This is a genomic window from Leeuwenhoekiella aestuarii (genome assembly GCF_004104055.1).
In the GTDB taxonomy this organism is placed as follows: domain Bacteria; phylum Bacteroidota; class Bacteroidia; order Flavobacteriales; family Flavobacteriaceae; genus Leeuwenhoekiella; species Leeuwenhoekiella aestuarii.
On sequence record NZ_QOVJ01000001.1, the window covers coordinates 634,386 to 865,071 of the forward strand.

At 37.2% G+C, this 230,686-nt stretch carries 206 protein-coding genes, 3 tRNA genes, 2 pseudogenes and 1 riboswitch (2 of these 212 only partly in view); of the genes and pseudogenes, 85 read left to right on the forward strand and 126 right to left on the reverse strand.

Features of this window, described 5'->3' with window-relative positions; all coding sequences use genetic code 11:
• The 4 genes from recA to DSM03_RS02865 all read left to right on the forward strand — a co-directional run.
• Positions 1–858: the 3' portion of a recombinase RecA gene (recA, locus tag DSM03_RS02850; RefSeq protein ID WP_128759480.1), read on the forward strand. 153 nt of this gene lie to the left of the window's left edge; the window shows 858 of its 1,011 coding nt (coding positions 154–1,011); the start codon falls outside the window, past its left edge; it ends in the stop codon at positions 856–858.
• Positions 859–933: 75 nt separating this feature from the next.
• Positions 934–1,344 (forward strand): hypothetical protein, encoded by a 411-nt coding sequence (locus DSM03_RS02855; protein ID WP_128759481.1) that lies wholly within the window; start codon positions 934–936, stop codon positions 1,342–1,344.
• Between the two features lie 30 nt (positions 1,345–1,374).
• Positions 1,375–1,923 (forward strand): RNA polymerase sigma factor, encoded by a 549-nt coding sequence (locus tag DSM03_RS02860; protein WP_128759482.1) that lies wholly within the window; start codon positions 1,375–1,377, stop codon positions 1,921–1,923.
• Positions 1,920–3,374, forward strand: coding sequence for an outer membrane beta-barrel protein (locus tag DSM03_RS02865; protein WP_128759483.1), 1,455 nt, complete (start codon positions 1,920–1,922; stop codon positions 3,372–3,374). Before DSM03_RS02860 ends, DSM03_RS02865 begins: the two co-directional genes overlap by 4 nt.
• Before the next feature lie 129 nt (positions 3,375–3,503).
• Here DSM03_RS02865 and DSM03_RS02870 read toward each other — a convergent pair whose 3' ends face one another.
• Positions 3,504–4,250 carry a lysophospholipid acyltransferase family protein gene (locus DSM03_RS02870; protein WP_128759484.1) on the reverse strand — a complete coding sequence of 249 codons (747 nt, stop codon included), beginning with the start codon at positions 4,248–4,250 and terminating at the stop codon, positions 3,504–3,506.
• A gap of 210 nt (positions 4,251–4,460) precedes the next feature.
• Between DSM03_RS02870 and trpS the strand changes: the two genes are divergently transcribed.
• Positions 4,461–5,429, forward strand: a complete 969-nt coding sequence (gene trpS, locus DSM03_RS02875; protein ID WP_128759485.1) for a tryptophan--tRNA ligase — start codon at positions 4,461–4,463, stop codon at positions 5,427–5,429.
• Here trpS and dprA read toward each other — a convergent pair.
• Positions 5,426–6,526, reverse strand: a complete 1,101-nt coding sequence (dprA, locus tag DSM03_RS02880) for a DNA-processing protein DprA (protein WP_128759486.1) — start codon at positions 6,524–6,526, stop codon at positions 5,426–5,428. The genes trpS and dprA overlap by 4 nt on opposite strands.
• 95 nt (positions 6,527–6,621) lie before the next feature.
• Between dprA and DSM03_RS02885 the strand changes: the two genes are divergently transcribed.
• On the forward strand, positions 6,622–7,551 hold the full coding sequence (locus tag DSM03_RS02885; RefSeq protein WP_128759487.1) for an HU domain-containing protein: 930 nt from the start codon (positions 6,622–6,624) through the stop codon (positions 7,549–7,551).
• 102 nt (positions 7,552–7,653) lie between these two features.
• Positions 7,654–8,163 carry an acyl-CoA thioesterase gene (locus DSM03_RS02890; protein ID WP_128759488.1) on the forward strand — a complete coding sequence of 170 codons (510 nt, stop codon included), beginning with the start codon at positions 7,654–7,656 and terminating at the stop codon, positions 8,161–8,163.
• 72 nt (positions 8,164–8,235) lie between these two features.
• Here DSM03_RS02890 and DSM03_RS02895 read toward each other — a convergent pair whose 3' ends face one another.
• The 20 genes from DSM03_RS02895 to DSM03_RS02990 form a co-directional block, all read right to left on the reverse strand.
• Entirely contained in the window at positions 8,236–9,657 is a 1,422-nt protein-coding gene (locus tag DSM03_RS02895) for an amidohydrolase (RefSeq protein ID WP_128759489.1), read from the reverse strand.
• Positions 9,658–9,806: 149 nt separating this feature from the next.
• The gene (locus DSM03_RS02900) at positions 9,807–11,057 is read right to left on the reverse strand and encodes a murein hydrolase activator EnvC family protein (RefSeq protein ID WP_128759490.1); all 1,251 of its coding nucleotides are present in this window, start codon (positions 11,055–11,057) and stop codon (positions 9,807–9,809) included.
• Positions 11,057–11,824, reverse strand: a complete 768-nt coding sequence (gene lolB1, locus DSM03_RS02905; RefSeq protein WP_128759491.1) for a lipoprotein insertase outer membrane protein LolB1 — start codon at positions 11,822–11,824, stop codon at positions 11,057–11,059. The genes DSM03_RS02900 and lolB1 overlap by 1 nt, the downstream gene beginning before the upstream one ends.
• A 1-nt stretch (position 11,825) precedes the next feature.
• Positions 11,826–13,172: a tetratricopeptide repeat protein gene (locus DSM03_RS02910; RefSeq protein WP_128759492.1), complete on the reverse strand. Its 1,347-nt coding sequence runs from the start codon at positions 13,170–13,172 to the stop codon at positions 11,826–11,828.
• A 9-nt stretch (positions 13,173–13,181) separates the two neighbouring features.
• On the reverse strand, positions 13,182–14,192 hold the full coding sequence (locus DSM03_RS02915; RefSeq protein WP_128759493.1) for a sugar phosphate nucleotidyltransferase: 1,011 nt from the start codon (positions 14,190–14,192) through the stop codon (positions 13,182–13,184).
• A 113-nt stretch (positions 14,193–14,305) separates the two neighbouring features.
• A complete protein-coding gene (gene dut, locus DSM03_RS02920) occupies positions 14,306–14,740 on the reverse strand; it encodes a dUTP diphosphatase (protein WP_128759494.1) in 435 nt (144 codons plus the stop codon).
• 23 nt (positions 14,741–14,763) lie between these two features.
• Entirely contained in the window at positions 14,764–16,197 is a 1,434-nt protein-coding gene (locus tag DSM03_RS02925; RefSeq protein ID WP_128759495.1) for an oligosaccharide flippase family protein, read from the reverse strand.
• 68 nt (positions 16,198–16,265) lie between these two features.
• Positions 16,266–16,694 (reverse strand): hypothetical protein, encoded by a 429-nt coding sequence (locus DSM03_RS02930; RefSeq protein WP_128759496.1) that lies wholly within the window; start codon positions 16,692–16,694, stop codon positions 16,266–16,268.
• 154 nt (positions 16,695–16,848) lie between these two features.
• Entirely contained in the window at positions 16,849–17,724 is an 876-nt protein-coding gene (gene atpG, locus DSM03_RS02935) for an ATP synthase F1 subunit gamma (RefSeq protein ID WP_128759497.1), read from the reverse strand.
• 29 nt (positions 17,725–17,753) lie between these two features.
• On the reverse strand, positions 17,754–19,334 hold the full coding sequence (gene atpA / locus DSM03_RS02940) for a F0F1 ATP synthase subunit alpha (RefSeq protein WP_128759498.1): 1,581 nt from the start codon (positions 19,332–19,334) through the stop codon (positions 17,754–17,756).
• A 50-nt stretch (positions 19,335–19,384) separates the two neighbouring features.
• The gene (gene atpH / locus DSM03_RS02945; protein WP_128759499.1) at positions 19,385–19,924 is read right to left on the reverse strand and encodes an ATP synthase F1 subunit delta; all 540 of its coding nucleotides are present in this window, start codon (positions 19,922–19,924) and stop codon (positions 19,385–19,387) included.
• Between the two features lie 15 nt (positions 19,925–19,939).
• Positions 19,940–20,440, reverse strand: a complete 501-nt coding sequence (locus DSM03_RS02950) for a F0F1 ATP synthase subunit B (RefSeq protein ID WP_128759500.1) — start codon at positions 20,438–20,440, stop codon at positions 19,940–19,942.
• 76 nt (positions 20,441–20,516) lie between these two features.
• Positions 20,517–20,705: an ATP synthase F0 subunit C gene (gene atpE / locus DSM03_RS02955; RefSeq protein WP_004569351.1), complete on the reverse strand. Its 189-nt coding sequence runs from the start codon at positions 20,703–20,705 to the stop codon at positions 20,517–20,519.
• Positions 20,706–20,722: 17 nt separating this feature from the next.
• Positions 20,723–21,910: a F0F1 ATP synthase subunit A gene (gene atpB, locus DSM03_RS02960; RefSeq protein WP_128759501.1), complete on the reverse strand. Its 1,188-nt coding sequence runs from the start codon at positions 21,908–21,910 to the stop codon at positions 20,723–20,725.
• 90 nt (positions 21,911–22,000) lie between these two features.
• On the reverse strand, positions 22,001–22,399 hold the full coding sequence (locus tag DSM03_RS02965; protein WP_128759502.1) for a DUF6168 family protein: 399 nt from the start codon (positions 22,397–22,399) through the stop codon (positions 22,001–22,003).
• The gene (locus DSM03_RS02970; protein ID WP_073095719.1) at positions 22,396–22,611 is read right to left on the reverse strand and encodes an AtpZ/AtpI family protein; all 216 of its coding nucleotides are present in this window, start codon (positions 22,609–22,611) and stop codon (positions 22,396–22,398) included. The genes DSM03_RS02965 and DSM03_RS02970 overlap by 4 nt, the downstream gene beginning before the upstream one ends.
• Positions 22,580–22,987, reverse strand: coding sequence for a bactofilin family protein (locus DSM03_RS02975; RefSeq protein WP_128759503.1), 408 nt, complete (start codon positions 22,985–22,987; stop codon positions 22,580–22,582). Before DSM03_RS02975 ends, DSM03_RS02970 begins: the two co-directional genes overlap by 32 nt.
• Positions 22,984–25,500 carry a type IX secretion system periplasmic lipoprotein PorW/SprE gene (gene porW / locus DSM03_RS02980; RefSeq protein WP_128759504.1) on the reverse strand — a complete coding sequence of 839 codons (2,517 nt, stop codon included), beginning with the start codon at positions 25,498–25,500 and terminating at the stop codon, positions 22,984–22,986. Before porW ends, DSM03_RS02975 begins: the two co-directional genes overlap by 4 nt.
• A gap of 322 nt (positions 25,501–25,822) precedes the next feature.
• Positions 25,823–26,536: an ABC transporter ATP-binding protein gene (locus DSM03_RS02985; protein ID WP_128759505.1), complete on the reverse strand. Its 714-nt coding sequence runs from the start codon at positions 26,534–26,536 to the stop codon at positions 25,823–25,825.
• A gap of 52 nt (positions 26,537–26,588) precedes the next feature.
• Positions 26,589–28,058: a DUF5687 family protein gene (locus DSM03_RS02990; RefSeq protein ID WP_128759506.1), complete on the reverse strand. Its 1,470-nt coding sequence runs from the start codon at positions 28,056–28,058 to the stop codon at positions 26,589–26,591.
• A gap of 107 nt (positions 28,059–28,165) precedes the next feature.
• Between DSM03_RS02990 and DSM03_RS02995 the strand changes: the two genes are divergently transcribed.
• Positions 28,166–29,218 (forward strand): ferredoxin--NADP reductase, encoded by a 1,053-nt coding sequence (locus DSM03_RS02995; protein WP_128759507.1) that lies wholly within the window; start codon positions 28,166–28,168, stop codon positions 29,216–29,218.
• Positions 29,219–29,292: 74 nt separating this feature from the next.
• Here DSM03_RS02995 and DSM03_RS03000 read toward each other — a convergent pair whose 3' ends face one another.
• The 6 genes from DSM03_RS03000 to DSM03_RS03025 form a co-directional block, all read right to left on the reverse strand.
• Positions 29,293–30,237, reverse strand: a complete 945-nt coding sequence (locus DSM03_RS03000; protein ID WP_128759508.1) for an NAD(P)H-dependent flavin oxidoreductase — start codon at positions 30,235–30,237, stop codon at positions 29,293–29,295.
• A 71-nt stretch (positions 30,238–30,308) separates the two neighbouring features.
• Positions 30,309–31,349 (reverse strand): glycosyltransferase family 9 protein, encoded by a 1,041-nt coding sequence (locus tag DSM03_RS03005; protein WP_128759509.1) that lies wholly within the window; start codon positions 31,347–31,349, stop codon positions 30,309–30,311.
• A 3-nt stretch (positions 31,350–31,352) separates the two neighbouring features.
• The gene (locus tag DSM03_RS03010; RefSeq protein WP_128759510.1) at positions 31,353–31,967 is read right to left on the reverse strand and encodes a DUF4254 domain-containing protein; all 615 of its coding nucleotides are present in this window, start codon (positions 31,965–31,967) and stop codon (positions 31,353–31,355) included.
• Positions 31,968–31,973: 6 nt separating this feature from the next.
• A complete protein-coding gene (locus DSM03_RS03015) occupies positions 31,974–32,969 on the reverse strand; it encodes a DNA adenine methylase (protein ID WP_128759511.1) in 996 nt (331 codons plus the stop codon).
• Positions 32,966–33,610 (reverse strand): hypothetical protein, encoded by a 645-nt coding sequence (locus DSM03_RS03020; RefSeq protein ID WP_128759512.1) that lies wholly within the window; start codon positions 33,608–33,610, stop codon positions 32,966–32,968. The genes DSM03_RS03015 and DSM03_RS03020 overlap by 4 nt, the downstream gene beginning before the upstream one ends.
• Positions 33,607–34,530, reverse strand: coding sequence for a DUF6427 family protein (locus tag DSM03_RS03025; protein ID WP_128759513.1), 924 nt, complete (start codon positions 34,528–34,530; stop codon positions 33,607–33,609). The genes DSM03_RS03020 and DSM03_RS03025 overlap by 4 nt, the downstream gene beginning before the upstream one ends.
• A gap of 81 nt (positions 34,531–34,611) precedes the next feature.
• On the opposite strand from DSM03_RS03025, the gene DSM03_RS03030 reads away from it, so the two are divergent.
• Complete coding sequence (locus tag DSM03_RS03030) at positions 34,612–34,827, forward strand: DUF6341 family protein (RefSeq protein ID WP_420813101.1); 216 nt, start codon at positions 34,612–34,614, stop codon at positions 34,825–34,827.
• Between the two features lie 73 nt (positions 34,828–34,900).
• Here DSM03_RS03030 and purD read toward each other — a convergent pair whose 3' ends face one another.
• Entirely contained in the window at positions 34,901–36,172 is a 1,272-nt protein-coding gene (purD, locus tag DSM03_RS03035; protein WP_128759514.1) for a phosphoribosylamine--glycine ligase, read from the reverse strand.
• Positions 36,173–36,242: 70 nt separating this feature from the next.
• Between purD and DSM03_RS03040 the strand changes: the two genes are divergently transcribed.
• Entirely contained in the window at positions 36,243–37,541 is a 1,299-nt protein-coding gene (locus DSM03_RS03040; RefSeq protein ID WP_128759515.1) for a phenylacetate--CoA ligase family protein, read from the forward strand.
• Here DSM03_RS03040 and DSM03_RS03045 read toward each other — a convergent pair.
• Positions 37,538–38,308, reverse strand: coding sequence for a glycosyltransferase family 2 protein (locus DSM03_RS03045; RefSeq protein WP_128759516.1), 771 nt, complete (start codon positions 38,306–38,308; stop codon positions 37,538–37,540). The genes DSM03_RS03040 and DSM03_RS03045 overlap by 4 nt on opposite strands.
• Positions 38,286–39,638 carry an exopolysaccharide biosynthesis polyprenyl glycosylphosphotransferase gene (locus tag DSM03_RS03050; protein ID WP_128759517.1) on the reverse strand — a complete coding sequence of 451 codons (1,353 nt, stop codon included), beginning with the start codon at positions 39,636–39,638 and terminating at the stop codon, positions 38,286–38,288. The genes DSM03_RS03045 and DSM03_RS03050 overlap by 23 nt, the downstream gene beginning before the upstream one ends.
• Positions 39,639–39,826: 188 nt before the next feature.
• Between DSM03_RS03050 and DSM03_RS03055 the strand changes: the two genes are divergently transcribed.
• A complete protein-coding gene (locus DSM03_RS03055; protein ID WP_128759518.1) occupies positions 39,827–40,906 on the forward strand; it encodes a glycosyltransferase in 1,080 nt (359 codons plus the stop codon).
• Here DSM03_RS03055 and DSM03_RS03060 read toward each other — a convergent pair.
• Genes DSM03_RS03060 through DSM03_RS03090 form a run of 7 tightly spaced genes read right to left on the reverse strand, consistent with a single transcriptional unit; the run spans position 40,884 to position 49,572 of the window.
• Positions 40,884–42,167 carry an O-antigen ligase family protein gene (locus DSM03_RS03060; RefSeq protein WP_128759519.1) on the reverse strand — a complete coding sequence of 428 codons (1,284 nt, stop codon included), beginning with the start codon at positions 42,165–42,167 and terminating at the stop codon, positions 40,884–40,886. The genes DSM03_RS03055 and DSM03_RS03060 overlap by 23 nt on opposite strands.
• Positions 42,136–43,203 carry a hypothetical protein gene (locus tag DSM03_RS03065; RefSeq protein WP_128759520.1) on the reverse strand — a complete coding sequence of 356 codons (1,068 nt, stop codon included), beginning with the start codon at positions 43,201–43,203 and terminating at the stop codon, positions 42,136–42,138. Before DSM03_RS03065 ends, DSM03_RS03060 begins: the two co-directional genes overlap by 32 nt.
• Positions 43,203–44,513: an MATE family efflux transporter gene (locus DSM03_RS03070; RefSeq protein WP_128759521.1), complete on the reverse strand. Its 1,311-nt coding sequence runs from the start codon at positions 44,511–44,513 to the stop codon at positions 43,203–43,205. The genes DSM03_RS03065 and DSM03_RS03070 overlap by 1 nt, the downstream gene beginning before the upstream one ends.
• Positions 44,514–44,554: 41 nt before the next feature.
• A complete protein-coding gene (locus DSM03_RS03075; protein ID WP_128759522.1) occupies positions 44,555–45,502 on the reverse strand; it encodes a hypothetical protein in 948 nt (315 codons plus the stop codon).
• Entirely contained in the window at positions 45,503–47,194 is a 1,692-nt protein-coding gene (locus DSM03_RS03080; protein WP_128759523.1) for a DUF6909 family protein, read from the reverse strand.
• Positions 47,195–47,212: 18 nt separating this feature from the next.
• The gene (locus DSM03_RS03085) at positions 47,213–48,706 is read right to left on the reverse strand and encodes a GH3 auxin-responsive promoter family protein (RefSeq protein WP_128759524.1); all 1,494 of its coding nucleotides are present in this window, start codon (positions 48,704–48,706) and stop codon (positions 47,213–47,215) included.
• Entirely contained in the window at positions 48,706–49,572 is an 867-nt protein-coding gene (locus DSM03_RS03090; RefSeq protein ID WP_128759525.1) for a M23 family metallopeptidase, read from the reverse strand. The genes DSM03_RS03085 and DSM03_RS03090 overlap by 1 nt, the downstream gene beginning before the upstream one ends.
• A gap of 119 nt (positions 49,573–49,691) precedes the next feature.
• On the opposite strand from DSM03_RS03090, the gene DSM03_RS03095 reads away from it, so the two are divergent.
• Entirely contained in the window at positions 49,692–49,898 is a 207-nt protein-coding gene (locus tag DSM03_RS03095) for a Sec-independent protein translocase subunit TatA/TatB (protein WP_128759526.1), read from the forward strand.
• Positions 49,899–49,976: 78 nt separating this feature from the next.
• Here DSM03_RS03095 and DSM03_RS03100 read toward each other — a convergent pair whose 3' ends face one another.
• From DSM03_RS03100 to DSM03_RS03110, 3 genes are all read right to left on the reverse strand, one after another.
• Complete coding sequence (locus DSM03_RS03100) at positions 49,977–50,945, reverse strand: DUF4837 family protein (RefSeq protein ID WP_128759527.1); 969 nt, start codon at positions 50,943–50,945, stop codon at positions 49,977–49,979.
• Between the two features lie 18 nt (positions 50,946–50,963).
• Entirely contained in the window at positions 50,964–52,574 is a 1,611-nt protein-coding gene (locus DSM03_RS03105; RefSeq protein ID WP_128759528.1) for a lytic transglycosylase domain-containing protein, read from the reverse strand.
• 85 nt (positions 52,575–52,659) lie between these two features.
• A complete protein-coding gene (locus DSM03_RS03110; RefSeq protein ID WP_128759529.1) occupies positions 52,660–53,847 on the reverse strand; it encodes a phosphoglycerate kinase in 1,188 nt (395 codons plus the stop codon).
• A gap of 139 nt (positions 53,848–53,986) precedes the next feature.
• Here DSM03_RS03110 and DSM03_RS03115 point away from each other — a divergent pair, with 139 nt between their 5' ends.
• A complete protein-coding gene (locus DSM03_RS03115; RefSeq protein WP_128759530.1) occupies positions 53,987–55,135 on the forward strand; it encodes a DNA polymerase III subunit in 1,149 nt (382 codons plus the stop codon).
• Between the two features lie 45 nt (positions 55,136–55,180).
• Here the strand turns inward: DSM03_RS03115 and DSM03_RS03120 are convergent, their stop codons facing one another.
• From DSM03_RS03120 to DSM03_RS03140, 5 genes are all read right to left on the reverse strand, one after another.
• Entirely contained in the window at positions 55,181–55,744 is a 564-nt protein-coding gene (locus tag DSM03_RS03120; protein ID WP_128759531.1) for an OmpH/Skp family outer membrane protein, read from the reverse strand.
• 210 nt (positions 55,745–55,954) lie between these two features.
• Positions 55,955–56,797 carry a class I SAM-dependent methyltransferase gene (locus DSM03_RS03125; protein WP_236638696.1) on the reverse strand — a complete coding sequence of 281 codons (843 nt, stop codon included), beginning with the start codon at positions 56,795–56,797 and terminating at the stop codon, positions 55,955–55,957.
• Between the two features lie 56 nt (positions 56,798–56,853).
• Positions 56,854–58,731: a tRNA uridine-5-carboxymethylaminomethyl(34) synthesis enzyme MnmG gene (gene mnmG, locus DSM03_RS03130; protein WP_128759532.1), complete on the reverse strand. Its 1,878-nt coding sequence runs from the start codon at positions 58,729–58,731 to the stop codon at positions 56,854–56,856.
• Between the two features lie 79 nt (positions 58,732–58,810).
• Entirely contained in the window at positions 58,811–59,224 is a 414-nt protein-coding gene (ybeY, locus tag DSM03_RS03135) for an rRNA maturation RNase YbeY (protein ID WP_128759533.1), read from the reverse strand.
• Positions 59,217–62,609: a coiled-coil domain-containing protein gene (locus tag DSM03_RS03140; RefSeq protein WP_128759534.1), complete on the reverse strand. Its 3,393-nt coding sequence runs from the start codon at positions 62,607–62,609 to the stop codon at positions 59,217–59,219. The genes ybeY and DSM03_RS03140 overlap by 8 nt, the downstream gene beginning before the upstream one ends.
• Positions 62,610–62,822: 213 nt before the next feature.
• Here DSM03_RS03140 and gltX point away from each other — a divergent pair, with 213 nt between their 5' ends.
• Positions 62,823–64,337: a glutamate--tRNA ligase gene (gene gltX, locus DSM03_RS03145; protein WP_128759535.1), complete on the forward strand. Its 1,515-nt coding sequence runs from the start codon at positions 62,823–62,825 to the stop codon at positions 64,335–64,337.
• Here the strand turns inward: gltX and DSM03_RS03150 are convergent.
• On the reverse strand, positions 64,332–64,991 hold the full coding sequence (locus DSM03_RS03150; RefSeq protein WP_128759536.1) for a hypothetical protein: 660 nt from the start codon (positions 64,989–64,991) through the stop codon (positions 64,332–64,334). The two genes, gltX and DSM03_RS03150, sit on opposite strands and share 6 nt — an antisense overlap.
• Positions 64,992–65,081: 90 nt before the next feature.
• Here DSM03_RS03150 and DSM03_RS03155 point away from each other — a divergent pair, with 90 nt between their 5' ends.
• On the forward strand, positions 65,082–66,101 hold the full coding sequence (locus DSM03_RS03155; RefSeq protein ID WP_128759537.1) for an SPFH domain-containing protein: 1,020 nt from the start codon (positions 65,082–65,084) through the stop codon (positions 66,099–66,101).
• A gap of 71 nt (positions 66,102–66,172) precedes the next feature.
• Here the strand turns inward: DSM03_RS03155 and DSM03_RS03160 are convergent, their stop codons facing one another.
• The 4 genes from DSM03_RS03160 to DSM03_RS03175 all read right to left on the reverse strand — a co-directional run bounded on the left by DSM03_RS03160 (position 66,173) and on the right by DSM03_RS03175 (position 69,406).
• The gene (locus DSM03_RS03160) at positions 66,173–66,415 is read right to left on the reverse strand and encodes a DUF6327 family protein (RefSeq protein ID WP_128759538.1); all 243 of its coding nucleotides are present in this window, start codon (positions 66,413–66,415) and stop codon (positions 66,173–66,175) included.
• Between the two features lie 2 nt (positions 66,416–66,417).
• Positions 66,418–66,816, reverse strand: a complete 399-nt coding sequence (locus DSM03_RS03165) for a hypothetical protein (RefSeq protein ID WP_128759539.1) — start codon at positions 66,814–66,816, stop codon at positions 66,418–66,420.
• 6 nt (positions 66,817–66,822) lie between these two features.
• The gene (locus tag DSM03_RS03170) at positions 66,823–67,197 is read right to left on the reverse strand and encodes a YtxH domain-containing protein (protein WP_128759540.1); all 375 of its coding nucleotides are present in this window, start codon (positions 67,195–67,197) and stop codon (positions 66,823–66,825) included.
• 178 nt (positions 67,198–67,375) lie between these two features.
• Positions 67,376–69,406, reverse strand: a complete 2,031-nt coding sequence (locus tag DSM03_RS03175) for a glutamine--tRNA ligase/YqeY domain fusion protein (RefSeq protein ID WP_128759541.1) — start codon at positions 69,404–69,406, stop codon at positions 67,376–67,378.
• A 181-nt stretch (positions 69,407–69,587) separates the two neighbouring features.
• Here DSM03_RS03175 and folB point away from each other — a divergent pair, with 181 nt between their 5' ends.
• Both folB and DSM03_RS03185 read left to right on the forward strand, forming a co-directional pair.
• Positions 69,588–69,944, forward strand: coding sequence for a dihydroneopterin aldolase (folB, locus tag DSM03_RS03180; protein WP_128759542.1), 357 nt, complete (start codon positions 69,588–69,590; stop codon positions 69,942–69,944).
• Between the two features lie 50 nt (positions 69,945–69,994).
• Positions 69,995–70,065 (forward strand) — tRNA-Cys (locus tag DSM03_RS03185).
• Positions 70,066–70,121: 56 nt separating this feature from the next.
• On the opposite strand, the gene DSM03_RS03190 is transcribed toward DSM03_RS03185, so the two are convergent.
• From DSM03_RS03190 to rnr, 3 genes are all read right to left on the reverse strand, one after another.
• Complete coding sequence (locus DSM03_RS03190; protein WP_128759543.1) at positions 70,122–70,838, reverse strand: LysE family translocator; 717 nt, start codon at positions 70,836–70,838, stop codon at positions 70,122–70,124.
• 123 nt (positions 70,839–70,961) lie between these two features.
• Positions 70,962–71,630 carry a head GIN domain-containing protein gene (locus DSM03_RS03195; protein WP_128759544.1) on the reverse strand — a complete coding sequence of 223 codons (669 nt, stop codon included), beginning with the start codon at positions 71,628–71,630 and terminating at the stop codon, positions 70,962–70,964.
• 148 nt (positions 71,631–71,778) lie between these two features.
• Entirely contained in the window at positions 71,779–73,983 is a 2,205-nt protein-coding gene (gene rnr / locus DSM03_RS03200) for a ribonuclease R (RefSeq protein WP_128759545.1), read from the reverse strand.
• A 1,096-nt stretch (positions 73,984–75,079) separates the two neighbouring features.
• On the opposite strand from rnr, the gene DSM03_RS03205 reads away from it, so the two are divergent.
• On the forward strand, positions 75,080–75,520 hold the full coding sequence (locus tag DSM03_RS03205) for a GNAT family N-acetyltransferase (RefSeq protein WP_128759546.1): 441 nt from the start codon (positions 75,080–75,082) through the stop codon (positions 75,518–75,520).
• Between the two features lie 46 nt (positions 75,521–75,566).
• On the opposite strand, the gene DSM03_RS03210 is transcribed toward DSM03_RS03205, so the two are convergent.
• The 8 genes from DSM03_RS03210 to DSM03_RS03245 form a co-directional block, all read right to left on the reverse strand.
• Positions 75,567–75,944, reverse strand: a complete 378-nt coding sequence (locus tag DSM03_RS03210) for a hypothetical protein (RefSeq protein WP_128759547.1) — start codon at positions 75,942–75,944, stop codon at positions 75,567–75,569.
• A gap of 143 nt (positions 75,945–76,087) precedes the next feature.
• Positions 76,088–77,713 (reverse strand): S41 family peptidase, encoded by a 1,626-nt coding sequence (locus DSM03_RS03215; protein ID WP_128759548.1) that lies wholly within the window; start codon positions 77,711–77,713, stop codon positions 76,088–76,090.
• A 3-nt stretch (positions 77,714–77,716) separates the two neighbouring features.
• Complete coding sequence (locus DSM03_RS03220) at positions 77,717–78,535, reverse strand: DUF4349 domain-containing protein (protein WP_128759549.1); 819 nt, start codon at positions 78,533–78,535, stop codon at positions 77,717–77,719.
• Positions 78,536–78,552: 17 nt separating this feature from the next.
• Positions 78,553–78,936: a ribonuclease P protein component gene (gene rnpA / locus DSM03_RS03225; RefSeq protein WP_128759550.1), complete on the reverse strand. Its 384-nt coding sequence runs from the start codon at positions 78,934–78,936 to the stop codon at positions 78,553–78,555.
• Between the two features lie 77 nt (positions 78,937–79,013).
• Positions 79,014–81,587 carry a M1 family metallopeptidase gene (locus DSM03_RS03230; protein ID WP_128759551.1) on the reverse strand — a complete coding sequence of 858 codons (2,574 nt, stop codon included), beginning with the start codon at positions 81,585–81,587 and terminating at the stop codon, positions 79,014–79,016.
• A gap of 130 nt (positions 81,588–81,717) precedes the next feature.
• Positions 81,718–83,562, reverse strand: a complete 1,845-nt coding sequence (locus DSM03_RS03235; RefSeq protein ID WP_128759552.1) for a M1 family metallopeptidase — start codon at positions 83,560–83,562, stop codon at positions 81,718–81,720.
• A gap of 8 nt (positions 83,563–83,570) precedes the next feature.
• On the reverse strand, positions 83,571–85,229 hold the full coding sequence (locus DSM03_RS03240; RefSeq protein ID WP_128759553.1) for a S8 family peptidase: 1,659 nt from the start codon (positions 85,227–85,229) through the stop codon (positions 83,571–83,573).
• 84 nt (positions 85,230–85,313) lie between these two features.
• The gene (locus DSM03_RS03245; RefSeq protein WP_128759554.1) at positions 85,314–86,171 is read right to left on the reverse strand and encodes an MBL fold metallo-hydrolase; all 858 of its coding nucleotides are present in this window, start codon (positions 86,169–86,171) and stop codon (positions 85,314–85,316) included.
• Positions 86,172–86,397: 226 nt separating this feature from the next.
• Here DSM03_RS03245 and DSM03_RS03250 point away from each other — a divergent pair, with 226 nt between their 5' ends.
• Both DSM03_RS03250 and DSM03_RS03255 read left to right on the forward strand, forming a co-directional pair.
• A complete protein-coding gene (locus tag DSM03_RS03250; protein WP_128759555.1) occupies positions 86,398–88,275 on the forward strand; it encodes a cation:proton antiporter in 1,878 nt (625 codons plus the stop codon).
• 150 nt (positions 88,276–88,425) lie between these two features.
• On the forward strand, positions 88,426–89,520 hold the full coding sequence (locus tag DSM03_RS03255; protein ID WP_128759556.1) for a Gfo/Idh/MocA family protein: 1,095 nt from the start codon (positions 88,426–88,428) through the stop codon (positions 89,518–89,520).
• 61 nt (positions 89,521–89,581) lie between these two features.
• On the opposite strand, the gene DSM03_RS18945 is transcribed toward DSM03_RS03255, so the two are convergent.
• On the reverse strand, positions 89,582–89,749 hold the full coding sequence (locus DSM03_RS18945) for a hypothetical protein (protein WP_161567043.1): 168 nt from the start codon (positions 89,747–89,749) through the stop codon (positions 89,582–89,584).
• Entirely contained in the window at positions 89,750–91,546 is a 1,797-nt protein-coding gene (gene lepA / locus DSM03_RS03260; RefSeq protein WP_128759557.1) for a translation elongation factor 4, read from the reverse strand.
• Between the two features lie 169 nt (positions 91,547–91,715).
• On the opposite strand from lepA, the gene DSM03_RS03265 reads away from it, so the two are divergent.
• Positions 91,716–94,127, forward strand: a complete 2,412-nt coding sequence (locus DSM03_RS03265; RefSeq protein WP_128759558.1) for an outer membrane beta-barrel family protein — start codon at positions 91,716–91,718, stop codon at positions 94,125–94,127.
• 165 nt (positions 94,128–94,292) lie between these two features.
• On the forward strand, positions 94,293–95,297 hold the full coding sequence (gene dusB / locus DSM03_RS03270; RefSeq protein ID WP_128759559.1) for a tRNA dihydrouridine synthase DusB: 1,005 nt from the start codon (positions 94,293–94,295) through the stop codon (positions 95,295–95,297).
• Here dusB and DSM03_RS03275 read toward each other — a convergent pair.
• Both DSM03_RS03275 and rbfA read right to left on the reverse strand, forming a co-directional pair.
• Positions 95,294–96,496, reverse strand: a complete 1,203-nt coding sequence (locus DSM03_RS03275; RefSeq protein ID WP_128759560.1) for an ABC transporter permease — start codon at positions 96,494–96,496, stop codon at positions 95,294–95,296. The genes dusB and DSM03_RS03275 overlap by 4 nt on opposite strands.
• Positions 96,497–96,505: 9 nt before the next feature.
• A complete protein-coding gene (gene rbfA, locus DSM03_RS03280) occupies positions 96,506–96,898 on the reverse strand; it encodes a 30S ribosome-binding factor RbfA (RefSeq protein WP_128759561.1) in 393 nt (130 codons plus the stop codon).
• 178 nt (positions 96,899–97,076) lie between these two features.
• On the opposite strand from rbfA, the gene mce reads away from it, so the two are divergent.
• The 3 genes from mce (at position 97,077) to DSM03_RS03295 (ending at position 98,114) form a co-directional block, all read left to right on the forward strand.
• Positions 97,077–97,496, forward strand: a complete 420-nt coding sequence (gene mce / locus DSM03_RS03285) for a methylmalonyl-CoA epimerase (RefSeq protein WP_128759562.1) — start codon at positions 97,077–97,079, stop codon at positions 97,494–97,496.
• A gap of 73 nt (positions 97,497–97,569) precedes the next feature.
• Positions 97,570–97,643, forward strand: a tRNA-Ile gene (locus DSM03_RS03290).
• 228 nt (positions 97,644–97,871) lie between these two features.
• Entirely contained in the window at positions 97,872–98,114 is a 243-nt protein-coding gene (locus DSM03_RS03295; RefSeq protein WP_128759586.1) for a hypothetical protein, read from the forward strand.
• Here DSM03_RS03295 and DSM03_RS03300 read toward each other — a convergent pair.
• On the reverse strand, positions 98,101–98,685 hold the full coding sequence (locus DSM03_RS03300) for a riboflavin synthase (protein ID WP_128759587.1): 585 nt from the start codon (positions 98,683–98,685) through the stop codon (positions 98,101–98,103). The two genes, DSM03_RS03295 and DSM03_RS03300, sit on opposite strands and share 14 nt — an antisense overlap.
• A 63-nt stretch (positions 98,686–98,748) precedes the next feature.
• Between DSM03_RS03300 and pdxA the strand changes: the two genes are divergently transcribed.
• The 7 genes and pseudogenes from pdxA to DSM03_RS03335 all read left to right on the forward strand — a co-directional run bounded on the left by pdxA (position 98,749) and on the right by DSM03_RS03335 (position 105,219).
• Positions 98,749–99,819, forward strand: coding sequence for a 4-hydroxythreonine-4-phosphate dehydrogenase PdxA (gene pdxA, locus DSM03_RS03305; RefSeq protein ID WP_128759588.1), 1,071 nt, complete (start codon positions 98,749–98,751; stop codon positions 99,817–99,819).
• Between the two features lie 104 nt (positions 99,820–99,923).
• Positions 99,924–100,478: a YceD family protein gene (locus tag DSM03_RS03310; protein ID WP_128759589.1), complete on the forward strand. Its 555-nt coding sequence runs from the start codon at positions 99,924–99,926 to the stop codon at positions 100,476–100,478.
• 9 nt (positions 100,479–100,487) lie between these two features.
• Complete coding sequence (gene rpmF / locus DSM03_RS03315; protein WP_073095856.1) at positions 100,488–100,688, forward strand: 50S ribosomal protein L32; 201 nt, start codon at positions 100,488–100,490, stop codon at positions 100,686–100,688.
• A gap of 162 nt (positions 100,689–100,850) precedes the next feature.
• Positions 100,851–101,846, forward strand: coding sequence for a beta-ketoacyl-ACP synthase III (locus DSM03_RS03320; RefSeq protein ID WP_128759590.1), 996 nt, complete (start codon positions 100,851–100,853; stop codon positions 101,844–101,846).
• 27 nt (positions 101,847–101,873) lie between these two features.
• Complete coding sequence (accB, locus tag DSM03_RS03325) at positions 101,874–102,374, forward strand: acetyl-CoA carboxylase biotin carboxyl carrier protein (protein ID WP_128759591.1); 501 nt, start codon at positions 101,874–101,876, stop codon at positions 102,372–102,374.
• Between the two features lie 172 nt (positions 102,375–102,546).
• Positions 102,547–103,899: an acetyl-CoA carboxylase biotin carboxylase subunit gene (gene accC / locus DSM03_RS03330; protein WP_128759592.1), complete on the forward strand. Its 1,353-nt coding sequence runs from the start codon at positions 102,547–102,549 to the stop codon at positions 103,897–103,899.
• A gap of 180 nt (positions 103,900–104,079) precedes the next feature.
• Positions 104,080–105,219 (forward strand): annotated as a pseudogene (locus DSM03_RS03335) (NAD(P)/FAD-dependent oxidoreductase).
• On the opposite strand, the gene DSM03_RS03340 reads toward DSM03_RS03335, so the two are convergent.
• On the reverse strand, positions 105,216–106,142 hold the full coding sequence (locus DSM03_RS03340; RefSeq protein ID WP_128759593.1) for an ABC transporter ATP-binding protein: 927 nt from the start codon (positions 106,140–106,142) through the stop codon (positions 105,216–105,218). The pseudogene DSM03_RS03335 and the gene DSM03_RS03340 sit on opposite strands and share 4 nt — an antisense overlap.
• Before the next feature lie 136 nt (positions 106,143–106,278).
• Here DSM03_RS03340 and DSM03_RS19280 point away from each other — a divergent pair, with 136 nt between their 5' ends.
• The gene (locus DSM03_RS19280) at positions 106,279–106,440 is read left to right on the forward strand and encodes a PLDc N-terminal domain-containing protein (protein WP_161567044.1); all 162 of its coding nucleotides are present in this window, start codon (positions 106,279–106,281) and stop codon (positions 106,438–106,440) included.
• Positions 106,441–106,512: 72 nt separating this feature from the next.
• Here DSM03_RS19280 and DSM03_RS03350 read toward each other — a convergent pair whose 3' ends face one another.
• The 5 genes from DSM03_RS03350 to DSM03_RS03370 form a co-directional block, all read right to left on the reverse strand.
• Positions 106,513–108,678 carry a prolyl oligopeptidase family serine peptidase gene (locus tag DSM03_RS03350; protein ID WP_128759595.1) on the reverse strand — a complete coding sequence of 722 codons (2,166 nt, stop codon included), beginning with the start codon at positions 108,676–108,678 and terminating at the stop codon, positions 106,513–106,515.
• A gap of 94 nt (positions 108,679–108,772) precedes the next feature.
• Positions 108,773–109,762, reverse strand: a complete 990-nt coding sequence (locus DSM03_RS03355; protein WP_128759596.1) for an aspartate-semialdehyde dehydrogenase — start codon at positions 109,760–109,762, stop codon at positions 108,773–108,775.
• Between the two features lie 320 nt (positions 109,763–110,082).
• Entirely contained in the window at positions 110,083–110,502 is a 420-nt protein-coding gene (gene mscL / locus DSM03_RS03360; RefSeq protein WP_128759597.1) for a large conductance mechanosensitive channel protein MscL, read from the reverse strand.
• Between the two features lie 76 nt (positions 110,503–110,578).
• Positions 110,579–111,676 carry an alanine racemase gene (gene alr, locus DSM03_RS03365; protein ID WP_128759598.1) on the reverse strand — a complete coding sequence of 366 codons (1,098 nt, stop codon included), beginning with the start codon at positions 111,674–111,676 and terminating at the stop codon, positions 110,579–110,581.
• Positions 111,677–112,318, reverse strand: coding sequence for a thymidine kinase (locus DSM03_RS03370; protein WP_128759599.1), 642 nt, complete (start codon positions 112,316–112,318; stop codon positions 111,677–111,679).
• A gap of 101 nt (positions 112,319–112,419) precedes the next feature.
• Between DSM03_RS03370 and DSM03_RS03375 the strand changes: the two genes are divergently transcribed.
• Both DSM03_RS03375 and rsmI read left to right on the forward strand, forming a co-directional pair.
• Positions 112,420–113,307: a hypothetical protein gene (locus DSM03_RS03375; RefSeq protein WP_128759600.1), complete on the forward strand. Its 888-nt coding sequence runs from the start codon at positions 112,420–112,422 to the stop codon at positions 113,305–113,307.
• A 55-nt stretch (positions 113,308–113,362) separates the two neighbouring features.
• On the forward strand, positions 113,363–114,040 hold the full coding sequence (gene rsmI / locus DSM03_RS03380) for a 16S rRNA (cytidine(1402)-2'-O)-methyltransferase (protein WP_128759601.1): 678 nt from the start codon (positions 113,363–113,365) through the stop codon (positions 114,038–114,040).
• Here the strand turns inward: rsmI and DSM03_RS03385 are convergent.
• Both DSM03_RS03385 and DSM03_RS03390 read right to left on the reverse strand, forming a co-directional pair.
• Positions 114,037–114,276 carry a hypothetical protein gene (locus DSM03_RS03385; RefSeq protein WP_128759602.1) on the reverse strand — a complete coding sequence of 80 codons (240 nt, stop codon included), beginning with the start codon at positions 114,274–114,276 and terminating at the stop codon, positions 114,037–114,039. The genes rsmI and DSM03_RS03385 overlap by 4 nt on opposite strands.
• Complete coding sequence (locus DSM03_RS03390) at positions 114,261–114,452, reverse strand: hypothetical protein (protein WP_128759603.1); 192 nt, start codon at positions 114,450–114,452, stop codon at positions 114,261–114,263. Before DSM03_RS03390 ends, DSM03_RS03385 begins: the two co-directional genes overlap by 16 nt.
• A 94-nt stretch (positions 114,453–114,546) precedes the next feature.
• Here DSM03_RS03390 and DSM03_RS03395 point away from each other — a divergent pair, with 94 nt between their 5' ends.
• The 3 genes from DSM03_RS03395 to DSM03_RS03405 all read left to right on the forward strand — a co-directional run bounded on the left by DSM03_RS03395 (position 114,547) and on the right by DSM03_RS03405 (position 118,197).
• Positions 114,547–116,094: a hypothetical protein gene (locus DSM03_RS03395; RefSeq protein ID WP_128759604.1), complete on the forward strand. Its 1,548-nt coding sequence runs from the start codon at positions 114,547–114,549 to the stop codon at positions 116,092–116,094.
• Positions 116,094–117,788, forward strand: a complete 1,695-nt coding sequence (gene recJ / locus DSM03_RS03400) for a single-stranded-DNA-specific exonuclease RecJ (RefSeq protein WP_128759605.1) — start codon at positions 116,094–116,096, stop codon at positions 117,786–117,788. The genes DSM03_RS03395 and recJ overlap by 1 nt, the downstream gene beginning before the upstream one ends.
• 61 nt (positions 117,789–117,849) lie before the next feature.
• Positions 117,850–118,197, forward strand: a complete 348-nt coding sequence (locus DSM03_RS03405) for a hypothetical protein (RefSeq protein WP_128759606.1) — start codon at positions 117,850–117,852, stop codon at positions 118,195–118,197.
• Here DSM03_RS03405 and DSM03_RS03410 read toward each other — a convergent pair.
• From DSM03_RS03410 to DSM03_RS18950, 3 genes are read right to left on the reverse strand one after another with little or no spacing between them, the layout of a single operon-like run.
• The gene (locus tag DSM03_RS03410; RefSeq protein WP_128759607.1) at positions 118,194–118,973 is read right to left on the reverse strand and encodes a UDP-2,3-diacylglucosamine diphosphatase; all 780 of its coding nucleotides are present in this window, start codon (positions 118,971–118,973) and stop codon (positions 118,194–118,196) included. The two genes, DSM03_RS03405 and DSM03_RS03410, sit on opposite strands and share 4 nt — an antisense overlap.
• 33 nt (positions 118,974–119,006) lie before the next feature.
• Positions 119,007–119,462 carry a 6-pyruvoyl trahydropterin synthase family protein gene (locus tag DSM03_RS03415; RefSeq protein WP_128759608.1) on the reverse strand — a complete coding sequence of 152 codons (456 nt, stop codon included), beginning with the start codon at positions 119,460–119,462 and terminating at the stop codon, positions 119,007–119,009.
• Positions 119,459–119,626, reverse strand: a complete 168-nt coding sequence (locus DSM03_RS18950) for a hypothetical protein (protein WP_161567045.1) — start codon at positions 119,624–119,626, stop codon at positions 119,459–119,461. The genes DSM03_RS03415 and DSM03_RS18950 overlap by 4 nt, the downstream gene beginning before the upstream one ends.
• Positions 119,627–119,835: 209 nt before the next feature.
• Between DSM03_RS18950 and DSM03_RS03420 the strand changes: the two genes are divergently transcribed.
• On the forward strand, positions 119,836–120,483 hold the full coding sequence (locus tag DSM03_RS03420) for a 2OG-Fe(II) oxygenase (protein ID WP_128759609.1): 648 nt from the start codon (positions 119,836–119,838) through the stop codon (positions 120,481–120,483).
• Between the two features lie 15 nt (positions 120,484–120,498).
• On the opposite strand, the gene DSM03_RS03425 is transcribed toward DSM03_RS03420, so the two are convergent.
• On the reverse strand, positions 120,499–121,833 hold the full coding sequence (locus DSM03_RS03425; RefSeq protein WP_128759610.1) for an MATE family efflux transporter: 1,335 nt from the start codon (positions 121,831–121,833) through the stop codon (positions 120,499–120,501).
• Positions 121,834–121,875: 42 nt separating this feature from the next.
• Positions 121,876–122,379: a GNAT family N-acetyltransferase gene (locus DSM03_RS03430; protein WP_128759611.1), complete on the reverse strand. Its 504-nt coding sequence runs from the start codon at positions 122,377–122,379 to the stop codon at positions 121,876–121,878.
• A 45-nt stretch (positions 122,380–122,424) separates the two neighbouring features.
• Here DSM03_RS03430 and DSM03_RS03435 point away from each other — a divergent pair, with 45 nt between their 5' ends.
• The 3 genes from DSM03_RS03435 (at position 122,425) to DSM03_RS03445 (ending at position 124,109) form a co-directional block, all read left to right on the forward strand.
• Positions 122,425–123,225, forward strand: coding sequence for a universal stress protein (locus DSM03_RS03435; RefSeq protein ID WP_161567046.1), 801 nt, complete (start codon positions 122,425–122,427; stop codon positions 123,223–123,225).
• A 44-nt stretch (positions 123,226–123,269) separates the two neighbouring features.
• A tRNA-Ala gene (locus tag DSM03_RS03440) sits at positions 123,270–123,343 on the forward strand.
• A gap of 106 nt (positions 123,344–123,449) precedes the next feature.
• Positions 123,450–124,109, forward strand: a complete 660-nt coding sequence (locus DSM03_RS03445) for a sugar-binding protein (protein ID WP_161567047.1) — start codon at positions 123,450–123,452, stop codon at positions 124,107–124,109.
• Between the two features lie 259 nt (positions 124,110–124,368).
• Here the strand turns inward: DSM03_RS03445 and DSM03_RS03450 are convergent, their stop codons facing one another.
• Complete coding sequence (locus DSM03_RS03450; protein ID WP_128759614.1) at positions 124,369–127,296, reverse strand: helix-turn-helix and ligand-binding sensor domain-containing protein; 2,928 nt, start codon at positions 127,294–127,296, stop codon at positions 124,369–124,371.
• Between the two features lie 269 nt (positions 127,297–127,565).
• On the opposite strand from DSM03_RS03450, the gene DSM03_RS03455 reads away from it, so the two are divergent.
• From DSM03_RS03455 to DSM03_RS03485, 7 genes are read left to right on the forward strand one after another with little or no spacing between them, the layout of a single operon-like run.
• Positions 127,566–130,682: a SusC/RagA family TonB-linked outer membrane protein gene (locus tag DSM03_RS03455; protein WP_128759615.1), complete on the forward strand. Its 3,117-nt coding sequence runs from the start codon at positions 127,566–127,568 to the stop codon at positions 130,680–130,682.
• Between the two features lie 12 nt (positions 130,683–130,694).
• Positions 130,695–132,209: a RagB/SusD family nutrient uptake outer membrane protein gene (locus DSM03_RS03460; protein ID WP_128759616.1), complete on the forward strand. Its 1,515-nt coding sequence runs from the start codon at positions 130,695–130,697 to the stop codon at positions 132,207–132,209.
• 16 nt (positions 132,210–132,225) lie between these two features.
• Entirely contained in the window at positions 132,226–133,092 is an 867-nt protein-coding gene (locus DSM03_RS03465; protein ID WP_128759617.1) for a hypothetical protein, read from the forward strand.
• A 60-nt stretch (positions 133,093–133,152) separates the two neighbouring features.
• Positions 133,153–134,637, forward strand: a complete 1,485-nt coding sequence (locus tag DSM03_RS03470; protein ID WP_236638699.1) for a glycoside hydrolase family 30 protein — start codon at positions 133,153–133,155, stop codon at positions 134,635–134,637.
• Positions 134,638–134,646: 9 nt separating this feature from the next.
• Positions 134,647–136,377: a cellulase family glycosylhydrolase gene (locus tag DSM03_RS03475; RefSeq protein ID WP_128759618.1), complete on the forward strand. Its 1,731-nt coding sequence runs from the start codon at positions 134,647–134,649 to the stop codon at positions 136,375–136,377.
• Positions 136,378–136,394: 17 nt separating this feature from the next.
• Positions 136,395–137,798 (forward strand): glycoside hydrolase family 30 protein, encoded by a 1,404-nt coding sequence (locus DSM03_RS03480; protein WP_128759619.1) that lies wholly within the window; start codon positions 136,395–136,397, stop codon positions 137,796–137,798.
• Positions 137,799–137,812: 14 nt separating this feature from the next.
• The gene (locus DSM03_RS03485; protein WP_128759620.1) at positions 137,813–139,258 is read left to right on the forward strand and encodes a glycoside hydrolase family 30 protein; all 1,446 of its coding nucleotides are present in this window, start codon (positions 137,813–137,815) and stop codon (positions 139,256–139,258) included.
• A gap of 72 nt (positions 139,259–139,330) precedes the next feature.
• Here DSM03_RS03485 and DSM03_RS03490 read toward each other — a convergent pair whose 3' ends face one another.
• From DSM03_RS03490 to DSM03_RS03540, 11 genes are all read right to left on the reverse strand, one after another.
• Positions 139,331–140,641 (reverse strand): voltage-gated chloride channel family protein, encoded by a 1,311-nt coding sequence (locus tag DSM03_RS03490; RefSeq protein WP_128759621.1) that lies wholly within the window; start codon positions 140,639–140,641, stop codon positions 139,331–139,333.
• A 45-nt stretch (positions 140,642–140,686) separates the two neighbouring features.
• Positions 140,687–140,751, reverse strand: a riboswitch (Fluoride riboswitch).
• A gap of 140 nt (positions 140,752–140,891) precedes the next feature.
• Positions 140,892–141,281 carry a hypothetical protein gene (locus DSM03_RS03495; protein WP_128759622.1) on the reverse strand — a complete coding sequence of 130 codons (390 nt, stop codon included), beginning with the start codon at positions 141,279–141,281 and terminating at the stop codon, positions 140,892–140,894.
• 125 nt (positions 141,282–141,406) lie between these two features.
• Positions 141,407–143,350: a M1 family metallopeptidase gene (locus tag DSM03_RS03500; RefSeq protein WP_128759623.1), complete on the reverse strand. Its 1,944-nt coding sequence runs from the start codon at positions 143,348–143,350 to the stop codon at positions 141,407–141,409.
• Between the two features lie 149 nt (positions 143,351–143,499).
• Positions 143,500–144,774 (reverse strand): DUF3570 domain-containing protein, encoded by a 1,275-nt coding sequence (locus DSM03_RS03505; RefSeq protein WP_128759624.1) that lies wholly within the window; start codon positions 144,772–144,774, stop codon positions 143,500–143,502.
• 11 nt (positions 144,775–144,785) lie between these two features.
• The gene (locus DSM03_RS03510; RefSeq protein ID WP_128759625.1) at positions 144,786–144,998 is read right to left on the reverse strand and encodes a DUF4266 domain-containing protein; all 213 of its coding nucleotides are present in this window, start codon (positions 144,996–144,998) and stop codon (positions 144,786–144,788) included.
• Positions 144,995–145,978 carry an FAD:protein FMN transferase gene (locus tag DSM03_RS03515; protein WP_128759626.1) on the reverse strand — a complete coding sequence of 328 codons (984 nt, stop codon included), beginning with the start codon at positions 145,976–145,978 and terminating at the stop codon, positions 144,995–144,997. The genes DSM03_RS03510 and DSM03_RS03515 overlap by 4 nt, the downstream gene beginning before the upstream one ends.
• Before the next feature lie 4 nt (positions 145,979–145,982).
• Positions 145,983–146,420 carry a thioredoxin family protein gene (locus tag DSM03_RS03520; RefSeq protein WP_128759627.1) on the reverse strand — a complete coding sequence of 146 codons (438 nt, stop codon included), beginning with the start codon at positions 146,418–146,420 and terminating at the stop codon, positions 145,983–145,985.
• A gap of 131 nt (positions 146,421–146,551) precedes the next feature.
• Positions 146,552–149,251, reverse strand: a complete 2,700-nt coding sequence (locus DSM03_RS03525; protein WP_128759628.1) for a PD-(D/E)XK nuclease family protein — start codon at positions 149,249–149,251, stop codon at positions 146,552–146,554.
• A 79-nt stretch (positions 149,252–149,330) separates the two neighbouring features.
• The gene (locus DSM03_RS03530) at positions 149,331–150,716 is read right to left on the reverse strand and encodes an OmpA family protein (protein WP_128759629.1); all 1,386 of its coding nucleotides are present in this window, start codon (positions 150,714–150,716) and stop codon (positions 149,331–149,333) included.
• Positions 150,717–150,865: 149 nt separating this feature from the next.
• Positions 150,866–152,239 (reverse strand): OmpA family protein, encoded by a 1,374-nt coding sequence (locus DSM03_RS03535; RefSeq protein WP_420813118.1) that lies wholly within the window; start codon positions 152,237–152,239, stop codon positions 150,866–150,868.
• 251 nt (positions 152,240–152,490) lie between these two features.
• Positions 152,491–155,634, reverse strand: coding sequence for a UvrD-helicase domain-containing protein (locus DSM03_RS03540; RefSeq protein ID WP_128759631.1), 3,144 nt, complete (start codon positions 155,632–155,634; stop codon positions 152,491–152,493).
• A 187-nt stretch (positions 155,635–155,821) separates the two neighbouring features.
• Between DSM03_RS03540 and DSM03_RS03545 the strand changes: the two genes are divergently transcribed.
• Complete coding sequence (locus DSM03_RS03545; protein WP_128759632.1) at positions 155,822–156,430, forward strand: superoxide dismutase; 609 nt, start codon at positions 155,822–155,824, stop codon at positions 156,428–156,430.
• A gap of 748 nt (positions 156,431–157,178) precedes the next feature.
• Here the strand turns inward: DSM03_RS03545 and DSM03_RS03550 are convergent.
• The 4 genes from DSM03_RS03550 to purN all read right to left on the reverse strand — a co-directional run bounded on the left by DSM03_RS03550 (position 157,179) and on the right by purN (position 161,480).
• A complete protein-coding gene (locus DSM03_RS03550; RefSeq protein WP_128759633.1) occupies positions 157,179–159,077 on the reverse strand; it encodes an amidophosphoribosyltransferase in 1,899 nt (632 codons plus the stop codon).
• Between the two features lie 53 nt (positions 159,078–159,130).
• Positions 159,131–160,054 (reverse strand): PfkB family carbohydrate kinase, encoded by a 924-nt coding sequence (locus DSM03_RS03555; protein WP_128759634.1) that lies wholly within the window; start codon positions 160,052–160,054, stop codon positions 159,131–159,133.
• Between the two features lie 170 nt (positions 160,055–160,224).
• A complete protein-coding gene (locus DSM03_RS03560; protein WP_128759635.1) occupies positions 160,225–160,860 on the reverse strand; it encodes a ribonuclease H1 domain-containing protein in 636 nt (211 codons plus the stop codon).
• Positions 160,861–160,910: 50 nt separating this feature from the next.
• Complete coding sequence (purN, locus tag DSM03_RS03565) at positions 160,911–161,480, reverse strand: phosphoribosylglycinamide formyltransferase (RefSeq protein ID WP_128759636.1); 570 nt, start codon at positions 161,478–161,480, stop codon at positions 160,911–160,913.
• Positions 161,481–161,657: 177 nt separating this feature from the next.
• On the opposite strand from purN, the gene DSM03_RS03570 reads away from it, so the two are divergent.
• The 5 genes from DSM03_RS03570 to pyk all read left to right on the forward strand — a co-directional run bounded on the left by DSM03_RS03570 (position 161,658) and on the right by pyk (position 165,936).
• Positions 161,658–161,891: an acyl carrier protein gene (locus tag DSM03_RS03570; RefSeq protein ID WP_009778413.1), complete on the forward strand. Its 234-nt coding sequence runs from the start codon at positions 161,658–161,660 to the stop codon at positions 161,889–161,891.
• A 19-nt stretch (positions 161,892–161,910) separates the two neighbouring features.
• Positions 161,911–163,164 (forward strand): beta-ketoacyl-ACP synthase II, encoded by a 1,254-nt coding sequence (gene fabF, locus DSM03_RS03575; RefSeq protein ID WP_128759637.1) that lies wholly within the window; start codon positions 161,911–161,913, stop codon positions 163,162–163,164.
• 6 nt (positions 163,165–163,170) lie between these two features.
• Positions 163,171–163,917, forward strand: a complete 747-nt coding sequence (gene rnc / locus DSM03_RS03580; protein ID WP_128759638.1) for a ribonuclease III — start codon at positions 163,171–163,173, stop codon at positions 163,915–163,917.
• 94 nt (positions 163,918–164,011) lie between these two features.
• Positions 164,012–164,500, forward strand: a complete 489-nt coding sequence (locus tag DSM03_RS03585) for an IPExxxVDY family protein (protein ID WP_128759639.1) — start codon at positions 164,012–164,014, stop codon at positions 164,498–164,500.
• Positions 164,500–165,936: a pyruvate kinase gene (pyk, locus tag DSM03_RS03590; RefSeq protein ID WP_128759640.1), complete on the forward strand. Its 1,437-nt coding sequence runs from the start codon at positions 164,500–164,502 to the stop codon at positions 165,934–165,936. Before DSM03_RS03585 ends, pyk begins: the two co-directional genes overlap by 1 nt.
• 60 nt (positions 165,937–165,996) lie before the next feature.
• Here pyk and dinB read toward each other — a convergent pair whose 3' ends face one another.
• Positions 165,997–167,100, reverse strand: a complete 1,104-nt coding sequence (gene dinB, locus DSM03_RS03595; RefSeq protein ID WP_128759641.1) for a DNA polymerase IV — start codon at positions 167,098–167,100, stop codon at positions 165,997–165,999.
• A 135-nt stretch (positions 167,101–167,235) separates the two neighbouring features.
• Between dinB and DSM03_RS03600 the strand changes: the two genes are divergently transcribed.
• Genes DSM03_RS03600 through DSM03_RS03610 form a run of 3 tightly spaced genes read left to right on the forward strand, consistent with a single transcriptional unit; the run spans position 167,236 to position 168,855 of the window.
• Entirely contained in the window at positions 167,236–167,901 is a 666-nt protein-coding gene (locus DSM03_RS03600) for an NAD(P)H-binding protein (protein WP_128759642.1), read from the forward strand.
• Complete coding sequence (locus DSM03_RS03605; protein WP_128759643.1) at positions 167,894–168,370, forward strand: CYTH domain-containing protein; 477 nt, start codon at positions 167,894–167,896, stop codon at positions 168,368–168,370. Before DSM03_RS03600 ends, DSM03_RS03605 begins: the two co-directional genes overlap by 8 nt.
• Entirely contained in the window at positions 168,355–168,855 is a 501-nt protein-coding gene (locus DSM03_RS03610) for a YciI family protein (RefSeq protein WP_128759644.1), read from the forward strand. Before DSM03_RS03605 ends, DSM03_RS03610 begins: the two co-directional genes overlap by 16 nt.
• 84 nt (positions 168,856–168,939) lie before the next feature.
• Here DSM03_RS03610 and DSM03_RS03615 read toward each other — a convergent pair whose 3' ends face one another.
• From DSM03_RS03615 to DSM03_RS03640, 6 genes are all read right to left on the reverse strand, one after another.
• Positions 168,940–170,340 (reverse strand): efflux transporter outer membrane subunit, encoded by a 1,401-nt coding sequence (locus DSM03_RS03615; protein ID WP_128759645.1) that lies wholly within the window; start codon positions 170,338–170,340, stop codon positions 168,940–168,942.
• Between the two features lies 1 nt (position 170,341).
• Positions 170,342–173,482 carry an efflux RND transporter permease subunit gene (locus DSM03_RS03620; RefSeq protein ID WP_128759646.1) on the reverse strand — a complete coding sequence of 1,047 codons (3,141 nt, stop codon included), beginning with the start codon at positions 173,480–173,482 and terminating at the stop codon, positions 170,342–170,344.
• A gap of 15 nt (positions 173,483–173,497) precedes the next feature.
• Entirely contained in the window at positions 173,498–174,631 is a 1,134-nt protein-coding gene (locus DSM03_RS03625) for an efflux RND transporter periplasmic adaptor subunit (RefSeq protein WP_128759647.1), read from the reverse strand.
• Positions 174,632–174,641: 10 nt separating this feature from the next.
• Positions 174,642–175,148: a GbsR/MarR family transcriptional regulator gene (locus tag DSM03_RS03630; protein WP_128759648.1), complete on the reverse strand. Its 507-nt coding sequence runs from the start codon at positions 175,146–175,148 to the stop codon at positions 174,642–174,644.
• 129 nt (positions 175,149–175,277) lie between these two features.
• Positions 175,278–177,644: a penicillin-binding protein 1C gene (gene pbpC, locus DSM03_RS03635; protein WP_128759649.1), complete on the reverse strand. Its 2,367-nt coding sequence runs from the start codon at positions 177,642–177,644 to the stop codon at positions 175,278–175,280.
• A gap of 86 nt (positions 177,645–177,730) precedes the next feature.
• Entirely contained in the window at positions 177,731–183,307 is a 5,577-nt protein-coding gene (locus tag DSM03_RS03640) for an alpha-2-macroglobulin family protein (RefSeq protein WP_128759650.1), read from the reverse strand.
• 546 nt (positions 183,308–183,853) lie between these two features.
• Here DSM03_RS03640 and DSM03_RS03645 point away from each other — a divergent pair.
• Positions 183,854–184,351: a CAP domain-containing protein gene (locus DSM03_RS03645; RefSeq protein WP_128759651.1), complete on the forward strand. Its 498-nt coding sequence runs from the start codon at positions 183,854–183,856 to the stop codon at positions 184,349–184,351.
• A 274-nt stretch (positions 184,352–184,625) separates the two neighbouring features.
• Here the strand turns inward: DSM03_RS03645 and DSM03_RS03650 are convergent, their stop codons facing one another.
• From DSM03_RS03650 to DSM03_RS03660, 3 genes are read right to left on the reverse strand one after another with little or no spacing between them, the layout of a single operon-like run.
• Entirely contained in the window at positions 184,626–184,934 is a 309-nt protein-coding gene (locus DSM03_RS03650) for an antibiotic biosynthesis monooxygenase family protein (protein WP_128759652.1), read from the reverse strand.
• 14 nt (positions 184,935–184,948) lie between these two features.
• On the reverse strand, positions 184,949–185,416 hold the full coding sequence (locus DSM03_RS03655) for a hypothetical protein (protein ID WP_128759653.1): 468 nt from the start codon (positions 185,414–185,416) through the stop codon (positions 184,949–184,951).
• Complete coding sequence (locus DSM03_RS03660) at positions 185,406–186,464, reverse strand: isoaspartyl peptidase/L-asparaginase family protein (RefSeq protein WP_128759654.1); 1,059 nt, start codon at positions 186,462–186,464, stop codon at positions 185,406–185,408. Before DSM03_RS03660 ends, DSM03_RS03655 begins: the two co-directional genes overlap by 11 nt.
• Positions 186,465–186,607: 143 nt before the next feature.
• Here DSM03_RS03660 and DSM03_RS03665 point away from each other — a divergent pair, with 143 nt between their 5' ends.
• From DSM03_RS03665 to DSM03_RS03675, 3 genes are all read left to right on the forward strand, one after another.
• The gene (locus DSM03_RS03665) at positions 186,608–187,141 is read left to right on the forward strand and encodes a 3-hydroxyanthranilate 3,4-dioxygenase (protein ID WP_128759655.1); all 534 of its coding nucleotides are present in this window, start codon (positions 186,608–186,610) and stop codon (positions 187,139–187,141) included.
• Positions 187,142–187,374: 233 nt separating this feature from the next.
• Entirely contained in the window at positions 187,375–188,928 is a 1,554-nt protein-coding gene (gene amaB, locus DSM03_RS03670; RefSeq protein ID WP_128759656.1) for an L-piperidine-6-carboxylate dehydrogenase, read from the forward strand.
• A gap of 112 nt (positions 188,929–189,040) precedes the next feature.
• Positions 189,041–189,511: a hypothetical protein gene (locus DSM03_RS03675; protein ID WP_128759657.1), complete on the forward strand. Its 471-nt coding sequence runs from the start codon at positions 189,041–189,043 to the stop codon at positions 189,509–189,511.
• A 34-nt stretch (positions 189,512–189,545) separates the two neighbouring features.
• On the opposite strand, the gene DSM03_RS03680 is transcribed toward DSM03_RS03675, so the two are convergent.
• Complete coding sequence (locus DSM03_RS03680) at positions 189,546–190,637, reverse strand: TFIIB-type zinc ribbon-containing protein (RefSeq protein WP_128759658.1); 1,092 nt, start codon at positions 190,635–190,637, stop codon at positions 189,546–189,548.
• A gap of 173 nt (positions 190,638–190,810) precedes the next feature.
• The gene (locus DSM03_RS03685) at positions 190,811–191,941 is read right to left on the reverse strand and encodes an SPFH domain-containing protein (RefSeq protein ID WP_128759659.1); all 1,131 of its coding nucleotides are present in this window, start codon (positions 191,939–191,941) and stop codon (positions 190,811–190,813) included.
• A 363-nt stretch (positions 191,942–192,304) separates the two neighbouring features.
• Between DSM03_RS03685 and DSM03_RS03690 the strand changes: the two genes are divergently transcribed.
• Positions 192,305–192,916: a hypothetical protein gene (locus DSM03_RS03690; protein WP_128759660.1), complete on the forward strand. Its 612-nt coding sequence runs from the start codon at positions 192,305–192,307 to the stop codon at positions 192,914–192,916.
• Positions 192,917–192,951: 35 nt separating this feature from the next.
• Here DSM03_RS03690 and DSM03_RS03695 read toward each other — a convergent pair whose 3' ends face one another.
• From DSM03_RS03695 to DSM03_RS03710, 4 genes and pseudogenes are all read right to left on the reverse strand, one after another.
• Positions 192,952–193,683 carry a metallophosphoesterase family protein gene (locus DSM03_RS03695; RefSeq protein ID WP_128759661.1) on the reverse strand — a complete coding sequence of 244 codons (732 nt, stop codon included), beginning with the start codon at positions 193,681–193,683 and terminating at the stop codon, positions 192,952–192,954.
• Entirely contained in the window at positions 193,683–194,819 is a 1,137-nt protein-coding gene (locus tag DSM03_RS03700) for an ATP-binding protein (protein WP_128759662.1), read from the reverse strand. Before DSM03_RS03700 ends, DSM03_RS03695 begins: the two co-directional genes overlap by 1 nt.
• 36 nt (positions 194,820–194,855) lie before the next feature.
• Positions 194,856–195,244, reverse strand: a pseudogene (locus tag DSM03_RS19285) (four helix bundle protein).
• A 53-nt stretch (positions 195,245–195,297) separates the two neighbouring features.
• A complete protein-coding gene (locus DSM03_RS03710; RefSeq protein ID WP_128759663.1) occupies positions 195,298–196,053 on the reverse strand; it encodes an SDR family NAD(P)-dependent oxidoreductase in 756 nt (251 codons plus the stop codon).
• A gap of 156 nt (positions 196,054–196,209) precedes the next feature.
• Here DSM03_RS03710 and DSM03_RS03715 point away from each other — a divergent pair, with 156 nt between their 5' ends.
• The 12 genes from DSM03_RS03715 (at position 196,210) to DSM03_RS03770 (ending at position 209,392) form a co-directional block, all read left to right on the forward strand.
• Complete coding sequence (locus DSM03_RS03715) at positions 196,210–197,043, forward strand: DUF4382 domain-containing protein (protein ID WP_128759664.1); 834 nt, start codon at positions 196,210–196,212, stop codon at positions 197,041–197,043.
• 212 nt (positions 197,044–197,255) lie between these two features.
• Positions 197,256–198,260 (forward strand): AAA family ATPase, encoded by a 1,005-nt coding sequence (locus DSM03_RS03720; protein ID WP_128759665.1) that lies wholly within the window; start codon positions 197,256–197,258, stop codon positions 198,258–198,260.
• An 84-nt stretch (positions 198,261–198,344) separates the two neighbouring features.
• Positions 198,345–199,211: a DUF58 domain-containing protein gene (locus DSM03_RS03725; RefSeq protein WP_128759666.1), complete on the forward strand. Its 867-nt coding sequence runs from the start codon at positions 198,345–198,347 to the stop codon at positions 199,209–199,211.
• Between the two features lie 7 nt (positions 199,212–199,218).
• Complete coding sequence (locus tag DSM03_RS03730) at positions 199,219–200,904, forward strand: hypothetical protein (RefSeq protein ID WP_128759667.1); 1,686 nt, start codon at positions 199,219–199,221, stop codon at positions 200,902–200,904.
• Positions 200,894–201,898: a vWA domain-containing protein gene (locus DSM03_RS03735; RefSeq protein ID WP_128759668.1), complete on the forward strand. Its 1,005-nt coding sequence runs from the start codon at positions 200,894–200,896 to the stop codon at positions 201,896–201,898. The genes DSM03_RS03730 and DSM03_RS03735 overlap by 11 nt, the downstream gene beginning before the upstream one ends.
• Positions 201,899–201,929: 31 nt before the next feature.
• Positions 201,930–202,979: a vWA domain-containing protein gene (locus DSM03_RS03740; protein ID WP_128759669.1), complete on the forward strand. Its 1,050-nt coding sequence runs from the start codon at positions 201,930–201,932 to the stop codon at positions 202,977–202,979.
• A gap of 11 nt (positions 202,980–202,990) precedes the next feature.
• A complete protein-coding gene (locus DSM03_RS03745; protein WP_128759670.1) occupies positions 202,991–203,854 on the forward strand; it encodes a tetratricopeptide repeat protein in 864 nt (287 codons plus the stop codon).
• Positions 203,855–203,885: 31 nt separating this feature from the next.
• Positions 203,886–205,631: a BatD family protein gene (locus DSM03_RS03750; protein WP_128760095.1), complete on the forward strand. Its 1,746-nt coding sequence runs from the start codon at positions 203,886–203,888 to the stop codon at positions 205,629–205,631.
• Positions 205,628–206,410: an SH3 domain-containing protein gene (locus DSM03_RS03755; protein ID WP_128759671.1), complete on the forward strand. Its 783-nt coding sequence runs from the start codon at positions 205,628–205,630 to the stop codon at positions 206,408–206,410. The genes DSM03_RS03750 and DSM03_RS03755 overlap by 4 nt, the downstream gene beginning before the upstream one ends.
• A gap of 235 nt (positions 206,411–206,645) precedes the next feature.
• Positions 206,646–206,900 carry a hypothetical protein gene (locus tag DSM03_RS03760; RefSeq protein WP_128759672.1) on the forward strand — a complete coding sequence of 85 codons (255 nt, stop codon included), beginning with the start codon at positions 206,646–206,648 and terminating at the stop codon, positions 206,898–206,900.
• Between the two features lie 113 nt (positions 206,901–207,013).
• Positions 207,014–207,643 carry a carbonic anhydrase gene (locus DSM03_RS03765; RefSeq protein ID WP_128763057.1) on the forward strand — a complete coding sequence of 210 codons (630 nt, stop codon included), beginning with the start codon at positions 207,014–207,016 and terminating at the stop codon, positions 207,641–207,643.
• A 150-nt stretch (positions 207,644–207,793) separates the two neighbouring features.
• Positions 207,794–209,392, forward strand: a complete 1,599-nt coding sequence (locus DSM03_RS03770) for a SulP family inorganic anion transporter (RefSeq protein WP_128759674.1) — start codon at positions 207,794–207,796, stop codon at positions 209,390–209,392.
• 47 nt (positions 209,393–209,439) lie between these two features.
• On the opposite strand, the gene DSM03_RS03775 is transcribed toward DSM03_RS03770, so the two are convergent.
• Positions 209,440–209,985: a CvpA family protein gene (locus DSM03_RS03775; protein WP_128759675.1), complete on the reverse strand. Its 546-nt coding sequence runs from the start codon at positions 209,983–209,985 to the stop codon at positions 209,440–209,442.
• Between the two features lie 149 nt (positions 209,986–210,134).
• Here DSM03_RS03775 and DSM03_RS03780 point away from each other — a divergent pair, with 149 nt between their 5' ends.
• The 5 genes from DSM03_RS03780 (at position 210,135) to DSM03_RS03795 (ending at position 212,940) form a co-directional block, all read left to right on the forward strand.
• Positions 210,135–210,491, forward strand: a complete 357-nt coding sequence (locus DSM03_RS03780; protein ID WP_128759676.1) for a hypothetical protein — start codon at positions 210,135–210,137, stop codon at positions 210,489–210,491.
• A 31-nt stretch (positions 210,492–210,522) separates the two neighbouring features.
• On the forward strand, positions 210,523–211,218 hold the full coding sequence (locus DSM03_RS03785) for a hypothetical protein (protein ID WP_128763058.1): 696 nt from the start codon (positions 210,523–210,525) through the stop codon (positions 211,216–211,218).
• Positions 211,219–211,321: 103 nt separating this feature from the next.
• Positions 211,322–212,338 carry a phenylalanine--tRNA ligase subunit alpha gene (gene pheS / locus DSM03_RS03790; RefSeq protein ID WP_128759678.1) on the forward strand — a complete coding sequence of 339 codons (1,017 nt, stop codon included), beginning with the start codon at positions 211,322–211,324 and terminating at the stop codon, positions 212,336–212,338.
• Positions 212,339–212,374: 36 nt separating this feature from the next.
• Positions 212,375–212,542 carry a hypothetical protein gene (locus DSM03_RS19025; RefSeq protein ID WP_164918263.1) on the forward strand — a complete coding sequence of 56 codons (168 nt, stop codon included), beginning with the start codon at positions 212,375–212,377 and terminating at the stop codon, positions 212,540–212,542.
• A 2-nt stretch (positions 212,543–212,544) separates the two neighbouring features.
• Positions 212,545–212,940: a hypothetical protein gene (locus DSM03_RS03795; RefSeq protein ID WP_128759679.1), complete on the forward strand. Its 396-nt coding sequence runs from the start codon at positions 212,545–212,547 to the stop codon at positions 212,938–212,940.
• On the opposite strand, the gene DSM03_RS03800 is transcribed toward DSM03_RS03795, so the two are convergent.
• A complete protein-coding gene (locus DSM03_RS03800) occupies positions 212,937–213,926 on the reverse strand; it encodes an NAD(P)H-dependent glycerol-3-phosphate dehydrogenase (RefSeq protein WP_128759680.1) in 990 nt (329 codons plus the stop codon). The genes DSM03_RS03795 and DSM03_RS03800 overlap by 4 nt on opposite strands.
• A gap of 280 nt (positions 213,927–214,206) precedes the next feature.
• Between DSM03_RS03800 and DSM03_RS03805 the strand changes: the two genes are divergently transcribed.
• Together DSM03_RS03805 and lysM are read left to right on the forward strand one after the other, a co-directional pair.
• Positions 214,207–215,127, forward strand: coding sequence for a nicotinic acid mononucleotide adenyltransferase (locus DSM03_RS03805; RefSeq protein ID WP_128759681.1), 921 nt, complete (start codon positions 214,207–214,209; stop codon positions 215,125–215,127).
• 275 nt (positions 215,128–215,402) lie between these two features.
• Positions 215,403–215,897, forward strand: a complete 495-nt coding sequence (lysM, locus tag DSM03_RS03810) for a peptidoglycan-binding protein LysM (RefSeq protein ID WP_128759682.1) — start codon at positions 215,403–215,405, stop codon at positions 215,895–215,897.
• A 40-nt stretch (positions 215,898–215,937) separates the two neighbouring features.
• On the opposite strand, the gene nadD is transcribed toward lysM, so the two are convergent.
• The 9 genes from nadD to DSM03_RS03855 all read right to left on the reverse strand — a co-directional run bounded on the left by nadD (position 215,938) and on the right by DSM03_RS03855 (position 224,150).
• On the reverse strand, positions 215,938–216,522 hold the full coding sequence (gene nadD, locus DSM03_RS03815; protein ID WP_128759683.1) for a nicotinate (nicotinamide) nucleotide adenylyltransferase: 585 nt from the start codon (positions 216,520–216,522) through the stop codon (positions 215,938–215,940).
• A gap of 2 nt (positions 216,523–216,524) precedes the next feature.
• Positions 216,525–217,100 (reverse strand): guanylate kinase, encoded by a 576-nt coding sequence (gmk, locus tag DSM03_RS03820; protein ID WP_128759684.1) that lies wholly within the window; start codon positions 217,098–217,100, stop codon positions 216,525–216,527.
• A gap of 1 nt (position 217,101) precedes the next feature.
• On the reverse strand, positions 217,102–217,962 hold the full coding sequence (locus DSM03_RS03825; protein WP_128759685.1) for a YicC/YloC family endoribonuclease: 861 nt from the start codon (positions 217,960–217,962) through the stop codon (positions 217,102–217,104).
• A 131-nt stretch (positions 217,963–218,093) separates the two neighbouring features.
• Positions 218,094–218,900, reverse strand: a complete 807-nt coding sequence (locus DSM03_RS03830) for a 3-keto-disaccharide hydrolase (protein WP_128759686.1) — start codon at positions 218,898–218,900, stop codon at positions 218,094–218,096.
• A 3-nt stretch (positions 218,901–218,903) separates the two neighbouring features.
• Positions 218,904–219,650 (reverse strand): DUF1080 domain-containing protein, encoded by a 747-nt coding sequence (locus DSM03_RS03835; RefSeq protein WP_128759687.1) that lies wholly within the window; start codon positions 219,648–219,650, stop codon positions 218,904–218,906.
• 8 nt (positions 219,651–219,658) lie between these two features.
• Positions 219,659–220,714 (reverse strand): sugar phosphate isomerase/epimerase family protein, encoded by a 1,056-nt coding sequence (locus DSM03_RS03840; protein ID WP_128759688.1) that lies wholly within the window; start codon positions 220,712–220,714, stop codon positions 219,659–219,661.
• Positions 220,715–220,772: 58 nt separating this feature from the next.
• A complete protein-coding gene (locus DSM03_RS03845) occupies positions 220,773–221,924 on the reverse strand; it encodes a Gfo/Idh/MocA family protein (RefSeq protein ID WP_128759689.1) in 1,152 nt (383 codons plus the stop codon).
• A gap of 2 nt (positions 221,925–221,926) precedes the next feature.
• Positions 221,927–223,156: a nucleoside permease gene (locus tag DSM03_RS03850; RefSeq protein WP_128759690.1), complete on the reverse strand. Its 1,230-nt coding sequence runs from the start codon at positions 223,154–223,156 to the stop codon at positions 221,927–221,929.
• 16 nt (positions 223,157–223,172) lie between these two features.
• Positions 223,173–224,150, reverse strand: coding sequence for a sugar phosphate isomerase/epimerase family protein (locus tag DSM03_RS03855; RefSeq protein WP_128759691.1), 978 nt, complete (start codon positions 224,148–224,150; stop codon positions 223,173–223,175).
• A 190-nt stretch (positions 224,151–224,340) separates the two neighbouring features.
• Here DSM03_RS03855 and DSM03_RS03860 point away from each other — a divergent pair, with 190 nt between their 5' ends.
• Genes DSM03_RS03860 through DSM03_RS03870 form a run of 3 tightly spaced genes read left to right on the forward strand, consistent with a single transcriptional unit; the run spans position 224,341 to position 227,593 of the window.
• Positions 224,341–226,026, forward strand: a complete 1,686-nt coding sequence (locus DSM03_RS03860; RefSeq protein ID WP_128760096.1) for a GMC oxidoreductase — start codon at positions 224,341–224,343, stop codon at positions 226,024–226,026.
• A 2-nt stretch (positions 226,027–226,028) separates the two neighbouring features.
• Complete coding sequence (locus DSM03_RS03865; RefSeq protein WP_128759692.1) at positions 226,029–226,667, forward strand: gluconate 2-dehydrogenase subunit 3 family protein; 639 nt, start codon at positions 226,029–226,031, stop codon at positions 226,665–226,667.
• A complete protein-coding gene (locus DSM03_RS03870; RefSeq protein ID WP_128759693.1) occupies positions 226,667–227,593 on the forward strand; it encodes a hydroxypyruvate isomerase family protein in 927 nt (308 codons plus the stop codon). Before DSM03_RS03865 ends, DSM03_RS03870 begins: the two co-directional genes overlap by 1 nt.
• Before the next feature lie 64 nt (positions 227,594–227,657).
• Here the strand turns inward: DSM03_RS03870 and treF are convergent, their stop codons facing one another.
• The 3 genes from treF to DSM03_RS03885 all read right to left on the reverse strand — a co-directional run.
• Positions 227,658–229,259, reverse strand: a complete 1,602-nt coding sequence (gene treF, locus DSM03_RS03875) for an alpha,alpha-trehalase TreF (RefSeq protein WP_128759694.1) — start codon at positions 229,257–229,259, stop codon at positions 227,658–227,660.
• Between the two features lie 87 nt (positions 229,260–229,346).
• On the reverse strand, positions 229,347–229,865 hold the full coding sequence (locus tag DSM03_RS03880; RefSeq protein WP_128759695.1) for a plastocyanin/azurin family copper-binding protein: 519 nt from the start codon (positions 229,863–229,865) through the stop codon (positions 229,347–229,349).
• Positions 229,866–229,920: 55 nt separating this feature from the next.
• Positions 229,921–230,686, reverse strand: the 3' portion of a protein-coding gene (locus DSM03_RS03885; protein ID WP_128759696.1) for a YheT family hydrolase. It continues 221 nt past the right edge of the window; the window shows 766 of its 987 coding nt (coding positions 222–987); the start codon falls outside the window, past its right edge; the stop codon is at positions 229,921–229,923.

A 230,686-nucleotide genomic window follows, 5' to 3' on the forward strand; every position in this document is an offset into this window, starting at 1 on the left:
GCATTGGGCGTTGGCGGTTTACCTAAAGGTAGAGTTATTGAAATATATGGTCCTGAATCGTCAGGTAAGACCACATTAACTTTACACGCTATTGCAGAAGCACAGAAAAAAGGAGGTATTGCAGCATTTATTGATGCAGAACATGCCTTTGACCGTTTTTATGCTGAAAAATTAGGTGTAGATATTGAGAACTTAATCATCTCGCAACCAGATAACGGGGAGCAGGCCCTTGAGATTACAGATAACTTGATTCGCTCTGGCGCTATTGATATTATTGTAGTCGATTCTGTCGCTGCCTTAACTCCAAAAAGTGAGATTGAAGGTGAAATGGGAGATTCTAAAATGGGGCTTCATGCACGTTTGATGTCTCAAGCGTTACGTAAACTTACCGGGTCTATTAGTAAAACAAACTGTACTGTAATTTTCATCAACCAACTTCGTGAAAAAATCGGGGTGATGTTTGGAAATCCTGAAACTACAACGGGTGGTAATGCACTTAAATTTTATGCATCAGTACGATTAGACATACGTCGCTCTACTCAGATCAAAGATTCTAACGGTGCTGTACAGGGTAATAAAACCCGTGTAAAAGTGGTTAAAAATAAAGTAGCTCCGCCTTTCCGTCAGGCAGAATTTGATATTATGTACGGTGAAGGTATTTCTAAAGTAGGTGAGATCATTGACATAGGTGTTGAATATGAAATCATCAAAAAAAGCGGTTCGTGGTTTAGTTACCAAGACACAAAATTGGGTCAAGGTCGTGATGCCGTAAAAGCCATCTTAAAAGACAACCCAGATTTATTTGAAGAACTAGAAGTTAAAATAAAAGAGGCTATTAAGCTTGCCATGCAGGCTTAAACTATTTTTTTCGCATTAACGCGCAACCTTTTTTATCATTTTGTATCTACTCTAAAAAGCAGATAAAATAAAATGATGAAAAAGGTTTTTTTATTAATTGGTTTATTAGGTTTAGTTGTTAGTTGTTCTCTAGATGACAATAACACTAATGTAAATTATGAATTTGTTCCGGTAGTAGATTATGAGCTACCAGACACTCTGGTATATGGACAACGCTATCAGTTTCCTGTTAGTTATGTATCACCCTCAAGCTGTAACCAGTTTTATGGTTTTGATTATGATATAGAAGACAGTACGCGTTTTGTATATGTGGTAAATAAAGTTTTTGAAAATGAAACGTGTACCGAAACCCCAACAGATACGGTTGAGACTTTGCTCAATTTTGAAGTTGTTTATAAATATGATTACATATTTAAATTCTTTAATGGGGTTGATGAAAATGATGAAGCTACATATCTTACAGACACCATACCCGTAAAAAGATAATCGCCACTGATTAATTAATAGTAGAACAATGTGAGTCAAGAACAACTCATAAAAGACTGTAAAAAGAAAAAACCAAAAGCTCAGGAAGAATTGTATCGGCGCTACGCTCGAACTCTATTTTCTGTGGCTTTGAAGTATGCTCGCAATTATAGTGAGGCAGAAGATATTTTGCAGGAGGGTTTCATAACTATTTTTAATAAAGTAGAGCAGTTTAAATTTAAAGGTTCTTTCGAAGGGTGGTTAAAACGCATTGTGATCAATACCGCTTTACAACGGTATCGAAAACAAAGTGTTTTTGAAATCGTCAATGAAGAGAACATTGAACAGGTTGAAGTAGAAGTTGATGAAGATGAAATATCACTTCAATTTCTACTTCAGATTGTTCAAGAATTACCAGACCGGTACCGACTGGTTTTTAATTTATATGCATTAGACGGTTATTCTCATAAAGAGATCGCTCAAATGCTCAAAATAAGTGAAGGTACTTCAAAGTCAAATTTGTCACGTGCCCGGATAATACTAAAAGAGAAAGTAGAAAACTTTCAAAAAGATACAACCCTACAAGCATCAACGCCGTGAAAGAGCAAAAAAACATAGACCGCTTGTTTCAGGAAAAGTTTAAAAACTTTGAAGCAGAACCCGGCGACCAAGTCTGGGCAAATATCGCTGCTCAACAGCAAAATAATAATAAGACTATCATACCATTATGGCTTAAGATAAGCGGTGCTGCGGCAGCTCTATTACTTTTATTTTTATCAGGAAATGTCTGGTTTAAAACTAATCTAAATCCAGAAGTCAATCCTGCTGTGGTTATAGAAGAAACTGCCACAGATATAGAAAACGAAAATTCAATTAAAGTAACTAAAAAAGAAACCCCTCTTGTAACTTCTCAAAAAACTGAGGATAATACTGAAAGTTCAGAGCAATTAAAAAATACTAAGAACCCTTCAAAAAATCTGGTTACAACTCCAAAAAACAACACTGTAGTTTCTACTAAACAGAATACTTCTTCAAGTGTTAACAGTACTCAAAATTCTTCACCTGAGAATTCTAATATTCTTTCGCAAAGCGGAAATGAAAATGACAACGCTGTTGCAAATATTCTATCTTCTGAAATTACTAAAAAGGATGAAGTTTTAAATGAAAATACTTCCGTAGAAAAATCTAACAAAGTAGCTGTTGCTGATAATACTGAAGAAACGAATTTTGAGAGCGAAGCCAAAATAGACCCAGATGCTTTAGAAAAAATTGCAAATCAAAGCAAAGAACAAGCTATAGCTGAAACTGAAGAAACCTCAGAAACTATAAATCGCTGGGGAATTTCACCAATGGTCGCACCGGTTTACTATAACAGTTTTGGAGGCTCTGGTATAGATGCAGAATTTTCAAACAATAAAAAAAGTGGGGATGTTAATCTGAGTTATGGTTTACAAGTAAGTTATGCTCTAAATAACCGTTTAACAGTAAGGTCTGGTATTAATAGAGTTGACCTCGGGTATAAAACAGAGCAGGTTAGCTTTTCGCCAAGTATACAACCAAGCACTATTAGCAGTATCAACTATAATGATAACGCAGGTTTGATCCAGCTATCTAGCTCTAATAAAAGCTCACTTGTTAATTCTCCAAGTTCAAACGCTGCAGAATTTGACACAAATACCATAAACTCTTCAAACGCTCTAAATCAACAATTGGGTTATATAGAAATACCTGTTGAAGCAGAATATGCTTTAATCAACAATAAAATAGGTGTTCAACTTATAGGAGGTTTAAGTACTTTATTTCTGAATAATAATTCTATCACTCTTGAAGAAGGCAACAATATAGTTTCAGAATTGGGTGAGTCAAATAGTTTAAACGCAACTAGTTTTAGTACTAATGTGGGGCTGGGATTTGATTATAAATTTACAGATCGCATACAGTTCAATTTAGAACCCATGTTCAAATATCAAATTAATGCATATAATAAAAGCGTTAGTGACTTTAAGCCTTATTATTTAGGGCTTTATACCGGTTTTAGCATTAAGTTTTAACAATACATGAAAAAGAAATAAGGATACAAATCTAAAGTTAGGTTTAGGTTAGTTTTTTAGTTGGTTAGGTTAATTATTGCGCAAGCAATGATGATAAAAGGTCGCCTCTGGTTAGGGCGACCTTTTTGATTATAGCGTTTGATCTTTTAAAAGTTCTGCGTGAATCGCTTTAAATGTTTGATCTCTCAAATCACGACGGTCACTGGCACCTTTACCTTTTGTTTCAATAAACTTTAGAACTTTAACCCGCATTTTACCCGGTGATCCAGTAAAGAAGTCATAAGAAAAGCGCTTTTTATTATCATAAAAAACCATAGGCACAATTGGAATCTGATGATCTATTGCTAGTCGGAAAGCACCATCTTTAAAGGTATCTAAGACTAAAGACAAATCATCGGGCACGCCACCTTCAGGAAAAATACAAATACTCAATCCTTGACTTAAGCGTTGTTGTGCACTTTCAAAAACTGCTCTTCTGCTTTTAGGATCTCCACGATCTACCAAAATACAGGTTTGTTTGTAGAAATATCCAAATAACGGAAAACGTGACAACTCTTGCTTACCAACAAAAACAAAAGGATTGCGTGCGGTATGTAACATGAGCATTATATCTGTCATTGAGGTATGATTAGCCACATACATATAACTTTTACCGGGTTTTGTTTTCTGAAGTCTTTTTACCTGAGGCCAGAACCCCATGCCATATAATATAAAACGCGCCCAAAATTGCGCCATTCTAAAAAAGTAAACATACCATGAATCTTTTGCCACCGAAATGATCAAAAACGGAAACAAAACCAAAATAGGAATAAGTAAAACAATGTAAAACCAAATGCGCCAAAGCAAAATAAAAAATTTACGCAGCAGACTTATCATAGGTTGTTTGAGTCAGTTAAGGTTTACTCGATAATCGAGATTAAAAATACTCTGAAGCTTTACAAGAAATTAAAAATTGCTTCATTTCAATCTCTTACAGGCTTTTCAAGGTGGTTTATTAATTAGGTTGTTTATGCTATCCAAAAATAGGCATTTTAAAAGGAGTTAATTCGTCAAAAGGGGTAACTTTGCCTAAAATATTAGTTAAGCATGTCACGAATTTTGACTGGTGTTCAAAGTACAGGAACACCTCATTTAGGAAATTTATTAGGAGCTATCATCCCGGCAATTGAAATGGCAAACGACTCAAACAACGATTCGTTTTTATTTATCGCCAATCTGCATACGCTTACTCAAATAAAAGATGCCAGCATTTTAAAAGAAAACACCTATTCTGTGGCAGCTACGTGGCTTGCTTTTGGGTTAGATATAGAGCAAACTGTATTTTACAGACAAAGTGACGTACCTCAAACTACAGAATTGACTTGGTATTTAAGTTGCTTTTTTCCTTATCAGCGTCTTACTTTAGCCCATTCTTTCAAGGACAAAGCAGATAGATTAGCAGATGTAAATTCAGGATTATTTAGTTATCCTATGTTGATGGCTGCAGATATTTTACTATACGATGCAGAGTTTGTTCCCGTTGGTAAAGATCAATTACAACATATAGAAATGACACGTGATGTAGCATCTCGCTTTCACGCGCAAATGGGAGATACTTTTGTATTACCGGAAGCTAAAATTGAAGAAAACACAAAATACATCCCGGGAACCGATGGTGAAAAAATGAGCAAATCCCGAGATAATTATATCAACTTATTTTTGCCTGATAAAAAATTGAGAAAACAAGTCATGGGCATTCAAACAGATAGTACTCCCCTTGAAGAACCTAAGGATCCTGACACCTGTAATGTTTTTAATTTATATAAAGTAATTGCCTCTGAAGAACAAGTGGCTCAAATGCGTCAAAATTATTTAGGTGGAAACTACGGCTATGGTCACGCCAAGCAGGCTTTATATGAGCTTTTAGTTGGCAAATACGAAAAGCAGCGTGAAGCTTACCACTATTATATGAACAATCTTGAAGAGATTGACGCAGCTTTAGAAAAAGGAGCCGAAAAAGCACGTAAGGTTGCTAATGAAGTTTTAAATAGAGTACGTACGAAGCTAGGATACTAAGCCAGTTCAAACTGTTTACCGGGAAGTGATCGTACCACACCTTTCAGTTCCATATTAAGGAGTAAACTGACAACCTTAAATGTGGGCATTTTACAATGAAGTGCAATCAAATCTAATTGTTCTTTGCCTGCATCTCTTAAAAATCTCCAGATTAGTTTTTCTTCCTCAGTAAGTTCTACAAAGAGTTGTTTTTGTACAGGTTTTAACACCTCATCTAATTGCCAATTGAGTAAATAAATTAGATCTGCAGCACTGGTAATAAGTTGCGCTTTTTGTGTTTTAATGAGATTGTTACATCCCAGACTTTGTGAATCTCCTGGTCTTCCGGGTACCGCAAAAACATCTCTGTTATATGAATGGGCAATATCTGCCGTGACTAGAGAACCTCCTTTTTCGGCACTTTCAATAACGACTGTTGCTTCACTAATACCAGCAATGATTCGGTTTCGCCTTAAAAAATTAGTGCGGTCAAAATTATCAGAACTCCAAAAATCGGTTACAAAAGCACCTTGGTTTTCTACTGCTTGCTCATATTTAATATGCACTTTAGGGTAAATCTGGTTCAATCCGTGAGCGACAACTGCTAGGGTATCTAGTCCATGATCTAAGGCCGCCCGGTGTGCAGCTATGTCAACTCCGTATGCAAACCCGGAAACGATCAAAGGGTTTAACGGCGCTAAATCTTCAATAAATTTTTTAATGAAATCAATCGCATGTGTAGTGACTTTGCGTGTGCCTACAATAGAAAGTATTTTTGGATTGTTATAAGCAGCCTTTCCTCTTTTAAAAAGTAAAATGGGGCCGTCTATGCAATGTTTTAAGCGATCAGGATAATTTTCATCTTGATAACAGCTGTATTCAAATTTGTTTTCTTCAATAAACTCCAGTTCTTTTTCGGCTTCCAGAGCGTGCTCTTTATTGAAAAATTCTTTCAGTTTATACTCCCCTATTCCTTCTATATTAAGCAAAACTGCTTTTGATTGCCGTAAAACATTTTGAGGAGACTCAAACCTATGCACCAGTCTTTTAATGGAAGTATCTCCCAGATTAGGAATGTGCTGTAATGTTAAATATGCGTGTAATTCTTCTTGACTCACGGTTATAGTATATTGAAAATAAATATATTACAAAATTGTTAACAATTACCGGTTAACAAGATTAGGTCAGAAGGATTTTTTTCTAATTTTACGTTATGCATTTTTCAACTTACATCAGCGACCTATTATACAGATACGAGTGTGTGATCATTCCCGGCTTTGGAGCATTTTTAGCACATCGCATTTCTGCATATCACGATTCTAAGACACAAACTTTTTTTCCACCTCAAAAGCGTATTTCGTTTAATGCTCAATTAAAAGAAAACGACGGTCTTTTGGCTAATTACGCTGCGTCTGCAGAAAACTTAAGCTACACAGAAGCCTTAAGGAGTTTACAAGAGTTTGCATATGAGCTGGAGCAAAAACTTATAAAAAACGAAACAGTAGTTCTTGAAAAAATAGGAATGCTTTCTCAAAATGAAGCAGGTAAAGTGATTTTTGAACCGGCAACGACTACTAATTACCTTACAGAAGCTTTTGGACTTTCTTCTTATGTTTCAAAACCTATTATGCGTGAAGTCCTTAATGAAAAGGTTGAAACTCTTGAAGAAAAAGCACCAATTCATATCTCTGCTGGCCGCCGAAACAACTGGATGAAGTATGCTGCAGTAGGCTTGCTTGCAATCGGGTTATCAGGATCTTTGGGATTCTTCTATTTTAAAGATATAGCTGATCACAATTTTGCTGAAAAACAAAAAGCAGAAACTGCTGTAGAAAATACAATTCAACAAGCAACATTTACGATAGACAATCCGTTGCCTGCAGTTACCCTGAATGCTTTTAGACCTAAAGGAAATTATCATATAGTAGCAGGAGCTTTTAGAGTACCTGAAAACGCTGAGACTCGGGTAGAACAACTGCGGGAAGCCGGTTATAAAGCTCGAAGCATTGGTGAAAACAAATATGGTTTACATCAGGTTGTTTACGGTAGCTATACAGACCGTTTAGAAGCAATAAAAGAATTGAGACAAATACGAAACAATGACAATCCTAATGCCTGGATGCTTGTTCAAGAATTGAAATAAGTCAGTGTTTTTAGAGAACATAGTATTTAAGAGCCTCCAAAGTTGGAGGCTTTTTTAATTTTTAGAAGGTCTATTCTTACTATTTTTACGCAAAATTATTTTATGAAAGAAAAAACTCCTTCAGAATCGCGTACCATGCAGACTGATCTGGTGTTGCCTAACGAGACAAACCCATTGAACAATATGTTTGGTGGCGAACTCTTGGCACGTATGGACCGTGTAGCGAGTATAACAGCAAGAAGGCATTCGCGTAGAATTGTAGTTACCGCATCAGTAAATCACGTTGCTTTTAACAAAGCGATACCTCTAGGTAGTGTTGTAACTGTTGAAGCTTCTATTTCACGAGCTTTTAAGACTTCGATGGAAGTTATCATAGATGTATGGGTAGAAGATCGTGAGAGCGGCTTAAAATCAAAAGCAAATGATGCTATTTATACCTTTGTTGCCGTTGACGAAACCGGTATGCCAGTACCTATTCCTCAAATAAGACCTGAATCTGAACAGGAAGTTCAGCGTTATGACGCAGCTTTGCGCAGAAAACAGTTGAGCTTAGTGCTTGCTGGCAAAATGAAAGCTAAAGAAGCTACAGAACTCAAGGCTCTTTTTGAATGAGTTTTTATAAAATTCACTAAAAAAAGGGAAGCATTATTTGCTTCCCTTTTTTTAGTTTGTGAAATTCTCACTCTAATTTCTATAATCTAATGCCGGTTCCCGATCTCCCAATAATGGAATGTATTCAAAGTCAGTACCACGCTTTTCTATGAATTCTTTTTTTGCCTCTTTTAAAATAGAAGGATCATTCAGTAAATCCATTCCGGTCTTAGCAATAGTTTTAGCTGCGATCATCATTCCCTTCTCACCAATGCTCATGCCGCCGGCAGCGACAGCTTGCCAACTGTGAGCCGGAGTTCCCGGGACCCAGGTCGCAGTATATAAACCAACTGTAGGCACTTTAAAACTCACATCACCTACATCTGTTGAACCGCCTGCTTCTGGATTAGGATTGTAATCGCTAATACCTTCAACATTTCTAGTATCCAGTTTATTCCCTAGTGTTTTTGAAATTTCTTCAGCAAACTCGCGTTCTTCAGCTGTGTAAGTGTAACCACCCACTTCCTTCAGGTTAGAATACATCAGCTTTTGCAACGTAAGATTAGGAAGCAATTCATGCGTTCCTCCTATCATCTCATAATCCATTGTGGTACCTGTTCCCATAGCAGCACCTTCTGCGGCTTTTACCATTCGATCAAAGATTTCAATCACAACACCTCTCGTAGTATGACGGGCATAATAATACACCTCAGCAAAATCAGGAACCACATTAGGAGCCTTCCCCCCATCTGTAATTACATAATGAATACGCGCATCTTCGGGAACATGCTCGCGCATCATATTTACCATATAATTCATCGCCTCTACGCCATCTAAGGCAGAGCGACCTTTTTCAGGGGCTCCTGCTGCGTGGGCAGCGATACCGTGAAATCTAAATTTAGCCGATTTATTTGCCAAAGCGGCTCCGGGATCTGCTCCGTTAGAATTTCCGGGATGCCAGTTTAATGCAGCATCCACATCATCAAATAAGCCCGCTCTGGTTAAATACACTTTACCGGAGCCGCCTTCTTCGGCAGGGCAGCCATAAAACCGAATGGTTCCTGACTTATCGCTTTCAACTAAATATTTCTTAATACTTATTGCTGCAGCTGCAGAAGCAGTACCAAAGAGATGATGCCCGCAAGCATGACCTGCAACACCACCAGCAGATTCTTTTTGAGTGACCGCTTGTTGAGATAAGCCTGGCAACGCATCATATTCACCCAGAACTGCGATCACCGGTTTGCCAGAACCGTAACTGGCAATAAAAGCTGTAGGCATACCAGCAACACCATCTTCAATTGTGAAACCTTCATTTTTTAAAGTTTCCTGAAGTAGTGCAACGCTTTGTTCTTCTTGATAACCCATTTCGGCAAAAGACCAAATTTTATGTGCTACAGCGCCATATTTATCTGCATCTTGATCAAGTTCTGAAATTATTTTTTCTTGTATCTTTTGGGCAGAAACTAAACCCGAAATCATTAAAATAGATAAGAGAAGCGTAATTTTTTTCATAAAACAGAATGGTTTAGAAGATAGAATAGAAGTCTTGTCTAGCTCTAAATTACAATAATCCTATTAATGAATAAATGAGCCGCATAGAAAACACGGAGCTATCGAAGGTTTTTATCAAATTGAATTCACAATGGAACAAAAAACCAGATTTACATATTATAAACCCAATCTTCAGGATTTAATCGCTCTGAATCTTTATAAATCAAAAACTTTAATATGGTTTTACCACTAAAGGAGTTTTCTGCGATTTCGCCAATGGCTTGCTTTGTTGCAACCTGATCGTGGAGTTTAACCTTAAGGTTTTTTAGGTTTTGATAAACGGTTAGGTAATTTCCGTGTCTGATAAAAACGGCATAGCCTCCACCTTTAATCACCTGAATCTGAAAAACGGTACCCTTAAAGGACGCCCTCGCAACGCCTCCGGGAGCAGTTTCTATCTCAACTCCACTATTATAGGTTGTAATATTTGGCAAGGTAGGGTGCTGTGAAGTTCCAAACTTTTTATAAACACGCCCGCGTTCTACCGGCCAGTCTAACTTACCCCTATTAGAAACAAAGTCGTTAGCAAGAGCCTTGGCCGCTGGGGTAAGTGCAAATGTTGCGAGTTTACCAACCTCTGGCTTTGCTGTTGTTTTTGTGGCTGTATTTTTATTAGAAGCGGCAATTGCTTCTCTAATAATTCGATCTATTTCTTTATCTATCCTGTTAGCTTCTGCTTGCTTTTTATTGATCTGAGCCACATAGGTAGATTCTTTTTCGCGAATGGTAGCAATGAGCGCATCTTGCTGTTTTTTCTCTTCCTGAAGCTTCTGCTGTTCTAGTTTGTTCTGAGCTATCAATTGTTGCTTTTGCTCTTTCTGTTCAATAAGTTTGTTATTGGTTTCCTGCAAAAGTGCGGTACGCTCTTTAATCTGGTCGCCTTGTTTTTTACGGTAATTGCTGTACTGCTTCATATACTGCACCCGCTTATATGCCTGTAAAAAACTCTCAGAAGAAAGCAAAAACATAATTCGACTTTGGCTGCTTTTACTTTTGTATGACTTTTGAACCATCGCCGCATAATCATCTTTCAGCTTAGCCAACTCATCCCGCAAATCAGAAATTCTATTTATATTCTGATTGATTTTTTGCGTAAGTAAATTGGCTTGTGAGTTGGTAACCTTTATTAGGTTTTCACGTGTTTTAATTTTTGAATCCAGATCTTCAACCTGATTCAAAACATTCATTTCCTTTTTCTTATTGCTTTGACGCAGTTTACTCAGTTCTTCAATCTGACTCATCAATGCCCGGCGCTGACGCTCCAGCTCTGCCTGTTTATCATTTTGAGACCAAAGGTTGGCGCTTCCTCCTAAAAAAAGAAGAATCAGTAAACTGAATGTATAAAACTGCTTCAACTGCATTAAAGTTTAATTTCTTTTAACCCGCCGGGAATATTAAACGGAAAGCTTACATCTGCCTTAAAATCAATTCCGCGGTATTCAATATCTATAGTTGTTGTCTTTTCTGCTTCCTGAGCTCTTACGTGAATTTCTGACGGAAAGTAACCGTTTTGTTCCTGAATATAATCGCCATATTGGATAGTAAGATCCCTATTTTCTTCCTGCTGTGTAAGGCGTTGCTCCTGAAGGGTAAATGCTCCAGAATTCAAGTAGAAAAATAGATTGAAAAGTTTAGATTGCTTTCTTGGTGCAATGAGATAACGAGATGAGGTTGATCCGGCACTAAAACCACCATTTCTTAGATCATAAATTGGCTGACCAGTCAACAAAGCTTCAACCTGATCGTAGTCTAATACTGTTCCTAACAAATCACTCAGCAACTCAAAATCACCGTCAAAATAAGTTCCATCTATCTTCTCATAAAACTGAACGCGATCTCTGGTGATCATTGCTTTTGCAAGAGAAATCCCCAAAACAGAAGCACTCATCCATATGGTTTCTCCTTTCTGCATACGCAAACTCACCGTCACACTTTGATTGGTTTCCGGATCAGAATATTTAATCTTTAAACGTGCCGCAAGTGTTTCAAATTGCGGGTGCGTCTTATAATGCGTTGCAATTATTTTTGCAGAAGCAAGATCTTCTACTGAAGCGGTGTTTTTTGTAGCCTTACAAGCAGCCAAACTTAAAAGAGTTGTAAGCACTAAAACTTTATGGAGTATTCGCATATTATTGTGTCAAATTTGTAAGGCGTTTACGGTATTCTGCAGCTTTAGCCGCATTACCTAATTTATCATAAGCGCGTGCCAGTTCACTATAAAAATCAGCTTGCATCTTTGCGTTATCAATGATGTAATCCAGACCCATTTCCAAATAATCTGCAGCTTCTTTTGTATTACCTAGTCCATTTTGAGCAACACCGTATCCTAGATAAAATAAAGCCTGAGCCGGGTATAGCATAAGTGCCTCCTCGCTAAGTGCTGCAGCCTTATCAAACTGACTAGCCTGAAGCTGCAACATAATCAGATTACGCAAAACATTAATATCTGAAGCATCTTTCTTGTAAGCAGCTTCATAATATGATAACGCCTTTGCAGAATCTTTATTTTTTAAATAGTAAGCGCCTAACTCTTCATTTACATCGGTTTGTTCTTCCGAAGAAAATAAAGCAATCGCCTGTTCCAATTCTGGTTGATACTCGGGATTTCTATCTACATAGATCAGAAAGTCGTTTAAAACGCTGTGTTTAGCTTTAGGCTCAACACGGTTGCTTTTCATCACTTTTTCTAAAGAATTGAATGCTTGTTGCACGTCACCATTCTCTAGGTGAAATTTATAAAGCGCCAGATGCACAACGTCTGCTTTGGGATTTACTTTTAATAATCGCTGGGCGATTGCGTAGGCTTTATCTGTATTGCCTTGCTCGCTGTATACATAAATAAGATTGAGGTAATTTTGCTCATTTTCCGGGTCAGCATCAATCTCTTTTAAAAGCAAACGCTCTTTAACATCACCACCGCTCAAAGCCAGTGCCTGTTCACGTATCTGATTGCGATAGGCATCTTTACCCAAATTCTCATCCAAGTCGTCCAGCACGCTAAGCGCTTTTTCAAACGCACCTTTGCGGACATAAATTCTTGCTAAATCTTCTTTATATCTGATATCAAATTTTGCCAGGTCCTTTACCAAATCTATCGCTTTGTCAAAATCCTGACGCGCATAATACACCTCATAAAGACTTTCCATTATATCGCGTTGATTCGGTTTGAGCTGTAAGGCTTTTAGGTAATTATTTTCGGCTTCCTGAACATTACCCAGAGCTGCCTCGTTTTTTCCTTTTTCAAAATAGAGAATTGCTTCCTTCGGGCGTAAGGCTATGCATTTGTCTAAAGCTGCGATCGCCCGGTCGTAATTCTCGATTCCTTTCTGCTTTAAAGCTTCAAAAAAAGACTCCTGAAATGCATCGGTAACATCTTCAAGACTATCCACATTTACATCTTGCAAAGGACTAGGTTCTTGTGCTTCAGCCAGTGGCGAAAACAACAAAGCAATCAACAAGATTCTAAATGCTTTCATCTTTATAAATTAAACCAGCTCAGAATAATCCCCAATGCTGATAGCTGTAAAGTTACCATCGAATTTAGCATAATTACCAATCATAGCGTTTTTTAACTGCGCGTTAGTAATTGTACTGAAATTCTGGATCAGACTTTCACAGATAGTACTGTTTTCTACAACGCTTCCTTTTCCTACGGAAACATTAGGGCCAATTGTTGAATCTTTTATCACCGCATCGTCACCGATAAAACAAGGAGGAATTACCGAAGCATTCTCTAATTTAGCCGAAGTTGAAACCATATGCTCCCCTTCCTTATGTAAAAACTGAAGCATTCTTCCATTTGTTTCAACAGTAACATTCTTGTTTCCGCAGTCCATCCACTCATCGATTTTACCGGGTTTAAAGGTATAGCCTTTAGCCTGCATTTGTTTAATCCCGTCATTGATCTGGTACTCGCCACCGTGCATCAGTTTAGCATCTAAAACAGCCTGCAATTCATTTTTAAGAACAGCGCCATCCTTAAAATAATAAATGCCAATAACCGCTAAGTCTGAAACAAAATCTTTAGGTTTCTCAACAAGTCCTACGATATCATTTTGCTCATTAAGTGAAACCACGCCATAAGCCTCCGGGTTTTTAACCTGTTTAACCCAGATCACACTATCTGCTTCTTTATCTAACGTAAAATCTGCTCTGAAGAGTGTATCTGCATATGCAATAACACAAGGTCCGCTTAACGAATCCTGAGCACACATAATCGCGTGGCCGGTTCCCAAAGGTTTGTCCTGATAATAAATAGTTCCTTTAGCACCTAAGCTTTGAGCAATTTGCTTAAGGTTTTCTTCGGTTTCTAGACCAAAATCTTCAGCGATTACAAAGGCAATTTCTTCAATGTTTTCATCTAAAACGTGTGAAATATCTTCAACAAGTCGCTGAACGATAGGTTTCCCGGCAATAGGTATCAAAGGTTTTGGAACGGTTAAGGTATGTGGGCGTAGTCGCGAGCCGCGACCTGCCATGGGGACTATGATTTTCATTTTGCGTTGTTTCTGGTTTTTTCCTCCAAAAGGAGATTTAAACAAAACTGTTCTGGTGAAAAAGTTTTGAGTATTACTTTCTCTGCAAAAGCAGAAAAGTAACCTATGCATTTCTATTTGGTGCCGGTACTTCCAAAACCGCCAGCTCCTCGTGCTGTTTCGCTAAGTACTTCAACTTCGTTCCAATCTGCACGCTCGTGTTTTGCAATAACTAATTGTGCGATACGCTCGCCGCTTTCAACGGTAAAATCTTCATTAGAAAGGTTCACTAAGATCACTCCTATTTCACCGCGATAATCCGCATCAATGGTTCCCGGAGCATTAAGAACGGTGATTCCTTTTTTTGCTGCGAGACCACTACGCGGTCTTACCTGAGCTTCGATGCCTACCGGCAATTCGATAAACAAACCGGTTTTTATAATGGCTCGCTCTAAGGGTTTTAAAGTTACTGGAGCATCTAAAACTGCTCTAAGGTCCATTCCTGCTGAAGCTTCGGTCTCATAATGAGGTAAATCGTGAGTCGATTTATTAATGATATTAATTTGCATACTGTGCTTGATTTAAAGAGCTGCTATTTGTTTCGGTTTAAAATGCTTTTCAATTCGTTCTTTTCTAAAAAGAAAACAAGACCTGTGAAAGCCAGAATCAATAGCGCACTCATAATATAATTTTCTCTAAATATGTAAAACGAAACTAATGCTCCGGCTGTGGCTACAAAAAGGTACAGCGCAATGCGGGAAACGTTATACGGAATATGATAATATTTTTGTCCGTAAAAATACGAAATCAGCATCATCACGCCATAAGCTGCAACAGTAGCATATGCTGAGGCCATAAAGCCGATCACCGGAATCAAAAAGAGGTTTAGTAAAATGGTAAGCCCAGCACCTAAAAGGGAAAAATACATGCCGTAACGCGTTTTATCTGTGAGTTTGTACCACACCGATAAATTATGATAAATACCCAAAAACAAATTGCCTAGAAGGACATAAGGAACGATTTCTAAAGCTTTCCAATACTCTTGATCTCTTATCAAGATTTCTTTAAAAATATCTACAAAACAAACAATAATCAATAAACCTCCGGCACCTACGATAACAAAGTATTTTAAGATAGTGGCATAGGTAATAGGAGCATTTTTATTTTTAGCATGGTTAAAAAAGAAAGGTTCTGCCCCCAACCTAAATGCCTGAATGAAAATCGTCATAAAAACCGCCAACTTATAACAACCGGAATAAGCACCCATAATGTCCTTGTCTAGCATATTGCCCAGCATCAATTTATCTAGATTCTCATTGATTACAAATGCCATGCCGGCTACTAAAACCGGCCAGCCGTAATTCCACAATTGGGCAAAAATTTGTTTGTCAAATACTAATTTCGTTTTAAAGAAATCCGGTAAAATCAAAAACAAGGTTACAGCACTTGCTGCAAGATTTGCCATAAATATGTATGTGAGCAGTTCATTTGTATCATACCATTCAAATGAAAGCGAAAAATGAGGTATGGCCCAAAGCAAGAAGAAGTTCAAGCTAACATAGATTGCCAGATTAGTAAGTTTGATACCTGCAAAACGTAAAGCTTTACCTTTTGCTCTTAAATAGGCAAAGGGAGCAACAACAAGCGTATCTAAGATCGTTACACCAATCAAATACCCCATATACCTTACCGGAAGCTCTAAAGCCTCTGTAATGGGTTCTTTGAGCAACCATAATATAACAAAGGCAATACAACTGGTAACCGTGAGTGCGATCAATACTGTAGAATAGACTTGTTCCTTTTTATCTGACCTAGAGAAGAACCGAAAGAAAGCCGTTTCCATCCCATATGTAAGCAACACGTTTAGAAATGCTGCACCTATATAAAACGAAGTATTTTCAGCATAACCTGTAGTTTCAAGCTTATCGGTATGCAGACCTATCAATACAAAACTCATCACCCGTGGCAATATGGTTGCCAAACCATAGATCGCTGTATCTTTTACAAAACGCTTCAGTACACTCAAAAAACAGAGATTTAAATAGTTCTAAAAGTAATTATATTAATTCAGCAGAAGTTGTTTACACCTTACTGTTATTGGTTAAGCTCAAGTATGGTAAAAAAAGCTTTATCATTTACTTGATAATTCAATAAAGCCTGATTTTCTGAAATTTTATAAGGTGGTTTAACTGGCACTTGAGGTAATGGATTATTAGCTTCCTGTGCTCTATCAGCAGAAAGAACACGATCTTCTGAGTTTGCTTTAGTATCTGAAAATGTAGCATAGTAGGTAGCTGTACTATCCCAGAGAATGCGGGATTTTTTATTCTGAAAATATAAATCTTTAAAAATTACATCAGCAGGTAATTCTGAAACATCAAATACAACCTGAACCTCTCCGGCTTTTTCAGCTTTTTTAAGTGTTTTGTCAACTTTAAAAGGAGGATTTTTAACAAATTCGCTGCTGCCTCCACAAGAGATATTTAGAATCAAAAGGAGTAAAAAAGATGCTCTGTAAATCATATATACTTTTATACTTTTAAATAACAAACGCTTTATAGGGAATCCGATTGTACGGGTTAATAATAAATAATCTTAGTTATGCAATATCGATAATCGAGTAAATCAAAAAAAGCCTTGCAATTGCAAGGCTTTAAGATATGAAATAAAATAGTTTCTAATTATTTAATGCTTCTGCACCACCCACAATCTCAAGGATTTCATTGGTAATCGCAGCCTGACGTGCTTTGTTGTAAGTCAACTTAAGCTGATCTCTCAACTCGGTAGCATTATCAGTTGCTTTGTGCATAGCAGTCATACGCGCACCATGCTCACTAGCAACAGAATCTCTGATTCCTTTAAAAAATTGTGTTTTAAGAGCTTTTGGAATTAGCTGCTTAACAATCTCTTCTTTAGAAGGCTCAAAAATATAGTCTGAAGTATTTTCAGGTGTTACATCTTCAAATTGCTCTTTTAAAGGAACAATAGGTAGAAATTGTTCACGAGTAACAATCTGTGTTGCTGCATTTTTAAACGAGTTGTAAAGCAATTCTACTTTATCGTAAGTACCTTCAACAAAAAGGTTCATAACACGTTCTGCTATTTCCTCCACGTTTTCAAAAGTCAAATCATCAAAAATCACACTTTCATTAAAGATAACAGTATGAGTTCTTTTAAGAATATCATTTGCCTTTTTACCTATGGTTAAGAAGTGAACTTCTTTACCAGCATAAGCATTTTCTGCAATGTTCTTAGCTTCTTTAACAATGTTAGAATTAAAAGCTCCTGCGAGACCTCTGTTAGAAGAGATCGCTACTACAAGTACTTTTTCTACAGGACGTTCTTCTGCAAAACGGCTCCCGCTGTCTCCCTCCATCGAAGCGCTAAGATTTTGAAGTAACTCGGTTAATTTATCAGAATACGGGCGCATAGCTGTAATAGCATCTTGAGCCTTCTTCAATTTTGCAGCAGACACCATTTTCATAGCGCTAGTGATCTGCATCGTAGAAGATACTGATGAAATTCGGTTACGTATTTCCTTTAAATTTGCCATTTATTTAATGGTTTCTTACTAGGCGAATATTATTTTTTATAACGAGAAGCAAGGTCATTTGCAACAGTAGTCAAAGTATCGATAACTTCGTCTGTTAATTTACCTGCTTTTAAAGTATCTAAAGCATCTCTGTGCTTAGCGTTAAGAAATTCAAGATAATCCGTCTCAAAAGCTTTTACTTTATCGATAGGCACATTACGCAATAAGTTCTTAGAACCTGCATAAATAATTGCGATCTGATCTTCTACGGTATATGGTGTGTTTTCAGATTGCTTCAAGATCTCTACGTTACGCTTACCTTTTTCAATCACACTTAAAGTAGCAGCATCAAGGTCTGAACCGAACTTAGCAAATGCTTCTAATTCACGGAAAGCAGCCTGGTCTAATTTAAGAGTACCAGATACTTTCTTCATAGATTTAATTTGTGCTGATCCACCTACTCGTGATACCGAAATACCTACGTTAATCGCAGGACGCACACCTGAGTTAAACAAGTCACCATCTAAGAAGATCTGACCATCTGTAATTGAAATTACGTTAGTAGGGATATACGCAGAAACGTCACCTGCTTGTGTCTCAATGATTGGAAGTGCAGTTAATGAACCACCACCTTTTACGATAGGTTTTAAGCTATCAGGAAGGTCATTCATGTTTTTTGCAATATCATCATCTGCAATAACTTTTGCAGCACGCTCTAATAAACGAGAGTGTAAGAAGAAAACATCCCCAGGATATGCTTCACGACCCGGTGGACGACGTAATAAAAGTGATACCTCACGATATGCAACCGCTTGCTTAGATAAATCATCATAAATGATTAAAGCAGGACGACCAGTATCTCTAAAATACTCTCCAATGGCAGCACCTGCGAAAGGAGCATATACCTGCATAGGAGCAGGATCTGATGCATTTGCAGCTACAATAGTTGTATATGCTAAAGCTCCCTTTTCTTCAAGAACACTAGCAATACCTGCAACGGTAGAAGCTTTCTGACCTACAGCAACGTAGATACAATAAACAGGCTCACCTGCATCATAAAATTCTTTTTGATTCAAAATAGTATCGATACAAACGGTAGTTTTACCAGTCTGACGGTCACCAATAACAAGCTCACGCTGACCACGACCTACTGGAATCATAGCATCAATAGATTTGATACCTGTTTGAAGTGGCTCATTTACCGGCTGACGATAGATTACACCAGGAGCTTTACGCTCTAATGGCATCTCATAAGTCTCACCTTCTATAGCACCTTTACCGTCTATAGGCTGACCTAATGTGTTTACTACACGCCCTACTATACCTTCACCTACATTAATCGAAGCAATACGTTGTGTACGTTTTACTGTAGCACCTTCTTTTACTTCTTTAGAAGGACCTAAGAGTACAACCCCTACGTTATCTTCTTCTAAGTTAAGTACAATACCTTCAAGACCTCCGTCAAAAGATACGAGTTCTCCGTATTGTGCGTTAGAAAGACCATAAACACGGGCAATACCATCACCTACGGTGAGTACTGTTCCTACCTCATCTAATGAAGCTGATGCTTCAAAGCCTGAAAGTTGTTTCTTTAAAATCGTTGAAACTTCAGCTGGTTTTACTTCTGCCATTTTGTTTGATATCTAAGTAAGCTTTGATACAACTCAAAGCTAAGTTGTAATTATAAACGTTTACTAAATTCTTTTTGTACGCTTGCCAGTTGATTATCTATACTTGCATCGTATTGTACATCTCCTACACGAAGAATAAACCCACCTATAATGCTGGGATCTATGTGATGTTCTAAGGTTACTTCGGTACTGTTTGTAAGCTCTTTTACTTTAGCCAAAACTTTAGACTCTAAACTAGAATCAAGCTCTACAGCTGTTGTAACGTGAGCCACAATAATTCCTTTAGAGGCATTGTATAGGTCTAAATAACTTTTTGCTACCTGACCTAAAAGAGAGGTACGCTTTTTATCTACTAAAAGTTCGATTAAGCTTAAAGTGCTGGGGTCATATCCTGCAAAAATAGCTTTCAAAGAAGCTCTTTTATCTTCAGCTTTAATAACCGGACTCTTAAGCACACTGCGCAATTCTTTACTAGCACTTAGTGTCGCATCAATAGATTTCATATTACCAAAAACTACTTCTTCATTACCTTTCTCTTTGGCCTGATCTAGAATTGCTTTTGCATAACGTATTGCTGCTCTTGAAGACATGAACTGCTGGTTTTATTAGTTAAGGGTAGCGTCTTGCAGCATTTTATCTACATACTGCATTTGTTTTTTCTTATCAGAAAGTTCGTCTTTAACCACTTTTTCAGCAATCTCTAAAGACAATTCTGCTACTTGACTTTTAAGTTCTGCCACAGCTGCACGTTTTTCTGCAGCAATAGCTTCCTGAGCCTGAGTAATGATTTTATCAGCTTGTGATTTTGCATCATCTTCAGCTTCTGAGATCATCTTTGTTCTGATCTCACGAGCTTCTTTTAGCATAGCATCGCGCTCAATACGTGCTTCTTGCAAAGCTTTCTCGTTATCAGCTTGAAGATTTTTCATCTCCAAACGCGCTTTTTCTGCTGCTTCTAATGCACCTTGAATACCTTGCTCACGCTCATCAAGTGAGTTTAAGATAGGTTTCCAGGCAAACTTCTTCATCAATAAGATGAGGATTAATAAAATAACAGCTTGCATAACAAACAAGCCTGGAGAAAAATCATTTAATAATTGATCCATCTTTAATTTAATGTTTTAAATAAAACAACTCCTGTAACCAACCGTTACAGGAATTGCTTAGTTGTTTAAGCTGTGATTATTTACCTAAGATCAAGGCACCGAAAGCAAGACCTTCTAAAAGTGCACCAATGATAATCATCGCAGTTTGAATCTTTCCAGCCGCTTCAGGTTGACGCGCGATACCTTCCATCGCTTTACCACCGATTTGTCCTAGTCCGATACCACCACCGATAACGATTAATCCAGCTCCAATTAAATTGTACATAACAATTGATTTAAAAATTAAACAAAACTTTCTCTTACATCCTCTACGTCATCTATATCGTGACCCTCTGCGTCGTGCTCATGGTGATGATCGTGTTCTGCCACGGCCATCCCGATGAATAATGCAGATAGCATTGTAAAGATAAATGCTTGCAAGAATGCAACTAATATTTCAATAACCGAGATGAACAAGGTAAGAACCAGAGATAATCCTGTAGAACCTACTGCGCCAAACTGGGCTTTTAATGTAATCATTAAGGCAATTAATCCCATTACTACCACGTGACCTGCGGTGATGTTTGCGAACAAACGAATAAGAAGGGAAAAAGGCTTGGTTAACATACCTAAAACTTCGATAGGTATTAAAATGATTTTCATAATTACGGGCACATCTGGCATCCAGAAAATGTGTTTCCAGTAATCTTTGTTACCGCTAAATTGAACGATAAAGAATGTAAATAATGCTAAACAAACTGTTACTGCTATTTGACCAGTAATATTAAAACCAAATGGAGTCATCCCTAATAGGTTAGAAACCCAAATAAAGAAAAATACGGTAAGTAAGAAACTCATATACTTACGGTATTTATGCTCTCCAATATTAGGACGCGCGATCTCGTCACGTACATAAATAACTAACGGCTCTAATGCACGGCCAAAACCGGTTGGGATATTTTTCTTTTTGTATTGTTTTCCTAAAGAACCAAACCAGAATAATAAAAGTAATCCTACAAGTAATATTCCAAATACACTCTTGGTAATTGATAGATCAAAAGGCTTGTGTGCATTTTCAGGATGGTGATCTTCTCCTATAACAATTGAATCTGCACCTTCTTCTAATTCATAAATCTTATCATGAAGATTTACAAAACGACTTCCGCCTTTCTCTACAACAACTTCACCGTCAATATCATGATGAAATTCTGAAGACATAAAAGCTACAGGACCATTACTTGCCCATAAGATTATTGGCAATGAAAAACCCCAACTATGACGCTCCCCATCGCTTGCCTGATAAGAGAACAAGTGAAAATCGTGAGAATCTTTTAAGTGATGATTAGTGTAATCAGTAATTTCCTGTTGCGTGTTAACAGGTCCTTCGTCATTAGCTTCCGCGACACTATGCTCTTGTGCATTTACCAGTGATCCACACAATAGAAAACTGATAACAGCTAGAAAATGAATGGGTAAAGAAGTTATCTTCATTATAGTTTTTTAAAAAATCAGGCTTGCTAAAATTTGGTGCAAAACTAAACATTTTATTCACAAATGCACCTTTTTTATCAAGAAATAGACTTAAGAATGTTTTTTTAAGATTTTAACAATTACCAAGACCTCATAAATTAAGAATATAAATATGGGTATCAGCATACTAAGACGTTCCATTCTCGTAAAAACCGTATCTGAAAAAAGTAAATTCTTAAAAATTAACGCAAGTAAAAAGAGTTTTGCAAAAATGGAAAACAAAAACATAAACCCCAGCTTATCGTGGAGCTCCGGAAGCAACTTAGGAAGCGTTATAAATGTTAGACATATGATTAAACTGCTAATCGCTCCAAAGAGATAAAAGTTGAATAAATCATAAGGCAACTCTACATCGAGCAGATCTAAAACACCAAGATGTAAAAAATAAAAAACAACACCTAAAGCCACGATAATCAAGGCAGCTGTTGTTAAAGGTTTTGTAAGATTCATGAATTGAGGCTTTTTACGGCACGTATGATCACATACATAGACAAGAAAACAGCTATTAGTGATACAACAGGTTCTAAAAATGTGGTTTCAAATTTACGATCTAACCAGGCTCCAAAAAGATTACCCAGATAAATAGTTACACCCATCTGAATAGCGATGGTTGAAAATTTTGCCCAGCTCTTAAGCGGACTTTCCGGTTTCTTTTCTGACATCGTCGTTGCTTAGATTTTTTACGCCGTTGCCCATATTACAGCTCGCATTAAAGTCGGCACCCGGCTCTACCGCCAACCTGCCTGTAGCAACATCTCCTTTTACCACGGCAGATGCTCTCAAATTTAATAAGCCTTCAACATTGAGGTTGCCATCTACAATACCTTCAAGATCAGCTTCTTTACAAATCAATGTTCCCTTAAGGAGACCGTTTTTACCAATTACTACTTTGCCGGTACTTTCAATTTTCCCTTCGAGTTTGCCGTCTATTCTAAAGTCACTTTCAGATTTAATTTCACCTACAATAGACGTTCCTTCACTGATTCTGTTTTGTTTGTTTCCTACTTCCGGAAGTTTTGCAGATCTGTCTTTTCTCATTGTTCTGATTCTAAATTTTGATATGCATCTATATTTTTATGCAGCTGTATAATTCTGTAGTTTGCAGAACTTATAACAACCGGCTCTTGCTCTTCTTTTCGCGCTAGCAATTTTGCTTCTATCAACCGTTCATTAAAATATAAGGCTTCAACTTTAGACTTAAAACCGTGAATGGTCAGAAAACTAATTTCACTGTTGTAAACATCTTGAGAAACGCTTATATCACCAAAATTATTTCTTGTTAAATAACTACTTATAGAATCGCGTGTTTTACCAATTGAATCACACTGATTGGCTTTAAAATCATACAATAACTTGTAGGTTTTAGCTTCGGCATCAGCAACAAAATTTTTGCTCTTCAATTGAGGCAAAGCTTTATCTAAAAGTTCTTTTGCTTTTTTACCTTCTTCTTGATTGGGGTAATTGAGTGCAACATAATTTAAAGCTTCTTCATAAGCCTCATAACCTTGATAACGGCCTATTGCAGTTGCTTTTAGCAGCTCATATTTTGGAACAAAAGCATCTCCTGCAAAATCATCTATATATCTGTCTGCCTTTGATATCACATCAGCGTACTTCTGATTTTCAAAACTCTGGTACAACTTGTTATACAACACCTCAGGACTATCTTCATCCTGACTTAAAGCCTCATTAGGATTTCTAATTATACTGGCATAACGTGTATCTGCATAATTCTGAAGGATATCAAACTTGTATTTATCACTGTTGAAAGCATCTCCCTGGGCTTCATAAAGTTGATACAAATTGTATTTAGCCGGAAGCACTAAACGCTCTTCAGGGTCATTAAGTAATAAACGCTCTAAACGATCTATTGCTAAAATAGGTTCTCTCAATTTTTCTTTATAAATCAAACCAAGCTGATAATAAGCAAAATTACGCTCCGTACTAATACTGTCTATTATAGGTTTTTCTGAAGGAATTTTACTAATATAATTGTCTGCATTATACAAACCGTTCTCTGCTGTCTCAAGCAAGTCTTCTTCTCCGGCAATCTCATTTTGCTCCAATGCGCCTGCCTGCTTATCAGAAAATCTCCAGTTATCTTCATTGGGGCGGCTTCCCCAGCGGTTTTTAAAATCAAGTTTTCCCTGAGCAATCTGCACCGGACTGTAAAAATAAAACCCGCTTCCAGTTGGTGGGGCGTTATTGTTATCTGCCACAAAAAATTCGTTGTTAGCCAAAGTAGCTTCAGCAACCTCAGCAGAGATAGAATCTTTTGCTTTTTGCTCTTTTAGCTTTGCTATATAACCTTCAAAATAGGCTAAACGATCGGTATCATTCATCTTAACAAGATTTAAAATACTGTCGTTACGGGTAGCGAGACCTTCATAGAGAATCACATCGCTAAGATTTTCACGCTTTTTATTGATACTGCGATATTCACGCGTTCTTTCAGGTAAAAAAGCAAGTGTACTGTCATAATAAGCTCCTGCTGTAATGTATTCTGAATTATTAAAATTAAGATCTCCCAAACTTAAATAATTACGCGAAGTCAAGTATTTATCTTCGCCTTGAGAAGCGATCGATTTATTATAGTATGCAACTGCGGAATCTTCACGTCCTACATTGCGGTAAAATTCTGCAAATTGATGCTGAATGATATCTAAATAGGGGCGGTTCTCACGGTTTTCTTCTAAAGCTGTAAGCAATTCAAAAAGTTGTCCCTGATCCTGAGTTTCGTAATCAAAATTCCGGATTTTATTGATGTAGGCATTAATCATATACCGGCGTGGTGAACGACGGTTCAAATCAATTACTTTATCATAATTTGCATTGGCTAATTGATCCTGACCTATCACGTCATATAATTGCCCTTTTATAAAATAATATCTACCTTTTTCTTCACTCTTACGGGTAAGATAAGCGGCTTTTTCAATATAAACCAATGCGCTATCCAGGCGGTCTTCATAAATATAACCTTGTGCCAACATCGCTGAAGCATCAGCAAAATCCTGATGATCTAACGCATCTTCTTCTTCAAGAAGTTTGTGCAAGCTTTCTATTGCAATTTTAGTTTTCTCTAAACGTAAATTGGTTTTTGCCTTCCAAATTTTGGCTTGTGCAATATTGTTACTCGCAGGATAATACGCTAAAATATAATTGAAAGCTTCCAGAGCGCGCACAAAGCGTAAATCATAATAACGCGATTTACCAAGCAGCATAAAAGCCTCATCAATTTGAGGGTTGCGCTCGGTACCGTTAATCTCCATACTGTGTTTTTGTATGGCTTTTATAGCTTTTTCTTCGGCACGTTCAAAACTAGGATCTTTAGCCGCTCCCGGTAATGGAATAAAATCTGGTGAATCTAAACGCTCAATAGGTAAAATGGCCCAAAAATTATCCTGATAGCCATCTATAAGCGCATCGCGACCTTGCTCAAAAGCCTGCCGCCCGTTAAAAAGGATGTTATACTCAGCAGTTATCGCGTGAAAATTACGCGACAAAAACTTGTCTTTCTTGCGGGAGCATCCCACAAGAACAGCCAGTAACATTAGAAAAACGAGTAATTTTTGTACCAGAGTTTGCAAATCGTTTTAGAGTATATAGCAATAACTGCAAAGTAGCAAAATTAGTATGAAGGGGTTAAAAACGCGTTAAAAATAATTTTAAGGAATAGATTAACTCGTTTGGAATAGTATAACTAGAGAAGCGAATCCTAATATCAAGAGACAACCTATCAAAAACGAATTTGGGTGATCTACACACTTTTTGAAGTTCCCTTTAAATAATTTTGTGGCCCATACAACAAAGCCTCCGAAAACTTTTACACTTAAATAACCCACCTCAAAAAGATTTTAATTTTAAAACTTAGACCTACTCCACTAAAGGCTTCTCCTTGCTAAAATATGCCTCCAATTCTTTGAGTGTTGCTTCAGAAGTTTTGATGTCGTTAACCACGCTTCCTTTTTCGAGTACTACGATGCGTTCGCAAACTTCGGTGACATGCATCAAGTCGTGACTTGAAACCAAAACGGTAATGCCGGTTTCTGCTGCTAGTTTTTTGATGATTCCTTTTAAGCGAATTTGTGTGGTAGGATCAAGATTAGCAAAAGGTTCGTCTAGAATCACAACTTCCGGATTCCCGATTAGTGTTGCTACGATACCCACTTTCTTCATATTTCCTTTAGAAAGATCGCGTAGGTATTTGCGTTTTCCTAAAATCTCATCATTAAAGAAATCTTCAAATCCAGCAAGTAGTTTGTCTACATCAGCTTTATTTTGACCGCGGAGTTCACCAATAAAGTAAAAATATTCTTCCGCAGTGAGATAGCCTATTATGAAGCTTTCATCAATAAAAGATGCCGTGTGCGATTTCCAGGCTTCGCTTTCATTTACTTTAGCTTCTCCGTTTTGAATATATCCGGTAGTAGGTTGGATCAAATCGAGCAAAGCACTAAACAATGTGGTTTTACCTGCACCATTATTTCCTACCAAGCCAAAGGATTCTCCTTTAGGAATATGAAGTTCGTCTATTTTTAAAACGGTCACACCGTTATAAGTTTTTGATAAGTCGTGTATATGTATCATAATTTTAGTTTTTATAGTTCCCTTCCCTTGGGGAAGGGTTAGGGATGGGATATTAGTTTTTCTGTTTGTAAGCGGCTATGGTTTTATACTTTTCGGTTTTATAAATACCAATGATTTTTTTGAACATAAAATCTCTAAATGCAAAACCGGCAACTCCGGCTAAAGCTATTAATGCATAACCAAATACAGGTCCTAGTGTAAAATGCCCAATCGCATACAAGGCTATTGGCAACAACAGCTTAGGCATCGTGATCAATAACGTTTTTACGTTGAATGATGAACTATCGCCAAAGGCTTTTTTATTACTCGTTAGATCTATTGGAGTTTTAATATACGCACCACCCCAGAGCACCACGTGGCCATTAACGCCCATATTGTAAATTCCACCAACAAATACCGCGGCGTAAGCTTCCCAACCAAAATACAAATAGCCCAAACCTAAAATGGTAGAAATCCCAGCAGCAATAACAACCAGCATCCATTTTGACTTTAAATATTCTTCATAACTGATGTTTTGAGTCATCATCAATGGGTAGTAAGAACTGTCCCAGCTGGGAACAAACTGCCCAAAACTGAATAAGAAACCACCTGTGACAAATATCCCGGCAAAAATCTTCATAAATGGATTGTCGTAGCTTTCAATTCCACCGGTAAAAAAGAGGAGTCCATAAAACAAGAAAACAACACTCATAATCACCGTAGTTTTAGAGCGCTTATTCCGTTTAATCAGCTTGATATCATTTTTAAGAAAAAGCGCAGTTTTTCCGAAGCGGTCTAACCAATCTAAATTTTCGGTAGTTGCTACTTTCGCTTTTGCAGACAAGCCCTGATCAAGATACAGGCGTTTTAAGAAATACGCGTGCGCCACTTTATATAAACCAAGGGCAAGCACAACAGGAATAGCAAACATCCATAATTGCTCAAATAAACCTTGAAAATAAGCTCCTGTGTAAGGTGTCACATCAAAAATACCATAATACTGCAAGGCGCCCATTCCAATTATTATTGAAGCCAGACCAATAACAAGTGGCATCGCATCATTGAGAAATACATTTATAAAATTATTGATGTAAATCATTGCCAGCATTCCCAGATGCCAAGTAATTACGTGAACAGGATCATAGCCTTGACCAATTAAAACCACACTAAAAGGAATAAAGAAAAAGGCGTGTACGATATTAAAAAACGAGAGCATGGTTTTGCCCAAAGCAAAATCAACAATTTTTGCCTTTTTAAAAGGCAACAACAGCAAGGGCTTGATGTTGACAACCGGCATTTTTTGAAGCATATATTTTATCACCAGATCCAGAATCACATAATAAATCATAAACCGGTTTACGGTTTCCAGTGGTTCAAGTCCGGCTTTTTCAAGTCCAAAATAAGCACCAACGCCGGCAAGCGTAAAAATCCCAATAAAATAGAGCGCCCCCAGCGCCATAAAGATTTTTAAAACCAGATTGGTTTGAAAAGCAGCAGACCTAAAAAAGCTCTTCCATTCCAGATTGATAAAGTGTTTAATCATCTATTTTGTTTTTTTAGGATTTTTAGTTAATGCATTAGTGCATAAATTATAAAAATGTTACGCCTCAAAACCGTCTTGCTTTGTATTTTTGCCAAAATTTTTAAGCAATGAGCGATTTTCACGCACTTACTATACAAGATATTACACGCGAGACCGAGCAAGCCGTAAGCATTACTTTTGGTGTTCCAGACGCGTTAAAAGAAACCTATTCGTTTAAAGCCGGTCAATACATCACGATAAAAACAACAATTGACGGTAAAGAAGTTCGTCGTGCTTATTCCTTATGTTCTACTCCGCAAAGCGGAAATTTAAAAGTAGCCGTAAAAGAAGTTGAAGGCGGAACCTTTTCTGTACTCGCAAACAACAAATTAACCGTAGGTCAATCGCTGGAAGTACATCCACCGGAAGGAAAATTTATTGTAGAGCCTAACGGCCAAAATGCTAAAGATTATGCTGCTTTTGCAGCCGGAAGTGGTATAACTCCCGTGCTTTCTATAGTAAAAACCATTTTAGAAGAAGAACCTAAAAGTCGCTTTGTACTCGCTTACGGAAACCGTACGGTTGAAGAAACTATTTTTCACAAAGAACTCCTGGAGTTACAATTACAGTATCCAGACCGCTTGTTTATTGAGTTTATCTACAGCCGTAAACAAGAGACTGATGCGCACTTTGGAAGAATCGAAAAAGCAACGGTTAATTTTATATTGAAGAATAAATTTAAATCTCACGATTTTGACCAGTTCTTTTTATGTGGGCCAGAAGAAATGATCAATGGTGTTCGTACTGTTTTAGAAGAAAACGGAATTGCAAAAGAGAAGGTGAAATTTGAGCTTTTTACCTCTTCTGATGATGGTGAGGAGATCGCCGAATCTTTAGACGGTCAAACGAATTTAAAAATCATTTGTGACGATGAAGAGTTTGAGTTGGTTATTCCACAGAATAAAATAATTTTAGACGCCGCTCTTGATAACGATATAGATGCGCCACACTCGTGCCAGGGAGGTATTTGTAGCAGCTGTATTGCTCGCGTTACCGAAGGAACAGCCGTAATGCGTAAAAATCAGATTCTAACTGATGATGAAGTTGAAGAAGGATTGATTTTAACTTGCCAGGCACTGGCTACCTCAACAAATCTGGTTGTTGACTTTGATGATATTTAAAAATATTCTTTCCATCAAATAAAAATTCCCTCAACAGATCAAATTGTTGAGGGAATTTTAGTTTTTAATTATCTCTATATAAATCGCTTAATAATTTTTGTCACCGGTTCTATGGCTTTACTATGCTCTATGGTGGGACCAGCAACCCAAACGGTTTTATAGGTAGCTTCGGTAGCGGCTTTAGTCACCATATTGGTTCCTTTTAAAAAACGCAGCATTTTCACGTATTTCTTAAGCCATTTATTTTTATTCAAAAGCTTTTCAAGGCATGTTTGTTCGGTGCCTATTTCTTGCACATAAGGCGTATTAATCACCGTACACGGCGTTCCGCTAATCTTTTGGGTTAATACAATATCATTAGCTCCATACTGCACACAGGCCTCCTTATATTCATTAGAAACACCTGCTTCTTCTGAAGCAATAAACGGACTGCCAATACTCACGCCAACTGCACCAAATTTTAGCTTCTCTTCCAGCTCTGCTTTAGTCCCCACTCCACCTGCAGAAATCACTGGTATACTAAGAACTTGATTCAATTCTTCAATTAAATTTTGAGGTGAAAGGCTTCCGCGATGACCGCCGGCCTCATTGTTAACAGCAATCACTGCATCACAACCTAAGCTTTCTACTTTTTTTGCCTGCTCTAAATTTACCACATCACAAAACACAAGAATTCCTTTTTTGTGTGCCTCTTCAATCACTTGTTTTGGGTTTCCTAAGGAGGTTATAAAAAACTCACAGCCCAAGTCACAGCAAACAGCGAGTTGCTCTGGAAACTTAAGGTTTGATTTATTTACAATCAGATTAAAACCAAACGCACCATTCTCCGTTTTTGCAGCCTTTAAGGCTATTATTGCCTCTTGTAATTCAGGTATAGTACGGTAATTTAAAGCTGGTATACAGCCAGCAATCCCGGCCTGCATTGCAGCTTTTACCATCGCTACATTAGATACCAAGAACATAGGTGCCATAATGATAGGGTGCTCAATTTGTAAGAGTTGCGTAAGCGGAGTTTTCATAACACAAAAATTAGAAAAGGAAGATACCTAAACTTTTTTGTGTTTATAACACAATTAACAGCGGTAAAAGTCTAATCTAAAATTTGAATGAGGCGGTTAAGAATGGTTTTAGGCTTGATACTGTGCATTACTTTATCATAACCTTCCGGGACTTTATTTCCGTAGGCTGAAGTTGGAATAGCAGGATATTCTTCTCGATCTGCTTTAAGCTGATTTTTTTCTGGTTGCATATACGGCGCAAAACCTAAATAAGGATGTGTCACGCCCCAAAGTGTTACTGTAGGAACACCAAAAAGTGCTGCCATATGACCATTGCCACTATCCATCGCCAGCATAGCATCTAAATGTGAAATGAGCGCAAGTTCTTCAGTAAATGAAAATTTACCGGCAACATTTACAACATTTTTATATTTTGCCTCAAAAGCATTCAGCAATTGCTGCTCTTTGGTTCCACCGCCAAAAAGAATAATCTTATACTTTTTAGAAGCCAGATCAGCCAGTAAGACATCTAACAATTCCAACGGATATTTTTTACCATCGTGTGCTGCAAAAGGAGCTATTCCCAGCCACTTAAAAGGTTCGTTCCCCAATGCCTGATAAACCGCATTACTTAATTTTTGTTTCGGTAATACCTCATCCCCTTTGAGATCAACAGGGAAACCCAATTCTTTAAAGACATCTGCATAACGCTGATGTGTACTTTTAAGAGGTTTAAAAACTTTATTAGTTTGTTGAGTTAATGCTTTCTTTTCGGCTCTGCCTTTATCTGTCTGCGCATTTTTAGTTCCGCGTAAGCGAAAAAAAGAAAGCAACACATTAGACCGAAGCACATTATGCAAGTCTGCAACCGCTGTAAACTGTTTTGGTTTTAAGGTTTTATAGAGTTTAAAAAGTCCGCAAACACCTTTATATTCTTGTTTAACGTCGGCACCATAAAAAGTGACATTCTGAATTCCTTTGAAAAAAGGTGCAAAAAATGGTTTAGATAAAACCGTGATTTTAAGTTCTGGATACTGCCGTGTAAGTGCCAGCAACACCGGAACCGTCATCGCCACATCTCCCATCGCCGAAAACCGGATGCATAGAATATGTGGCGCTTTTGGAGAAGGCATAACCTACTTTTTATTTTGCCCGCGCAATACAGGGTTTAGCTCGTCGTCGTTATACATTTTCATCTGTTTGTAGACTTTCATGTATTTATCGCCATTACGAATATCTTTAACCAAGGTGTCTATCGCAGTACACAAATCTACACGCTGCTCTAGTAAAATATCTAGTTTTTGCTGGCAGGCCAATCTATGGTCTTCAGAAGCATCTTCACGACTTGCTTCTTCTTCCATATGATAAATCTTTAAAGTAAGAATGGATAAGCGATCTAATGCCCACGCCGGACTTTCGGTATTTATGGTCGCCGATTTGTTAGGCTCAATATCTTTATATTCGTCTAAAAAATAGCTGTCTATATATTCCACCATATCCGTTCTCTCTTGGTTAGAAGCATCTATCTGACGTTTTAATTTTAAAGCAGCAACAGGATCAATTTGCGGATCTCTAATGATGTCTTCATAATGCCATTGCACGGTATCTATCCAAGCCTTACGGTATAATAAATGCTCTAAAAAATCAACATCTGTGTCATACGGATTACTGAATGGCTGATCAACGCGATCTTTTATGTGGTAATCATCTACGGCCTTCTCAAAAATGCGTTTTGCAGTATGTGTAATCATAATATTTTATTTTTCTAATACGTGTAAATATTCGGTTGTAACGCTTGCTTTATGATTTCTGCTTTCAGTCTTATCTGCTTTAAAACGCTGATATTCTTTAGTGACTAAATCATATTTACCATAACGCTGCATAATTCTTTTAACGGTTTCTGCAGGCATTAAACCCTCGTTGTTATAACTTAAAAAAACTACTTTAAAGTGTGCGGTTTCAATTAACTTTTCAAAGCTTTCTACTACTTTAACTTTACTGCAAAAAGCACTTTTTGAATAGGTACGCAAACCGGTTTTTCCTCTGGGTACAAAGGTATCTTTTTTTGCAATAGTATTGAGCACATGATAATTAGCGCCGTATTGACGTGCATTATAGGGCGGATCTAAATATAAAATATCGCCCTCAATATCAGCTATTAACGCATTACTATCTTGATTATAAACCGAATGCTCACCGGCAGTTATTTTAAAATTTGCAGGCTGAAGTTTTAATTCTTTTTGAGCCGATTTTTTAAGCTTTTTTAAATAAGCACCATAAACCGAAGCAGTATTGGCAACCTTATCAGCGCTTTCTAAAAGACTTGCTAAAAGGAAAAAATAAAGATCTTCGTTAATTTCTTTCTTTGTAAACCACTTTTCAATCTGTGCTCTAATGGCATCTATCTTTTTACCATTTTCTGAGGAAAAATACAAGCGGTTAGAGCTACCGTTCTCGCTGTAATTATTAAAAATAAAGCCTTTTATTGCAGGAAGTGTGTTCAGTTTTTTAATATAAAAACCGGCTTCAAGAGCTGTGTTGTTCCCAATATAATTTCGGTTTAAAACATAGCTGTAATACTCTAAATCGTTGGCAATAACTTGTTTTACAAGTGGTTTAAATGTTTTGCCCACGCTACCCGTACCTGCAAACAAATCACAAAAAATCTGATCAGAAAGGTTGTCACCACAAACCGCTTTTATGTTGCTAAGCAGCCACTCTGAAAGTTTATGTTTTGAGCCTATATAGTTCATCGTATTGCCCAGATTATATCAGAATATGCCGGTTTTGTCTCATCAATATGTGGCCTCTTCAATTGCTCAGGAGTAAACTGAGCCACATAATTTTCAACTACCGTACGTAACCAGGCAATTTCAGCTTTCAGTTTATAATGATATCCATCACTACTATACACGATTAAAAACAATCTATTTTCGGTATGAAATCTTCTACCCATGCTTTGATTTAAATACAACCACTTGATGAGTTTTTGTTCGTGACTCTGGGCATATTTTAGATTCCAACCAAAACCTCTGGGAAACTTTGTGGTTTTTAAATCAAATTTTACGCGCTGAATACTAAAATCTACTAGGCGATCTTTTTTATTTTCTGCAGCTATAACGCCCTCAAGCCCGGTGAAAATTTGCTCTACAGCTCTACAGCTCCAGTAATTATACCAGCGGTTGACGGTATAATAGAAAAAGTGCTTTTTATTTAAATCAAATTTCTTTACAGTAAATTCTATGCGTTCAATAAGGTTTTCAAACTCCTGAGTATGATAAATAAAATTGCTGTAATTATCCCAAATGTCATTCTGCTTTCTAAACCAGAGATCTCGGTAAGGCCAGCGCTTTTTAAGCTCGGTCTCTAATGCTACTAAATCTAACTCTTTCAAAATAATATCGCTATAGGTAAAAGGAGTGCTAACCACAAAATCATTTCTTTAAACCAAAAACTTTTACTGGTCTCTATATAACTAGCCGTTATGATTGCCAGCGGACCAAAGAAAAAATACAATTCGCTCCCATCGTGTAAAGGAGCTAAAAATATAGCAATGGTTAACGCTACAAGCGAACTTATTAAAATAAGAATATATGAAGCTTTTAGATTTTGAGGTGCATCAGAAATCTGAGCTAAATATCGCAGCCCACACCAAACATACAATGCTAAAAAGAATGATGCCGGTATGAGTAATTTTATAGTGCTGTAATTTGTAAAATCTAAAGTTGGCAGTTCTACATAATTGAGTGTAAACTCCAGCACTCCTTCATAGTATAAACTAAAGGTAAACGTAAGTATAGCTACAACAAAAATTCCGCCTAGAGGCATCAGCCAGTTTCGATATTCTCCTCTTCCATAAAAGAGTATTGCAAAGTATAATACGATTAAAAATAGAATACTCCAGAAGAAAAAAAGCGATGCAATCGCTATCCAAAAAGCTGCGTCAAATATTTTTTTACTGAAATCAGTAACAGACTTTAAACTGATGATTCTACGTAAGGCTAAAAAAACAAATACCCCAGAAAGTATCACTCCGGTATTGAAAAAGCTCACCGGCACAGCAAACGTAAAACACACAAATAAATAAAGTATATAGGTATTTCGCTTGGTAAGCGTATTGCGTTTTACCACAAAATTGAGTACTCCTAAAGAAAAAAGATAGACTAAAAGAACCATAAACTGACTCAATATCCCATAAGCTGTTAGCTCATAACGATCTGAAACAATGTAGAATCCGGTAAAGTATACGACAACTGCTAAAACAATCATCGCAAAATTTATAGGTTTTGAAACGCCAAAAAAGCTTGTAAGCATCCTAGTTTTTTCTATTTTTGCATCGCACCAATTAAAATAAAATGTGCAAGTGTGGTAATCACGTTGTAAAAGTATACAATTATGGAATTGAAAGATTTATTTTACGGAATTCAAGATTTTTTTGTCAACGTAGCGTTTGCACCTCTAGATGCAATTCGTAAACTGCAAGACAGCAGCTGGTTTGCCGCAAACCTGTTAAACTTTGTTTTTATAATCATTGTATCTGTTGCATTTACATACTGGTGTATACAATTAAACAAATTTGACAAAGACGAGCATCATAACATTCACGGTTAAGATTTAATCTTGATTCAACATATTAAAAAAGCCTGCTGATAGCAGGCTTTTTTAATGCTATCTTATTTCAATCTTATAGATCAAAACCTATATCTGTACGGTAATTCATTTGATCAAATTTGATCTTTTTAATATTAGTATAGGAAGTTTTAAGTGCTTCTCTAAAATCATCATTTAATGAAGTTACAGCCATTACCCGTCCACCAGCAGTAACAACATCACCATCTTTTAAGCTTGTACCTGCGTGAAAAACCAAAGAATCTTCAACATCTTCACTGCCGGTAAGTACTTTGCCTTTTTGATAAGCTTCAGGATAACCACCACTTACAAGCATTACAGTCGCAGCAGAACGCGAATCCAGATCAAGCTCAACCTCATCTAATTTTTGAGCAGCCACTTTTTCAAAAACCGATACCAGATCATTTTTAATTCTAGGAAGTACAACTTCTGTTTCTGGGTCGCCCATACGCACGTTATATTCAATCACTTTAGGCTCATCTCCTACTTTGATCAAACCAATAAAAATAAAACCTTTGTATTCAATCTCTTCAGCTTTTAGACCTTCTACTGTAGGTTTGATAATTCTATTTTCTATTTTTTCCATTAAGGCAGCGTCTGCAAAAGGTACCGGAGAGATCGCTCCCATTCCGCCGGTATTTAGACCTTTATCACCTTCACCAATACGCTTATAATCTTTAGCTGTAGGCAGCGTAATGTAATTTTTACCATCGGTAAGTACAAAAACACTCAGCTCTATACCATCTAAAAACTCTTCGATCACAACTGTTTCACTTGCTGCCCCAAATTTTTTATTTGTCAACATGTCGGTCAATTCGGCTTTTGCCTCATCAAGGTCATTCAGAATTACCACACCTTTTCCGGCTGCTAACCCGTCTGCTTTCAATACATACGGAGGCTTCAATTCTTCTAAAAATGCTTTACCAGCCTCCAGACTTTCAGCTTTAAAACTTTCGTAAGCTGCTGTCGGGATGTTGTACATCGCCATAAATTCTTTAGCGCGCTCTTTACTTCCTTCTAGCAAGGCTCCACGTTTTGACGGACCAATTACAGCAATCTCACTAAGTGCTGCATCGTTTTTAAAAAAGTCATACACCCCGTGTACCAGCGGATCTTCTGGTCCTACAACTACCATCGTGATGTTCTCATCAAGCACTAGTTTTTTAATGGCTTCAAAATCGGTCACACCAATTTCTACGTTTGTGGCTAATGCAACAGTACCGGCGTTCCCGGGAGCTACAAAAAGACGATCACATTTAGAACTCTGTGCAATTTTATAGGCAAAGGTGTGTTCACGACCACCAGCACCAAGAATGAGAATATTCATCGTAATAGCTTAAGATTTGTTTAAGCGTCAAAAATAAATGTTTGTAAATTGACCTACTAATTTTAGTCTTGTGAATTTAACCAACCTCAGTTTACAGCTTACCGGATATGATATCGCTGCCGCGAAAAAAAAACTGGAGGAGTATAATCAGCACATAATTGAAGATTATGAGGGATATATTGAAGATAAAAAGGCCGAAATTTTAAAGTTTCATCTTAAAAAAAATCCGTTTTATTCAACTTTAGTGCAAGGTAAACCTCAAAATTGGGAAGATTTACCGGTTTTGACCAAACGCGACTTGCAGCAACCCTTGCAAAACCGATTGTCAAAAAACTTTTCTGCAAAAAATATACACGTTCATAAAACCTCCGGTTCATCGGGACAGCCTTTTATCTTTGCTAAAGACAAATTTGCCCACGCGCTCACCTGGGCTTCTATTAGCGATTTATATACGTCGAACGGCTTAGACCTCAACACTTCTTACGAGGCACGGTTTTACGGCATTTCAAACCACATATTAGCGCATTATAAAGAGCGGTTAAAAGATTTGCTTAGCAACCGCTATCGGTTTTCAATTTTTGATCGTACTGCAGAAAATTTTGATCAGTTTATTACGCGCTTTCAATCTAAGAAATTTGGGCATCTCAACGGCTATACCAGTGCATTGATCCTATTTGCAAAGTATCTGGCTGAAAAAAATCTGATTTTAAAAGAGCTTTGCCCTAGCCTAACACATTGTATTGTGACTGCAGAAATGCTTTTTAAAGAAGACCTGGAATTGTTAAGAAAGCAATTTGGAGTGCAAATTCTTAATGAATACGGTTCTTCAGAAACCGGGATTCTGGCTTTTGGTCCTGCAGAAAATGCTCTAAAAATTGATAGCAGATTGCAATATGTTGAAATTTTAGACGAGCAAAATAAACCGGTTCCTTATGGAAACTCTGGGAAAATAGTTGTGACTTCTCTTTTCAACAAAGCACATCCTTTTATTCGCTATGAAATAGGAGATTTAGGGACACTCGATTTTATAAATAATCAACTCATTCTGACAAAATTAGAAGGAAGAACAGGAGATTTTGCGCTGCTTCCAGACGGAAAAAAAATTCCTGCACTTTCTTTTTATTACGTGACTAAAGAAATAATCAAAGACACTGCAAACGTAAAAGAGTTTGTGATCCTCCAAAATCAGCCAGATACTTTTACGATTGATTATGTTGCTGATACAGCGTTTTCAAATGCTGAAATTGAAAAAATTAAAAAAGTGATACGCGTTTATTTAGGCAGAAATCTTCAGGTTAACATCAATAAAAAAGCATCTTTAGACCGAAGCAAACGTGGTAAATTAAAACAGTTTAAGCGCACGTTTTAATTTCGGTATTTGATAAAGCCTTTATACGCCCAGCAGGTCATATAATAGGCAGATTCTACAACTGATAAATCTGCAACCTCCCGATAAAATTTCCATTGATATTTTAGTAGACTTTTTTTATTTCTAGAGAGTGAATTTTTTCTGATTCTATAAATCGCCAAAGGTTTTTGAATGCCGTAAGCAATATCTATTTCTTTTAAATACTGTAACCACAACCCCATATCCTGGCGTTTTTTAATAAGTGGCATGTATTTTTTGCCCAACTTATCAATATCTAAAAAAGCCGTCAAACAACTGATGGAATTACTTTTTAAAATATCTGTATAATTCACCTTTTTGGGCACGATAAAATCTGGTAAATAAGGGTTTAGATTTTCATCTAAGCGTTGGTACGAGGCAAAAACAAAATGATGCTTTTTTGCTTCAGCAATGCTGGTTTCTAAAAACTCAGGAAACCAAATATCATCTGCATCTAGAAAAGTCAGGTATTTTCCCTGAGCATTTTTGATCCCTAAGTTTCTAGCATTAGCGGGACCTTTATTTTCTGTTAAGGGAAAACATTTTATCCGGGTATCTTGTGCCTGTGATTTATTTATGTACACAACCGTATCGTCTGAAGAAGCATCATCAACAATGAGCAGCTCCCAGTCTGTGAACGTCTGATTTTGAACAGACGCGATAGTTTCAGCAATAAACTTTTCAGAATTAAAACTGGGTGTAACAATGGAAACCAATGGTTGGTCACTAATAGGCTTTTTTATCGCCATAAATCACATGGAAAAAGGTTTTGGCTATAATACGCAGATCCATTAGAATAGACCAGTTTTCCACATAAAATATATCAAAACGCACCCTATTTTTAATATCTAGCTTGGTTTCTATTCCACCGCGATAGCCGCTTACTTGTGCTAAGCCTGTAATTCCGGGTTTAACCAGATGACGCACCATAAACTTGTCTACCTGATTTTTAAAGGAATGTGTGTGACTTACCATATGCGGCCGCGGACCTACCACCGACATTTCGCCTAGAAAAACATTGTAAAATTGGGGTAATTCATCAATACTGGTTCGTCTCAAAAATTTGCCCAGTTTAGTGGTGCGCATATCATTTTTACAAGCCTGCAGATTATTAGCCTCTTTATTCACGGTCATAGACCGAAATTTATAACAGTAAAACTCTTTACCGTCTATACCGTTACGCTTCTGCCTGAAGAAAAGTGGACCTTTTGATGTTGAAGGAATGATAATAGCCAACAACGGTGTAAGCCAAGATAGAATAAACACAATGACAAGTGATGAAACAATAATGTCTAAAAAACGTTTTAGAAATAAATTAATAGGCGTATCAATAGGCAAAGTTCTCAATGCCAGTATAGGTGTGATTCCATAGTATTGGAAATCCATTTTTTTAGTAAAAATATCTTTATTATCCGGTAGGAATTTTAACGCGACCAGATTGTTATCTGCAAACTGAATCAGTTTTTTAATTTCTTTATTCTTTAACTCTGCAACAGAACAATAGATCTGATGAACTGAATTCTTTACCGTAAAATTGATCACATCATCAACACTTGCTTCTTTGCTTCTCAAATCAAAATTCTCAACAAACTGAAACCCGTATGCGGGGTTATATCTGAAAAAGTTTTTGAGTTGTTCAGTTTTTGAGTTCTTGCCTAGAATAATTACCCGTATCGTATCTCTTCCTAATTGCTTTCGGTATTTCTTCCGCAGGTTAAATATTGAAATTTTTAGTAGTGCTATTATTCCCAGTGCTAAACACGCATATTCTAATACTGCTGAAGCAACTATATCGATTTCGTTAAAGATGCCAAAAAAAGTAAACAGGCATAAAATCAATAGTAAAAATTGTTTAAAAAGTTTAGCAAGAATTTTTACTAAAGGTGTAAAGCGATATACTTTGTAAAAACCAAAACCAACCGTGGTGATCAGCCAAGCAAAGGTTATATATACCGCAAAAAGTTTATAATTAGCAGTAGAAAAGTCAAATAAAAGACTTAAAATAAGAAGAGTAACTATATCTATAAAACATACAATAGGTTGTAATAGATAATTATGCTTAGTTCCTTTTACGTTCATAAGCGGGCAGCTTGGAGCAAATTGGATTTGGTTAAACGAGTCAAATTTAATAAAAGAAATAGGTTTGTAAAGCTAATATTTGCCAATAGATAAAAAACGAAACTTATCTATACTTATTTATTCCTTGATTCTCTAGCAATCTTGTATGTTTACAGCAATAGAAACCCCAATGATCTACCTTGTTTTACATGAATAAATTAAAAGTAGTTCATATTGTAGAAGCTTTAGGTGGCGGTGTTTACAGTTACTTTATCAATCTGACGCATGTACTGTGTAATGATCCAAACCTTGAGGTTACGGTAATTTATAGCGATCAGCGTAAAGAAGTTAATCTCAAACAAATTGTAAAAGATTTTCATCCTGATACACGATTGATCTGTTTGCCCATGCAACGCGAAATTAGTCTGATAAAAGACTGGAATGCCTTTAAAAACATCAGACAAGCACTTCTTAAAATCAACCCAGATGTGTTGCACTTACATTCTTCTAAAGCGGGAATTCTTGGTAGATTTGCTCATATTTTTTCACCTTCAGTAAAAGCAAAATTATTTTATACACCACACGGATTTTCATTCTTACAAAAAGATATTGATGCTTTAAAAAGATTTACTTTTTATCTCATTGAATTCCTGAGTCAAAAGTTAAGTGGCGGTACGCTCATCGCTTGTGGTGATACCGAATTAACGCACGCTAAAAAAATAGGACCTGCGCTGCTGGTAAGAAATGGGATTAAGAACAATCCTGAACTTAGAAAGAATTTAAAGATAAACACCGAGATTAAAACGATAGGTATTTTAGGGAGAATCACCTATGCCCGCAATCCTGATTTATTCAATCAAATTGCGCTTGCCAATCCCGATATTAAATTTATCTGGATAGGCGATGGCGAGCTTAGAAAACGCTTAACAGCCCCTAATATTGAGATCACAGGATGGTTTAAGAAGCAAACTGAAGGTTTACACAAATTGGAAAAGTTAGATCTGTATTTGCAAACTTCCTTGTGGGAAGGTTTGCCTTTTGCGTTGCTAGAAGCTTCGGCACGTGGGATCCCTATTCTTGCAACAAATATTATTGGGAACAAAGACATTGTAACTTCGGGGAAAACAGGATTTTTATTTGAAAATCTGGAGGAATTTGATGAAGCACTAAAGCTTCTAAAACCATTTGAAATACGAGAAAAAATGGGCAAAGCTTCGGCAAAACGAACAAAACTTTTATTCAACAGCTGTAAAAATTTCAAAAAGCTTATTTCAATTTATCAAGCTTAATATCTAAAGCGTTTTTAGTAAAAATCGAAAGCCAGATTCCACTAAAAACAATACCGTCAAAACGAATTAAAAAATCATCTACAAAATTTGCGCTGGCAAAAAGTATAAAAAAGAATACACATAAAACCTGTCGCGAAGCAATACCTATGTACAAAAACAAGAACACATAAAATAGGGAAACCACAAGCCCCAGAATGCCGAATTTTATCCAAAAATCAAGATACTGATTATGAACAGGAAACTTATATTTTCCTAAAAACTGCTGATTTGTATCCTTAAAATAGGTAACCACATCCTGTTTCCCATCTGCCGCCCCCACTCCTATCACCGGATTTTTAAGCGCAACTTCTAAGCTAGATTTCCAGATACTTAACCTTGTTACTAAACCATTAAAAGCTTCGGCTTCTGGGTTTTCTAATTGGTCTATTTTTCCCACCTTATCGAGATGCGCAAATGTAACATTAGAGAATTTTTGAATACTATAAGGAAAGAGTTTTACAAAACCAATTCCCAGCACTATAAAAACCACTAAACCAACTGCAAGTTTTTTAAAAGTTTTAGCCGAAAAAACAGCTTTATTTCCCAATAAACTGACTAGAATAATACCGAAGAAAACACTTACAATTGCCAATCTGGTGTTGATGTAAAACAACACAATTAGTGAAAGTAGAAAGAACACAAAACGCCAAACTATGTGTGTTTTTCTAATCTGACCTAACGCTTCCTTAAAAAAATAGAAGTTTATCACTACCACAAATGCTACGTGCAAATTGAGTGCCGGCGCGTGCATTTTTATTGATCTAGCAAATTCGTAGCCCATTTCCCAAAGATCAATTCCGTTGAGGTATTTGTTGAATAATTCTGGAGAAATTATTGCAAATCTGATCAGGCAAAAACTTAGAATTGCCGTAGTTGCCAAAGCGTAATAACGTAAAATTAGAATCGTATTCAAACGGTGATTTTGGCTTAAAATAAATAAGGGCAACAGCAAGAGACTCACGCGCTTTTCGGCGTGTTTTATACCTTCAGTAAAGACGTCATTATTCCAAAAAAACAAGAGATCTAACAAAAATGGACTCGCAATCAACAGAATAAAAAAGAGGCGTTTTCTGGTAAATTTCAGTCTCTTAAAAAATACAAGATTGAATATGGTAAAAAGAATCAGCAGTATTGTTGCAGGAACTCTAAAAATTAGAGAAACCGCAAGAATAATAAGCCACGCATTGTAACTAAACCGGTATGTTCTTTCTGAAACTATCATAGTACAATGCAAAATAAAGCAAGGGCAATATGCCTATTTTATGTTTAACTGCAGAACCTAAGTCGGGCTCAAAAATCCCTTGAATGATAAAATAAGCGAAAACAAGATAAAAAGCCCATATTTCATAGGAATAGCTTTTCCGCCTTGCAAGACAATTTCGGTATAAAAACATCAAATACAGCGTAAGTATCAACTGCCAGAAAACAAACAACACGATTTGCGGCTCAAAAAGGTGTTTAAAACCATTTACAGGTATATTTACAGACACAAAACCATAAACGACACCGTAGGTCTCGCCATACCAGGTATCGGTCTTTAACGGGGATGTAATCGCAGAATTTGTAGCTTCTTCTCCCAGACGTTCTTCATTAAGCATTTCCCGAGTACTTTGAGACAAATATTCGCCCTTTATAAGTCCGTATGACAGACTTAAAAAAATTGCGATCAACAATCCCGAAAAAATACCGGTAAGCACTTTTCGTTTAAAATTGATCAAACTCGTCACATAAATAACTCCTGCAATAATGGGAATCAATACATAATACGGGCGATACCAAACACCAAAAACAAACAGGCTCAAAAAAATTAAAATTATGGTTTTTGAAAGGCTGAAATACTGCTGTTTAAGAAGAAAAGGAACGAGCGCAATAAAGATAAATGTGATGAACTCTTTAGAAGGCATTGAAACGAAAAAAGCCAGCATCAGTATCAAAGAATAGGCTAAAACATTACGTACAGTTAGCTTTGCAAAACGCTCAGGGATACCCAATTTGTAAATGATTAACAACAACACCGGAAGCTGTAGCAATGCAACTAATGAAAAAGATAAACTACTCAACCCCGTAATATCATAAAAGAGCATCGTCACCGGGTAACTGCGCCAAAAACCTTTCTCATTATAAAAATCTTCGGCAATAACTATTGCGTCATAAAAAAAGCGTTCGGGTAAATAAAAAGGTGCTAAAATACCAAGTATCAAAACAACTAGCCCTAAAAGCCAATAAACCAATTTTGATCTGGAAATTAAAAGCCTCATTAGTGTAGAAAAAGTTTGATATTATCTTTTTTGTAAACCCAAAGCGCCGCGAGTAAATTCCAAAAAATCACACTTAAAGCTGAAGCGATAGCAGCCCCTTCCATCCCATATTCTGGTATCAATAAAAAATTTAAAAGCGCATTGAGAAACACAGCAAAAATTAAAATATACTGTAACGCTACTTGCTTCTTAGTCATATTGAGATAAACCTGAGTGATACCAAATAAACTGCTTAAAAAATGCCCAAAAATCAAAATTAATAAAGCACTATTGGCTTGCTCATAAGCATTCCCGAAAATGTGTAAAATAGGCTTTGAAAAAAGCATCAAAAAAACTGAAAGTACAGTTGTTAAAATCACAATAACACGCACTCCATTCTTTACCAATGCTTGTAATTTTTGCCTGTCTATCGCATATAAATTTGCAATTTTGACCGCGATAAACGAGCTGATCGTATTGACCACCGTAGAAATTAAAAAGATGATTTTTATAGAAGTCCCGTAATACGCAAGGGTTTCAAAATCTGTGTAGCGTTTCAAGAAAAAAACATCAATACTGATCAATAAATAAAAGCCCAGCGCACTTATTGCAATGGGAATCGTGGCTTTTAAAACGGTTTTAATAGGTATTTGTAAATTCTGAACGTGACGCTGAACACGTTTTTTATATTGAAAAAATACCTCTATCGAAGATATAATTGCCAGCACAAAATAACTGAGTAAAAACACTTCAACCACATACTGCTGCTCCCTAAGCAAAAACAGAATGAGTAAGCCAAGCCCAAATGGGAGTTGTTTAAAAATTCCACGGTATAATTCTGATTTTTGATGCAATGCAAAACCCCTGAAAAATTCTGTATTCAAAAGGGTGATGGCATAAAAAAACAAACACGCCGCTGCTTTAAGAATCAATGTGCCTGAAGTTTCATCATTAAAAATAGATTCATAAACCGAATCAGGAATATTCCAGGCTAAAATTAAAAGGACGATAGAACCTGCCAATAGCAGTAAAACCATTTTAAAATAAACCTTGAATAATGCGCCTAACTGTTCCTTTTTAGAAAACCTTCCGGAAAAAAATAAAATGGATTGATCTGTACCAAGAATGGTAAAACCACCGATTAGGAAAAGTGCAGAACGTGTAAACTCATATGCTCCTACTTCTTCCGCAGGATAAAAATTGGTAAGAAAAACGGTAATCCCAAAAAGAAAAAGAACACCACAAACTCGTAATATCAACACTTCAAAACCACCCCGTAGAACCGAAAGACCTCCTAATTTGCTGAGCTGATTTTTGAATCCATTTCTCATAAAGTCTCATCGAATTATAAAAAGGTTTGGGGTTAGAATCTTTACAATTCGTTTTTGAATCGCTTTTTAAATCGAATCAATAGGTGATAGCAAACAAATAAAAAAACCAGTAAAACCGGAATAATTAAAACTAATACACTTCTCAATGATGTCTTTTCAACCCAAGCCGATATGGAATAAACCTTAAAAACAGCATCCAATTCGGGTATTTTTTGCTCTAAAATTCTATTCTCCAAAAGTAATTCTGCCTTAGAGTTGAGAATTGCACTTGTTGCAGAATTCTCATTGTTTGTTAAAAAATTGAGGGATGTATTCCTTTGTTTTAAAGCTACTGACACATTGATAAGTACACTGTCTATCTGACGAATTGAAAAAGTATTGGCTTCAATTTCCTTTTTAATAGCTGATAATGCTGCTGTTCTTTTTTGCTGTAAAAACGTATTGGACTCAAGATAGGCTGTTATTGCATCCAGGTCCATTAAAGAATCTGAAGCCACCACCACAATGCGATGAAGGTCATAAGCTGGTGCATATAAAGGCTTGTCATAAAATGTAGATTCATCTGAATAATTCTCAGAAATTCTGGGAATTATATCCTGCGGAAAGTCTTCAAGATTCTTTAATACGCTCGTAATATCTTCAACCGGTTCAACTGAAATTTTCTTTAGATTCTCAGTTGAAAAATCAGTGGTTAACTTGTAACCTTTATTTTTTAAGCTTTGATTGATTTGCTCAACTTTTCCGTAGAGATAAGCGGTGCTTTCTACGTTAGGAGCAACAAGAATTTCTGCAGTTTGTAAAGGTTTGATAAGCTTTGATAAGCCATACCCCACAACTACTCCCAAAACGATCAGACCAATAATAATGAGCACATTTCTAACAATAAACCGACCAAAATGATAGGCATAAATCAAGCACTTTTTAAACAGATTACGCATGCCTCTAAAAAGATCAAAAAGATCTATATCTTGGTTTGTGTCTTGGCTCATTTAGTCTTTAAATATCTGTTCTAGAATTTGCTCAGTGATCAAATAAGTGGGTTTTACACCCGTCGTTCCTAATCCGCCTGAAGCCAAAGTGCTACCGGTTTCTAACGGATTATCTGAAGCATAATACGCATAACGCACTTTAACCTCATCGCTGATGCTTCCGCGTAGTTTTGCAGCTGCCTGAATCGCTTTTTGATAATGCGCACCTTCCATCTCCAGACCTATAACATTCCATGTGCTTTCATAAAAGAAGCGTAAAATATCTCTGTTTTGAAGCGAAGTTCCCAGTACAGTTATCATGGCACCATCAAAAACCGAAATTCCATGACCTTCTAAATCTTCTTTTTTCAGTTGATTTTCAAATGGATAATTATCTGCCGTACCTTCAAATAAATGCGCAGAAGGAATCATAATATCGCCTTTCCCGCCTTCTAAAATTCCTGCTTTACCCATTATAGAAACCGACTTTACATCTAGATGTACCGTTTTACGTTTGTCTTCGTATGGTTTCAGCAACTCCTCCATAGTCTCATACGCCTGCTCGCCAAATGCATAATCCATCACGATAATAACCGGCTCTTTTCCTTTAGGATATTCGGTTTTTGAACAAAAATTATTTTGATCTAAATCTAGCTTTGCTGTATCAAAAATTTGCACATCAATGTTGGTCCCACTCTGATCTGGAATGAAGATCATCCCATTTTGTTGAGCGGTTTTTTCTACGCGAGAACGTAATTTACCACTACCGGCATTACTCAAGGTCTCGTAAATCTCCAGATTGTCCTTCTTAGCCATTTCTTTAGCTAATGCAACCGGAGCAAAAAGCGTATTCATCACACTGTGCATATTGGCACTTATGATGTGAATAGGTCTTCTTAAAAGATCTTTGCTTTCTAATTCTTTTTTGATGTTATCAGCCCAAACTTCGCCGTGAATATGATGCCCTAAACGCTCTCTTAAAACCGGTGAAAACGTTACCAAACGCTTTTCATTCTCCACTATTTCTTCAATAGCACGTTTACCTAACCAATACACTAATTTTAAAAAGCGCTTTTCATTACTAGGTGCCGAAAATTTGCTGTAAATCGTAGAAACCTCGTGAAAGGTTCGGCCTAAAATATTTGCGGTATGGGTTAATGCAATCTCGCGGTCTTGCTGAGAAAGTGATTCTTCTGCAAGAACGGCTTTCTCGAGTTTTTGCCAATCGCGGGTGGTATGCCCTTCCTCATTGATCACCACCCTTTTCATAATCTTATGTGACTCTACAAAAAGAAACGTAAGGTGGGTCAAAATATCATAAATCTCAGAGCGTCCTCTGGTTATCTCTATATTCATCTGCTCGTCGTCTATACGATAGCAATTGCGACGACGCTTAGGTGGAACAATAGGCTTAAAATGTGAATTTTTATAGCCTTCATCACTCGTGAGGTTGATGTACCTGCACTCTTCGATCCCTTCCGGAAGGCGGTCTATTACGTATAATAACCCATTCAATTCTACTTTTTCTTCGGCAATGGTGCCGTAGATCTCAGGACGCAGAATTAAAAGTGCTTCCCTTAAGGTTTCACCCGAAACACCCATAGGTTTATAAAAACCTCTGTTGAACAAATGCCGCATCGTAATGTACATACGCTCAATCGCAGCAGAACTTTCTTGAGAACGGGTTCTATCTTGTTGTTTTATTAAACTCATTAAATCAAATATACTTTTTTAAAAATCAAGTTTGTTTAGGGCATCTGCAATACTGCGATCATTAGATAATCTAGGTAGTTTATTTTGACCACCCAATTTTCCTTTTGACTTCATATACGCATTAAAGCCGCCCTGCGGAATTACTTTGATTTCTAATGTTTTTAAAATTTTTCCTGTTATTAAATCTTTATAATAACTGTTTTGTTTCTGAAGCTCTTTGTCAATCGCATTCGCAAATGCTTCTAAATTCTCTGGCTGTGAATCAAATTCTATAAACCACTCGTGATACGGTAAACCAGTTTCTGGGTTAATTTGTGGTGCTACGGTAAATTCACTCACCTGAGCCTTAAATTGACTCGCTGTGCTCGCAAGAGCTTCTTCTACCTCCTTGCCTATCACATGCTCTCCAAAAGCCGAAATAAAGTGCTTTATACGCCCTGTGACTACAACTCTATGTGGTTTTATTGAAGTAAACATCACCGTGTCTCCTACATTGTAAGCCCATAAACCTGCTGTAGTAGAAATGATCATTACATAGTTTACACCAGTTTTGACTTCGCCAATGGTTAAACGCTGCGGATTCTCATTAAAAAATTCGTCTGCTTTTATAAACTCATAGAAAATACCCGAATTTAACAACAGCAACATTCCTTTTTCTCGCTGTGAATCCTGAAAGGCAAAAAACCCTTCACTTGCTGGATACAGTTCAATACTGTCTATTTTGCGACCTATGAGGTTTTCAAACTTTTTACGGTATGGCTCGTAGTTCACGCCGCCGTAAATAAACAGATTAAAATTAGGAAAAATGTCTCCTATTTCTTTTTCAGTTTTTGCCTGAAGTTTTTCAAAATACATTTGTACCCAAGGGGGAATACCGCTGATGACACTCATGTCTTCCGGTAGAGTTTCTGATACAATCGCGTCAACTTTAGACTCCCAATCTTCAATACAATTGGTTTCCCAACTGGGAAGACGGTTTTTCTGAAGATAACTCGGTACATAATGTGCCACAATCCCAGATAATCTTCCAGTTTTGATGCCGTTTTTTACCTGAAGTTTCGGACTTCCCTGTAAGAAAATCATCTTACCGTCAACAAAATTGCTGTTTCCGCTTTCTGCGATATAATGCAAAATTGCATCACGTGCTGCGTTAACGTGCATAGGCATTGATTCACTCGTAATAGGAATATATTTTGCTCCGGAAGTCGTCCCCGAAGTTTTAGCAAAATACTCCGGTAATCCCGGCCATAAAATATCAGGTTTACCGTTAACTACTTCTTCAACATAGTTTTTTAGAGCCTCATAATCCCTTACAGGTACATGCTTTGCAAAATCTGAATAAGACTTTATTTTATCAAATTTATGGTCTTTCCCAAAGCTCGTAATCCTAGCATTTTTAATCAAATATTTAAAAACCTTCAGCTGAGTTTCTTTAGGATTTGCACTCCATTTTCGTGTCTGCTTAGCAATGTATTTGGCAAATATTTTTGCTGAAAAAGATTTAATAGACATTATTCAAATGAAATATAATTAGTAGGATCTATCGGGTACCCATTGTTCCAGAGTTCAAAATGCAAATGTGGCCCTGTAGATAATTTTCCGGTTGAGCCGGCAGTTGCAATTACCTCTCCTGCTTTTACCAAGTCACCCTGATCTTTTGTGAGTGAAGCATTGTGTTTATAAACCGAAATCAAATTATTTCCATGATCTAAAATAATTACATAACCGGTTTCTGCTGTCCATTCAGAAAAAATAACCGTTCCGTCTGCGGCCGCCTTTACTGCTTCATTCTTCGGTACAACTACGTCAACTCCATAATGCTTTTCTTCTGCATCATAACCTTCAGTAATGTTTCCTTTTACTGGTGGAAATAATGAAAAGCTAACCGTTGAAGAGGCTGGTTCAAAAAGATTATAACGGTCTTCATTAGCAACCTGCTCTCGTAATAAACTATCTTCTTTAGAAATCTGCATAATGAGACCACCAGTATCTCTGGGTTCAATAAGTAAAATAGAATCTTTATTAAAATCAACCTCGTCTACATCACCGGTAAGAACCTTTTTTATACTCGCATAATATTGCTCGTTAATATCTAACTGGCGCTTTAAAGAATCGGTTTCAAACATCAATTCTGTCGCCTGGCGCTTAAGTCTTACAGAAGAATAACCCGGTATATATTCGCGAAGTGGCGTATATGCAATCAAAATGGTGGTTAATGCAATAAGAATTATAATCGAAAAACCAACAACTATAAAAACATTGAGGCGTGTAAGTTTAAATGAAACACGTTCTTCAAACGTATCTTCATTAAGAATAAGCAACCTGTATTTATGTAAGAGGCGCTTTTTAAACTTCTTTCTTTCTTTAGGTTTTGCCATAAAAATCAATAGTTAAGCAAATATAAAATTTAAAAGGCGTAACCCGACTGCTAAAGTTTTCAAAGGAAATGTCTATTCTTATGATTTCTTGTTATATTTACCATCTAAATTATCATGATATGAATGCATTAGCAATATTTTTAGGAATGATAGGGCCTTGGCAGATAGGACTTATCGTGGTTGTAATACTTTTACTTTTTGGAGGAAAGAAAATACCTGAGATGATGAGGGGATTAGGAAGCGGGATTAAAGAGTTTAAAGATGCTTCTAAAGATGACGATGCTCCACATAAATCTGACGAAACAATCGAAGAGAAAAAGTCTTAACCCTTACCAAGGTAAGAGTTTAAAAAAAGTCCTTTAAGTTTTACTTAAAGGACTTTTTTTATTGTTTTCTATTTTAGGTTAGTCTACAAATTTTACTGAGCGTAAAATAGATTCTAATTCAAAAATATTATCTCTTTTATTTGCTGAAGGTTTAAACACAAAACCTTCTAAAACTAAATACCTGTCGTTCTCTTTATCATCAACAGTAAAGTTTACAAAAGGTCCTGCCATAAAGCGACCTTTTACTTCCCACATACCTTTCATTTGGTAAGCCGGTTTTCCGTCTATTGTGGTTTCGCTTAGATAAGGTGCAAAAGCTTCTTCTGTAATAAAACGCATTCCTTCACTCACCGTAATGTTATCACCACCTATAGAATCACGCATTTTAATTAGTGATCCTATTGTATTAGAGTCTTTGTCGATTAAGTTATAAGGCACTTCGTAGACCGTTATATTCATATCTCCATTAGGAATATCTTTTCTAATCCAGTAGAAATTTGAATCTTCTTTTGCATAACGATACGCTGACGGAAACTTCATAGTAATCCCAAAAGCTTCAGTTAGAGGTTTATCATCTTTTAGCGATAAACTTATACGTCTGATTTTTTCTGTGAACTCTGCATCTTTATAGGTATCTACAATCTTCGCACTATCTTTTTTGATAAGATTTATAATGTCTTCTTCGGTAGGTCCTTTAATAATAATTCCCGTTTGAGGACGTGCATATTCATCGTAAACAATTTCTAATGATGCAGTATCTGCCTGCTCTACTTTTAAAAATGTACGTTGTTTCCTCATAAAACCAGAAAATGCCTCATTAGGCATCTGATTTATCTCAAACATAGGTTCTACCTGAGGCAACCCATTTACAGGACCTGCTAGTTTTTCTCTGATATTCTCACCTACCTGCCCAGACCATAAATCATTAGGCATTACAACTGTAAGATTATTTAATCCACCAGAAGAAGCCGATAAAATCTTGCCTTGAGGTTTGTCATTACAAGCTACGAGAGCAAAAAGAAAGAAGGCTAAAAGTAATTTTTGCATAATAAAAATCTATTGTAGTTAGTTAGCTATAACCAAGGTCATCCCCGGTTTTAGTTTAGTACCACTAATATCGTTCCAAACTTTAAGATTTTCTGCACTTACACCTGGAAATTTACGGGCGATCTTCCATAAGCTATCACCACGCTGTACTACATATTTCTTTTCTCCACTACTTGTTACAGATTTTGAACTCGCTTTAGAAGAGCTTGTAGCAACCGGTTGATTTGGGTATAAGCTTAATCGCTGCCCTATTCTTAAATTATTAGATCTAAGATTATTCCATCGTTTTATCTGGGAAACACCTACACCATAACGAGAAGCTATTTTTCCTAAATAATCACCGCTACGTACACGATAGGTAACGCTTGATGGAACTTCTAAATACTGCGGAAGTGTTTTCTCATCACGCTCAAGTTCTTTTTTTGCGGTATTGTAAATGTTTTCTTCATTAGCTACAAAAGGTCCAATTGCAGTAATAGGCAAACGTAAATAATACTTCTTATCTTCAAGATAAGGAATCACATCTAACTTATAAGCCGGGTTTAAAAACTGAATTTCATCTAACGAAACTCCGGTATACGCTGAAACTTGCTGCAAAGTAATAGTTTCCTTTACTCGGATGGTATCGGTCTCAAAATAATTTACATCAGGTTGAGCCGGGTGATATCCGTGCTCATCTGCATATTCAAATATGTACATCGTGGCTAAAAATGCCGGAATATAACCTGCTGTTTCACGTGGTAAATGATGTCTAATATTCCAATAATTGGTGCGTCCACCACTACGACGTATCGCTTTACTTACATTACCAGGGCCTGAATTGTAAGAGGCTAATGCTAAATCCCAATCATCAAAAATCTCATAAAGCTTAGATAAATATTGTGCTGCAGCTTCAGTAGAAAGAATAGGGTCCATACGCTCATCAACATAAGAGCTAACATCTAAACCGTATAATTTACCTGTATTGAACATAAATTGCCACATACCTGTAGCTCCAACTCGAGATTTTGCACGAGGTCTTAAAGCAGATTCTACAATAGCCAAATATTTTAATTCTAGTGGCATATTGTGCTTATCAAGCGTTTCTTCAAAACCCGGGAAATAGAATTGAGATAATCCCATCAAGCGCTCTAATGTGGGTTTATGGCGCTTTAAATAGCCTTTAATGACGTTTTCAAGAGAAGGATTGTACTCTACATTAAAGGGAGTACGTGCATCAAGCTCTGCTAAGCGTTCTTTAAGCACTTTAGTAGTAAGTTCTGGATAATCTACATCCTCATACTCCGTATCATCTACGAGAGCGGTGATAGAATCGTATAAGCTACCGTTTGTAAGCTCTTCCATCCAGAGTCTATCAATCTTTGCGGCGTATTTTCGATCATTCAGGTTTTGAAGGGTACTATCCCACTCCACTTCTTTATATAAAAAAGGCTGCTTTTTCCGGGCAGTATTGCTTCTCGCAATTTCCTGTTCCCTCAAAAGCAGCTTCTCTTTTAATTCTATAGTATCAACAACAGGAAGTGTTCTAGACACTTCATATGTTTCAAGATTTGACGATTTTTTCTGAGCATTTAAGCCCACTGCGGTCATGAACATAAGTGCACAACCTAGACGATAACGTTTTTTCATACCTCTTTACAACGATAAAAACGCTAAAGTCGTATTTTTTAATCGAATTCTAAAATGCCAAAATTATTCTGTATGGTTATGCTAATTAATCGCGTATAGCAGCAATACCCGGAAGCTCTTTACCTTCAAGCATTTCTAGCATTGCACCACCTCCTGTAGACACATAACTTACTTTATCTTCAAATCCAAATTGTTTTACAGCAGCAACACTATCACCTCCACCTACAAGAGAAAACGTTCCGTTTTTAGTAGCATCTGCAATTGCATTTCCTAAAGCGATTGTTCCTTTTGCAAACGGTTCCATCTCAAAAACACCCAAAGGACCATTCCAAAGAATTGTTTTGCTGTTTGCTACGACCTGAGCAAAATTCTCTAAAGACTTTGGTCCAGCATCAAGACCTTGCCATCCGTCAGGAATGTTATTTATAGGTTCTACTTTTGTATTTGCAAATTCAGAAAAACTGTCTGCAGCAAGAACATCAACAGGCAAATGAACATTTACATTCTTCTCCTTTGCTTTTTTAAGTATTTCAAGAGCCAATTCTTGTTTATCATCTTCACAGATAGAACTTCCTATCTTTCCGCCTTGCGCTTTGATAAAAGTATAAGCCATACCTCCACCTAAAATCAGGTCATCAACTTTATCCAGTACATTTTCAATAACTGTGATTTTAGAAGAAACTTTAGCTCCACCTAAAATAGCCAAAACCGGCTTTTCATTATCGTTAAGCACCTTATCTATACTCTCAATTTCTTTAGCTAAAAGATAGCCGAAACATTTATTTTCTGGAAAAAACTGAGCGATTATGGTTGTAGAAGCGTGTGCACGGTGGGCTGTACCAAAGGCGTCATTTACATAGATATCTCCCAATTTTGAAAGCTGTTCAGCAAAACCTTTATCTCCTTTTGTCTCTTCCTCGTGGTAACGCAAGTTTTCTAAAAGAAGAATTTCTCCCGGTTCTAATTCAGCTGCTGCCTTTTCTGCTGTTGCACCTACACAGTTCTCAGCAAATTTAACCTGAACACCTATGATCTCAGAAACCTTAGCAGCGATATGCTTTAAAGAGAATTCTGGTTCGTTATTCTTTGGTCTACCTAAGTGAGACATTAAAATAGCAGAACCACCATCTTCTAAAACTTTTAAAATTGTAGGTTTTGCAGCTTCAATACGGGTAGCGTCTGTTACTTGATGATTTTCATCTAAAGGAACATTAAAGTCTACACGTATTAGTGCTTTTTTATTTTCAAAATTAAAATCTTCGATGGTTTTCATGAATTCGTTTTTTGTGATTTCAGTAATTAATTAGTTGTTTCTCTTTATGAGAAAACACGGCATTAAAGCACGTGATGTAACTAACAAATATAACAGATAGGTTCAAAAAATACGTTACATTTCTGTTATATTTGAGCCCATGTTATTTCAATCTATACTCGGTCAGAATTTTATAAAAAAACACCTCACTACCAGTGTTGACCGCAAACGCGTTGCTCATGCCCAATTATTTATAGGTACAAGCGGTAGCGGCGTCTTGCCCTGCGCAATCGCTTATGCTCAATATTTAATTTGTAGCAATACCCAAGGTGAGAATACCGGTGGATCTACTTCGTGCAATTTAAAGTTTGACCATCTGGCACATCCTGATTTGCATTTTGCCTATCCTGTGGCAACCACAGATAGCATAAAATCGCATCCTGTCTCTGATAATTTTGCAAAAGAATGGCGCAGTTTTATAGAGCAAAATCCGTACGGAAGCCTGTATGACTGGCATCAGCATATAGGTATTGAGAAAAAACAAGGTAAAATTGGTGTAGATGAAGCTCACGATATCGTAAAAAAACTTTCTTTGAAATCTTATGAAGGCGGTTTTAAGTTAATGATCATCTGGATGGCTGATAAGATGAATAGCGCTGCATCTAATAAATTGCTCAAGCTTATTGAAGAGCCGCCACAAAAAACCGTTTTTATACTCATTGCTGAAAATGAAGACCTCATATTAGACACGATAAAATCTCGCTGTCAAGTGCTACGATTTCCTCCTTTAGCTGCTGAAGCTTTAGAAACAGCACTTATAAATGAGCATAATTGTAATGCTGCTGAAGCTAAAAAATTGGCTATAAAAGCTCACGGGGATTACAACCTAGCAATGCATTTGCTAGATCACAGTAGTGATGAAGAAGAGTTTGAAAACTGGTTTGTAAGTTGGGTACGTACGGCATTTAAAGCTCGTGGAAACAAGAAATCTATAATTGATCTTATCTCTTGGAGTGAAAGCATTGCCTCAAAAGGAAGAGAAACACAAAAAAATTTTTTAGGCTACTGTGAAGATTTTTTTAGGCAAGCCATGTTGTTGAATTATGGTGCTGAAGATCTCGTTTATTTGCAACCGGTAACCCAGTTTGAACTTGCTAAATTTGCTCCATTTATTCACGGAAATAATATAGAATCTCTTATTGAAGAACTGCAAACTGCTGCCTATCACATAGAACGCAACGGGAATGCTAAAATCATTCTTACCGATCTCTCGATAAAGCTTACCCGTTTATTGCATACTAAAGCATAAAAAAAGCAGCCAAATGGCTGCTTTTTTTATCTACTCTAAAACAAATTACTCTGCAGCTGTTGTATCTGTTGAAGTTTCTGTTTTAATAGGTTCAGTCGATCCTGAAGAATATTTTTTATTTAAAGCTTCTAAAACTTTGTCTGTGATATCTAATTCAGATTTGCCATAAAGCACATTACCACTTTCATTTTTACCGTAAATAAAATCATAACCGTTTTCTTCACCGTACTTATCAATAAACTTTCTCACTTTAGAGATTACTGAATCTACAGCTGCCTGACTTTCTTGCTGAATCTGCCCACCACGATTTTGCTGCATTTGTTGAATTTCTTGTTGAAGTGCTCCAAGTTCCTGCTCTTTAGCTTGGCGTTCTGCCATACTCATAGATTGTGCATTTTTCTGATATAAATCTACTTTGATTTGAAATGCCTGAATTTTAGGTTGTAATTCAGCACGCACATCATCAGTAAGTTTTGTGTACTTATCTTGAACTTCTGTCATCTCTGTATAATCCTCAAATAATTTTTGAGTATCAACAAAAGCTGATTTTGATTTTGAACAACCGATGAGGGTCAATGTAATTAATAAAATGCTAAATGTAGTTTTCATAAGGTTTTTAAAATTTGGCGTAAAAGTAATTAGTTGATTCAAATAAGAGCGGAATTCTTCAGAAATAATAAATATTTATAAAATCTATTTTCATTTAATTGTAAATAACAATTTTCTATTAAAAATGAATTCAATAGAGCTTATTCAAGAGCGTTTTAAAATTTGCTGAACACATACAAAGTAAAATCTATAAAAGAGTCTTAAAAAGGATTATTCAACGAAATCGGTTCTTTCGAGCACATAAATTAGAGAAGAATACTCGCCAGAGCGGTTTGCCTTTACATTAGAACGTAACCCATTTAGAAATGCTGAAATAAATTTCAATTGAGATCCTTTATATTTTTCTGAAAGCAAACTCACGTAAAATGAATCAAAGATTAAAGGTTTTTGATCTATCACTTCAAATCCATTTTTACTGAAAAGTGTTTTTATACTTTTTGCTGAAAAGTGATGCAAATGTCTAGGCACATCCCAAGCTGCCCAAAATTCTTTATAAGTTTTAGCATCATATGAATTAAAATTAGGGACTGCGATTATAAGTGTACCATTTTTATCAAGATGATCAGCTAACCAATTTATTTGATGTTGAAGATTGGGTACATGTTCTAATACGTGCCACATGGTAATCACATCAAATTTCTGTTCCCCTACTCCACTTTCATCTTCTTTTAAAATGAGACCTTTTGTCGCAGCATGATTTCTTGCAATTGCGCTAGGTTCAATTCCGTCAACTTCCCAACCTTCATTTTTTGCAACTTTTAAAAAATCCCCGGTACCGGCACCAATATCCAAAAGCGATCCTATTGCTGAATAATTAGAAATTAGCCTCAGCTTTTTTCTCAACATATAGCTTTTTACTAACTGATACATTTTTTCAACAATCCCTTTTTGGGAATCGGTATGAGAAATATAGTTATCGCTTAAATAATATTTTTCAATATCCTGAGGAATTGGATCTGTACTATACATATCTAATTCTTCATTATAAATAAGATCAAAGTTCTCTTTAGAAACAGAGTAGTCTTTAATATTGATTTTAGATCTATTACTCAACGAAGGTTTACTTTTTTCTGAATTCTAAATTGATTGTTTCACGTGGAACTATAAAATTACCTTCCCATATAAACTAACATTACCGAAATATCGCTCGGTGAAACTCCACTAACCCGTGAAGCTTGAGAAATAGTTGTAGGTTGAATTTTAGTTAATTTTTCCCTTGCTTCGTAAGACAATGATTTCAGCTTTGTGTAATCAAAATTATCAGGAATTTTTATATTCTCTAAACGTTGCAATTTATCTGCGTTTGCTTTTTCTTTTGCGATATAACCAGAATATTTAATTCTAATTTCTGCTTGTTCCAAAACTTCAGTATCCAAATTATGTTCTGCAACATAATCTTGAACTTTATTAAAAGATAACATATCATCAAGATCAATCTGAGGCCGACTGAAAATTTTTACCATCTTATCAGATTGTTTCATTGGGGTTGTACCTTTTTCTGCTAAAACAGGATTTGCTTCCTCTGGAGTTATACTAGTGTTATTAAAAAAGTCAACAAGATTTTGAGCTTCGCTTTCTTTTTTCTCTAATGATCGCATACGATCTTCACCTGCAAATCCTATAGCATAAGATAGAGGAGTTAATCTACTATCTGCATTATCTTGACGCAAAAGCGTTCTATATTCTGCCCGAGAAGTAAACATTCTATAGGGTTCTTTAGTCCCTTTAGTGATTAAATCATCAACTAAAACACCAATATAAGCTTCGTCTCTTTTTAAAATAAAAGGATCTTTTTCCTGAACTTTCAAGCTGGCATTTACACCCGCAACTAATCCTTGAGAAGCTGCTTCTTCATAACCAGTAGTTCCGTTAATTTGACCTGCAAAATATAACCCTGAAACCAATTTAGTTTCTAAAGTATGACGCAATTGTGTAGGTGGAAAATAATCATATTCTATTGCATAACCGGGTCTAAAAAACTTAACGTTTTCAAAACCTGCAACTTGACGCAATGCTTTAAATTGAACTTCTTCTGGTAAAGAAGTAGAGAAACCATTTACATAATATTCAATAGTATTCCATCCTTCAGGTTCAACAAAAAGCTGATGACGATCTTTATCTGCAAACCGATTAATTTTATCTTCAATTGAAGGACAATATCTAGGTCCTGTACTTTTTATTCTTCCGTTAAACATAGGTGAGCGATCAAAACCTTCACGAAGTAAGTCATGAACTTCAGGACTTGTATAACTCATTTGACAAGATCGCTGATTGGCAAGTGGTTTAGTCACGTTACTAAAACTAAACTTCTGTGGATTGTCATCACCAGGTTGCTCAATCATTTTAGAAAAATCTAAACTTCTACCATCAACTCGTGGTGGAGTACCCGTTTTCATTCTACCAGAATCAAAACCTAAATCAATAAGTTGTTCAGTAATTCCAGTTGAATTTCGTTCCCCTGCTCTACCACCTCCAAATTGCTTATCACCAATATGAATAAGTCCATTCAAAAAAGTACCGTTAGTTAGAATAACAGACTTGGCTTTAATTTCAATTCCTAAAGAAGTACGAACACCAGTTACGTGATCTCCTTCAACTAAAAGACCACTTACCATCTCCTGATAAAAATCAAGATTAGGTGTATTTTCTAACATCAAACGCCACTCTTCTGCAAAGCGCATACGGTCACTTTGTACTCGAGGACTCCACATTGCGGGTCCTTTACTTTTATTAAGCATTTTAAATTGTATAGCCGTACGGTCTGAAACGATACCACTATAACCACCCATTGCATCGATCTCGCGTACAATTTGTCCCTTTGCGATACCTCCCATAGCAGGATTACAAGACATTTGTGCGATGTTTTGCAAATTCATAGTAACTAATAAGGTGCTGCTTCCAGTGTTTGCTGCGGCAGCTGCGGCTTCACAACCAGCGTGCCCCCCTCCTACTACAATAACGTCATATGTCTGATCAAAAAAACTCATTGTTCCACGTGAAACATTTAATTACACTTCCTTTAAAAATGGGCGCAAAGATACTTAAAATAAAGGCGCTAGCAATAAACTAAACATTCCAAAGAATAAGACACTCATCTTCCATAGCACGCATCTTCTTCTTTTCTTCTTCTGTCTTATCACCATAGCCACACATATGCAACAATCCGTGAGAGATTACACGTAATAATTCAGTATTAAAAGATACTTTAAATTGCTCAGCGTTATCAGCTACACGATCTGTACTTATATAGATCTCACCATTCAAAATCTTGTTTTCTGTATAGTCAAAAGTCACTATATCAGTAAGTGTGTCATGATCTAAAAACCGTTTATTAATGTCTAATAAGAAATCATCAGAACAAAAAACATAACTTAACGAATCAATACCGTAAGACTCTTTAAGTGCAATCCCTTTTAACCATTTCTCAACACGCTCTTCGTCATCGAGAACAAAATCATTTTGACTACTAAATTCAATCATTGCTTTCTTTAAAATATTCTTTTACTCTTAGTTTATAATATGCATCTAAAGGCAATTTATCACGATTTAATATCTCCTGAGAATTAAAATACTTTTTTATTTCAGGAAGTGCATTATTGGTATCATTTTTAAAGGATGCCGTATTAGAATTAGACTCTCTTTGATTATTTTTGTCCTTTTCATTTTCAGCATCTTTAAGTTTTAAAAATTGCTGGATAACATCACTCATACGTTTCTGAGCATTTTGAGAATTACCCGATAAAAGATCTTCCTGTATTTGGTCTAATTGCTCCAAAGCTTTTTTGGCCTCTTTTCCTAAACCATTCTTGTCAATCAAATCTTGCAATTGATTACGTATAGCCTCTTGCTGTTTGTATACCTCATACTGTCTTGCCAGTTCTGCTTCAGAAATACCATTTTCTCCATCACCACCAGCACCATTTTGATCTCCAGAATTCTTTCCATTTGCATCTTCTTTTGCACTTCCTTTTTTTCCGGAACTACCTTCGTTTCCTTGTTCTTTACCTTGACCTTTTTTATCGCCAGAGTCATTTTCTCCTAGTTTTTCTTGTAATTCTTCTTGTGACATAATAATGTCTGAAAGTTGTTTTCCAGAACCCCCACCACCTTTAGGAATTGGCAAAGGCATACCATTAGAACCAGAACCCATTGCTAGCGACAACTGCTGGTTCATATTGTCTAAAATATCAGATAGCATATCTGCTAATTTATTAGCACCGGCAAAAACGTACTGCTGACTAGAAACTCCTTTAACAACATCATTATCCGCTAATCGCTCTAAGGTTTGATCTAAATTATAAGTAATCGAAGTCAATTCTTTGTTGATGTCTTCTTCAAGAATTGGGTTGCGTAATGAAAGCACAAACAAACTATCATCAATATGCTTAAAATTTTCTTTTAAAGTATTCTGACGAACTAAATATTTTGAGAATGCCGGATTTGAATTGTTGATGTTTTGAAACTTATCTTTCAGATCTTCCTGATCAAAAGAGAACACCATAAGGTTATCTAATATTTGCCGAAGCATTTCAACATCTTCTTCTAATTGTTGAGCACCTCCACCTCCAGCACTCATCTGTTGCATCATTTGCTCACCCATTTTTTGCATCTTCTTACCAGCATTTTTTTGGTTTGATTTTGCATCCTTTTGCTCTTGTGATTGAGTATTCTTGGGATCAGACTCTAATTTATCTAAAGCTTCCTGTTGTTCTTTTTCAATATCCTTTTTCTGATCTTCATTTTCAGGAAGCTTCATAGGTTGTTTTAACTCCTCATTTTCTGTATCAAGATTATTGAGTTCTTCCTTTAAATCTTGAAAATCTTTATTTAATTCTTTTTGCTTTCCAGAAGAAGAAGCTTCGTTTTTTAAACCTTCTTTAGTTTGTTCTTCTCCTATTTTTTTTAGTTGTCTTCCTATACGATCAGCTTTAGTCTGAATAAAAAATCGCTTGGTTAATTCAAGTAACTGCTCCATACTTCTGCTGGAGTTTTTACTGTTCTTACTCATTTTATCAAGACGTTCTTTAAGCTCTTCGTCATCCATCATGTCTTGTAATTTATCGAGCTCTTCAAGTAATTTTTCTTGCTCTTCTAACTGCTTCTCATTATTCTCAATTCTCTTTTTTAAAAGTTGACTTGCAGGTGATTTTTCTTCACTTAGCTTATCAAGTTCGCTAAGACTATTCTTTAATTTCTCAGAATAGCTTTTCATTAAATCTTCCTGAGTTTTTTGTCGCTGTAAAAAAGACTTTAATTTGCGTTTATCATTAAAATCAAGACTGTTTTTTTCTTTTTGTAAATATTGTAATTCCTTCAGATCGCGTTCCTGTTCCTGCATTTTAGAAACAGATTTATCTAAACCTTTAATACTGTTTTCCTGAAGTTCTAATTGTTTTTCTATTGCTTCATCTTGAGACAAAGAAGCGTATGTTTGTACTTCTGAACGTGTAGATTTATAACCGTGTGGTGCATCATTATCACGAACTTCAAAGTAATAACTATAGCTAACTCCTTTATCCAATTCTAAATTCCCAGGAAATGCAGCGTAAAATTGATCAACTGTGCTTGGATTAATTGAAATAAGCTTAGTTTTCTTACTATATAATTGATTATCAATATAATAAACTAATTTTAAGTCTTTCAAGCCATAATCATCAGACACTATTCCTCTAAAATAGGTTTGAGTGTCATTAACACTATCTTTTTTTATAGTTAACTCCAACTCTGGATACGCATCTCTTATAACGTCAATTTTATAATTCAATTCTTCATAGCGCTGTAAGTTAGAATTGCTTGTTGCTATACTGTAAGTTGAATTATTAAAAAAACGTTTTGCAAAACCAAATGTTTCCTTTTGCTGATCAAACAAATAAATAGAATCACTAATCCATTCTAGCTTGTCAGCGTTACGTGTATCAATATTCCAAGAAATCTTTGTGCCTTCGGGTATGGTAACCGAACCTGTATTTTGAATAGTTTCTGAAATTCTATTTAAATAAGCAGGAAAATCTAACTGCATTTTAAAATCTGAAATCAAAGGTGTTTTAACCACCGAAAAATTATAGGTAGAAGAATTAAAACCATTACCCGAAAACCGAAAGTTTAAATCTTCGTTAGCTTGTTCTACCATGTAAGCAAAACGACCTCCTCCCCTATTCTTCATTAAATATGTTATGCCGTTAAGCTCAATACTTACTTCTTCAGGAATTTTATCACCTTCAACTTTAGTGAGAATTTCAAAAGACTTTCCTTCTATCACATTTTGATCTTCATTGAGTAGCAAAAATTGAAAAGGTGCTGGCGGAATATATTCAGTTTTATAATCGATAACACGTTCTGCACTTTCGCTAAAAAAAGAAGTGCCTTTGCTCAAACTGATCGCGACAAAAACCAAAACCGGAATCAACGCATATTTAATATACTTTGCATTTTTTTTATAATTGATCGCAAGAGAAAAAGGAACGCGTTCAAGCTCTTTACTTTTTTGTAAGATGCTCGCCTCAATCAAATCTGAATCGCCAGGAGTATTTTTAAGCTGTAAGGTGTTTAATAATTTATCACGAACTTCAGGAAAATGATTTCCTATAAGTTTTGAAGCACTGTTGTAATCAATTCCTTTAGAAAGTTTGAATAATCTAAATAGTGGTACTAAGATCAATCTAAAAATAAGAAGCATTTCTACACCTACAAAAGACCAAAACAAAAAGGCTCTTCCCCAAGTACTCAACCAGAAAAAATATTCGATACCTACAATGAGTAAAACATAAGTAAGCCCAATTGCAATAAAAAACAGCAAACCTCTAAGAATTTCATTCTTATAATATTTGTTGATAAATTGTTCTAACTTTTGCTCTAAAGCCTCCATAAACCTCTTGGTTTTTATGCTTCTTTTAATTAATAACTAAAACTACAATTTTATAGTATAGCGAGTTGTACTAAATGTTACAAGATATAATTGCATAAAATGACTATAAAACATCTTTCACTTTTTATAAATCTTGATTATCGCGTAAAACAGAAACATTCTAGTGTGTGTCAATTAGGCTTATTAAGTACCTTTGCAGCCTAAAATTTTACTATGTCTCAAAATGTACGTGTGCGTTTTGCACCCAGTCCTACCGGTCCTTTGCATATAGGCGGTGTACGAACAGCTTTATATAATTATCTTTTTGCTAAAAAGCACGGGGGAACCTTTGTTTTAAGAATAGAAGATACAGACCAAAACCGTTATGTTGAAGGTGCTGAAAATTATATTATTGAAGCTTTAAACTGGTGCGGAATACCTTTTGAAGAAGGTCCTGGAAAAGAAGGGGGTTTCGGCCCATACAGACAAAGTGAACGTAAGAATAAATATTTCGCATTCGCGGAAAAATTAATCGCTTCTGGTGATGCATATTATGCATTTGATACTGCCGAAGCCCTTGATGCGCATCGTAAAGAGCATGAAGAAAACGGTAAAACATTTATCTACAACTGGCACAACCGAAACAAATTAGAAAATTCGCTTACAATTTCTACTGAAGAAACACAGCAACGTATTGATGCAGGCGAGGACTATGTTATTCGTTTTAAATCTCCAGAAAATGAGATCTTAGAGTTAGAAGATATCATTAGAGGTTCTGTTGAAGTAGATACCAATCTTCTGGATGACAAAGTGCTTTTTAAAGCAGATGGGATGCCAACCTATCATCTGGCAAATATTGTAGATGACCATTTAATGGAAATCTCACACGTAATTCGTGGTGAAGAATGGTTACCCTCACTAGCCTTACACGTGATGTTATATCGTGCTTTTGGCTGGGAAGCGCCTCAATTTGCACACTTACCGTTAATAATGAAACCGGTAGGAAAAGGCAAATTGAGCAAAAGAGATGGTGATAAAATGGGATTTCCCGTTTTTCCTTTAGAGTGGAAAGATCCTAAAACAGGAGATACAGCTGCAGGGTACCGTGAAGATGGCTATTTACCGGAAGCAATGGTAAATATGCTGGCATTCTTAGGTTGGAATCCGGGAACTGAAAAAGAGATCTATACCCTAGAAGAACTGGTAAACGATTTTGATCTGGAACGTGTACATAAATCAGGAGCTAAATTTGATCCAGAAAAGACAAAATGGTTTCAACAGCAGCATTTACATAGAGCAACTGATGAATCTTTAGTTTCTGGTTTACAGGCAATCTTAACTGAAAAACAAATTAGTTGTGATGATGCTTATGTACAACACGTAATTCATCTGGTAAAAGAACGAGCTGTATTTATTGCAGATTTATGGGAACAAGGAAATTTCTTCTTTGAAAGACCAACATCTTATGATGAAAAAGCAGCTAAAAAAGCCTGGAAAGAAGATACTGGAAGCATTATGACTTCCTTATCAAAAATCGTCGCAGAAACCGAAGATTTTACAGCAGAAAATCTATCTGCAAACGTAAAAGAATGGATTCAATCAGAAGGTCTTGGCTTTGGTAAAGTCATGCAACCGCTAAGACTGAGTCTTGTAGGATCTATGTCTGGACCAGATGTATTTGAGATTGCTTCAACTATAGGTCAAGAAAAGACTTTAGAACGCATCAGATTTGCAATAGAAACTTTATAGATACAAAACGATTCCTGCAGTTATAAGCCCTAGATTTCCTTTGAAGTTTGTTGCTGCAGGATCTTTTAATTGTAAATCCTGATCATTCAGTTTGTTCAATGCATTTGTGAATCCGTATTGATAATTTGCTGTCAAACGTACTTGCGTAAATCCTACGCTTAAACCAGCCATAACAATACCATTTATTCGCGACCATTCTTGTATATCTTCCGTTTGTAAATTAGTATAACCTTTTACGATTAGATTGCCTTGATCTGCATTATCTAATTTCATTTTACCATTTACTTGTAAAACAGGTCCTGCTTCTATACTTAGGTGATCTCCTGCAATCAAGTAACTCAATATTAATTTTACCTGTGCCCCACTCCAAGTATATTCTACTTGTTCAATCGCTGTGGTATTTTCAGCATTCACAGCAATTGAAGTTTGCATAAAATCAACTCCAAAGATCAAATCAAAGTTGTTATAAAAAGCAGAACGCTTAGATAAACCAACTAAAAATCCAGATTCCTGAATGGTTTCAAAATTAGATCTATTCAAATCTAATAGAGCATATTGTCCTTGTAAACCTATTCTATTAGAAGAGTAATCTTTACGTTGGGCTTGAATTGAAATTGAACAGAAAATCAGTAGAAAAAAGAAAAATTGCTTCAAAGCGTTACATATTTTTAAAAAGGGCGACAAATGTATTGTATTATTGATAATTCTATTCTTTAATTTTTTCAATTAATTAAAACTTAAAATATGTCATCTACTTTTATCTTACCCATTATTCTCTTTTTTGGGTTAATCATTTTGATTTCTGCAGTATTTATTGTGAAGCAACAAACAGCTGCTATTATAGAGCGCTTCGGAAAATTTACCAGTGTACGTAATTCTGGTATTCAATTAAAAATTCCTGTTATAGACAAAGTTGCCGGTCGTGTAAATTTGCGTATTCAGCAATTAGATGTGATAGTTGAAACCAAAACTAAAGATGACGTTTTTGTAAGACTGAAAATTTCGGTGCAATTTCAGGTAGTAAAATCTAATGTTTATGATGCTTTCTATAAGCTTGAAGATCCTCAAAATCAGATAACATCTTATGTATTTGATGTAGTGCGTTCTGAGGTACCTAAAATGAAATTAGATGACGTTTTTGAACGAAAAGATGATATCGCAATTGCTGTAAAAAGTGAATTAAACCAGTCTATGACAGACTATGGTTATGACATCATTAAAACACTTGTTACCGATATTGATCCTGATCAACAAGTTAAAATCGCTATGAACCGTATTAACGCATCTGAGCGGGAGAAAGTAGCTGCGGAGTATGAAGCGGAAGCAGAACGTATTAAAATAGTCGCTAAAGCGCGCGCAGAAGCCGAAAGTAAGCGTTTACAAGGTCAAGGTATAGCAGACCAGCGCAGAGAGATTGCACGCGGTCTAGAAGAGTCTGTAGAGGTTTTAAACAATGTGGGTATCAATTCTCAAGAAGCTTCGGCTTTAATTGTAGTGACGCAGCATTATGATACATTACAGTCTGTGGGAGAAAACACCAATTCTAATCTTATTTTAATGCCTAATTCTCCGCAAGCCGGTAGTGATATGCTCAACAATATGATCGCGAGTTTTGTCGCTTCTAACAAAATAGGAGAAGAAATGAAAAAGCGTAATGATGAATTAGGTATTAAAGCTAAAGCAAAAAAGAAATCTGAACCAAAACCACAATCGGGTTATGATGACGACTATACAGATCTAAATGATGATCTTTCAAGTCTATAGATTGATAAATACTAATAAAAAAACCGAGGCTTTCACCTCGGTTTTTTTATTTTTCTATTTCAATAACAATTTTACTTATTCTCGTCGATATTTTTGACCTTAACTTTTTTGATACCCAATATCTTATTCACTGCCTTTAAAACCACTGCTTTTTGAACAATAGCTCCTAAAGAGCCTGCTACCAGACTTACAGGTGAGAAAGCATTCTTAGTATCATTTATACTCAGCTTCAGTTGCTCTTCATCAATCTGCTGTTGCAACTTTAGAATTTTAAGATCATTATCAATCTGATCAAATGATTTATATTCTTTCATACCTATTCTTTTAAGTGTTTAAATTCTTCATCTAAGACCTCTTCCTGAGTAGATTCATTAAAAAAGACTTTAGAATATTTTCTTAAAACAATTTCTGTAATAAAAGACTTTCCAAAAAGTTTATAAAGTATAAATATTGCTAGATAAATTCCCGCTACAATAAAATAACCGTAGCTTAAACTTCCTAATGATTCCCCTATTGTAATTGCAACCCCAACAGAAATAAAAAGTACAAAAATAATAAAGATACTACCGCTCACCATTAGATTTACTAATGATACAGCACCATCCATCATTTTCTTAAAACTATCTAATTTGTAATATTCTAAACTACTATTTAGATATTTTTTTGCATCGTCTGATACTTTATTTATGTGTTCTGAAATATTGAATATAGACATGCACGCTTATGCTTTTGCAGTTGGTACGTCGATATCTTTTACTTCTTCAACAACGTCATCAGTTGCTTTAGCATTTTTCTTTCTCAATTCTTCTAATTTCTTTTCCATAGAAACTAAAATATTATCTGCCTTAGAGCTTGCAGTCTTTAGAGTATCTTCTAATTTAGCATCAAAAGATTTTTTTGCGTCTTTAGCAGAAGCAGACAAATGCTCAGAAGTTTCCTGAATTTGCTTTTCTAATTTCTTTTTAGCGTCCTTAGCATTTTTAGAGATTTTTTTTCTTGTTTTATCTCCACTCTCTGGTGCGTATAAAAGACCTAAACCTGCTCCGATTGCTGCTCCAGTTACTAATGCTAAAATGGTATTACTTGTTTTTGACATGGTGATTGTTTTTTGTGATGATCAAAAGTAAGATTGTTAAAATCTAATCTCCGTTAATAACCGGTTAATAAATTGACTATTAACCTTAAAGGTATGCTAAAAAAGAGCCATAAAGGCTCTTTTTTTGTGGATAAGGTGATCTATAAGTAAAACTTAACTGAAAATACTCTTAAGTTTATTAAAGCTGATTTAAAGATTCTAAGAGTAATTCATTATCAGACGTTTTCATTTCTTCTAAATAAGCTGCTACTTCAGATTCATTAGCATCTGCCTTTTCTAATTTTATAAGTACGATCAATGTTTCTAAAACAGCTAAACGGGTACCTATCTTTTTTGCTGAAGTATTGAACAAGTCTTTTAATTCTTCATAATCTACATCCTTTGCCAATTCTCTAATTCGAGTAATTGCTTTTACACGTTTCTCATCAGGAAGCTGAGCTAGTTTTTTACCTACTTTTTTTATTTCATTTAAAGCTGGTATCTGCGGAATGTTCTTTTTTGGAGCTGCTTTTTGTTGATTTTGAGTAGTTGTCTTTGATTCGACCTTTGCCCAAGTATCACGCAAACCTACCGTTCTGTTGAAGACTATATGATCTGCTGTACTGTCCTTATCAACATTAAAATATCCTAAACGCTGAAATTGAAAAATATCACCCGGTTCTACATCACTTAAACTAGGCTCTACATAACCCGTAATCGTTTCTAGTGAATTAGGATTGAGATGTTGCATAAAATCAACATCTTTATCCCCATCTGGAGACTCATGATTAAATAAACGGTCGTATAAACGTACTTCAGCTTTTACAGCTTGTTCAACAGAAACCCAATGCAACGTCCCTTTAACTTTGCGCAAGCTCGCTTCTGTACCGCTTCCACTTTGTGAATTTGCATCGTAAGAACAGTGTATCTCTGTAATGTTTCCTGCATCATCTTTAACTACAGATTCACCTTTTATGATATAAGCATTTTTAAGACGAACTTCTTTTCCTAAAGTAAGTCTAAAGTATTTGCTGTTTGCAGATTCCTTGAAATCATCTTTTTCTATATAAAGTTCTTTAGAAAAAGGCACTTTTCTGTAACCTGCACGTTCATCTTCCTGATTATTTTCGGCATCCAACCATTCTATCTGATCTTGAGGATAATTATCTATGATCAGTTTTACAGGATCTAAAACAGCCATTACACGGGGAGCAGTCTTGTTTAAATCTTCGCGCACATTGAATTCTAAAAGCGAAACATCAATTATATTATCACGCTTTGCAACTCCCACGGTATCTATAAAATTACGTATTGCTGCCGGGGTATAACCTCGTCTGCGTATTCCCGAAATAGTAGGCATCCTAGGATCGTCCCAGCCGCTTACTATTCCCTCTTGTACGAGCTTAAGTAATTTACGCTTACTCATAATCGTATAGCTGAGATTTAAGCGTGCAAATTCGCGTTGTTTAGGTTTTACCCCATTTGTATAAACGTTGTCTACAAACCACTCATAAAGCGGTCTGTGCGGCTTAAATTCTAATGAACATAAACTATGAGAAACTTGCTCTACATAATCACTTTCTCCATGAGCCCAGTCATACATTGGGTAAATATTCCAGGTATTTCCGGTGCGGTGGTGCGCTTTGTTAATAACCCTATACATTATAGGATCGCGCAATAACATATTAGGCGATTCCATATCTATTTTAGCACGTAAAACATGTACACCTTCAGCAAACTCACCTTTTGCCATTTTTTCAAACAACTCCAGATTTTCTGATACAGAACGATCTCGGTACGGACTATTCTTACCCGGTTCTGTAGGAGTTCCTTTTTGTTCGGCCATAACTTCACTAGATTGTGAATCTATATAGGCTTTATCTTCTTTTATAAGCTGAATAGCCCAATCATATAATTGCTGAAAATAGTCTGAAGAATAACAAACTTTGTCCCATTTATAACCTAGCCATTTAATATCTTCTTGAATAGCATCTACATACTCTTGCTCTTCTTTTGAAGGATTAGTATCATCAAACCTAAGATTTACAGGAGCATTATATTTCTCACCAAGTCCAAAGCTTATACAAATCGCTTTACAATGACCTATATGTAAATAACCATTTGGCTCAGGAGGAAATCTAAATCGTAAATCAGACTTAGGAAAACCGTTGTTTATATCTTCTTCTACTATTTGCTCTAAAAAATTGAGCGCTACATATTCTTCTGCCATAGTTTGTGTTGTGCTATAGTTGAGTCGTTCTTAATTTTGATAAATTAAAGACTCATTAAGTGTGTAAAATTACTAAAAAATACATGTGTTTACGGCTTTTAAAAAGCTATTTAAAGCGACTCATTCTCCACATTCTGCAATTAGAAATAATATCTTTACAGTCTTAAAGCGCTAAATAACTATGGGAACTATAAAACTAAACCGGGTTAAAGTATACGCCTATCACGGCTGTCTTATTGAAGAAGGACAGATAGGGTCTGATTATCTGGTAGATTTAACCATCAAAACAGATCTTAGTAAACCTGCAATAACAGATAATTTAAATGATACCGTAGATTATGTGCATCTCAATAAAATAATTAAAGAAGAGATGGCGCAGCGCTCAAAACTTCTTGAACACGTATGTGATAGAATCTTAAATCGCTCGTTATCAGAATTATCTGAGATTAGTAAAGCTAAAGTAACAGTACGTAAAATAAACCCGCCTATAGGTGGAGATGTGGCTTCGGTAGGAGTTACTATGACTAAAAAACGTTAATAGCTTTTATATCTAAAGAAAAACCTTAAATTTGCAGTCCTAATAAAAAGGGTGTCGTGGCCGAGTGGCTAGGCAGTGGTCTGCAACACCATCTACAGCGGTTCGAATCCGCTCGACACCTCAACAAAGACTCTTCATAGCTGAAGGGTCTTTTTTATTTAATAAAGTTATAAATATTTAAAGCGTGATTGAATCAGTATCCAGATTAAACTGATTTTCTGGAGCAATCTCTTCAATACGCTTTTCTATCTGATGTATTTTAGAAGGAAACAAGCCCTTTGAGATTAGTAACAATCCAAAAAGAAACATTAAAACACTGATAATTTTCTTAATCAATGCAATACGAGTAGGCGTTAATTTACTTCTCAACTTCTTAGCTAAAAGAATTTTAATAATATCTATAAATAGATAAGTAGCTAAAATTCCACCAAAAAATATAAGTAAGCGATCAGAATTCATATCGAGCTGTGGCCCGGCAGATATAAGGATAACCAGCCAGAATCCCAGGACTCCTATGTTTATAAAATTCAATAGAAAACCTTTTACAAAAAGGCCTAAGTAATTGCGTTTACTCATCACAACAGTAGGATGCTCATCATCATCAAGTTTGTTTTTACGCACTCTTAAAAATGAAATAACACCATACACTGTGAGCAACATTCCTCCAAAAATGAATAAAGCGGGATCATCTTTGAGTTTATCAAGCAACTGATTGGTACTGAAATAGGCAATGAGAATAAAGATAGTATCTGCAGTTACAACACCTATATCAAATATAAAAGCTGCTCTAAAACCTTTTAAAGCAGCTGTTTCTAATAGTACAAAAAACACAGGTCCTACAAGAAATGCGAGTAGAAAACCCAATGGTATTGCAGTTGATAAGTCTTGTAACATTTAGGAGTATGAAATCTTTTACCTGATTAGAGGTTAAAAGTATTCTAAGAATAATTCAGTTAAGATTCTCACTTCAGATAAACCTGAAGCCTATACTCACAAAAGTAACTAAATTGAATTAAATCACTTCATAACGGTTACACGACCTCCAATAAATTTATCTTTTATAAGCTCTGTAGGATTACCATAAACGTGAACATCACCACCGGCTCTGATCTTTACTTCTGCAGTTCTTCTTGCAAAAATATCTGCCTCTCCCCCTGCCTGAATGCGTAAGTAAGTGTCTGTAGTTTCTAAAGATTTTCCTTCATAAATACCACCTGTATTCACTTCTACATTTTGATTTTTAGCAGTTCCACTAGCATTTATAATGCCGCCGGTAACCGCACGCATTTCGGCATTTTCTACTTCAAGACCAGCTTTTACCTGTGCTCCTTCCTGAACCCTTATTTCTATCTTAGGCTGTTCTATAAGTTCATTAACAACGATTTCTGCTCCTTCATTACCATCAATAACCCTTAGGTTGTTGTAGTGTATTTCAACAAAGGTCTCATTACCGTCAAAGATCTTATCAATATCCATACGAATCTTTAGGACTCCGTCTTTGTTAACCAGTTCGATATCTTCGGTATCTTTTCCTTTTAGGATAACTTTATTGTCTGAAGACTTGATGAGGTTTACACGCATACGGTCAAACACTTTAACCTCGGTAAAATCGCCTACATCTCTAGTTTCTTGTGCATAAGTACCGGTTGTAGCAACCAGTAGCAATGCAATGATTAGTTTTTTCATAAGATTTTAATTTTAGTCAACTACCTCGAGGCAAGCCTACGAGACTTTGGTAAAAAACAAATTTTCAATTTTAAGGAAAGCCAAGGGAGCTAAACCCTTTGGCGGTGCCAATAGAGAGACAATACAAAACTCAATTTGTTACAGTTGTCTAAGCTTCTATTGCACTCTTTACCTCTACTAACGTAAAATCTAAATGTTTCTTGACTAAATCTGCTTCTTTAACTTTTACTAACACTTCATCACCTAGGGTGATTACTTGTTTAGTCTTTCGACCTACTATTGCATATTGCTCTTGGTCAAAGTCAAAATGATCGCCTTTAATATCACGCAAGCGAATCATACCCTCACATTTGTTATCTATGATCTCAACATAAATACCCCATTCTGTAACACCAGAAATAACCCCCAGAAAAGTTTCATCTTTGTGGTCCTGCATAAATTTAACCTGCATATACTTAATAGAATCACGCTCTGCACTAGTAGCCAGATATTCCATATCGCTGCTGTGCTTACATTTTTCTTCGTATTCTTCTTCATTTGCAGATTTTCCGTGATCAAGATAATGCTGTAATAATCTATGAACCATAACATCTGGATAACGACGTATGGGAGAAGTAAAGTGAGAATAATAATCAAAAGCCAAACCATAATGGCCTATATTATCTGTGCTGTACACCGCTTTACTCATGGTACGTATGGCAAGTGTATCTATTAAATTTTGTTCTTTTTTACCGGCAACATCAGTCAATAAATTATTTAAAGATGCTGTTGTGCTTTTTCGGTCTTTAAGATTCATTTTATAACCAAAACGACCTGCAATGGTTTGTAAAGCAGCAAGCTTTTCATCATTGGGTTCGTCATGTATTCTATATACAAATGTTTTCTTAGGACTTTGCTTACCAATAAATTCTGCAACTTTCTTATTGGCCAAAAGCATAAATTCTTCAATTAGTTTATTGGCATCTTTAGAAGTTTTAAAGAAAACTCCAACAGGATCATTTTCCTGATCCAATTCAAATTTTACTTCAACTTTATCAAAAGAAATAGCTCCATTCTTCATACGTTGTCTACGCATAATTTTTGCTATTCTGTCTAACTCTAAAGTTGCATTTACTATAGCGGGATCTACGTTATATGATTTTCCGGTAAGGGAAATTTTTGCAGGAATGGTTGCTTCTCGAGTTTCTATAATTTGTTGTGCTTCTTCATAAGCAAAACGCGCATCACTGTAAGTTACTGTACGACCAAACCACTGTCCTTTTACTTTACCTGAAGATTTATCTAATTCAAAAACTGCAGAAAATGTATATTTTTCTTCATGAGGTCTCAACGAACACGCATTGTTAGATAAAATCTCAGGAAGCATAGGAACCACACGATCTACCAGATAAACCGAAGTAGCACGTTCATAAGCCTCATCATCTAATATCGTTCCTGGAATTACGTAATGTGATACGTCTGCAATGTGAATACCTACTTCATAATTCCCATTTTCTAAAACCTGAAAACTCAAAGCATCATCAAAATCTTTCGCATCCTTTGGGTCAATCGTAAAAGTGAGCACATCACGCATATCACGGCGTTTTGCAATCTCATCTTTTTTAATACTGGTATCTATATTATTAGCGTATTCTTCTACCTCATTCGGAAAATCATGCGGTAAACCATATTGAGCTAAAATAGAGTGAATCTCTGTATTGTGCTCACCAGGCATACCTAAAACCTTAATGACTTTACCAAAAGGTGAATCTGCTTTCTCTGGCCAGTCTTCAATTTTTACTAAAACTTTCTCACCATCTTCAGCCCCATTCAATTTATTCTTTGGAACAAAAACATCGGTACGCATTTTCCCCTCTGCAGAAGTATTTACAAAAGCAAAGTTTTTTTGCATTTGAACAACACCTACAAATTCATCTGTCTTGCGTTCTACTATTTCTACAATCTCTCCTTCATGTTTCTTGCTTCGGCGTTGTTTGTAAACATAAACTTTTACGATATCGCCATTTAAAGCTTTATTCATATTGTTTTTAGGAATGTAAATATCATTTTCCATTCCTTCAACAATTACATAACCATCACCTTTACTGGTACAATCTAATTTACCATTGTGATAATGAGATTCTGCGCTAAATACATATTTACCGCGTTCTTTCTCCTGAATGTGTTTTTTTGCTGTAAGCTGTGCTAATTCTCTGACGATCTCATTGCGGCTGTTAGGATCGTCTACTTGTAGTTTTGCCGCAATCTGTTTATGGTTGAATAATTTACCGGGTTCCCGTTTTAAAATAGAGATAATTTTCTGAGTAAGGTTACCGATTTTTGTATTGGATCTTCGTCTTTTTTTATTTGGCATTCAATGCTTTGTATTAATTAGTACAAAATTAGCTTTAAAAGCTGAAAAACTTAGCTGTATTACGTGAACTTTAAGTTAATCTTAGTCCTTAAAAATCAAATAAATACAGATTTAACGGTTACATGACCAATATTTAATTTTAAAAAGCAGTCAATTGTTAAATAAATACTAAATTTGTTCTATTCATTAATCAAACTTTTTCAATATGAAAACGTTTTTGTTGAAGCGCTATACGATAATTATACTCTTTCTAAGTATCTTTATTTTAGGATTATTAGGAGTTTTGTCGTACGTCAATTCAATTTTTTAAAAGATACATCAATTTTAAAAATCAAAAAAAGGAACTCTCTAAAAAGGGTTCCTTTTTTTTGAGTTCACTCTAAACTTTCAAAAAATCAATTTCAAATTTTCAGTTGTTAACAGTATATATAATTATCATTTTTCTTTTTTAAAATTTAAATTAAATCTGATGCTTATTATTGTTTGTTAATAGCGGTATAAGTTTACTTATTTAAAGTTTGGATTTTTAATTATTGGTAGATATTAACGCCTTATACAGACGTTTTCAGATTAGATAAGTCTTGATTCTCAACGAATTTTAAAACGCTGTTAACAATTGTTGATAACAGTAATCAATAGTAGTTTTTGAATAAAATTTTACTAACATTTATTAAAAATAAAGGTTTGAATTGCTCATAAACTGCCAACAAAATTTAGAAAGATTTTCTTGCATGGTATTACCCATGATCTGCTTTGTAATTTTTTTGATAGAAAGCAATTTTCATTTTACTTTTTTGATGACAACTTATAAACATTTATGTTAACTAAGTGTTAACTCATTTTATTCGAGCTATTTAAGTTCAATAAATAGCTGTAAGCTCTTTAAAACTAGTGATCAGAATAAATACGGTTATTCACACAGTGTTTTACTCGATAATTGAGTTTTAAATATTACTAGGCTTTCTTCTATAAATAAACTAGTTCGCCTTAATTTCTTACAGTCTTACCTAAAACTGTCTTAACAGAGTTTAAAGCGTTGTTTTCTAAGGAATATTTTTAAAAGATGCAGATATTGCATCACCTCAAAAAGTAACTTATGGAAATTAAAATACTAAGCTTTGAGCAATTAACAATTCATACATTATATGAATTACTACAGCTACGTGCTGAAGTATTTGTTGTTGAACAAAACTGCCCCTATCAAGATGTAGACGGTAAAGATCAGAAAGCTTTACATGTTTTAGGATATAAAGAAGGTTCACTAGTTGCATATACTCGATTGTTTGAACCCGGTGCATATTTTAACAATGCAAGTATAGGGAGAGTTCTGGTTAAAGAAAACCAGCGTCAATACGGTTATGGTAAAGTAATAATGCAAGCTTCTATAACTCATATAGAAACTGATTTAAATACAAAAACTATAGAGTTATCTGCGCAAACGTATCTTAAGAAATTTTATAACGAACTTGGTTTTCGAGCAGTTGGAGAAGGATATCTCGAAGATGATATACCACACATGCGCATGATTAAATCATAAAAAACCGCCAACTGGCGGTTTTTTTTTATGTTATGTAAGATGCCATTTAAATCTTAACAGGGGTTTTATTTAAGTTGATACTATTTAAAGTCTCATCGGTAAATTTATAATGTCCTCTTGTGGTAAAAATTTTAAATTTAAAATTCTTCATACCGCTCAGAGTATCTAAAAATAACCATTTAGACTTTAATAATCTGGGCTTCTTAGATTTTAAACTCAATTCAAAAATGTGTTTCTCGCCATCGCGTTCTGCTACTATGTCTGGGGTTATAGACACTTCACTTCCGCGTCTGATATACGATTTAGGAGATTCAAATCCGTCAGTATCAGCTTTGATATTTTCAAATCCTCTATCTTCTAAATAGTTTATCGCAGTTCCTAAAATTTCTGTGTTCTTATCGGTATCCTTATCTATAGTTATCATACCTATAACATAAGAGATAGATATTAAAAAATTCTTAAATTAAGGTTAAATACTTGATTTTCAATGTTAATTACTAAGATGATTATACTATATTCTAAAAAAATTCTAGTATATTTTATTTTTTTGATTAATTAAGCGTAGAATTAGCGATTTAATACTTTTAAGTATCTAATGCTGTTATTTAAAATAGATTTAGCTTCGGCAATCTCCTCATTGTGTGTAAGTTGATATTCATACAAACCTTCTCTGTAAAAATATCTTTTGATCAATTCGTCAATAATCAATTTTGAAATTTCGCGTTCCTTTATATCTAACTGCTGTTTTTTAGCAGCATCTATTGTTTTCATGAGATTGGCATATTCGGTACTGATCTCACTTTGTAGATTATCTTTTTCAGCAATGATATACGCTTTTTCCAGATCTCTTTCTGTTTGAGTTTGATAGGCAAATCCTTGTTTATCGAGAAAACTTTTAAAGGCTGCGTAATCTGAAGCAGTAAAATCAAAATCTTCCAACTTACTGTAATTATGCTTGTAGAAGTAATCTGTAGCGAAATCAAAAATCGCCTGATCCCGCAATAAAGCTTCTGTGATGGCACTCATTCCTGCAGATTCTATCTGAATATCCGGTAAGACTCCACCACCATCGTAAACTTTTCTACCAGTACTGGTTTTAAACTCATTATAATCAGCCACATTTGTACGCACTGCGTTTCCGCTTTCATCACGATTCCAATAATCTAAGGCCTGTATGCAACGTCCGCTAGGTGTATAATATCTTGAGATAGTAATCTTCAATTGGGTACCGTAAGTAAGCTCTTTAGGGCGTTGTACAAGACCTTTACCAAAACTACGAGCACCTACAATTACCGCACGGTCATAATCTTGCAGAGAGCCCGAAACGATCTCACTTGCAGAGGCACTGCGACCATTTATTAACACAGCAACCGGTATTTCTGTATCTAAAGGCTCGTTGCGTGTATGATATTCCTGATTGTATTTCTCAATTACTGATTTTGTGGTGGTAATTAATTTTCCTTTTGGTAGAAATAAATTACTCACATTTATGGCTTCGGTTAATAAACCACCGGGATTTCCTCTCAGATCTAAAATGATCGAAGTTGCTCCTTCACTTTTCAATTCTTTTACTGCAGCAGCAGTTTCTGAAGATGCTTTTTTATTAAACTTAGAAAGAACAATATATCCTACTTTATTGTCAATAAGTGTATAAAAAGGTACAGCTTCAATATCAATTTCTTCACGCTTTAAAGAGGTGGTTTGCAATTTTCCCTGGCGTTTATAGGTGATAGGAATACTGGTACCGGGAGCACCTTGTAAAAGGTCACCTGCATCATCTTCAAAATCTGCAATGTTGATATCACCTATTTTTATCAACTCATCACCGGCTTGTAATCCGGCTTTATCAGCAGGATAATCTTTATAAGTTTCAAGAATAGTGATGGTTTTATTACGCGTCAAAACCGAAGCACCAATGCCGGTATATTCACCGGTGTTGCTGATGCGAGCATCTTCTACTTCTTGTTCTGTCCAGTATTTAGTATAAGGATCCAGATCTGCAAGCATACCTTCAATCGCGCTATCCATCAACTCAGCAGGGTTTACTTCATCAACATAATTCATGTTGAGTTCTTTAAACAGCGTGGTAAAAATTTCGATTTGCTTAGCGATTTCAAAGAAATCACTTTTAAAACTAACGGTCGTAAACAAGATCACTACAGCAGTAGCCGATATGAGTATGCGCTTTTTCATATATTATTTTTTTAATGCTTTTTTACGTTGCCAGCGTCGTATTAGAAAGATAGCAAGAATCAATAAGATTATAAAAGGCCATATATAAAGTATGCCTAATAAGAACGTTGAAATACCTTGCCAGCCCCCTTTTAAAGCTTGAATAATTTTAGAACCGTAAGAATGCGTTACTCCACTTTCTACAGTAGTTTTATAAAAATAAACAGTGAGCGTACTGTATGAAACCTGCTTTTTTAGGTAATTGAGTCTGCCTTCTTTGGCTTCTATTTCTTCACGTATTGTGGAAAGTTCTCGTTCTATTTCAAGAATTTCTTTTACTGATTTGGCTCTTTCTAAAAGTTGAAGGTATCTGTTTTCAAGTTCTCGTTTTGCTTTTAAGCGTGCTTCTAAATCAATAAATTCTTCAGTTACATCACGTTGACTGATTGATTTCTCATCATAAAATTCAATGCCTTTTGAAATGATCGTTAATGCCTGCTGAAAATTTTTAGAAGGAATGCGTAACTGTAATTCCTGATAATTGCTTTGATAATCTTTACCCGAACGTTCATTCTGAATATATCCATCTGTAGCTTCAACTGCTTTTAAAATAGTTGATTTGGTTTCAGAAAGATTTTGAGTTTCAAAACGCAGATTTCCGGTTTTGATAATTTGCTGCTCTAAATTTATATCAGAATCTGTAGATGAATTTTGCTTTTGATACGATAAATCATTGTATGCAGCTTCTTCCATTTCAAGAGCTCCAATATCTATGCTGCTTTCAGACCCACCACTTGAGCACATATAAACCATACTCAACATTAAAAAACCAAGTATTTTCATAGGTGCTGCATTTTAATTTAAAGGTTTTCAGGCAGGTGTAGCTTATTAAACTTCTCAGCGAGTTTCAACATCGCTTTATCAAGTTCTTCAATAGCCATCACTTCTCTGCCGGTATAGATAAACATAAACGCAAAAGTCTTGTCATTTGTTTGAAACTGCGTCTTGTTTTTTCTGTAAACTTCGCGCATTAAGCGTTTTATGCGGTTGCGGGTAACGGCAAGTTTGTAATTGCGTTTTGCTACCGAAACCCCGGTTTGTATAGCAATATTTTCTTCTGACAATGGAGTTTCTACATAAAAAAGCAGCAGCGGATAAGCACTCACTTTTTTACCGGTACTGAATAATTCATCCAGCAATTTCTTACGCTTTAAATGCTCTTTTTTAGGAAAGGTTTGCTTCATTTTTTTGCCGAAGGCGAAATTTTAAAGTGTAAAGATAACCAACTTCCCGGGCAATCCTCAGAAGCTTGTATTGCTCATTAATCTTCAAGTTGTGAACGCATACGATGCAAACGATCCAGATCATCAGTGGCTTGATACAATTTGTTTTTCAACACAGGATTTAAATCAGAATTATTCTCTAAAAACGCTTCTCGTATTTGATAGGCTCCTTCTGAAGAATAATTGCCTATAGTTGCATTCAACCAGTTTTTAGGAAAGAAAATATCACCCGTCAATTGTATTTCTTCTAGCAATTCTAAGCTAGTTTTAAGATGTTTAACGCTGCTTTCTTGGCGCAATGGATGATTGATATACCCTAGAGCAGAAAGTACCCAGGATTCTTTTTCTCTATTCTTAAAATCCTTCAGACTTTCAAAAAATCTATCTCGTGTAGTTTCATCAGCAGACAAGGCAGGTTGTAAAAACTGAAACCTTTTTTTCTTATCTGGATTTGTGATTGCAGCTTCTGCTTTTTGTAGAATTTCAGTTGTATTCTCGTGACCGTAAAGTGCTAGAGTCATTGCCATACTGGTATAATCGTCTTCGTTGAGTTTGAGATTAGTTATTTCAGTTTCTTGATTCCAGATAGCATACAAACGCTCTTTCCCACTTTTTGAATAGGCCACAGCTTTAAACAGACCAAAAAGTGTTTTTTTACTATTTGCAGGCAGGTCTTTTTGAAGTTGGTTGTAAACTAAATCTTCCAGTTCTTCTTGATGACTTTCCCGTTGCATTTCGGTAAAATAAGTCCAGAATAAATTTTGAGTCTGACTTGAAATCCGGTTGAGGATCAGCGCATTTTTTTCGGCAATTAATCCTTTTTTATACAGATCAAAAACTGCTACTGGATCAAGGCGAGCATTTAATAGATTTTCGTGCGTGTTGATGTAGCCGTAACCGCGAGCCACCTCATCGTTTAAAAAAGCAATTTTTAATAAATCTTCTTCTTGCTGCGGAAAAACACCATAACCCATCCCGTCATAATTGTAAATGATCTGCTGAGGTTTGGGTAAACCTTCGGCCTTTTTCAATTGTAGTTTTTGATCAACAAATGCAGCAGTAATAACTTGAGTAGAATTTGGGTATACCAAGCCTATTTTAAATGTTTGAGGCCAGATTTTGTCACTCCCATCTTCGGCTTGTTGCGTTAAATAAAAAGACTGAATACTTCCATCTTCAGCATAGATCAATTCTTCAGAAATAACAGGTCTTCCACTTTGATTAACCCAGACTTCACTCCATTTCTTGAGATCAACATCGGTCTTTGTATCTAAAATCGAAACAAGATCATTCCATACTGCATTGTCATTTGCATAGGTTTTAATATACTCTTGAATTCCTTCTTGAAATGCTTCTTTACCAGTTGCAAGTTCGAGCTGGCGCATCATAATTGGCGCTTTGTTGTAGATGATACTTCCGTATAAAGAACCGGCATTTTTCAGGTTATCCAGTTGCTGCCTTATGGGATTAGAACCTTGTGTGCGGTCTTCCCCATACGCACTGGGATAGTGGCTCAATACAAAAAGCAGCTCGTGATTCACATCAGGAAAAGCCGGATTCACAATTTTATCTGCCATAAAATTGGCAAACACTTCTTTCATCCAGACGTCGTTAAACCAGTTCATCGTTACCAAGTCGCCAAACCACATATGTGAGGTTTCGTGGGCGATGAGTTTCGCTCTGCTGAGTTTTTGACTTTCTGTGGCAGTGTTGTCTAAAAACAAAGAAGATTCGCGGTATTGAATAGCACCTACGTGTTCCATACCTCCGTATTGAAAAATAGGAATTGCAGCAAAATCTAATTTCTGAAATGGAAAATCATAAGCGGTATAATCTTCTAAAAAATCTACAGCACCGGCGTGAAGTTCAAAAATAGGATTAAGACTTGCTTGTATCTTGGCACTATCGGTCTCGCGGTAGAGCATGTTCATATCCAGGTCAGCTATTTTCTGATTGGCTACGCTGAATTTACCGGCGACAAATGAAAACAAATACGAGCTCATTTTATCTGACGTGCCAAAGTTGTGTGTTATAAAATCTCCTTCTGAAATTTGATCAACCTCAGGAGCTCCTGCCAGTACTTCCCAGTCCTTTGGTGCGGTAATACTTAAGTTATAAACCGCTTTTAAATTAGGCTGATCAAAAACCGGAAACAACGTGCTCGCACGATCTGGAACCAATAAGGTGTATAAGAAATCTTCGTTACGGTTTAGGGATTGTTCGCCTGCAATAAATTCAATAGTAACGTTATTAACACCGGTTTTTAAATGTTCTGAAGGAATGATAATATGCTCTTCTTTATGCTGAATAGTGATTTCTTCAGCATTTGCCACTACTCTATTTACGTGACCTTTTTCAACATTAAAATCAAGATAAAGCGGTTCTGAAGTATTGCTAATAGTAACTTCTAAATCTAATCTTGCCGGGATTGAATCTTCAATTTTTTCAGGAATGGAAAAACTCAAATTGTAGTTAATAGCACTCAGTTGTTCTTTTCTAAAATCTGCCAGTTCTTTAGAAATACCGGGATTGAGTAGTGTTCTTTCTTCTGAAGCATTCTGGCAAGAAAACAGGCTTAAAACTAAAATTGAAACTAAAATTCGGGTTGTCATTAAGGAAGCATAAAGTTTAATGAGCTAAATATCGGGAAAACCTGTGGTTCTAAGAATTAAAAAAGCCGCTTTCACAATTGAAAGCGGCTTTTAAATTATTTGCTAAAAGTGAATCTCGTTCACTAAGTACTTACTCGGTTTCTTTTGACCAGCTATTGTTAGTACGGTCAATATCTGCCATCAATTGCTGTGCATCTATCGTCATTGCCTTGATCTCAGCAAGAGGTTTGTCTATCGTATACGTATAAGTAGGATTAGCCCAAGTCCAATCTTCTAATTGCGTACGCTTCATTTCTGGAAATGGATTTGCCTTCTCTGCACGCATCATACGTAAGGGAATATAATAGGCTTCATTCTCATCGTTTGTAGTATTGATGTAAAAATCTATAGGCATAGGCATAAGCCCTTTGCGTTCCAGAGTTACCTGAGTTTTACCATCTACTTCTTCAACGTTTTTAATAGCATAGTCTATGGTGTTTATAGTCTGTGTCCAGTCTACTAAATACCAGTCTAACTGCATCCCGCTCACTTTTTCTGCTACACGCTTAAAATCGTTAGGCGTAGGATGTTTAAAATGCCATTTGTCAAAGTATTGCTTGAGCGTTTTATCAAGGTTCTCTTTACCAATAATATAACCTAATTGTGCTAAAAAGACTGCACCTTTAGAATAAGCAGAAGCTCCATAAGCTGCATTTAATGCATAACGATCTGCATAGGTAGTTTGTGGTTGTTCAAAACCACTTTTAGCCAATCTGAAGTATGAATTGTAATTACCTGCTTGAGGATTAGGGTTGTTTTGTTCCATAACGGTATTCATCGCTTCATCAGAAATGTAAGAAGTAAAGCCTTCGTCCATCCACTCATGTTTTTGCTCATTGGTAGCCATTAAAAACTGAAACCACGTATGTGCAAATTCGTGAGCAGTAACACCTACTAAACTTCCAAAGCTTCTTTCACCAGTAATAAGCGTACACATTGCATACTCCATTCCTCCATCACCACCTTGTATCACCGAATATTGATCGTAAGGATACTGACCAATATGCTCGTTGTAATAGGCTAAAAGTTCTGCAGTTTTAGGCTGTAATTTTTTCCAGTTATCAATAATCTCTTTATTGTCTTTGTAGAAAAAGTGCAGTACGGTACCGTCTTCAGCAGTTAGTTTATCATGAATATACTCAGGATCTGCCGCCCAGGTAAAATCGTGTACATTAGGCGCAATAAAATGCCAGGTATATTTTCCTTTTTTAGGCTTCACCGCTTTTTGACCCGGCTCGCCGTAACCGTGACCTATTTCCGTATTTTGTAAATACCCGGTACCTCCTATGGTATAATCTGAATCAATTGTAATCTTCACATCAAAATCTCCCCAAACTCCATGAAATTCACGCGCGATATAAGGATCTGCATGCCATCCTTCAAAATCATACTCCGCTAATTTAGGATACCATTGAGTCATAGACAGTGCTACACCTTCAGCGTTATTGCGACCACTTCTTCTGATTTGAACCGGCACCTGACCGTTAAAATCCATTTTAAAAGTAGTGCTTTCGCCGGGTGCGATAGGTTTTGCAAGATTTACTTCAAGAACAGTTCCGGCAACATTATACGTTAGCGCAGAGCCATCCTGAGAAAGTGTATTTACTTTTAAAAACCCAATTTCATCCGGCTCTAATTTAGAGATGCGATCTACCACACGACGATCTGGATCTTTGATCGTTAATGATCGTATATCCATCTCACTATCTGGCTGAAATGCATTAAAATATAAATGGTAAAACACCTGATTTAAGGTATCTGGAGAATTGTTAGTATAAACCAGTTCTTGTTTTCCGGTGTAATTATAGTCTTCAACATTCATATCAACTTCCATCTTATAGTCAACATGCTGTTGCCAGTAAGCGGTATTATTTTGTGCTTGTGTCAATGCGAAAACACTAAAGAATGAAAGACTTAATAACGTTTTTAGCTTCATATTAAATTTTAGTTTTTACTTGATAATTCAGCCATTTTAAAGGCGTTATACATGTTAACCATTTTTCCTGATTTTGAAAGGCTAGAAAATGATTTTACATTTTCAGCATCGCCACCTGCAGCAACCTGAATGTTAGTACTTACACCGGTTTGCATAATGATTTGTTTGATCTGAGCTGCAGAAAACTGTGGGTAGTATGAGCGTAACATAGCTGCTACACCTGCAACTTCTGGAGATGCCATTGAAGTACCTTGTAAAAAGCGATATTCATTTCCCGGTACTGTTGACCAGATTTGAACCCCCGGTGCAAAAACATCGACGTTAGATTTACCGTAGTTTGAGAAACTAGCAACCAACTTACCACCATAAATATCATTTAACGCACCTACTGAAATTACATTGTCAGCAAACTCGGTAACATTGTCTAACTGATCGTTAGGGTAAACAGTATCACCATTATCCAGGTCAATACCTTCATTACCGGCAGCATTTACAATCAATACATCTTTTTTAGCTGCATATTTGATTGCGTCATATACCCACTCCGGATTGGTTGCAAAATACTTACCAAAACTCGTGTTGATCACTTTTGCACCATTATCAACAGCATAACGTATTGCCAATGCGATGTCTTTATCACGCTCATCACCGTCTGGCACTGCACGTACGCTCATGATCTGTACATTGTTTGCAACACCGTTCATCCCTATACCATTATTACGCTCTGCCGCAATAATACCGGCAACATGCGTTCCGTGCATTGCAGATTCAGGATCTGGACCGATAACATTGTTATTACCATAGTTGGTATCTTTTATATCATCAGGATTGTCTCCCAAAGCTGCACGGTAATTTCCGTTTAAATTGTAGTTGTTATTCAAACGATCTGTCATACTCTCTAATTGCTCACCTATCATAGTGATAAACTCAGGGATCGTATCTTCATAATTAAGCATCTGTGTTAAGATAGCTTTATTACGCTGTTCCATATCTGTTGCAGCCTCTAAAGCCTCCACTTCTTCTGCAGTATAATCTTCTTTACCTAATTTTTGAGAGACAGCGGTATGCGCACTCTTAACAGCAGCAAGTATTTGCTCATATTGTGTTTTTTGCTGAATTAGCTCCTCTTTTTCGGTTTCAACTTCTTTTTTCGCTTTGGTATAGGTCTTAAAAAGTTCTTTTTGTGCCGAAGGAATCTGCTCTAAAGTTTTCCCTTTAAACTGCGCATCATATTTCTGAACGATTCTACTTTTTTCTAACTGCTCCTGAACGATATCTCCTAAGAAATTCCATCCGTGTACGTCATCTATATATCCGTTTTTATCGTCATCGATTCCGTTTCCGGGAATTTCATCAGTATTGGTCCAGATTACTGCTTTAAGATCTTCATGCTCAATATCTACACCGCTATCAACAACTGCAACAATTACCGAAGCACCTTTCCCTTTAATAAGTTCGTCATAGGTTTTTTCAACACTCATTCCTGGGATCGTATCTTTTTGAATGTCTTTAGCAGGCCAATCTTTAAGTTGATCTTCAGATAAATCTGATACTTTTAAAGGAAGTTGATCTACGTTTTCTGCAGGGATACTTATTAAAGGTGCTGTAGTATCACAGCTTGACATAAGCAAAGCAGCGCTAAGGGCTGCAAGAAATATTCTTTTCATTTCTTAGGGTTATTTGTTTAAATTTTGATTCTTAAACCTGAAATAGGTTGAGGTATTTTTTATAATTTCTTTAAAGCCTCATTTTTAAAGAACTTCTGCAATATTAAATTTTTCAGATAAGCGCACGCCTTTTTCAGTATGTTTTACCGTGATTATAGGATTATGTGCATCGTGCTGTAACCAGAGGTAATACTCTTGATCTGCTGCTTTATTCAGAAAGGATTCTTTTTCGCCTAAAGTCAACAAAGGTCTGGTATCAAAACCCATCACATATGGTAAAGGTAAATGTCCTGCAGTAGGTAATAAATCTGCTGCAAAAACCAGAGTCTTATCATTGTAGGTTATGTGGGGAATCATTTGCTTATCAGTATGACCATCTACAAATAAAATACCAAAATCTAATTCTGATGTTTCGGTGAAGCCCTTTTCAGGCTTATCTACAAAACGAAGCTGACCGCTTGCTTCGATAGGTAAAATGTTTTCTTTTAAGAAGGAAGCTTTCTCACGGGCATTGGGTTTTGTAGCCCATTCCCAATGATCTTTATTACTCCAATAGAAAGCATTTTTAAAAACAGGAACTAATGTTTTACCATCTTCTGCCCATTTTATACAACCGCCGGAGTGGTCAAAATGCAAATGTGTTAGAAAAACATCGGTAATGTCATCTGGGTGAAACCCTTTTTCTTTCAGTGAATTTTCTAATGTAGCTCCACCCCAGGGATGATAATAACCAAAGAATTTTTTGCTTTGTTTATCACCCATTCCGGTATCTATTAAAATAAGTCTGTTGCTGTGTTCTATAAGCATACAACGTGCACCAATATCTATCATATTGTTGCTGTCTGCAGGATTTGTACGCGTCCACAACGTCTTAGGAACTACACCAAACATAGCACCGCCGTCTAATTTGAAGCTGCCGGCATCTATCTCGTGTATTGTCATAAAGTATTGATTCTAGAACTTATGATAAGTTCGTCTATTAGAAGTTTTATTTTTCTGAGGAAACCTCAAATTACCCATGTTCACAAGGGTAAAGTCTTGCAAATTACTAAAACGGCGTTAAATCAAATTTTCTGACAGGTGTAATTAAGCTATATTTAACAAAGAATGAATCGTATGGGCTTTAAAATCGAGGAATAAAGCCGTATCATAGCAAAAAATTGAATTCATGTTAGAATTAGGAGGAATCATTATTTTGGGCATACTGGCTCAATGGGTTGCCTGGAAATTTAAAATACCGGCAATTTTACCCCTTATATTAATCGGACTTTTTGTGGGTCCTATATCCACACTTTTTACCTACGACGGGTCTAAGTGGATAGAACCGATCTGGGATGGTGAAGTAGGTATTTTTCCCGGGGAGCGGCTTTTTAACTTTGTATCGCTTGCCATTGGGATAATACTTTTTGAAGGCGGACTTACCTTACGCTTTAGCGAGATTAAAAATGTAGGGCCAGTTATTACCAAACTTATTATCATAGGTTCGCTGGTTACCTTTTTTGGAGCCGGCGCTGCTGCGTATTATATTTTTGACCTAAGCCTAAGAATTTCTTTTCTTTTTGCAGCCTTGATCATTGTGACGGGACCTACCGTTATTACCCCCATTCTGCGTAACATTCCACTTAAAAAAGATATATCAACTATTTTAAAATGGGAAGGAATTCTCATAGATCCAATTGGTGCACTCGTTGCCGTATTGGTTTTTGAGTTTATCAGCGTAGGTGCCGGTAGCGAGTTTACATTGACGGCATTAGAAGAGTTTGGTAAGATTGTTCTTTTTGGTTTCACCTTCGGTTTTACGTTTGCACACGCTTTAGCGCTGTGTATCAAACGCAATGTGATTCCACATTATCTATTAAATGTATTTACGCTGGCTTGTGTGCTGGGCGTTTTTGTACTTTCAGATATGTTTGCCCACGAGAGTGGATTACTTTCTGTAGTAGTTATGGGGATGGTTATGGGAAATATGAAATTGCCCAACATCAAAGAACTGCTTTACTTTAAAGAATCATTAAGTGTCCTACTAATATCACTTTTATTCATCCTGCTTTCTGCAAATATAGAAATGCAAGACCTGTATCTGGTTTATACCTGGAAGGCAGCCTTGCTCTTTGCAGTTGTAGTTTTTGTACTTCGACCAATAGGAGTTTTCCTGAGTGCAAAAGGTTCTGGTTTAAAGTTTAATGAGAAACTTTTTGTGAGTTGGGTAGGACCACGTGGTATTGTTGCTGCGGGTATCGCTTCTCTCTTTGGTTTGCAGCTGGTGAGTGAAGGTGTAGAAGGAGCAGAATACATCACACCATTAGTGTTTATGATCGTGCTGGGAACCGTTTTATTAAACGCGACCACTGCACGACTTTTTGCAAAAATAGTAGGCGTTTTCCTTACGGAATCTAAAGGTATTGTTATCATAGGTGCTTCAAAAGCTTCTCGTATTATAGGTGAATATCTAATGCAAAACGGGCGTCACGTTGTACTTGTAGACAGCAACAGTTATAATATCGAAAAAGCAAAAGAACGCGGTCTGGAAGCTATTGAAGAAAGTATTTATTCTGACAGTTTGATGAATAATATAGAGTTGAATGATGTGGGGTATTTAATGGCCTTGACCGGAAACGGAGATATTAACGATTATGCGATAAACCGCTTTAAAGATGTCTTTGGAGAAAACGGGTCGTTTAGACTGATCACACCAGAAGAAATGAGAAGTTCTGATGCTTCCCCGCAAGAAGGACTCTTCTCTCCTACTGACGATTTTATACGCCTTACTGAAGTTGCCCGTGCACATCCTACAATTCAGGAAATTGAAATCGAATCTAAAGAAGCTTTTGAAAGGCTGGTTAAAAGCACGCGAGCTGACAAAAATAGTATTCCGATTTTCTTGAAGAAAGAATCTGGCGAACTTGAGATTCTTAAGTCTAATCTGGATGAGGTAGATGTAGATAGTTTTACGGATACGAAGTTAGTTTACTTAGGTAAACCTTTTGATCCTGAAAAAGTAGCCGTTGCTAAAAAAGAAATTGAAGAGTCAGATATTGATTTGTAAGAAACAAATTGGCTTTCAAGTTTTAAAGGATGCTCACGAGCATCCTTTTTTTATGAAATATCAGATTTTCAGTCTATTAAAATTTTATTAATGCTTGGTTTTTAAGTATTTGATTAAAAATAGTTGAGTAACTTTCTAAAAAACATTGTCATGAAAAACAGACGTACTTTTCTTAAAAATACCACACTCGCATTAGCCGCAACCACATTACCACTACCTTACTTTGCCTGTTCAAAACCTCAGAAAAAGCTTGGTATTGCGCTTTTAGGTTTAGGTGACTATGCGACTAATAACCTCGCTCCTGCCTTGATGCAAACAGAAAATATAGAATTGCGCGGTATCGTAACCGGAAGCCCTGAAAAGATTCCGGTTTGGCAAGATAAATATGGTATTAAAGATGAGAATGTTTATAACTATGATACTTTAACTGAGATTGCAAACAATCCCGAAATAGATGTTGTGTATATTGTAACACCTACTTTTCTTCATAAAAAATACGCTGTGATGGCTGCTAACGCGGGTAAACACGTTTTTTGCGAAAAACCGATGGCAATGACGGTAGAAGAATGTCAGGAAATTATCTCAGCTTGTGATCAAAACAAGGTTAAGCTCGCTATTGGGTATCGTATGCAACACGAAGAGAATACCCAAACCATTATAAAATGGGCAGACACAAAACCTTATGGAACTTTAGAAAATGTACATACCGAAGCTGGATTTAGAATTGGTTCAAGCGGTGGCTGGCGTTTAGATGGTGCTAAAGGTGGTGGTGCGATTTATGATATGGGCGTATACCCTATAAATGCGATGCGTTACGCAACGGGATTAGAGCCTGTGTCCCTTACTGCCACACATGAAACAGAGCGACCCGATTTGTTCTTAAATGGTGCTCCTGAGATTACGTACTTTGATATGGAATTTCCTAACGGAATAACAGCTAAAGGTCGGGTTACCTATGCAGATAACGTCAATTTTCTAAAAGTGAATTTTGCTGATGGAAACTATGAGTTATCACCTTTTCAGAGTTATAACGGCGTTCAGGGAAGTACAAGCGATGGTAAAACGTTGGCTCCGTGTAATTGCAATCAACAAGCGATACAAATGGATGACGATTCGCTGGCAATACTGAATGATGAACCTTTAATAGCTCCCGGTATTGAAGGATTACGCGATATTCAAATTGTTGAAGCTGCTTTAGAATCCGGTCGTAATGGTGGTAAAAAAATAGAACTGAAACAGTACTAAATGCAAACACCCTTACAGAACTACCGTAAGGGTGATTTTAGATTGTATTATTTTAATTAAATTATTCTTTCTTAGCCGAAAAATATTCTGAAATTACCATTAAAATCCCCACTACTGCACCAATGGCTAATAACCAGACCGCAAGCTGATTTTGATTTGCAGCCGTCCATTGACTGATAGCCCCACAAATAATGATCAGGCCAAGCCCGATAAGTTGAATACGCTTCATTTAATCGTTCAGTTTCAATACCGCCATAAATGCTTCCTGCGGGATTTCAACATTACCTACCTGACGCATACGTTTCTTACCTTTTTTCTGCTTTTCGAGTAGCTTTCGCTTACGCGAAATATCACCACCATAACATTTTGCGGTAACATCTTTACGAAGTGCTTTTACGGTCTCTCTTGCAATAATTTTTGCTCCGATAGCCGCCTGAATAGGAATATCAAATTGTTGACGAGGAATGAGTTCTTTCAATTTTTCACACATCTTTTTACCAATGTCGTATGCATTGTCTTTATGCAGCAATGCCGAAAGTGCATCCACAACATTTGCATTCAACAGGACGTCAACTTTCACAAGGTGTGAAGCACGCATCCCTATTGGGGCGTAATCAAACGATGCATACCCTTTAGATACCGTTTTAAGACGATCGTAAAAGTCAAAAACGATTTCTGCCAGAGGCATATCAAAGCTCAATTCAACACGCTCTGGAGTCAGATATGTTTGGTTTGTGATCTGGCCACGTTTTTCAATACAAAGTGACATAACCGGTCCTACAAAATCTGCTTTGGTAATGATCGAAGCTTTAATAAAAGGCTCCTCTACACGATCCATTCCAGAAGGGTCTGGCAGATCTGAAGGGTTATTAACCAGTATCGGTGTTTCTTTATCTTTTATAGTATAGGCTTGATAGGATACGTTAGGTACCGTAGTGATCACGGTCATATCAAACTCACGTTCCAGACGTTCTTGAATGATTTCTAAGTGCAACATTCCTAAGAATCCACAACGGAAACCAAAACCTAAAGCAGCAGAACTTTCGGGTTGAAAAACCAGAGAAGCATCGTTTAGCTGTAGTTTTTCCATAGAAGAGCGTAAATCTTCGTAATCTTCAGTATCTACAGGATAAATACCGGCAAATACCATAGGTTTTACGTCTTCAAAACCTTCAATCATATTGGTAGTAGGATTTTTAGCATCGGTGATGGTGTCCCCTACTTTTACTTCTTTTGCTTCTTTTATACCGGTAATGAGGTAACCCACATCACCTGTTTTAATCACTTTTTTAGGAGTTTGTTTCAGGTTTAACGTTCCTACTTCATCTGCATAATACGTTTTTCCGGTAGCCATAAACTTGATATGCTGCCCTTTTGTGATCTCCCCATTAAGCACTCTAAAATAAGTTTCTACTCCTCTAAACGGGTTGTAAACCGAATCAAAGATAAGCGCCTGCAAGGGTTCATCAACAACACCTTTAGGAGCCGGAATACGCTCGATAATAGCATTTAATATTTCCTGAATTCCCAAACCGGTTTTTGCACTGGCAGGTATCACATCTGAAGCATTACAACCTAGAAGATCTACAATATCATCGGTAACTTCTTCAGGATTTGCGCTAGGTAAATCTACCTTGTTCAACACCGGAATAATTTCTAGATCATTCTCTAAAGCCAGATATAAGTTAGATATAGTTTGCGCTTGTATGCTTTGTGCAGCATCAACGATAAGCAACGCTCCTTCACAGGCAGCGATACTTCTAGAAACCTCATACGAGAAATCTACGTGACCCGGAGTGTCAATAAGATTTAAAATATAAGGCTCACCGTTGTGTATATAATTCATCTGAATGGCGTGCGATTTAATGGTAATACCACGCTCGCGCTCCAGATCCATACTATCTAATAATTGCTCTTGTTTTTCACGTACAGTTACAGAGCCGGTAGCATCGAGTAAGCGATCTGCCAGAGTACTTTTACCATGATCAATGTGAGCGATAATGCAAAAATTGCGAATGTTCTTCATAGACGTTCTTCATCAATGTTCGCACTAAGCGAACTTTAGCCTGCAAATATACAGTTTAGGTTATGCATTTTCTAATAAATATATTTTCAAACGAAATAGGGGCTTTATTGCTAAAAATCTGCTGTTTAATTTTATTTTAACACTGATTTTACATTAGTTTTGAAAATATATGAAGTATCCCATATTATTCTCCATTTTCATTACGCCTTTTGCACTTTTTGCACAGTCAAATGCTGTAGAAAGTAAGGTCTTAGATGATAAGAAAAAGGCCATTGCTTATGCAAATGTATTGCTCCTCAAGGCAGCAGACTCCAGTTTTATAAAGGGTACTATTAGCGAAAAAAATGGAAGTTTTAGTTTTAATGATATTGCTCAGGGTAGTTACATTATTAAAGCCAGTTTTATTGGCTACACAGATGTATATAGCGACATTTTTGAAGTTCAAAATACAGTTGAGCATCCTCCCTTAATTTTAGCAGAGAATCCAGAGTTTTTAGACGCTGTGACTCTTACAGCAAAACGCCCTGTGATACAGCGTAAAATTGACCGCTATATTTATAATGTTGAGAATACTGTTGTATCATCGGGTACTACTTTCGATATTTTAAAACGCACTCCCGGAGTTATCGTCAATCAGGGACAACTTTTAGTAAAAAACAGGCCAGCCCAGGTATATATAAATGATAGAAAGGTTTATTTAACCAGTGATGAATTGCAACAACTGTTAGAAGGTTTTGCAGGAGTTAATGTAAAATCTGTTGAGGTAATCACCACGCCTCCGGCAAAATACGATGCAGAAGGAGGAGTGATCCTAAATATTGTTACCTCAAAAAACCTTTCCATAGGGTATAAGGGAAGCATTAACGCTTCTAATACAGTTGGAATCAAACCAAAATATAATGTAGGAACCGGCCAATACTACAAAACCGACTGGTTAAATGCTTATGCCAGTTATAATTTTAATTCACGTTTTGACGTAAAAACAGACGAAGGATTTGTTCAGTTTTACAACGCTAACGGAGGTGAAAAAGCAACTTGGGAAGATCTATTTAGACGGGATACCCGTACCATCTCGCACAGTTTAAATACGATTTTAGATTTCACGTTGAGTGAGACCGAATTGTTGAGTTTTAGTGCCAATGTGTTGCACACACCAAAGGCGAATTCAGACATTACCGGAAGAACCGAAACGTATAATCCGCAAGGACAATTAGATTCGTTATACACTACGCAGAGCAGATTAGAGAATCAGAACGATAATTTACTATTTAATCTGAGTTATGAAAAACAGCTAGGAGAAAATGGAGCAAGTTTATCTGCTAACGCCAATTATATTGATTACACTAACGACCAGACCCAAACTGTTGCTACGCGTTATCTTTCGCCGCAAGGCAATCTCTTAAATGCGAATGCATTCAATACCATACCTACTCAAAATTCTAAGATTTATACCGGTCAGTTAGATTATACCGGTAATTTAGGCAGCTGGGCATTTGAAGCCGGTGGAAAGTTTTCCGGGATTAATTCTGAAAGCAGACAAGAGTTTTTTAATACTGCAGGAAACGTAAGTGATGCTGATGCGATACTCAATGATAATTTTGACTATACCGAAGCTATTTACGCATCCTATTTCAGCTTTGCTAAACATTGGAAAAAATGGAGTTTTAAAGCCGGTCTGCGCGGAGAGTACACTGATGCCAATGGTAACTCCAGGACTCTGGGTGTTGTAAATACTCAGGAATATTTTGAGCTTTTCCCAACTATTTACCTGATAAATACTCTTTCTGATAATCATTCTTTTGGAGTTGAATACAGCCGTAGAATTGACCGCCCGCGTTTTCAGAGTTTAAACCCGTACCGGTATTTCTTAAATGAAAATAATTTTAAAGAAGGAGATCCTAACATTCAACCTGCTATCGCTAATAAAATAAAATTCAATTATACGTTTAAGAATAAGTTGAGTTTTGATCTGTATTGGGACCGAATTGATAATGCGATGAAAGCGTTACCATTTCAGGATAACGAAAACCTCACGTTACGAAGTGTGAACACTAATTTAAATTATGAGCAACAGTTTAGTTTTGATGTTATTTATAGTGAGTTTGTAAATAACTGGATGTGGATGAGTGTATATGCTTCTGGTTTTAGAATTGAAAATGAATTCAATACACTTAATAATTCAAATGAAAATATAGTAAAATCTGTAACGGGTGTTTTCTTAAATACTCAGAATTATATAATTTTTAAACCTGATTTAAGGGTAACGGTGGCAAATGATTTTTTGAGTAATTTTTTATCGGGATCTTATGAATATGGTCGACCGCAATACAGACTTAATATAGATATTCAAAAGACTTTTATGGATGGAAGATTGATTTTAAATCTGGCATCAGAAGATCTGTTCAACACGTATAATATTCCGCTTACTTCAAGATATTTAAATCAGAATAATTCTTTTTTTGCAATGCCTGAATCTCAAAAGATACGCGTGGGCTTAAGTTATAAATTCGGAAATTTTAAGTTGAACGATAACAGCAGAGAAACTTCTGTAGAAGAAGAAACGCGCCTTCAAACAAATTAGAAGACTTCCTTATAATTTTTCAACTGCTATACTTACCGAAACATTGCTTAATTTTGCCCCGATAATCGGGATTTAAATAGTTTGAGATTAGTCTTGAATTAAAAATTTCACGGTATTAACAGCTTCGGCTCTGCGTCGAGGCATTTCATTTAAAAAATTATTGCTTTGGCTAAAATAGGAGATATAGATGTAGGAGACTTCCCGTTGCTTTTAGCACCTATGGAAGATGTGAGTGACCCACCTTTTCGTGCACTTTGTAAAGAACAGGGAGCAGATGTGGTTTATACGGAATTTATCTCGAGTGAAGGTTTGATTCGCGACGCTGCAAAAAGCGTTATGAAGTTGGATATCTATGAGAAAGAACGCCCTGTAGGCATTCAGATTTTTGGAGCTAATCTAGAATCAATGCTTCAAAGCGTGGAGATTGTTGAAGCATCAAAGCCAGATATTATTGATATCAACTTTGGTTGCCCGGTAAAGAAAGTAGTTTCTAAAGGAGCTGGTGCAGGTATTTTAAAAGACATCGATTTGATGGTCTCGCTTACCGAAGCCATGGTAAAACATACTAATCTTCCCATTACAGTAAAGACCCGTTTAGGCTGGGATCACGATTCTATTAAAATTGTTGAGGTTGCTGAGCGCTTGCAAGATGTGGGTTGTAAAGCGATCGCGATTCACGGTAGAACGAGAGCCCAGATGTATAAAGGTGATGCCGACTGGAGACCAATTGCTGAAGTTAAAAACAATCAACGTATGCATATTCCGGTATTTGGTAATGGAGATGTTGATACTCCAGAACGTGCTGTAGAGATGCGTGATGAATACGGTTTAGATGGCGCAATGATAGGTCGTGCAAGTATTGGCTATCCTTGGTTTTTTAGGGAAGTAAAGCATTATTTTAATACCGGAGAACATCTTGCTCCACCCACAATGCAAGAACGTGTAGACGCTGCTCGCAGACACCTTAAAATGTCTATAGACTGGAAAGGAGAGAAGCTAGGTGTTTTTGAGACGCGTCGTCATTATACCAACTACTTTAAAGGCATTCCTGGTTTTAAACCGTATCGTATGAAAATGGTGACCAGTGATGCTCCTGAAGATGTTTTTGCAGCTTTTGATGAAGTTGAAACGCTTTTTGCTGATTACGATTTTGCTCAACAAACTATTTAATCTACAAGCAATTTAGGACGTATAGTAGACGACGCCAGATACGACGCTAGAATTCCTAAAATTGAAATTGTAAAGAAGACTGCTAAGAAGTTCACCAGTGTAAATTCCATAGGGTAGGGAAGTGTAGGTGTGATCATTTTAAGCTGAAATTGTAATTGTGCCCCAACGATCAATGCTCCTAAAAAGATGCCTATAAGTCCGCCAAAAACGGTCATCATGGCTCCTTGTAAAAAATAGATTTTCTTGATCTCTTTTAAGGAAGCACCCAGACTGTGCAAAGTTTTGATATTTGCCTTCTTATCAATGATAATCATAATAATACTTCCCACAAGATTGAAGAGCGCAATAATCAATACCAGTGTAAAAATCATATAAACCGCAAGGTTTTCAGCATTCAACATCTTATAAAGCTTGTCATTCAACTGAAAGCGTGTTTTTACTTCAACTTGATCTCCAAAGAGTTTTTGAACGGAATCTTTAACAGCCAGTGGATCTGCACTTGGCTTGATTTTAAGTTCTAGTGCACTAAGTGTAGAATCATTATACCGCAACAATTGACGTACATATTCCAGATTGGTAAAGATGTATTTTTGGTCAATTTCTTCATTCACCTGAAAGATATCTGAAACCACCAATTGTGAACTGTTAAATGCCTGACTAGGATCTGTAAACTGGCCGGTTCCCGGTTTAGGAACCATAACGCGTAGTAAGTCTGTATAATTATTAACGCCAAGTGAAAGTATACGAGAAATACCAAAACCTATGGCAGCTACCGGTTCTTCAGGAGTGATCCAGTTTCCGTAAAGTAAGGTACTGTCTATGTTATTGACACGCATATAATTTTCGTCAACCCCTTTTACATAAGCGATGTGATTTTTTCCTCTAAATTCAAGAAAAGCCCGTTCTTCTATAATTTGCGTATAGTAAGCTACGCCTTCAATATTCTTAAGATCTTCGGCCTGTTTTTTAGAAAAGGAAATGGTTTTTCCGCTTGCGGGAATCACTTTTAAATCAGGATCAAAAATGGAGGAAAAAGAGAGGCTGAAATCTTTCAACCCTGAAAACCCAGATAGCACGATAAATAGTGCAGCAGAGCCGGCAATGATACTGATAGCTGAAATCAGGGTAATGATATTTATAGCATTGTTACTGCTTTTTGTAAACAGGTAACGTTTTGCGATAAATACTGAGAACTTCAAAATGTGGTCTTATGATTTTTTACGACGCGGAAGCAAATCGGGATTTTCTATAGGATCTTCAGTTCCTTTTAAAGACTTGTCAATACCGTCTATATACTCTAAAGAGTCATCTATAAAAAACTGAAGTTCAGGCATACGACGCAACTGATGTCTGGTGCGGTTTGCAATTTCGTGTTTGATAAAAGGCTTTACAGCTTTAACCTCTTTAAGCATAGCTTCGGCCTGATTATGCGGAAAAACACTCATATACACTTTAGCCTGAGATAAATCTGTAGTCACATTTACTTTACTAACAGAAACAATGATGCTTTTAGCGCCGGCTTGCATCAATGCTTTTTGAATCACATCTACCAAGTCACGTTGCAGAACACCTGCTACCTTTTTTTGTCTGTTTGTTTCCATACTGCAAAAGTACGTTTTTTCTTATTGCATTTACTTTAGCACTAGTGTCATTTACTCGATGATCGAGATTTAAATGCTCCGATTCCCAATAGCTACCGGTATGTTTCATTCAATTTAATGTTTGGTGGCCTGCTCTAATGTAGTTTACTATCTTTCTACAGTTTTAATACCATTAGAGATGAAAAAAATAGAACATATAGGGATTGCAGTAAAAAGTCTTAAAGATTCTAATTTGATGTATGAGAAGTTACTGGGAGTAAAGCCCTATAAGGTTGAAGAACTTCCTTCTGAAGGCGTGAATACTTCGTTTTTTAAAATGGGAGAAAGCAAGATAGAATTGCTTGAAGCGACTAAAGATACTAGTGCAATAGCAAAATTTTTAGAAAAGCGTGGGCCTGGAGTACACCATATTGCCTATGCTGTAGAAGACATTGAGCAGGAGTTGAAACGCCTAAAATCTGAAGGTTTTGAATTGATTAATGAAGAACCTAAGAAAGGAGCAGATCATAAATGGGTAGCTTTTTTACATCCCAAAAGTACCGATGGTGTTTTAATAGAATTATGCCAAGAAAGAACACCTGAAAAAGATAAGGACTAATTAATGCTTGTAGTAAATAAAAAATAATGTTATTTTTGCGCCCGCTTTGATGCTGAAATACGCATTGCAAGCTGGTCCTATAGCTCAGTTGGTTAGAGCACCTGACTCATAATCAGGTGGTCCCTGGTTCGAGCCCAGGTGGGACCACTACTAAAAAGCCTTACATTCGTGTAAGGCTTTTTTATTTTTTATAGAATAATCAAATCTCTAAAGAGGTTTGTTACGTATATGGGTTAAATAACTATAATTTGAGGGTTAAGTAAGTAAAGAATTGTTATTTCCAATCACTTTATCGACAAAGAGCATCGTTAGTCTGTTGAAAATCTGTATTTTTTCTTAATTTAGCATCCTCAACTAATTGAAGACCCTACTTCTATGAATTTTAGACTATATACTAAATATGTAGTTGCCTTAGCTTTTGCAATAGGGTTTGTATGTATGGGTTATGCTGAGAAAACACCTCCTGCACCTGAAGCAAGAGCAGCAGCTCCACCACCATTACCTCCTGGTTTAATGGTCCCTATTGACGATTACATACCTTATTTACTTATAATAGCTTTTTTTGCGGGTGTTTATTTTTACAGTAAACATAATAAAAATCAAGCTACAAATTCATAAGGCGTTTCACATATTTGCCAATAACGTCAAATTCTAAGTTTACGCTTGTTCCTACTTTAAATGAACTAAATGTAGTATGCTCGTACGTAAAGGGTATTATAGCAACGCTAAAACTGTTTTTTTGAGAATTAACAACAGTCAAACTCACTCCATTTATTGTTATAGACCCTTTTTCTATAGTAACATTTTTTAAAGAGGAATCATATTCAAAGGTGAAAATCCAGCTTCCGTCTTTTTGTTCTATGTTGATGCATTTTGCTGTTTGATCTACATGACCTTGTACAATATGCCCGTCAAGTCGTGTACCTAATATCATTGCTCGTTCAAGATTGACAGAATTATTTACCTGTAGGATATTTAGGTTTGTCTTTATAAGGGTTTCTTCTATTGCGGTTACAGTATATTCATCTCCATTTATAGAAACTACTGTAAGACAAACGCCATTATGCGCAACACTTTGGTCTATTTTCAATTCAGAAGTTAATCTGCTTGATACGGTGATGTGCAGATTAGAGCCCTCAGTATGTAAATTTTTAACGATACCTAAATCTTCAATAATACCTGTAAACATGTTTGCGTTTTAATTGAGTACTTTTACATTTCAATTTACAAAAGAAAGCCAAAGCAGTCTAGCATGAAAGGACAAAGCATAAAATTAGGAATTAGCGTAGGGGATTTAAACGGAATAGGGGGTGAGGTCATTTTAAAGACTTTTGAAGACTCAAGAATGCTTGATTTCTGTACCCCGGTAATTTTCGCATCTGCGAAAACTATAAGTTTTCTTTTAAAGCATTTTGATCTTGATATTAATTTTCAAGGGGTGAAGAGCGCTGACAAAGCCATTCACGGAAAGATAAATGTGGTGAATGTATGGAATGATAATCCGCATATAAAATTTGGAGAAGAAACCCCTGAAGGAGGAAGTTACGCCATTCAATCTTTAAGAGCTGCAGTAGATGCTTTAAAGAAAGATCAAGTAGATGCGTTGATCACGGCACCTATTAATAAGGCTAATATTCAAGCAGAAGATTTTAAATTTCCGGGACATACAGATTTTCTGAATCAAGAGTTAGCAGGAAATAGCTTGATGTTTATGGTTTCCGAAAAGTTAAAAGTTGGTCTTTTGACAGATCATGTTCCTGTAAAAAATGTTTCAGATAAAATTACTGAGGAATTAATTAGGCGAAAGTTTCAGACTATCCATCATTCATTAGTTCAGGATTTTGGGATACGTAAACCTAAAATTGCGTTCTTAGGTATAAACCCGCATGTGGGTGATAACGGCGTGATAGGCAAGGAAGATGATGAAGTTTTGATTCCCACCTTAGAAAGTTTACGCGATAAAGGACACTTATGTTATGGTCCTTATGCTGCAGATAGTTTTTTTGGTAGCGGAAATTATAAAAACTTTGATGCGATTATTGCCGCTTATCATGATCAAGGCCTAATTCCATTTAAAACCTTGGCTTTTGGCAAGGGTGTAAATTATACAGCCGGACTTAATAAAGTACGCACATCACCAGATCACGGTACTGCATTTGAGATAGCAGGTAAAGGAGAAGCTGATATAGGTTCATTTAAAGAAGCGGTTTTTGTTGCTCTTGATATTTACAAAAAGCGTTCTGAATATGAAGAATTAATCGAGAATGTGCTGCAAAAGCAGCCTAGAAAAAAGCAATTTTCGGGACGCTCCCGTGGAAAATAAAGATATTTAAAAAATTTATCCACACTTAATTAACAGCTTAATAAAAATTTATATCTTTGCACCCGCCTTTTGCGGAAGAGAGGATTATAGGAAAGAGAAAGGTAATGAAGCATTTGAAAACGTATACCATTCAATTTGTTGGTTTAAAACAAGGGGAACACGATTTTCAATTCAAGATTGATAATACGTTCTTTGAGCATTTTGAATATGATGATTTTAATTCTATAGATATAGATTTAAAAATCAAACTCATTAAAAAGTCCACCTTTTTGGAATTTTATTTTGATGCTAAGGGAAGTGTGAATGTTAATTGTGACATCACTAATGAGCCTTACGATCAACCTATTGAAGCTACTTATAAATTAGTAGTAAAATTTGGGCAGGACTATAATGATGAGATAGATGATATTTTAATTATTCCTCACGGGGAGTATGAAGTGAACATCGCTCAATATATATATGAGTTGATCGTATTAGCTATGCCGGCTAAGCGGATACACCCTGGTGTTGAAGACGGCACATTAGAATCAGATATACTTGATAAGCTCGAAGAGTTAAGCATAAAAGATAAAGAGGCAGATTCAGATGAAGAGCCTCAAGAAAAGGAAATTGACCCACGTTGGGAAAAACTAAAAGATTTTTTAACAGATAATAAATAATAAACGGTAATGGCACATCCTAAAAGAAAAATCTCGAAAACTAGAAGAGATAAGAGAAGAACACATTACAAAGCTGCAATGCCAAAAATTGGTGTTGACGCCACTACTGGTGAAGCTCACCTTTACCACCGCGCTCACTGGCACGAAGGTAAACTCTATTACAGAGGGCAGATTGTAATTGATGCTACAGCAAACGAAGAGGTTGCTTAAGAAAGACTTATAGATTAGTGAAACTCCCATTAAAATGGGAGTTTTTTTTATTTTTTGGAATGAGCAAAAAAAGTTAATTGTAGGCTTTGTTTGCGCTATTTTTAGTACTTTTCCTTCCATTTTTAAGCGAAAAACCTTGTTTTTTGCAGAAACCAGATTTATATGAGTAAAATCACTGCAGCCATAACTGCTGTTGGCGCTTACGTGCCAGAATATGTGCTTACCAATGAAATTTTGGAAACAATGGTTGAGACCAATGATGAATGGATCACAACCAGAACAGGAATTAAAGAACGCAGAATTCTAAAAGATCCTGATAAAGGAACTTCTTATTTAGGAATTAAAGCTGCCGAAGATTTAATCAGCAAAAGCGGTATTGACCCTTCAGAAATTGATATGGTCATTATGGCTACTGCAACTCCAGACTTACCCGTAGCATCCACAGCGGCATATGTTGCCACTCAAATAGGAGCTACCAATGCATTTTCTTACGATTTACAAGCTGCTTGTTCAAGCTTTTTATATGGGATGTCTACTGCTTCAGCTTATGTGGCATCCGGAAAATATAAAAAAGTACTACTTATAGGAGCAGATAAAATGTCTTCTATAATTGATTATACAGACCGTACCACGTGTATCATTTTTGGTGATGGAGGCGGGGCTGCACTTTTTGAACCCAATGAAGAAGGTTTGGGACTGCAGGACGAGTATTTGCGATCAGATGGCATAGGACGTGATTTTTTAAGAATTGAAGCAGGGGGGTCATTAATGCCGCCTACCGCAGAGACTGTAGCTAATAACAAACATTTTGTATATCAAGACGGTAAAACAGTTTTTAAATTTGCCGTTTCTAATATGGCAGATGTAAGCGAGCGTATCATGCAGCGCAATAATTTATCGCATGATGACGTTAGCTGGCTTGTAGCACATCAAGCTAATAAACGTATAATAGATGCTACTGCAAGACGTATGCAACTTGATGACAGCAAGGTGCTTATGAATATTCAGCGGTACGGAAATACTACATCTGCGACATTACCCTTATTATTGAATGATTTTGAAAAGCAATTTAAAAAGGGAGATAATCTAATATTTGCCGCTTTTGGAGGCGGATTTACTTGGGGTTCCATATACCTAAAATGGGCCTACAATGCTTAATTTTTAATCTAACTAACGTTATTAATTATGGATTTAAAAGAAATTCAGAATCTTATCAAGTTTGTTGCTAAATCTGGCGCGAGCGAGGTAAAACTTGAGATGGATGATGTAAAAATCACTATTAAAACAGGAGAGGAAAGCAAAGGAGAGACTACAATTCTTCAGCAAGTTCCTATGATGGGTTCTGCAATGCAACAACCAGCTGTACCAGCAGCTCAACCTGCTGCAGCTGCACCTCAAGCACCTGCTCAAGAGGCCGAAAAACCCAAAGCAGATGAAAGCGACAAATATATTACTGTAAAGTCGCCAATCATTGGTACATTCTACCGCAAGCCTGCTCCAGACAAACCTACATTTGTTGAGGTGGGTGCAAGTATTAAAGAAGGAGATGTATTGTGTGTGATTGAAGCGATGAAATTATTCAACGAGATAGAAAGTGAAGTTAGCGGTAAAATCGTTAAGGTTCTTGTTGATGATTCTTCTCCGGTTGAATTTGATCAGCCATTATTTTTAGTAGATCCTTCGTAACTTTAGGTAAAAGAAGTTCTTAAGACTATCGGGATATTTTTATTGAATTATGCTAAAGACTTGCTTCCAATATTTTCGGGTAAGACTTAGTAGATAAAGTCTCGATATCGAATAAACCAGATCAAATTTAAAGGTTAAAGTCTCACGACTTCAACTTTAATGCACAATAGATATGTTTAAAAAGATACTTATAGCAAACCGAGGTGAGATTGCTCTTAGAGTTATTAGAACCTGTAAAGAAATGGGCATCAAAACAGTAGCGGTATACTCTACTGCAGATGCAGAAAGTCTGCACGTACGTTTTGCTGATGAAGCAGTTTGTATTGGTCCGGCTCCCAGTAGTGAGTCTTACCTGAAGATTGCAAATATTATGGCTGCTGCCGAAATTACAAATGCAGACGCTATTCATCCCGGTTATGGATTTCTTTCAGAAAATGCCCGTTTTTCAAAAATTTGTGAAGAGCACGGTGTGAAATTTATTGGAGCTTCTCCAGATATGATTTCAAAAATGGGAGATAAGGCTACAGCCAAAGCAACTATGAAAGCTGCAGGTGTACCTTGTGTACCGGGTAGTGATGGAATTCTTGAGAGTTTTGAAGATTGTGAGCGTGTAGCTCAAGAAACCGGATTTCCTGTAATGCTTAAAGCAACTGCAGGTGGTGGTGGTAAAGGTATGCGTGCTGTATGGAAAAAAGAAGAACTGCGTAAAGCATGGGATTCTGCTCGTCAGGAAGCTTCAGCTTCTTTTGGTAATGACGGGATGTATATGGAAAAGCTTATCGAAGAGCCTCGCCATATTGAGATTCAGGTTGTAGGAGACAGCAATGGTAAAGCCTGTCATCTTTCTGAGCGTGATTGTTCGGTGCAAAGACGTCACCAGAAACTTACTGAAGAAACTCCATCTCCATTTATGACCGATGAACTTCGTGATAAAATGGGAGCTGCAGCCGTTCGTGCCGCAGAATTTATCAAATATGAAGGAGCAGGTACGGTAGAATTTTTAGTAGATAAGCACCGTAATTTCTACTTTATGGAAATGAACACCCGTATTCAGGTAGAGCATCCTATTACCGAACAAGTAGTAGATTATGACTTGATTCGTGAGCAAATCTTGGTTGCTGCAGGTGTTGCGATTAGTGGTAAAAACTATTATCCGCAACTGCACTCTATTGAATGTCGTATCAATGCAGAAGATCCTTATAACAACTTTAGACCGTCACCAGGTAAGATAACTAACTTACATGCACCGGGTGGTCACGGAGTTCGTATAGATACACATGTGTATAGCGGGTATTCTATTGTGCCGAATTACGATTCTATGATTGCCAAATTGATCACTACTGCTCAAACCCGTGAAGAGGCGATCAATAAAATGAAGCGTGCATTAGACGAGTTTGTTATTGAAGGCATAAAAACTACGATTCCGTTCCATAGACAGTTGATGGATGATCCTGCATACATTTCAGGAAATTACACCACTGCATTTATGGATACGTTTGTGATGAATCCTCCTGTAGAAGAATAAAGATCACATAACTATAGTTTAAACCCTGAGCAGAATGCTCAGGGTTTTTGTTTTTTAGGTATTTACTTCTGCATTCTCGTTCGGATTGGGATTACACGTATCAGTTTCTAACATAAAAAGGCAGAAGAGCTCAATCAATCCGCTCAATCTCTAATGTATTTCTGCTATCTTTAGTTTGTTATGAATGCAAACGCACCAAATCTTTCCTATTGGGAATATAAATCCTGGTTTTCTAACGTAGATTTTACAATCGTTGGTAGTGGGATTACCGGTCTCAATTGTGCTTTACGTTTGCGGGCACTTCACCCTTCAGCAAAGATACTAATTGTAGAACGTGGTAATCTTCCGCAGGGAGCAAGTACAAAAAACGCTGGTTTTGCTTGTTTTGGCAGCCTTTCAGAGCTGATTGCAGATCTAAACACACATAGTGAAGCCAAAATGCTAGAGCTTGTATAAATGCGTGTGAATGGCTTGAAGCTTCTTCGGGAAACCTTAGGTGATAAAGCAATTGGCTATAAAAATAATGGAGGATACGAATTATTTTTTAAGAATAAAGAAGCGTCTTATAATACCTGTTTAGAGAAGCTTAATACAATAAGTACTTTCCTATATCCAGTATTTAATATTGAAGTTTTCAGCGAGGTTGATAATAAGTTTGGATTTAAGAATATTCAACCCAAACTTATTTTTAATAAAGCCGAAGCTCAATTGGATACCGGGAAAATGATGCAAAGTCTTATGCAAAAAGCGTGTTCAGCAGCTATTCTTATACTTAATAATAGTACAATAACTGGTTTTGAAGATGTGAAAAACAGCGTTAAAATCTTATTGGATCAAATGGAGTTCACAACAAAAAAACTCTTTATAGCAACAAATGGCTTTGCCAGCCAGTTGGGAATAGCTCAGGTTAAACCGGCTCGAAATCAGGTATTAGTTACAAAACTAATTGAAAATTTAAAAATTAAAGGGACTTTTCACTTGGATGAAGGCTATACCTACTTTAGAAATATCGACAATCGTATTTTACTCGGAGGTGGACGAAATTTAGATTTAAGCGGTGAACAAACAGCGGTTTTTGGCACTACATCACAGATTCAAAATTATCTAGAGAATATGCTCTCTGAAACTATTTTACCTACTATTCCTTTCGAAATCGAACATCGTTGGAGTGGGATTTTAGGTGTAGGAAATCAGAAAAAACCAATTATTAAAGAGCTTAGTAATAATGTATATTGTGGCGTACGACTCGGCGGTATGGGAATTGCCATGGGTAGTTTGGTAGGACAGGAGTTGGCAAAATTACTTGATAGTCAAGGTTAAGCTTTAATTTTAAAAAAAATCTTCTTGTTTGCTCCTAAGTCTTCAGAGGCATTAAAATAAATCTTTCTACTATTGAGTAGTGCTTCAACTAAATAGTAACTTCCTTTAAAATAGCTTTTTAAAACTTCAGCTTGAATAGCTGTTTCAGTCTTAGAAACTACAAGCTGATGCGGCATCAAAAGTCTGGTTTTACCATCAATTTCTAAGGAGTTGACATCTCCAAAAAACGAAGCCACATACGCATCTTTTGGATTCTGAAATAAGGTTTCGGGAGTTGCGGTTTGTATAAACGTACCGTCACGCATCATCTTGATTTCGTCAGAAAAAGAAAGTGCTTCTTCACTGTCGTGGGTAGCCGTGATACAGGTAATGCCTTCTTTTTTTAGATACGCGTATAGATTCCGCCGTAAGGCATTCCGCCTAAAATTATCGATATGGCTAAAGGGTTCATCCAGCAGTAATAATTCGGGTTCTTTCGCAATAGCTCGGGCCAAAGCCACACGTTGTTTTTGACCACCACTCAGCAGTTTTACGTGTACATCTGCAAAAGCAGTCATATCTACCACTTCCAGTAATTCAGCAATACGTTCTTTACGATGCTGCATAAAACGACGCGAAAGGTGTTTCCCAATATTATCACCTACCGAAATAAACGGCATTAAATCAAAATCTTGAGCCAAATATTTAATAAACGGTTCACCAGGCACCAGATTAAAGTCAGGTCCCAGAAGTTCTTGTTCTTTCCAGAAAATGCTTCCGTGTTCTACGTGAAGTAGTCCATAAATTATTTTGAGCAGCGTACTTTTACCACAACCGCTTTCGCCCAAAATAGAAATGTGCTTTCCTTTTTCAACAGAAAAATTGAGATTTTTTAAAACCGTTTTTTCGGTATAAGAAAATGAGTCGATGTTTACTTTTAGCATATATTAAAATTATTCAGAGGATGGCTTTCAAATTCTGATAGGATCTCCTTATATTAAACATACTTAAAGAGAATTTAAAACAGAACTTCTTATGGATAATTTTATAATAGTATATCTAATACTTGGTTTTTCTTTGATGATCTGGGCTGTAATTGACCTAATTAGAACTGGTTCACTAAAAGGAAATCACAAAATACTATTGCTTATACTTTTAGTTGCATTACCTGTTATAGGTTCAATAATCTATTTTCATTACAAGAATACTAACCGAAAGAGAAGTACTTATTTCTCAAGATAAGACAAAAAAACCTCACTACATTTAAAATGTAGTGAGGCTCTACGTTGATTATAGGTTCTGCGTCCTCCGCAGTTAACCTTTGATTTCAGATTTCGTTTTTTCAGGAAGCACTTCAAATCCCATATTGTAGAGCGTAAAGGCAAAAATGTCTGCGGTTTGCTCTATTTGCTTGCTTACGGGAGTTCCTGCACCGTGACCGGCATCAGTCTCAATACGAATCAATACCGGCGCGTAACCGGCCTGTTTTTCCTGTAATTCAGCAGCAAATTTAAAGCTGTGTGCAGGGACAACTCGGTCATCATGATCACCCGTCGTTATTAGCGTTGCAGGATAATCTACACCAGCTTTTACATTCTGAACGGGCGAATAGCCTTTAATGTATTCAAACATTTCTTTGCTATCTTCTGAAGTACCATAATCGTAAGACCAGCCGGCTCCAGCGGTAAACGTATGATAGCGCAACATATCCATCACGCCCACAGCGGGTAGGGCTACCTGCATCAAATCGGGTCTTTGGGTCATTGTGGCACCAACTAGTAAACCACCGTTAGAACCACCACGAATGGCTAAATAATCACTCGAGGTATAGTTTTCTGCGATAAGGTATTCGGCAGCAGCGATGAAGTCGTCAAAAACATTTTGTTTTTGCATTTTGGTTCCGGCATCGTGCCATTCTTTACCGTACTCACCACCACCACGCAGGTTAGGAACGGCATAAACGCCGCCCATTTCCATCCAGATCGCGTTGGTGATGCTGAAAGAGGGTGTAAGCGAAATATTAAACCCGCCGTAACCGTAAAGGATGGTTGGGTTTTTTCCGTTGAGTTCAAGTCCTTTTTTGAAGGTGATGATCATTGGGACTTTGGTGCCATCTTTTGAAGTATAAAATACCTGCTTACTCTCGTAATCTTCCGGATTAAAATTAATCGCCGGTTTACGGAATAACACAGACTCACCCGATTCAATATCATATTTATAAATGCTTCCGGGAGTGGTATAATTGGTAAAACTGTAATACAGTTCTTTTTCATCTTTTTTGGCTCCAAAACCACCAGCACTACCTATTCCGGGAAGTTTAACCTCACGTACTAAGTTTCCATCATAATCATATTGCTTGACCTGAGAAACCGCATCAACCATATACTCGGTAAAGAAATACCCACCACCGGTAGAAGGCGAAAGCACATTTTCGGTCTCCGGAATAAAATCTACCCAGTTTTCAGGCGTAGGATTAGACACATCAACAGTCACAATCTTTTTGTTAGGCGCATCTTTATCGGTAACCAAAAAGAGTTTTGAACCTACATTTTCAATGATTGAGGTATTGGTATCGTCAGTATCCAGAATGGTAACGAAATCAGCATTGGGTTTTGTAAGGTCTTTTATATACAGTTTATTTCCCGAGGTCGCGTTACTGGCGCTTACGATAAGGTAATTGTTATCTTCGGTAGTACCCGCCCCAATATAGCGATGCTTTTGTTCGGGCGTACCGCCAAAAATCAACGCGTCTTCCTTTTGAGGCGTGTTCAGCTTGTGATAATACACTTTATGCTGATCTGTTTTTGCTGAAAGTTCGCTGCCCTCAGGCTTGTCGTAACTCGAATAATAAAAGCCATCATTATCTTTCCAGGAAATACCACTAAACTTGATATCTACCAAAGTATCTTCGGTAATTTCTCTGGTCTCCGCATCCATTACCAAAACCTTACGCCAGTCGCTTCCGCCTTCTGAAATGCTGTAAGCAGCCAGTTTTCCATTGTCTGAAAAGCTAAGTCCACCCAGGGAAATGGTTCCATCTTCAGAAAAGGTATTGGGATCTAAAAATACTTCGGCAGTTGAAGGGTCTGCATCGGTTTTATAGCGGTAGATAACGTATTGATTTTGGAGTCCGTCATTTTTATAGAAATAGGTATAATCTCCTTCTTTAAACGGAGCGCCAATTTTCTCGTAATTCCAGATTTTTTCAAGCTTTTTCTTGATGTCATCCTTAAATGGAATTTTAGATAAATACGACTGTGTAACTTCATTTTCAGCCTTAACCCAGGCTTCGGTTTCTGCACTGCGGTCGTCTTCAAGCCAGCGATAGGGATCGGGAACTTCAGTTCCAAAATAGGTGTCTACCGTATCTACTTTTTTGGTTTCAGGATAGGTCATTGCCATATCAGATTCTTTTTTTTCTTGGTTTTCGCAGGCGCTGAAGAGTAGCGTGAAGGCGCCCAGATAAACTATTTTTTTCATTTGAAGCAAATTGAATTCCCTCAAATATAGGCAATAAAAAAACCTCTGAAACATCGCGTCTCAGAGGTTTGTATAATTAGTTAGTTCTTTTGAATTAAACCAATTCTTTAGCGGCTAAATATTCTGCGATTTGTACTGCATTTGTAGCAGCACCTTTACGTAAATTGTCTGCAACCACCCACATATTTAAGGTGTTAGGTTGTGAATAATCGCGACGGATACGTCCTACAAACACATCGTTTTTACCTTCGGCATAAATAGGCATTGGGTAAGTATTCGTGTCCGGGTTATCCTGTACAGTAATACCATCCTGGGCCTGTAAAAGTTGACGTACTTCAGAAAGCTCAAAATCATTTTCAAATTGCACATTGATCGCTTCAGAGTGACCACCCACAACCGGAATACGCACGGCAGTGGCAGTTACAGCAATTGTTTTATCACCTAAAATTTTCTGAGTCTCGTTAACGAGTTTCATTTCTTCTTTGGTGTAGCCATTTTCGGTAAACACATCACAGGCAGGGATTGCGTTTCGGTGAATAGGGTAGTTATAGGCCATCTCGCCTTTCTCGCCCTTATATTCATTTTCTAGCTGCTGTACCGCTTTAACACCGGTACCGGTAATTGATTGGTAAGTTGAAATTACCAAACGCTTGATTTTATATTTTTTGTGCAAAGGAGCCAAAGCCAAAACCATTTGTATGGTAGAGCAGTTGGGGTTCGCAATAATTTTATCGGTATCCTCTAATTCAGAAGCATTGATTTCAGGAACAATGAGTTTTTTGTCAGGATCCATTCTCCAGGCCGAAGAGTTGTCTACAACAGTAGTACCTACATCAGCAAACTTGGGAGCAAACTCCAAAGAAGTACCGCCACCAGCCGAAAAGATAGCGATATCCGGGCGTGCCGCAATCGCATCTTCCATAGAGACGATGGTATATTCTTTACCTTTATAAGAAACCGTTTTCCCCACAGAGCGCTCACTTGCAACAGGAATTAATTCGGTTATTGGGAAGTTGCGTTCTGCTAATACTTGCAACATTACATGGCCTACCATCCCGGTAGCGCCTACAACAGCTACTTTCATAATCTATTATTTAGCGTATCTAAAATCTCAAACAGTTGAGTGTACTAATTGGTTTTATTTTTAAAACTGAAAAATCAGTTAAACCCTGAATGTTATTTTATTACAAAGTCAACTCCTCAGGGAGGCCAAAAGTAGCAACACTTTATAAGATAGCAGACTAAGTTCTTAAAAATATACACATTTGTTTAAAAAGTGACATTTTGTATATTTCAAATACATTATGTTATTTATATAACAAAAAGAACCCCCGAATTTTTTCGAGGGTTTAATTAAAATTAAGTCTGCAGTGCAGCGGTTTGTGCCCTTAAGCACGTTTATTTTTATTTCTTTCTCAATTCGTCACGAATCTCGATAAGCAATTCTTCCTGAGTAGGTCCTTTTGGAGCGGCAGGTTTTGCTTCTTCTTTCTTTTTGGTTTTTTCGTAACCTTTCAGCAACCAGAAAATCACAAAACCAATGATAATAAAATCGATTACTGCTTGTAGAAAGTTACCGTAGGTCAGAATTGCACCTCCGGCTTCAACAGCTGCATCAACGGTCTCATACTCGCCACCGTCTAGTGAGAAAAAGAGATTGTTAACGTTTTTACCACCCATTAATACCCCGATAACGGGCATAATGATATCTTTTACTAATGAGCCTACAATTTTATTAAATGCTCCACCTACTATCACCGCTGTAGCAAGAGCAATGATGTCGCCTTTCATTAAAAAGGCTTTAAAATCTTTTAAAAATGCCATAAGTTTAGTTGGTTTTAGTTAATGAGAGGACTAATATATTGAAATTAAAAAAAAATATAAAAGTTATAGTTGTTACTTATTCTATAATTTTTCGTTTTACACGTTGAGAAATCGCTGTGATTAATTCATAAGGAATGCTGTTAATACGTGCAGAGAGCGCTACTGCAGAAGCATCTTTTCCAAAAACAATAACCTCATCTCCTTCTTGACAATCTATTTCGGTAACATTTACCATGATCATATCCATACAAACGTTACCTATAATTGGAGCTTTTTTACCGTGAATCATAACGTAGCCACGCCCTTTTCCATAAGTACGTGCGATACCGTCTGCATGACCTATGGGTAGTGTAGCACTGCGCTCTAATTTTGCAGCCGTGTGTGCCCTGTTGTAACCCACAGTTTCATTTACAGCCACATCGTGTATTTGTGAAATAACGGTTTTTAAAGTCGCAACCGGTTTTAGCTTAAGGTCTTCTTCTTGCGTGTTTCCATACCCGAAAAGACCAATACCACTGCGCACCATATCAAATTGTGCTTCAGGATAATTGATAATTGCCGAAGTGTTGCTCTGATGCATCATAGGGGCATAGCCCAATCCTTCAATCATATGCTTTGCATTCTTCTCAAAGGTTTCGATCTGATACTGCGTAAACCTGCGTTCGTTCATATCTTCACTAGCAACCAGATGTGAGAATAACGATATAACTTTTAAAGCTTTTGTAGCATTAAGTTGATCTAGAATATCTTTCTCATTTACGTCTTTAAAACCCAGACGGTTCAACCCGGTATTGAATTTAATATGAATAGGATATTCCTTTATTCCTTTAGCTTCAGCTATTTCAGTAAAAGCTTTTAGTACTCTGAAACTATAAATACTAGGCTCTAGGTTGTACTCAATTATTTCGGCAAAATTTTCAATTTGCGGATGCAGCACCAAAATAGGTGTTTTGACGCCTGCTTCTCTTAGCGTGATTCCTTCTGCGGTATATGCAACAGCAAAATAATCAACTCCTTTTTCTTCTAGTTTTTTAGCGATGGCTACAGACTCACTTCCATATGCATAAGCCTTAACTACAGCTAGCATTTTTACCTCTGGTCTCAATTTAGACCTGAGGTAATCGTAATTATGTTCTAATGCGCTGAGGTCTATTTCGAGAACGGTATGTGACATTTAATTTTTTATTTTAGGGTTTTTGAGTCCTTCAGGGTCTTTAACCTCAATGGTTTTGAGGCGTTCGCGTAGCATCGCTTTATAGTAAGCACTACGACTTAAAGGTTCGTATTCTTCTGTTTCTCCTAATAAAACCAGATCGTCACTGGTAGCTTTACGATAACTGAATTGTGCCAGATTCCCTGTACGGGTACAGACTGCGTGTACTTTAGTTACATATTCTGCTGTAGCCATAAGCGCCGGCATGGGGCCAAAGGGATTTCCTTTAAAATCCATATCAAGACCAGCAACAATAACACGCACACCACTATTAGCAAGGTCATTACAGACTTTTACAATCTCATCGTCAAAAAACTGAGCTTCATCAATACCTACCACGTCACAACCATCTGCAAGAATGGGAATATTTGCAGCTGCAGGAACCGGAGTAGATCTAATTTCGTTAGCATCATGAGAGATAACTAACTCTTCATCATAGCGGGTATCTATAGAAGGTTTGAAGATTTCAACCTTCTGTTTTGCAAATTTGGCACGCTTTAACCTACGAATTAATTCTTCGGTTTTGCCAGAGAACATAGAGCCACATATGACTTCTATCCATCCAAATTGCTCTTTATGATTAACGGTATTTTCGAGAAACATTTCGTACTTTTCAACCTCTTAAAGGGCAAAGGTGCTATTCTTTGAGGGCTAAGCAAATTTATTAAAAACCCCAGCAAATAAACAGAGCAAACAAAAAACTTATGAAGAAGAAATTAAAATCTGACTTGGTTAGCCTGGCGCACAAGATTTTAAAACTTGACTCAGAGAGTGATTACAACAGCCTCAAGTTAGAAGCCCAGAAGATTTATGAAGCCTTGTCTATAATGGCTTATATAGAAGCAAATTTTGATGCAGCAAAGCCTACTATTGGTAAAGCCGAAATCATAACTGCACTTGAGCATGAAAACGCTGAGGTGATTGCTGAAAGTATTGAAGAAGTACAACAGCAACAAGAGGTTGTTGCACCTGCTGAAATACCAGAAAAAGAAGAAACAGATCTTGAGCGTATAGCCCGTATTGCTGCGGCTAACGAAGAACTTTTTGAACGTTTACGAGTTTCTCAGCCTCAAGAATCAGAGAGCGAGCAAAAGACTGAAGAAACTTCAGCTAAGTCTAAACCTGAAGAGAAAATCAATCAGGCTTCTTTACACGAGCCGGTAATGGAAAAGATTAAGGATATCGTAGCGCAAATGCCGCCAGAGGCAGACGCGATAGAAGCGATGTTTCAGCAAATTACACAACAGCCGCAACCGGTAAAAAATGATAAAGACGAGATAGGAGAATACGGTCGCATTGCAGAATTTGAGGATACTAAAACCGATGAGCCAGCAAAACCTAGAAAATTAAACGATAGTGTATCGCGTGGACTTTCCTTTGGACTCAATGACCGCATTGCATTTATCAAGCATTTATTTAACGGTAGTAACTCTGATTACAATCGTGTATTGTCACAGCTCAATACGGTAAACAGTCAACAAGAAGCTTTTGATTTAATAGACCAGATGGTAAAGCCAGACTATAACAATTGGGAAGGTAAAGAGGTTTATGAAACGCGTTTTAAAGACTTAGTTGCCCGAAAATTAGCTTAGGGCAAGACGTAGAATTTTTTAATCTCGACTACCGAGTAAATTTGATTGAGGCACTATGGCCAAACTTTTTCTAGTTCCCACACCTATAGGTAATCTTGACGATATGACCTTTAGAGCGGTTAAGGTCTTGCAAGAAGCAGATCTTATACTTGCTGAAGATACCCGTACCAGTGGTAAGCTTTTAAAGCATTTTGAGATCACTACCCAGATGCATTCGCATCATATGCACAACGAGCACAAAACGGTAGAAGGTATAGTAGACCGTATTAAAAATGGTCAGACTATTGCTTTGATAAGCGATGCGGGTACTCCGGCAATATCTGACCCCGGATTTTTATTAACACGCGCTTGTGTTGAAGCCGGACTCGAAGTAGATTGTTTGCCGGGTGCTACTGCTTTTGTACCAGCATTGGTTAACAGTGGTTTACCTAATGATAAATTTATTTTTGAAGGTTTTCTTCCGGTTAAAAAAGGCCGTCAAACCCGTTTTTTAAGTTTAGCCGAAGAAGAACGAACCATGATTTTCTATGAAAGTCCGCACAAGTTATTGAAGACTTTAAAACACATGGCAGAATATTTTGGCACAGATAGGAGAATTTCAGTTTCCAGAGAGATCTCAAAATTGCACGAAGAGACTGTGCGTGGTACTGCAGAAGAAGTGCTACAGCATTTTGAAAGTAAACCTCCTAAAGGTGAACTTGTAATTGTAGTTGCCGGTAAATCTAAAAACTAGACGGCTTCGGTAATGGTATTAGTTTTGGATTGAAGCAGATCAATAAGCCTGTTTACATCAGCTTTAGCATAACCTGAAGAATTTACCTTTTCAAATTTCTTTTTAGATTTATAAATAACGAGATGATCTTCATAAGCTTCTACGTTTTGTATTTGAGAAAACCGGTACATATAGATACCTCCTTTATCTAATTTAAAAGAGATCGTTTTTTGAGTATACTTTACAAAATCACGCATTTAAACGGAAAAATTAAAGGTAGAATCGTCAACAACATTCCTATAGGCTGTAAGATCTTGTCAAGTATAGTTTCTTTAAAAACTAATATTGCTGTAAAGAACAAGATCAAACCAATAGCAGGTACAACAAGACGCCACGTTTTATTTTGATTGATAAATGTGATTTTCTTAGACATGGGCTATGATTTTTAAACAAATTACATAAAAGCTTTTAATTAAAAAACCAGGCTAATTTGTAACTTGTCTATTCCCAAGTTTAACTTCAATAGTATGAACATCAAAATATTAGCCTTCTCCTTTCTTGTTTTTTCTGCAAGTTGTTTTAGTCAGGGGGAACCTTTTAGACGCGTTAATGAATTTTACCTCAAAGGAGATACACGCGTTATAGGCAATACCATTTTAAGTGAACATGCTACTAAAGCATATGTGCGTCCAAAGGGATTGAATGATCGCACAGAAATGGTCTACATAGATATTGATGCTGATCCTGAAACCTTTAGTTCAAGTACTGCTAGTGTGGATATTCCGGCAGGTGCAAAAATTAAATATGCTGGCCTATACTGGGCTGCAACCTATCCCGGAGCTAGAGGAAAACAGAAAACCCGTGGCAATAGAATAGTGTACAATATTAAGAAGAAAAGAGACCGCCCTTTTGATTTAGTTAAACTTAGTTTTCCTGGGAGCAACGGGTATACTCAAGTTCAGGGAGAAGTCATTTATGATGGTATGCGAGATGAAATTACCGAACTCAGAAACGCGGCTCCTTATGTTTGCTATAGCGATATTACAGATTTATTAGTTAGTAAAAACGCAGCATCAGGCTCCTTTACATTGGCAAACGTCATAGCATTAGAAGGCTATATGTATGGGGGGAGTTCTGCCGGCTGGATGCTTTATTTAATTTATGAAGATGATACAGAACCTTTACAGTATTTTACAGGTTATCATGGTTTTAGTTTTATAAAACTAGAAAATACCCAAGAGCTAAACTTTAAAAACTTTAGAGCAGTAGAGCGTGGTAATGTTAAAACTTCGGTTACACTGGCGGCTTTAGAAGGCGATTTGATTTTATCTGGAGATGGTGTATCGGTTTTTAAAGAAGATACCGAAGAATATATTCCTTTAAAAAGCAGGGTACGATATGCTAATAATTTTTTCAATAGCAGCATAACTATTAAAGACCAAAAATATACCGATCGTATTCCAGCAAACCTGAATACATTAGGTTTTGATTTAGCTAAGGTGCAAATCCCTAATAAAAATAACGAAGTGATTTCTAATGATGCAAAACAGGTGAAGCTTCAATTTAAAACAGAATCAGATCGACTGTTTGTTTTTTTTAGTGCATTTCAGACTGAAATTAGTACTGATTATTATCAGCGGGTGGTTGTAGAAGGCAAGCCAGATACAATCATTAAACCGGCTCAAGAGAAAATAGCTGAAGAAATTCAGCAAAAAGAAACAACTTCGCAAGAAGATGTGCAGTTATATGGTAAAGATGGAGAAAGAATAGTAAACTCGAGAAATGCTGCCTTAGCAGAAATGCTAAAGGTTCCTACCTTACGAGTGCCGGGTATGAACTCAGGATATTATGTAGTAAATCACGTTTTTTCTAAACGCAACTATGCTTTAAAGTGGAAAGAAAAGATGCAGTTAAAAGGTCTTTCACCTGTGCGTTTTGTGAATCCTGCTAATAACTATCACTATATCTATTTAGATTATAGCAAAGACCCCGATGCCTTGTATGAGCGGTTACTAGAATATAGAAAATTAAAAGACCTCGAAGAGGCCTGGATCCTTAAAGTAAATTTAGATTAATGCGCTGGACGCTAAAACCAACACCTGATACACAAACGGTACAATCATTTGCCGAATCTTTACAAATACCTTTTAAAATAGCAGCGCTCTTGCAACAACGAGGTGTTGACACCTATGAGAAAGCAAAAAAATTCTTTAGACCTTCTTTAGATGATTTACACGATCCGTTTTTGATGAAAGACATGGATCTTGCTGTAGATCGTATTATTCTTGCGATAGCGCAGGGCGAAAATATTCTGGTTTATGGGGATTACGATGTAGACGGTACCACGAGTGTTGCGCTAATGAGTAGTTATTTACGCAGTCACTACCCGCAGGTGGCGACCTACATTCCAGATCGCTATGCCGAAGGTTATGGCGTTTCATACTCAGGGATAGACTATGCACATGACAATGACGTGACTTTAATCATCGCATTAGATTGTGGGGTTAAGGCTATAGAGAAAGTTGACTATGCTAAAAAATTAGGTATTGATTTTATTATTTGTGATCACCACCGTCCGGGTGCTGAGATACCCGATGCAGTTGCAGTTTTAGACCCTAAACGTGAAGATTGCGACTATCCCTATAAAGAGTTGTGTGGTTGTGGTGTAGGCTTTAAGTTGATACAAGCGATTGAGCAACAAAAAGGCTTACCCGTTAAAACTTTGGTGCCTTATCTTGATTTGGTAGCTACAGCAATAGGAGCAGATATTGTACCCATTACCGGAGAGAATCGGGTTTTGGCCTTTTATGGTCTGGACGTGATCAATACGTTACCGCGCACCGGTATACAGGCTTTGATAGAACATGTAAATAAAGATACACTCACCATTACCGATGTTGTTTTTATTATCGCACCGCGCATCAACGCAGCAGGACGAATTAAACATGGGCTGCACGCAGTAGAATTGCTTACCGAACAAGATTATACAAGAGCTCAGGAAATGGCAGCGGGTATAGAAGGTTTTAATGCAGAGCGAAAAGATCTCGATAAAGTAATTACTGAAGAAGCACTTTCACAAATAGTAACGAACAAAGAAGAAAACCGTAAAACAACCGTAGTTTTTCAGGAAAACTGGCACAAAGGTGTGATAGGTATTGTGGCTTCGCGTCTTACTGAAACGTATTACAGACCAACTCTGGTGTTTACAAAAAGTGGTGAAAAACTTGCTGCCAGCGCACGATCTGTAAAAGGTTTTGATGTTTATGAAGCACTGGATTCTTGCAAAGAATATATAGAGCAATTTGGTGGTCATAAATATGCAGCGGGTCTTACACTTGGCGAAGACCAATATGAAGATTTTAAAAATAAGTTTGAAGAAGTTGTGAGCAGTTCTATTGATGAGCGTTTACTCATACCAGAGATCTCAATAGATGCAGAATTAGATCTAGATGAAATTACGCCAAAATTCTATCGTATTCTTCGGCAGTTTGCGCCTTTTGGCCCCGGGAATATGACGCCTGTCTTTATGACTGATAAACTTAAAGATACGGGGTATGGCAAGTGTGTAGGTGCAGATGAAGCACATTTAAAATGCGCCGTTACACAAACCGGAAATAATACAACTGTAGGAGCAATCGGTTTTAATTTAGGAGATAAATGCGACTTGATTCAGCATAAAAAAACTTTTAAAGCCGCGTATTCTCTTGACCTGAACGAATGGAATGGCAATGTGAGTATTCAACTCAAACTACGGGATATTCAGGAATAATTCACAATCTATTTAGATTTGTTCTAAATTAGTTTTTTATATTTGTTATAAATCGGCAGCTATGAAAAACATTGATATCATCTACCGCAATGAAAGTGGGATCGCTTTTTACTGGAAAACTTCAAAACAAGGCACATTAAAAGCTCAGGTTATTTTTAGGGATATGGGTTTTTATTTTACTCTAGATCAGCTCAAAGAATTTGCATATTTAAGTGAAGCAAGCCTGGCACAACAACCTTGTAACGACTGTCCTGCGCCTCGTGATTGCAGGTCTTTGTTACTCAAAACACCGTTAAATGATGTAGATCTCGCAGTAAGCCGTCAAGAGGTTTATGAAATACAAGATCTTCTGGATCAGACTATTTTAAGAATGGAAATGCAGGCATTTATGCAAACGGCACTTAACTAACCTTCAAAAGTTTTCAGTTCAAAACTTTTTCCGTCAAAAATGCCGTAGGTGTAGAAATTAATCCAGTCGCCCAGATTGTAATACGTTGCATTTTTACCCACTTCAATAGTCATGGGTAGGTGTCTGTGGCCAAAAATGAAATAATCGTAGTGAGCGGTTTCTAATTTTCGCTTTGCGTACGTAGCAAGCCACTCATTTTCTTCTCCCAAGAATTTCTGATCGTCATCACCACTAATCAACTTGTTTTTTACTGAGAGGTGCTGTGCCACGCGCACACCAATATCAGGATGTACCCACCTAAACAACCATTGAAAAAATGGAGAAGTAAATACTTTCTTCATGCGTTTATAGCCTTTATCTCCAGGACCCAGACCATCACCGTGACCTATAAAAAAGCGCTTTGCATTCAATTCAAAAACCTGTGGACTGTGATAAACCGGAATATCGAGTTCAGTTTTGAAGTAATCTTTCATCCATAAATCATGATTACCCACAAAAAAATAGATAGGAATACCAGCATCACGCAGTTGCGCTAATTTGCCCAAAACTCGTACAAAACCTTTAGGAACAACGGTTTTATATTCAAACCAAAAATCAAAAAGATCTCCCAGTAAAAAAATTGCAGCAGCATCTTTTTCTATCGCATTCAACCAGGAAACGAACTTTTTTTCCCGGGGTTTACTCGCTGCAGCATCAGGAGCTCCCAAATGATTGTCGCTAGAAAAATAGACCTTTTTATCTTCAGGGATTGTGAGTTGAACTACGGGTTGCTTCATGCTGTAAATTTAGGCTAAATCCCTTTTATCCTTTTAATTTGTGTTATCTGAAGCGTACCACTCAGCAAAGCTGCTGTCTGTTTCCTGAAGCTTTAAAGAAAACAGTTTAATATTTTGAGGTAAGTGTTTTTGAATTTTTTCAGCAAAATCTATAACCATCATTTCACTGGTAGGTTGATAATCTACAAGAAGTACATTATGCCCGCGGTCAGATAGTTCTTTTGCCAGTTCAACGTGCGGTGTGTTTTTGTTGAAAACAGTTGCATGATCAAAAACATCTACGATCTCTCCTTTTACGATTTTCTTGAGATCTCCAAAGTCTATCACCATGCCAAACTTAACGTTTTGAGTATCAGAAATAGGAGTCCCGATCACGGTGACAGAGAGTTTATAACTGTGGCCGTGCACGTTGCGACATTTACCGTCATAGCCGTAAAGCGCGTGACCGGTTTCAAAAGAAAACTGCTTGGTAATACGAATATTGCTCATTTAAGTTTGTTTTTACGGAATGCCTTTAAGCCATAAATACCTGCTAATACTAAAACAATAAAGAGTAAAATATAGAATAAATTACTCCCTATAAAATACCCTAGTTCATAAAAGGTACTGCCCTTTTCTTCGTCTAAAAAGAGTGTGCAGAATACCTTTTTCATTTTTTAAATTTTCTAACAAGTACAACTACAATAAGCGCAATCGCAAAAATCAGATAAATTCCTGTACCGCTTAAAAACTCTAAAACTTCCATACCGTAAATGTGGATTAATTAGGCAAAAGTAACAAAGTATATTGGGCGTACCTAGAAAATAATCAAAGGCTTAAAAATTGCGAAATCCGCAAGGTTTTTTGGACGTTATTTGCAGGCATGAGTACACAGCTTTTTGAACAGGTAGATTTTGTTGAAAATACAGTATATGAGCAGGTTATAACCTCGTTATTAGATCAGAAATATGCTATTGTTGATGATTTTTTTACTGCTGAAGAAATTGAGGAATTACGACAGTCCCTTAAGATGGTTTATGAGGCAGACTGTTTTAAGAAAGCAGCAATTGGTAACAAGTTTAATGAAGAGATAGATAAAAGTATTCGTGGAGATTTTATCAAATGGATCAATGAAGCAGAAGGTCGCGCCGAAGAATGCTTGTTTTTCAGTAAGATAAATGACTTGGTAGCTTATTTAAACCGTACTTGCTTTTTAGGGATTTTGCAGAAAGAATTTCATTATGCTGTTTATCCTAAAGGGACTTTTTACAAGCGTCACCTAGACACCTTTCAGAATGATTCTCGTCGTAAACTTTCTATGGTTTGTTATTTAAATGATGCAAGCTGGTTGGCTAGTAATGGTGGTGAACTCACGCTTTATCTGCCAGATGAGACCGGTGAACAGGCTTTAGACATCATCCCCAGACCGGGACGTGTAGTTATTTTTGAAAGTCAGATTTTAGAACACGAGGTAAAACCGGTTTTAAATTCTGAACGTTTGAGTATTACCGGATGGTTGAAGACGAGGTAATTTCAGTAAACAGCACTAAGTTACCTTCGGTTTAAAGCGTTTTCTGAAATTTAGAATTAATGCTCCACTACGAACCAGCATCCATACCGAAAATGCGATCCAAACAGCGTAAAGCTTCAGGCCAAAATAGTCACCTATAAAAATAGCAGGTACAAAACCAAAAAAGGTAGCGGCCATCAAAACGTTACGCAGGTATTTCATCTCACCCATTCCTTTAAAAATTCCATCAAAAATAAAAGCTAAAGCGTTGAGGGGTTGCATCAAAATCACTACAAAAAACAGTGCTGTAAATCGTGCAATCACTTCAGGCTCTTTACTGAAAATAAGCCCTAACGGTTCATAAAGTATCGCTGAAAGCAGCATAAGTCCTCCTGCAATGATCAGGCTGTATTTACTTAATTTTTTACTCAGTTCCCAGAGGCTGGTATAATCTTTTGCTCCCAGAAAACGACCGGCTAATATGTTCCCTGCAGCCGCATATCCGTCAATAAAAAATGCTGAAAACAACCAGATGTTGATCAGAATGGTTTGTGCAGCAATGTACGAGGCCCCATAATCTGTAGCAAAAGAATTGGCCAGATAGAGAGCCAGATTCAACGCTATAGTCCGTACAAAAAGATTGAGCGCCATACCCATGAGTCGCCACAATTCCGGATGAATAGGGAATTTCAGCTTCAGACTTACATCGGTTTTAATCAGAACCAAAATCAGCGATAAAACAGCCATAAGCGCCTGAGCGCTTAAACTGGCATAAGCAGCACCTTCAATCTGCATCGCAGGGATGTAGCCATCAATTCCGTAAACTAAAATAAAATCAAGCAGAATATTTACAACAGCCCCAATTATCGCAACAACCATAGGCCAGAAGGTATTTTGCAACCCTCTAAAAATGCCAAAAATAGCAAAGGTGAAGAGTGTTAGCGGAAAACCCCAAGCCCTAATGGAATAATATTGTACACAATAGTCAAGAATGAGTCCTGAGGCATTATAAAGCGAAAAAATACTTTCAATAAACGGAAGCGTAGTAACTAGGATAATAGCGCTTAACAGAATGTTGAAATAGATCGCCTGAGCGGGTAGTGTGCTGATTTCATTTATTTTATCAGCACCATAATATTGCGAGATAATTGCCTGTAAGGCACTTCGTGTTTGTCCTAGAATCCAGATGAGTGCCGATAGAAACGAACCCACAATACCTACTGCTGCGAGTACTTCGGTAGCCTGCTCAGGCACATTACCCACTACAGCTGCATCTGTTGCAGAAAGTATAGGTTCTGCGATACCCGCGAGTAATGCCGGAACCGCCAAGCGGTTGATGTTTTTAAAGGAAAGTGGATTGTTTTTAGACATAAATAGCAGGTTGCTGCGAAATTACTCTTTCTTAATTAGGTTTTACAAAACCAGCTCGTAGCAATAGAACGGAAACTCACTTTGTTTAGGGAAATAAACCGGATCGAGCTTCTCATAGCCTCGCTTCGTATAAAAAGTATTGTTGCGGTTATTTTTACTGAATGTATCCAGACGCACCGAAAGAAAACCGTTTTCACGAGCGTAATCTTCTGCAAACTGCATCAATTGTTGAGCGATACCTTGCCCTTGAAAATCGGGATGTACTGCCAGCCGATGTATATAGACGCTGTGAGCATCTGCAGGAGTCAACCAAGTAATCGCATTGTAGATATCATCTTTTAAGGTTGAAACCACTACTGTACCTAAGATGCAATCGTTTTTTGTGAAAACAAATAATTCGTCTCGTTTAATATCATCTTCAAAAGCATTGCGAGAAGGGTAATGCTCGTTCCACTGAAAAATACCTTTTGCAATCATAGCCTTGGCACATGCGCGTGTAAGTTGAAGTATTTCATCTATTTGCGAGAGATTTGCTTTTCGTATCATTTAGAAGCTTTAATTTTGTCCAAAATTGAGATAAAGCTTCTAAAGATGAAAACTATTTTCCTTCCCCTTGGCGATCACAGTGTGGTTTCTAACACGAATGTTACTTATATTTTAGAATTGGCGCGTGTGCTTAAGGCGACACTCTATGTTTCTAAACTTTACAAAGAGCCCGGGCGTTCAGGAGGATTACCTGCTAAAAGTCTCAAAATGGCTCAAATAGCAGAACAAGAAATAAAAGAAGAATTAACCGCTTATAATACTGAAGGCGTAAAAATACGAGTAAAACCGCTTGAAGGAGATGACTGGGTAGAAACTGTGGGTAAATTTCACCAAAAGACCAATCTTGATCTTATCGTTTTGACACCAAAACATCACAATATTAACCAAGCTAACTTTTTAGGAAAAACAGCAGGTAGTCTTCTTCGTGAAACAGAAACCGCTGTTTTAGTAGTACCGGTTGATTATACTTATAAACCAATCTCACGTATATTAATGGCTGTAAAATCTGGTATTGTAAATGATAAAACGACTCTAGATCCTTTGCGTATAATTAAGAAGCGTTATAAGGCAGATTTGCGCTTGTTACAGATAAAAACCCCAGAATATTTACCGGAAGATTCTGAGTTTGATGCTAATTTAGGAGAACTTGTGGATATGTATAAATCTTCAGAAAATGCAACTGTTTTTCAAGGTTTATTAGAGCATTTAAATGCAAACAACCCTGATATGCTTTGTGTTTTTAAGCGTAAGCGTGGCTTTTTTGAAAAGCTTTGGGATGATAATTCTGTAAAGAAATCTGTGTTTGAAAGTAGAATTCCGCTGTTGGTTTTAAAAGAAAAACAATAGCCTATTATAAAAGCAATTTAATTTATATTTACTCCGCTATAATTGGGGATGTAGCTCAGTTGGCTAGAGTGCTTGACTGGCAGTCAAGAGGTCGTGGGTTCGAGCCCCATCTTCTCCACTAGTGTTTACAAGGGTTTCCAGAGTTTTGATCTGGAAACCCTTTTTTATTTGCACGCAATATTTTAATTTCTAAATGGGTAATTTCACTATTTTAGTTGATGGAAATGATGAATAATTCAGAATATAAAGTCAAGCATATTGCGTCTCAGTCGTTAGTGATTACCGGCAAATGTGATGCTACACAATGGTCTGTTGCAAACAAGCTAGAAGATTTTGTTTCACCTTGGGATGCAGCGCCTATAAAGCCTATTGTTTTCAGAGCTCTATACGATTCAGAATTCTTTTATTTTAGTTTTAACGTGCACGACGGTGCCGTATTTACTGAACTGAAAGATGACAGTAAAGCCAGCATTGCAGCATCTGATCGAGTGGAGCTTTTTATGAGAGTTGATTCAAAATTAAGCCCTTACTATTGTCTGGAAATTGATACGCAACCGCGTATTATGGATTTTAAAGCGATGCCTAATCGTGATTTTGATCTAAGCTGGAATTGGCCAGAAGGGGAGCTTGAAGTTAGATCTGAAATTCTAAACGAGTGCTTTTCAGTGGAAGGAAAAATTAGTCTTCAATCTTTAGAAGAACTCCAGTTACTCAAGAAGGATTCCGAAGGAACTTTTATGGAAATAGGTGTCTATCGTGCAAAATACAAGACAGACGATGCCGGTCATAACCATCCAACCTGGATAACCTGGGTAGATCCTAAAAATCCTGAGCCTGACTTTCATATTCCTGAATCTTTTGGGATATTCAGATTTGAGATTTAGTCTAAATATTGTTGATACTTTTCTGTATTGATAATATCAATAGGAAACATTACCGATTCTTGAAAAGCTTTGTCGAATAAGAAAAATTCAATGAGCCTTGTTAAGCTTAAATATACGTGCTTCTTAGGATGTTGATGAATTAGAAAGCCTTGTGATTGGATGAAAGCAGAATACGGCAAATAATTTTAAGAACTCTGTAATTTGTCTGAAACTCCTTTAAATATTATAAAAGCCTGATGCTTTAAAGGTGTCGGGTTTTTTAATTAATACTTTGTGTTTCTGCCAGGTTCTCTAGATACGCGTTGAAACTTTCATCATTGATATTGAGTTTTTTGCGTATTCTATATCGGGCAGTTTCAACTCCTCGGGTAGAAATATTCAGTAGCGGCGCAATTTCTTTGTTAGTAAGGTTCATTTTAACAAACGCACACAAGCGCAATTCTCTTTTTGTAATACTAGGGTCAATTTCTTTAAGTTGATTGAAGAAGTTTTGATGTACTTTTTCGAAGTGAACATCAAATACATTTAAGTATTCTTCACCCATTCTATGTTGATTAAGATTGAAGAGAACCTCTTGCAGTCTTTTACGCGCAGCTTGTGTTTTTAATGAGTTTCTAAAGTCTTTTAATGCATTAAATGTGTCGGTAAAAATCTCTTTCTTTTTAACGAGAAGCATCGTATAATTTGCAAGTTCTTTACTCTTAATGAGATTGTCCTCTTCCAGCTGTTCTTTATCTTTTTTAATTCGAGCTTTGTCTTTCTCAAGTTTAAGTTGTTCAATCTCTAATTCGAGTAATTTTTTTGATTTATGGGCGGCTAATTTTTCTTTTTGACGTTCTTTTTCGATTTTTTTATTGACCAGTTTTATGATTATAAATGTAATCACAAACAAAATCAAGATATATACTAAATAAGCGAGGTTGGTTTGATACCATGGGTGTGGTATGGTAAAACTTAACGAAGTCTCTTCTGCTGCTTGCCCCATATAATTACGCGCACGCACTTTAAAAGTATAATCACCTCCATTGGGATGAGTATACTCTTTAAAAGGGTTTGTAGACCACACAGACCAGTCTGTATCTATGCCTTCTAATTTATACTGAAATTCTTTTTGAGAAGAGGGGGTGAGACCCGGCGCGGCAAATTCAAATCTCAAGACATCTACAGCATTAGGCAATTGCTCATTATTTTCTAAACTTAAAAAAGATGTCGTTTGATTTTTACCCTGAAGGTAAACCCGTGTAATTTTAGTTTTTGCAGCTTCAGCAGCTTTTTCTTCAAGGTCGTATAAAAAAACACCATTGGTCGCTCCTATCAAAACCCGTTGATCTGTTAGAGGTAGAATGCTTTCCATACCTCGGTTTAAATTTCCTTTTAGGTTTAAAAAAAGATTTTTTTGAAGTTCTTTATTTTTATTATCAGTGTCAAAGTATCCCACCTCATCATCCTGTACAAACCACACTCGTGAGTCTTGTTGTAGCAGTTTACGTGTATTCAATTTTGGGTTTAGCAGTACGTTTAAAGGTTTGTAAGGTGTGAACTTTGAAGTCTCTTCGTTAAAAGTATAAATACCCGTATTTGTGGTAAATACAATAACATCATTATACAAAGCTACATTTACATTGAATGACGATTGAAGTCCGTTTTGATCTGTATAATGTTCTAAGGCATATACACGGTCTAAACGATCATCTAGCTTGAGTTTATAGACACCTTTGTATCCATGACAGATCCATAAATTGTTTGTAGAACCTATTTGCAAAATGTCGCGACTCGATTCATCAAAGCCTTTAATTTTTTCATCAAGTTGCCACTTGCCATTATATTTTAAAGGATATAAGCCAGAGTATCCTGCAGCTAGATATTGAGCTGTATACCCTTTTAATGGAACTATTTTCCAAATCCCATTAGTGCTTCCTATGCGCTCCGGTTGAAAATTATTCAATCTAAAAAGACCTTTGTCGTGACCTACAAGCACATCCCCATTTTCCTCTGTAATAGACCACGCTTGCCCTTCTAGATCTGGAATTTTTTTGAACCTTAAATCTTTAATAGTAAAATCTTCCGTTTTAAAAGGTGCATAATAAACACCCGTATTTGTAGCCAGATATAAGATGTTCTTATAAATATGCATATCTGCAATAGATGAGTTGTCAAAGAGTTGCGATACCGGTGAATCAAATTCTACCAGGTCTATCCCATTATTCATTAACACCCAAAGGCGATTGTTTTTTTCTTGAGGATAAATAGCTAAAACTGTAGAATTACTCAGTTTATCAAAGGTGGCATGATTAGGTTCTATGTCAAAGTCTCTATTTAGTTTTAAAATTTTACTAGATAAGGTGCCTAAAAGGTAATCTCCTTTAAAAAATGTTGCAGTTATAATCTGCTCTTGCTCATCTCTGCTGAAAAGACTTTTTAAAAATTGAAGTTGGTGGGTAGATCGGTTTGCTAAAAAGAGTTCGCCAGATTTAGTAACAATCAATACCTCATCTATTGTTTTAGAAGGTAGAAAAGCAACAATACTGCTATTGATGATAGAAGTATCAAATTGCTTTTGAAGGCTGAAGCTTTCAGGATCAAATTCAAAGATTCCCGTATTTTGATCTTGCACATAATAGTGAGTATTCACTATACCAGAATGCAAAAAGTTTCCATTTGCTTTTATATGCGAAGTATTCTTATTAGAAAGGACAGTGAGCTCACTAAATGATCTATAAATAATCGTGTTTTTAAATTCATGCACCTGCCAAAAATTCTCAAGATTCTCAGATTCTATTTCTAAATCGTCATTTTGAGAAAGGTAATAGTAAGTTCCATTTGATTTTTTCTTTACAATACCTATTTCGTTATATCCACCTGCGTGAATCACATTGTTTTTATCTTTAATAAGGCTTCGTACAGTAGAGTGATTGGGTAAAGCAACCTTTTGCCAACGTTCACCATCATAAATTAAAATACCATCGTTATTTCCAAAATATAAAATACCATCTTCATCTTCCGTCATAGTCCAGAACTGTCCGTCTGCCTCAAAATCAGTACGGGTATAGCGGGTGATTTTTGGAATTATCTTTTCAAACGAATCGTTTTTTTGCGCAAAACCTCTAAAAGGTACTATCAGGAGAATAATGATAATCTTTAGATAAATTGAATTTTTTGAGATCAAATAGTTCTGCATGATGATCATTATAAGTTTTATTAACAAATTTAATGTTTTTTTAATATAGTAAATTATTGATTTTCAGTGTTAATTTTGATTTTGAAGTATGCGTGACGTATTGCGTTAACATTGTGACGTAATGCAAGTGTAGTGTTTTTTCTTAGTACAGTATTATTAGATCATAGTTTTGAGCTACATAATTTTGACAAGAAAACGTTTTCGTGTGTCATATTGTTAAGAATATGATAATGGAAAATTCTCGTCTTAGTTGTTTAACAAACAAATCTTTTAATCGAATGAGAATTAAAAACTACTTTTTGGTACTGTTTTTATTTGCAGTTTGCTCTCTGAGTGCGCAAGTAAATACAATTACCGGTACTGTACTAGATGCTAATGCAATGCCGTTACCCGGGGCAACTATTCTAGTAAAAGGAACAAACGAGGGAACACAAACAGATTTTGACGGGAATTTTACTATTGAAGCTACAGCTCAAGATATCTTGATGGTATCCTATATAGGATTTAAATCTGTAGAAATACCTGTAGGAGAACAAACGAGTATTCAAATTACCTTAGAAGAAGATTCTGCTGCTCTTGATGAGGTGGTTGTTGTAGGATATGGTACACAAAAGAAAAGTGTCGTTACCGGAGCTATTTCTAGCATTAAGGCTAGTGAATTAGAGAGCTTACCGGTCACCCGTATTGAGCAATCGTTACAGGGTAGAACATCGGGAATTACAATCGCGGCAAACTCAGGTCAACCGGGCTCATCGTCAACTATACGGGTGCGTGGTATAACCAGTTTTGGTAATAACGAGCCGTTATGGGTAGTAGACGGTGTGATTGTAGATGCCGGAGGAATAGGATATCTAAATCAATCTGATATCGAATCTATTGAAGTGCTTAAAGATGCGGCTTCGCAGGCAATTTATGGTGCACGCGCTGCTGCAGGTGTAATTTTAGTTACGACTAAAAAGGGTAAGATGGGCAAACTAACCGTTAGTTATAACGGGTATACGGGCTTGTCTGGCCCTGCTCGCAAACTCGACCTTCTTAATGCTACAGAGTATGCAACTTTATTTAATGAAAAGTACGCTAATGATTACAACGGATCGCCTCAGGATTTTTCACTTCCTTTTCCTAATGCACAAAACCTTGGTGAAGGTACAGACTGGCAGGATGTAATCTTTAATAACAGTGCTAAAAAGGAAAATCACGAGTTTAGTTTAAGCGGTGGAAACGAAGTGTCTACATTCTATCTCTCTTTTGGATATCTTGATCAGGAAGGGATAGTTGCTAAAGAAATTTCTAAGTATAAACGACAGAATATTCGTTTAAACTCTACGCATCATATCAATGATATAATTACTGTTGGAGAAACCATTGGGTATTCTAATGAAAAAAGTACCGGTATAGGTAATACAAATAGTGAATTTGGTGGTCCTTTGAGTTCTTCTATAAACCTTGACCCTACAACACCTCTGATAATTACAGATCCTGCGGTTGCAAATTCTGGCTTATATACAAATCCAGGTGTTGTAAGAGACCCCAACGGAAATCCATACGGAATTTCAAATCTTGTGATTCAAGAAATGGCAAACCCGCTGGCTTATATTCAGACGAGATTGGGTAACTATAACTGGGCAGATAATTTTGTAGGTAATGTTTATGTAAATCTAGAACTGCTAGAGGGTTTAAACCTTAGAAGTACATTAGGAGGAAAATTAGCTTACTATGGTTCTGAGAGTTTTACCCCGGTATCGTTTTTAAATACCTCTTCTGTAGTATCACAAAACAATATTTCGAGATCAACAAACAGAGGTTTTGGTTGGAATATTGAAAACACGTTATCCTATACTAAAGAGTTAGGTGATCACGACTTTACCATTTTATTAGGTCAAGGTTCTTATTCAGAAAATGATACCAAAGGAGAAACGGTAACTTATAATGATATACCTGTAAATAACAGAGAAGATGCTGCTTTTATTCAGGTTCCTGATGATCAGATTATAGCAAGTGCTTATATAGGTACAGAGCATAGAGTAACGTCTCTTTTTTCACGCCTTACTTATAATTATAAAGAGAAGTATCTGGTAACCGGTATCGTTCGCCGAGATGGTTCTTCGCGTTTTGGATCAAATAATAAGTATGGTTTTTTCCCATCTTTTTCTTTAGGATGGAATCCTTTAAAAGAAGATTTCTGGAAAGAAAATGATGTTGTAAATCAGTTTAAACTACGTGGAGGTTATGGTGTTGTTGGTAGCGACGCTATAGGTGACTTCAGGTATCTTTCTACAATAGGTGCAGGTCGAAATTACACCTTTGGTAACGTTTCTGCAGTGGTAATAGGTAACAGTCCTAATGCACCGGCTAACCCAGATCTTAAGTGGGAAGAAACCAGACAAAGCAACATAGGTTTTGATGCGCGTTTCTTCAATAAACTTACAATGACTGTTGATTTTTACAACAAAAAAACAGTAGGTATCTTACAAGATGTACGTCTCCCTGGATATGTAGGTGCAACCGGCAGTCCTTCTGCAAATGTTGCAGATATGGTAAACAAAGGTTTTGATATAGAATTAGGATATTCTAAAACTTTTGGGGAACTCAATGTTTCTCTAAACGGAAACCTTTCTTATCTACAAAACGAAGTAGTTTATTTAGGTAACGGTATTGACTTTTTATCTGGTGGAGCCGGGTTTCAGTCTAGTACCTATCCTATAACAAGAACGGCTTTAGGTCAGCCTTACAATTCATTTTTTGGCTTTCAAACTCGCGGAATTTTTCAAAATCAGCAGGAAATAGATTCTTATGTAAACTCTGAAGGAGTCGTTATTCAGCCTAATGCTGTTCCTGGAGATTTTAGATATGAAGATGTTGATGACAACGGTTCTATAACATCAGATGATCGAAAGTTTTTAGGTAGTTCAATTCCTAAATACACCTTTGGTCTGACCTTAAACCTTGACTATAAAAACTTTGATTTACTGGTGTTTTCTCAAGGAGCTGCAGGTAATAAGATCTTTCAGGGTTTAAGACGTCTTGATATTAGCAATGCTAACTATCAAACAGAAGCTCTCAACCGCTGGACGGGTGAAGGAACCTCTAATACATTCCCGCGCCTGAGTAACGTAGATAGCAATAATAACTTTACGAACCCATCTGATTTTTACCTAGAAAAAGGAGATTACTTAAGAATTAAAACGGTTCAATTAGGGTATTCACTTAAACGGGAGGTCATAGAAGATATAGGGTTAACCCGCTTAAGAGTTTACCTAACGGGAGAAAATCTATTTACGTTCACAAAGTATACCGGTTTTGATCCTGAAATAGGGGGCGGCATTTTTGGTATAGACAGAGGGTTTTATCCACAGGCGAGAACAGGACTTGTAGGTCTTAACATTCAATTTTAAAAAACTAGAGTTATGAAACTAAAAACAATTTTATATCCGGCTGTCGGATTTTTAATGACAGCGTCTTTGCTTTCATGTTCTAAAGAATATATAGAGCTTGATCCATTAGGACAGCCATTAGTTGACAATTATTATTCAAACGAGAGTGAGGCATACTCAGGGCTTGTAGCAGCCTATGACATTATGGGTAAGCAGTCAAAAAGTTTTGAAAATATGATCACTATGATGAATGCGGGATCTGACGATTTTTTTGCTGGTGGCGGTGGACCCTCAGATGGTATTGGCATTCAGTCATTTTCTAATTACAGTATAGATGCTTCTACAATTCCGGGGAGTTTCTGGAATGATTATTTTCAAGGCGTTTTCAGAACAAATATTTTACTGCAAAAGTTACCAGATGTACCTATGGATGAAGCCTTGCGCACCCGGTTTACAGCAGAGGCAAAGGCACTAAGAGCATACTACTATTTTGAATTGGTTAGATTGTTCAGAAATGTGCCTTTGTTTACGGAACCTATTTTGACCAGCGAGATTTACAATATTGAGCAGGCAGATCCAGAAGCAGTATATGCGCAAATTGAAACAGATTTAACTGAAGCTTTGCCTGATCTACCGTCACGTATCACAGATCTAGAAAATGAAGCCGGGCGTCTAACACAAGGGAGTGTGCAGGCTTTATTAGGAAAAGTTTACTTGTATGAAGACAAAAACCAGATGGCCGCTCAACAATTTGCAGAGGTAAATGGTACTCCCGGCGGAACGAGTAAATATGGTTATAAGTTGGTAGATAATTTTGCAGATCTATTCAGTCTAGACAACGAGTTTAATTCGGAATCAATTCTTGAAGTTGCTGCAACCAGTCTTGCCAACGTTAACTATGACATTTGGGGTGGTGGTCAAAATGAAGGAAATACCGTAAATCAAATGGTAGGTCCGCGTGGTTACTCTAGAACTGCTGGTTCTTCTGCTCCTGATTACGCAGGGGGATGGAGTTTTAATACCGTAACTCAAGGTCTATATGATGTTTTAAATGGTGACCCCAGGTTTGATGCTACAATTGCAGATCTAAAAGCATTAGAAGCTGCAGGAGAAGCTACTTATACGCCGGGTAATAAAGACACTGGTTATTTTCTCAAAAAATTTATGCCTCTTAATTCTGAAAAATCAACAGGTGGTGGAAATGTTGAATTAAACTACAGACAAAACGTATATATTATAAGGCTTGCAGATACCTATCTGATGGAAGCCGAAGCTCTGGGTGCTTCAGGTGCTAGAGCACAGGCATTACTTGATGCTGTACGAGCCCGTGTAGGTCTTGCACCGGTACCTGTTAGTATGGATAATATAATGTTAGAACGTCGCCGTGAACTTGCAGGAGAAGGACATCGCTGGTTTGACCTGGTTCGTACAGATAGAGCAGCATCTGTTCTGGCAGACCGTGGGTTTACAGCAGGTAAAAATGAAATATTACCTATTCCACTTAACGAATTAGAAAATACACTAATCGTTCAGAATCCTAATTATTAATCCAAGTGTTTTAGATATGATATCACAAACTATAAAATCAAAATCCATTGGCTTCGCAAGTCTTTTTGTTGCCTTATTGGGCTTAACTGCTTGCCAACCAGATGAAGTTACAGATGGTAATGGCCTCAGCGATCCTAATGTAGATGCTTCTTTTACCGTAGAAGCTGTAAGTGGCGAGCCTAACCGTTTTGTATTAGATGCAAACCGGGATAATGTTTTAAAATCTCTTTGGAATACCGGAGATGGTTTTTATGCAGGTTCATTTACAGAAGAGATATTTCTACCAGATGCTGGTGAATATACCATAACACATCAGGCATATGGCCGTGGCGGAATTATAAACGAATTTTCTCAAGATATTACGGTTGCAACTTCTGATCCCGTTGCAGGAAACCTAATAAAAGGTGGAGGTTTTAAAAATCAGGCAGATCATGATGAATGGACAGTTCTTCAGATAAGCGATTCAGGAGCTTATTGGACCTTCAATGAAGGGAGTGCAAATATCGTAGGTTCTGGTTATAATCAGCAAGGAATATATCAGCCTATAGAAGTTGAAGCCAATAAAGAATATTCCATAGATATGAAGGTCTTCGGAGGTGGATCTATAAACACTTGGTTTGAGGTTTATGTTTCACCCGTTGTACCAGTTCAAAATCAAGATTATGCTGCAGAAGGTCGCAGAATGGGGCTGAGTACCTGGGACGGTTGTGCCAATGGAGCTTTTGAGGGTAAGCTTTCTAAAATAGGCTGTGTAGGTTCTGGTAACACCGTGAGTTTTGATCAATCTGGTACTGTTTATTTGGTAATTAAAAGTGGTGGAGAAAACCTGGGTTCTACGGGGATCTCTGTAACAAATATTGAGTTTAGAGGAAGTGTGAATTAGTTAAACTATGCAGTATTGGGTAATTACCCAATACTGCGTTTTATTAAAAAAATGTTGAAAATGAAAACACCTAAAAGACTATTTCGGGCACTTATTTATGTAATGCTAATTCCTGCATTTCTGTATAGTTGTTCCTCTTCTTCAACTGAGGAGGAGGTGACAGAAACTCCTGAAAATCCGGAGAGCCCCACCACACCTACAGAACCTTCAGGATCTGCAAATGATATGGATTTTTGGTTGACTAAAGGCGATCGTAGCGCAGAATTGGCTAAACAGTCTGGTAATTTAAGTTTTAGTTCTAGCCCTAATGGTTACATAAACATAGAGGTAGATGAGTCAAAGACCTTTCAGACAATTGATGGATTTGGGTTTTCATTAACCGGTGGTAGTGCTCAAGTGATTAATGAATTACCAGCTGCTAAAAAGCAAGATTTACTTCAGGAACTTTTCGGTACAGGCACCAATGATATTGGAATTAGTTACTTGAGAATAAGTGTAGGTGCTTCAGACCTTAATGAAGCTCCCTTTACTTATAATGACATGCCTGTGGGTGAGACCGATGAAGATCTTACAGAATTCAGTATAGAAAAAGATCGAGGTGTTATTGACTTACTAAAGGAAATAGTAGCCATTAATCCGGAAATTAAAATTATGGCTTCCCCATGGACTGCACCGGTTTGGATGAAAGATGAGAACAGCTTTGTAGGTGGGAGTTTAAAGCCGGAATATTATGAGGTATATGCAAATTACTGGGTAAAATACTTAAATGCTATGCAAGCAGAAGGAATAACTATAGATGCTCTTACCCCTCAAAATGAACCTTTGCATGGTGGTAATAATCCGAGTATGGAAATGTCTGCAGTTGAGCAAGCAAATTTTATAAAAAACAATTTAGGGCCATCATTGTCTGCGGCTTCAATACCTACAAAAATAGTGGTATATGATCACAATTGTGATAATCCCCAGTATCCCATTTCAATCTTAAATGATGCTAGTGCATATGCATTTGTAGATGGATCTGCTTTTCACCTCTATGCTGGGGATATTGCAGCTTTGAGTACTGTGCACAATGCTTTTCCTGATAAAAATGTGTATTTCACAGAGCAATACAATTCTTCTCAGGATGATTTTGGCGGAACGCTAAAGTGGCATTTAAAAAATGTAATCATAGGCTCTATGCGTAACTGGAGTAAAAATGCTCTGGAGTGGAATTTAGCCAACGACTCTGGATTTGGTCCACATACAGATGGTGGATGCACGGTTTGTAAAGGGGCATTAACCCTCAATGGATCTAGCGTTACCAGAAATGTAGGGTATTATATTGTAGCACAGGCATCAAAGTTTGTACCTGCAGGATCCGTACGTATTGATAGTGCTATAAAAGGTGATTTACACAATGTCGCTTTTCTAACTCCCGAAGGTAAAAAAGTACTTATTGTTGAAAATGATGGGTCTACAAACCTTCCATTTAATATAAAATACAAGAGTAAATGGGTAGTCACTTCATTAGATGCAGGAGCGGTAGGAACATTCATCTGGGAGTAAAATAGAACTATGAGAAAATTAAAGTTTGCCCTGTCTGTAATTTTATTATGCGGTATAAGTGTTCAAAGTCAGGGCTTTTTAAAAGCTGATAATACCAAAATCGTTGATGAGCAGGGGAATAATATATTGCTTCGGGGCATTGGTCTAGGCGGTTTTATGCTTCAGGAAGGCTATATGCTTAAGGTTCCATTTTCGGGACAGCAGTATATTTTTAAAGAACATGTGGAGCAATTGGTAGGTAAAGAGAAGACTACAACTTTCTACAATGCCTGGCGTAAAAATCATATGCAAAAGCGTGATATTGATTCTCTTAAAAAATGGGGATTCAATTCTATACGTTTACCCTTGCATTATAACCTGTTTACCCTTCCGGTAAATGAGGAACCTGTTAAAGGTGAAAATACCTGGCTTGAAGAAGGTTTCCGCCTTACAGATTCCTTGCTTTCATGGTGTAAGGCAAATAAAATGTATTTAATCTTAGATATGCACGCTGCTCCAGGGGGGCAGGGTCATGATTTGAATATTTCAGATAGAGATCCTTCGCAACCGGCTTTATGGGAAAGTCGAGAAAACCAAAATAAACTCACTGCCTTGTGGCAAAAAATAGCCCAGCATTATAAAGACGAAACCTGGGTAGCTGCCTATGATTTGATCAATGAACCAAACTGGACTTTTGAAGCAGGAAAAAATAAAAATGGTATTGAAGATGTTGACAATAAACCATTGCGTCAACTTCTAGAAAAACTAACAAAAGCTGTACGGGAGGTCGATAAAAATCATATTGTAATTATAGAAGGTAACGGCTGGGGTAATAATTATAATGGTATTCTACCGCCTTGGGATGATAATATGGTATTGAGTTTTCATAAATACTGGAATTATAATGATGAAGCTTCAATACAACAGTTTTTAGATTACCGTAAACAATACAACATACCGGTTTGGTTGGGAGAATCTGGTGAAAATTCAAATGTGTGGTTTGAAGATGCCATTGCTCTCATGGAAAAAAATAACATTGGCTGGTGCTGGTGGCCCCTTAAAAAGTTAGGATTCAATAATCCATTAGAAATTCAGGTAAATCCCGGTTATCAGCGTCTTTTAGATTATTGGAGCGGAAGTGGAGATAAACCAGGTCAGGCAGCAGCTTTTCAGGCTTTGATGCAATTAGCCGAAAATACTAAAATAGAAAACTGTATCGTGCATTACGATGTACTTGACGCGATGATTAGACAGCCCCAGAGCCAGCAGGCTCTCCCTTTTAAAACTAATCTTCTCGAAAACGAACTGATGATTCAAGCAGCAGATTACGATCTGGGTACAAACGGTATTGCTTACCACGACACTGTATCTGCAAATTACCATATTTCGACAGGCAAGGAGCGTCAGAGCTGGAATTTAGGACGAACATATCGCAACGATGGAGTGGATATTTTCAGAGATAACGATGGGCTTATTTATGTAGGAGATTTGCAAGCTGAAGAGTGGCTTCAGTATACGATAATCGTCAAAGAAGCAGGTGATTATAAACTTTCTTTAAAATTCAATTCAGAAGGTGATTCGGGCTTGATTTCTGTTAGCGTCAATCAGCTTGAAACAAGCAGTTTCAAAATCATAAAGAATTCACGAGGATGGAACTGGGCCCCACCACAACAGGTAAAACTGAATAGTGGAATAAACACGATAAAACTTCAAATTGAACAAGGAGGCTTCAATCTAGAAAGTCTTAAAATCAGCAAATAAATTAAGTAATTCATTAAATGAAATTGAATCATTACCCCTACTTGCTTATCTGTCTTTTCAGCCTGATTCAGAGTTGCTCTGTTTCAGAAAAAAAATCTGATGAGGCTTTGATTTATGTTACATCTCTTGATGAGAAATCCCTGATTGAAGAACGAGAAGTCCTTTCAAAAACTATAGACAGCGCGCAGATTGATGAGGTCATTAGAGTGACAGATTCAATCACCTACCAGACGATGGACGGCTTTGGTTATACCCTTACCGGTGGTAGCGCTTTGCATATTCACAAAATGAGCGATACTGCACGAGCCGAATTGCTTAACGAACTATTTTCGACTTCAGAATTAGGAGTAAGCTATTTAAGATTGAGCATTGGCGCTTCTGATCTGGATGCAGCTCCATTTTCCTATAATGATTTACCAAAAGGAGAAACAGATGAAAGGCTTGAGTATTTTTCTTTAGCTCAGGATACCGTGCATTTGGTGCCGGTTTTAAAAGAGATTTTGAGTGTAAATCCAGATATTAAGATTCTGGGTTCGCCATGGTCACCTCCGTTTTGGATGAAAGATAATGGAGATACCCGTGGGGGAAGTTTATTGCCGGAATACTATAACGCTTATGCAGCTTATTTTCTGAAATACATAAAAGCAATGCAAGCTTATGACATCACTATAGATGCGGTAACAATACAAAATGAGCCTTTACATCCGGGTAATAATCCAAGTCTTTTGATGAAGGCTCCAGAACAGGCTAAGTTCATTAAAAATCATTTAGGGCCTCTGTTTAAAAAAGAAGGTGTTGAGACCAAGATTATTATTTATGATCACAATGCAGACCGTCCTGATTATCCTATTGAAATATTAAACGATCCGGAAGCGGCTCAATATATTGATGGTTCGGCTTTTCACTTATATGGAGGAAATATAAATGCACTTCAAAAAGTACACGACGAACACCCTGATAAAAACCTGTATTTTACTGAGCAGTGGGTAGGAGCGCCGGGTAATTTTGCTAATGAACTTTCCTGGCATACTAAAAATCTGATTATTGGTGCACCCCGCAATTGGTCAAAAACCGTTTTGGAGTGGAATCTGGCAGCTGATGAAAATCAGGATCCGCATACAGATCGTGGTGGCTGTGATCGATGTCTGGGTGCAGTAACCATTACTGGTGATACCGTGAAGCGTGAGCCAGCGTATTATATCGTAGGTCAAGCTTCAAAATTTGTTAAACCGGGCTCGGTGCGTATCGCGTCTACAATGACTGACGCGATTCCTAATGTAGCCTATAAAACGCCTGATGGAGAAATAGTTGTTATTCTTCAGAACACTACAGAAAATGATAAAGAAATTCAGGTAGAGATTAACGAGGCTAACCTTTTGGTGAAACTTGATTCCGGGGACATAGGTACTCTGGTATTTTAACTAAAAAACTAAAGATGAAAAATTTTATATACTATTTCAGTTGTTTTGTGCTTTGTATAAACTCAAGCCTGATTTCAGCACAGAAAGTAGATTTTCTAAATAAAAAGATTCAAGTTTATACTACTTCAAAAGCTTCAGATTTAAGACTTACTGAAACCGAAACGCTAAGCTTTCAACCCGCTACACAACCTTTAGAAACAGAGATTTCGATTTTTATAAATCCCAATAAAGTGCATCAGACCCTATTAGGAATTGGCGGTGCGATCACAGATGCAAGTGCTGTAATTTTTGATGGATTGAGTGCAGCTAAGAAACAAGAGTTGCTCAATGCCTACTATGATGTTGAAAAAGGAATAGGTTATTCATTGTTGCGCACAACCATTCACAGTTCAGACTTCAGTCCAGAGAGTTATACATATGTTGAAGAAGGTGATGCAGACTTAAAAACATTTTCTATAGCGCATGATAAGGAGTATCGCATCCCTATGATCAAGAAAGCTACGGAAACTGCCGGTGGAGCAATTACTCTGTATGTTAGTCCCTGGAGTCCGCCTGCATTTATGAAGACAAACGGTTCTATGCTGAAAGGCGGAAAATTGAAGCCGGAATTTCGTCAGAACTGGGCAAATTATTATGCCAAATTTATCAAGGCATATGAAGCTGAAGGAATGCCAATATGGGGGCTTACCATTCAGAATGAACCAATGGCTATACAGACCTGGGAGTCATGTATTTACACTGCTGAAGAGGAGCGGGATTTTTTGAAAGATTATTTGGGGCCTACCTTAGAAAGGGAAGGATTAGGAGCTAAAAAGATCGTAGTTTGGGATCATAACCGGGATTTAATGGTTAATCGATCCAATGTCATTTTTGAAGATCCTGAAGCATCTAAATATGCTTGGGGAACTGGTTTTCACTGGTATGAGACCTGGACCGGCGCAGAACCCTTTTACGAAAATGTCAACCGGGTTAACGAGGCTTTTTCTGATAAGAAACTAATGTTTACTGAAGGATGTATCGAAAAATTTGATGCTTCCCGATACCAATATTGGCCTAATGGTGAGCGCTACGGTGAGCAAATGATACATGATTTTAATAATGGTACGGTAGCCTGGACAGATTGGAATATCCTTCTAAATCAAAATGGAGGTCCTAACCATGTAGGCAATTTTTGTTTTGCGCCTATTCACGCCGACACGACAACTGGAGAATTGATTTACACGCCTTCTTATTACTACATAGGACATTTTTCAAAATTCATAAAGCCTGGGGCCGAACGTTTAAGTTCTGCGGTAAGCAGGAGTGTTTTATTGAGTACAACTTTTAAAAATAATGATGATTCACTGGTTACAGTAGTCATGAATAAAACCAATGAAAATATATCTTATTCAGTATATATTCAAGGGGCTGAAACTACTGTAGAAATACCTGCCCATAGTATCCAGACCTTGGTTTATTAAGCGTTTTCTAAAGACGTGTTTCTTGTAGAAACCTTGTAGATGTGAATCTATGGGGTTTTGCTTTAAAAGAACTTAAGATTCGTTCTTTTCCCTACTCTTGCTTATTTCAGACAGGCTGATGCCCTTTTCACTGTTGTAATGCGTGTTTTTAGGGCTTCCTATAATTTGTGAAGTATAAACACCCGAGTGACCCGAGAAAAGGTAAGCAGTACTGCAAGCGATGGCGATAAACACTCCAGATTCAATACCAAAAAGTTCAATACCCATAATTGTACAAGCAATTGGTGTGTTAGTCGCACCGGCAAAAACCGCAACAAAACCCATCCCGGCGAGCAAATCCATAGGTAATGGGATAAACCAGATCAATGCATTACCAAGGGTTGCACCAATGTAAAATAACGGAGTTACCTCACCACCTTTAAAACCGGCACCCAGCGTGAATGAGGTAAATAAAATTTTTACGAGGAAGTCATATTTGTTCATCGCTTCACTAAACGAGTCTACGATGGTAGGTACGCCAAGTCCAATGTATTTTGTGGTGCCAATACAATATACTGCAACGGCGATCACTGCACCGCCAATAAATGGCCGTAAGGGTGGATACTTGATGTATTTTTTAAATTGTGATCCCCAGAAATGTGTGCTTTTTGAAAAAAGCATACTAACCAAGCCAAAAATAACTCCGGCGAGTAGCGCCCATAAGAGATTTACAGGACTCATTTCGGCAATAGAATGGATGTGATAATGCGTATGACCCACATCCCAGGCCTGGCAAAAATAATCAGCCAGTACAGCAGCCAGAAAACTTGGGACAATAGCATCCAGACGAATTCTACCTAAAATAAGTACTTCTAAAGCAAAAATACCTCCGGCGAGTGGCGTACCAAAAACCGAAGCAAAACCGGCACTAATACCGGCAATCAGGAGAATTTTTCGGTCTTGATCATTCAGTTTTAAAAGTTTGGTAAACTGATCTGCAACTGCACCACCTATTTGCACAGCAGTGCCTTCACGACCGGCAGAACCTCCAAAAAGATGTGTGGCAATCGTACCAAAAAGTACCAGTGGTGCCATTTTAAAAGGTATCACTTTTTTTGGTGAGTGAAATTCTTCCAGAAGGAGGTTATTACCTTTTACAACACTGTTTCCATATAAATGATAAGAAAGACCTACGACAAAACCACCTATTGGAAGTAAGGCGATAATCCACAAATGAGATTCGCGATAGTTAGTCGCCCACTCCAGACTGAGTAGAAAAAATGCCGAAATACTACCAGCAATTGCTCCAATCAAGGTGCAAATGATAATCCATTTAAAAAGGTAAATCAGAGTAGGAATTTGCTCAATGGAAGAAATTGAGCGCTTTAATTTGTCTATGTTCATACTGCCGTATATAAATGATTCTACTGCGACTCACTTCTGTAGCCGTTTTTAGTAGAAGTCATCAGCTTCATTTGAAGCGGTTTGAGGCAGACCTCATTGCCTGTAATTTAAAGGACAAAGATAACAGAAATCTTTAAAGGATTTTGATGAAACACAATTTTCATCTTTAAGCAGGTTATTCTATTCTGAAATCAATTGAGATTAAGTTGATTCTTAAAATAATATTGAATTGAGTAAAGGGAAAAATACTCTACTGATTCTGATCAAATAGTACTTTCACATGCGGTTTGTTGATCTCTAAAATCGTAAAAACACCTAGAAGAATACCTAAAATCCCCGTAAGACAGTTCATTATTGAAGCTATAAGAACAAAAGTATAATTATGTGCTTCGCCAATATATTTAGCCGCTATGAGTGTCACAATCCCAAAAATAAGACAGACTACAAAGCCTAAACCACTTATGATACCAAAGAATGTAGACATTTCAAAAGGTGCCGAAGCATCGTGTCCTACTTCACTAAAAAGCATATTCATAAAAAAGCCGTAACCCACAAAGAATAAAGCACCGAGAAGATTGAAGATTCCTTTTATGATAAAAAGAACCCTAAAGGTACTGAGGTTGTTAGATTGAATTTCCATAATTAATTGATGATTTGTTTAACTATAAGTAGTGAAAAACAAAAGTTTGTTACATTTCGCGTAAGAGCATAAAAAACCCCCGAATGATAATCATTCAGGGGGTTGTATTTATAAAAACAGAATTCTTAATTCTGGTATTGAGATACCGGCCAGCTGTCGTTAGAGAAGTTTACATCTGGTAGGATCTTGTTAGGATCAAGCTCCACTTTGCTCACTTTCTTATCTGTGTTCAGCATATAATTCCAGCTGTTTTCACGTTGCCAGATTTCTACTGGCAATTCGATCAATTGTGTTGTGTTATCATCAAAAGTTACCAGCATTTTAACCGGCATTGGGATATCACCTTCATTAGAAATGCTAATTACATAATTACCTTGATAGGGTCTCACACTGTTTACAGCCAGATCAATATTTCCGGTACCGTAGAACCATCCTTTAAAGAACCAGGCTAAGTTTTCACCGGCTACATTTTCCATATGATTGAAAAAATCTCGCGGTTGTGGATGTTTGTACGCCCAGGTTTTGATGTAAGACTTAAATGCGTTGTCAAAACGTTCTGGTCCTAAAATATACTCACGCAACATAAGCAGACCTTGTGCTGGTTTAGCATAAGCGATCATACCTAAGTTTCTCAAATTAACGGCATCTGGATAGGTGTCTATTCCCTCACGCGATGGACTTGTGTACCAGCTTACAGAATTACGAGTTTGATTCAGACGTGCAGGGTATTCACCATTGTTGAATTTCATTGTACTGTAATAGTTGATAAAGGTGTTGAAGCCTTCATCCATCCACGCATAGCGGCGTTCGTTTGTGCCCACAATCATTGGGAACCAGTTGTGGCCAAACTCGTGATCTGTAACGCCCCAAAGTCCGGCACTTGTAGATTTCCAGCTGCAAAAGCTAAGTCCCGGATATTCCATTCCGCCTATATCTGCAGCTACATTTACTGCAACAGGATATGGGTATTCATACCACATTTCAGAATTATTTTCAATTGAATGCTTGGTGTATTCAGTAGAACGCGTCCAGGCTTCCTGACCATCACTTTCAATAGGATAAACTGATTGTGCTACTGCTTTTTTTCCGCTAGGTAAATTGATTTTTGCGGCATCCCAGATAAAAGCTTTAGAAGAAGCAAAAGCTACATCACGGGTGTTTTCCATTTTAAAATTCCACGTTAATGTACCGCTTTGTTTTGCGCGTAAAGACATATCATCTAATTCTTCAGGCTTAACAATATAAACCGTCTCGTCGCTATTTTCTGCTTTTTCCATGCGGTCGCGCATTGTAGCAGAAAGCACATCTTTTTCATTTTGTAATGCTCCAGAAGCCACTACAATGTGGTTATACGGTGCAGTAATTTTGAATTCATAATCACCATAATCTAAATAGAATTCACCAGCGCCTAGATAAGGCTCAATATTCCATCCTTCTATATCATCAAGAACAGCTGCACGAGGATACCACTGAGCTAACGCGTAGATGGTGCCATTTTTGGTTTCTAAACGTCCCATACGATCCATTCCTTTCACCGGAATTTTATAGGTAAAGTCCATAGAAATGGTTGCTTTACCACCATCAGCAGGAATCGGTTCATCAAAAAACACTTGCATACGCGTATCTGTAATGATGTGTTTTGATGAAGTGCTGCGTTTTACTTTTGCCTCAAGATTTGTAATGGTGTAACCGCCGTCTACGTCGCCGTTATAGCGATTACCGCCTATAGGAGTTGTTAGATTTCCACGTGAATTTTCTGTAAAGCGATTTTGCTCCAGATGCATCCAGATAAAATCAAGTGTTTGGGGACTGTTGTTAGTATATTCTAAAGTAAGTTTACCGGTTATGGTATGTGCCTTATCATCTAGTATAGCTTCAATTTTATAATCGGTTTCGTTTTGCCAGTAGTGTTCACCCGGTTTACCGGTTGCGGTTCGAAACTCATTACCGCTATGTTCTAAGAACTCACTAAAAAGTTGTTGATTACCTTGCGCTTCTTGCGCGTTGCCCATTACAACCCCTCCTAAAACAAGAGTTGCTAAGGCTAATTTTCGATTGAAAAAATTCATTGACTAAAAGGTTTTACTCGATGCCCGAGATTTAAAAACTATATTGTTTCTGTAAATAAATAGAGAAGGTTAAGCCCCAATAAATTTACATTGGCTTAAAAGTATAAGTTCTCTTTCGTTTATCGAAAAATTAAAGCGACAATAATGTTTTAGTCCTGAACAAATTTAAATCCGGCAGTGATGATGTTTGAACTGAGTCCGGTATTTCGTTTATAATTGTAGTATTTAAGATCAATGCTTTTAAGACCAAATTGTAGTAGATGGAATTTAGCAAAAATGTCAGTATAGTTTACACCGAAACCAAACTGATTAGCATTATACTTAGACAGGTCATAATCTGATGTATAGAACGTATCAGTAGAAAGGTGCGTCTCATAAGCCCCAAATTGATCTGCGGCTGTTTGCGTATAATAGCGGTAAGACGGATAAACAGTAAACTTATCTCCTAGTTTTACAGGAATCTCAAGACTGGCGGTATGTGAGTTTATGCCCCAATCGTCTGTGTAATACCGGTAATAGGAACGCAAAACTATTGCAGCATTTATGTAATAATTTAACCTACCGCCTGCAGCAATTTTAAAGCGATTATTGGGTAAGCGTTCTACGTCATCAGCCAGTTGAAAATTATCAAAGAAGACATCTGGGCTGTCGCTAAAATAAACACGTTGAAAAGGTGTAGACAATAAACCACTTTGCTGAACCAGATCTAGCGCTAGCGAACCTTGCAAGTTTTTAGATAGTATTTTAGAGAAACCAAAACCTAATGAATACGAGTTTCTGCCTATATCATTAAATGGTGTAAAAGTGGGATTGTAGTTAGAATCGCCATAGGCAGCACCGGGTCTCAATTCGATAGGATAAATAGTAGTCCAGGTATCTAAATAAACATTAGCTTTTATGCTTAATTCGGTATTTTTGTCATTGAAGAGACGGGTGTAGCTTCCACCAAAACCAATGGAAAAATAGTCGTATTCTGAAGATACCGAAGCTTTTGCAGACCATATTTTGTTACGGTCATCTGAGTTGTGGGTGTAAGAACCCGTAAGATTAGCCCAGGTATCGCTGCGTGATGCTCCCGAAGATGCCTGATAAATATCAGCGCCATTACTTCCGTCAAAAGGATTGATGTTTGAAGAAGATGCAGATGTATATGCCGAAACCCCTGCATCTATGGTTAAAACATCATCAGCATTTATAGGGATTGAGACCACAATAGTTCCTGTCGCATCAGTTAATTCTTCGGTTCCCAAACCACCGGTAACCGCAGCATTATTACCTTGCTGCCCATAATAGCTACTCAATAGGTCAATTTCGGTAGTTTCTAAAATCCGTTTTTTATACGTGTTTTCAGATTGATCTTGTTGTGCGAATGCTAGTGTATTAATACAAAAGAATAAGGCTAAAATAGAGTAATTTTTAAGCATAGTTTTTTGAATTAATTACAACCGCAACCTCCGCCGGTCTTACCTCCGTTAGCTCCTGCCGCCGCCTCACGATAAGAATGAAAAGTAGAAACATTGCGGTCTGCAGGTTTATCTGCTAGTGCCATATCTGGGTCGTTAATGTTTACCTTCTCATATTCTTTAACAGCAACGCAACTGGTAAACATAAATGCCAAAACAACTACAAGACTTAGTTTTTTTATCATGGTTTCTGAATTTCTATATGATCTGATTTATGAATGGTGCCATTCTCATCAATAATTATACATTCAATGTTAGGCAGTTGATTGATGCGATTGAGCCCAACTTCAATCCCCATCACAAATACAGATGTCGCCAGAGCATCTGCCAGTTCTGCTTTTGAAGCAAAAACTGTCGCGCTAATGATTCCGGTAGCGGGGTATCCACTACGCGGATCTATAATGTGTGAATAACGGATGTTATTGAAAGTTACGTATTTTTCATAGTCTCCAGATGTTACAACGGCACTATTTATGACGGGCAATAACGCAAACACCTTATTTTTGTCTAGCGGGTTTGTAATGGCTACCTTCCACGGTTCGCCAGAAGTTTGCTTTCCCCATGTATTCATATCACCAGATGCGTTTATAATTCCTGAAGTGACACCATTTTGAATCAGTAATTCTTTAGCACGATCAGCAGCATAACCTTTACCAATTGCACCAAAACCAATTTTCATTCCTTCTTTTTTAAGAAAGACAGTTTGTTCAACAGGATCTATAACTATATTTTCATAACTTACTTTGGCTACAGATTGAGCTATTTTTTGCTCTGAAGGCATAATAGTCATACTACCGTCAAACTTCCAGATCTTATCCATCGAAGCGTAACTGATATCAAAAGCCCCATCAGTGAGTTTTGAAATCCCGAGTGACCGTTGTATGAGTTGTATCAATTCTGGATCAACCTTAACCGGAATTTTTCCGGCATTGGCATTAATTTCAGAAGTTTGAGAATTGGGATCCCAGGATGAAATCAATTTTTCGATTCGTGTGATTTCGGCAACAGCCAGATCTATATAAGCGTCACCTTGAGTTTTATTTGCTGCAACTACCGTTATATCAAAACGACTACCCATCAGTTTGAGCGTGCGTTTATAAGTCTCTTGTGCACTTAAGATTTGAATGCATAAAAACAGTAAAATGGAAACCGTTGCAAATCGCATAAACTTATAAAAAGGCGTTGAGGTTTTTTATATAAGCTTCAGGTGTGGTTTTCTCGTAGCCTGTCTTTCCTAAAACATTACCTTTTTCATCTAAAACGACAACGAATGGAAAATAACCATTGGGATTGTATTTTTCGGCAAGCTTATTATTTGCGGCCTGTAAATCTGCAGGAAGCGCATTTTTCTTTTTCCGTGGAAAATCTGCTTGTAGCATTACATAATGAGTCTTAGCATAGGTTTTAAAAGAATCTGCTTGCCAGATTTCTTTATCTAGTTTGATGCACGGTGCACACCAATCTGAGCCCTGAAAAACCAAAATAATAGGTTTATGTTCTTTTGCAGCCACTTGTTTTGCCTTGTTGATATCTGTTGTCCATTCTTGTGCGCTTGCTATTTGAAAAGATGCGAGCAGTAAAATAAAACTTAAAATTAGTTTTCTCATAATTTATTATTTAAAGGGTGTAAGTGTTAGATACGCTTACAGCTCTATATTGCAAAAGACGAACCAAAAGTATGCTAAAAATCTCTGTAATTTTTAGTATACTATATAACGTAAAAAATATGGATTTAGTTTTAAACTTCTTTTTCAATAAACGGAACAGAACTATCTAATATTTCATCAATGAGCTTGAGCAAATAGCTTTCAAAGGTTTCCAGAAGTTCTTGTGTTATGTTTGAATTTTTATTTTCAGTGAGTTTTAAAAATCCTTTGTTCAGATTTTTAAAGGAAATAATACCTGCTTCAACTTGTTCAGGTAGCGTTTCTTTTTTAGAAATCATCAAAGCATAACACAAGACCTGAAAGGCTTTAGACTGCTTTTTATAATCTGTTATTAGTTCGTCCCAATCTTTAATTACTAGTTGTGAGGTATCTACTTTTCCTGTTTTATAATCTAAAATGCGGGTTACTCCATTTATTTGATCTATACGGTCAACGGTTCCTTTAATACAAATTTCAGGAGAAAGCTGAGCAATGTATTTTGTCTCAAGATCTTTAATAATAATCTCGCTACCAGAGGTTATGGTTTGCATTTCCTGATTTAAAAAGTTACTTACAAATTGTTTTGCAACATTAAAAATAATGAGATTTTTCCCGGTTTTGATATTGATGGCATTGTAGTTTAGATCAAACTGGCGCTTAACTTCCGCATCAATTGTGCTCTGCATTTTCTCTACAATTTCTTTAGAAAGTATGGTGTTTAGGTAAGGCTTGTATAGAGTATCTAGCGTTTCGTGAACCACGGTCCCTAATGTATTGTGTGCGATTACGTCTTCAACTTCATCAAGCTCTTTAATACCTAAAACATATTTATAATAAAAATCAATAGGATTGCGTATATAGGTCGTTAATGCTGAAGGCGAAAATCCTGAAGCGGCATGCTTTTTTATAGCTTCGATTATAGCGGGTGTTTTTTCTATTTCTTTGAGCGTTTGCCGTTCAAGCCTTACTGAAGCAGAAGCACTTTTTTCATTGTATGTATAATTTGCGTCAGGATCTGTTGCTAAGTGTAATAAAAATCTGCTTTTCTCACCGCTGTTTAAGCCACCAGCTTCATTATTGTAAATGAGATTTATATTTTCGGCGCGTTGTAAAAGTCTAAAAAAGTGATACGCATAAATAGCGTCTTTCTCGCGGTAGGTGGGCAGTTTATATTCAATCTTTAAATCAAAGGGTATGAAACTATTTTGACTTTTTCCTGATGGAAATGTGCCTTCATTTAAAGAAGTGATGATTATATTTTTAAAATCAAGAACCCGAGATTCTAGTACCCCCATAATCTGAAGCCCTTGATAAGGGTCACCTCTAAAATCTAAAGTCTCCTGACTTAGTAAATCTTTATAAAACTGTTTGAGGGTTTTAATATCATTGAGGTATGGATAGGCTTCATTTAAGTTTGTTAATCGCGTAAATAGTTCTAAAAATGCGTGTAGAAATTCAAGCTGAAGCCAATTTTGCTCCGGGAACAAAATCTCTTTCAAACATTGAATACTTTTTAGAATTTGCTCTAAGGCTTTTGAGGTGTTTTCATTCCAGAAATCAAAAAGTAGCTTATAATTTTCTGAAGCTTCTTTATTAAGATCATTTGGTTTGACAAAAACCAAATTCTTTTGGGTGATTTCCTTTTTTAGATTTTTTCGCTCATCTCCTAGAAGATATATCGTATACTGCTGATCTAAAATGGAAAGTACATCTTTATAATAATACCCCTGTTCTTTATGATTTATTTGAAGTTGAAACCAACTTTCAAAAAAAGCAGCCTGTGCTACTTGTCCTAACGGAAGCCCCATCGTTACATTAAGATTCTTAACGGAAGCGGGTAAAGAGTTGAGTAACGGTAGAAGTAAAGCTTCGTCTCCCAGAATAACGGCAGTATCTTCTAATTCATCTTTTGAAAAGTCTAAAAGCAATTGCCCGGTGTATTTAACCTGACCAATATTTTGAGAGATACCGGTAGCGGTAATATTTTTTGAAGTATTGAAGCTTGAATTTTGCTTGGGAAGCAAGAGACTCTTTTCTTTAAGGCCGCCCCATTCTTTTAAATATGATTTTATAAAAGTTGCTGTAACGTGATTGTTGTCATTTAAAAAATAGGGATCAATATCCCAGTAAATTTTTGTTGTAGGTCGCTGTAAAAAGTTTTTTATGAGTTCTTGTTCTGCAGCATTTAGAGCGTTGAAACCACAAAAAATATAGTGCTGTTTGTCTTCGTCTAAAAAAGAAATGACATTATCAACTGCTTTGCGATAAAGCATACCTTGATAACCCAAGCCTAAATCTTCTAAGTGTTCTTTATAGCTGGTATAATAGGTATTGATAGACTTCCAGAAAACAAGGTAGTTTGAGACGAGTTGTGAACTGGTATCAGTTGACCAATGGTTGAGTTCTTTTACAGCAGATAAATAATCAAAGAATTTGTCAGTTGGGATCAGATGACGATCAATTTCGTTAAAATCGCCTAGTAAGGTTTGTCCCCAACCTAAAAAGTTCAAAAAAGCTTCTGGTGTTTCTCCATCAAATTGACTTTGATAAACGTGATACAATTCAACCTGAAGCTGTGTTTGAGAAGCAGCTGTTAATCCAGATATTTCCTCTATAAGTTCTTCAATGCTTAGGGTCTGAGGAAGAAAGCAAACGTCATTTTTAAGATGCTCTTTTAGTTTCTTTAAAAAGAAGCTTCCTGCTCTTTTAGAAGGTAAAACCACTACGGTTTCAGCTAGTGGTAATTTAGAATTTAAGAGGTCTTCTATTACTTCATCAATGAATGTAGTCATAAGTTAAAAATAAAAAACGCCCTGATTTCTCAGGGCGTTTTCGAAATATATTATTTCAGATTTAAATCTGAATGAATTCTTACTTTAAAGTAAGTTTTACACGTCTGTTAAGTTGCATACCTGCAGCTGTAGTGTTAGGAGCGATAGGCTGCTCTTCACCGTAAGCTTTGATAGATAATTGGCTACCGTTTACACCTTCTTTACTAGTTAAGTAATCAACAACAGATTGAGCTCTTCTTTCAGAAAGATCCATGTTGTATGCATTACTTGCGCGGCTATCAGCGTGACCTTCAACTTCAAAAGAAGCAGTAGGGTATTCTTTTACGATATTAGCGATTGTAGTAAGAGTTGCATAAGAACTTTTTCTAATTGTAGCTTTATCAGTATCAAATAAGATACGACCAGCTTCACCATTTAAAGTCTCTAATACACTAGCGTCAACTTCAGGACAACCATTGTTAGAAGCAGGACCAGCAACGTTAGGGCAGTCATCATCTTTATCAGCAACACCGTCACCATCAGCATCAGCAAATGGGCAACCGTTGTTAGATGCAGGACCAGCTTCGTTAGGACACTCATCTTCTGAATCAATTACACCGTCACCATCAGCATCAGGACAACCGTTAGTTGAAGCAGGACCAGCAACGTCAGGACAAGCATCTTCATTATCTGGGATACCATCACCGTCTGAGTCAGGACATCCATTAAATTCTGGTAAACCAGCTACTTCAGGACAAGCATCTTCAGAATCTTTAATACCGTCACCATCAGTATCAGGACATCCGTTGAATTCTTTTAAACCTGGAGTTTCAGGACACTCATCTTTATCATCATAAATACCATCACCATCAGTATCAGTACCACCAAATGCGAATCCAACACCAACTACGTGTTGCATGTGTCTTGTATAGTAAGTACCAGGCATCATTGCATGCTTATAGGTAGAAGATAAGTCAAGATTAATCTTATCGCTCAACCAAAGTTTTAAACCTACAGTACCGTTAAGGGTTCCGTGACTTGGCATATCCCCAATGAACACGTAACCACCACCACCACCTAGGTAAGGGTCAAACCAACCGCCTTCTCCAAAAAGAAGATCACGGAAGCTATAAGAGAACATACCGTCTACAGCGTAGTAAGCTAAATCATCAACAGGAAGATCTCCCATTTTGTCAATTTTGTTGATAGATCCTCTCACACCTAGAGCAAATCCTGCACCAATGTACCGACCTACGTAAAGTGTAGAAACTGAAGGAAGAATATTCCAGTGATCAGAAACATTGTAAAATTCATCAGGAAAACCTCCGGTTAAAGGTCTGTTGTCTGGAGGGTATACAGGATAAGTATCAACTGCATTCACACCAATACTAACAGCCCAAGGGTTGTTTTTGTCTTGTGCGTTTGCAGTGTTAAGACCCGCGAAGATCAAAACTGCAAACAGAAATAATTTAGTAAGATTTTTCATGTTAAGTAAGTAAAATTTAAGTGTTAATTGAAGCAAATGTAATTTGTTAAAATCTAGCAACAAAGTCAAATTTAATAAAAATCACATTTTTATAATTAAAATGGAATGATTCTCGACTTGATTCTGTTGCCAGATCTTTTATAATTACATTATTCTATAAGTGATATTTCTACACGTCTGTTTTGTTGTCTTCCAGCTGCAGTTGCATTTGTAGCTACTGGCTTAGACTCTCCAAATCCTTCTGAAGAAAGTCTCGTTGCGGGTAAACCTTGTTTAATTAAATAGTCTTTTACTGATGCTGCTCTTTCATCTGATAATTTTAAATTATAAGCATCAGAACCCTGACTGTCAGTATGGCCTTCAATTAAGAACCTTGTGTTAGGATATTCTTTCATCGTTTCAGCAACTGTATTCAAAGTCTCGTAAGATTCAGCACGGATAGAAGCTTTATTTAAGTCAAATAATACAGTTCTAACCTGTACGTTGATTTCTTCAAGAATTTCAACAGTTACTTCAGGACAACCATTATTAGCAACAGTTCCCGGTACAGTAGGACAATCATCATCTTTATCTAAAACACCATCGTTATCCTGATCTTCGTAAGGGCATCCATCATTTTCAGCAGGACCAGCCTCATTAGGACAATTATCTTCCGAGTCAATTACTCCATCACCGTCAGCATCAGGACAGCCATTAGTTTCTGCAGGTCCGGCAACATCTGGACAAGCATCTTCTGGGTCAGCGATACCATCACCATCAGAATCAGGACAACCGTTGAATTCTGGTAAACCAGCTACTTCAGGACAAGCATCTTCAGAATCTTTAATGCCATCACCATCTGTGTCTGGACAACCATTAAATTCTTCTAAACCTGGAGTGTCAGGACATTCATCCTTATCATCAAAAATACCATCACCATCAGTGTCTGTTCCACCAAAGTTGAAACCTATACCTGCAGTATGTTGAAAATGTCTTGTATAATAACCTTCCATCGCATGCTTATACGTTGAAGATAAGTTTAGATTAAGATTATCTGACAACCAAATTTTTAAACCTACAGTACCGTTAAGGGTTCCGTGACTTGGCATATCGCCAATGAACACATAACCACCACCACCACCTAGGTATGGGTCAAACCAACCGCCTTCTCCAAAAAGAGCATCGCGGAAACTGTAAGTGAACATACCATCAAGAGCGTAATATGCTAAGTCATTTGCTGGAGCATCACCTAATTTTTCAATTTTATTTAATGAACCTCTAACACCAAAGCTGAAACCACTACCTATATAACGACCTACATAGATAGTTGATATTGATGGAAGAATATTCCAGTGATCATCTACATTGTAAAATTCATTTGGGAAACCACCAGTGGTTGGTCTCTCACCTGGCCATACAGGATATGTGTCAACTGCATTTACACCTATGCTTATATACCAAGGATTGTTTTCGTCTTGTGCACTTGAACTGAATGAGCCTGCTAAAAAAGCAACCAACACCAGTAATAAACTAGTACTTCTAATCATAATTAAATGGTTTGTTAAATTATTGAGGTAAAAGTAGTTTGTTAAAATATACCTGCAAAACCACAAGTGATAAAGTTTTATTAAACCTTTACTAAGAATTATATATGGTGTAAGTCTCTGTAAAACAGTATAAAGATGCTGTGAGTCTACAAAAAATATACTTTATCTCCTTATAATTAGCATTTTAAATAGAAAAGAGAATATGACTGATTATAAATATTTTAAGATTTAAGATTGTATATAAAATGTTAAAGAACGTGTATGCGTTTTTTAGCATTCAGATAGATAATGGCTTTTTTCACTACTTGATAATTCATTTTTAGCAATACATTTTCATATTCAATAATCTGATTTTTGTGATTTTCATGAGGCTCTCCGGTCTTATAGTCTAAAAGCCATAATTTATTTGATGGGTCTATTTCCAATCGATCTGGTCTGAGCATCTTCCCGGAAACAAGAATTGCCCGCTCATTAAGTATTTGATGTTGAGGATTAAAAAAACCGTGATCCTGTAACTCAATAATTAACTTTTTAAGTTTGGTTCCTAGTGGTTCCAATTGATCAGTTGTAATCATCCCTTTAGTTACAGCCTTTTTTAGCGCAGGATCTATATGCTTTTCGGTTTTGATATCAGCCATCAATTCATGAATGATATTTCCAAAACTTATGGCTTCTAGTCGCGCGGTATCCCATAGTGCTTCTGCCTGTGTGACTAATATTAAATCATGAGATTCCTTAGCAGTGCTTATAAGTTTCAATTCGTTTGAATTGTTGGCTAACGCTTTGGTGTGAGAAATACGCGGTTGATTGCCAAAGGAATACTTGTTTTGATCAGTGTTGAATACATTTTGATTTTCTAAATAAAGCCTCAACAGGTCAGAAAAATTTTTGGGTTCACCCTTGAGTTTACTGCTTTTGCTAATTATATACAATTGCTCAACACTTCTCGTGAGAGCTACATATAATACATTTATATTATCAAGTTGTTGTTGGATTCTTTTTTGATGATATAAAACAGAGGTCTGCTCATTGTAGTCTAGAAGTTCGCTTTTTTGTCCCAATAGCAATGCTTCAAATCCTGAGAATTCATTTTCTTCCGGTAAATACCAATTATAAGAATCGGATTTAGTAGGATAGAGGTCAGTATGTGCAAAAGGATAAATCACAACAGGAAACTCCAGCCCTTTGGCTTTGTGAATAGTCATAATCTGTACAGCTTCAGAAGCAGGTGGTGTGCTGATGCTCAATTTATCTTTTTTGCGATCCCACCATATTATAAATTCGGGAATGCCACCGAAATTTTTTTGTGAGAAATCATAAACAGCATCTAAGAAAAACTGTAGATAAGAACCGCCTTCCTGATTCAGGTTAAAGCTTCTTATTACATATTCTACAGCTTCATAAATGGGTAAGGAAGAACATAAATTAAAATCAAAATCACCAGAATCTTCAAAAATAGTGTTGAATAAAGCTTCTCCGGAATAGGATAAATAATATTTATAAAACTCATGCTTATCTTCAATTTTTAAATGGAATTTCGCCAAGTATTCAAGCAATTTGATGCTGATGGCGTTAGAATCTGGTTCTAATGTAAAATGTAATAAATTGATTATAAATTGAACTTGAGGAGACTGTTTAAGAAGTAAACTTTCACTAGATATAACTGGTATTTTCTCTTCCTGAAGGCGTTGCGCGATAGCAACTCCTTCAGCATTTCTTCGCACCAGAATGCAGAGCTCATGAAGTTTAAATCCATTTTCTTGGCAAGATTTAATGGAGTTTACAACTTCATCTAGGTATAGTGGTTCGGCATCTGTATTTGTATCAGCATCTACAAATGAAATGGAAACATAACCTCCTGTTCTGGAGTTTACCTTTTGAGCATTTCCAGAAGTATAGATATTTTTATACTCATCATAGGCGAAAACAGATGCTATTTCAGTAAAAAAGGAATTATTAAAATTTATGATTTGATCATAACTTCTGTAATTAAAAGGAAGATCAATGGTTTTTTTATCTCTGTTTTGAAACGGGTTAACTTCGTCTTTTGATAAGCTAATGAATTGACCTGCCTCCCCTCCGCGCCATCTGTATATGGCTTGTTTGGGGTCTCCTACAAGCATTAGGCTGTTTGCCAGACTTTCAGGCTGATTGGTGCTTACGGCGTTATCGATTAGTGGTACTAGATTATTCCATTGCAACACAGAAGTATCTTGAAACTCATCAATAAAGTAATTCTCGTAGCGCTCGCCTAAGCGTTCATATATAAATGGTGTTGGCTGATTAGCAATATTTTTATGAATAAGCTCATTAAAGTCTGAAATCAAAACCAGGTTATTTTCAGATTTAAGCGCATCAACTTCTTTTTGTATCGCTTGTAAAACAGAAAGTGGCGTCAGTTTTTTATAAAGTTCTTCCTGAAACTTCAACTGAAAAATGTCAGATTTTATAGTGTTGAATCTGGTTGTGATTTCAGGAGCAATCTGATCTAAAGTTTGTTTAATGATATCTTTTTGGGTCTTGGTGTACATAGGTTCTTCGCCTAATTTCATCACCCAGGCAGAAGAAGTATTTAATGCAAAATTTCCTTCTGAAAATTTGACAACCGTCTTTGGAAGATATTTTCCTTTAAAATGAGCTTCTTCAAGACCATTTGTACTGAAAAACTGTAAAAGGGATTTTGCAGATTCTTTAATCTGAACTTCAAGTTTTTTATTAGAAGCTTTTAAATATTTTTTAAGTTCTGCAAAGTCTTTTAAAGATTTATTGTTTACTCTCTTTAAAAATTCGCGATCATTTTCACTAAGTAGTAGTCTGCTTATCTCATAGAAATCAAGTGAAATATCCCAGCTTTTATCGTCATCAATTTTTTCAAATGCATAATCTAATAAAACTTGTGTGATAAACGGATCTCTTCCTGCCTTATCGATCAAGTTGTCTACGGCTTGCTCTAGAACATCCTGAGTGTTGAGCTCAACTTCAAAATTTTGAGGAATTTTAAGGTCATAAGCAAAGGTGCGAATGATGCGATGTGTAAAATTATCTATGGTAACCACATCAAAAGAGGCAAAATCCTGAACAATATTTTTTAGTAAGCGTTTTGATTTTTTGTGAATTTCTTCTCGGCTCAGTTCAGTTTCTTCCTCAATCGTGAGAAGCATTGGACTCGGATTTTCAAAAATAGCTTCATTTGAAAATTCCTGAAGATTTTTTACAATGCGCATTTTCATCTCTGCCACAGCTTTATTTGTAAACGTGATGGCGAGAATACGGCGGTATTTAAATTCGTTATTGCTTTTAAATAAGATGCTGAGATAATTCTTTACAAGAGCAAAGGTTTTACCCGCTCCCGCAGAGGCATTGTAAATAGAAATTGAAGGGTTGTTTTGCATGGGTTCAAGATAATAAATTACCGTATGGGAGCTCGCAAGCCATTTGCAGAGATGTGCTTTTATTTTAGAATTGATTATTAATGGGTTAAACCTTAAGAGTATTATAACACAGCATCTTTTAAATAAGGCTTATGAATCACTATCTTTGACTATCAACTATTCTATTAACGAAAAAAATTAAATAAAAATGTCATTTCAACTCCCGAAATTAAAATACGCGAAAGACGCACTAGAACCAAATATTGATGCTCAAACCATGGAAATTCATCATGATAAGCATCACGCAGGTTATACCAGTAAATTAAACGCTGCTATTGAAGGAACAGATTTAGAAGGAAAGACTATTGAGAATATATTAATCAATCTTGATATGTCTAACAAAGCTGTTCGTAACAACGGTGGAGGTTTTTACAACCACAGTTTATTCTGGGAAGTAATGTCTCCTGACGGTGGTGGTGAGCCAACTGGTGAATTAGCAGAAGCTATTAACGCTGCGTTTGGATCTTTTGAAGCGTTTAAAGATAAATTCAGTAGTGCTGCAGGAACCCAGTTTGGTTCTGGATGGGCTTGGTTATGTGTTCACGAAGGTGGAAAAGTAGAAGTTTGTTCTACTCCTAACCAAGATAATCCACTTATGCCGGAAGTAGGTTGTGGAGGAACTCCAATTTTAGGTATTGATGTATGGGAACATGCTTATTACTTAAAGTATCAGAACAAGCGTCCAGAATATATTGATGCATTTTTTAATGTAATCAACTGGCAAGAAGTTTCTAGCAGATATGCTCAGAACAAATAATAAAAACTTTTTTTTTAAGTAATTAAAGCCCGGATTTACCGGGCTTTTTTTTGTCCTTTAAAAAATATTGAATAAATGTTTTAGAATATATGCGTATTGATTTAATGTCCTCACAATTGCGTTTGAGTTTTCAGAAAATTCATGACCTTCAGGTTATGGGGAATTATCAGAATTAGGTAATTACATTCCTTAGAAAGAAGCGTTGGAAAATTCTTTCAACAGAACTGAAACAGTTACTTGCCTAATAAAACGACTCCCTTTGAATACCCTGATATTTATAGAAGCTTCTTCTTAAAAAATCAGAACGAGCGTAATAAGCAGTAGTTAGCTCTTAAGTTCGAATGTATGTAAAAATAAAGGTGAAAAAGGCAGAAGGCTGAAACGACTCGCGTTATTTTTTGGAGTGCTGATGCAGTAGTTAGTAGTGTATGCTAAACTTGCTAACCGGATTTGGTCCAAATAAAAAACTGGAATAAATCGAGAGGTTGAAAACGGCTCGCAGCAGCAGATATGTTTTTAATAGAAAAGCAGTTTGTAATCAAGTCTATTTTGATATCAGGCACCGGGCATAATCGGTCATCCCTTAAATTTTGGGCAATAAAAAAGGTGGAATAAATCCACCTTTTTTGCCCCAAATCTACCATGAACTTAACCTACTTATGTTATGGCAGTCACTAAAGTATTATATGTTGTAGGATAGAACCAAATCTTTTAGATTAAGTGCTTAATTATTAGTTAAACAGTTGTTTTAATACGCTCTTTTCAAATTTCCCTCTACATAATTGATAAAAGCACGGTTTACGACGCGATTTCCACCTGCGGTAGGGTAGTCTCCTGTAAAGTACCAGTCCCCTAAGTTTTTAGGACATGCTTTATGTAGATCAGCTACTTTTTGATAAATAACACTTACTTCTGGTTTAGTGGTTTCATCTTTAAGAAGTTCTGCAATTTTATCTGAAACTTGTTCGTCGGTAAATGGTTCGTAGATTTTTTTCACATAATTAACAACTTCTGTATCTTCAAAATCTACCTGACTCAAACACTTTTGATAAACCTGATCTATGATGTCTTCTTTATTTTGCTCTTTTAAGAGGTCTATAGCCGCTCTAAATGCAATGAAGTCCTGAAGCTTAGCCATATCTATTCCGTAGCAGTCAGGATAGCGAATTTGCGGTGCAGAAGAAACAACAACAATCTTTTTAGGATTTAATCGAGATAACATTTTTATGATACTTTTCTTAAGCGTTGTACCCCGTACGATACTATCATCAATTATCACCAAATTGTCAGATTCTTTTACAACACCATAGGTAACGTCATAAACGTGAGCTACAAGATCATCTCTACTGCTGTCTTCGGTAATAAAGGTGCGTAGTTTTACGTCTTTAATAGCTATTTTTTCAGTGCGCAATTTTTTTGAAAGAATCTCTTTAAGACCTTCTTTGTCAAGTTCGTTTCTACGTTCTAAAATTTCATCTGCTTTTTGCTTATCTAGTTCTGCCTGTGCAGCTTCAACCATACCGTAAAAAGAAGTTTCGGCCGTATTAGGAATGTAACTGAAAACAGTGTTCTGCGTATCATGCTGAATATGCTTTAAAACTTCAGGCATTAATAAGCGCCCCAATTCTTTACGCTCCTGATAAATTTCGGCATCGCTTCCTCTTGAGAAATAAATGCGCTCAAAAGAACATGCTTTACGTTCGTGTGGTTCCTGTATTTTTTCTATTGAAGTGGCACCACTCTTTTTAATGATCATCGCGTGACCTGGGTCTAACTCGTGTACATCTTCAAATTTTGCATTAAAAACAGTTTGAATTACAGGGCGTTCACTGGCAATAACAACAACCTCATCATCTTTATAATAATAAGCCGGTCTGATCCCTGAAGGATCACGCAATACAAAAGAATCTCCGTGACCCAATAAACCTGCCATAGCATAACCGCCATCCCAGTCTTTTGATGCTTTCTTTAAAATTTTTGCAATATTTAGACGCTCTGCAATTTGTGGAGAAGCTTCAAATTTAGAAAAGCCTTCTTTTTTTAATTTCTTATAAACCTTAGCAACTGCATCATCTAAAAAGTGACCTATTTTTTCCATCACCGTGATGGTGTCCGCTTTTTCCTTGGGGTGCTGGCCAAGCTCTACAAGCTTATCAAAAAGCTTGAACACGTTTGTCATATTGAAGTTACCTGCAACAATAAGGTTACGGTGCATCCAGTTGTTTTGTCTTAAAAACGGGTGAACACTTTCAACACTGTTTTTCCCAAATGTTCCATAGCGCACGTGACCTAAAAGCAACTCACCTACATATGGCACATGTCTTTTTTGAAGTGCCACATCATCTGCATATTCAGGATGCTCTAATAAGGTCTGGTTGATACGAGAATTTATTTGCGCAAAAATGTCTTGTATAGGCTGCTGCGCAATAGACCGTTGCCTGCTGATATAACGCTCGCCCGGAGCCATGTCTAATTTAATACTGGCAAAACCTGCACCATCCTGACCACGGTTATGCTGCTTTTCCATCATTAAATACATTTTGTTCACACCATAAAATGCACTGCCGTATTTTTCTTTATAATACTCCAGAGGTTTCAAAAGGCGTATTACTGAAATTCCACATTCATGCTTAATTGCATCACTCATAGCTTGTTCTAATGTTTGCGCCCCCTTCGGTTAAGAAGAGGGCGCGCGTTGTTTTATAGGTCTAAATTAAATTGCGTTAAGGCTTTAAATTTCAGCAAACGCTTTTCTATTTCGTCAGGTTTTAAATTTTGCATACGCTCGGTTCCAAATTTTTCTACGCAAAAGGAAGCTAGATTAGAACCGTGTATGATTGCCCTTTTCATATTTTCAAAAGAAATATCACCACTGCTAGCAAGATAGCCTGCAAAACCACCAGCAAAAGTATCACCGGCTCCAGTAGGGTCAAAAACTTCTTCAAGCGGAAGCGCAGGAGCAAAGAAGATATCATTCTCTTCAAATAATAATGCGCCGTGCTCTCCTTTTTTGATAACCACAAAGCGAGGTCCCATCTCAGAAATTTTCTTTGCGGCAACTACGAGAGAATACTCGCCACTCAATTGACGGGCCTCTTCGTCATTTATAGTAATAACATCTACTCGCGCGATAACTTTTTTAAGATCCTCAAGAGCACTGTCCATCCAGAAATTCATGGTGTCCAGAATAGCAAGCTTCGGTTTTTTATTCATCTGGTCTAGCACAGAAAGTTGTACCAGTGGATGCAAATTGCCCAGCATCACAATCTCTGCATCCTTATAATCTTCAGGAACTACAGGGTTAAAGTCTGCTAGTGTATTTAACTCGGTGATTAAAGTATCTCGTGAATTAAGGTCGTTGTGGTAGCGTCCTTTCCAAAAAAAAGTTTTACCATTTTCAACTACCTCAAGGCCTTGCATATTGATACCTTTATTTTTGAGTAAGTCTATATATTCTTGTGGGAAATCTGATCCTACAACAGATACAATTGCCTGATCTACGTCAAAATTTGAAGCGGCAAGACCTATAAAGGTACCGGCGCCACCTAAAATTCTTCCTGTTTTACCAAAAGGAGATTCAATTTCATCAAAGGCACATGTGCCTACAATTACCAGTTTTTGCATTCAAAAATTTTAAGCAAATATACAGTTTTGATAACGCAATTTTAAACAATGGTCGTAAGACTGTTTCTAAACTTACTTGTGTGGTGCATTTTGAAATTAAGTAGAAAAACCGTTAGTTGTGATTATATTAATATACAAGCTAAAAACATTAGATTTTTTTTAGAAACCAACTATTTTCTACCGAAATCTGCAGGAATCTCGCCCCAAGCTTTAGTTTCCCATTTTACAATTACCGTCTTATACGTATTGGTTTTTAACCAATTTTCTGCGCGCCTTACTAATTCATAAACATCTTTATTCTTAGAATTCTCTTTAAGTTTAGTATTACACTTCTTCTTTTTGACCCAACCAATTGCAATGCGAGAGTCAGAATAAATGATGCGATCACTGTTGTTTTTTTTAAGAAAAGCCAGGCCGTGTACAAGTGCTAAGAACTCTCCTATATTATTGGTCCCTTGTTTAAAAGGACCTTGATGAAAAAGCTGTTTAGTAGTTTGGGTGTCAACACCACGATATTCCATAATTCCTGGATTACCAGAACTTGCTGCATCTACGGCAATAGAATATAAATTGGGCTCTCCGTATTTTTCCTTTTCGGCGGCAGAGAGTACTTTTTTACTTTTAGAGCTTCCTTTGACGTCTTTATAATCTTTATTGTATGCCGCTTTGGCTTCCGGAAAGCTGGAGAACGATTTATACTGTGCTCCTGCAAAACCGTCAATCATTGCTTTGCAGTCTTTCCACGATGTGTAAATGCCGGGCTTTTTACCTTGCCAGACTACATAGAATTTTTCCTTTTTAACCATGAAAAAACATTTTTCATTTCCGCGCAGGCAGAAATCATATATTATATTGGTTATTGTTTCTCTAAAATTTCAGCAATAACTTGCGGAAAATGCTCGTATTCTAATTCATGAATTTTTGCCGCAAGACTTTCTGCGGTTTCTCCTTCTTCGAGTTGAGTCTTGGCCTGAAAGAGGATAACGCCTTTGTCATACTCGGCAGTAACTTCATGTATAGTAATGCCTGACTCTTTTTCTCCTGCTTCAACAACCGCTTTGTGTACATGATCGCCATACATACCCTTGCCACCATAAGCAGGAAGTAAAGCCGGGTGAATATTAATTATTTTGCCAGAATAAGCTTCTATTATATGTTGAGGAAACAACCACAAAAAGCCTGCTAATACTATAAGATCTGGTTGTGTTTGTTTAATTAGATCTAAAACTTGTGTAGTGTCGTAAAATGCTGTGCGATTAAAACTAAAGGCACTTATTTTAAGTTTATTAGCACGATCTAATACCTTTGCGGTGTTTTTATTGCTCAAAATCTGAACAACTTGCGCGTCATCTCTATTTTCAAAAAATTCTGTGATACGTTGTGCATTAGTACCACTTCCTGAAGCAAAAATTACGATTTTTTTCATATATAGTATGTGTTGCGAGGCTGCAAAACAACGGATTATTATTCGTTTAAATAAGCACTTTGCATTGAATCTTAGAAAGGAAATGTTTAAATTAACGATACATTTTAGACAGGTAATGTGGTAAAACGGTAAAGTTTGCTATTTTTGCCTCCTAATTAAAATTTAAAATTAAATATTATGTCAGACATTGCATCAAGAGTAAAAGCCATCATCGTAGATAAACTTGGCGTTGATGAGAACGAGGTTGTTGCAGAAGCTAGCTTCACAAACGACCTAGGAGCAGACTCGTTAGATACAGTTGAGCTTATTATGGAGTTTGAAAAAGAATTTGATATTCAGATTCCAGACGACCAGGCAGAAAATATAGCTACTGTAGGTCAAGCTATTTCCTATATAGAAGAAGCAAAGTAAGAAGAAAGCAAATTACCTTATGGAGTTAAAGCGAGTCGTTGTAACAGGTCTTGGTGCGCTTACGCCAATCGGGAACAATATTGAAGAATATTGGGAAGGATTGAGTACAGGTAAGAGTGGCTGTGCCCCTATTACGTATTTTGACGCAGAAAAGTTTAAAACCAAATTCGCTTGTGAGCTCAAAAATTTCAATGCATTAGATCATTTTGACCGTAAAGAAGCCCGTAAATTAGACCGTTTTGCGCAGTATGCATTAGTGTCTTCTGATCAGGCTATTAAAGATGCGGGCATAGATCTTGATGTCGTTGATAAATTTAGAGTAGGTGTTATTTGGGGAGCTGGTATAGGCGGTTTAGAAACCTTTCAGGACGAGGTTATTAATTTCGCTGAAGGTGATGGAACCCCAAGGTTCAACCCATTTTTTATTCCAAAGATGATTGCAGATATCGCCCCGGGTAATATCTCGATCAAACATGGTTTTATGGGACCTAATTATACAACGGTTTCTGCTTGTGCATCATCTGCTAACGCAATGATAGATGCCTTAAATTATATACGTTTAGGACATTGTGATATTATTGTAACAGGTGGTAGTGAAGCTGCTGTGACTAAAGCGGGTATGGGAGGTTTTAATGCAATGCATGCCTTATCTACACGTAATGAAAGCCCAGAAACAGCATCAAGACCTTTTGATTCTACACGAGATGGTTTTGTTTTAGGTGAAGGCGCAGGAGCTCTTATTCTTGAAGAGTATGAGCATGCTAAAGCACGTGGAGCAAAAATATATGCTGAAGTTGTAGGAGGAGGGATGTCTAGTGATGCTTATCATATGACAGCACCGCATCCTGATGGTATAGGTGTAGAGCGCGTTATGCTTAATTGCTTAAGAGACGCTAACATCAAGCCAGAAGAGGTAGATGCGATAAACACCCATGGTACTTCAACTCCACTAGGAGATGTGGCCGAACTTAAAGCAATTACCAAAGTTTTTGGTGAGCATGCGAAGGATATCAATATCAATTCAACAAAATCAATGACGGGACACTTACTCGGTGCTGCCGGAGCTATCGAGGCAATCGCTTCAATATTAGCTATGGAAAACAGCCTAGTACCTCCTACTATAAATCATACCACTGTTGATGAGAATATAGATAGTTCTTTAAACCTTACTTTGAACAAAGCACAAAAACGTGAGGTTAACGTTGCAATGAGCAATACTTTCGGTTTTGGAGGTCACAATGCTTGCGTCTTATTTAAAAAGTATAGCGAATAATCACAGATGAGTGTGATTCGCAACATATTTACTTCCCGTTCTGACAAGGACGGGAATTTTTTTGTCACCATTCAGAAAATAATAGGATTTAAGCCTAAAACCATTCAGCATTATGAGGAGGCCTTTACCCATAGGTCTATGGCAATTCAAAATAAAAGGGGACATGCTTTTAATTACGAGCGTCTGGAGTTTTTAGGAGATGCTATGCTGGGTGCTGTAATCGCAGCACATTTATTTGATGAAGTAGGCAAGGGTGATGAAGGTTACCTAACAAAAATGCGTTCTAAAGTAGTTAGTCGTGAACATCTTAATGAACTGGGAAGAGATTTAGGTTTACTTAATTTAGTAAAGTCGGCTATTCCTAAAGAGAATTTTGGTGTGAACATACACGGGAATCTCTTTGAAGCTCTAGTAGGAGCTATTTATCAAGACAGAGGCTATAAATACACTAAAAAGTTTATCAATAAACGAGTGATTGATCCTTATGTAGACATCGAAAAGCTCGAAGGACGTGTAATAAGCTATAAAAGTCTTTTGATAGAATGGTGTCAGAAAGAAAAAAGGACCTTTGATTTCAATACCTATGAAGATTCTGGTCAGGACGTAGTTCGTCACTTTTCGGTACGCTTGTTTATAGATGATAAGCAAGTAGCAAAAGCGCGATCAACTTCTAAGAAAAAAGCAGAAGAGAAAGCTGCTAAGCGAGCCTACTATGTATTTCAAAATAAAATAGATATACATCGCTTTAACTAAAATGATTTAGGCGTAATCATATTTACATTTAGATAAAGCTAAATGCTGAGAATATCTCTTGGAGTTTGATTATATTTAACGCTTATTTAAGAATATGGCTGCTCTAAAGCTTTTACTGGATGATGTATTTGATTTTGACTTCACTGTCATTGCAATACACTGTTCTTTAGAAGAGTACCGGATAGCATTTTTAATTAACAAATATGCCGGTCTGAGGTTGAAAAGTTCTGATGATGTTGATTTTTTTGTAAAAAATGACAAGTATAGCTTTACAGCAATGTATTTTGATGATAAGAAAAACTACCTGAGCTATACATTGATAGCTAATAAGTACAAGTTGAAGTATGATAAGCGAGTAGTTAACAGTGACCTGTTTACAGAATCTGAGTCAGAACATTACAAAACTCTTAACTTAGTTCCCGAAGTTAAAAACGCAGATTATTTACTTAAAATAGAAAGTGACGATGGTAAAATACCCATATTAACACTTTTAGCACAACTGAACCAAATACCACAAATAATTACAGCTTACCATGTAGAAGTAAGCTCCCTAAAGTCTAAACAAAATTTAATTTTTGAATAATGTCAAACACAAAGAAAACTAAGATTGTTGCTACACTAGGACCTGCAACCAGCAAGAAGGAAGTACTTCATGATATGATTAAGGCCGGTGTAGATGTATTCCGAATCAATTTTTCGCATGCAGATTATGATGCAGTAAAAGAGCGTATTCAAATGATACGAAGCCTTAGCGAAGAATTTGGATACAATACAGCAATACTAGCAGATTTACAGGGTCCTAAACTACGAGTAGGGATCATGAAAGATGAAGTAGTTGTTAATCCCGGAGATAAAATTATATTTTCAACTCAAGAAGAATTTGAAGGCACAAAAGAGCGTGTCTATATGAACTATCAGCATTTTCCTCGTGATGTAAATAAAGGGGAGCGTATTCTTCTGGATGATGGTAAATTGATCTTTGAAGTTTTAAAGACCGATAATGAAAACGAAGTTGAAACTGTAGTAATTCAAGGAGGACCTTTAAAGTCTAGAAAAGGAGTTAACCTTCCTAATACAAACATTTCGCTTCCGGCTCTTACCGAAAAAGATATTGAAGATGCAATATTTGCAATAAGCCAAAAAGTAGATTGGTTAGCACTTTCTTTTGTGCGTCACGAAGGAGATTTAATTCAACTTCAAGACTTGATCAAAGAGCATTCTGAATATAAAATTCCTATTATTTCTAAGATAGAGAAGCCAGAAGCTGTAAGAAATATTGACAAGATTGTTGCGTATAGTGACGGTCTGATGGTTGCTCGTGGAGATCTAGGTGTTGAGATTCCGGCAGAAGAGGTGCCGCTTATTCAAAAGCAATTAGTACTAGCTGCTAAAAAAGCGCGTATTCCTGTAATTATCGCTACACAGATGATGGAGACGATGATAGATAGTCTTACCCCAACTCGTGCAGAAGTTAATGATGTTGCAAACTCTGTTATGGATGGTGCAGATGCGGTTATGTTAAGCGGTGAAACTTCAGTAGGTAAATACCCGGTTCAGGTGATTGAGCGTATGGCTTCGATTCTTTCTAAAGTTGAAGATTCAGAATTGATCAAAGTACCACACACGCCTCCTCATATTCGTACCAAGCGTTACATTACAAAAGCAATTTGTTACCACGCTGCGCTTATGGCTAATGAGATTGATGCAAAAGCGATTACAACACTTACCAATAGTGGATATACAGCTTTTCAAATTTCAGCTTGGAGACCTAATTCTCATATTTTAGTATTTACCTCAAACCGAATTATTTTAAGTCAGCTAAACTTACTTTGGGGTGTTAAAGCATTCTATTACGATAAGTTTGTTTCTACAGATGAAACAGTAAGAGATATAAACCGAATCGCTCGTGATAGCGGATACTTAAATATTGGTGATATGGTAATTAGCCTTGCAGCTATGCCAATTACTGAAAAAGGTATGGTAAATACGCTTCGCGTTCGTGAAATACAAGGGAATTAATTCTAAGATTTCTCCCTTATTAATAGCAAAGCTCTTTCGATTGAAAGAGCTTTTTTATGTTTAAAAATCAAACTTTAGCTGAACAGCGATTTCTTTCTTATCAGTTAGCTGTTCCTTTTTATCTTCTGTGTTGAGGTTTGCTAAAGTGATACCCAAAAGGCGTACACTATTTTTCATTTTTTCTTGGTAAAGCAACTCTTTTGCGGTTTCAAGAATAACGTCTTTAGACCTAATATAATAGGAAAGTGTTTTGCTTCGGGTTTTTAAAGTGAAGTCGCTATACTTAATTTTTAAAGTAACTGTTTTACCGGCAACATTAGACTTTTTTAGACGGCGTTCAATCTCTTCGGCAATATTCTCGAGACGCTCTAGCATAAAGATTTCAGAAGAAATATTTTCACTAAATGTTCGCTCTGCACCTAATGATTTTCTAATTCGGTCTGGCTTTACAGGACTGTTGTGAATGCCTCGAACCACATTATAATAATGCTTCCCACTTTTACCGAATTTTTCCTCTAAAAACTCCAGTGTTTTAGTTTTAAGATCATTGCCTGTAAATATCCCGAGTTGGTACATTTTTTCGGCAGTGACTTTACCCACACCATAAAATTTTCTGATATCTAAAGCTTCGAGAAATGGGATTACTTCTTCCGGGCCAATGGTTTTTTGGCCGTTAGGCTTATTGACATCGCTGGCAACTTTTGCAATAAATTTATTTACAGAAATCCCTGCAGAAGCATTTAGACCTGTTTTTTCTTTGATCTTAGCGCGTATTTCTTTTGCAATGAGCGATGCGCTGGGATTCCCTTTTTTATTGTCGCTAACGTCCAGATAGGCTTCATCAAGAGACAGCGGTTCTACCAGATCTGTATATTCATAAAAAATTTGTCTGATTTGAGCACTTATCTCTCGATACCTGTCAAAACGGGTCTTTACAAAGATGAGTTCTGGGCAGAGTCTGCGAGCTAAACCTCCTGCCATCGCGCTACGCACACCAAATTTACGGGCTTCGTAACTCGCTGCGCTCACCACACCACGTTCAGAACCACCACCCACAGCTACAGGCTTTCCTCTCAGTTCAGGATTGTCCAGCTGTTCTACAGACGCATAAAATGCATCCATATCGACGTGAATAATCTTTCTGGATTTAGGTTCTTCTTCCATAGTATGTGCAAAAATACATCAAAGGGCTTTGCGCTCGGCTCTATTTTTAAGCACACAAAATTGTAAATTGGCTTGTTGAATGATTTAGATGAATTTTCAGAATGCTTCAATATTCATTCCCTAAAAACAATTAAAATGGGCAAAACAGCAATTATATTGGGTATTACAGGACTAACCGGAAATCTTCTTGCTAAAGCAGTTTTAGCTGATTCTAGATATGATAAACTCATCAGTTTTCATCGTAGAAAATCTAATATAACTCATGCTAAATTAGAAGAGCACGTGGTAGATGTTCTTGAATTAGAGAAATACAAATCTTTATTTAAAGGCGATATTGTTTTCTGCTGTATTGGTACGACTCAGTCTAAAACGAGTGATAAAGAAACCTATAAACAGATAGATTATGGCATTCCTGTAAGTGCTGCCCGGTTGTGCAAACAAAATAAAATATCGCAATTTATTGCTATTTCTGCGCTGGGTGCAAATGCAGAAAGCAGTGTTTTTTATAATAAAGTTAAAGGGGAAATGGAGCGTGATGTACTTAAACAAAACTTAAAGGAAACCTATTTATTGCAGCCAGCATTATTAGCAGGAGATCGTGAAGAAAAACGAACGATAGAAAAACTGGCCATACAAGCTTTTAAGTTTTTCAACTTTTTTCTGATAGGACCTTTAAAGAAATTTCAAAGCATAAAACCTGAAGCTTTAGTGGCAGCAATGCAATACCTTTCCTTCAACACATATGCAGATAACAAAATAGAATCTGATGTAATCAAAAAACTCGCAGCAAAACATGCTTGAAATAGAACGTAAATTTTTAGTAAAAAGTGGAGCTTTTAAAACCGAAGCTTTTTCGCTAAGCGAAATAAAACAAGGCTACCTCAATAGTAATCCTGAGCGAGCGGTGCGTATACGCATAAAAAAAAATACAGGCTATCTGACCATAAAAGGTAAGTCTGACGAGTCTGGAACAACGCGTTTTGAGTGGGAAAAAGAAATTGAGAAAGAGGAGGCCGAAGCTTTATTGAAACTGTGTGAACCCGGTGTGATTTCAAAAATAAGATATGAGGTTAAAGCTGGTGAACATGTTTATGAAGTAGATGAATTTTTTGATGAAAATGATGGACTTGTTTTAGCCGAAATAGAATTGAACACCTCAGATGAAAAGTTTATAAGACCAAATTGGCTGGGAGAAGAAGTTACCGGGGACGTGCGGTATTATAACTCGCAGCTGAGTAAAAACCCATTTACGTTATGGAAAGAAAATTAATATTTAAACTCTTTATAGTATTGGTTTTTGTGGTGTCTTGTAAAGAGCACCACGCTAAAGAAGTACCTGTTCTTAGGGATAAACCACAACATACAAGACTTATTTCTGATATAGAAGCAGACCTTAAAGAAGCGGGTTATCTCACGATGAATTATGTTGATGAGAAAACAAAAGATACAGTGATTATGCAACAGTATTTTATAGCTTTTCTCAAAAGTGGCCCTAATCGCAAACAGACTAAAGCTGAGGCAGACAGTCTTCAGAAGTTACACTTAGAACATTTAGGTAAAATGTATGAGTTGGGCTATGCAGATATTTCAGGACCTTTTGGAGATGATGGCGATATACGCGGTATTACCATTTACAATACGCCAACACTGAAGATGGCAGATAGTCTGGCAAATCTAGACCCTATGGTACAAGCAGGTAGGTTAGAGATTGAGTTACACCCGTGGTGGGCCGCAAAGGGATTCCCGTTGCGCTAAAAACAAAAAGCCGAAACATCAAGTGTTTCGGCTTTAAGCTGTTCCTTTAGGGATAAAAGGCTCGATTAATTTTTAAAATTTCGGCTATTGCCATCCACCTCCTAGAGCTTCATAAAGGTCTACGATTGCTTGCAGTTGGTTAAAATGGGTATCTATAAGGTCTAAGCTAGAACTAAGAGCATTTTGACGCGCGGTTAGTACTTCTAAGTAGTTTACGAGACCGTTATCTAAAAGCTCTTCGGAATAGTTTGTTGCCAGATCATAAGCTTCAAATTCATTTTTCTTCACTTCCAGTTTTTCAGTGGCAATTTCATAAGAATATAAAGCATCGGATACTTCCTGAGTTGCAGTTAGCAATGCGCTTCTAAATTGAAGTTTAGCTTGTTCTTGCGTCGCTTGCGCTACTTCATATTTTGTTCTTATTTGTCTTCCGTTGAAAATGGGCTGAGTCAGACCTGCAACAATAGTTGAAAATAAAGAACTCGAATCAAAGAGCTTGTCAAATTCTAAACTCTGAAAACCGCCAGTTGCTGTTAAGGTAAGCGAAGGGTAAAAATTACTTCGGGCTACATTAGTGAGTTCAAACGCATTCAGCAAATTAAATTCTGAAGCCATAACATCTGGTCTGTTGCTCAACAATTCAGCAGGAACACCGGTTTTTAACGGTGTTGTGATTTTCTGATCCATAAGATTTCCGCGTTCAATCGCACCCGGTTCTTTGCCTAAAAGTATAGAAAGACTGTTTTCTAAAAGGCGTATTTGTTTAAGTATGTCTAATCGTAAGGCTTGTGCTGTATACAGTTGCGCTTCTGTTTGTTTTACGCCGACTTCAGTAACATTACCGGCTTCTTTTAAAGCTTTTGTAGTTTCGAGGCTACTGCTTCTGGTCTCGATGGTTTCTTCGGTGACCCGAAGTTGTTCATCTAAAGCTAAAAGCTGAAAGTAAGAGGATGCGATATTAGCGATCAAAGCAGTTTTTACAGCTTTATGGGCTTCTACAGTTTGTAAATAAGAAGCGGCATAAGCGCGTTTATTACTTCTTATTTTACCCCAGATATCGGCTTCCCAAGAAAGACTTCCGCTCAGCTGAAACACATCTAAACTAGAGAATTGACTCCCAAACTGACTGTTAGACGATAAATCCTGATGTGTATATTGCCCGGTTCCGGTTAGGGTTGGGAAATAGCCCAGCTTACCTTGTTTAAAGTAAGCCTGAGCAGCTTTGATTTGTTCTAATGCAACACGAATGTCTATATTTTCCTGAAGCCCTTCTTGAATCAATTCCTGAAGAACAGGATCTGTAAAAAGTTCGTTCCAAGAAATCAGCGTCACATTTGTACTGTCTTGCGGCAGCATATCTGTGCGATAATTGAGATCGCTAATGACTTCTTCCGGGCGCTCATATTCTTTAGCAGCAAAGCACGAAGCCAGCAATAAGGGAGCAGCAACCAGTGTGAAAAATCTATATATTGTTTGCTTTTTCATATTAAAGAGTTTCTTCGGTTTGAGTAGTTGGTTTTCCAGAAATTTTCTCTTGTAACCATTGAAACATGATATACAGAATAGGAATTACAAACACACCAAGTAGGGTTCCTATTAATAATCCACCAACAGCTCCGGTACCTATTGAGCGGTTACCCGCAGCACCTACACCTGATGCTAGAACAAGAGGCATAAGACCCAGAATAAAAGCAAATGAGGTCATCAAAATAGGACGCAGACGCGCTTTTGCACCGTCTATAGCAGAGTCTACAATAGACTCTCCGTTTTTACGCCGCTGTATGGCAAATTCTACAATAAGAATCGCATTTTTTGCTAATAGTCCTACCAGCATTATAAGTGCTATCTGAAAATAAATATTATTCTCAAGCCCCATTAATTTGGTTGAGATAAAGGCTCCAAAAATACCTAGCGGTAAAGAAAAAATTACTGCTAGTGGTAGTAAATAGCTTTCATATTGTGCAGAAAGTAAGAAGTAAACAAATAACACACACAACATAAATATCATGATTGTTTGACTACCAGAACTTACTTCTTCACGAGTAAGACCGGAGTATGCTACATCATAGTTATTTGCCAGTTTTGAAGCTTCTTGCTCAACGATTTTAATACCATCACCAGAACTGTATCCCGGGTTCATAGACACGTTTACTTTAGTCGAATTAAAGAGATTGAATCTGGTTACAGCCTGAGGACCGTAAACACGCTCAAAGCTTACATATTCACTAAGCGGTGTCATATCACCATTTTTTGTTCTGATAAACATGGAATTGATATCATCTTTATCTGCACGAAAATCTGGATATGCCTGTATGTAAACACGGTATTGTTTACCAAAACGAGAGAAATCTGCAGCATAAATTCCACCTATATATCCCTGCATTGCAGAGAATATATCACTCACGGTTACTCCTGTACGTTTAGCAAGAGGAATATCAATATCCAATTGATATTGAGGGTATTTTGTATTGAAAGATGATTGTGCGTATTGCACTTCAGGATGAGACATAATGTTGCCCATAAATTCCTGATTGGCCTGATCCAGATCTGTTAAAGCACCACTAGAACGGTCTAACAAATTAACCTCTACTCCAGACGAAATACTAAATCCAGGGATACTAGGAGGTGCAAAGAAAATAATATTTGCTTCAGGGTATTGAGCAGCTACTCCAAAGAGTTTCGCCGTAATGGCATCTACAGATAAAGAGTCTGCATCACGCTTAGAAAAATCATCAAGCTTCATAAAACCTAATGCGTTGTTACTACCCTGCCCGCTGATTAACCCACGACCTGCAACTGTACTAATACCTTCAATACCTGGTATGTCTTTGATGTCATTATACAGTTCGGTAAGTACTTCGTTAGTTTTATCTAAAGAAGAACCCGGTGCAAGTGACATGTCAATAAATAATACTCCACGATCTTCGTTAGGTACAAAACCGGTTCGTGTCGTACTTGAAGCCCAAAATATTCCCACTCCTGCAAGTATGATCATCGCAAAAGTGATCCATTTGTTTTTGTATAAAAAACCTAAAGACTTTCCGTAGTGATTAATTGTGGCATTAAAACCTCTGTTGAATCTGTCATAAAAACGCTGTAAAAAACTTTTCTTTTTATGCTCGTCGTCTTCATTATGAGGCTTTAAGAATAAAGCACACAATGCCGGACTCAAAGTCAATGCGTTAACTGCTGAAATTATAATTGCAACGATGAGTGTGATACCAAACTGTTCATAGAAAACCCCTGTAGGACCTTGCACAAATGTTACCGGGATAAATACCGCAGCCATAACTAAGGTGATCGAGATTATCGCGCCAGATATTTCATGCATAGCATCTAGAGTAGCACCAGATGCAGTTTTAGCTCCCTCATCTAACTTGGCATGAACTGCTTCAACCACTACAATTGCATCATCTACCACAATACCTATCGCCAATACAAGTGCAAATAGCGTAAGCAGGTTTATAGAGTACCCAAACAAGTTTAAGAAGAAAAAAGTACCTATAATCGAAACCGGAACCGCGATCGCCGGGATTAATGTGGATCTAAAATCTTGCAAGAAAATAAATACAACGATAAAAACCAGAATAAAGGCTTCTATAAGGGTGTGAACCACTTTTTCTATGGAAGCTTCCAGAAATTCATTAGTATTATACGGGACAAAGATCTCTACACCTTCTGGCAGATCTTTTCTTATCGTTTCCAGTTCACCCTGAATGGTTTCAATAATATCTTGCGCATTAGAACCTTTAGTTTGATAGATAGCAAAACTCACACTAGGGTATCCCTTAGTTTGTGAACTTGCCGCATAAGACTGCGCATCAAGCTGAATATCTGCAACATCTTTCAGTCTTAAAAACTGTCCGTTTTCGAGAGCTTTGATGATGATATCTTCATATTGTCCTTCTTCTTTATAACGCCCACTGTATTTAATAGTGTAAGAAAAAGTTTCTCCGTTATTCTGTCCCAAAGTTCCTGCAGCAGCTTCTAAACTTTGCTCGTTTAATGCCGCTGTAATATCTGCAGGTACTAGGTTATACGCTTTTAAACGGTCTGGTTTTAACCAGATACGCATTGCATAATCTTGTTGTGAGAATACGTTTGCATCACCCACACCATTTACTCGCTTAAATGCCGGAATGATATTAATATTCAGGTAATTGTTTAAGAACGTCGCATCATAGTCTGGATTCTTAGAATACATAGACATAAACATCAATGCTCCCGTTTGCCTTTTTTGGGTTACCACACCAGACTGTGTAACTTCTTGTGGGAGTAATGGGCTCGCAAGAGCTACCCGGTTTTGTACGTTTACCGCATCAATATCAGGGTCTGTATCCTGATCAAAATATACCGTGATCTCAGCAGTACCATTATTGGTTGCTGTAGAGGTGATATAGCTCATTCCTTCAACACCGTTAATCTGTTCCTCAATAGGAATGATCACACTTTCCAGAATGGTCTCAGCACTGGCACCGGTGTAATTTGCAGTTACCTGAACTGTTGGTGGTGCAATATCAGGATATTGCTCAACAGATAAGGTTGTAAGTCCAAGTACCCCAAGAATAACTATGATAATAGATATTACAGTAGAAAGTACCGGTCTTTCTATAAATGTTTTTAACATGATTTGCTGCTTAGATTATTGGAATAGTTGTTTAACAGGTTTTGCAATACTGTCAAAAGGAACTTCTCGAGGCTGTATGGTCATCCCGGCACGTACCTTATTGGCTCCTTTTGCAATGATTCTATCACCGGCTTGTAAACCAGAATCTACGATGTATAAGTTGCCTACAACAGCTTTTGTGGTGATCTCAGAAGTCACTGTTTTGTTCTCGCTGCTTACTTTGTAAGTAATGATCTTTCCCTGTTGTTCAAAAGTTGAATTTTGAGGCACTACTGCAACATCACTATAAACAATAGGAATTTTAAGAGTACCACTATTACCATTTGTGATCAGCTGATTTGGGTTGTCAAAAATTGCTCTGAAACTTACCGTACCGGTAGTAGGATCTACCTGGCCGGTTACCGTTTGTATCTTTCCTTTTTGATCATATTCTTTTCCGTTTGCCAGTTCAAGAGTTACTTGGGGGAAGTTATCTACCTTTTCCTGAAGCGATGCTCCTTCAGTATTCTGAATAAAGTCAAGATATTCAGATTCGTTCATAGAGAAAAATGCATACACTTTTTCTATGTCTGAAACCGTTGTTAACGGGGTAGAATCACTAGGGCCTACAAGAGTTCCTTCTCGGTATGGTATAGCACCTACATAACCATCTACAGGACTTCTTACAGTGCCGTAACCTATATTTGCTGCAATACTTTCATAAGCACTTTGTGCCTGTTGTAATTGAGCTTTTGCCGTCTCTAACTGTACATTACTAATGATTTTTTTCTCAACCAGGGGTCTTAGTTTATCAACTTCAACCTGAGCAGCATTTACATTAGCTTTTGCAGCGTTAGCATCTTGAGAAAGAGACTGAGTTTCTAGTTTGAAAAGAACCTGGCCTTTTCTTACTTTTTCCCCCTCATCTACCAGTACATTAGAAATGTACCCTTGTATTTTAGCACGTACGCCACTGTTTACAATACCCTCTATGCTTGCAGGATAAGAACTGTAACCCGTCACAGTTTGTTGTGGTATAGTAATTACCGGCAGCGTTTGAGGCTGTTGTTCCTGTCCTTTCTGAGCTTGTTTAGAATCACCGCAAGATGTTGTGGTTATAAAAACTCCTACCAAAGCAGGAATTAAATAAGTTAAAACTCTTTTTTTCATTATTGAGGGTTTATTCATTGTTAGTTTTTGCTGAAAGTTTTTCTCGAATCTTTTTTAGTGATTCACTGGCTTGCTCCAGATATTGTAGGTATTCTAAATGAAATTCCAGATCAAAGTGCAAGTCTTCGTTTTCGGGGTTGTTGTGATTTATTTGCTCCTTATATTTCATTATAGCGACATGAAGTTGCTTTTCTTTTTCCCAAGTATCAAGGGTTTCACCCATGTGAATAAGGATGTGATTTGGATTCATCACAAAGTATTTTTTGCGATCCCCACAAACGGTATAATAGGTTATGGTCTTCTGATGTTGAAGATTATTTAAATGAGTAGAAATGGTACTTTTACTGGCTTGCAAATTGGCTACAAACTCATCAAATGTGTACCCCTTTTTACCCGTTAAAATTAAGGTTGAGACAATGCGCGCTGCAAGAGGAGGAATATTGTCTTTCTTCTCAATATGCACTCCTAAGCGTTCAATTAATTGTTGCTTTTCGGCATTTAGCTCTTCCGACTCCATTTTTATCATATTTGAAATCGCAAAATTACGAGTGGTTCGGTTTTTACCGAACCAACAAAACTTAAAACTGTGTTAAATGTAAGATATCGTTATCGTAGAACTGGTAAGGGCTAACAAGGAGAAGGTTTTTTAAGAAGCTTTATCTATAACTACCTGTTGTTCAATGCTATTTCCCTCACTGTCTGTAACAAGGAGTTTGTAAATTCCAGAAGAAAGCTCTAAAGAGAGTTCATGAAAGTTGGTCGTGGTGCTTATATATACTCCGTCAAGATACCAGTAAATTTTAGTATCGGGGTTTCGGTGTGCAACTCTTAAAACCACTTCTTGTTCGCCATCAAAATCTTTAGGTAATAGAATTGTTTCACCACGTTTAGGATAAATAAATTCCATTAACTTTTCACTTTCGCGGAAACAACCCGGAGCAAACTCTGGTAGTGGTTTGTACTCAGGATGCAAAGGCGCATAATAATATTCCCATACCGGCGGAAGACTAAACCAGGATTTTGAAAGCATTTTTCCTAGCGGATAGCATGAAGCTGTTACACGCTGATCACCTTCTTGATTAAGAAATACCTGCTGATGAAATTTACATGCTTCAGTACGTGTTCCTTTTTTTGGGATCCATTCTTGTATTGAAACTGGACAAAAAAGTCCTGCAAGATTTCCGCTTTGTGGACAAATTTCGGCCTCAACAAGTTCGTCATAGGGCATCTCAAACCAGTCTGAATCCGGAAGCACATCAAGCACTTCAAAAAGTATGGGCGCAGCAGCTTGAATCCCTGTAATACCCGGGCGACCTTCACCGTCTGCATTTCCTACCCAAACACCTATTGCATAGTCGCCGGTAACTCCTACTGCCCAAGCGTCTTTAAAGCCATAACTGGTTCCGGTTTTCCAGGCGAGGGGCTGCGCATCGCTAAAAAACTCCCAGTTTTCTGAACCTTCCGGCCGGTTTACCTCGCGCAAGGTTTTTAAGGTTTGATAAATGGCTCCTGCATCAAAAAGCTCTGGATTCTGATTTTTTGAAGTTACACGATTTGTTTCCTTTTTTAAATAAACCGGTTCATCAAAAGCGTGATCAGGGTATTCACTAGAAGTACTGTTAAAGAAATTGAGCGTAGCAGCCATACCTGCATATGCATTGGTTAATTGCCACAAGTTGCTCTCTGCGCCACCTAAAATGAGGGATAAGCCGTAATAATCTGCAGATTTATCAATGCTTTTAAAGTTGAGTTGGTACAGATTATTATAAAAGCGTTTCAGTCCATATTCACGTAAGAGGTTCACAGCCGGTACATTTAAGGATTGGGCCAAAGCTTCAGAAGCGGGGACCGCACCGTGATAACTTCTGTCAAAATTTTGCGGATTATAACCATTAATACTAGTAGGAACATCGGCTACCAAGCTGTTAGGTAGCAACTCACCTGCACTTAATAGCGAAGCAAAAAGAAATGGTTTTAAAGTGCTTCCAGTACTGCGTTGCCGGGTTATAATATCTACATAATTGGCGTGTTGTGCGGTTGTAGGAGCATTGCCCACATAACTCAATACTTCACGAGAATTGACATCCAGAATTAAAACAGCAAGGTTGTGTATTTGATTCTGATCCAATCGGTAATAAGCTTCAGAAGTAATATGATTAATACGCCTTTGTAAATTGAACTGAATCGTGCTGTTGACATAGTTGCCAGATTGTTCCCGCGCCATGCGTTCGGTAAAATGGGGAGTATGATCCGGTAACTCTCTAGGTTTCCCGGGAAGATCTTCAGCAACAGCGAGCTCATAAGTCGTCTCATCTATATAATTCTCCTCTTTTAATTTTTGAAGTAAGCGATCTCTTTTTGCTTTAAAAATGCTTTCATTTTTCCCCGGAAATACAAGTGACGGTGCATTAGGCAAAACAGCTAAAGCTGCAGCTTGCCCCCAACTCAATTCACTGGAAGGAATTCCAAAATAACGCCAGCAGGCACTCTCCAGCCCAACTACATTACCGCCAAAGGGTGCATTAGAAGCATAAAAATTCAGTATTTCTGCTTTTGAGTAACCGGCTTCAACACGAGTAGCCATAAAAGTTTCGATAATTTTCTCTAAATAGGTGCGCTTTTGGTTTTTGCGAGAAAGCCTCACCACTTGTTGTGTTAGCGTGCTTCCGCCATGGCGATTATTTGTTGTAAGGTTGCTCCATAAAGCTTTGGACATCGCTACGGGGTTAAACCCGGGATGACTATAGAAATACGCATCTTCAAACTCCAGAATACAGCTTTTAAAACGATACGGAACGCTATCAACTGCGGGAAATCGCCACTGGCCATCACTTGCAATGCGAGCCCCAAGAAGTTTACCTTCTTGGCTTACAACCACAGTAGCTGTGGGATCTTTAAAAAGTGGTTTATGCAAGCAAAGCAACCAAAATACAACCAATATCAAGAATCCGCTTACTATAAATTTATAGCGCTTTACAAAGTGGAATATGCGATAGCTGAGTTTAGTTTTCAAAATTTACTCAATAATCCAGATTCAAATGCTTCAAGACGATCCCCGAAGTCAAAACTGGTTCTATTTAAAGCTTTCTGGGAATTAACTTATTGCTGTACCTTGATCCATTTACCCTTTGTACGCGCAAAATAATCATGATCATACATCGCCTCAACCTGTGTGCCTGGTAAATAATACGACCCTAGATACGATGCGTTGAGGTCCACTTTAAAGGTTCGGGTTGTTTTGGGTTTGAGGTCAAAGTAAAAATAAACGCGATCATCTCTAATATCTTTATATCGCGCCTTCCCAGTTGTACCGCCTCCGAGACTGGTAAAGCTCGTATTTACAATTTCCCATCCACTCGGGAATATTTGAGATAAGGCTACATTATCTACAGCATTTGAGGTTGGATTAGTAATCGTAATACGCGCTTTTATTGCTGTTGCTTGACGGAGTTGATCAACCGCTATCTTTTTGTTGTTTCCGTCTAAAAATTCAGTAGCAATCGTAAGATTATTTTGCTCGGTTAACTCTTCTCCTAAAGGCAATTTACCTTGCTGAATGATGCTCACATAAACAGTATTGTCATTCGTATTTTTAAGTTCGATTGTATTCTTATTTTCAGAAACTTTTAAAGGCATTTTTATGAAGCCTTTTTCGGTTTTTAAAGAAGTGGTGTTAGCCGTAACAGCAATTGCTTTTCCGCCATTGGCGATAAGCATTTTTGCCAGACTTAATAATGCATAAGATGTAGTTTGTGTACTGTACCAGCTTGATGCGGTAAGATCTTTTGCAATTGATTTAGCTAAGTCTTGCTGGCGTTTGTCTTCTAATAAAACCAGTGTTTCTAATGCCATTGCTTTGTTGCGTAATACAGAGCCGTAAGTATATTGTAACTCACGATCTGTATCAAAATTAAAATTAGCCATTGCAGCAAGGTCTATTGCTACTTGCTTTTTACCGGCAAGCGCATAAGCCGCTGCCAGTCGCCACCTAGAATCGTTATTAAGATATCCAGATTCGCGCAGGCGATTCATCGCTGCAAGTTCAGGCTGACCGGCCAGAGCCAGTGTGTATAAGCGGTAAGCTTGAGTGAGACTACTGTTGTATGAGGTCGCACCATTACGCCACTGTTTTGCCGCGTTTTTTTGATAAGTAAGCCAGTTAGATAAAAAGGTTAGCGGCGGCGTGTAGCCCTGTTTCTGAGCTTCGAGCATAAAGTGCCCCGCATATGATGTCGCCCATGCATCAGAATCACGTTCTCCCGGCCAGTAGCTTATACCGCCCGATGGGTTTTGCAACATTCCCAGTCGTGCTATAGTTGCCTTAATATTCTCTTGTGCTTCTTTTTGCTGATTGTTATCCAGATCAAAAAGAGAATCTAAAAACAATTGAGGGAAACCACTAGATGTGGTTTGTTCTGCGCATCCATATGGATAACTGATAAGGTATTGCAAGCGCTTTGTAAAATCAATTTGTGGTAAGGTAGATAGTTCTAGTGTTGCAGAATTGCTTCCGGCAATACCAAAATTCTCATAATCAATGGTGAAAGATTCATTAGGGTCAAGGGTATAATAAGTTGCTTTTTGCGAAATTGGATTCGGATTTTCAACGTCAATTTCTACAGAATAAGACGCAGTCTCACCACCTCCTGAAGCAGTGATCTCAAACTTTTGTGGCACTTCAGCAGCAGTTACTTCAAATTCAAAATTTACAATTTGTTCGCCTGGCTGATTGAAGTTTATAGTTTTAGAACTTCCGTTTAGGGCTTTTAGTGAATTGCTTGTTTTTACTCGAACAGAAACTTGTTTCACTTTTTTATCCATCGCAAATACCGTTACCGGAAGCGTTAATTTTTCCTGAGGAGCTAATTTTCGCGGAAGCGATGCCAATACCATTAATGGTTTTTCTACAGCTGTGGTTTGGTCTACACTGCCGTATGCACCCGTTTCATTATTACCGGCCACAATCATAGTTCTTACTGAACCGATATAATTAGGCATATGCAATTTATGAGTAGCGGTTTTACCTGCTTCTAAATGAAATGGTCCTAGAAACTTGACCACCGGTTTGAAGCGATCGGCTTTTCGGTTTTTTGCACCAGCGGCGATATCACCACCACCTATGGCATAGATATTATCTACACTGCCAGAATAGGCACCTATTACATAATCATAGATATCAAAAGTTTTGACACCCAGCGCCTGTGGTGCGTAAAAAGATTTATGAATTTCCGGAGTGTTGAAACGGGTCAGATCTAATAAGCCTTCATCTACAACAGCCACAGTATAGGTCATTGCTTTTTGAGAAGCTTCACTAACTTTTATGGTAAAATCCTGTTCGGGTTTGAGTGCTTCAGGCATTTTGAGTTGTGGTTCTAACAGGGTCGAAGGATCTTCAACAAGCAACGGAATTACTCCGTATAATCGGATAGGTCTGTCGTTTAAGGTTTGGGCGTGGGGTTGCAATAAAGTGATATGCGCATAAACATTAGGCGCCATTTCCTTAGTAATAGGAATACGCACAGTTGTCTCTTTAGCTTTAGTTTTTACCCATTGTTTAGAAAGCACTTGGGTGCCGTTTTCAATACTCAAGAGAGCATTGCCTGAGGCTTCAGATGGAAAAGTGATTGTTGCTTCATCACCAACTTTATAATGCTCTTTATCTGCTTTAAATATCAGCATTTTTGCACTCTCAGAACTTCCTGCCGGTGCATTGCCCCAGTTTCGGTAAAAATAAGTAGTGAGTCCGGTTGCGTGACCAGAGGCTTTGTCTATGATGCGCACGAGATAACGACCACCTTCTTTCTCCGGAATATTTACAGTTGCCTGAGCTTTACCGTTATTATTGGTTTTTACTTCAAAATCCTGCACGGGCTTATAAACCGAACTGTTCTCGTAACGCGATAAATTATCACCGCCACGGCTGTACCACCAGCGCCATTCAATTTTAAAGATCTCAACGTTGAGTGTTCTGTTTGCACTGGGTTTGCCTTCTGCATTTACGCTAACCAGATCAAAGGTCACATCCTCATCTGTATAATACGAGTCATATTCGTGAGCTTCTGGAGCCTTAATACCCGTAAAATAGGTAAAAGGGGCAAGATTTTTAGAAAATACATCAACCGAAAAATCACCGCCGCCTTCAAATACTTTTGTGAGAAAAGTAGCTTTTAACATTCCCGGTGCTTTTTTACTCAGGTCTATTTTCTCCGAAAACTTTATAAGTCCGGAGTTATCTAATGTTTTTTGATTGAGAATGGGTATTTCTACTTCATTAAAGCGTCTAACCGGATCTGTAAATTGATAATTTTTAAAGTCTTTGAATGATGCCGTTGTGCTGCTCAACGTAGCAGTCATATCAATTTTGAGATTACGAGCAGGTGCTCCATGAAGCCAAGTCGCTTGTGCTGTACCATTTATAGGAGTGTTAGCGCTTAAAAGATCCTGATTAAAATCAAGTTTTATCTTAAGTCGGTTAGGTTTAACCGTTGCAACCCGCAGCGTCTTACTAAATTTTACACCGCCTACAGTAATGGTCGCATTCCAGTTTCCGGTAGGATCTGTAGTGTTTGTAGAAATTGGAAAATAGTAAAATCCGTTACTGCTCCCGCCGGTAACATTTTGATTGGTGAGTGTAGAGCTTAATAGACTGCGTTGTACGAGCTTTCCGCGGGCATCTGTAACTTCAAGTTTTACAGGATGTTCTTTAGGTAGAGGATTTGCTAAGTCATTAAGAACAAAACTGAGGTGTATAGTATCGCCTGGGCGATGGACGCCTCGCTCTGTATAAATAAATCCTTTTAATCCTTTTTGCAGTTTGGCTCCACTGATATCAAAGTTACTTAACGATAATGCGTTACCGTCATCAAGCTTAGCATATGCAAAATCGTTGCGTTGCTGGGCAATTGCAAAAGCTATGTTTTTAGAGCTTTTACAAGAAGCAAGACCGTTAAGGTCTGTTTTGATGCTTTTAATGAGTTGTTGCTGGTAATTGTAGAGTTTGATGTCTACACCCATTTCGGGCTTTGCGTTTAGTAAGTTTGTAGTGACAAAATCATAGGTGCCATTTTCACTTTTTTTAACGATGAGTCCCAGATCAGATCCTATAAGATTAGTCTGGGCAAAACGATCTTCGTTGTAATAAGCCGGATGGCACGGGTTGTCTTCTTCTTCCCAGTTGTAAACTCTATTTCTCCAAGAATACAATTCGTTATCCCAATAGCGTTCTTCACGCTGGTCTTGATCACTATCTGTACCGGTGTGGTAATACTCTTCATAAGATTCTTCAAGATAAGCCTCTTCTTTTGAGAGAGAAGTCTCTTCATTTTCATTAATGCAGGGGTAAAGACTGTAGTTTTGATCAAAGCTGAACTCAACACGGTACAAAGCTCCCGGATCAGCCTTAAACAATTCTGATAGATCAACGGCGTACGCTTTCCACAAGCCAGATTGCCCAACACTATTTTTGATAAGTGGTATGGTTTTTTTAGCAACTCTTCTTCCTACCCGTTTTAGATCATAGGTATCTGTACTGTTGAGATTGGCACTTTGCAGGTATTGAAGTATATTGTTTTGATACACTTTAATAACACGGAGATCTACCGCAGAAAGGTTTACCGCTTCAAAGTAAATAGGTGTTTTCATAGAAGCCGGTAGGATATTTCCTTTAGAAATAAGGCGTACTTGGGGTTTAAGTTGTTGAAAAGATATGCTTTGTGTATAGGTTTGTTGTAAGCTGTATCCCGAAGCATTCTTGATTCCTTTATTTAAGGTTAAATCAATTTCGCCAGAAAGCGGCTGTCTTGGGTAAACGTTTAAGACATTCCCCTGCACTTCATAGCGTAAACCCGTTAAGCTATCCAGCTGTACCAGTCCATCAAAATTTTGAGACATTTCTAAAGGATCAGAAAAATTGATACTAATGGCAGTTTCGGGGCTCAAAGCACTTACGACATCAACTACAGTAAAATTAGATTGGCCGGGTATATTGAGTGTACTTTGACCTTGTGTTCTACTTGCAATAGGTTCTCCGTCCCACGATATGCGTATCTGAGAATTTTCTTCTTTACGGTGAATACTGTCAACGGTAAAATTGAAGTAAGTTCCTTTTAATTCTTCTGTAGGCCAGTCTATATGAAGCTTATTGCCTTCCTGTTCTGCTTCTACCAACTGTTTTACCTGCTGTGCGGGAACCCAATCTGCTGTTTCTATTGAGCCGGTGAGATATTGCCATTCTTTATTATAAGACTGCAGATTACCCAGAGTAATTTTGAAATTAGGCGTAATGGTCTTAAACACGAAGGTGTAATTTTTATAATCGGGATCAACGTCTTCAAAAAATCTACTCAACTTCAGCGTTACGCTGTATTCCGTATCCGGGCGTAAATTCTTTTCAGGTCTAAAGGTCAGCGTGGTACCATTTTCGATAAGAAGCGTTCCTTCGGTTTTTGGATTAATAATTAAATACTCTGAAGGAATTTCTTGTGACAATTCAAACTGTGTGGTTTGTTGTGCAAGTTCCACACGTATAGGTTCTGTGATTGAAATATTACCAAAAGTGTTGAAAGAAATATACTCTTTAAACTTAAAAATATTGTCAGCATCAGGGTGTTTCCTGGTATTACAAGATTGAATAACCAGCAAAAAACACAGACTAAGAAGTACTTCAAATCTTCTCATAAACCCTAAAATTTTATGAATCACTATTAAAACGGCATGATGTCGTAAAATACTTTTTTTATCATTCCTGAACTAGAAGAGAAAGCAACATTTTAAGAACAGCATCGATCTAACGGTTTTAAAGATTAAATAGGTATTAAAACTACCAAGATAATTTTGTTTTAAATCCTTAGAGGTAAACAAGGATTAATTGATGAAAATTGGGAAGACCAAGCGCTTTCAATTTTTATAAAAGTACTAGTAAAATCATTTAATTCTCTTTTGTCAATTTTTTAGTCTTACAAATCGTCTTAAAATGCCGTTAAGCGGTATTAAAACCTCAAAATAATCGATGAAATACACAATTTGCTAAATTTTAAATAATTCGTCTAAATGTATTTAAACGACAAAATGCATTTTATGCTCGTTGAAATATGTTAAAATTCAATGTAATTATGTTAAAAAACTCTTCAAAATCGACGAAATACACAAAATAACAGTTTAAGTGTTGTAGGAATGAAATATCCTACCTATGTTTGTATCAACATAACTCATAAACCCCAAATCATGAGAACTTTTACTACCACTTTGATGGCGTTAACTTTCGCCGTATTCTTAACTAGCTGCTCACAAGATGAGGAGCTAATGCAAACTGAAGAAGCAACCTTAGAATTATCTGCAGACCTTACTGTTGAAGAGACTTTTGCAAAAGAAATTCTTGCAGAAGTTAATGTGTATCGTGCCAGCATAGGCCTTACAGAGCTTCGGGCGAATTCAGATTCTAAAGTTAAAGCTACTGAGCATACCAAGTATATGGCTACTAAGGGTAAAATTAGTCATGATTATTTTCTAGAAAGATCAGACTATCTTAAAGCAAAAGGCGCAGGTCGCGTTAGCGAGAATGTAGCATATGGCTATCGTAGCGCTGCAGAAGTAGTTTCTGCCTGGTTAAAGAGCGAAGGACATAAAGAAGCTATTGAAGGAAATTTCACACATAGTGGTATTTCAGTGGTAAAAGATGAACGTGGAATTGCATTCTTTACGCAAATCTTTATTACAAAGTAAAAACCCCAAATCCTTTCTGATTTACCCCCAAAATCATAGTTGATTACAAGTTCATTTACAATTTTTTAAAATCCCTCATAACCCAGCAAGGTTACAAGCCAATTACAATATTCAACATATCACAAAATAGACAGCTTTAAGTTGGTTTTGTTATGTTAGATGCAGCAGGCGGGGGCCTGCTGTTTCGCTTTTACCCACAGTTTGTGGGGATCAATTTTATGAAAGTCCCTTTAAGGTCTCATGACTTTAAGGGACTTTTTCTTTTTTATGCTAATCAGGATTTAGTGAAATGGTATTCACGCTCTACTTTGCAAACCCTAACGCTGTATTCAGCATACCATTGATGTTTGCCCAGATGTTGTGCTTTTAGATGCTCGAGATTGTTTTTCCAGTTGAGAAGATCTGCTTCGGTTTGCCAGTAGGAGATGGTGATACCTACTTCGCTTCGGGCGTGGTCTATACCTAAATAACCCGGTTGCAACTTGGCCAAATGCTCCATCTGTGCTGCCATCTCGCTGTAACCTGTAGTGTTTTCGTTTTGCGTAGAAGTAAAAATGACTGCGTAGTAAGGTAAAGATTTCAAAGCTTGGTTTTTGGTTATATAAAAAAGTTAAATTTCTTATTTCTTGGAAATCCGTTATAATAAGTGACCTCAATCTCAAAAGCTGATGCTTCTTTTGCACGCCTAAAACTATTCCAGTTTAAAGAATCAAGTATTCGATCTGATTCTGACAATACTAATGAGTCGAGCTCTGATAAACTCTTGCGGTATTTTGATGAGTCGTTTTCTTCCTTAAAAGGACCATAATATAATGTGTAAGTCAATTCTTTATTGGCTCTTTCGCGCTTGGCAGTTTCCTTTGCATTAATTCTATACTGGGTAGAATTATCAACGTTTACTAAAATCCTTTTTTCATTGAGATTTTTTTGCGTGTAAAATTTTACAACCCCAAAATCGGTGCGCTCTTTTAGAACTAATTCTTTGCCAGTCGAGCAAGAAATAAGAAAGAAAGCTGCTGCATAGTAAGTTAGAAAACTTCCGGAGCTAAATATATTAGTCTTCATTCTCCCCATAAATTCCAAGGGTTAACTCCCCCTGATCGTTCATATACGCGCGGTACATTCCTTCAGTATTAAATTCCATGGATGGGTTGCCATAGTGATCTAAAGCGACGATACCACCGGTTCCGCCCAGTTTGGTCAGTTTTTCCTGAATAACATTATGCGTGGCGTCTTTCAGGCTTTTTCCGGCATATTCCATCTGAGCACTGATGTCGTAAGCAACCTGCCCGCGGATGAAATACTCCCCCCAACCGGTTGAAGAAACACCACAAGTGGCGTTATTGGCATAGGTTCCACTTCCTATAATGGGTGAATCACCAATACGGTTATAGCGCTTGTTAGTCATTCCGCCTGTAGAAGTACCGGCAGCGAGGTTTCCGTTTTTGTCCAGAGCAACACAACCTACCGTACCAAACTTTTCATCTTTGATAAACGGATCAATAAAGGTCGAAGCTGCAGTTATTGAGTCATTTTTCTCACGTTCCAGAATGCGTTGTAAGGCGTCATAGCGGTTTTGAGTAAAGAAATAGGAAGGATCTACCAGCTCAATTCCCTTTTCGGCAGCAAACGTTTCGGCACCCTTCCCGCTTAATAATACATGTTCTGAGTTGGTCATTACCTCGTAAGCCAGATTAATAGGGTTTTTTACATTTGTGACTCCTGCAATGGCTCCGGCATTAAGTGTAGCGCCATCCATAATAGAAGCATCGAGTTCGTTTACGCCCTCGTGATTAAAAACTGCTCCTTTTGCAGAATTGAACAATGGAGAATCTTCCATAATATTTATAGTGCGCTGTACCGCCTCCAGACTGGTCCCTCCATTTTTTAGAATCTCATATCCTGTTTTAATGGCTTCACTAAGCTTTGCTTTGTAAGCAGCTTCTAGCGAATCGGTCATATTTTCTTTTAGGATGGTTCCTGCACCGCCGTGAATAATTATAGCAAAATCCTGTTGTTCAGGTGCGTTATGTGCTGTTTTGATCTCGGTGTTTTCCTGCTTGCAGGCTACCATAAAAACGAGGAGTAGAAAAAGGAGTAAAAGATTCTTCATAGTTTGATTTTTATAGCTTCTAAAATACGGAAAAAGCAGGGTTAATGCTTCTAATCGTTTTATTTCTAAAACAGCATTGCACGATAAGCCTTTATTTTTTAACCGTAATTAATATTGTAATTTTAGCTGTAAACAAAAGAAGTATGTCAATTGCAAAACCCTTTAATCTAACCCAATGGGTGGAAGAAAACCGGGAATTACTCAAGCCGCCGGTAGGAAATAAAAACCTGTACAAAGATGCCGATGATTATATCGTGATGGCTGTTGCCGGACCCAACGCCCGTAAAGATTATCATTATAATGAGACCGAAGAATTGTTTTACCAGCTTGAAGGTGAGATTGAAGTACACATACAGGAAGATGGCAAAAAACGCACGATGAAATTAGGGCCGGGCGATATGTACCTGCATCCTGCAAAAGTGCCGCATTCTCCGGTGCGTAAGCCGGGCTCGATAGGTCTTGTAGTTGAGCGAAAACGCGCTGACCTGGAAGGCAAAGACGGTTTGTTATGGTTTTGCGACAACTGCAATCATAAATTATATGAAGTTTATTTTCCTCTAAACGATATCGAAAAAGACTTCTTAAAGCATTTTAAAGAATTTTACGGAAGCAAAGAGTTGCGTACCTGCGACAATTGCGGGACGGTGATGGAAGCCGATCCGCGTTTTACGGAATAAGCTTTTAATTCTGAAAAGAAAAAGTGCGCTACACGGCGCACTTTTTTTGGCACCGCCAAACGGGTTTAATACTCCCGAGGCTTGCATCGAAATTAAAATTGTTTCTAACGCATGCCTTGTGTGCTTACCTCAAGGTATTTTATTGCGAATATGCTAAATAACGCTTTAAAACCCTTTTTGAATTTATTAACTTCGGAAGGTTTAAAATATAATTCTAAGAAAAATACAATATAATGGCAAATACCCTCAATAATACCGCGATTGCTGAAGCCTTAAAAGCGCTAGAGATTACTTCTGAAAATGCCGGAACTTCTACCGGTAAAAAAACGATGAATGCCGGTGCGTCGATCCATTCGGTGTCACCGGTTGATGGCGAAGTAATTGCAAGCGTTACGCAAACAACGCCAGAAGAGTATGAGCAGGTGGTGCAAACTGCACAGGAAGCGTTTAAAACCTGGCGGGTTATGCCGGCTCCCCAACGTGGTGAGGTTGTGCGCCAGTTTAATGCAGAACTGCGTCGCTTAAAGGAACCTTTGGGCAAGTTGGTTTCGTATGAAATGGGAAAAAGCTATCAGGAAGGTCTGGGTGAAGTACAGGAAATGATCGATATCTGTGACTTTGCGGTTGGACTTTCGCGTCAATTGCACGGTTTAACTATGCACAGTGAGCGTCCCGGGCATCGCATGTATGAGCAATACCATCCGCTTGGGATTGTAGGGATTATTTCGGCATTTAATTTTCCGGTTGCTGTGTGGTCATGGAATACGGCATTGGCCTGGGTTTGTGGTGATGTGTGTATCTGGAAACCTTCAGAAAAAACACCTTTAACCGGTGTTGCCTGCCAGAAAATAGCTGCGCGTGTGTTTGCAAAAAATAACCTACCGGAAGGTATTTCGTGCCTTATTAATGGTGATTATAAAGTAGGCGAACTGATGACTCAAGACGAGCGCGTGCCGCTTATCTCGGCCACAGGCTCTACCCGAATGGGAAAACAGGTTGCACAGGCTGTAGGTTCAAGATTGGGTAAGTCGCTTTTAGAATTAGGCGGAAACAATGCGATTATTGTGACACCGGATTCGGATTTAAAAATGACGGTAATCGGGGCGGTATTTGGTGCGGTAGGAACTGCCGGGCAACGCTGTACCTCTACCCGCAGGTTGATTATTCACGAAAGCATTTACGATAAAGTAAAAAATGCGATTGTAGATGCCTATGGTCAATTGCGTATCGGGAATCCGCTGGATGAAAACAACCACGTGGGTCCGTTAATTGATACCGATGCGGTAAAGAACTATCAAAATGCTTTGAAAAAAGTAGTTGAAGAAGGCGGAAAAATTATTGTTGAAGGTGGAGTACTCGAAGGCGAAGGCTATGAAAGCGGTTGTTATGTAAAACCGGCCATCGCCGAAGCTCAAAATAATTTTGAGATTGTACAACACGAGACCTTTGCACCTGTTTTGTATTTAATGAAATACAGTGGAAGCGTAGAAAATGCCATCGAACTGCAAAACGGTGTACGACAAGGACTATCGTCTGCGATTATGACCAACAATCTACGTGAAGCTGAGCGCTTTTTAAGTGTTGCCGGTAGCGATTGTGGAATTGCAAACGTGAACATTGGTACCAGTGGTGCTGAAATTGGTGGAGCATTTGGAGGCGAAAAGGAAACCGGTGGCGGTCGTGAGAGCGGCAGCGATGCCTGGAAAGTATATATGCGTCGCCAGACCAATACGATTAATTACACAACCGAGCTTCCACTGGCGCAGGGAATTAAGTTTGATTTGTAATTGACTTTATAATTAGGTTTTTTGAGGGTTTAGTTTTATTAAAACTTAACTTTTAACGCAACCTTTTTTAGTTATGGGTATCTATTTAATAAGCAACCATTAAATGAATTTTATGAGAAGAATTATTTTTATGCTTACAGCTTTAGCTACCCTTAGTTGTTCTAATGATGACGATGGGATTAATAGTGTAGAAGCTAATTCAGTGATTTTTGGCGAAGTATATGGCCAATGTGCAGGAGACTGTAGGTCGCTTTTTCTTATTAATGACACTGGGGTTTTTGCAGATTCTGATAGTGATACAGATTTTGGAAATTGGGATAATACTAATTTTGAAGAAGAAGCATTATCAGATGCTAAATTTCAATACTCTAAAGGTGTTATTGAAGTTCCCGAAAGTCTACAGAGCTTTGAAGGAGAGCTTGGAAGTCAAACCATTGCAGATTTTGATTATTTCATTAGTATTGACATTGGTGAAGAAAGAAAATCATGGACCTTTGATGAAATAAAAGATGATTTACCGTCAGACATTAAAAGTTACTTGGAGAACGTTATTCTGGTCATTTCAGAGTTAAGAGAAGAATAAGATAATTAAGAAGGCCGCTGTTTAAGCGGCTTTTTTATTTGCTAAATAAATAAACCAACCCGAAAACAAATAAACCGGCAAGTATAGTCAGAAATATTTTCCAGAACGAATAAGGTCGTTTTCCGGAAATGCTTCCATTTTCTCCGTTTACAAAAAAGCTGTACTCTTTATTCTTATAGCGGTACGCACTTATGTAAACTGGAAGTAAAATGTGTTTAAACGTTTCTTCTTCCAGCTGCATATTGAGGTGCGATACGCGTTGTTCATCACCGCCAATATCCCGGCGTGCCCAGGTTTTAGCGATTTCACGCATTTCATCCTGAGATTCAAGGTGCCCGTCTTTCAGAGGGATGGTATATTTTTCGGTAACAAAACCGGCAAGAAAACCGCTTTCAAAAGGCTGTAACTTTTTCAAATCCCAAAGTGCAATTCCTCGGGGTACTTTCCCGGTATGTTGCTTTGAAGCATTGATGAGGGTATCGTCTACAAACCCCTGAACATTACCACTCACGGGAATCCATCGTGTTTTGCGAACACGGCGGGTTTGCCTGCGGCCATTGCTGTCCCGATAGCTTTGCGTTTCATAGTAATAATCGCCCCGCTGGCCGCTGTATTGGCCGTAAAGCTGTGCATCAAAAGTCCAATAGGGTAAATACAGGCCTTTAGTAGATTGCGGGTCTAGTGTAGCTTTCTGCAAATCGTTAGGCGCCCACCAAAGTCCTTTGACCCATTTTTTAAATCGAATGATAGCTTCCTGTTGGGTAAGCTGAAACGGCAAGACGGCTCCGGGTAAAATCCATTGCTCTGTTTTTGCATCTTCGCGAATGAGCGGTGTGCCGCAATACACGCAGTGCAGGGATTTGTAATTTTCTTCTACGTGCTGATTTGCGCCGCAGTTTTTGCAATGCAGAATGCTTATTTCTTCACTGTTTGCCTGGCTTCCCTGACTTTCGAGATATACACGTAGTGGTAATTCTTTGATAGGATCGGTATCCAGATTGATGTGGTCTTCGTGACCACAGTACTCGCAAATAATGCTCGTAGTGCCGGGCTTGTATTTTAGCTCCGCACCACAGTTTTTACAGGCTTTTTTAAGTTCCGATTTTTGAATTACAGGTTCAGGCACTGATTTGGAGGTTTGGTTTGATGCTTTTAAAAAGATTAATACGTATCAACGAAACATTGAAAATCGTCAGTCAAAACCCCTGATTCTTCAGTAATTTTGAAGCTTACTTAGCTTTTGATTAAATACTAGTGAGAACCTGAAACAAGTTCAGGTTGACGAAAATGACTAGCTATCTATTGCCCTGGTAAAGGTGGTGGTGTGTTTCCGCCTAAAAAGGGCTTAAGCTCTTCGATTTCCTGCAGCGCTTTCCATTCAGTCATTCCTTGTTTCCAGATCAAAGAATTCCTATTGATGGTGCGTGAAGCAAAAAGTGCCTGTAATTGTTCAAAACTTACCGGTCCCTGTTGCTGACTGTTATGTGCGTAAAAATACTGGGTTTCTGCTGGCATAGGCGGTGGAGTTGCCGCGGGCTGTGCAGGTCGTGGTGCTTGTGTACCGCCGCCTAGCATTGCGCCGCCCATTTGTTGTGCGAGGGCAAAGCCCATTCCCATTCCCATTCCGGCGCCGGCAGTGCCACCTTCATTATTGGCAGCCGCTTCAATAGCTTTTGCGGTTTTAAACTTGGTCAACTTATCAAGATCCAGCTTGTCGATACGGCTGTACTCAAAGATTTCCTTCTTAAGCTCTTCGGGCATCGAGACGTTTTCGATAAAGAATTTTTCAAGTGAAATACCCACCGAAGCGAACTCGGGTTGCATCACTTCTTTACAGGTTTCTGAAAGCTCAGTAGTATTTGCCGCGTACAATTCTATAGGTAATTTGGCTTCACCAACCGTATCTGTAAAACGGGTAGCGATGAGGCTTTTAAGATGCTCGTTAATTTCAAAGTTGGTAAAATTAGCATCAGTACCTACGATGTCTTTGATAAATTTACCGGCATCGTTGATGCGATACGCATAGGTGCCAAAAGCTCTGATTTCTACCAGACCAAAACGCTCATCACTTAACGTAATAGGATTTTTAGTTCCCCACTTTTCGTCTGTAAATAAATGCGTGTTTACAAAATAAACTTCGGCTTTAAACGGACTGTCAAAACCGTATTTCCAACCCTTCAACGTGGTAAGTATCGGCAGGTTCTGGGTATTTAGCGTATAGGTTCCGGGACCAAAAACGTCTGCCAACTGACCTTCGTTCACAAAAACAGCAGTCTGGCCTTCACGTACGATGAGTTTTGCATTATTTTTTATCTCGTTTTGATAGCGCTCAAAGCGGTGCGCGATGGTGTCATCTGTATAATCAAGCCACTCGATAATATCTATAAATTCGTGGCTGAGTTTTTCTTTTATTTTGTCAAATAGTCCCATAGTCGGTTGTTTTACAGGTTGAAGATATTCATTTAGTTAGTAGTGTTCTTATCAAATTTGTTTCAAACTAATCAATATTTCTTAGAGTTTAATCAAAATTGTGTTCTCCACACTATTTTAAACTAAAGCAGGAAGCTTTGTTTTTAAGACTTAAGGGCAGATCTAAATACCTCTTCTACCTATGCCAAAGACCGTATTCTAACTGTAGTGCTTTAAAGTTATGTTGAGGCTTGTAGCAACCTGTTATCATAAAATTAACTGATTATGAGGGGATTAATTTGACTTATGTTTAACCTACTGTACTGAAATTTTAAGAGAATATGCAGGTAGCTTTGAAGTTATAAACTAACAAAGTAATGAATTATGGAAATAGATTGGATAATTGTAGGGCCTGTTGTAGCAGGAATTTTGGGAATTATTATTGGCTACTTTATAGGGTATGCTTCAAAAAAGGTTCCCAATAATAAACAGGAAATAGAAGCCTGGGAGAATAAATATGAGTCTAAAAGCAGAGAGCTTAATGCTTCTATTGAGAAACGTAAAACTCTTGAAAATGATATTACTAACCTTCAAACACGGTTGAGTAATGTGGAGTCTGAGCTTGCAAGCTCAAAATCTAAATTAAACGCCGTTCAAAATATTGCCGGAAGTGTTACAAATACTCCTAATTCTAATCAGAACTTCGAGTCAACAACTGTAGCGCATGCTTATGGAAAACGAGTCATTGAGAATGACCTGACTATTATTGAAGGGATTAATGTTGAAATCGCAGCTTTACTCAAAGATCACGGGATTATTACCTGGAAAGAACTAGCCAATACCTCTGGTGAACGTTGCAGAACAATTTTAACTGATAGTGGTAGACATTACGAAAGCTATCAACCTGCAACCTGGCCAGATCAGGCAAGACTGGCGTATGAAGGAAAGTGGGACGAACTTAGAAGATGGCAGGCTGACCATCATCACTCGATTTAAGTAAAAGAAAAACCGGATATAAAATCCGGTTTTTTTTATGCGTTACGACCATCTTCTTCGGGGTATAATTTATAAACCGGATCACTTTGCCAGAATTCTTTAGTATCCACATCAATTACTGAAAGCTTTCCGTAGAAAGCGGCTCCTGTATCTACATTCCATACATTAGCCATTTGTGTAGGAACATCACGATTGATGCGAGTCACGGGAGTGTGACCAATATAAATCTCTTTGTGATGTGTAAGCCGTTTGGGATACGCGACATCTTCCGGTTTTATGGTTTTGTCTAATGCGACTGCCATTTCCCAAAAAGTGCGGTCCCAGTAAAAAGCAGTGCTGTGGTGTTCGTATTCAGGGCCATTGTGATTCTGAAAACCGGCGTGTACAAACATCCGGTTTTGGTCATCAATATGATAATCCAGCAAATCTTCATAAAATGTTACGTGTGCTTTGCGATCGTCTTCAGTAAGCTTGTTGTAAGACTCAATAGTACCTCTACCGCCATGATTGAGCCAGACTTCATTGAGGTCGTTCTCTTTAAGCCAATTGTGTGTAAGCTCATCATGATTACCTTTTATAAAAATGCAGTTTTGTTTTTGAGCCAGATTTATTAAAAAAGAGACTGTTTCAGCGCTTTCACTCCACCCGTCTACATAATCTCCTAAAAATATAAGGATGTCTTCAGCTGTGACATTTGCACGCTTTAGAACTTGTTTTAAGCCTTTTAATCCTCCATGAATATCTCCAATCGCCAGTGTGCGTGCCATTAATTGTATTTTACTTTACGCAGGATGCGTATGTTTTCTTTATAGGATTGATATAATTTACTGTCAAACTTACGTAGAAAAGGTCTGATGCTTTCCAGTTTTTCCAAGGCAGATTCAAAACCATTGAGGTAGCAAATGAGATACGTAGCCGGCAGATTGTATAAATCTTCTGTTTCTCCTTTATTCAGCGTATCGCCCGAAAGCACTTTGTGTTGGATAGCATTGTTGTTGTTGTAAATGTGATGCAGTACTTTTTTATCATACTTCGGGGGCTCGAAGACCAGATCACTATCTATATAATAAGAGCCGTTTTCATTAAAATGTAGCGTGAGCTCTTCAAGCGGATAATATTTGTTGTTGCCCTGAAGACCGAGCAAAACATACTCTAAGATGGTAAAAGAATCCTGGGTCATGCTGATCGATACTTCATCTAAAGCCGAATAAAAAATACGCACCTGCTCATTGATCAATTCAATATCTACCCGGCTAAAATAGGTTTCACCCTTGACTTCTTTTTTATTGCCAGCCCAGCAAACCACAAACTGTTCTTTAAAAACTTTATACTGGGTATGCAAATCGGCATGTCGCACATTTATGAAGTCGATTACACCGTCAAGCGTGTGCTCAATGCTGTTGTGCGAATGTTTCTCAATAGTAGCGACCAGTTCGCTGTTAACGTCCAGGATTTCGCTTTTAAACGACTTGGGCATCGAGATGCTACCGTCCCGGTAAAAGACAGTACCGCCCCAATATTTCCAGATGTTTTTTTTGAGCGCGGTAAGTTTATTTAAAGGTCTTATGGTCACCAGACCCACTACAATATCTGCCGGAAGGTGTGGAAACGGTATGTTTTCGTAAGAAACAATAGGCGGATTATCCAGATACGCGTTGATCAGATTTTGAATCTTGCTGTCGTCAAAAAACGGCACCCCGACAATCTCATTGCTTTCGTCTTCGACACCAATAACGATATAACTGTTGTTCTTGGGATTGGAGTTTGAAAGTGCGCAGATGTGTTTTAAAAATTTGGCCTTGCCCTCCTTATTGCTGATATCCACTTTACGCTTTTTGTCATAAAAACTGTTCTCGTCATTATGCGCGAGGAGGTTTTTAATGAGAAGGCGTTTGTTGATCATTGTGTTATTGCAATTATTATTTTTATTGCTATTCTGTTAATCAAATTTACTTCCTCGTTTTTCTGATTTTTTCAAATAGTTTGAGAATTTACCGATTTGATCTATTAATTCTTGAGCTTCAGTATTAAGTTTTTGAAATGAATCTTTATCTAAGTAGTTTCGATCTAAACATCTTATTAATTGCGATTTTGTTTCACAGCACGAACCTTTGGAAAACCTAAAAAGTTGATAAACTCCTTGTTACCTCCTCTTCCAAATCCCTCTGCAATATTATCCATTATAGATCCAGAAGAGGTATTTATTTGATTCCTTAGTTCAAAATCCTGTTTCAATTCTGTAGTTTGAATAATTTCCCAAACATTTTGAGAGAGCAAACGAGCTTTCTTAAAAACCTCAAGGTCTTCAAACGAGTTGTAATGTGCCATTATTCAATATTTTAATAAAAAGTAAATAATAATAGCAATAAAAATAAGAATAGTTATTGCTTATTCACCACCGTGCTCGAAGCCTGGTCCACACTCATAACCACGAGATCGGCAATATTTACATGGTAAGGTCTGGTAACCACAAAATGAATGATGTCTGCAATATCTTCTGCTTGTAAAGGTTTGAAGCCCTGGTAGACTTTATCTGCTTTTTCCGAATCTCCTTTAAAGCGTACTTCGCTGAATTCGGTTTCTACCATTCCCGGGTTTACCGCACCTACGCGTATGTTGTAACCGTTGAGGTCTATACGCATTCCCTGATTAATGGCGTCTACAGCATGTTTGCTTGCGCAATACACATTGCCTTTAGGGTAAACTTCTTTACCTGCGGTAGAACCAATATTGATGATGTGACCACTGTTTTGAGCAATCATTTTTGGAATGATCATATCGCTTACATACAGCAATCCCTTTACATTGATGTCAAACATCGCATCCCAATCCTCTGAGTTTCCGTCTTGAATAGGATCGAGACCGTGAGCGTTTCCGGCATTGTTGATGAGAATATCTATTTTCTGAAAGTTTTCAGGCAAGTTTTCGATCGCTTCTTTAACTGCTGATTTATCACGTATATCGAAGCTTAAGGTATGAACATTTACATGATTTTTTAATTCTTCCTTTAAAGCAGTAAGTCGCTCCTGACGTCTTCCGCAGAGAATTAAATGGATTCCGTTTTTCGCAAAATATTTTGCCGTTGCAGCGCCTATACCACTAGTAGCACCTGTAATTAAAGCTGTTTTAGCAGACATGATTTTTGATTTTTTTTGAGTAAGTATAAAGTTGGTGATTCACTTTTTAGAGTTTATTAAAGGAATATTAAACTTCGTTAATTGCCGTTAAAGATTTTTTTGACAGTAAGAAATCACCTCATTTTTGAAAATGTATTTAAAAACAAATAGAATATTATGAAAAATACTTTGAAATATGGGCTGTTATTAGCCGGAATACTGGGATTAAGTTCGTGTAGTGATGATGATAATAATTCAAGCTCAGAGCGCGGAACTGCTAAGATGGCTGTTCGTCTTGTAGATGCGCCTGGAGATTATGACAATGTCTTTGTAGATGTAGAGGTTGTTGTTGTGAAATATAGTGATGATTTCATCGACGATGAGTTTGACGATGATGATGACTTTATACTTGTTGATGGTGAATTAGAGCTTGATACTGATGATGAGGTTTACGATCTTCTTGAGCTTACCGGTGGAGCTTATGCAATACTGGCAGATGAAGATATTCCTGCGGGTTCAATTAGCCAGGTGAGACTTATTCTTGGAGATGACAATACGGTTGTAGTAGATGGAGAAACATTTCCCTTACAAACTCCAAGTGCGCAACAATCTGGACTTAAAGTTCAGTTTAACCAAACGCTAGAAGCTGGTGTGGTCTACACTGTAGTTCTTGACTTTAATGTAGAAGAGTCTATCGTAGAGCAGGGTAATGGCGGTTATTTATTAAAGCCTGTTATTCGTGCAAGTGCTATTGAAGCAACTGGCATGATTTCTGGTTCTTTATTGCCGCTTAATGTGCCTGCAACAATAACTGCAGCAGGAGAAGGTATCGTAGTAAGTACTAATGTAACTAGTGATGGAGACTTTGTTTTAAATGGCCTCCCTGAAGGAGTTTATGATTTAACCATAGAAGCAGAACTTGTAGCAGATGTTATTACCAGTATCACGGTTGAAGATGTGGCTGTTGTAAATGGAGAAACTACCGCTCTAAGAAGTATTACAATTGAATAAAATTTAAATATCACGTATATTTGAAAAGCAATCTGAAAAAGATTGCTTTTTTTTTGCAACAATTATTTTTAAAAACCGTCTTTAAAAGCACCCCTTATGCTGCTTCCTGAAGCCTTTAAAATATGGGGTTTTTAACGATTGATTAACAATATCATTAGTAATAAAATTTAACCTTGTAGACCTCAGAGTCATATTTTAAACAGCATAAACATATGGAAGATACAGGCGCATCTGTAGATATAGGAGCAATCAACGAAAAGATTGAAAGAGAGAGTGCATTTGTAAAGGTTCTTACGATGGAGATGAATAAAGTCATCGTAGGACAAAAGCACATGGTAGAACGTTTGTTAATAGGTCTGCTGGGACGAGGCCATATTTTACTTGAAGGTGTTCCCGGACTTGCGAAAACCTTAGCAATTAACACACTTTCTCAAGCAGTACAAGGTAGTTTTAGTCGTATTCAGTTTACACCAGATTTACTTCCTGCCGATGTTGTGGGAACGCTAATCTACAATATGAAGCTCAATGATTTTAGTATTAAAAAAGGTCCCATTTTTGCAAATTTCGTGTTAGCAGATGAGATCAACCGTGCTCCTGCAAAAGTACAGAGTGCGCTACTTGAAGCGATGCAAGAAAAGCAAGTTACCATTGGTGACGAGACGTTTGTATTAGATAAGCCGTTTTTAGTAATGGCAACTCAAAACCCGGTAGAGCAAGAAGGTACATATCCACTCCCTGAGGCTCAGGTTGACCGTTTTATGTTGAAGACTGTAATTGACTACCCTAAACTAGCCGACGAGCAACTTATCGTGAGACAAAATTTGAAAGGGTCTTATGAGAAAGTAAATCCGGTTGTTTCTGTTGAGCAAATTTTACGTGCTCAGGAAGTAGTTAAAGAAGTGTATATGGATGAGAAAATTGAGAAATATATCCTCGATATCATCTTTGCAACCCGTTATCCTGAGAATTATAAACTGGCAGATTTAAAGCCGTTAATCAGCTTTGGCTCTTCTCCTCGTGGTAGTATTAACCTTGCAACAGCTTCTAAGTGTTTTGCATTTATAAGAGGTCGTGGTTATGTAATTCCAGAAGATGTGCGTGCGGTAGTACACGATGTATTGCGTCACCGTATTGGAATTACCTATGAGGCAGAAGCCGAAAATGTAACTACAGAAGAAATAATAAACAAGATCGTAAACGAGATCGAAGTACCATAAACTAGATATAGAATCAGCTTGCAGCTATTGCCTGAAAAATGGTGAGTGCTGCTCGCTGATTTCTTTGCTGATTCTCTATAATTCATGGACACTAAAGAACTTTTAAAAAAAGTACGCAAGATTGAGATCAAAACCAGAAGGTTGTCTGATCACATTTTTGGTGGAGAATACCATTCTACCTTTAAAGGAAGAGGGATGACCTTTAGTGAAGTACGTCAGTATCAGTTTGGCGATGATGTGCGTAATATAGATTGGAATGTTACGGCACGCTATAATGAGCCCTTTGTAAAAGTTTTTGAAGAAGAGCGCGAACTCACTATGATGCTTGTAGCTGATGTGAGTGGTTCAGAATTCTTTGGCACAGATCAGCAGTTTAAGTCTGAAGTTGTTACCGAAGTTGCTGCAACCCTTGCTTTTTCAGCATTACAGAATAATGATAAAATAGGTCTCATCTTATTTTCTGATGAGATAGAACTTTATATTCCGCCAAAAAAGGGGAAATCTCACGTATTACGTATCATACGAGAATTACTCGAGTTTAAACCAAAAAGCAAAAAGACTGATGTTTCTCAAGCTTTGAAGTTTTTATCTGGAGTGATGAAGAAGAAGGCTATTGTTTTTGTATTGTCAGATTTTATTGCAGAAGGCTATCGCGATACGATGAAAATTGCAGCGAAGCGACACGACATTACCGGGATTCGCATTTATGATAAACGGGAAGAAGAGATCCCTAGCCTCGGAGTTGTTCAGATGGAGGATGAAGAGACTGGTGAATTACTTCTGGTAAACACGACTTCAAAAAAGGTACGCAGTAATTATTCAAAATATTATCAGGACCGCGTTAATTATTACAAAGAGAGCTTTACCCGTAGTGGTGCCGGTGTGATCGATGTGCGTACTGATGAAAGTTATGTAAAAAAACTATTAGGTTATTTTAAACGAAGAGGATAAAAATAAAATGAATAGTAACCCTAATACACTTCAAAGTACAACCTGCTTCTTAAAATACAAATCTATATTTTTAGGTTTTGTACTTTCAGTTTTTGCATTGACTCAGGTAGAGGCGCAGCAGGTTATAGGAGCTATCGATACGACTTCAATCCGTATTGGAGAACAAATCACCTATGAAGTTTCGGTAGAAGCTGATTCTACAGATCTTGTATTATTTCCAGAAGGGCAAACCTTTCAGCCTTTAGAGATGATAGAGGCTTATAAAATAGATACTTCTTTCGCCGGTGCAAAAATGAATTTGATAAAACGTTACGGCTTAACTCAGTTTGATAGCGGATCGTATACTATTCCACGCCAGTTGGTTTCCATTAATCAGAAACCTTTCTATACAGATTCTATTGCAATTGAAGTGAACAATGTAGTCGTTGACACAACCAAGCAAGGTTTATACGACATTAAAGATATTGTTTCAGTAGAACGTACAACCAGTAAATTCTGGACGTATTTACTGTATTTTCTAATTCTTGCCGCTTTAATAGGTGCTTTTTTATATTTCATAATCCGTAGAAGTCGTAAAAAGGCTGAAGCCGAAAAGAAATTACCTCCCTTTGAACAGGCAATTTTTTCGCTTAAACAATTAGACGAGGAATATAAAAAACCTGCTCGGGGTGTTGATGAGCGTGATGTTACTAAGGCTTACTACTCAAAACTTACAGACATTGTAAGACGTTATCTTGATGAAGAAGTCTATGATCGCTCTATGGAAAGCACTTCTTCTGAGTTGATAGATCGCTTGATGCAGGAAAAACAAGAAGGCAAGATTGATTTGAGTAAAGAAACAATTCTCAAACTGGATCAAATCTTAAGACGTGCCGACCTTACTAAGTTTGCCCGTACATCTCCGGGAACCGGTCAAGCTGAGGCAGATCGACTTGTAGCCGAAGAAATTGTAAAAGAAACTAAAGAAGCTATCCCAGAGCCTACTGAGGAAGAGTTGATGCGGGATGCAGCTTATAGGGAGGCATTGGCAAAACGTCGTAAGAGAAAGCTCATTTTAACTTCGGTAATTGGAGTGTTTGGAATTTTAGTTATTGCAACTGGTATTTTGGTTGCAACTAAAGGTTTTGATTATGTAAAAGATAATTTTATAGGTCACCCGTCTAAAGATTTATTAGAAGGTGATTGGGTACGTAGTGAGTACGGTTATCCACCTGTGATTGTGAGTACACCGCGCGTATTAGAACGCAATGAGATTGCGCTGCCGGATTCTTTAAAAACTCAGATGGATATGAGCACTTTTACGTACGGAAGCCTCATAGATGAGTTTTATGTTGTGGTAAATAATACCCGTTTTGGTGGTAAAAATGAAGCTGATTTAGAAGCTGCGTCACAAGGATTTATAAGTACACTAGAAGCGAGTGGGGCCAAGAATCTGATTGTAAAATCTGAAAAGTACACAACACCAGAGGGCACTGAAGGTTTACGCGTTTACGGTACAGGTGAATTTCCAAACAGTATTAATGCACAGAAATTTAGTCCTGGGGCATACGAGATGTTGCTATTTACAGCTCCGGGAGTTTTGCAGCAGGTACTAGTAGCGCATCGTGAAGATGATCAATATGCAAAAGAAATGGCCGCCCGAATCATAAATTCAGTAGAACTTCAAAAAACAGTACCTACCGATGTTAAGTAATTTTGAATTTCAAAATCCTGAGTTTTTCTGGTTGTTTTTAATACTACCGGTAGTTGTGGTTTGGTATTTTTTTAAAAGAAATAAACTTACTGCACAGGTTAAAATTTCCAGTTTAAAAGGTTTTAAAACGGGTAGTGGTTTACTGGCAAAGTTTAGACCTATACTTTTTGTGTTGCGCTTGCTGGCTTTGGCTTTTTTAATTACTGCTTTAGCAAGACCGCGTACGGTTGATGTTTCAACTAGAACAAATACCACGAGAGGAATTGATATTGTGATTGCGATAGATGTTTCGGCGAGTATGCTTGCAAAAGATTTAAAGCCTAACCGTTTAGAGGCCCTTAAGAATGTTGCGGCACAATTTATTGCAGATCGTCCCAATGACCGTATTGGGCTAGTAGAATATGCCGGCGAAAGCTATACACGTACTCCAATAACCAGCGATAAAGGCATTGTGTTGAGTTCGTTAAATGATATTCAGTATAACAATATTATTGAAGGCGGAACGGCAATAGGAATGGGGCTTGCTACTTCGGTAAACCGATTAAAAGACAGTAAAGCAAAAAGTAAGGTGATCATTTTGATGACTGATGGGGTGAACAATGCTGGATTTATTGAACCGACCACAGCGAGTGAGTTGGCACAAGAATTTGGGATTAAAGTGTACACCATAGGTTTGGGAACTAATGGCACAGCACTTACTCCTATTGCATTGCGAGGTGATGGAGGATTTCAATACGGAAATGTTCCTGTAGAAATCAATGAAGAACTATTAAAGGAAATCGCAGATAAAACGGGTGGATTATACTTTAGAGCGACAGATAACCAGTCGCTTGAAGAGATTTACGACGAGATTAATAAATTGGAGAAAACAGACGTTGAAGAGTTTAAGTATACCAATTATGAGGAGAAATACAGACCGCTAGTTTTATTGGCTGGTTTGCTGCTTATGTTTGAGCTGTTGCTGAGGTATACCGTTTTCAAGAGTTTCGTTTAAAAAAATAGTAATAACAGTAATATTTTAATTTGTGTATTTACTAGAAGAAAAAATATGGTTTTGGGCATTGTTAGCTATTCCAGTAGTGGTTCTGCTTTATTTTGCAGTTACACTTTGGAAAAGAACTGCACAAAAACGCTTTGTAGTAAACCGCGAATTGCTGGAGAAATTAACGCCGCAACGATCGGTTTTTAAACCTGTATTGAAGCTTATTGTGTTTTGTCTTGCACTTGCTTGTATGACTGTAGCTCTGGTAAATCCTAAGATAGGTACCAAATTAGAAACGGTTAAACGTGAAGGTGTAGATGTGGTTTTTGCGGTAGATGTTTCAAAAAGTATGGATGCAGAAGATATTGCACCCAGCCGAATTGATAAAGCAAAACAGCTGGTAACTCAGATCATTAATAATCTGGGTAGTGACCGTGTAGGTATTATTGCTTACGCAGGTAGTGCATATCCACAATTGCCTATAACTACAGATTACAGCAGTGCAAAGATGTTTCTCAACTCGATGAATACAGACATGCTGTCAAGCCAGGGAACTGCAATAAAAGATGCTATAGAACTTGCGAAGACTTATTATAATGATGAAGAGCAGACAAATCGAGTTTTGGTTATCATTTCAGACGGGGAAGATCACGAGGGAGATGCCGCTTCAATTGCTGAATCTGCACAAGAGCAAGGCATTCGTATTTTTACGGTAGGAGTAGGTTCTGAAGCGGGTGATCGTATTCCTATTAAGCGAAACGGAGTGGTACAGTCTTATAAAAAAGACCAGAACGGTGAGACCGTGATTACAAAATTAGACGCTGAAACCCTTAAGCAAATTGCAGCAGAAGCCAACGGAGAATACATTGATGGTAACAGTACACAAAAGGTTGTAGATAAGATGAAAACTGCTCTCAGCCAGATGGATAAGAAAGAGTTTGAGGCCAAGCAATTTGCAGATTTTAAAGATCAGTTTCAGTGGTTTGTCGCTGCGGCATTATTCTTGTTATTTATAGATGTGTTCTTGCTTGAGCGCAAAACAGCTTGGGTTAGAAAACTGAATCTGTTTAATGAAAATAAGACTAAATCTTAATCTGATTGAAGATGAAGTATTTTAAAAATATAAATACGCTACTAGCCATATTCTTTATGTTTTTTGTGGGTGTTGTTTTCGCGCAAAGTGAAAAGCCAGATCCCGCGATTATAGAGGCGCAAGATTATGTAGCTGAGGCAAATGATGCCTTTGTTTCTAATGAATTTGCTGCTGCAGAATCTAGTTACAGAAAAGCTGTTGCTAAAGACCCTGCAAATGCGACCGCAAAATACAATATGGGTAATAACTATTACCGAAACAAAAAATATGGTGAGGGTATGAACAGATATCTTCAGGCTGCTGAAGTAGCACAAACGAAGACTGAAAAGCATAAGGCATTTCACAATTTGGGCAATGCTTTCTATCAGCAAAAAGATTACAAGAAAGCCGTAGAAGCATACAAAAATGCGCTGCGTAATGATCCTACAGATGAAGAAACCCGTTATAATTTAGCTCTAGCTAAAAAAGAAGAAGAAAAGAACGGTGGTGGCGGTGGTGACGACGATAAAGACGATCAAAACCAGGATCAGAACGAAGATAAAAAAGATCAGGAAGGCGACGGTGATGATAAAGAAAGTGATGATGGCAAGCCAAAAGATTCTGATGATCAGGGAGATGAGAAGAAAGATCAGGGCGACGATAAAAAAGACGATGAAGGAAAGCCTGAGGATAAAGATGGTGATCAGAAAGATAAGGGTAAAGATGGCGATAAAGAAAAAGAACAGCCTCAGCCACAACCGGGTCAGGGGCAGTTATCTCCTCAGCAAGTTAAAAGTTTGCTAGAGGCTATGAAAAACGAGGAAAATAAAGTACAGGATAAAATGAATGCTCAGAAAGTTAAAGGTGCTAAAGTTAAAACAGATAAAGACTGGTAAGCTACAGCTGAGCGATAAAGCAGCAATTACGATGAAGATGAAGTTAAAATTTTTGCTGATTGTCTTTTTTGCAGGCTTCTCTGCATACTCACAGGTAGAGTTTGATGCCGTGGTGAGTAAAGAAACATTGGGTGTTAATGAGCGCCTGCGTGTAGACTTTGAGATGAATAAAGATGGGGATAATTTTAGACCTCCCAGCTTTCAGGGATTTACAGTGGTAGGTGGTCCTAATCAGTCAATCAGCAAGCAATGGATTAATGGGAAAGCAAGTTTTTCAAAAACATTCTCCTATTTTTTACAACCCAAAGCCACCGGAAAATTAAAAATAGGTCAGGCAGAGATAGAAATAGAAGGTACGGTTTACAAAACCATACCCATAGAGATCAATGTTACGGGTGCTGTAGATTTGCAGAAAGATCCTAACGATCCTCAAGTTGCCGCAACTGAAAATGTGCATTTGGTTGCTGAGGTTTCCAAATCTGATCCTTATTTGAACGAAGCTTTTACAGTGGTCTATAAGCTCTATGTTTCTCGTGAAACAGCTGTAAACGGCTGGAATGAGCTTGACGCACCTAAGTTTGCAGACTTTTGGAGTCAGAGTATAGATGAGAAACAATTTAAGGTTTATGATGGTTCGTTTAATGGGAAACCCTATCGCTATGTGATCCTGAGAAGAACGTTGCTCTATCCACAGAAAACAGGAGAATTAACTATTGAACCGCTCGCTTTAAATATTAATGTGGAAGCACCAACTAATCGTAGAGATATCTTTGGGATGCGCATTACCAGACCGGCAAAAATTACTGTAACTGCTCCTACTCGCAAAGTCAATGTAAAAAGCCTGCCCGAAGATGGTAAACCTGAAAGTTTTACAGGTGCTGTAGGTAGTTTTGATTTTGATGTAACTGCCAGCAAAACTAAACTGGATGCACAAGAAGCGCTTGATTTAACTTTAACAGCTAAAGGAAACGGGAATCTTAAGTTGTTCACCTTACCAAAACCAAAATTACCAAGTTCACTAGAAGTTTATGAGCCTGAGAATGATCAGGATGTTCGGGTTTCTCTGAATGGTATGGCAGGTTCAAATTCTGCACGATACACCATTGTTCCGCAACAAAAAGGAAATTATCCTATTCCGCCGATACGTTTTTCTTATTTTGATCCTTCTACAGAGCAATACAAGACATTGAGCAGTGATGAAATTATAATTGATGTAGAGAACGGCCCTGAAGTTTTAGCTTCAAACGATGATAACAAAGTACCTGTTAAAGCTGTAAATCAATTCAATTATATAAAGTCTGATGCTAATCTGGTTGCTCAGAATAAGGATTCTTTTTTTGCGAGTACAACATTCTGGGGTATGCTGGCAACACCAGTTATTTTAATTCCGTTAGCGATTTTATTTGGAAATAAACGCAGAGCATATCAAAATGATGTAAAAGGGAACAGACTGCGTAAGGCAGATAAACTGGCTCGTAAATATCTGGGAGATGCCAAGAAAAGTCTGGGAGATCAGACCGCTTTCTATCTCGCCCTTGAAAAGTGTCTGCATAATTTCTTAAAAGCTCGTCTCAATATACAGACTAGTGATATGAGTAAAGAGCGTATAAGTAAGTTGCTTCAAGAACGTGGTGCTACGGTTGAAACTACTGCAGATTTCCTGAAGCTTTTAGAAAGCTGCGAGTTTGCACGATATACACCATCAAGCAGTGATGCGATGCAACACGATTATGAGCAGGCTTCCCGTGTAATTTCTGAAATAGATAAACAGTTATGAAAACACAGGGTTTAATGTCGAGATATAGCAATATTTTAGTTGCGCTTGTTGTAGTGCTATGTGTTTTTTCAGCAAGTGCTCAGACTGCGCAACAATTGTTTGAGACTGGTAATTCACAATATGCGCAGAATAATTATGAAGAGGCAATTAAGAATTATGAGCAGGTTTTAGATGCCGGTTATGAGTCTGCAGAAGTGTATTATAATCTGGCAAATGCCAATTATAAGCTCAATAGGATTGCACCTAGCGTTTATAATTATGAAAAAGCATTAGCACTAAAGCCTAACGATAAAGAGATTAAAAACAATCTTCAATTCGCTCAGAATATGACGGTTGATGCAATAACACCTTTACCTGAAAACACGTTTAAAAAATGGTGGAATCAACTCTTAAATTTGTTTACACTTGACGGTTGGGCACTTGTTACAGTAGTTTTAATTGTGTTGTTTACTCTTAGTTTTCTTGTGTATTACTTTGGAAGCAAAACAGTTTTAAAACGCTCTTTTTTTACCATTGCTTTCGTTTCTTTAGGTTTAGGATTACTCAGTCTGACTTTAGCATTTCAGGCACGATCTAATGAAAAAAACAAGCGCTTTGCTGTCGTTTTTTCACCAGAAGCAGAAATAAAAAATGCGCCTAATATGGGTAGTGAAGAAGTGTTTGTTTTGCATGAAGGCACTAAGGTGCGTGTTATTGAAGAACAAGGAGACTGGCAATTAATACGTCTTGCAGATGGTCAAGAAGGTTGGATACCTAAAACTTATATAAAGCTGCTGTAAATAATCTAGGTAAACACAGTATCTTGGCTTTAGTCAAATGTTTTACTCTATAGTGGAGATGTAAATGCCCAAGATTGTTTCTAAGTCAAAAGTTATATCCTTTTCAGGTCTTGTTGACTCGAGCTAATTATTTTTTTAAATTAAGGTTTTTTTAACTTTTCTTTTATAGATTTACGAATAACAAGCTATAATTCAGGTTTTGATTAGTAAATCGTATTTTTTTATAATAATATTTGTGTCTTTTTTAGTCACGCCTTTTGTTGTATCTATTTTGCAACAGGATGACTATGACTACGCGCTTACAATTTCAGAAGAAGAAAAAAGCGCAGACGGAACCTATGATTTTGAAAAAGATCTAAAGGTAAAACAAGACTTTGTAGTTTACTACTATGAGCAATCTGAGCGATTTTTGCAACCCACTTTCTATCAAGGATTTTTATTAAGCAGCGGTTATCTTGACCCTGTCTTCCCTCCTCCTAAAAGTATTTAATTTTTATTTTAGCGACTTATTAATAGATTGTCATTGAAGTTATTCATAGTTTCAATAGCTAAAGCGCATATCAGCGTTTTATAATTCTTATTTATAACCAAAAAACAAATAGCATGGATATTAAGAAAATATTCGAGAACAACAAGGAGTGGGTTCAGGAACGTTTAGATATTGAGCCTGAATATTTTAAAAAATTATCTCAGGGGCAATCTCCTGAGATCCTTTATATAGGGTGTAGCGATAGCCGCGTTTCTTCTGAAGAGTTAATGGGCGTAGGTCCCGGAGATGTTTTTGTACATAGAAATATTGCTAATATGGTACCTAACACAGATCTAAACTCGATGTCTGTAATCAATTATGCTGTAGAGCATCTAGAGGTTAAACACGTGGTGGTTTGTGGTCATTATTACTGTGGAGGTGTAAAAGCAGCTATGCAGTCTGCTGATCTCGGGCTTTTAAACCCGTGGTTAAGAAATATCAGAGATGTTTACCGTATTCACAAAGATGAATTGAGCCTTATTGAAGATGAAGAAGAGCGCTATAAAAAATTTGTAGAGCTTAATGTGCAGGAGCAGTGTGTAAATGTGATTAAAACTGCCGATGTACAAAAGGCGATTCGCAATAGAAACCTTACGGTTCACGGATGGGTATTTGACATCCACTCTGGGAAATTGATCGACCTTAAAATTGACTTTGATGCAATTCTCGAGAACATCATGGAAATTTATCGATTAGACGAATAAAGAAACGTATTGATCCAGAGTAGTAGTTAGCTGCTCTGGATTCTTTATTTAAAAGTTGGATATACTTGACAGAATTGTACTCTTCATAAGTTGTAATGATCTTAATATTTACAGTATTGAAAAAAAACTAACAAATTAAAAATTAAAACTATGTTTAAACATTTAAAGAGCGACTTGCCATCTAGTATTGTTGTATTTTTCGTAGCACTACCGCTGTGTTTAGGTATAGCACTTGCAAGTGGAGCACCATTATTTTCAGGTCTTATTGCAGGTATTGTAGGTGGTATCGTAGTAGGAGCTTTAAGTGGATCTAGTTTAGGAGTAAGTGGACCTGCTGCGGGTCTTTCCGCAATCGTTTTAGTGGCGATTTCAAGTCTGGGAGGTTATGAGAATCTTTTAGTAGCTGTTGTTTTAGGTGGAGTAATTCAGTTGCTATTTGGAGTTCTTAAAGCAGGGATTATTGGATATTATTTTCCTTCTTCAGTAATTAAAGGAATGCTTACTGGTATAGGTATCATTATTATTTTAAAGCAAATCCCTCACTTTTTTGGGTATGATGCAGACCCTGTGGGTGATTTAGCATTTGCTCAGGTTGATGGTAGGAATACATTTACTGAAATAGCCAGAGTCTTTGATGGTATCAGTCTTGGGGCAACTTTAATTGCAATTATAGGAATGGCAATTCTGGTTCTATGGGAAGCAGTTTTAGGTAATAAAGGGAAGGTTTTTAAGTTAGTGCAGGGACCTTTAGTCGCTGTCGTTCTGGGTATATTATATTTTGTCTTTACTCAGGATTCTGAAACTTGGGGTATTTCAAAAGAACATCTCGTTAAAGTGCCTGTTCCAGATGACTTTAATTCATTTATAGGTCAATTTACATTTCCTAATTTTAAAGTTATAGGGGAGCCACAAATCTGGATAACAGCTTTTACAATTGCATTAGTTGCGAGCTTAGAAACACTTCTATGTGTTGAAGCAACAGATAAGTTAGACCCTAAGAAGCGAACAACACCTACCAATCGCGAACTTTTTGCACAGGGAGCTGGTAATATTATTTCAGGAATGATAGGAGGTTTACCGGTTACTCAGGTAATTGTGCGCAGTTCGGCTAATATTCAGTCAGGAGGACAAACCAAAATGTCTGCGATCATTCACGGCTTTTTATTGCTCATATCTGTGATTCTTATTCCCAATGTTTTAAACCTGATCCCCTTGTCTGTATTGGCAGCTGTGCTCTTACTTGTAGGGTATAAGTTGGCAAAACCAGCAACATTTAAACGCATGTGGGATTTAGGGTGGAAACAATTTTTACCTTTTATAATTACAATAGTGGGGATTGTTTTTACCGATTTACTTATAGGAATCAGTCTGGGGCTTGCAGTAGGGATTGTTGTGATACTTATAAAGAATTATCAGAATTCTCATTTTTTACATATTAGAAAAGAGGAAAAAACAGGTCAAGAAGTAGTAAAAATGACTTTAGCAGAAGAGGTAAGCTTTATTAATAAAGGTGCTATTTTAAAAGAATTAAATAAGTTGGGTGATGACTCATTCCTTGAAATAGATGTGCGTAAAACGCGCTATTTAGATCATGATATTATTGAAATTCTTGATGACTTTGGGTATAAAGCAAACGATAAAAATATTGATGTGAAAATAATTTCAGAACGTGGAATTATTGAAAACCCTAAAGATTATGAGATGTTTTTCAATCAAGAAAAAAAAGAGAATTTAAAAGTTACTAGATAAAACCTATATTAAAAATCCCTGAACAATTCTTTTTGGGGTTTTTAGTTTTAGGCAGATTGAAGCTCTAAGGAATTATTTTCATCTTGATCATTCCTGTCTCTAAACTCATCGACTTCCTTTAAAATACTGGGAAGAAATAAAGGGCCTAAGGGTTCTATGGTTTTATAGAGAACAGATTGTTCTCTTGTCTCTTTATCTATAATATTTAAAGTGTTTGTCATTGCAGCAAGAAACATAAGGATCACACTAAGAATAAAGGCCGTTTTAAGAAGTCCAAAGACTGCGCCCAGAATTTTATTTACGATACCCAGCATAGCAAATGAAGCCACTTGCGTAAGCACTTTCCCAGCTAAAGTGATCACAAAAACAATAATGATAAATGTTATGGCAAAGGCAGCGAGATTTATGGTTTGTTCACCCCAGCTTACTTTTTCATTTAAAAATTCTACAGCATAATATGAGAAATGAATAGCACCATACACTCCTAAAATTAAGGCAATAAGTGAAGCTACTTCAATTAGCAATCCATTTTTTAGACCTTTAAAGAGCCCAAAAATCAGTAAAATTCCGATTACGATATCTAGATAATTCATAGGTTAAAGATACTATTTTGCCCAATATACCCTCTTGTTGTGCTGAGATCAAAAGGAGTATGCTTAATCATTAGTTAAATTATAAAGGTTTATTGATTAGTAAACTTACGTGTGGTATTAGATTGTAGCTTCTTACCTATATTTGCGGCATGGCAAGAGATGAACAATTAAAAGAGCGGTGGGACCAGATCGTGAGTAAACTTTCTGACCGTTTTGCAGATGGAGAACAATTAGATCTGGATGCTATTATTTACTTAATTGGTGTTCAGGAGTTGGGTAAACCGGGAATGCGCTTTAAAAAAGACGATAAACTCAATCTGATGCATATAGCAATATGCAGATTATTAGAGCCTTTTGGGTTTTATAAGTTTGATTTTCAAGATGAAGATGGATGGCCTCATTATGAAATGCTAGAAGCTTTACCGCCTTTAAAGGCCGGTGAACAGACTTTGTTGATGAAAGAAGCAATAGTTCAATATTTTGTTGAAAAAGAACTCGTGCATTAAAAGAATTGAATAAAATGAGTTTGTCTAAACCATGCTACTAGCCCTGCTACAGGAAGTTTTTCCTAACGATACCGGCCCTATTTACAAAGAGACAATTACTGGCAGATTTCCTGTTGAACCGTTCAACACGTATAGTAATCTTATTTTTTTGTTTATTGTAATTTACTTTGTTATAAAAATTTACAAAAAGCCAAGAAATCAGTGGTTTTTAATGATTGCTTTGCCTTTTATATTTATAGGCTATGTGGGCGGAACTTTGTATCATGGTTTGCGCAATGAAGAAGCCTGGTTGCTTTTAGACTGGGTGCCCATTCGCGGACTCAGTTTTGCAGCAGTGCTGTATTTTATTTTTAAATGGAAAAAAACCTGGGGAAAACGCCTCATTTTTATTAGTACAATTGGTGCTGCATTCATCGGTTTGCGGTATTTACCGCTTCCAGTTAAATTAGAGCACAACATAGGTTATCTCATAAGCGCGTTAAGCATTTTGATTCCTGTCATTGGATATTTAATAAAAACAAATGGACGACACCTTAGGCCGGTGGTAACAGCATTTGTGATTTTTGGTCTAGCAGTTTTATTTCGTTTTTTAGATAAACGGCTGGATTTTGAATTTTTCTGGATGGGAACCCACTGGCTTTGGCATCTACTAGGTGGTACGGCAGTATTCTTTATCCTGCAATATATTTACCGGGACAATAAAGCCGAAGCCGTTGATATTTCCTAAATTTGTGACTTCTAAAATTGCGTAAAGAACACTTTTGTAGAAGCTGTTTATAATGCAAAAATTATCGCAGATTAAAACCCAAAAATGGGATTGAAGAAGAATTATGTTAGATAAAATAAAAGAATTAATTGCCGAAGCAGAGGCTTTTACTACAACCTCACTTGAAGAAGCGGAAGCTTTTAGAATTAAATTTTTAGGAAAAAAAGGACTGTTTAATCAGTATTTTTCAGAATTCAAAAACATCCCTAACGAGCAGAAGAAAGAGTTTGGGCAAACAATGAACACCCTTAAAACTGTGGTTCAAGATAAAGTAGATGCGCTTAAGGCAAGTCTAGAATCAGCAGAAGAAAAAGGTACTTATGGTGATTTGACCAGACCCGGTGATGCAATCACTTTAGGTTCTCGCCATCCTATCTCAATTGTAAAAAATCAGATTATTGATATCTTTTCAAGAATAGGTTTTAATGTTTCTGAAGGTCCGGAGATTGAAGATGACTGGCATAATTTTACCGCGTTGAATCTACCGGAATACCATCCGGCTCGTGATATGCAGGACACGTTTTTCATTCAGACAGATCCAGACGTTCTGTTGCGTACACATACCTCATCGGTACAAGTGCGGTATATGGAAGGAAACAAACCACCTATACGTACAATTTCTCCTGGTAGAGTTTTTCGTAACGAAGCTATTTCAGCGCGTTCACACTGCTTTTTTCATCAGGTAGAAGGTTTGTATATAGATAAAGATGTTTCATTTGCAGACCTTAAGCAAACACTTCAGCACTTTACTACAGAGATGTTTGGTAAGAGTAAGATTCGCTTAAGACCTTCTTACTTTCCATTTACAGAACCTAGTGCAGAAGTTGATGTGTATTGGGGTCTGGAGACAGAAACCGATTACCGAATGACAAAAGGAACCGGTTGGTTAGAAATTATGGGTTGTGGTATGGTAGATCCTAATGTATTAGAAAATTGTGGTATAGACTCTAAAGAATACAGTGGCTTTGCATTTGGTATGGGGATAGATCGTATCGCTTTATTATTGCACCAAATATCAGATATACGCTTATTAAGCGAGAATGATTTGCGTTTCTTGAACCAGTTTAAGAGTGCATTGTAATATCTGATTCAATTCAGAAAGAAATAACTATTTGCTATGAAAAAGTATATTGTAATTGCGATACTTCTTATCGCATTAGCTGGTGTTGCCTATTTGACTTTTGTCATAGCAGCAATTAAGATTGTTATAGGAAGCATTTTTTTGGGTATAATGGCGCTCGCGCTATTAGCCTTATGGATTATGTGGAAGGTTAACGACGACTAACTATGCGAAAAGACATCAACATTCCTGAGGTTAAAGACGTTTATGTTGCGGCAGTTAAAGAGTTTAATGAGACGCATCGTACAGATGATTGGAATGCTTATATTATAAATGATTTAGAGCAGCCATTAGAACTTGTTCTTATCGTTTCTAATGGTTATAATGAGAAGAAGACAACCAGCCAGATGCGACATAAATTGCAAGTTCTGCCTGCAAAGTCTTTTGCTAAAATTGAATTTATAGAAGATAGTGTTTTAGAGCTCACTAATGAATTTGCAGTCACCTATTTTCTAGACGGAAAAATGTTTGAAAAGAAATTCATTTTTCCTGGCGGAAGCATCAATGATAAAAACAAAGGTCCGGTGCCTTCTATGTTAAAAGAAGGAGTTTTAGCGAACTAATCTATTTTATCCGTTAACTTTTTGAAGGTTTGTTTAGGATCTTTTCCTTTGTATAAAACTTGATAAACCGCATCTATTATGGGTGTTTTTGCGCCCAATTCCTGATTGATTTTATAGGCACTTTCTGCTGCGTAATAGCCTTCAGCAATCATACTCATTTCCATTTGAGCGCTTTTTACAGTGTATCCTTTTCCTATCATATTACCAAACATTCTGTTACGGCTAAATACAGAATATCCCGTTACCAATAAGTCTCCCAAGTAGGCCGAATCGTTGATGTTACGCTTCATTTTATGAACCTTCTTTATAAATTTTTTCATCTCTCTGATCGCATTGCTCATCAACACACTCTGAAAGTTATCGCCATAACCTAAACCATGTGCGATTCCGGCAGCAATTGCATAGATATTTTTAAGCATTGCAGCATATTCTGTACCTATGGTATCATCACTAATTGTCGTTTTGATGTACCAGCTTTTAAGGTGGTCTGCAACCACTTGAGCATGTTCTTCATCTGCGCAAGCGATGGTTAAATAAGAAAGACGTTCAAGCGCTACTTCTTCTGCATGACAAGGGCCTGTTATTACACCAATATTTTCAAAAGAAATGTCATATTCTTTGTGAAAATGAGCACCAACGATTTGCCCAGTTTCTGGTACAATCCCTTTAATCGCCGAAAAAATAATCTTGTCTTTAAAGCTAGCGGTAACCTTTTCCAATTCTTTACCCACAAAAGCAGATGGCACTGCGAAAATGAGGTAATCTGCATATGCTATGACCTCATTAATATCGTTACTCAGTTTCAATCGGGTGGTATCAAACTCTACAGCGCTCAGGTAATTAGGATTATGTTTTTCTTTTTTTAGATGCTCAAGAGCATAAACGCTGCGCATGTACCAGCCCACTTCTTCTACATTTTCTGAAAGCATTTTTACAATTGCTGTTGCCCAGCTTCCACCTCCTATAACACCAAATTTTAAGGCCATAATTTTTAATTTTTCCACATTGTGGAATTAAAATATATCGTGATCTATATCACTTATAAACCCAGTTATCACAAGGCTTTAACTGAATTTTGTTTTTTCAAAATCGAATACCTAAAGGTACAGATTTTAGACCGCACCTAAAATCTTGAAAACCACTTTAATAATTTTTTGGCACGCGGTTTGAATATGTTAAAACACAATTCGGAGCATGACGTCAACGCTAAGGATCTAATTGCAGCTTTTGTAATCGCAAGAGTAACAAACTTAAAAACTAACAATTATGAGAACATTAAAACTACTTAGCGGATTTTTATTAATACTTATTGGATTTACATCGTGTTATACAGATGTATATGTAGATGATGAAGTTTTAGAGCCGGTTGTGCCTCTTTCTAGGGTGCTTGCCGATTATGAGCTTTGGTATGTAGATATCAATCAGACTCAAGGTAATGGCAACATCCCTTTTATGGAAAAAGCTTTTACACTGTCTTTTTTAAACGGAACTGTAATGGCAAATAATAACCTAGCAGGAATAGGTGACCAGGGTAGCGGTTATGGTATAGAGGTAGGTTACTATGATATCTTTGATTACGATTTAGACATCAGTCACGATATAGATGGTTTTTATTCTTTTGAAATAAGTGTATTGAACACTAATACGCTTGAGTTGTATAATAGCTTTTCAAATACCTCATATATATTAAAGGGGTACCAGCGTAATACGTTTGATTATGACCGGTTGTTTTATGACAACATTCATTTTTTTCTACAGGAATACGCTGCCTGGGAAAAAATATATACCAGTGCTTCAGGGTCAATAAATGAATTTGATGCCGAGAATTTCTTGCAGTTTTTACCGGCAAATTCCGGAGGAAATTTTCAGAGTTCACAAGATGTATCTGGTACTTCTGCAAATAACTTGTATTGGGATTACACCGGTATTTATGAAGTACAGGATGTACAGAATAATGCGTTGTTAAAAACCTTGACATTAGACTATGATTATTTTGCAAATGAATTCTTTGAACTTACAATCGTAGATGACGCAACCATTGCTTTATATCACCCTTCTTCAGGAACAGAATATCGTTTTAGGGGTAAAGGCTATATTCAGTATAAAACACCTTCAGAAGGTAAGAGTCGTTTAAAGCAAAGCGAAATAGAACAAAATATTAAGATGATAAAAGCGTTAGCTAAATAAGCAATAGAAGATTTTTTTGGTTGGTTAGTTGAGATCGCCCTGTTGAGTTATTCGCAGGGCGATTTTTATTGGCAACGCCAAAAGGTTTAATACCCTAAGGCTTACCTCAAAATTGAAAATTTGTTTCTAACTAATATTTTGTAGGCCTGCCTGAAGTATTTTATTTAGAATCAGCCGCAAACATTCACATACATTTAAGTAGACATTATTAACGGCTTAAGACGGTATTTTGTAAATTGAATGTTTATAACAGAAACTAATTAAAGAACACAAAAATGGGATTATTTTCATTCATTAAAAATGCGGGTGCAAAAATAGGTATTGGTAAAAGCACAGCTGAAGAAGCTGCAGAAAAAAAGGCTGAAGCAGCCGCAGCCGCAGCTGCCGCAAATAAAAAAGCAGAAGCTTCTTTAAAAGAAACGATAGGCGATTTGGGTCTTGAGGTTGAAAACCTTGATATTTCTATTGATGGTGAGAAGGCAACAGTTACCGGTAAAGCAAAAGATCAAACTACAAAAGAAAAAGTAGTACTTGTTGTAGGTAATGTAGAAGGTATTGCTCAGGTAGATGATCAAATGGATGTTGAGCATAAAGAACCAGAAGCACAGTTTCACACAGTAGAATCAGGTGATACGTTAAGTAAAATTGCTAAGAAATTTTATGGCAATGCAATGAAATATCCTGTGATATTTGAAGCAAATAAACCAATGCTTAAAGATCCAGACAAAATATATCCGGGACAAATGCTACGAATTCCAAATTTAGATTAGATTTAAAATCATAATAAAAAAGCTCTTTACTGAAGCTTTTTTATTTGTAGAAATTCATTTCGTCAATATACCGCCATACAGATTGCGGTAATAAAGGCCGGCAGTTTTTGCCGGCCTTTATTGCTTTACGAATAGCGGTAGACGAGATTTCAACAACCGGTGCTTCAATAATATGAATACGCTCGTTATTTAATAATTCGTGTTGCGTTTGATCTTCACTGTCTGCAATACGCGGATATACATAGATATCGTGATGCTTTAAAATCACTTCATAATTCTTCCATTTATGAAGGGTGCGCAAATTATCTTCGCCCATAATCAGGCAAAACTCGTGTTGAGGATATTTCTCTTTTAAATGCGCTAGCGTATTACTTGTGTAATTGGGTTGCGGCAAATTAAATTCAATAGTACTGGCTTCAATAGCAGGATATTCTTCAACAGCTTCAAGCACTAGCTGGTAGCGGTGATGGTTATCCAGAAGTGTTTTTTTCTTTTTAAATGGATTATGAGGGGTAATTACCATCCAGATTTTGTCGAGGTCGCTGTATTCTGCAAAGTGATTTGCAATGATTAAATGCCCTACGTGCACTGGATTAAATGTCCCAAAATAAAGTCCAATTTTCATACCTACTTCTTGACGTGCTTTTTGACTAGTTCATAAGCTTCTGCAAGTGCTGTGTCTAGATCATTGTTCTCTATGATGTAGTCAAATTGTGGAGCTGTAGCAAGTTCTATGCTGGCTTTTGCAACACGCATATTAATGCGGTCTTCACTCTCGGTCTTACGTTTTTTGAGTCTTATCTTAAGCTCTTCAATACTTGGTGGCTTAACAAAAACAGCCAGAGTACGCTCGGGATATAACTTTTTAATATCTAAACCGCCTACCACGTCAATATCAAAAATCACATGTTTGCCAAGCTTCCATATGCGTTCTACTTCACTTTTTAAAGTTCCGTAGAAATTATCGCGATATACTTCTTCCCACTCTAAAAACTCATCATCTTTAATGCGTCTTTTAAATTCTTTGAGCGAGAGAAAATAATAATCTACTCCGTGCTTTTCATTAGGTCTTGCTTCGCGTGAAGCTGCAGAAATACTGAATTCCAGATTTAATTCTTTTTTTTCAAGAAGCCATCTTACGATGGTGGTTTTACCACTTCCGCTAGGTGCAGAAAAAACGATAAGTTTTCCTGTATCAGCCATTTTAAAGTACGTTTAGAAGTTGCTCTTTAATTTTCTCTAGTTCATCTTTCATGCGCACAACGATCTGTTGCATAGGAGCGTAATTTGACTTAGAACCTATTGTATTGATTTCCCGACCCATTTCCTGGCTTATAAAAGCAAGCTTTTTACCATTAGAATCTTCAGAATTTAGGGAGCTTATAAAATATTCCAGATGGTTGTTTAAGCGAACCTTTTCTTCGGTGATATCGTATTTTTCTAAATAGTAAGTGAGTTCTTGCTCAAAGCGGTTTTCATCAACTTCAGCTTTAAGATCGCTAACAGCTTTTGTAAGACGCTCACGAACTCCTTGCATACGCTCAGGATCAATAGTTATAACTTCTTCAAGATTAGAAGAGATGTTCTTAATGCGAAGTTCAAAGTCTTCTTTAAGTACCTTTCCCTCATCGGCACGGTATGTTTCTATTGCATTTAGAGCTTCATTAAGCCCTCCTAAAATAGTCTGGTATTCTTCTTCGTCAATCTCATCACGCTCTGTTTTTAAAGCGTCTGGTAAACGTGTTGCTATCTTAAGAAGTTCGATAGGTGCAGCGTCTGGAGTAACAGCTTGTAACTGCTTCATGTATTGTTTAACAACATCAGTATTGATAGAGCTGCTGGTTTCTTCGCCATTCAATTCAACATAGAGACTAAAATCTATTTTACCACGCTGTAATTTTTGAGCAACCAGATTTCTTAGTTCTAGCTCTTTCTCTCTGTAGAAAGAAGGTATTCTTGCATTGAGATCTTGGTTTTTACTATTTAGAGATTTGATTTCAATAGTAATTTTTTTAGTGGGAAGCTGGCTAACAGATTTTCCAAAACCGGTCATAGATTTAATCATGCGAAATATTTAAACGGTAAAGATAGCAAAACCTATCGGCTTGTTACCATGCTTACTATTTATCGTATAAATTAATAATCCCGTATACTTTATATACGGGATTATCTAGCTTTTATTAATGAAATAGACTACTATAATTTACGTACCCAGATATTTCTAAAACTTACAGGATTACCATGATCTTGTAATTTAATAGGGCCTTCACCGTGTGCAGGATTTTTAGGCTTTCCTATATACTCTGTGGTTCCTTTTATCTCGGTGTTATCTTGTACTAAAACACCATTATGCAAAACCGTTACTGTAGCAGATTTAGCCTTAGTTCCGTCAGCATCAAACTCCGGTTGATGATAAATAATATCATAAGTCTGCCATTGCTCTGTAGGTTTTGTAGCATTCACTAGCGGAATACTTTGCTTATATATAGCAGTTGCTTGTCCGTTAGAGTAGGTTCTGTTTTCATAGCTGTTAAGCACTTGAACTTCATATAATCCCTGTAAAAAAATACCGCTGTTTCCACGACCTTGACCTTCTCCCTCAATAACTTGAGGAGCTTGCCATTCTATGTGCAATTGCATATCTCCAAAACTCTCTTTGGTCTGAATATCTCCGGTACCACCTACAACTGTCATTGAACCATCTTGATTGATTTGCCAAGGCGCATTTACAACAGACTCTTTAGTGCTTTCCCATGCATCTAAATTTTTGCCGTCAAAAAGAACGATTGCATCAGAAGGAACCTCTTTATCGTTAAAAGAAACTACAGCAGGTTCTGGCTCCCACACTTCTGTAGCTTCAGGGTCTGTGATGGGAGCTTCTTCTGCTACTTTGGTGGTGTCTTCAGCAGTAGTGGTTGTCTCATCACTCTTTTTTTCTGCAGATTCATTACATGAAAAAAGCATACCTGCAACAAGAAATGGAAGGATTAGATTTCTATTCATAACTTAAAGTTTTTTAATTTTTATGTTTTTAAAAGAAACCTGATGCCCATGATCTTGTAAAGCAATAAGGCCAGTTTCGGCTTTGCCAAAAGCCTCCCAGTCTGCAAATTTAGAGTCAGCTACCAGTGCTTTCCATTCTTCGCCTTTTACCGGAAAAGTCACGACCTCTTCACCGTTCATTACAACAATACCTTTATTGTTATTGTAATCAATTGTGATCTCATAACTGTTCCATTCTCCGGCCGGGTTTACCACACCTTCAGGTGCAGCAATCATATCGTATAAAGCTCCTGAGCGGTGCGTGGTCCCTGCTTTTGAATCAGGGTGGCGCTCATCATCAAGAATCTGAATTTCAGGGCCTGTATAATACGGTTCATGATATTCAGGTTTTTCTTCAACAGACCACATGATACCACTGTTTCCACCTTCAGAGATCATCCAATCAAGAGATAAAACAAAGCTCGTATACTTTTCATTTGTTACCAGATTTTCGGTTCCTTCTCTGTTTTCTGCAGGTGTAAAAACTAAGGCGTCATCTACGATTGCCCATTGTGTTGGAGCTTCGCCATTATAAGCATGCCATTTGTCTAAATTACTTCCGTCAAATAAAACTTCCCAGTCGTTATCTTCAGGTTGTGTTTCTTCGGTAGTTGTTACTGCGACATCTTCAGTTTTAGATTCTTCTGCCTTTTCTTTACAAGAAGTAAAAAGAGCCATTGCAAGACCAACTGATAAAATTAGTTTTTTCATGATTTGTTTTAATTAATTCCTAAAATACGTTTCAATTTAGCTTCGTCAGTTTCTGCTCCTGCAAAATCATCAAAGGCTTTTTCTGTTGCTTCAATAATATGACTGGCGATAAACGGAGCGCCCTCTCGAGCTCCTTGCTCTGGGGATTTTATGCAGCATTCCCACTCCATAACGGCCCAAACGTCACAATTATATTCTGTTAATTTGGTAAAAATGGTTTTAAAATCTATCTGCCCATCACCCGGAGAGCGGTAACGACCAGCACGGTCTATCCAATCTCCGTAACCACCAAAAGCTCCTTTCTTTCCAGTAGAATTGAATTCTGAATCTTTTACATGAAACATTTTAATATGCTCGTGGTAAAAATCTATGTATTGAATGTAATCCAATTGCTGAAGCACAAAGTGACTGGGATCGTATAATATACTTACACGTTTGTGGTTTCCGGTAGCTTCTAAAAAGCGCTCAAATGTTACCCCATCGTGAATATCTTCTCCCGGGTGTACTTCATAACACACATCTACGCCTTGCTCGTCAAAGGCGTTCAGTATAGGCATCCAGCGATTTGCCAGCTCTTTAAAACCTAACTCTACCAATCCCGGTGGGCGCTGTGGCCACGGATGAAAGGTATGCCAAAGCAAAGCTCCACTAAAGGTGCCGTGAACATCTATATCTAGATTTCTACTGGCTTTAGCAGCACACATCAATTGATCTACAGCCCATTCTTGTCTTTTCTTTGGATTGTTTTTATAGCCATCTGGCGCAAAGTTGTCAAACATCTCATCATAAGCAGGGTGTACAGCAACAAGTTGCCCTTGAAGGTGCGTGCAGAGTTCTGTTATTTCTAGTCCGTAGCTATTTACTTTGCCTTTAAGTTCATCGCAATAGGTTTTACTTTCTGCAGCTTTTTTAAGGTCTATTAAGCGAGTTTCCCACGTAGGTATTTGAATTCCTTTATAGCCTAATTCGCTCGCCCATTTACACAAACCGTCTAAAGTATTAAACGGTTCTTTAGTATCCATAAACTGAGCAAGAAAGACAGCAGGGCCTTTAATGGTTTTCATAGTTGTTTGTATTTATAAATAAGCAAGCGCCTCATGGAGACGCTTGCTTTGAGTTTTGTTATTCTGTTAAGCTTACCCAAGCAGCATTCTTGTCATTAGAAGCAACAGCAGCATAAATAAACTGCATACCTCTTAGACCGTCATCAATGGTTGGAAAATCTGGTCGCTCACTAAAAGTTGCACCATCTTTTACTGCAAGTACCTCTTTAGCAAAGCTTCTGTAAATGGTAGCAAAACCTTCCAAGTATCCTTCAGGATGCCCAGGAGGAACCCGAGTGTATTCTGTAGATTCTGGGTAAGTACCGTTTCCTCCAGGCGTAAATATTTGCTTTGGCTTATCTAACCAGTAGGCTGTTAATTCATTGGGATTTTCCTGACACCAAGCCACACTACCTTTAGTACCGTAAACGCGAATGGCAAGATTGTTTTCTTCACCGGTTGCGATTTGAGAAATACTTAAAGTTCCTTTTGCGTTATCTTCTAAACGCAACAAAATATTACCATCATCATCCAGCACACGGCCGGCACCAAAACTGGTAAGATCTGCTGCAAGTTCCAGGATTTTCTTTCCGGTAATGTATTCGGTTAGATTTTCGGCGTGAGTACCAATGTCTCCAAGTGCACCGCCAATTCCAGATTTTTTAGGATCTACACGCCAAGAAGCTTGTTTATTTTCGGTTTCTTCTACAGCTGTAGACATCCACCCTTGCAGATATTGCACTACGACTTTACGAATATCACCCAGCTCTCCGTTAGCAACCATCAAGCGAGCTTGTTTCACCATTGGATAACCGGTGTAATTGTGAGTTAGAGCAAAAACTTTTCCGCTCTTTTTTACCGCTTTTTGAAGCTCAAAAGCTTCTTCCAAACTTAAGGTAACGGGCTTATCACAAATCACATGAAAACCTTTTTCTAGCGCTAATTTTGCGGGAGGAAAATGCATATGGTTTGGGGTCACAATAGACACAAAATCCATACGGTCTGATTCAGGAAGTATGGCTTCTTTTTCAATCATTTCCTCAAAGCTTTTATAAGCACGCTCTGGAGCAACACCTAAAGCTTCGGCAGATTTTATACTGCGTTCCGGGTTGCTGCTAAAAGCTCCACAAACCAGATCAATCATTCCGTCAATTCGAGATGCACGTCTGTGTACATCGCCTATAAAAGAGCCCTGGCCGCCACCGACCATTCCCATTTTTAATTTTTTCATCGTTATACTTTTTCGCCTTTATATTCTATTTTTTCATTTTTAAATGCGATCAGGAAGAACACAAATACTAGCGCAGCAAAGCCCGCAGGATATAACCAAATTGTCTTCCAATCGTGTATTTCTCCCACAAGATAATTATCTGTGATCTGGCCTGCAACCCAAAACCCTATTAACATTCCTACTCCATAAGTGGCTAGTGTTATAAGTCCCTGAGCAGCACTCTTGTTGCTCGATCCTGCTTTAGAATCTGTATAAATTTGTCCTGAAACAAAGAAAAAGTCATAGCAAACTCCGTGTAAAGCAATCCCAATTAAGAGCATAAACGAAAGTTCATCTGCGTTACCAAAAGCAAATAATACATATCTAATAACCCAAGCCAACATCCCGAAGAGTAAGGTTTTTTTGATGCCAAAGCGTAATAGGAAAACAGGGATTAGAAGCATAAACAATACTTCAGAAATTTGTCCTATAGATTGTTTAAGCGTTGGATTTTCCATTTGCAGTTCGGTTAGGAACGGATTAGTATTTTGATAGTAAAAGGCTAATGGAATACAGATTAAGATTGATGAAACAAAGAAAATTAAAAAGTTCTTATTCTTAAGCATGGTGATAGAGCTCAATCCTGTTTTTTCTAAAATAGATTGATTTTCATCGGATTTAATAGGTGGTGTTTTAGGTAATAAAAAGCTGAAAACTCCTAAAAATGCTGAAGCAATGGCAGTCATCGTAAATGTATTGCTTAATAGTCCGTCTTGAATTCCGCTTTGTGAATCCCAGCCCAAAAGACTAATTATAAAACCTGCCACAATCCAGCCTACGGTCCCAAAAACACGAATCCATCCAAAATCTTTTGATGGGTTGTTCATTTGCCTAAAGGCGACAGAATTTACTAAAGCCAAAGTAGGCATATAAGCAATCATATAACCTAAAACGTAAGGATAGAACACAGCAAAATCTGTGGCCTGGCTCATTTGATACATTAAGTAAGCACCAACTAAATGTAAAACGCCTAAAATACGTTCTGCATTAAAAAATTTATCAGCAATAAGCCCTATAATAAAAGGAGCAATGATTGCCCCCCAAGACTGTGTAGAGAATGCCATTGCACTTTGTGCTCCGGAAGCCTCTAAATTGTTTCCTAAAAATGTTCCTAAGGTTACAAACCAGCCTCCCCAAATAAAAAATTCGAGGAACATCATTAGTGATAATTGAAATCGAACAAGTGGTTTCATGTATTTATTTTAGTGATTATTTTAAGTTTTGAGCAGTCTTGATTAAAAGCTCTTTAGTAAGCAGTATTCCTTCTTCTGGAGTATGATTTTCTCCTTCATATTCTACACCTATAAAACCGGTGTAGCCGGCATCTTTTACGATTTGTAGAATTTTTGTAAAATCCATTGATGTTTCTTCACCAGCCTCATTGAAGTCATAGGTTTTAGCACTTACAGCAAGAGCTTTAGGCATCATTTCTTCTATTCCCTTGTATTTATCGTATTCTTTTACACAAGGAGCATCCCACATTTCACCATTTTTCCGTTCTATACAGAAGTTTCCAAAGTCTGGTAACGTACCGCAGTTTTCTTTATCAATGGTATTGATGACTTCCATAAGTAGTGCTGCATTTGACGAATACCCGCCGTGATTTTCTACGGTGACCTCAATGTTTTGAGTTGCGCCGTAATCTGCGAGCTTACCCAGACCATCAATAGCACTAGTTTTCCAGATTTCTTTATCTGCAGCACCGATGAGATTTACGCGAATGGCATGACAGCCTAAATATTTTGCGGCATCTACCCATTTCTTATGATCTTCTACTGCCTGATTACGCTCAGATTCTGACGCTGCTGCCAGATTACCTTCACCATCAACCATAATGAGTACATTTTTTACCTCAAATTCTTCACTTTTAGCTTTCATTTTAGGAAGAATAGAATCAAGTGCAACCTGATCGTTTTTGTAAGTTTCCATCAAAGGAGTATACAGTTGACTTACATATTCAATACCTTCAAAACCCATTTCGTGAGCCTTTTCTGCGAAATCTAAGGGGTCCATTTCTCCGCTTCTTATGGCTTCATTAAGCGACCATTGGGCCAGAGAAATTTTGAAAAAAGGTTGTTTTTCGGCTACTACAACGCTTTCATTTGTATTTTTTTCAGTTTTTTTTTCGCTTTTACACGATAAAACAGCTACCGAAATTAGAGCCGCCAATACGAGTTTAATGTTCATTAAATTAGCAATTTAGGTTGTTTGCGAGGGATTGCTGAAACGTGCGAACCCCCTATAAATATATAAGTTCTCTAAATTATACTTTTTTTGGTTTACCTAAAAAATAACTTAAAATTTATATATTTGATAGCATAGGCTAGATTATTTTATTAAAAACTAAATAAAAGTGAGTAGTATTAAACCTGAAGAAATGTACGATGCCATTGTGGTGGGTACAGGAATTAGTGGTGGCTGGGCTGCCAAAGAATTGTGTGAAAACGGACTAAAGACTTTAGTTCTTGAGCGGGGGCGTATGGTAAAACATATTGAAGATTACCCGACTATGAATATGGATCCCTGGGATTTTAAATTTAAGGGGCAACCTACTAAAGAGGAAGAGGCTAAACAATTTAAGCAAGCCCGTACCGGCTATACTACAAACAAGGCTCACAGCCATTTCTTTGTAAATGACTTAGAACATCCTTATAACGAAACTAAGCGTTTTGACTGGATGCGTGGTTACCACGTAGGGGGTCGCTCTATTATGTGGGGACGTCAGAGTTATCGCTTGAGCGATATAGATTTTGAAGCAAACAAAAAAGAGGGTGTAGCTGTTGACTGGCCCGTGCGTTATAAAGATATCTCCCCTTGGTATGATAAAGTTGAAGAATACATTGGGGTAAGTGGTGAAAACTTAGGTCTGCCACAGTTGCCTGATGGTAATTTTGGCCCGCCAATGGAGCTTAACTGTGTTGAAGAACACCTTAAGAAGAACATGGCGCAGAATTATAAGGATCGCTTGCTTACAATAGGACGTACAGCGCATATAACATATACAGATAAAACATTTGAAGGGCGTTCTGCTTGTCAATACAGAAATCGCTGTATGCGTGGGTGTCCTTTCGGGGCTTATTTTAGCTCTAACTCATCTACCCTACCAGCTGCAGAACGTACCGGTAATATGACGTTAAGACCATTTAGTATTGTAAGTGAAGTTATCTATGATGATAATACAAAGCTTGCAACGGGAGTTAAGGTTATTGATGCTGAGACTAAAGAAGAGATGATTTTTAATTCAAAAATTGTTTTCTTGTGTGCCTCAGCAATAGCTTCAGCATCTATTTTAATGCAATCTAAGTCAGATCGTTTTCCTGAAGGATTGGGTAATGATAGTGGAGAGTTAGGACATAATATTATGGATCATCATTTCAATGTAGGAGCATCTGCAAAATTTGATGGCTTTGAAGATAAGTATTATAAAGGTCGCCGTGCTAACGGACTTTACATCCCTAGATTTAGAAATGTAGGTGGAGATTCTGATCAACCTAACTTTAAGCGAGGTTATGGATATCAAGGTGGAGCAAGTCGAGGAGACTGGACTGAGGCGATCTCAGAAATGAAATATGGAGAGGATCTTAAGAAAGCTATTTCAGAACCGGGAGGTTGGACTATAGGTATCAATGCTTTTGGTGAATGTTTGCCTTACCATGAGAATAAAATGACGCTAGATTATGATAAAGTAGATAAGTGGGGGTTACCAACTATTACTTTTGACGCTGAATGGAAAGAGAATGAGTGGGAGATGCGTAAAGATATGAAGCAGCAGGCAGCAGATATGTTGACTAAAGCAGGCTTTAAAGATGTGCAGACTTATGATAATCCGGGTGCACCTGGTTTAGGTATTCACGAGATGGGAACTGCTCGTATGGGTAGAGACCCAAAAACTTCTGTGCTTAATGGAAATAATCAACTGCACGCTGTACCTAATGTTTATGTTACAGATGGTTCTTTTATGACTTCAGCAAGTTGTGTGAATCCGTCATTAACTTATATGGCATTTACAGCAAGAGCAGCTAATCATGCGGCAGAACAATTTAAAAACGGAAAATTCGCTTAATTATGAAAAGAAGACAAGTATTAAAAAATATAGGTCTGGGCGCTGGTTATGTAGCCGTTGCTCCAGCAGTTTTTAACTTATTACAAAGTTGTAAGAGCGAACCAAAAAATGAATGGCAACCTGTTTTCTTAAATGTTGCTAACGGTTTTGCATTGACTCAGGTTTTAGATGTAATTCTACCAAAGAGTGATACTCCCGGAGCATCAGAATTAAATATAGCTCAGTTTATAGACAGTTATATGGATGAGGTTGCTGGAGATAAGCAAAAAGAAGAATTTAAGTCTGGAGCTAACGCGTTTGCATTAAGCTTTAAAGAAAATTTTGATAAAGAATTAAGCGACGGAGAAGCTGAAGATTTTGAAAAAGCTGTCGCTAAATATTTAGGCGCAGATAAAGAAACTCGAGATGCTTATGTAAAGCGAATTTCAGAAACTCAGGATCCTGATGCTCCTAAAGCAGATTTTGATGCACACGCCGGTTCTTTTGCATATCTTAACGCTGTAAGAGACTTGGGTATTTGGGCTTGGAAAAACAGCGAGGCTGTGGGTGAGAATGTACTCTGGTATGACCCGATTCCGGGAGCTTATATAGGCTGTTTACCAGAATCTGAAGCTGGTGGTGGTAAAGTAATGTCTTTATAATGAAACGCAGAAATTTTATACAGAAAGGAGCCTTAAGTGGTTCCTTTTTGGCTTTAAATGGGCCCAAGCTTTTTGCGATGCAAGAAGGTTTAGGTGCTGATCCTTATCATCAATTCAATTTAAATTATGCTCCCCATTTAGGGATGTTTAAAAATCTGGCAGGCGATGACCCTATAGATCAGTTAAATTTTATGGCAGATCAGGGCTTTACTGCTTTTGAAGATAATACTATGCGTGATCGCTCTGTGGCTTTGCAACAACAAATGGCAGATGTGATGCAAAAACGTAGCTTACAAATGGGTGTTTTTGTAGCACACAAGATATATTGGACAGAGCCTAACCTTACAAGTGGAAAAAAGGACAAACGCGAGGAGTTTCTAGCAGACATTAAAGCTTCTATAGAGGTTGCTAAACGTGTAAATGCAAAGTGGGTTACCGTTGTGCCAGGTTATGTAGATATGACGCAGGATATCAATTATCAGACGGCTCACGTAGTAGAGAGCCTAAAGCAAGCTGCTGCTTTATTAGAGCCTCACGGAATCATAATGGTTTTAGAGCCTCTTAACTTTTACAATCACCCCGGATTATTTTTAAAAGAAAGTCCACAAGCATATCAAATTTGTAAAGCGGTTGATAGCCCTTCGTGTAAGATACTTTTTGATGTGTATCACCAACAGATTCAGGAAGGAAACTTAATTCCTAACATTGATGATGCCTGGGATGAGATCGCATATTTTCAAATGGGAGATAATCCCGGAAGAAAAGAGCCTACTACCGGTGAGATCAATTATAAAAATATTTTTAAGCATATTTATGAAAAAGGATTCACCGGAGTTCTGGGTATGGAACACGGTAACTCTATGCCCGGAGCAGCAGGAGAACAGGCTGTCATAGATGCTTATGTAAGCTGCGATAATTTTCTATGAAAAGAACTTCCTAACCAAAAAGAGACTTCATTTGAAGTCTCTTTTTGGTTAGGCCTATTACGTTCTAATCTTTCTTCAGGTCTAAATAGACTCCATTAGTCCACCCAAAGCCATCCTGTGTGGGGTATTCGCCGCCACCGGCGACGAGGGTAGTGTCTATAACATTGTATTTTTCGAGCATTTTACCGGTGCGTTTATAAACCCGGTCATTAAGGTGTAACCACCTCGTGCTTATTTCTTCAGCTAAATTATTAAACCCATATGTTTGAAGTCCGCGTACCGCCAGCCATTGATGCGGAGGCCACCCGTTAGGACTGTCCCATTGTTGCTTGTTGTCCACCAAAGACGTTACGAGTCCGCCCGGCTTTAAAAATTGAGCTTCTAAAGTTTTGCTCACGGCTTCCGCTTGTCGAGGAGATGCAACTTTAAAATAAAGTGGATAAACCATCGCTAGTGAAAGAGTAGGTGAAACCGTTTCTGAAGCTAAATTATAATCTACATAAGTGTTTTTTGAGGCATCCCATAAATAAGCGTCAATCGCATCTTTACGATCAGAAGCAGCCTTTACCATTTGCTCTGCACCTTCAGTATTATCATTAAATCTACGAGCTTTAGCAAGAGTTTCCTCAAGGTTATACAGTAGTGCATTTAAATCTACCGGAATGATATCTGTAGTTTGAATGGTGGCAATATCATCAGGGTCTGCAAACCATCTGCTGCTAAAATCCCAACCGCTCTCACACGCCGCCGAAATATTTAAATATACTTCTGAAGCTTTACGGCCTGACTCTTCAGCTGTAGTAATATCTTCAAGATAGCTCTCTGCTCTTGGCGTTTGTGTATTGCTAAAATACCTATTGAGAATATGGTCGTCAGCTAATTTTACAACACGACCTGTAGCTCCTTTTTCGGTTAACGCATTGGCACCTTTCATCCAGAATTCATATTCTTTTTCTAAAGCATCTTGATATTTTAGATAAACGGTTTTCTCATCTTTAATACCGGCAAGAAGATTTACCATTTCGGCAAAAAATGGTGGTTGAGATCTACCTAAATAATAGGTTCGGTTTCCGTTAGGAATAAAACCAATAGTATTTATTTGATATGCAAAGTTATCAAGTATATTCTCTATCAATTCGATTTCACCAGCTTCTTTCAGCCCTAAAAGAATAAAATAACTATCCCAATAATATACTTCTTGAAAGCGACCTCCCGGAACAATATAAGCATTGGGTAAGGCAATTCTCGAACCATTTTCTACGGCATCGGCATCTCGTTTTAAATACGACCAGAGTGCATTAATGTGTTCGGTAGTAGAACGTGTAGTGTCTGACTCAAAATTTGAAGTGGGTGTTCCAGGCAACGTGAAATATTCTAAAACAAAAGATTTAAGGTCAAACCCTTCCTCATCTTTATGGGAATTATATTCTTTTAGAATCTCTTCTGATGGAATTTTAGGTTCGCAGTCTACAAAAGTCTTTCCGTCAGGAAAAATACGACTGGTCTGCACAGCCACAAGTAAATCTCCGTACCGGTCTATAGGGTTGAGATCTTTATCAGGAAAATTTACAACCCGATCTGAAGCATCAGTTTGTGATTCATTTTTACAAGAGGAAGCAATAAGTACCAATAATAGGGCGAGTATTTTAAAATAATTAGTGACCATGATTTTTACTTTTTTAAGCTGAAAACGCCCAAAAATTAATCACTTCAGATAACTTTTGGGCGTTAAATTATATTTGAAAAAAAGTGTTTACTCTACGATAAACTTTCCTTTCATCACACTATAGTGACCAGGGAAACTACAGATAAAATCATAAGTACCGGGCTCTGGAGCGTCAAATTCTATTGTGTCAGATTGACCACCACCTAGCATTTTTGTGTGTACAATTACAGCATCTGTACCTTCAGGGATATAACCATTATCACGTGCAGCAGAAGCTTTAGCTCCAAAAGCAGGAATCTCAGTCCCCATAGTTAAAAGCACAAAGTTGTGTCCCATAACTTCTACTGGTTGTTTGCCGGTGTGACGTAAGGTAAGTTTTACTTTTTTACCTGCAGGAACGCGTATTTCATTTTTATCAAATTGCATCATATCTGTCGCAAGAAGAACAACCTCAGTCACATTCTCGTCAGATTTTTTTGCACTTGAAGACGAAGAAGAACTTGCTCCAATTTTTACAGATTCTTTTTCTTCTTTCTTTTTGTCATTGCCGCAATTCACTAAAATTAAGGAAAGCGCAAAAAGAAGGGTGATTTTTAAAGTTTTCATTAGTATTTATTTAGGTAATTGCTAATATACACAAGATATAAGCGCACTGCAAGACTTATCTGAGGCTCTTTTCTTTTTTGTGTGAATTAAAAAAATATAAGGTTCTTTTTTCATTATAACTAACTTCATTTGAGGTCATAAACCCTACGTGACCTCCAAAAGCAGGCATTTCTAAATAAAGGTTTTTATTCTGTTCTGCTTCTTTTTTAGGGTAACATTTCTCCTTTAAAAATGAATCGTCAAGGGCATTAATGATAAGCGTAGGGATGTTTATATTCCCTAAAAACTGCTTACTGCTGCTTTTTTTATAATAGTCTAGCGCATTCTCAAAACCATTGGCAGGTGCTGTGTACAGTTCATCAAAAAGCAAAAGGGACTTTATTTTACTTTTGTTTTCTTTGCTCAATTCGTTAGGAAATACTTTTAACTTTGCATTGTATTTCTTCTTGAGATCTTTAAGAAAGGACCACCGATAAACCCAGTTAGTTCGCTGTTGTAATGCTCCTAAAGAATCATAAAGATCAACAGGTGTAGAAACAGCAACGGCTGCTTGTAATAGGTCAGGTCGTTCTCGGTTTTCACCTAAATATTTTAAAATGATATTGCCGCCTAGGCTAAATCCGCACAAGTAGATTGCTTTGTATTTATTTTTTGAGACAATATAATTAACGACATCCGCAAGATCCTCAGAAGCACCGGAGTGATACGAGCGAACTTTTGTATTGTCTTCTCCACTGCAACCCCTAAGATTAATAGAAGCACAGTCATAGCCATTCTGATTTAAAATGCGTGCTGTACCCTGCATATAAGGTCTTCTGGCG

Bases quoted from the DNA above. Each gene is read 5' to 3' on its own strand.
- DSM03_RS02855 (WP_128759481.1), top strand. From the start codon at position 934: ATGAAAAAGGTTTTTTTATTAATTGGTTTATTAGGTTTAGTTGTTAGT.
- DSM03_RS02870 (WP_128759484.1), bottom strand. From the start codon at position 4,250: ATGATAAGTCTGCTGCGTAAATTTTTTATTTTGCTTTGGCGCATTTGG.
- trpS (WP_128759485.1), top strand. From the start codon at position 4,461: ATGTCACGAATTTTGACTGGTGTTCAAAGTACAGGAACACCTCATTTA.
- DSM03_RS02885 (WP_128759487.1), top strand. From the start codon at position 6,622: ATGCATTTTTCAACTTACATCAGCGACCTATTATACAGATACGAGTGT.
- DSM03_RS02890 (WP_128759488.1), top strand. From the start codon at position 7,654: ATGAAAGAAAAAACTCCTTCAGAATCGCGTACCATGCAGACTGATCTG.
- DSM03_RS02895 (WP_128759489.1), bottom strand. From the start codon at position 9,657: ATGAAAAAAATTACGCTTCTCTTATCTATTTTAATGATTTCGGGTTTA.
- DSM03_RS02900 (WP_128759490.1), bottom strand. From the start codon at position 11,057: ATGCAGTTGAAGCAGTTTTATACATTCAGTTTACTGATTCTTCTTTTT.
- lolB1 (WP_128759491.1), bottom strand. From the start codon at position 11,824: ATGCGAATACTCCATAAAGTTTTAGTGCTTACAACTCTTTTAAGTTTG.
- DSM03_RS02910 (WP_128759492.1), bottom strand. From the start codon at position 13,172: ATGAAAGCATTTAGAATCTTGTTGATTGCTTTGTTGTTTTCGCCACTG.
- DSM03_RS02915 (WP_128759493.1), bottom strand. From the start codon at position 14,192: ATGAAAATCATAGTCCCCATGGCAGGTCGCGGCTCGCGACTACGCCCA.
- dut (WP_128759494.1), bottom strand. From the start codon at position 14,740: ATGCAAATTAATATCATTAATAAATCGACTCACGATTTACCTCATTAT.
- DSM03_RS02930 (WP_128759496.1), bottom strand. From the start codon at position 16,694: ATGATTTACAGAGCATCTTTTTTACTCCTTTTGATTCTAAATATCTCT.
- atpG (WP_128759497.1), bottom strand. From the start codon at position 17,724: ATGGCAAATTTAAAGGAAATACGTAACCGAATTTCATCAGTATCTTCT.
- atpA (WP_128759498.1), bottom strand. From the start codon at position 19,334: ATGGCAGAAGTAAAACCAGCTGAAGTTTCAACGATTTTAAAGAAACAA.
- atpH (WP_128759499.1), bottom strand. From the start codon at position 19,924: ATGTCTTCAAGAGCAGCAATACGTTATGCAAAAGCAATTCTAGATCAG.
- DSM03_RS02950 (WP_128759500.1), bottom strand. From the start codon at position 20,440: ATGGATCAATTATTAAATGATTTTTCTCCAGGCTTGTTTGTTATGCAA.
- atpE (WP_004569351.1), bottom strand. From the start codon at position 20,705: ATGTACAATTTAATTGGAGCTGGATTAATCGTTATCGGTGGTGGTATC.
- atpB (WP_128759501.1), bottom strand. From the start codon at position 21,910: ATGAAGATAACTTCTTTACCCATTCATTTTCTAGCTGTTATCAGTTTT.
- DSM03_RS02965 (WP_128759502.1), bottom strand. From the start codon at position 22,399: ATGAATCTTACAAAACCTTTAACAACAGCTGCCTTGATTATCGTGGCT.
- DSM03_RS02970 (WP_073095719.1), bottom strand. From the start codon at position 22,611: ATGTCAGAAAAGAAACCGGAAAGTCCGCTTAAGAGCTGGGCAAAATTT.
- DSM03_RS02975 (WP_128759503.1), bottom strand. From the start codon at position 22,987: ATGAGAAAAGACAGATCTGCAAAACTTCCGGAAGTAGGAAACAAACAA.
- porW (WP_128759504.1), bottom strand. From the start codon at position 25,500: ATGTTACTGGCTGTTCTTGTGGGATGCTCCCGCAAGAAAGACAAGTTT.
- DSM03_RS02985 (WP_128759505.1), bottom strand. From the start codon at position 26,536: ATGATACATATACACGACTTATCAAAAACTTATAACGGTGTGACCGTT.
- DSM03_RS02990 (WP_128759506.1), bottom strand. From the start codon at position 28,058: ATGATTAAACACTTTATCAATCTGGAATGGAAGAGCTTTTTTAGGTCT.
- DSM03_RS02995 (WP_128759507.1), top strand. From the start codon at position 28,166: ATGAGCGATTTTCACGCACTTACTATACAAGATATTACACGCGAGACC.
- DSM03_RS03000 (WP_128759508.1), bottom strand. From the start codon at position 30,237: ATGAAAACTCCGCTTACGCAACTCTTACAAATTGAGCACCCTATCATT.
- DSM03_RS03005 (WP_128759509.1), bottom strand. From the start codon at position 31,349: ATGCCTTCTCCAAAAGCGCCACATATTCTATGCATCCGGTTTTCGGCG.
- DSM03_RS03010 (WP_128759510.1), bottom strand. From the start codon at position 31,967: ATGATTACACATACTGCAAAACGCATTTTTGAGAAGGCCGTAGATGAT.
- DSM03_RS03015 (WP_128759511.1), bottom strand. From the start codon at position 32,969: ATGAACTATATAGGCTCAAAACATAAACTTTCAGAGTGGCTGCTTAGC.
- DSM03_RS03025 (WP_128759513.1), bottom strand. From the start codon at position 34,530: ATGCTTACAAGCTTTTTTGGCGTTTCAAAACCTATAAATTTTGCGATG.
- DSM03_RS03030 (WP_420813101.1), top strand. From the start codon at position 34,612: ATGGAATTGAAAGATTTATTTTACGGAATTCAAGATTTTTTTGTCAAC.
- purD (WP_128759514.1), bottom strand. From the start codon at position 36,172: ATGAATATTCTCATTCTTGGTGCTGGTGGTCGTGAACACACCTTTGCC.
- DSM03_RS03045 (WP_128759516.1), bottom strand. From the start codon at position 38,308: ATGGCGATAAAAAAGCCTATTAGTGACCAACCATTGGTTTCCATTGTT.
- DSM03_RS03050 (WP_128759517.1), bottom strand. From the start codon at position 39,638: ATGAACGTAAAAGGAACTAAGCATAATTATCTATTACAACCTATTGTA.
- DSM03_RS03055 (WP_128759518.1), top strand. From the start codon at position 39,827: ATGAATAAATTAAAAGTAGTTCATATTGTAGAAGCTTTAGGTGGCGGT.
- DSM03_RS03060 (WP_128759519.1), bottom strand. From the start codon at position 42,167: ATGATAGTTTCAGAAAGAACATACCGGTTTAGTTACAATGCGTGGCTT.
- DSM03_RS03065 (WP_128759520.1), bottom strand. From the start codon at position 43,203: ATGAGGCTTTTAATTTCCAGATCAAAATTGGTTTATTGGCTTTTAGGG.
- DSM03_RS03070 (WP_128759521.1), bottom strand. From the start codon at position 44,513: ATGAGAAATGGATTCAAAAATCAGCTCAGCAAATTAGGAGGTCTTTCG.
- DSM03_RS03075 (WP_128759522.1), bottom strand. From the start codon at position 45,502: ATGAGCCAAGACACAAACCAAGATATAGATCTTTTTGATCTTTTTAGA.
- DSM03_RS03080 (WP_128759523.1), bottom strand. From the start codon at position 47,194: ATGAGTTTAATAAAACAACAAGATAGAACCCGTTCTCAAGAAAGTTCT.
- DSM03_RS03085 (WP_128759524.1), bottom strand. From the start codon at position 48,706: ATGTCTATTAAATCTTTTTCAGCAAAAATATTTGCCAAATACATTGCT.
- DSM03_RS03090 (WP_128759525.1), bottom strand. From the start codon at position 49,572: ATGGCAAAACCTAAAGAAAGAAAGAAGTTTAAAAAGCGCCTCTTACAT.
- DSM03_RS03095 (WP_128759526.1), top strand. From the start codon at position 49,692: ATGAATGCATTAGCAATATTTTTAGGAATGATAGGGCCTTGGCAGATA.
- DSM03_RS03100 (WP_128759527.1), bottom strand. From the start codon at position 50,945: ATGCAAAAATTACTTTTAGCCTTCTTTCTTTTTGCTCTCGTAGCTTGT.
- DSM03_RS03105 (WP_128759528.1), bottom strand. From the start codon at position 52,574: ATGAAAAAACGTTATCGTCTAGGTTGTGCACTTATGTTCATGACCGCA.
- DSM03_RS03110 (WP_128759529.1), bottom strand. From the start codon at position 53,847: ATGAAAACCATCGAAGATTTTAATTTTGAAAATAAAAAAGCACTAATA.
- DSM03_RS03115 (WP_128759530.1), top strand. From the start codon at position 53,987: ATGTTATTTCAATCTATACTCGGTCAGAATTTTATAAAAAAACACCTC.
- DSM03_RS03120 (WP_128759531.1), bottom strand. From the start codon at position 55,744: ATGAAAACTACATTTAGCATTTTATTAATTACATTGACCCTCATCGGT.
- mnmG (WP_128759532.1), bottom strand. From the start codon at position 58,731: ATGAGTTTTTTTGATCAGACATATGACGTTATTGTAGTAGGAGGGGGG.
- ybeY (WP_128759533.1), bottom strand. From the start codon at position 59,224: ATGATTGAATTTAGTAGTCAAAATGATTTTGTTCTCGATGACGAAGAG.
- DSM03_RS03140 (WP_128759534.1), bottom strand. From the start codon at position 62,609: ATGGAGGCTTTAGAGCAAAAGTTAGAACAATTTATCAACAAATATTAT.
- gltX (WP_128759535.1), top strand. From the start codon at position 62,823: ATGTCTCAAAATGTACGTGTGCGTTTTGCACCCAGTCCTACCGGTCCT.
- DSM03_RS03155 (WP_128759537.1), top strand. From the start codon at position 65,082: ATGTCATCTACTTTTATCTTACCCATTATTCTCTTTTTTGGGTTAATC.
- DSM03_RS03160 (WP_128759538.1), bottom strand. From the start codon at position 66,415: ATGAAAGAATATAAATCATTTGATCAGATTGATAATGATCTTAAAATT.
- DSM03_RS03165 (WP_128759539.1), bottom strand. From the start codon at position 66,816: ATGTCTATATTCAATATTTCAGAACACATAAATAAAGTATCAGACGAT.
- DSM03_RS03170 (WP_128759540.1), bottom strand. From the start codon at position 67,197: ATGTCAAAAACAAGTAATACCATTTTAGCATTAGTAACTGGAGCAGCA.
- DSM03_RS03175 (WP_128759541.1), bottom strand. From the start codon at position 69,406: ATGGCAGAAGAATATGTAGCGCTCAATTTTTTAGAGCAAATAGTAGAA.
- folB (WP_128759542.1), top strand. From the start codon at position 69,588: ATGGGAACTATAAAACTAAACCGGGTTAAAGTATACGCCTATCACGGC.
- DSM03_RS03190 (WP_128759543.1), bottom strand. From the start codon at position 70,838: ATGTTACAAGACTTATCAACTGCAATACCATTGGGTTTTCTACTCGCA.
- DSM03_RS03195 (WP_128759544.1), bottom strand. From the start codon at position 71,630: ATGAAAAAACTAATCATTGCATTGCTACTGGTTGCTACAACCGGTACT.
- rnr (WP_128759545.1), bottom strand. From the start codon at position 73,983: ATGCCAAATAAAAAAAGACGAAGATCCAATACAAAAATCGGTAACCTT.
- DSM03_RS03205 (WP_128759546.1), top strand. From the start codon at position 75,080: ATGGAAATTAAAATACTAAGCTTTGAGCAATTAACAATTCATACATTA.
- DSM03_RS03210 (WP_128759547.1), bottom strand. From the start codon at position 75,944: ATGATAACTATAGATAAGGATACCGATAAGAACACAGAAATTTTAGGA.
- DSM03_RS03215 (WP_128759548.1), bottom strand. From the start codon at position 77,713: ATGAAAAAGCGCATACTCATATCGGCTACTGCTGTAGTGATCTTGTTT.
- DSM03_RS03220 (WP_128759549.1), bottom strand. From the start codon at position 78,535: ATGAAAATACTTGGTTTTTTAATGTTGAGTATGGTTTATATGTGCTCA.
- rnpA (WP_128759550.1), bottom strand. From the start codon at position 78,936: ATGAAGCAAACCTTTCCTAAAAAAGAGCATTTAAAGCGTAAGAAATTG.
- DSM03_RS03230 (WP_128759551.1), bottom strand. From the start codon at position 81,587: ATGACAACCCGAATTTTAGTTTCAATTTTAGTTTTAAGCCTGTTTTCT.
- DSM03_RS03235 (WP_128759552.1), bottom strand. From the start codon at position 83,562: ATGAAGCTAAAAACGTTATTAAGTCTTTCATTCTTTAGTGTTTTCGCA.
- DSM03_RS03240 (WP_128759553.1), bottom strand. From the start codon at position 85,229: ATGAAAAGAATATTTCTTGCAGCCCTTAGCGCTGCTTTGCTTATGTCA.
- DSM03_RS03245 (WP_128759554.1), bottom strand. From the start codon at position 86,171: ATGACAATACACGAGATAGATGCCGGCAGCTTCAAATTAGACGGCGGT.
- DSM03_RS03250 (WP_128759555.1), top strand. From the start codon at position 86,398: ATGTTAGAATTAGGAGGAATCATTATTTTGGGCATACTGGCTCAATGG.
- DSM03_RS03255 (WP_128759556.1), top strand. From the start codon at position 88,426: ATGAAAAACAGACGTACTTTTCTTAAAAATACCACACTCGCATTAGCC.
- DSM03_RS18945 (WP_161567043.1), bottom strand. From the start codon at position 89,749: ATGAAGCGTATTCAACTTATCGGGCTTGGCCTGATCATTATTTGTGGG.
- lepA (WP_128759557.1), bottom strand. From the start codon at position 91,546: ATGAAGAACATTCGCAATTTTTGCATTATCGCTCACATTGATCATGGT.
- DSM03_RS03265 (WP_128759558.1), top strand. From the start codon at position 91,716: ATGAAGTATCCCATATTATTCTCCATTTTCATTACGCCTTTTGCACTT.
- rbfA (WP_128759561.1), bottom strand. From the start codon at position 96,898: ATGGAAACAAACAGACAAAAAAAGGTAGCAGGTGTTCTGCAACGTGAC.
- mce (WP_128759562.1), top strand. From the start codon at position 97,077: ATGAAAAAAATAGAACATATAGGGATTGCAGTAAAAAGTCTTAAAGAT.
- DSM03_RS03295 (WP_128759586.1), top strand. From the start codon at position 97,872: ATGAATTTTAGACTATATACTAAATATGTAGTTGCCTTAGCTTTTGCA.
- DSM03_RS03300 (WP_128759587.1), bottom strand. From the start codon at position 98,685: ATGTTTACAGGTATTATTGAAGATTTAGGTATCGTTAAAAATTTACAT.
- pdxA (WP_128759588.1), top strand. From the start codon at position 98,749: ATGAAAGGACAAAGCATAAAATTAGGAATTAGCGTAGGGGATTTAAAC.
- DSM03_RS03310 (WP_128759589.1), top strand. From the start codon at position 99,924: ATGAAGCATTTGAAAACGTATACCATTCAATTTGTTGGTTTAAAACAA.
- rpmF (WP_073095856.1), top strand. From the start codon at position 100,488: ATGGCACATCCTAAAAGAAAAATCTCGAAAACTAGAAGAGATAAGAGA.
- DSM03_RS03320 (WP_128759590.1), top strand. From the start codon at position 100,851: ATGAGTAAAATCACTGCAGCCATAACTGCTGTTGGCGCTTACGTGCCA.
- accB (WP_128759591.1), top strand. From the start codon at position 101,874: ATGGATTTAAAAGAAATTCAGAATCTTATCAAGTTTGTTGCTAAATCT.
- accC (WP_128759592.1), top strand. From the start codon at position 102,547: ATGTTTAAAAAGATACTTATAGCAAACCGAGGTGAGATTGCTCTTAGA.
- DSM03_RS03340 (WP_128759593.1), bottom strand. From the start codon at position 106,142: ATGCTAAAAGTAAACATCGACTCATTTTCTTATACCGAAAAAACGGTT.
- DSM03_RS19280 (WP_161567044.1), top strand. From the start codon at position 106,279: ATGATCTGGGCTGTAATTGACCTAATTAGAACTGGTTCACTAAAAGGA.
- DSM03_RS03350 (WP_128759595.1), bottom strand. From the start codon at position 108,678: ATGAAAAAAATAGTTTATCTGGGCGCCTTCACGCTACTCTTCAGCGCC.
- DSM03_RS03355 (WP_128759596.1), bottom strand. From the start codon at position 109,762: ATGAAAGTAGCTGTTGTAGGCGCTACCGGGATGGTAGGCCATGTAATG.
- mscL (WP_128759597.1), bottom strand. From the start codon at position 110,502: ATGGCATTTTTAAAAGATTTTAAAGCCTTTTTAATGAAAGGCGACATC.
- alr (WP_128759598.1), bottom strand. From the start codon at position 111,676: ATGTCACATACCGTTCTCGAAATAGACCTCAGCGCATTAGAACATAAT.
- DSM03_RS03370 (WP_128759599.1), bottom strand. From the start codon at position 112,318: ATGTTTCTCGAAAATACCGTTAATCATAAAGAGCAATTTGGATGGATA.
- DSM03_RS03375 (WP_128759600.1), top strand. From the start codon at position 112,420: ATGAAGAAGAAATTAAAATCTGACTTGGTTAGCCTGGCGCACAAGATT.
- rsmI (WP_128759601.1), top strand. From the start codon at position 113,363: ATGGCCAAACTTTTTCTAGTTCCCACACCTATAGGTAATCTTGACGAT.
- DSM03_RS03385 (WP_128759602.1), bottom strand. From the start codon at position 114,276: ATGCGTGATTTTGTAAAGTATACTCAAAAAACGATCTCTTTTAAATTA.
- DSM03_RS03390 (WP_128759603.1), bottom strand. From the start codon at position 114,452: ATGTCTAAGAAAATCACATTTATCAATCAAAATAAAACGTGGCGTCTT.
- DSM03_RS03395 (WP_128759604.1), top strand. From the start codon at position 114,547: ATGAACATCAAAATATTAGCCTTCTCCTTTCTTGTTTTTTCTGCAAGT.
- recJ (WP_128759605.1), top strand. From the start codon at position 116,094: ATGCGCTGGACGCTAAAACCAACACCTGATACACAAACGGTACAATCA.
- DSM03_RS03405 (WP_128759606.1), top strand. From the start codon at position 117,850: ATGAAAAACATTGATATCATCTACCGCAATGAAAGTGGGATCGCTTTT.
- DSM03_RS03410 (WP_128759607.1), bottom strand. From the start codon at position 118,973: ATGAAGCAACCCGTAGTTCAACTCACAATCCCTGAAGATAAAAAGGTC.
- DSM03_RS03415 (WP_128759608.1), bottom strand. From the start codon at position 119,462: ATGAGCAATATTCGTATTACCAAGCAGTTTTCTTTTGAAACCGGTCAC.
- DSM03_RS18950 (WP_161567045.1), bottom strand. From the start codon at position 119,626: ATGAAAAAGGTATTCTGCACACTCTTTTTAGACGAAGAAAAGGGCAGT.
- DSM03_RS03420 (WP_128759609.1), top strand. From the start codon at position 119,836: ATGAGTACACAGCTTTTTGAACAGGTAGATTTTGTTGAAAATACAGTA.
- DSM03_RS03425 (WP_128759610.1), bottom strand. From the start codon at position 121,833: ATGTCTAAAAACAATCCACTTTCCTTTAAAAACATCAACCGCTTGGCG.
- DSM03_RS03430 (WP_128759611.1), bottom strand. From the start codon at position 122,379: ATGATACGAAAAGCAAATCTCTCGCAAATAGATGAAATACTTCAACTT.
- DSM03_RS03435 (WP_161567046.1), top strand. From the start codon at position 122,425: ATGAAAACTATTTTCCTTCCCCTTGGCGATCACAGTGTGGTTTCTAAC.
- DSM03_RS03445 (WP_161567047.1), top strand. From the start codon at position 123,450: ATGATGAATAATTCAGAATATAAAGTCAAGCATATTGCGTCTCAGTCG.
- DSM03_RS03450 (WP_128759614.1), bottom strand. From the start codon at position 127,296: ATGATCATCATGCAGAACTATTTGATCTCAAAAAATTCAATTTATCTA.
- DSM03_RS03455 (WP_128759615.1), top strand. From the start codon at position 127,566: ATGAGAATTAAAAACTACTTTTTGGTACTGTTTTTATTTGCAGTTTGC.
- DSM03_RS03460 (WP_128759616.1), top strand. From the start codon at position 130,695: ATGAAACTAAAAACAATTTTATATCCGGCTGTCGGATTTTTAATGACA.
- DSM03_RS03465 (WP_128759617.1), top strand. From the start codon at position 132,226: ATGATATCACAAACTATAAAATCAAAATCCATTGGCTTCGCAAGTCTT.
- DSM03_RS03470 (WP_236638699.1), top strand. From the start codon at position 133,153: ATGAAAACACCTAAAAGACTATTTCGGGCACTTATTTATGTAATGCTA.
- DSM03_RS03475 (WP_128759618.1), top strand. From the start codon at position 134,647: ATGAGAAAATTAAAGTTTGCCCTGTCTGTAATTTTATTATGCGGTATA.
- DSM03_RS03480 (WP_128759619.1), top strand. From the start codon at position 136,395: ATGAAATTGAATCATTACCCCTACTTGCTTATCTGTCTTTTCAGCCTG.
- DSM03_RS03485 (WP_128759620.1), top strand. From the start codon at position 137,813: ATGAAAAATTTTATATACTATTTCAGTTGTTTTGTGCTTTGTATAAAC.
- DSM03_RS03490 (WP_128759621.1), bottom strand. From the start codon at position 140,641: ATGAACATAGACAAATTAAAGCGCTCAATTTCTTCCATTGAGCAAATT.
- DSM03_RS03495 (WP_128759622.1), bottom strand. From the start codon at position 141,281: ATGGAAATTCAATCTAACAACCTCAGTACCTTTAGGGTTCTTTTTATC.
- DSM03_RS03500 (WP_128759623.1), bottom strand. From the start codon at position 143,350: ATGAATTTTTTCAATCGAAAATTAGCCTTAGCAACTCTTGTTTTAGGA.
- DSM03_RS03505 (WP_128759624.1), bottom strand. From the start codon at position 144,774: ATGCTTAAAAATTACTCTATTTTAGCCTTATTCTTTTGTATTAATACA.
- DSM03_RS03510 (WP_128759625.1), bottom strand. From the start codon at position 144,998: ATGATAAAAAAACTAAGTCTTGTAGTTGTTTTGGCATTTATGTTTACC.
- DSM03_RS03515 (WP_128759626.1), bottom strand. From the start codon at position 145,978: ATGCGATTTGCAACGGTTTCCATTTTACTGTTTTTATGCATTCAAATC.
- DSM03_RS03520 (WP_128759627.1), bottom strand. From the start codon at position 146,420: ATGAGAAAACTAATTTTAAGTTTTATTTTACTGCTCGCATCTTTTCAA.
- DSM03_RS03525 (WP_128759628.1), bottom strand. From the start codon at position 149,251: ATGACTACATTCATTGATGAAGTAATAGAAGACCTCTTAAATTCTAAA.
- DSM03_RS03530 (WP_128759629.1), bottom strand. From the start codon at position 150,716: ATGAAAAATCTTACTAAATTATTTCTGTTTGCAGTTTTGATCTTCGCG.
- DSM03_RS03540 (WP_128759631.1), bottom strand. From the start codon at position 155,634: ATGCAAAACAACCCTTCAATTTCTATTTACAATGCCTCTGCGGGAGCG.
- DSM03_RS03545 (WP_128759632.1), top strand. From the start codon at position 155,822: ATGTCATTTCAACTCCCGAAATTAAAATACGCGAAAGACGCACTAGAA.
- DSM03_RS03550 (WP_128759633.1), bottom strand. From the start codon at position 159,077: ATGAGTGATGCAATTAAGCATGAATGTGGAATTTCAGTAATACGCCTT.
- DSM03_RS03555 (WP_128759634.1), bottom strand. From the start codon at position 160,054: ATGCAAAAACTGGTAATTGTAGGCACATGTGCCTTTGATGAAATTGAA.
- DSM03_RS03560 (WP_128759635.1), bottom strand. From the start codon at position 160,860: ATGGTTAAAAAGGAAAAATTCTATGTAGTCTGGCAAGGTAAAAAGCCC.
- purN (WP_128759636.1), bottom strand. From the start codon at position 161,480: ATGAAAAAAATCGTAATTTTTGCTTCAGGAAGTGGTACTAATGCACAA.
- DSM03_RS03570 (WP_009778413.1), top strand. From the start codon at position 161,658: ATGTCAGACATTGCATCAAGAGTAAAAGCCATCATCGTAGATAAACTT.
- fabF (WP_128759637.1), top strand. From the start codon at position 161,911: ATGGAGTTAAAGCGAGTCGTTGTAACAGGTCTTGGTGCGCTTACGCCA.
- rnc (WP_128759638.1), top strand. From the start codon at position 163,171: ATGAGTGTGATTCGCAACATATTTACTTCCCGTTCTGACAAGGACGGG.
- DSM03_RS03585 (WP_128759639.1), top strand. From the start codon at position 164,012: ATGGCTGCTCTAAAGCTTTTACTGGATGATGTATTTGATTTTGACTTC.
- pyk (WP_128759640.1), top strand. From the start codon at position 164,500: ATGTCAAACACAAAGAAAACTAAGATTGTTGCTACACTAGGACCTGCA.
- dinB (WP_128759641.1), bottom strand. From the start codon at position 167,100: ATGGAAGAAGAACCTAAATCCAGAAAGATTATTCACGTCGATATGGAT.
- DSM03_RS03600 (WP_128759642.1), top strand. From the start codon at position 167,236: ATGGGCAAAACAGCAATTATATTGGGTATTACAGGACTAACCGGAAAT.
- DSM03_RS03605 (WP_128759643.1), top strand. From the start codon at position 167,894: ATGCTTGAAATAGAACGTAAATTTTTAGTAAAAAGTGGAGCTTTTAAA.
- DSM03_RS03610 (WP_128759644.1), top strand. From the start codon at position 168,355: ATGGAAAGAAAATTAATATTTAAACTCTTTATAGTATTGGTTTTTGTG.
- DSM03_RS03615 (WP_128759645.1), bottom strand. From the start codon at position 170,340: ATGAAAAAGCAAACAATATATAGATTTTTCACACTGGTTGCTGCTCCC.
- DSM03_RS03620 (WP_128759646.1), bottom strand. From the start codon at position 173,482: ATGTTAAAAACATTTATAGAAAGACCGGTACTTTCTACTGTAATATCT.
- DSM03_RS03625 (WP_128759647.1), bottom strand. From the start codon at position 174,631: ATGAAAAAAAGAGTTTTAACTTATTTAATTCCTGCTTTGGTAGGAGTT.
- DSM03_RS03630 (WP_128759648.1), bottom strand. From the start codon at position 175,148: ATGGAGTCGGAAGAGCTAAATGCCGAAAAGCAACAATTAATTGAACGC.
- DSM03_RS03640 (WP_128759650.1), bottom strand. From the start codon at position 183,307: ATGAGAAGATTTGAAGTACTTCTTAGTCTGTGTTTTTTGCTGGTTATT.
- DSM03_RS03645 (WP_128759651.1), top strand. From the start codon at position 183,854: ATGAGAACTTTTACTACCACTTTGATGGCGTTAACTTTCGCCGTATTC.
- DSM03_RS03655 (WP_128759653.1), bottom strand. From the start codon at position 185,416: ATGAAGACTAATATATTTAGCTCCGGAAGTTTTCTAACTTACTATGCA.
- DSM03_RS03660 (WP_128759654.1), bottom strand. From the start codon at position 186,464: ATGAAGAATCTTTTACTCCTTTTTCTACTCCTCGTTTTTATGGTAGCC.
- DSM03_RS03665 (WP_128759655.1), top strand. From the start codon at position 186,608: ATGTCAATTGCAAAACCCTTTAATCTAACCCAATGGGTGGAAGAAAAC.
- amaB (WP_128759656.1), top strand. From the start codon at position 187,375: ATGGCAAATACCCTCAATAATACCGCGATTGCTGAAGCCTTAAAAGCG.
- DSM03_RS03675 (WP_128759657.1), top strand. From the start codon at position 189,041: ATGAGAAGAATTATTTTTATGCTTACAGCTTTAGCTACCCTTAGTTGT.
- DSM03_RS03685 (WP_128759659.1), bottom strand. From the start codon at position 191,941: ATGGGACTATTTGACAAAATAAAAGAAAAACTCAGCCACGAATTTATA.
- DSM03_RS03690 (WP_128759660.1), top strand. From the start codon at position 192,305: ATGGAAATAGATTGGATAATTGTAGGGCCTGTTGTAGCAGGAATTTTG.
- DSM03_RS03695 (WP_128759661.1), bottom strand. From the start codon at position 193,683: ATGGCACGCACACTGGCGATTGGAGATATTCATGGAGGATTAAAAGGC.
- DSM03_RS03700 (WP_128759662.1), bottom strand. From the start codon at position 194,819: ATGATCAACAAACGCCTTCTCATTAAAAACCTCCTCGCGCATAATGAC.
- DSM03_RS03710 (WP_128759663.1), bottom strand. From the start codon at position 196,053: ATGTCTGCTAAAACAGCTTTAATTACAGGTGCTACTAGTGGTATAGGC.
- DSM03_RS03715 (WP_128759664.1), top strand. From the start codon at position 196,210: ATGAAAAATACTTTGAAATATGGGCTGTTATTAGCCGGAATACTGGGA.
- DSM03_RS03720 (WP_128759665.1), top strand. From the start codon at position 197,256: ATGGAAGATACAGGCGCATCTGTAGATATAGGAGCAATCAACGAAAAG.
- DSM03_RS03725 (WP_128759666.1), top strand. From the start codon at position 198,345: ATGGACACTAAAGAACTTTTAAAAAAAGTACGCAAGATTGAGATCAAA.
- DSM03_RS03730 (WP_128759667.1), top strand. From the start codon at position 199,219: ATGAATAGTAACCCTAATACACTTCAAAGTACAACCTGCTTCTTAAAA.
- DSM03_RS03735 (WP_128759668.1), top strand. From the start codon at position 200,894: ATGTTAAGTAATTTTGAATTTCAAAATCCTGAGTTTTTCTGGTTGTTT.
- DSM03_RS03745 (WP_128759670.1), top strand. From the start codon at position 202,991: ATGAAGTATTTTAAAAATATAAATACGCTACTAGCCATATTCTTTATG.
- DSM03_RS03750 (WP_128760095.1), top strand. From the start codon at position 203,886: ATGAAGATGAAGTTAAAATTTTTGCTGATTGTCTTTTTTGCAGGCTTC.
- DSM03_RS03755 (WP_128759671.1), top strand. From the start codon at position 205,628: ATGAAAACACAGGGTTTAATGTCGAGATATAGCAATATTTTAGTTGCG.
- DSM03_RS03765 (WP_128763057.1), top strand. From the start codon at position 207,014: ATGGATATTAAGAAAATATTCGAGAACAACAAGGAGTGGGTTCAGGAA.
- DSM03_RS03770 (WP_128759674.1), top strand. From the start codon at position 207,794: ATGTTTAAACATTTAAAGAGCGACTTGCCATCTAGTATTGTTGTATTT.
- DSM03_RS03775 (WP_128759675.1), bottom strand. From the start codon at position 209,985: ATGAATTATCTAGATATCGTAATCGGAATTTTACTGATTTTTGGGCTC.
- DSM03_RS03780 (WP_128759676.1), top strand. From the start codon at position 210,135: ATGGCAAGAGATGAACAATTAAAAGAGCGGTGGGACCAGATCGTGAGT.
- DSM03_RS03785 (WP_128763058.1), top strand. From the start codon at position 210,523: ATGCTACTAGCCCTGCTACAGGAAGTTTTTCCTAACGATACCGGCCCT.
- pheS (WP_128759678.1), top strand. From the start codon at position 211,322: ATGTTAGATAAAATAAAAGAATTAATTGCCGAAGCAGAGGCTTTTACT.
- DSM03_RS19025 (WP_164918263.1), top strand. From the start codon at position 212,375: ATGAAAAAGTATATTGTAATTGCGATACTTCTTATCGCATTAGCTGGT.
- DSM03_RS03795 (WP_128759679.1), top strand. From the start codon at position 212,545: ATGCGAAAAGACATCAACATTCCTGAGGTTAAAGACGTTTATGTTGCG.
- DSM03_RS03800 (WP_128759680.1), bottom strand. From the start codon at position 213,926: ATGGCCTTAAAATTTGGTGTTATAGGAGGTGGAAGCTGGGCAACAGCA.
- DSM03_RS03805 (WP_128759681.1), top strand. From the start codon at position 214,207: ATGAGAACATTAAAACTACTTAGCGGATTTTTATTAATACTTATTGGA.
- lysM (WP_128759682.1), top strand. From the start codon at position 215,403: ATGGGATTATTTTCATTCATTAAAAATGCGGGTGCAAAAATAGGTATT.
- nadD (WP_128759683.1), bottom strand. From the start codon at position 216,522: ATGAAAATTGGACTTTATTTTGGGACATTTAATCCAGTGCACGTAGGG.
- gmk (WP_128759684.1), bottom strand. From the start codon at position 217,100: ATGGCTGATACAGGAAAACTTATCGTTTTTTCTGCACCTAGCGGAAGT.
- DSM03_RS03825 (WP_128759685.1), bottom strand. From the start codon at position 217,962: ATGATTAAATCTATGACCGGTTTTGGAAAATCTGTTAGCCAGCTTCCC.
- DSM03_RS03830 (WP_128759686.1), bottom strand. From the start codon at position 218,900: ATGAATAGAAATCTAATCCTTCCATTTCTTGTTGCAGGTATGCTTTTT.
- DSM03_RS03835 (WP_128759687.1), bottom strand. From the start codon at position 219,650: ATGAAAAAACTAATTTTATCAGTTGGTCTTGCAATGGCTCTTTTTACT.
- DSM03_RS03840 (WP_128759688.1), bottom strand. From the start codon at position 220,714: ATGAAAACCATTAAAGGCCCTGCTGTCTTTCTTGCTCAGTTTATGGAT.
- DSM03_RS03845 (WP_128759689.1), bottom strand. From the start codon at position 221,924: ATGAAAAAATTAAAAATGGGAATGGTCGGTGGCGGCCAGGGCTCTTTT.
- DSM03_RS03850 (WP_128759690.1), bottom strand. From the start codon at position 223,156: ATGAAACCACTTGTTCGATTTCAATTATCACTAATGATGTTCCTCGAA.
- DSM03_RS03855 (WP_128759691.1), bottom strand. From the start codon at position 224,150: ATGAACATTAAACTCGTATTGGCGGCTCTAATTTCGGTAGCTGTTTTA.
- DSM03_RS03860 (WP_128760096.1), top strand. From the start codon at position 224,341: ATGTACGATGCCATTGTGGTGGGTACAGGAATTAGTGGTGGCTGGGCT.
- DSM03_RS03865 (WP_128759692.1), top strand. From the start codon at position 226,029: ATGAAAAGAAGACAAGTATTAAAAAATATAGGTCTGGGCGCTGGTTAT.
- DSM03_RS03870 (WP_128759693.1), top strand. From the start codon at position 226,667: ATGAAACGCAGAAATTTTATACAGAAAGGAGCCTTAAGTGGTTCCTTT.
- treF (WP_128759694.1), bottom strand. From the start codon at position 229,259: ATGGTCACTAATTATTTTAAAATACTCGCCCTATTATTGGTACTTATT.
- DSM03_RS03880 (WP_128759695.1), bottom strand. From the start codon at position 229,865: ATGAAAACTTTAAAAATCACCCTTCTTTTTGCGCTTTCCTTAATTTTA.